This window comes from Micavibrio aeruginosavorus (assembly GCF_051245535.1).
Classification (GTDB): Bacteria; Pseudomonadota; Alphaproteobacteria; order Micavibrionales; family Micavibrionaceae; genus Micavibrio; species Micavibrio aeruginosavorus_D.
On sequence record NZ_CP195303.1, the window covers coordinates 1,488,496 to 1,719,181 of the forward strand.

217 protein-coding genes, 2 tRNA genes, 1 other RNA gene and 1 pseudogene (2 of these 221 running past the window's edge) are annotated in these 230,686 nt (G+C 55.3%); 129 read left to right on the forward strand and 92 right to left on the reverse strand.

Annotated features, from left to right (window positions below):
• From murG to mraZ, 10 genes are all read right to left on the reverse strand, one after another.
• A protein-coding gene (gene murG, locus ACSC94_RS07210; protein ID WP_435640169.1) for an undecaprenyldiphospho-muramoylpentapeptide beta-N-acetylglucosaminyltransferase crosses the window boundary here: on the reverse strand, positions 1-219 show its 5' portion. It extends 936 nt beyond the left edge of the window; the window shows 219 of its 1,155 coding nt (coding positions 1-219); it begins with the start codon at positions 217-219; its stop codon lies off the left edge, out of view.
• A 74-nt stretch (positions 220-293) separates the two neighbouring features.
• Positions 294-1,487, reverse strand: coding sequence for an FtsW/RodA/SpoVE family cell cycle protein (locus tag ACSC94_RS07215; RefSeq protein ID WP_435640170.1), 1,194 nt, complete (start codon positions 1,485-1,487; stop codon positions 294-296).
• Positions 1,484-2,887 carry a UDP-N-acetylmuramoyl-L-alanine--D-glutamate ligase gene (gene murD, locus ACSC94_RS07220; protein WP_435640171.1) on the reverse strand — a complete coding sequence of 468 codons (1,404 nt, stop codon included), beginning with the start codon at positions 2,885-2,887 and terminating at the stop codon, positions 1,484-1,486. The genes ACSC94_RS07215 and murD overlap by 4 nt, the downstream gene beginning before the upstream one ends.
• Complete coding sequence (mraY, locus tag ACSC94_RS07225) at positions 2,884-3,969, reverse strand: phospho-N-acetylmuramoyl-pentapeptide-transferase (RefSeq protein WP_435640172.1); 1,086 nt, start codon at positions 3,967-3,969, stop codon at positions 2,884-2,886. The genes murD and mraY overlap by 4 nt, the downstream gene beginning before the upstream one ends.
• Positions 3,959-5,416 carry a UDP-N-acetylmuramoylalanyl-D-glutamyl-2,6-diaminopimelate--D-alanyl-D-alanine ligase gene (locus tag ACSC94_RS07230; protein WP_435640173.1) on the reverse strand — a complete coding sequence of 486 codons (1,458 nt, stop codon included), beginning with the start codon at positions 5,414-5,416 and terminating at the stop codon, positions 3,959-3,961. Before ACSC94_RS07230 ends, mraY begins: the two co-directional genes overlap by 11 nt.
• A 41-nt stretch (positions 5,417-5,457) precedes the next feature.
• Positions 5,458-6,921 carry a UDP-N-acetylmuramoyl-L-alanyl-D-glutamate--2,6-diaminopimelate ligase gene (locus ACSC94_RS07235; RefSeq protein ID WP_435640174.1) on the reverse strand — a complete coding sequence of 488 codons (1,464 nt, stop codon included), beginning with the start codon at positions 6,919-6,921 and terminating at the stop codon, positions 5,458-5,460.
• On the reverse strand, positions 6,918-8,678 hold the full coding sequence (locus ACSC94_RS07240) for a peptidoglycan D,D-transpeptidase FtsI family protein (protein ID WP_435640175.1): 1,761 nt from the start codon (positions 8,676-8,678) through the stop codon (positions 6,918-6,920). The genes ACSC94_RS07235 and ACSC94_RS07240 overlap by 4 nt, the downstream gene beginning before the upstream one ends.
• Positions 8,675-9,160, reverse strand: coding sequence for a cell division protein FtsL (gene ftsL, locus ACSC94_RS07245; protein WP_435640176.1), 486 nt, complete (start codon positions 9,158-9,160; stop codon positions 8,675-8,677). The genes ACSC94_RS07240 and ftsL overlap by 4 nt, the downstream gene beginning before the upstream one ends.
• The gene (gene rsmH, locus ACSC94_RS07250) at positions 9,160-10,164 is read right to left on the reverse strand and encodes a 16S rRNA (cytosine(1402)-N(4))-methyltransferase RsmH (protein ID WP_435642160.1); all 1,005 of its coding nucleotides are present in this window, start codon (positions 10,162-10,164) and stop codon (positions 9,160-9,162) included. The genes ftsL and rsmH overlap by 1 nt, the downstream gene beginning before the upstream one ends.
• Positions 10,164-10,628, reverse strand: coding sequence for a division/cell wall cluster transcriptional repressor MraZ (gene mraZ, locus ACSC94_RS07255; RefSeq protein ID WP_435640177.1), 465 nt, complete (start codon positions 10,626-10,628; stop codon positions 10,164-10,166). Before mraZ ends, rsmH begins: the two co-directional genes overlap by 1 nt.
• A 625-nt stretch (positions 10,629-11,253) precedes the next feature.
• On the opposite strand from mraZ, the gene ACSC94_RS07260 reads away from it, so the two are divergent.
• Positions 11,254-11,385, forward strand: a complete 132-nt coding sequence (locus ACSC94_RS07260) for a hypothetical protein (RefSeq protein ID WP_435640178.1) — start codon at positions 11,254-11,256, stop codon at positions 11,383-11,385.
• 76 nt (positions 11,386-11,461) lie between these two features.
• On the opposite strand, the gene rnpB is transcribed toward ACSC94_RS07260, so the two are convergent.
• The 4 genes from rnpB to ACSC94_RS07280 all read right to left on the reverse strand — a co-directional run bounded on the left by rnpB (position 11,462) and on the right by ACSC94_RS07280 (position 14,859).
• Positions 11,462-11,835: RNase P RNA component class A (rnpB, locus tag ACSC94_RS07265), an RNA gene on the reverse strand.
• Positions 11,836-11,875: 40 nt separating this feature from the next.
• Entirely contained in the window at positions 11,876-12,637 is a 762-nt protein-coding gene (locus ACSC94_RS07270) for an N-acetylmuramoyl-L-alanine amidase (protein ID WP_435640179.1), read from the reverse strand.
• A 6-nt stretch (positions 12,638-12,643) separates the two neighbouring features.
• Positions 12,644-13,525 (reverse strand): purine-nucleoside phosphorylase, encoded by an 882-nt coding sequence (locus tag ACSC94_RS07275; RefSeq protein ID WP_435640180.1) that lies wholly within the window; start codon positions 13,523-13,525, stop codon positions 12,644-12,646.
• A complete protein-coding gene (locus ACSC94_RS07280) occupies positions 13,522-14,859 on the reverse strand; it encodes an MFS transporter (protein WP_435640181.1) in 1,338 nt (445 codons plus the stop codon). Before ACSC94_RS07280 ends, ACSC94_RS07275 begins: the two co-directional genes overlap by 4 nt.
• A 207-nt stretch (positions 14,860-15,066) precedes the next feature.
• Here ACSC94_RS07280 and msrA point away from each other — a divergent pair, with 207 nt between their 5' ends.
• Positions 15,067-15,606, forward strand: coding sequence for a peptide-methionine (S)-S-oxide reductase MsrA (gene msrA, locus ACSC94_RS07285; RefSeq protein ID WP_435640182.1), 540 nt, complete (start codon positions 15,067-15,069; stop codon positions 15,604-15,606).
• Positions 15,593-15,895, forward strand: coding sequence for a DUF167 domain-containing protein (locus ACSC94_RS07290; RefSeq protein WP_435640183.1), 303 nt, complete (start codon positions 15,593-15,595; stop codon positions 15,893-15,895). The genes msrA and ACSC94_RS07290 overlap by 14 nt, the downstream gene beginning before the upstream one ends.
• Positions 15,896-16,301: 406 nt before the next feature.
• Here the strand turns inward: ACSC94_RS07290 and ACSC94_RS07295 are convergent, their stop codons facing one another.
• The 4 genes from ACSC94_RS07295 to ACSC94_RS07310 form a co-directional block, all read right to left on the reverse strand.
• Positions 16,302-16,733 carry a DUF1761 domain-containing protein gene (locus tag ACSC94_RS07295; protein WP_435640184.1) on the reverse strand — a complete coding sequence of 144 codons (432 nt, stop codon included), beginning with the start codon at positions 16,731-16,733 and terminating at the stop codon, positions 16,302-16,304.
• A gap of 38 nt (positions 16,734-16,771) precedes the next feature.
• On the reverse strand, positions 16,772-17,569 hold the full coding sequence (locus ACSC94_RS07300; RefSeq protein WP_435640185.1) for a succinate dehydrogenase iron-sulfur subunit: 798 nt from the start codon (positions 17,567-17,569) through the stop codon (positions 16,772-16,774).
• Positions 17,570-17,740: 171 nt separating this feature from the next.
• The gene (locus ACSC94_RS07305) at positions 17,741-18,118 is read right to left on the reverse strand and encodes a hypothetical protein (protein ID WP_435640186.1); all 378 of its coding nucleotides are present in this window, start codon (positions 18,116-18,118) and stop codon (positions 17,741-17,743) included.
• 120 nt (positions 18,119-18,238) lie between these two features.
• Entirely contained in the window at positions 18,239-19,159 is a 921-nt protein-coding gene (locus ACSC94_RS07310) for a 2-oxoglutarate and iron-dependent oxygenase domain-containing protein (RefSeq protein WP_435640187.1), read from the reverse strand.
• Positions 19,160-19,339: 180 nt separating this feature from the next.
• On the opposite strand from ACSC94_RS07310, the gene ACSC94_RS07315 reads away from it, so the two are divergent.
• Positions 19,340-19,531 carry a 4-oxalocrotonate tautomerase gene (locus ACSC94_RS07315; RefSeq protein ID WP_435640188.1) on the forward strand — a complete coding sequence of 64 codons (192 nt, stop codon included), beginning with the start codon at positions 19,340-19,342 and terminating at the stop codon, positions 19,529-19,531.
• Positions 19,532-19,588: 57 nt separating this feature from the next.
• On the opposite strand, the gene sdhA is transcribed toward ACSC94_RS07315, so the two are convergent.
• The 6 genes from sdhA to ACSC94_RS07345 form a co-directional block, all read right to left on the reverse strand.
• Positions 19,589-21,379: a succinate dehydrogenase flavoprotein subunit gene (sdhA, locus tag ACSC94_RS07320; RefSeq protein ID WP_435640189.1), complete on the reverse strand. Its 1,791-nt coding sequence runs from the start codon at positions 21,377-21,379 to the stop codon at positions 19,589-19,591.
• A 12-nt stretch (positions 21,380-21,391) separates the two neighbouring features.
• A complete protein-coding gene (gene sdhD / locus ACSC94_RS07325; protein WP_435640190.1) occupies positions 21,392-21,790 on the reverse strand; it encodes a succinate dehydrogenase, hydrophobic membrane anchor protein in 399 nt (132 codons plus the stop codon).
• A gap of 14 nt (positions 21,791-21,804) precedes the next feature.
• Positions 21,805-22,242 carry a succinate dehydrogenase, cytochrome b556 subunit gene (sdhC, locus tag ACSC94_RS07330; RefSeq protein ID WP_435640191.1) on the reverse strand — a complete coding sequence of 146 codons (438 nt, stop codon included), beginning with the start codon at positions 22,240-22,242 and terminating at the stop codon, positions 21,805-21,807.
• A 137-nt stretch (positions 22,243-22,379) separates the two neighbouring features.
• Complete coding sequence (gene msrB, locus ACSC94_RS07335; protein WP_435640192.1) at positions 22,380-22,895, reverse strand: peptide-methionine (R)-S-oxide reductase MsrB; 516 nt, start codon at positions 22,893-22,895, stop codon at positions 22,380-22,382.
• An 87-nt stretch (positions 22,896-22,982) separates the two neighbouring features.
• Positions 22,983-23,522 (reverse strand): hypothetical protein, encoded by a 540-nt coding sequence (locus ACSC94_RS07340; RefSeq protein WP_435640193.1) that lies wholly within the window; start codon positions 23,520-23,522, stop codon positions 22,983-22,985.
• 36 nt (positions 23,523-23,558) lie between these two features.
• Positions 23,559-24,569, reverse strand: coding sequence for an aspartate-semialdehyde dehydrogenase (locus ACSC94_RS07345; RefSeq protein ID WP_435640194.1), 1,011 nt, complete (start codon positions 24,567-24,569; stop codon positions 23,559-23,561).
• A 101-nt stretch (positions 24,570-24,670) separates the two neighbouring features.
• Here ACSC94_RS07345 and ACSC94_RS07350 point away from each other — a divergent pair, with 101 nt between their 5' ends.
• Complete coding sequence (locus ACSC94_RS07350; RefSeq protein ID WP_435640195.1) at positions 24,671-26,992, forward strand: response regulator; 2,322 nt, start codon at positions 24,671-24,673, stop codon at positions 26,990-26,992.
• A 199-nt stretch (positions 26,993-27,191) separates the two neighbouring features.
• Here the strand turns inward: ACSC94_RS07350 and ACSC94_RS07355 are convergent, their stop codons facing one another.
• From ACSC94_RS07355 to ACSC94_RS07395, 9 genes are all read right to left on the reverse strand, one after another.
• On the reverse strand, positions 27,192-27,923 hold the full coding sequence (locus ACSC94_RS07355; RefSeq protein ID WP_435640196.1) for a hypothetical protein: 732 nt from the start codon (positions 27,921-27,923) through the stop codon (positions 27,192-27,194).
• Between the two features lie 137 nt (positions 27,924-28,060).
• Positions 28,061-28,810 (reverse strand): hypothetical protein, encoded by a 750-nt coding sequence (locus ACSC94_RS07360; RefSeq protein WP_435640197.1) that lies wholly within the window; start codon positions 28,808-28,810, stop codon positions 28,061-28,063.
• A gap of 78 nt (positions 28,811-28,888) precedes the next feature.
• Complete coding sequence (locus ACSC94_RS07365) at positions 28,889-29,419, reverse strand: hypothetical protein (RefSeq protein ID WP_435640198.1); 531 nt, start codon at positions 29,417-29,419, stop codon at positions 28,889-28,891.
• A gap of 190 nt (positions 29,420-29,609) precedes the next feature.
• A complete protein-coding gene (locus ACSC94_RS07370; protein ID WP_435640199.1) occupies positions 29,610-30,605 on the reverse strand; it encodes a hypothetical protein in 996 nt (331 codons plus the stop codon).
• Between the two features lie 4 nt (positions 30,606-30,609).
• Positions 30,610-31,830 (reverse strand): type II secretion system F family protein, encoded by a 1,221-nt coding sequence (locus ACSC94_RS07375; protein WP_435640200.1) that lies wholly within the window; start codon positions 31,828-31,830, stop codon positions 30,610-30,612.
• 77 nt (positions 31,831-31,907) lie between these two features.
• On the reverse strand, positions 31,908-33,749 hold the full coding sequence (locus ACSC94_RS07380; protein WP_435640201.1) for a GspE/PulE family protein: 1,842 nt from the start codon (positions 33,747-33,749) through the stop codon (positions 31,908-31,910).
• Positions 33,750-33,761: 12 nt separating this feature from the next.
• Positions 33,762-35,390, reverse strand: coding sequence for a hypothetical protein (locus ACSC94_RS07385; protein WP_435640202.1), 1,629 nt, complete (start codon positions 35,388-35,390; stop codon positions 33,762-33,764).
• A 15-nt stretch (positions 35,391-35,405) separates the two neighbouring features.
• A complete protein-coding gene (locus ACSC94_RS07390) occupies positions 35,406-37,214 on the reverse strand; it encodes a type II and III secretion system family protein (RefSeq protein ID WP_435640203.1) in 1,809 nt (602 codons plus the stop codon).
• Positions 37,211-37,582, reverse strand: a complete 372-nt coding sequence (locus tag ACSC94_RS07395; protein ID WP_435640204.1) for a response regulator — start codon at positions 37,580-37,582, stop codon at positions 37,211-37,213. Before ACSC94_RS07395 ends, ACSC94_RS07390 begins: the two co-directional genes overlap by 4 nt.
• 287 nt (positions 37,583-37,869) lie before the next feature.
• Here ACSC94_RS07395 and ACSC94_RS07400 point away from each other — a divergent pair, with 287 nt between their 5' ends.
• From ACSC94_RS07400 to plsY, 4 genes are read left to right on the forward strand one after another with little or no spacing between them, the layout of a single operon-like run.
• On the forward strand, positions 37,870-38,376 hold the full coding sequence (locus ACSC94_RS07400; protein ID WP_435640205.1) for a prepilin peptidase: 507 nt from the start codon (positions 37,870-37,872) through the stop codon (positions 38,374-38,376).
• A gap of 6 nt (positions 38,377-38,382) precedes the next feature.
• A complete protein-coding gene (locus tag ACSC94_RS07405; protein ID WP_435640206.1) occupies positions 38,383-39,606 on the forward strand; it encodes a CaiB/BaiF CoA transferase family protein in 1,224 nt (407 codons plus the stop codon).
• Between the two features lie 2 nt (positions 39,607-39,608).
• On the forward strand, positions 39,609-40,517 hold the full coding sequence (locus tag ACSC94_RS07410) for an aspartate carbamoyltransferase catalytic subunit (protein WP_435640207.1): 909 nt from the start codon (positions 39,609-39,611) through the stop codon (positions 40,515-40,517).
• An 18-nt stretch (positions 40,518-40,535) separates the two neighbouring features.
• Entirely contained in the window at positions 40,536-41,135 is a 600-nt protein-coding gene (gene plsY / locus ACSC94_RS07415) for a glycerol-3-phosphate 1-O-acyltransferase PlsY (protein ID WP_435640208.1), read from the forward strand.
• Here plsY and ACSC94_RS07420 read toward each other — a convergent pair.
• Positions 41,132-42,091, reverse strand: a complete 960-nt coding sequence (locus ACSC94_RS07420; RefSeq protein ID WP_435640209.1) for a M48 family metalloprotease — start codon at positions 42,089-42,091, stop codon at positions 41,132-41,134. The two genes, plsY and ACSC94_RS07420, sit on opposite strands and share 4 nt — an antisense overlap.
• Positions 42,092-42,200: 109 nt before the next feature.
• On the opposite strand from ACSC94_RS07420, the gene dprA reads away from it, so the two are divergent.
• A complete protein-coding gene (gene dprA, locus ACSC94_RS07425) occupies positions 42,201-43,439 on the forward strand; it encodes a DNA-processing protein DprA (RefSeq protein ID WP_435640210.1) in 1,239 nt (412 codons plus the stop codon).
• A gap of 61 nt (positions 43,440-43,500) precedes the next feature.
• The gene (locus ACSC94_RS07430; protein ID WP_435640211.1) at positions 43,501-44,367 is read left to right on the forward strand and encodes a radical SAM protein; all 867 of its coding nucleotides are present in this window, start codon (positions 43,501-43,503) and stop codon (positions 44,365-44,367) included.
• A 1-nt stretch (position 44,368) separates the two neighbouring features.
• Here ACSC94_RS07430 and ACSC94_RS07435 read toward each other — a convergent pair whose 3' ends face one another.
• Entirely contained in the window at positions 44,369-44,770 is a 402-nt protein-coding gene (locus tag ACSC94_RS07435; protein ID WP_435640212.1) for a hypothetical protein, read from the reverse strand.
• Positions 44,771-44,788: 18 nt separating this feature from the next.
• Entirely contained in the window at positions 44,789-45,049 is a 261-nt protein-coding gene (locus tag ACSC94_RS07440; RefSeq protein ID WP_435640213.1) for a hypothetical protein, read from the reverse strand.
• A gap of 238 nt (positions 45,050-45,287) precedes the next feature.
• On the opposite strand from ACSC94_RS07440, the gene topA reads away from it, so the two are divergent.
• Positions 45,288-47,945, forward strand: a complete 2,658-nt coding sequence (gene topA / locus ACSC94_RS07445; protein WP_435640214.1) for a type I DNA topoisomerase — start codon at positions 45,288-45,290, stop codon at positions 47,943-47,945.
• A gap of 37 nt (positions 47,946-47,982) precedes the next feature.
• Here topA and ACSC94_RS07450 read toward each other — a convergent pair whose 3' ends face one another.
• The gene (locus ACSC94_RS07450; RefSeq protein ID WP_435640215.1) at positions 47,983-48,969 is read right to left on the reverse strand and encodes a hypothetical protein; all 987 of its coding nucleotides are present in this window, start codon (positions 48,967-48,969) and stop codon (positions 47,983-47,985) included.
• A gap of 66 nt (positions 48,970-49,035) precedes the next feature.
• On the reverse strand, positions 49,036-49,692 hold the full coding sequence (locus ACSC94_RS07455; protein WP_435640216.1) for a helix-turn-helix domain-containing protein: 657 nt from the start codon (positions 49,690-49,692) through the stop codon (positions 49,036-49,038).
• A 145-nt stretch (positions 49,693-49,837) separates the two neighbouring features.
• Here ACSC94_RS07455 and ACSC94_RS07460 point away from each other — a divergent pair, with 145 nt between their 5' ends.
• The 4 genes from ACSC94_RS07460 (at position 49,838) to rpmG (ending at position 54,766) form a co-directional block, all read left to right on the forward strand.
• Positions 49,838-50,086: a hypothetical protein gene (locus tag ACSC94_RS07460; RefSeq protein WP_435640217.1), complete on the forward strand. Its 249-nt coding sequence runs from the start codon at positions 49,838-49,840 to the stop codon at positions 50,084-50,086.
• A 125-nt stretch (positions 50,087-50,211) separates the two neighbouring features.
• Positions 50,212-52,557, forward strand: a complete 2,346-nt coding sequence (gene rnr / locus ACSC94_RS07465) for a ribonuclease R (protein ID WP_435640218.1) — start codon at positions 50,212-50,214, stop codon at positions 52,555-52,557.
• A gap of 65 nt (positions 52,558-52,622) precedes the next feature.
• Entirely contained in the window at positions 52,623-54,362 is a 1,740-nt protein-coding gene (locus ACSC94_RS07470) for an RNB domain-containing ribonuclease (RefSeq protein WP_435640219.1), read from the forward strand.
• Between the two features lie 194 nt (positions 54,363-54,556).
• Complete coding sequence (rpmG, locus tag ACSC94_RS07475) at positions 54,557-54,766, forward strand: 50S ribosomal protein L33 (protein ID WP_435640220.1); 210 nt, start codon at positions 54,557-54,559, stop codon at positions 54,764-54,766.
• A 50-nt stretch (positions 54,767-54,816) separates the two neighbouring features.
• On the opposite strand, the gene ACSC94_RS07480 is transcribed toward rpmG, so the two are convergent.
• From ACSC94_RS07480 to ACSC94_RS07490, 3 genes are all read right to left on the reverse strand, one after another.
• On the reverse strand, positions 54,817-56,244 hold the full coding sequence (locus tag ACSC94_RS07480) for a PleD family two-component system response regulator (RefSeq protein ID WP_435640221.1): 1,428 nt from the start codon (positions 56,242-56,244) through the stop codon (positions 54,817-54,819).
• Between the two features lie 16 nt (positions 56,245-56,260).
• Positions 56,261-56,638 carry a response regulator gene (locus tag ACSC94_RS07485; RefSeq protein WP_435640222.1) on the reverse strand — a complete coding sequence of 126 codons (378 nt, stop codon included), beginning with the start codon at positions 56,636-56,638 and terminating at the stop codon, positions 56,261-56,263.
• A gap of 146 nt (positions 56,639-56,784) precedes the next feature.
• Entirely contained in the window at positions 56,785-57,780 is a 996-nt protein-coding gene (locus ACSC94_RS07490; RefSeq protein WP_435640223.1) for a cell envelope integrity EipB family protein, read from the reverse strand.
• Positions 57,781-58,075: 295 nt separating this feature from the next.
• Here ACSC94_RS07490 and ACSC94_RS07495 point away from each other — a divergent pair, with 295 nt between their 5' ends.
• The 3 genes from ACSC94_RS07495 (at position 58,076) to ACSC94_RS07505 (ending at position 60,765) form a co-directional block, all read left to right on the forward strand.
• Positions 58,076-58,930 (forward strand): GGDEF domain-containing protein, encoded by an 855-nt coding sequence (locus tag ACSC94_RS07495; RefSeq protein ID WP_435640224.1) that lies wholly within the window; start codon positions 58,076-58,078, stop codon positions 58,928-58,930.
• A gap of 287 nt (positions 58,931-59,217) precedes the next feature.
• Positions 59,218-60,033, forward strand: a complete 816-nt coding sequence (locus ACSC94_RS07500; RefSeq protein ID WP_435640225.1) for a hypothetical protein — start codon at positions 59,218-59,220, stop codon at positions 60,031-60,033.
• 225 nt (positions 60,034-60,258) lie between these two features.
• Positions 60,259-60,765, forward strand: coding sequence for an Hsp20/alpha crystallin family protein (locus tag ACSC94_RS07505; RefSeq protein WP_435640226.1), 507 nt, complete (start codon positions 60,259-60,261; stop codon positions 60,763-60,765).
• Between the two features lie 227 nt (positions 60,766-60,992).
• On the opposite strand, the gene aspS is transcribed toward ACSC94_RS07505, so the two are convergent.
• Positions 60,993-62,819 carry an aspartate--tRNA ligase gene (gene aspS / locus ACSC94_RS07510; protein WP_435642161.1) on the reverse strand — a complete coding sequence of 609 codons (1,827 nt, stop codon included), beginning with the start codon at positions 62,817-62,819 and terminating at the stop codon, positions 60,993-60,995.
• Positions 62,820-63,004: 185 nt separating this feature from the next.
• On the opposite strand from aspS, the gene ACSC94_RS07515 reads away from it, so the two are divergent.
• The 6 genes from ACSC94_RS07515 (at position 63,005) to ACSC94_RS07540 (ending at position 67,676) form a co-directional block, all read left to right on the forward strand.
• Positions 63,005-63,505, forward strand: a complete 501-nt coding sequence (locus ACSC94_RS07515; protein ID WP_435640227.1) for a hypothetical protein — start codon at positions 63,005-63,007, stop codon at positions 63,503-63,505.
• Between the two features lie 80 nt (positions 63,506-63,585).
• On the forward strand, positions 63,586-64,743 hold the full coding sequence (gene rnd / locus ACSC94_RS07520) for a ribonuclease D (protein WP_435640228.1): 1,158 nt from the start codon (positions 63,586-63,588) through the stop codon (positions 64,741-64,743).
• 73 nt (positions 64,744-64,816) lie between these two features.
• Positions 64,817-65,260 carry a hypothetical protein gene (locus tag ACSC94_RS07525; protein WP_435640229.1) on the forward strand — a complete coding sequence of 148 codons (444 nt, stop codon included), beginning with the start codon at positions 64,817-64,819 and terminating at the stop codon, positions 65,258-65,260.
• A 104-nt stretch (positions 65,261-65,364) separates the two neighbouring features.
• Positions 65,365-66,027: an HAD family hydrolase gene (locus ACSC94_RS07530; RefSeq protein ID WP_435640230.1), complete on the forward strand. Its 663-nt coding sequence runs from the start codon at positions 65,365-65,367 to the stop codon at positions 66,025-66,027.
• A gap of 20 nt (positions 66,028-66,047) precedes the next feature.
• Entirely contained in the window at positions 66,048-67,055 is a 1,008-nt protein-coding gene (locus tag ACSC94_RS07535; RefSeq protein WP_435640231.1) for an ROK family protein, read from the forward strand.
• 90 nt (positions 67,056-67,145) lie between these two features.
• Positions 67,146-67,676: a SixA phosphatase family protein gene (locus ACSC94_RS07540; protein WP_435640232.1), complete on the forward strand. Its 531-nt coding sequence runs from the start codon at positions 67,146-67,148 to the stop codon at positions 67,674-67,676.
• Here the strand turns inward: ACSC94_RS07540 and ACSC94_RS07545 are convergent.
• From ACSC94_RS07545 to ACSC94_RS07555, 3 genes are read right to left on the reverse strand one after another with little or no spacing between them, the layout of a single operon-like run.
• The gene (locus ACSC94_RS07545) at positions 67,673-68,371 is read right to left on the reverse strand and encodes an HdaA/DnaA family protein (protein WP_435640233.1); all 699 of its coding nucleotides are present in this window, start codon (positions 68,369-68,371) and stop codon (positions 67,673-67,675) included. The two genes, ACSC94_RS07540 and ACSC94_RS07545, sit on opposite strands and share 4 nt — an antisense overlap.
• Entirely contained in the window at positions 68,368-69,492 is a 1,125-nt protein-coding gene (locus tag ACSC94_RS07550) for an AI-2E family transporter (RefSeq protein ID WP_435640234.1), read from the reverse strand. The genes ACSC94_RS07545 and ACSC94_RS07550 overlap by 4 nt, the downstream gene beginning before the upstream one ends.
• A complete protein-coding gene (locus ACSC94_RS07555; protein WP_435640235.1) occupies positions 69,489-70,703 on the reverse strand; it encodes a DUF2066 domain-containing protein in 1,215 nt (404 codons plus the stop codon). The genes ACSC94_RS07550 and ACSC94_RS07555 overlap by 4 nt, the downstream gene beginning before the upstream one ends.
• 163 nt (positions 70,704-70,866) lie before the next feature.
• Here ACSC94_RS07555 and ACSC94_RS07560 point away from each other — a divergent pair, with 163 nt between their 5' ends.
• Complete coding sequence (locus ACSC94_RS07560; protein WP_435640236.1) at positions 70,867-71,067, forward strand: aa3-type cytochrome c oxidase subunit IV; 201 nt, start codon at positions 70,867-70,869, stop codon at positions 71,065-71,067.
• Between the two features lie 186 nt (positions 71,068-71,253).
• Complete coding sequence (locus tag ACSC94_RS07565) at positions 71,254-74,649, forward strand: ATP-binding protein (RefSeq protein WP_435640237.1); 3,396 nt, start codon at positions 71,254-71,256, stop codon at positions 74,647-74,649.
• Positions 74,650-74,698: 49 nt separating this feature from the next.
• On the opposite strand, the gene ndk is transcribed toward ACSC94_RS07565, so the two are convergent.
• Entirely contained in the window at positions 74,699-75,121 is a 423-nt protein-coding gene (ndk, locus tag ACSC94_RS07570) for a nucleoside-diphosphate kinase (protein WP_435640238.1), read from the reverse strand.
• A gap of 248 nt (positions 75,122-75,369) precedes the next feature.
• Here ndk and ACSC94_RS07575 point away from each other — a divergent pair, with 248 nt between their 5' ends.
• Positions 75,370-76,224, forward strand: a complete 855-nt coding sequence (locus tag ACSC94_RS07575) for a hypothetical protein (protein WP_435640239.1) — start codon at positions 75,370-75,372, stop codon at positions 76,222-76,224.
• 48 nt (positions 76,225-76,272) lie between these two features.
• Complete coding sequence (locus ACSC94_RS07580) at positions 76,273-76,614, forward strand: hypothetical protein (RefSeq protein WP_435640240.1); 342 nt, start codon at positions 76,273-76,275, stop codon at positions 76,612-76,614.
• Positions 76,615-76,691: 77 nt separating this feature from the next.
• On the opposite strand, the gene alaS is transcribed toward ACSC94_RS07580, so the two are convergent.
• The 3 genes from alaS to ACSC94_RS07595 all read right to left on the reverse strand — a co-directional run bounded on the left by alaS (position 76,692) and on the right by ACSC94_RS07595 (position 82,874).
• The gene (gene alaS / locus ACSC94_RS07585; RefSeq protein ID WP_435640241.1) at positions 76,692-79,364 is read right to left on the reverse strand and encodes an alanine--tRNA ligase; all 2,673 of its coding nucleotides are present in this window, start codon (positions 79,362-79,364) and stop codon (positions 76,692-76,694) included.
• 238 nt (positions 79,365-79,602) lie between these two features.
• Positions 79,603-81,933, reverse strand: coding sequence for a transglycosylase SLT domain-containing protein (locus tag ACSC94_RS07590; protein ID WP_435640242.1), 2,331 nt, complete (start codon positions 81,931-81,933; stop codon positions 79,603-79,605).
• Positions 81,934-82,025: 92 nt separating this feature from the next.
• Positions 82,026-82,874 (reverse strand): uracil-DNA glycosylase, encoded by an 849-nt coding sequence (locus ACSC94_RS07595; RefSeq protein WP_435640243.1) that lies wholly within the window; start codon positions 82,872-82,874, stop codon positions 82,026-82,028.
• Between the two features lie 114 nt (positions 82,875-82,988).
• Between ACSC94_RS07595 and ACSC94_RS07600 the strand changes: the two genes are divergently transcribed.
• From ACSC94_RS07600 to ACSC94_RS07615, 4 genes are all read left to right on the forward strand, one after another.
• Positions 82,989-84,632 (forward strand): electron transfer flavoprotein-ubiquinone oxidoreductase, encoded by a 1,644-nt coding sequence (locus tag ACSC94_RS07600; RefSeq protein ID WP_435640244.1) that lies wholly within the window; start codon positions 82,989-82,991, stop codon positions 84,630-84,632.
• Positions 84,633-84,706: 74 nt separating this feature from the next.
• Positions 84,707-86,608 (forward strand): tetratricopeptide repeat protein, encoded by a 1,902-nt coding sequence (locus ACSC94_RS07605; RefSeq protein ID WP_435640245.1) that lies wholly within the window; start codon positions 84,707-84,709, stop codon positions 86,606-86,608.
• Between the two features lie 44 nt (positions 86,609-86,652).
• Positions 86,653-87,546, forward strand: a complete 894-nt coding sequence (locus ACSC94_RS07610) for a 4-(cytidine 5'-diphospho)-2-C-methyl-D-erythritol kinase (RefSeq protein WP_435640246.1) — start codon at positions 86,653-86,655, stop codon at positions 87,544-87,546.
• 60 nt (positions 87,547-87,606) lie between these two features.
• Entirely contained in the window at positions 87,607-88,290 is a 684-nt protein-coding gene (locus tag ACSC94_RS07615) for a hypothetical protein (protein WP_435640247.1), read from the forward strand.
• A gap of 8 nt (positions 88,291-88,298) precedes the next feature.
• On the opposite strand, the gene ACSC94_RS07620 is transcribed toward ACSC94_RS07615, so the two are convergent.
• Positions 88,299-90,422, reverse strand: coding sequence for a peptidoglycan-binding protein (locus ACSC94_RS07620; RefSeq protein WP_435640248.1), 2,124 nt, complete (start codon positions 90,420-90,422; stop codon positions 88,299-88,301).
• 345 nt (positions 90,423-90,767) lie between these two features.
• Between ACSC94_RS07620 and ACSC94_RS07625 the strand changes: the two genes are divergently transcribed.
• From ACSC94_RS07625 to ACSC94_RS07635, 3 genes are all read left to right on the forward strand, one after another.
• A tRNA-Gln gene (locus tag ACSC94_RS07625) sits at positions 90,768-90,842 on the forward strand.
• Between the two features lie 146 nt (positions 90,843-90,988).
• Complete coding sequence (locus ACSC94_RS07630; RefSeq protein WP_435640249.1) at positions 90,989-91,822, forward strand: CvfB family protein; 834 nt, start codon at positions 90,989-90,991, stop codon at positions 91,820-91,822.
• Positions 91,823-91,833: 11 nt separating this feature from the next.
• Positions 91,834-92,286, forward strand: coding sequence for a YaiI/YqxD family protein (locus tag ACSC94_RS07635; RefSeq protein ID WP_435640250.1), 453 nt, complete (start codon positions 91,834-91,836; stop codon positions 92,284-92,286).
• Positions 92,287-92,370: 84 nt separating this feature from the next.
• Here the strand turns inward: ACSC94_RS07635 and ACSC94_RS07640 are convergent, their stop codons facing one another.
• Positions 92,371-92,577 (reverse strand): SHOCT domain-containing protein, encoded by a 207-nt coding sequence (locus tag ACSC94_RS07640; protein WP_435640251.1) that lies wholly within the window; start codon positions 92,575-92,577, stop codon positions 92,371-92,373.
• Between the two features lie 206 nt (positions 92,578-92,783).
• Positions 92,784-95,099, reverse strand: coding sequence for a beta-glucosidase BglX (gene bglX / locus ACSC94_RS07645; RefSeq protein ID WP_435640252.1), 2,316 nt, complete (start codon positions 95,097-95,099; stop codon positions 92,784-92,786).
• Positions 95,100-95,362: 263 nt separating this feature from the next.
• Here bglX and ACSC94_RS07650 point away from each other — a divergent pair, with 263 nt between their 5' ends.
• Positions 95,363-97,294, forward strand: coding sequence for an ABC transporter ATP-binding protein/permease (locus tag ACSC94_RS07650; RefSeq protein ID WP_435640253.1), 1,932 nt, complete (start codon positions 95,363-95,365; stop codon positions 97,292-97,294).
• A 5-nt stretch (positions 97,295-97,299) separates the two neighbouring features.
• On the opposite strand, the gene ACSC94_RS07655 is transcribed toward ACSC94_RS07650, so the two are convergent.
• Entirely contained in the window at positions 97,300-98,637 is a 1,338-nt protein-coding gene (locus tag ACSC94_RS07655; protein ID WP_435640254.1) for a glycoside hydrolase family 30 protein, read from the reverse strand.
• A gap of 175 nt (positions 98,638-98,812) precedes the next feature.
• Between ACSC94_RS07655 and ACSC94_RS07660 the strand changes: the two genes are divergently transcribed.
• Positions 98,813-99,517: a hypothetical protein gene (locus ACSC94_RS07660; protein WP_435640255.1), complete on the forward strand. Its 705-nt coding sequence runs from the start codon at positions 98,813-98,815 to the stop codon at positions 99,515-99,517.
• Between the two features lie 6 nt (positions 99,518-99,523).
• Here the strand turns inward: ACSC94_RS07660 and ACSC94_RS07665 are convergent, their stop codons facing one another.
• Genes ACSC94_RS07665 through ACSC94_RS07675 form a run of 3 tightly spaced genes read right to left on the reverse strand, consistent with a single transcriptional unit; the run spans position 99,524 to position 102,456 of the window.
• Positions 99,524-100,186 carry an ATP/GTP-binding protein gene (locus ACSC94_RS07665; RefSeq protein WP_435640256.1) on the reverse strand — a complete coding sequence of 221 codons (663 nt, stop codon included), beginning with the start codon at positions 100,184-100,186 and terminating at the stop codon, positions 99,524-99,526.
• Positions 100,183-101,550, reverse strand: coding sequence for an MBL fold metallo-hydrolase RNA specificity domain-containing protein (locus ACSC94_RS07670; protein WP_435640257.1), 1,368 nt, complete (start codon positions 101,548-101,550; stop codon positions 100,183-100,185). Before ACSC94_RS07670 ends, ACSC94_RS07665 begins: the two co-directional genes overlap by 4 nt.
• Positions 101,551-101,571: 21 nt before the next feature.
• The gene (locus ACSC94_RS07675; RefSeq protein ID WP_435640258.1) at positions 101,572-102,456 is read right to left on the reverse strand and encodes a DUF350 domain-containing protein; all 885 of its coding nucleotides are present in this window, start codon (positions 102,454-102,456) and stop codon (positions 101,572-101,574) included.
• Between the two features lie 173 nt (positions 102,457-102,629).
• On the opposite strand from ACSC94_RS07675, the gene ACSC94_RS07680 reads away from it, so the two are divergent.
• The gene (locus ACSC94_RS07680) at positions 102,630-103,268 is read left to right on the forward strand and encodes a LysE family translocator (protein ID WP_435640259.1); all 639 of its coding nucleotides are present in this window, start codon (positions 102,630-102,632) and stop codon (positions 103,266-103,268) included.
• Positions 103,269-103,325: 57 nt separating this feature from the next.
• On the opposite strand, the gene ACSC94_RS07685 is transcribed toward ACSC94_RS07680, so the two are convergent.
• Entirely contained in the window at positions 103,326-104,537 is a 1,212-nt protein-coding gene (locus ACSC94_RS07685) for a type III PLP-dependent enzyme (RefSeq protein WP_435640260.1), read from the reverse strand.
• Between the two features lie 264 nt (positions 104,538-104,801).
• On the opposite strand from ACSC94_RS07685, the gene ACSC94_RS07690 reads away from it, so the two are divergent.
• The 4 genes from ACSC94_RS07690 to ACSC94_RS07705 all read left to right on the forward strand — a co-directional run bounded on the left by ACSC94_RS07690 (position 104,802) and on the right by ACSC94_RS07705 (position 108,041).
• Positions 104,802-105,311, forward strand: a complete 510-nt coding sequence (locus ACSC94_RS07690; protein WP_435640261.1) for an adenine phosphoribosyltransferase — start codon at positions 104,802-104,804, stop codon at positions 105,309-105,311.
• A gap of 116 nt (positions 105,312-105,427) precedes the next feature.
• The gene (locus tag ACSC94_RS07695) at positions 105,428-106,009 is read left to right on the forward strand and encodes a CHAP domain-containing protein (RefSeq protein WP_435640262.1); all 582 of its coding nucleotides are present in this window, start codon (positions 105,428-105,430) and stop codon (positions 106,007-106,009) included.
• 129 nt (positions 106,010-106,138) lie between these two features.
• Positions 106,139-106,456: a DUF485 domain-containing protein gene (locus ACSC94_RS07700; protein ID WP_435640263.1), complete on the forward strand. Its 318-nt coding sequence runs from the start codon at positions 106,139-106,141 to the stop codon at positions 106,454-106,456.
• Entirely contained in the window at positions 106,449-108,041 is a 1,593-nt protein-coding gene (locus ACSC94_RS07705; protein ID WP_435640264.1) for a cation acetate symporter, read from the forward strand. Before ACSC94_RS07700 ends, ACSC94_RS07705 begins: the two co-directional genes overlap by 8 nt.
• On the opposite strand, the gene ACSC94_RS07710 is transcribed toward ACSC94_RS07705, so the two are convergent.
• Together ACSC94_RS07710 and ACSC94_RS07715 are read right to left on the reverse strand one after the other, a co-directional pair.
• Entirely contained in the window at positions 108,038-109,222 is a 1,185-nt protein-coding gene (locus ACSC94_RS07710; protein WP_435642162.1) for an NAD(P)/FAD-dependent oxidoreductase, read from the reverse strand. The genes ACSC94_RS07705 and ACSC94_RS07710 overlap by 4 nt on opposite strands.
• A 91-nt stretch (positions 109,223-109,313) precedes the next feature.
• Positions 109,314-117,179, reverse strand: coding sequence for a right-handed parallel beta-helix repeat-containing protein (locus ACSC94_RS07715; RefSeq protein ID WP_435640265.1), 7,866 nt, complete (start codon positions 117,177-117,179; stop codon positions 109,314-109,316).
• A 380-nt stretch (positions 117,180-117,559) separates the two neighbouring features.
• Here ACSC94_RS07715 and ACSC94_RS07720 point away from each other — a divergent pair, with 380 nt between their 5' ends.
• Positions 117,560-119,290: a ShlB/FhaC/HecB family hemolysin secretion/activation protein gene (locus ACSC94_RS07720; RefSeq protein ID WP_435640266.1), complete on the forward strand. Its 1,731-nt coding sequence runs from the start codon at positions 117,560-117,562 to the stop codon at positions 119,288-119,290.
• A 121-nt stretch (positions 119,291-119,411) separates the two neighbouring features.
• A complete protein-coding gene (locus tag ACSC94_RS07725; protein ID WP_435640267.1) occupies positions 119,412-120,104 on the forward strand; it encodes a hypothetical protein in 693 nt (230 codons plus the stop codon).
• 75 nt (positions 120,105-120,179) lie between these two features.
• Here the strand turns inward: ACSC94_RS07725 and ACSC94_RS07730 are convergent, their stop codons facing one another.
• Complete coding sequence (locus ACSC94_RS07730; RefSeq protein ID WP_435640268.1) at positions 120,180-121,214, reverse strand: hypothetical protein; 1,035 nt, start codon at positions 121,212-121,214, stop codon at positions 120,180-120,182.
• Positions 121,215-121,471: 257 nt separating this feature from the next.
• Here ACSC94_RS07730 and ACSC94_RS07735 point away from each other — a divergent pair, with 257 nt between their 5' ends.
• Complete coding sequence (locus ACSC94_RS07735) at positions 121,472-123,664, forward strand: hypothetical protein (RefSeq protein ID WP_435640269.1); 2,193 nt, start codon at positions 121,472-121,474, stop codon at positions 123,662-123,664.
• A 32-nt stretch (positions 123,665-123,696) separates the two neighbouring features.
• Here ACSC94_RS07735 and ACSC94_RS07740 read toward each other — a convergent pair whose 3' ends face one another.
• The gene (locus tag ACSC94_RS07740) at positions 123,697-125,550 is read right to left on the reverse strand and encodes an ABC-F family ATP-binding cassette domain-containing protein (RefSeq protein WP_435640270.1); all 1,854 of its coding nucleotides are present in this window, start codon (positions 125,548-125,550) and stop codon (positions 123,697-123,699) included.
• Positions 125,551-125,703: 153 nt separating this feature from the next.
• On the opposite strand from ACSC94_RS07740, the gene ACSC94_RS07745 reads away from it, so the two are divergent.
• The 3 genes from ACSC94_RS07745 to ACSC94_RS07755 all read left to right on the forward strand — a co-directional run bounded on the left by ACSC94_RS07745 (position 125,704) and on the right by ACSC94_RS07755 (position 130,941).
• Positions 125,704-126,333, forward strand: coding sequence for a TetR/AcrR family transcriptional regulator (locus ACSC94_RS07745; RefSeq protein WP_435640271.1), 630 nt, complete (start codon positions 125,704-125,706; stop codon positions 126,331-126,333).
• A 116-nt stretch (positions 126,334-126,449) separates the two neighbouring features.
• Positions 126,450-127,673, forward strand: a complete 1,224-nt coding sequence (locus tag ACSC94_RS07750) for an efflux RND transporter periplasmic adaptor subunit (RefSeq protein WP_435640272.1) — start codon at positions 126,450-126,452, stop codon at positions 127,671-127,673.
• Between the two features lie 100 nt (positions 127,674-127,773).
• Complete coding sequence (locus ACSC94_RS07755) at positions 127,774-130,941, forward strand: efflux RND transporter permease subunit (protein WP_435640273.1); 3,168 nt, start codon at positions 127,774-127,776, stop codon at positions 130,939-130,941.
• On the opposite strand, the gene ACSC94_RS07760 is transcribed toward ACSC94_RS07755, so the two are convergent.
• The 9 genes from ACSC94_RS07760 to ACSC94_RS07800 are packed head-to-tail and all read right to left on the reverse strand — an operon-like array spanning position 130,929 to position 139,301.
• Positions 130,929-131,297 carry a hypothetical protein gene (locus ACSC94_RS07760; RefSeq protein WP_435640274.1) on the reverse strand — a complete coding sequence of 123 codons (369 nt, stop codon included), beginning with the start codon at positions 131,295-131,297 and terminating at the stop codon, positions 130,929-130,931. The two genes, ACSC94_RS07755 and ACSC94_RS07760, sit on opposite strands and share 13 nt — an antisense overlap.
• Before the next feature lie 31 nt (positions 131,298-131,328).
• Positions 131,329-132,216 (reverse strand): CheR family methyltransferase, encoded by an 888-nt coding sequence (locus ACSC94_RS07765; RefSeq protein WP_435640275.1) that lies wholly within the window; start codon positions 132,214-132,216, stop codon positions 131,329-131,331.
• Positions 132,217-132,238: 22 nt separating this feature from the next.
• Positions 132,239-133,363 (reverse strand): protein-glutamate methylesterase/protein-glutamine glutaminase, encoded by a 1,125-nt coding sequence (locus ACSC94_RS07770; protein WP_435640276.1) that lies wholly within the window; start codon positions 133,361-133,363, stop codon positions 132,239-132,241.
• Positions 133,363-133,743, reverse strand: a complete 381-nt coding sequence (locus tag ACSC94_RS07775; protein ID WP_435640277.1) for a response regulator — start codon at positions 133,741-133,743, stop codon at positions 133,363-133,365. The genes ACSC94_RS07770 and ACSC94_RS07775 overlap by 1 nt, the downstream gene beginning before the upstream one ends.
• Entirely contained in the window at positions 133,740-134,210 is a 471-nt protein-coding gene (locus ACSC94_RS07780; RefSeq protein WP_435640278.1) for a chemotaxis protein CheW, read from the reverse strand. Before ACSC94_RS07780 ends, ACSC94_RS07775 begins: the two co-directional genes overlap by 4 nt.
• Positions 134,207-136,534 carry a chemotaxis protein CheA gene (locus ACSC94_RS07785; protein ID WP_435640279.1) on the reverse strand — a complete coding sequence of 776 codons (2,328 nt, stop codon included), beginning with the start codon at positions 136,532-136,534 and terminating at the stop codon, positions 134,207-134,209. Before ACSC94_RS07785 ends, ACSC94_RS07780 begins: the two co-directional genes overlap by 4 nt.
• Before the next feature lie 24 nt (positions 136,535-136,558).
• The gene (locus ACSC94_RS07790) at positions 136,559-137,179 is read right to left on the reverse strand and encodes a protein phosphatase CheZ (RefSeq protein ID WP_435640280.1); all 621 of its coding nucleotides are present in this window, start codon (positions 137,177-137,179) and stop codon (positions 136,559-136,561) included.
• A 1-nt stretch (position 137,180) separates the two neighbouring features.
• On the reverse strand, positions 137,181-137,567 hold the full coding sequence (locus tag ACSC94_RS07795) for a response regulator (protein ID WP_435640281.1): 387 nt from the start codon (positions 137,565-137,567) through the stop codon (positions 137,181-137,183).
• A 57-nt stretch (positions 137,568-137,624) separates the two neighbouring features.
• Positions 137,625-139,301, reverse strand: coding sequence for a methyl-accepting chemotaxis protein (locus tag ACSC94_RS07800; RefSeq protein ID WP_435640282.1), 1,677 nt, complete (start codon positions 139,299-139,301; stop codon positions 137,625-137,627).
• A gap of 427 nt (positions 139,302-139,728) precedes the next feature.
• Here ACSC94_RS07800 and ACSC94_RS07805 point away from each other — a divergent pair, with 427 nt between their 5' ends.
• A complete protein-coding gene (locus ACSC94_RS07805; RefSeq protein WP_435640283.1) occupies positions 139,729-140,490 on the forward strand; it encodes a response regulator transcription factor in 762 nt (253 codons plus the stop codon).
• On the opposite strand, the gene ACSC94_RS07810 is transcribed toward ACSC94_RS07805, so the two are convergent.
• Positions 140,487-143,690, reverse strand: a complete 3,204-nt coding sequence (locus ACSC94_RS07810) for a translocation/assembly module TamB domain-containing protein (protein ID WP_435640284.1) — start codon at positions 143,688-143,690, stop codon at positions 140,487-140,489. The two genes, ACSC94_RS07805 and ACSC94_RS07810, sit on opposite strands and share 4 nt — an antisense overlap.
• Complete coding sequence (locus ACSC94_RS07815) at positions 143,691-145,487, reverse strand: autotransporter assembly complex protein TamA (protein WP_435640285.1); 1,797 nt, start codon at positions 145,485-145,487, stop codon at positions 143,691-143,693.
• Between the two features lie 321 nt (positions 145,488-145,808).
• Between ACSC94_RS07815 and ACSC94_RS07820 the strand changes: the two genes are divergently transcribed.
• The gene (locus tag ACSC94_RS07820; RefSeq protein ID WP_435640286.1) at positions 145,809-149,120 is read left to right on the forward strand and encodes a transglycosylase domain-containing protein; all 3,312 of its coding nucleotides are present in this window, start codon (positions 145,809-145,811) and stop codon (positions 149,118-149,120) included.
• Positions 149,121-149,358: 238 nt separating this feature from the next.
• The gene (locus ACSC94_RS07825; protein ID WP_435640287.1) at positions 149,359-149,937 is read left to right on the forward strand and encodes a hypothetical protein; all 579 of its coding nucleotides are present in this window, start codon (positions 149,359-149,361) and stop codon (positions 149,935-149,937) included.
• Between the two features lie 77 nt (positions 149,938-150,014).
• Here ACSC94_RS07825 and ACSC94_RS07830 read toward each other — a convergent pair whose 3' ends face one another.
• A complete protein-coding gene (locus tag ACSC94_RS07830) occupies positions 150,015-151,001 on the reverse strand; it encodes a hypothetical protein (RefSeq protein ID WP_435640288.1) in 987 nt (328 codons plus the stop codon).
• A gap of 198 nt (positions 151,002-151,199) precedes the next feature.
• Between ACSC94_RS07830 and ACSC94_RS07835 the strand changes: the two genes are divergently transcribed.
• From ACSC94_RS07835 to ACSC94_RS07865, 7 genes are all read left to right on the forward strand, one after another.
• The gene (locus ACSC94_RS07835; protein WP_435640289.1) at positions 151,200-152,147 is read left to right on the forward strand and encodes a metal ABC transporter substrate-binding protein; all 948 of its coding nucleotides are present in this window, start codon (positions 151,200-151,202) and stop codon (positions 152,145-152,147) included.
• Entirely contained in the window at positions 152,147-153,016 is an 870-nt protein-coding gene (locus ACSC94_RS07840) for an ATP-binding cassette domain-containing protein (RefSeq protein ID WP_435640290.1), read from the forward strand. The genes ACSC94_RS07835 and ACSC94_RS07840 overlap by 1 nt, the downstream gene beginning before the upstream one ends.
• Entirely contained in the window at positions 153,013-153,870 is an 858-nt protein-coding gene (locus ACSC94_RS07845) for a metal ABC transporter permease (protein ID WP_435640291.1), read from the forward strand. The genes ACSC94_RS07840 and ACSC94_RS07845 overlap by 4 nt, the downstream gene beginning before the upstream one ends.
• 3 nt (positions 153,871-153,873) lie before the next feature.
• The gene (locus tag ACSC94_RS07850; RefSeq protein ID WP_435640292.1) at positions 153,874-154,716 is read left to right on the forward strand and encodes a metal ABC transporter permease; all 843 of its coding nucleotides are present in this window, start codon (positions 153,874-153,876) and stop codon (positions 154,714-154,716) included.
• Positions 154,713-155,147: a manganese-binding transcriptional regulator MntR gene (gene mntR, locus ACSC94_RS07855; protein WP_435640293.1), complete on the forward strand. Its 435-nt coding sequence runs from the start codon at positions 154,713-154,715 to the stop codon at positions 155,145-155,147. The genes ACSC94_RS07850 and mntR overlap by 4 nt, the downstream gene beginning before the upstream one ends.
• A gap of 75 nt (positions 155,148-155,222) precedes the next feature.
• Positions 155,223-155,441, forward strand: coding sequence for a hypothetical protein (locus tag ACSC94_RS07860; RefSeq protein WP_435640294.1), 219 nt, complete (start codon positions 155,223-155,225; stop codon positions 155,439-155,441).
• 107 nt (positions 155,442-155,548) lie between these two features.
• Positions 155,549-157,357 carry an SLC13 family permease gene (locus ACSC94_RS07865; protein ID WP_435640295.1) on the forward strand — a complete coding sequence of 603 codons (1,809 nt, stop codon included), beginning with the start codon at positions 155,549-155,551 and terminating at the stop codon, positions 157,355-157,357.
• A 3-nt stretch (positions 157,358-157,360) separates the two neighbouring features.
• Here ACSC94_RS07865 and prmB read toward each other — a convergent pair whose 3' ends face one another.
• The 4 genes and pseudogenes from prmB to ACSC94_RS07885 form a co-directional block, all read right to left on the reverse strand.
• Positions 157,361-158,272: a 50S ribosomal protein L3 N(5)-glutamine methyltransferase gene (prmB, locus tag ACSC94_RS07870; protein ID WP_435640296.1), complete on the reverse strand. Its 912-nt coding sequence runs from the start codon at positions 158,270-158,272 to the stop codon at positions 157,361-157,363.
• A gap of 85 nt (positions 158,273-158,357) precedes the next feature.
• Positions 158,358-158,645, reverse strand: coding sequence for a hypothetical protein (locus tag ACSC94_RS07875; protein ID WP_435640297.1), 288 nt, complete (start codon positions 158,643-158,645; stop codon positions 158,358-158,360).
• 366 nt (positions 158,646-159,011) lie between these two features.
• Positions 159,012-159,479 carry a S24 family peptidase gene (locus tag ACSC94_RS07880; RefSeq protein WP_435642163.1) on the reverse strand — a complete coding sequence of 156 codons (468 nt, stop codon included), beginning with the start codon at positions 159,477-159,479 and terminating at the stop codon, positions 159,012-159,014.
• Between the two features lie 33 nt (positions 159,480-159,512).
• Positions 159,513-159,707 (reverse strand): annotated as a pseudogene (locus ACSC94_RS07885) (helix-turn-helix domain-containing protein); the annotation flags it as partial.
• A 159-nt stretch (positions 159,708-159,866) separates the two neighbouring features.
• Between ACSC94_RS07885 and ACSC94_RS07890 the strand changes: the two are divergent.
• The 49 genes from ACSC94_RS07890 to ACSC94_RS08130 all read left to right on the forward strand — a co-directional run bounded on the left by ACSC94_RS07890 (position 159,867) and on the right by ACSC94_RS08130 (position 193,556).
• On the forward strand, positions 159,867-160,163 hold the full coding sequence (locus ACSC94_RS07890; protein ID WP_435640298.1) for a helix-turn-helix domain-containing protein: 297 nt from the start codon (positions 159,867-159,869) through the stop codon (positions 160,161-160,163).
• Positions 160,164-160,188: 25 nt separating this feature from the next.
• Positions 160,189-160,533, forward strand: coding sequence for a hypothetical protein (locus tag ACSC94_RS07895; protein ID WP_435640299.1), 345 nt, complete (start codon positions 160,189-160,191; stop codon positions 160,531-160,533).
• Entirely contained in the window at positions 160,530-160,868 is a 339-nt protein-coding gene (locus tag ACSC94_RS07900) for a hypothetical protein (protein WP_435640300.1), read from the forward strand. The genes ACSC94_RS07895 and ACSC94_RS07900 overlap by 4 nt, the downstream gene beginning before the upstream one ends.
• Positions 160,865-161,167, forward strand: coding sequence for a hypothetical protein (locus ACSC94_RS07905; protein WP_435640301.1), 303 nt, complete (start codon positions 160,865-160,867; stop codon positions 161,165-161,167). The genes ACSC94_RS07900 and ACSC94_RS07905 overlap by 4 nt, the downstream gene beginning before the upstream one ends.
• A 1-nt stretch (position 161,168) precedes the next feature.
• Positions 161,169-161,510 (forward strand): hypothetical protein, encoded by a 342-nt coding sequence (locus ACSC94_RS07910; protein ID WP_435640302.1) that lies wholly within the window; start codon positions 161,169-161,171, stop codon positions 161,508-161,510.
• Complete coding sequence (locus ACSC94_RS07915) at positions 161,510-162,037, forward strand: hypothetical protein (RefSeq protein WP_435640303.1); 528 nt, start codon at positions 161,510-161,512, stop codon at positions 162,035-162,037. Before ACSC94_RS07910 ends, ACSC94_RS07915 begins: the two co-directional genes overlap by 1 nt.
• Complete coding sequence (locus ACSC94_RS07920; protein ID WP_435640304.1) at positions 162,034-162,642, forward strand: MT-A70 family methyltransferase; 609 nt, start codon at positions 162,034-162,036, stop codon at positions 162,640-162,642. Before ACSC94_RS07915 ends, ACSC94_RS07920 begins: the two co-directional genes overlap by 4 nt.
• A complete protein-coding gene (locus ACSC94_RS07925) occupies positions 162,639-164,792 on the forward strand; it encodes a transposase (protein ID WP_435640305.1) in 2,154 nt (717 codons plus the stop codon). The genes ACSC94_RS07920 and ACSC94_RS07925 overlap by 4 nt, the downstream gene beginning before the upstream one ends.
• A gap of 51 nt (positions 164,793-164,843) precedes the next feature.
• The gene (locus ACSC94_RS07930; RefSeq protein WP_435640306.1) at positions 164,844-165,599 is read left to right on the forward strand and encodes an AAA family ATPase; all 756 of its coding nucleotides are present in this window, start codon (positions 164,844-164,846) and stop codon (positions 165,597-165,599) included.
• Positions 165,600-165,629: 30 nt separating this feature from the next.
• Complete coding sequence (locus ACSC94_RS07935; RefSeq protein WP_435640307.1) at positions 165,630-166,124, forward strand: helix-turn-helix domain-containing protein; 495 nt, start codon at positions 165,630-165,632, stop codon at positions 166,122-166,124.
• On the forward strand, positions 166,100-166,522 hold the full coding sequence (locus tag ACSC94_RS07940; protein ID WP_435640308.1) for a transcriptional regulator: 423 nt from the start codon (positions 166,100-166,102) through the stop codon (positions 166,520-166,522). Before ACSC94_RS07935 ends, ACSC94_RS07940 begins: the two co-directional genes overlap by 25 nt.
• Positions 166,509-166,769 carry a hypothetical protein gene (locus ACSC94_RS07945; RefSeq protein WP_435640309.1) on the forward strand — a complete coding sequence of 87 codons (261 nt, stop codon included), beginning with the start codon at positions 166,509-166,511 and terminating at the stop codon, positions 166,767-166,769. Before ACSC94_RS07940 ends, ACSC94_RS07945 begins: the two co-directional genes overlap by 14 nt.
• Complete coding sequence (locus tag ACSC94_RS07950; RefSeq protein WP_435640310.1) at positions 166,766-167,374, forward strand: DUF3164 family protein; 609 nt, start codon at positions 166,766-166,768, stop codon at positions 167,372-167,374. Before ACSC94_RS07945 ends, ACSC94_RS07950 begins: the two co-directional genes overlap by 4 nt.
• Positions 167,375-167,377: 3 nt before the next feature.
• A complete protein-coding gene (locus tag ACSC94_RS07955) occupies positions 167,378-168,043 on the forward strand; it encodes a gp16 family protein (RefSeq protein ID WP_435640311.1) in 666 nt (221 codons plus the stop codon).
• Complete coding sequence (locus tag ACSC94_RS07960; protein ID WP_435640312.1) at positions 168,040-168,435, forward strand: helix-turn-helix domain-containing protein; 396 nt, start codon at positions 168,040-168,042, stop codon at positions 168,433-168,435. The genes ACSC94_RS07955 and ACSC94_RS07960 overlap by 4 nt, the downstream gene beginning before the upstream one ends.
• 53 nt (positions 168,436-168,488) lie before the next feature.
• Positions 168,489-168,875, forward strand: a complete 387-nt coding sequence (locus tag ACSC94_RS07965) for a D-Ala-D-Ala carboxypeptidase family metallohydrolase (RefSeq protein ID WP_435640313.1) — start codon at positions 168,489-168,491, stop codon at positions 168,873-168,875.
• A 14-nt stretch (positions 168,876-168,889) separates the two neighbouring features.
• A complete protein-coding gene (locus ACSC94_RS07970) occupies positions 168,890-169,366 on the forward strand; it encodes a hypothetical protein (RefSeq protein ID WP_435640314.1) in 477 nt (158 codons plus the stop codon).
• The gene (locus tag ACSC94_RS07975; protein ID WP_435640315.1) at positions 169,353-169,568 is read left to right on the forward strand and encodes a hypothetical protein; all 216 of its coding nucleotides are present in this window, start codon (positions 169,353-169,355) and stop codon (positions 169,566-169,568) included. Before ACSC94_RS07970 ends, ACSC94_RS07975 begins: the two co-directional genes overlap by 14 nt.
• A gap of 189 nt (positions 169,569-169,757) precedes the next feature.
• On the forward strand, positions 169,758-170,129 hold the full coding sequence (locus ACSC94_RS07980) for a DUF2730 family protein (RefSeq protein ID WP_435640316.1): 372 nt from the start codon (positions 169,758-169,760) through the stop codon (positions 170,127-170,129).
• Complete coding sequence (locus tag ACSC94_RS07985) at positions 170,126-170,425, forward strand: VpaChn25_0724 family phage protein (RefSeq protein ID WP_435640317.1); 300 nt, start codon at positions 170,126-170,128, stop codon at positions 170,423-170,425. The genes ACSC94_RS07980 and ACSC94_RS07985 overlap by 4 nt, the downstream gene beginning before the upstream one ends.
• Before the next feature lie 9 nt (positions 170,426-170,434).
• Positions 170,435-170,995 (forward strand): phage protein Gp27 family protein, encoded by a 561-nt coding sequence (locus ACSC94_RS07990; RefSeq protein ID WP_435640318.1) that lies wholly within the window; start codon positions 170,435-170,437, stop codon positions 170,993-170,995.
• Positions 170,995-171,795: a DUF6551 family protein gene (locus ACSC94_RS07995; protein WP_435640319.1), complete on the forward strand. Its 801-nt coding sequence runs from the start codon at positions 170,995-170,997 to the stop codon at positions 171,793-171,795. The genes ACSC94_RS07990 and ACSC94_RS07995 overlap by 1 nt, the downstream gene beginning before the upstream one ends.
• Positions 171,792-173,366, forward strand: a complete 1,575-nt coding sequence (locus ACSC94_RS08000) for a terminase large subunit domain-containing protein (protein WP_435640320.1) — start codon at positions 171,792-171,794, stop codon at positions 173,364-173,366. The genes ACSC94_RS07995 and ACSC94_RS08000 overlap by 4 nt, the downstream gene beginning before the upstream one ends.
• On the forward strand, positions 173,366-174,946 hold the full coding sequence (locus tag ACSC94_RS08005; RefSeq protein WP_435640321.1) for a DUF935 domain-containing protein: 1,581 nt from the start codon (positions 173,366-173,368) through the stop codon (positions 174,944-174,946). Before ACSC94_RS08000 ends, ACSC94_RS08005 begins: the two co-directional genes overlap by 1 nt.
• Positions 174,946-176,202, forward strand: a complete 1,257-nt coding sequence (locus ACSC94_RS08010; protein WP_435640322.1) for a PBECR2 nuclease fold domain-containing protein — start codon at positions 174,946-174,948, stop codon at positions 176,200-176,202. Before ACSC94_RS08005 ends, ACSC94_RS08010 begins: the two co-directional genes overlap by 1 nt.
• Positions 176,203-176,649: 447 nt before the next feature.
• Positions 176,650-177,726 carry a phage protease gene (locus tag ACSC94_RS08015; protein WP_435640323.1) on the forward strand — a complete coding sequence of 359 codons (1,077 nt, stop codon included), beginning with the start codon at positions 176,650-176,652 and terminating at the stop codon, positions 177,724-177,726.
• 32 nt (positions 177,727-177,758) lie between these two features.
• Positions 177,759-178,169 (forward strand): hypothetical protein, encoded by a 411-nt coding sequence (locus ACSC94_RS08020; protein WP_435640324.1) that lies wholly within the window; start codon positions 177,759-177,761, stop codon positions 178,167-178,169.
• Between the two features lie 34 nt (positions 178,170-178,203).
• Positions 178,204-179,094 (forward strand): Mu-like prophage major head subunit gpT family protein, encoded by an 891-nt coding sequence (locus ACSC94_RS08025; RefSeq protein WP_435640325.1) that lies wholly within the window; start codon positions 178,204-178,206, stop codon positions 179,092-179,094.
• 48 nt (positions 179,095-179,142) lie between these two features.
• Positions 179,143-179,427, forward strand: coding sequence for an HI1506-related protein (locus tag ACSC94_RS08030; RefSeq protein WP_435640326.1), 285 nt, complete (start codon positions 179,143-179,145; stop codon positions 179,425-179,427).
• Between the two features lie 67 nt (positions 179,428-179,494).
• Positions 179,495-179,911 carry a gp436 family protein gene (locus tag ACSC94_RS08035; protein ID WP_435640327.1) on the forward strand — a complete coding sequence of 139 codons (417 nt, stop codon included), beginning with the start codon at positions 179,495-179,497 and terminating at the stop codon, positions 179,909-179,911.
• 2 nt (positions 179,912-179,913) lie between these two features.
• Entirely contained in the window at positions 179,914-180,402 is a 489-nt protein-coding gene (locus tag ACSC94_RS08040) for a phage virion morphogenesis protein (RefSeq protein WP_435640328.1), read from the forward strand.
• On the forward strand, positions 180,399-181,025 hold the full coding sequence (locus tag ACSC94_RS08045; protein ID WP_435640329.1) for a DUF1834 family protein: 627 nt from the start codon (positions 180,399-180,401) through the stop codon (positions 181,023-181,025). The genes ACSC94_RS08040 and ACSC94_RS08045 overlap by 4 nt, the downstream gene beginning before the upstream one ends.
• 3 nt (positions 181,026-181,028) lie before the next feature.
• A complete protein-coding gene (locus tag ACSC94_RS08050; RefSeq protein WP_435640330.1) occupies positions 181,029-181,238 on the forward strand; it encodes a DUF2635 domain-containing protein in 210 nt (69 codons plus the stop codon).
• A gap of 3 nt (positions 181,239-181,241) precedes the next feature.
• A complete protein-coding gene (locus ACSC94_RS08055; RefSeq protein ID WP_435640331.1) occupies positions 181,242-182,717 on the forward strand; it encodes a phage tail sheath subtilisin-like domain-containing protein in 1,476 nt (491 codons plus the stop codon).
• A gap of 30 nt (positions 182,718-182,747) precedes the next feature.
• Positions 182,748-183,116, forward strand: coding sequence for a phage tail tube protein (locus ACSC94_RS08060; RefSeq protein ID WP_435640332.1), 369 nt, complete (start codon positions 182,748-182,750; stop codon positions 183,114-183,116).
• Positions 183,113-183,532 (forward strand): hypothetical protein, encoded by a 420-nt coding sequence (locus ACSC94_RS08065; protein ID WP_435640333.1) that lies wholly within the window; start codon positions 183,113-183,115, stop codon positions 183,530-183,532. The genes ACSC94_RS08060 and ACSC94_RS08065 overlap by 4 nt, the downstream gene beginning before the upstream one ends.
• A 114-nt stretch (positions 183,533-183,646) precedes the next feature.
• On the forward strand, positions 183,647-185,113 hold the full coding sequence (locus tag ACSC94_RS08070; RefSeq protein WP_435640334.1) for a tape measure protein: 1,467 nt from the start codon (positions 183,647-183,649) through the stop codon (positions 185,111-185,113).
• Positions 185,113-186,339 (forward strand): DNA circularization protein, encoded by a 1,227-nt coding sequence (locus tag ACSC94_RS08075; RefSeq protein ID WP_435640335.1) that lies wholly within the window; start codon positions 185,113-185,115, stop codon positions 186,337-186,339. Before ACSC94_RS08070 ends, ACSC94_RS08075 begins: the two co-directional genes overlap by 1 nt.
• Positions 186,329-187,402 carry a phage baseplate assembly protein gene (locus ACSC94_RS08080; RefSeq protein WP_435640336.1) on the forward strand — a complete coding sequence of 358 codons (1,074 nt, stop codon included), beginning with the start codon at positions 186,329-186,331 and terminating at the stop codon, positions 187,400-187,402. Before ACSC94_RS08075 ends, ACSC94_RS08080 begins: the two co-directional genes overlap by 11 nt.
• The gene (locus ACSC94_RS08085) at positions 187,402-187,968 is read left to right on the forward strand and encodes a phage baseplate assembly protein V (RefSeq protein ID WP_435640337.1); all 567 of its coding nucleotides are present in this window, start codon (positions 187,402-187,404) and stop codon (positions 187,966-187,968) included. Before ACSC94_RS08080 ends, ACSC94_RS08085 begins: the two co-directional genes overlap by 1 nt.
• Positions 187,965-188,435, forward strand: a complete 471-nt coding sequence (locus ACSC94_RS08090) for a phage GP46 family protein (RefSeq protein ID WP_435640338.1) — start codon at positions 187,965-187,967, stop codon at positions 188,433-188,435. Before ACSC94_RS08085 ends, ACSC94_RS08090 begins: the two co-directional genes overlap by 4 nt.
• On the forward strand, positions 188,425-189,486 hold the full coding sequence (locus ACSC94_RS08095; protein ID WP_435640339.1) for a baseplate J/gp47 family protein: 1,062 nt from the start codon (positions 188,425-188,427) through the stop codon (positions 189,484-189,486). Before ACSC94_RS08090 ends, ACSC94_RS08095 begins: the two co-directional genes overlap by 11 nt.
• Entirely contained in the window at positions 189,486-190,112 is a 627-nt protein-coding gene (locus ACSC94_RS08100; protein ID WP_435640340.1) for a YmfQ family protein, read from the forward strand. Before ACSC94_RS08095 ends, ACSC94_RS08100 begins: the two co-directional genes overlap by 1 nt.
• A gap of 13 nt (positions 190,113-190,125) precedes the next feature.
• On the forward strand, positions 190,126-190,845 hold the full coding sequence (locus ACSC94_RS08105; protein ID WP_435640341.1) for a hypothetical protein: 720 nt from the start codon (positions 190,126-190,128) through the stop codon (positions 190,843-190,845).
• A gap of 4 nt (positions 190,846-190,849) precedes the next feature.
• Complete coding sequence (locus tag ACSC94_RS08110; RefSeq protein WP_435640342.1) at positions 190,850-191,314, forward strand: hypothetical protein; 465 nt, start codon at positions 190,850-190,852, stop codon at positions 191,312-191,314.
• 29 nt (positions 191,315-191,343) lie between these two features.
• Positions 191,344-191,886 (forward strand): hypothetical protein, encoded by a 543-nt coding sequence (locus tag ACSC94_RS08115; RefSeq protein ID WP_435640343.1) that lies wholly within the window; start codon positions 191,344-191,346, stop codon positions 191,884-191,886.
• Positions 191,886-192,320 (forward strand): hypothetical protein, encoded by a 435-nt coding sequence (locus ACSC94_RS08120; protein ID WP_435640344.1) that lies wholly within the window; start codon positions 191,886-191,888, stop codon positions 192,318-192,320. The genes ACSC94_RS08115 and ACSC94_RS08120 overlap by 1 nt, the downstream gene beginning before the upstream one ends.
• A complete protein-coding gene (locus ACSC94_RS08125; RefSeq protein WP_435640345.1) occupies positions 192,313-192,609 on the forward strand; it encodes an ASCH domain-containing protein in 297 nt (98 codons plus the stop codon). The genes ACSC94_RS08120 and ACSC94_RS08125 overlap by 8 nt, the downstream gene beginning before the upstream one ends.
• Before the next feature lie 110 nt (positions 192,610-192,719).
• Entirely contained in the window at positions 192,720-193,556 is an 837-nt protein-coding gene (locus ACSC94_RS08130; protein WP_435640346.1) for a DNA adenine methylase, read from the forward strand.
• Positions 193,557-193,728: 172 nt separating this feature from the next.
• On the opposite strand, the gene ACSC94_RS08135 is transcribed toward ACSC94_RS08130, so the two are convergent.
• Complete coding sequence (locus ACSC94_RS08135) at positions 193,729-193,923, reverse strand: helix-turn-helix domain-containing protein (protein WP_435640347.1); 195 nt, start codon at positions 193,921-193,923, stop codon at positions 193,729-193,731.
• A 111-nt stretch (positions 193,924-194,034) separates the two neighbouring features.
• On the opposite strand from ACSC94_RS08135, the gene ACSC94_RS08140 reads away from it, so the two are divergent.
• A complete protein-coding gene (locus ACSC94_RS08140) occupies positions 194,035-194,685 on the forward strand; it encodes a LexA family protein (protein WP_435640348.1) in 651 nt (216 codons plus the stop codon).
• On the opposite strand, the gene cysQ is transcribed toward ACSC94_RS08140, so the two are convergent.
• Genes cysQ through cysD form a run of 3 tightly spaced genes read right to left on the reverse strand, consistent with a single transcriptional unit; the run spans position 194,669 to position 198,192 of the window.
• On the reverse strand, positions 194,669-195,517 hold the full coding sequence (cysQ, locus tag ACSC94_RS08145) for a 3'(2'),5'-bisphosphate nucleotidase CysQ (protein WP_435640349.1): 849 nt from the start codon (positions 195,515-195,517) through the stop codon (positions 194,669-194,671). The two genes, ACSC94_RS08140 and cysQ, sit on opposite strands and share 17 nt — an antisense overlap.
• A 6-nt stretch (positions 195,518-195,523) precedes the next feature.
• A complete protein-coding gene (gene cysC / locus ACSC94_RS08150) occupies positions 195,524-197,395 on the reverse strand; it encodes an adenylyl-sulfate kinase (protein WP_435640350.1) in 1,872 nt (623 codons plus the stop codon).
• A complete protein-coding gene (cysD, locus tag ACSC94_RS08155) occupies positions 197,392-198,192 on the reverse strand; it encodes a sulfate adenylyltransferase subunit CysD (protein ID WP_435640351.1) in 801 nt (266 codons plus the stop codon). Before cysD ends, cysC begins: the two co-directional genes overlap by 4 nt.
• Before the next feature lie 343 nt (positions 198,193-198,535).
• On the opposite strand from cysD, the gene ACSC94_RS08160 reads away from it, so the two are divergent.
• The 3 genes from ACSC94_RS08160 to ACSC94_RS08170 all read left to right on the forward strand — a co-directional run bounded on the left by ACSC94_RS08160 (position 198,536) and on the right by ACSC94_RS08170 (position 200,790).
• On the forward strand, positions 198,536-199,321 hold the full coding sequence (locus tag ACSC94_RS08160; protein WP_435640352.1) for a SapC family protein: 786 nt from the start codon (positions 198,536-198,538) through the stop codon (positions 199,319-199,321).
• Between the two features lie 39 nt (positions 199,322-199,360).
• Positions 199,361-199,963, forward strand: a complete 603-nt coding sequence (locus ACSC94_RS08165; protein ID WP_435640353.1) for an entry exclusion 1 domain-containing protein — start codon at positions 199,361-199,363, stop codon at positions 199,961-199,963.
• A 125-nt stretch (positions 199,964-200,088) separates the two neighbouring features.
• Positions 200,089-200,790, forward strand: a complete 702-nt coding sequence (locus ACSC94_RS08170) for a hypothetical protein (protein WP_435640354.1) — start codon at positions 200,089-200,091, stop codon at positions 200,788-200,790.
• Between the two features lie 78 nt (positions 200,791-200,868).
• Here ACSC94_RS08170 and ACSC94_RS08175 read toward each other — a convergent pair whose 3' ends face one another.
• Entirely contained in the window at positions 200,869-202,638 is a 1,770-nt protein-coding gene (locus ACSC94_RS08175; RefSeq protein ID WP_435640355.1) for an acyl-CoA dehydrogenase, read from the reverse strand.
• 177 nt (positions 202,639-202,815) lie between these two features.
• Between ACSC94_RS08175 and ACSC94_RS08180 the strand changes: the two genes are divergently transcribed.
• Together ACSC94_RS08180 and ACSC94_RS08185 are read left to right on the forward strand one after the other, a co-directional pair.
• Positions 202,816-203,904, forward strand: coding sequence for a flagellar biosynthesis protein FlgJ (locus ACSC94_RS08180; protein ID WP_435640356.1), 1,089 nt, complete (start codon positions 202,816-202,818; stop codon positions 203,902-203,904).
• Between the two features lie 302 nt (positions 203,905-204,206).
• A complete protein-coding gene (locus tag ACSC94_RS08185; RefSeq protein WP_435640357.1) occupies positions 204,207-204,473 on the forward strand; it encodes a hypothetical protein in 267 nt (88 codons plus the stop codon).
• Positions 204,474-204,543: 70 nt separating this feature from the next.
• Here the strand turns inward: ACSC94_RS08185 and ACSC94_RS08190 are convergent, their stop codons facing one another.
• Positions 204,544-205,539, reverse strand: a complete 996-nt coding sequence (locus tag ACSC94_RS08190; RefSeq protein WP_435640358.1) for an L-threonylcarbamoyladenylate synthase — start codon at positions 205,537-205,539, stop codon at positions 204,544-204,546.
• An 8-nt stretch (positions 205,540-205,547) separates the two neighbouring features.
• Positions 205,548-206,669, reverse strand: a complete 1,122-nt coding sequence (locus ACSC94_RS08195; protein ID WP_435640359.1) for an anhydro-N-acetylmuramic acid kinase — start codon at positions 206,667-206,669, stop codon at positions 205,548-205,550.
• Positions 206,670-206,735: 66 nt separating this feature from the next.
• Between ACSC94_RS08195 and tyrS the strand changes: the two genes are divergently transcribed.
• On the forward strand, positions 206,736-207,992 hold the full coding sequence (gene tyrS / locus ACSC94_RS08200) for a tyrosine--tRNA ligase (RefSeq protein WP_435640360.1): 1,257 nt from the start codon (positions 206,736-206,738) through the stop codon (positions 207,990-207,992).
• Between the two features lie 60 nt (positions 207,993-208,052).
• Here the strand turns inward: tyrS and ACSC94_RS08205 are convergent, their stop codons facing one another.
• Positions 208,053-211,241, reverse strand: coding sequence for a YhdP family protein (locus ACSC94_RS08205; RefSeq protein WP_435640361.1), 3,189 nt, complete (start codon positions 211,239-211,241; stop codon positions 208,053-208,055).
• 137 nt (positions 211,242-211,378) lie between these two features.
• Between ACSC94_RS08205 and bcp the strand changes: the two genes are divergently transcribed.
• Positions 211,379-211,846 (forward strand): thioredoxin-dependent thiol peroxidase, encoded by a 468-nt coding sequence (gene bcp / locus ACSC94_RS08210; protein ID WP_435640362.1) that lies wholly within the window; start codon positions 211,379-211,381, stop codon positions 211,844-211,846.
• Positions 211,847-211,901: 55 nt separating this feature from the next.
• Here the strand turns inward: bcp and ACSC94_RS08215 are convergent, their stop codons facing one another.
• Positions 211,902-212,582 (reverse strand): alpha/beta hydrolase, encoded by a 681-nt coding sequence (locus ACSC94_RS08215; RefSeq protein WP_435640363.1) that lies wholly within the window; start codon positions 212,580-212,582, stop codon positions 211,902-211,904.
• A 202-nt stretch (positions 212,583-212,784) separates the two neighbouring features.
• Here ACSC94_RS08215 and ACSC94_RS08220 point away from each other — a divergent pair, with 202 nt between their 5' ends.
• The 4 genes from ACSC94_RS08220 to mnmA all read left to right on the forward strand — a co-directional run bounded on the left by ACSC94_RS08220 (position 212,785) and on the right by mnmA (position 217,258).
• Entirely contained in the window at positions 212,785-213,921 is a 1,137-nt protein-coding gene (locus ACSC94_RS08220; protein WP_435640364.1) for a cysteine desulfurase family protein, read from the forward strand.
• Positions 213,922-213,934: 13 nt separating this feature from the next.
• Positions 213,935-214,273: a 2Fe-2S iron-sulfur cluster-binding protein gene (locus ACSC94_RS08225; RefSeq protein WP_435640365.1), complete on the forward strand. Its 339-nt coding sequence runs from the start codon at positions 213,935-213,937 to the stop codon at positions 214,271-214,273.
• A 79-nt stretch (positions 214,274-214,352) separates the two neighbouring features.
• Positions 214,353-215,981, forward strand: a complete 1,629-nt coding sequence (locus tag ACSC94_RS08230; RefSeq protein WP_435640366.1) for an FAD/NAD(P)-binding protein — start codon at positions 214,353-214,355, stop codon at positions 215,979-215,981.
• 71 nt (positions 215,982-216,052) lie between these two features.
• Entirely contained in the window at positions 216,053-217,258 is a 1,206-nt protein-coding gene (mnmA, locus tag ACSC94_RS08235; protein WP_435640367.1) for a tRNA 2-thiouridine(34) synthase MnmA, read from the forward strand.
• Here the strand turns inward: mnmA and ACSC94_RS08240 are convergent.
• The gene (locus ACSC94_RS08240) at positions 217,255-217,905 is read right to left on the reverse strand and encodes a type 1 glutamine amidotransferase domain-containing protein (RefSeq protein ID WP_435640368.1); all 651 of its coding nucleotides are present in this window, start codon (positions 217,903-217,905) and stop codon (positions 217,255-217,257) included. The two genes, mnmA and ACSC94_RS08240, sit on opposite strands and share 4 nt — an antisense overlap.
• Before the next feature lie 308 nt (positions 217,906-218,213).
• On the opposite strand from ACSC94_RS08240, the gene ACSC94_RS08245 reads away from it, so the two are divergent.
• Positions 218,214-218,289, forward strand: a tRNA-Met gene (locus tag ACSC94_RS08245).
• Positions 218,290-218,457: 168 nt separating this feature from the next.
• On the opposite strand, the gene ACSC94_RS08250 is transcribed toward ACSC94_RS08245, so the two are convergent.
• On the reverse strand, positions 218,458-218,832 hold the full coding sequence (locus ACSC94_RS08250) for a DUF423 domain-containing protein (protein ID WP_435640369.1): 375 nt from the start codon (positions 218,830-218,832) through the stop codon (positions 218,458-218,460).
• A gap of 180 nt (positions 218,833-219,012) precedes the next feature.
• On the opposite strand from ACSC94_RS08250, the gene ACSC94_RS08255 reads away from it, so the two are divergent.
• Positions 219,013-219,525, forward strand: coding sequence for a host attachment protein (locus tag ACSC94_RS08255; protein ID WP_435640370.1), 513 nt, complete (start codon positions 219,013-219,015; stop codon positions 219,523-219,525).
• Positions 219,526-219,586: 61 nt separating this feature from the next.
• Here the strand turns inward: ACSC94_RS08255 and ACSC94_RS08260 are convergent, their stop codons facing one another.
• A complete protein-coding gene (locus tag ACSC94_RS08260) occupies positions 219,587-220,333 on the reverse strand; it encodes a hypothetical protein (protein ID WP_435640371.1) in 747 nt (248 codons plus the stop codon).
• Between the two features lie 304 nt (positions 220,334-220,637).
• Between ACSC94_RS08260 and ACSC94_RS08265 the strand changes: the two genes are divergently transcribed.
• Complete coding sequence (locus ACSC94_RS08265; protein WP_435640372.1) at positions 220,638-221,129, forward strand: DUF2147 domain-containing protein; 492 nt, start codon at positions 220,638-220,640, stop codon at positions 221,127-221,129.
• On the opposite strand, the gene ACSC94_RS08270 is transcribed toward ACSC94_RS08265, so the two are convergent.
• Positions 221,130-221,852, reverse strand: a complete 723-nt coding sequence (locus tag ACSC94_RS08270; RefSeq protein WP_435640373.1) for an alpha/beta hydrolase — start codon at positions 221,850-221,852, stop codon at positions 221,130-221,132.
• Positions 221,853-221,946: 94 nt separating this feature from the next.
• Here ACSC94_RS08270 and ACSC94_RS08275 point away from each other — a divergent pair, with 94 nt between their 5' ends.
• From ACSC94_RS08275 to ACSC94_RS08290, 4 genes are all read left to right on the forward strand, one after another.
• A complete protein-coding gene (locus tag ACSC94_RS08275) occupies positions 221,947-222,885 on the forward strand; it encodes a bifunctional riboflavin kinase/FAD synthetase (protein WP_435640374.1) in 939 nt (312 codons plus the stop codon).
• 96 nt (positions 222,886-222,981) lie between these two features.
• On the forward strand, positions 222,982-225,885 hold the full coding sequence (ileS, locus tag ACSC94_RS08280; protein WP_435640375.1) for an isoleucine--tRNA ligase: 2,904 nt from the start codon (positions 222,982-222,984) through the stop codon (positions 225,883-225,885).
• A 6-nt stretch (positions 225,886-225,891) separates the two neighbouring features.
• Entirely contained in the window at positions 225,892-226,470 is a 579-nt protein-coding gene (gene lspA / locus ACSC94_RS08285; RefSeq protein ID WP_435640376.1) for a signal peptidase II, read from the forward strand.
• The gene (locus ACSC94_RS08290; RefSeq protein WP_435640377.1) at positions 226,467-226,985 is read left to right on the forward strand and encodes a DUF3035 domain-containing protein; all 519 of its coding nucleotides are present in this window, start codon (positions 226,467-226,469) and stop codon (positions 226,983-226,985) included. Before lspA ends, ACSC94_RS08290 begins: the two co-directional genes overlap by 4 nt.
• A gap of 55 nt (positions 226,986-227,040) precedes the next feature.
• Here ACSC94_RS08290 and ACSC94_RS08295 read toward each other — a convergent pair whose 3' ends face one another.
• Positions 227,041-227,940, reverse strand: coding sequence for a hypothetical protein (locus tag ACSC94_RS08295; RefSeq protein ID WP_435640378.1), 900 nt, complete (start codon positions 227,938-227,940; stop codon positions 227,041-227,043).
• Between the two features lie 51 nt (positions 227,941-227,991).
• A complete protein-coding gene (locus ACSC94_RS08300) occupies positions 227,992-228,843 on the reverse strand; it encodes a hypothetical protein (protein ID WP_435640379.1) in 852 nt (283 codons plus the stop codon).
• A 99-nt stretch (positions 228,844-228,942) separates the two neighbouring features.
• Here ACSC94_RS08300 and ACSC94_RS08305 point away from each other — a divergent pair, with 99 nt between their 5' ends.
• Positions 228,943-230,442 carry a M16 family metallopeptidase gene (locus tag ACSC94_RS08305; protein WP_435640380.1) on the forward strand — a complete coding sequence of 500 codons (1,500 nt, stop codon included), beginning with the start codon at positions 228,943-228,945 and terminating at the stop codon, positions 230,440-230,442.
• Positions 230,439-230,686 carry the 5' portion of a M16 family metallopeptidase gene (locus ACSC94_RS08310; RefSeq protein WP_435640381.1) on the forward strand. Its footprint extends 1,135 nt past the window's final position, so the window shows 248 of its 1,383 coding nt (coding positions 1-248); the start codon lies at positions 230,439-230,441; its stop codon lies off the right edge, out of view. The genes ACSC94_RS08305 and ACSC94_RS08310 overlap by 4 nt, the downstream gene beginning before the upstream one ends.

Genomic DNA, 230,686 nt, shown 5'->3' on the forward strand with positions numbered 1-230,686 from the left:
GCGCACCTTGCCCACCAATCCACGGCCGAGCGTTCCCGCGCTGATCACATGGACGGGGATGTCCCCAAAAATATTCGCGAACTTGCTGCCGCGCGCGTCGGTGACCAGTTCAACGCGATAACCGCGCGAAATCAAATCACGCCCAAGCGCTGCCGCCGGGAACACATGGCCGCCGGTCCCGCCGGCGCTCAAAAGAATCAGTTTGGATGTATCTGTCATAATGACGTTTTACTGCCTGAAAACGGGTCTGTACAGGGTTGCATCATGCCACAAACCCGCCTTATCCCAAAGGTTTAGGAGGCATTCATCTGGGTTTTGGGGGCCATTCCGCCCTTGGCGATGGTCGATCGCCCCTGGCGCCGGGTCAAAGCCAGCAAAAACCCCATGCCCACGCCCACAGCCACCAGCGACGATCCGCCGTAGCTTAAGAAAGGCAATGTCATCCCCTTGGTCGGGATCAGGGCCAGATTCGACCCCATATGGACCAGACTTTGGCACCCGAACATGGTCAACAGACCGCCCGTGCCCAGAATAACAAACATGTTATCCGAATCCATCACGCGGTTCAGGCCACGCAAAATCACCCAAGCGAACAAGCCGATGATGATCAGCAACAGAACCAAGCCCATTTCTTCACCCGCCACCGAAAACACGAAATCGGTATGCGCATCGGGAATGGCCAGCTTCACCGTCCCCTGCCCCGGCCCGGCACCGAATATGCCACCTTCCTGAAACGCTTGGCGCGCCAGATCGATCTGGTACGTATCGCCCGTTTCGGGATTGAGGAAGCGGTCAATACGGCTGCGCACGTGGTGCAGGCCGAAATACGCCGCCACACCGCCCAGAGCCGCCACACCGCCCAGCCCGACGACCAGACGCAACGGCAGCCCCGCCAGAAACACCTGCCCCACAATAATCGCGGTGACCAGCATCGACATGCCGAAATCGGGTTGCAGGATCAGCAGTGAAATCAACAACGCATACAGCCCCGCCGCCAGACGATCACCGGGGAAGCCCGGTTGATCCTTCTGCCGCGCCATAAACCATGCGATGACAACGGCGAAGGCGGGTTTAGCGAACTCGCTGGGCTGGATGGAACCGAAGGGCAAGTGAATCCAGCGCTGCGCGCCCTTCACTTCCGCCCCGGCGACCAGAACGAACGCCATGCACAAAATGCTGCCCGCCAGAATAACACTGGCAATGCGCCAGATGGTCCGGTGCGAACACATCGACAGGCCAACCATGGCCAGAAGCGACGGCACCAAAAACACCATATGGCGTTTAAAGAAATAATATTGATCCAGCCCCAACCGTTCCGCCACCGGCGGCGACCCGGTCACCACCATCACAATCCCGATCCCGGCCAGCGCCAGCATGATGGATAACAACACGCGGTCCACCGTCCACCACCATTGACCGACGATGGATTGGTCGGTCCGGGAAAACATGCGCCCCGTGCGGGAATGGTTGGTGGATAATCCGATCATGCCTTGTCCCCTTCGGGCAATGCCATGACCATTTTCGTGAATTCATCGCCCCGGTGTTCAAAGGACCGGAATTGATCGAACGACGCACAGGCCGGGGACAGTAACACAACGCCGGCCCCGCCCGGTTCACCCCGTGCGGCTTGCGCCGTGATATGGGCCTCACTGACGGCGCGGTCCAGCGTTTCGCTGCGCACATAATCAACGCCACGATTATCCAGCCATTTGCAAAAATCATCCATGGCCGCGCCGATCACAAACGCCTTGCGCACGCGATCCATAAACGGTTCCAGACCATTCAGGCCGCCATCCTTCGGCTTGCCTCCAACGATCCAGCAGATGTTGCGGTAACAGACCAAAGCCTTGGCCGTGGCATCGGCATTGGTCGCCTTGCTGTCATTCACATAGGCCACGCCGTTGATCACGCGCGTCATAAATTGACGATGCGGCAACCCCGGATAGGTTTTGACCGCATTCATAATCACATCCGCATCCAACCCGGACAGGCGCGCGGTGATATAGGCGGCGCAAATATTCTGGTGGTTATGCACGCCGGGCAAGGTCGTCAACGCGGACACGGACCCGATTTCACGCACCTCCCCATCCATGCAATCAAACAGCACGCCGTTTGATACATAGGCTCCACGCTCCACCGGGTTCAGGACGGAAATCGCGTAGACATCGCGTTCACCCGCCTCCTGCACCTGTTTGAACATGGCGCGGGATGGTTCGTCATCCACACCGATAATCGCGGCCCCGGTTCCACGGAAAATCCGCATCTTCGCCGCCGCATATCCGGCCATGTCGCCGTGGCGATCCAGATGATCGGGCGTTAAATTCATATGCACGCCAATATTCGGTGCAAATGTCGGGCACAAATCCAGTTGATAGGATGATAATTCCAGAACGATCACGCCATCCTGCGGCGGCAATTCAATATCCAACGCCGCACGGCCAATATTCCCGCCGACGGATGCCGTCACGCCGCTGGCATTCAGAATATGCCCGATCAGCGCCGTGGTTGTTGATTTACCGTTTGTGCCGGTTATGCCGATGGTTTTGCGCCCATGACCAGCCCGATGCAACAATTCAACATCGCCCAGAATTTCTACGCCCGCATCCTGCGCCCGCGCCACAATCACGTGCGGTTCCGGGTGCGTCAGCGGAATACCCGGCGCCACGACCAGCATGGCAAAACCGGACAGATCGGCGATCGTCAGATTGCTGATGGTCGCGCCTTCGGCGGCGGCCTGTGTCCGCTTGGTTTCATCATCGTCCCATGCCGTGACGGATACACCCGCCCGCACAAAAGCCGAAACGGTGGCCAGGCCGGATAACCCCAACCCGAACACCGCAACAGGACGACCACCCAGATTGGCGGCGATAGACGATAGATCAATCATCGCAATTTCAATGTTGAAAGCCCGATCAAAGCCAGGATGACAGCAATGATCCAGAAACGGATCACCACGGTCGGTTCCGACCACCCTTTTTTCTCGTAATGATGGTGCAGCGGCGCCATGCGGAACACGCGCTTGCCCGTCAATTTAAACGACGCCACCTGCACGATCACAGATACGGTTTCCAGCACGAACAGCCCACCGATAATGGCCAGAACCAGTTCGTGTTTCGTAATCACCGCCATCGCGCCCAGAACCCCGCCCATGGACAAGGACCCGGTATCGCCCATAAACACCATCGCCGGGGGCGCGTTGTACCACAGGAACCCCATCGCTGCACCAACCAGCGCACCGCACAGAATGGCCAGCTCGCCCGTGCCCGGCACGAACGGAATTTGCAAATAATCGGAATAAATCGCATTGCCGACCAGATAGGCGATCAGACCAAAACACGCCGCCGCAATCGCCACTGGAACAATCGCCAGACCATCCAGACCATCGGTCAGGTTCACGGCGTTCGATGCGCCAACCATGACAATCACCGCCCACGGAATGAAGAACCACCCCAGATTCAGGAACAGGGATTTAAAGAACGGAATGGCCACATGATGGTTCAGCGTTTCCGGGGCCACATGCATGGCCCACAAGGTCGCAATCAAACCAATGGTAATTTGCGCCACCAGTTTCAGCTTGCCCGACAACCCCTTGGAATTTTTCTTGGTCAGTTTCAGATAATCGTCGCCAAAGCCAATCATGCCGAACCCGACCATGACCATCAGGGCGATCCATACATAATGGTTGGACAAATCCGCCCACAACAGCGTGGAAATGGTCACGGAAATCAGAACCATCAACCCGCCCATGGTTGGCGTGCCGGCTTTCTTCGCGTGGGCTTCTTCCAGATATTCGCGGATGTTGCTGGCGCTGCCCTGTTTTGATTTCAGCCAGCGGATCATGCCGGGACCAATCAGGAAACAAATCACCAGCGCCGTCATAATGGCACACCCGGTCCGGAAGGTCAGATACCGGAACAGGTTGAAAAAGATAAAATCGTCGCCCAGCGGGGCCAGCAAATTATAAAGCATCTTCAACCTCGCGGCGTGATGTGTTTGCGTTTTTCTTTTGTTTGCGTGTATGCGGCAGATGACGCAGCGTTTCCACCACAACATCCATCCGGCTGCCGTGCGATCCCTTGACCATCACGACATCACCCGGCACCAGAACTTCGGGCACGATTTCGGCCAGTTCGGTGCTGGTCGCGCGATGCGCGCCGCGTTGCTCCGGCGGCAACGCATCATGCAGATTTTTCATCAGCGCACCGCATGTATAGACCAGATTCACATCCGCCGCCTGTAACGGCAGGGCCAGTTCGGCATGCAACCGCGCCCCATCGGCCCCCAGCTCCAGCATATCGCCCAGCACCGCAATGCGGCGCCCGCCACGACCCGGATCGATCAGGGCCAAAACCTTGAACGCCGCCTGCATCGCCACGGGGGATGCGTTATAGCTTTCATCGATCAATGTGACAGGATTACGGCGATCCCCAATATTGATACGCTCGCGGCGGCCACGGCCCACCGGGGGGGCCACTTTTTCCAATGCTTTCGCGGCCTTGCGCACGTTTCCACCGGCGGCGGACACGGCCAGCAACACGGCAATCGCGTTCATGGCAATATGACGCCCGGCGATCAGCAGGGTGAACGATACCTCTTCCCCGCAAATCACGGCCCGCACACGCGATCCGTTGGACGCCAGCAGGCATTCCACCAACCGCCCATCAACATCATCCCCGCCACCGAAGGACAGGATTTTGCCAACGCCACATTTGCGTGCGCCTTGCGCCAATTGGTCGAAATGCGGGTTGTCGGCATTTAAAATGGCCACACCGCTGGCACCCATACCTTCGAAAATTTCCGCCTTCGCCGCGGCGATGGCTTCGGTCGTGCCGAAATGTTCCAGATGAACCGGTTCAATGGTGGTGATAATCGCAATGTGCGGGCGCACTTGGCTTGTCAGTCCGGAAAGTTCCCCGGCATGGTTCATGCCCATTTCGAAAATGCCGTAATCACACCCCGCATGCATGGTGGACAATGACAGCGGCACACCCCAATGGTTGTTGTGGCTGGCCTTGCTGTAATGAGTCTGGCCCAAGGCCCCAAAGGCCACGGCCATCATTTCCTTCGTTCCGGTTTTACCAACCGAACCGGTGACACCGATGATCTTTGCCCCCGTGCGGTTACGGGCACCCTGACCCAAAGCCTGCATGCCCGTGAACGTATCATCTACCATCAAAATCGGCGCGTGGTCGGGCAAGCCATCGACCGGATGCGCGATCATCACCGCAGCAGCCCCCTTGTCCAAAGCCATTTTCACATAGGCATGGCCATCGCTGGCATCACCCTTGATGGCGATAAACAGATCACCCGGCTGCAATGTGCGTGTATCAATCGACACGCCCGTGGCGGCCCAATCCTGCGCGCCCAGCAAACGTCCGTTCGTGGCTTTCGCCGCGTCGGATGCGCTCCAGATCACGTGTGATTCAGGCTTCTGCCTATGCTTACAAAATAACATTCTTATGCTTCCCCAAGCCCGATATTCAAAATTGCTGCGGTGGCCTCTTCGACATCGTCGAAATGTTCCACCCGATCCCCAATAATTTGCCCCTGCTCATGCCCTTTCCCGGCAATGACCAGAACATCCCCTTGTTTCAACATGCGCACAGCATGCTGAATCGCCACGCGGCGATCGCCGATATTTTCGGCATCATTTTTTGTCACACCGGCCATAATTTCAGCGCGGATCACATCGGCCTGTTCAAACCGTGGGTTATCGTCCGTGACGATGACATGATCGGCCAGATCAGCGGCAATGCCGCCCATCACCGGGCGTTTGCCCTTATCTCGGTTGCCACCACAGCCAAACAAACACACCAACCGTCCCGCCGTATGCGGGCGCAGGGATTGCAGCACATTGACCAGTGCATCCGGCGTATGCGCGTAATCGACATAGACCGCCGCACCCTGCGGGTGACCCGGAATATTCTGCAACCGCCCCGGCGCACCCTGCAGGCGGGAGAGGCCATCGACCAGCGCATCCACGCGGGAATCATCTTCGGCCAGTGCCAGCCCGAGGGCGCACAGCGCATTCATCGCCTGAAACTGCCCGACCAATGGCAACGCCACCGTATAATCATGCCCCAGAACATTGATCTGCAAATCCTGTCCATCGGGACGCAAGGTGCGGGATTTCAAAACGATATCCTGCGCAGATTGCCCATAGGACCACATCCGCAGGCCACGCGATTTACAAATATCGGCCAGCGCCGCAAATGCCTCATCATCGGCATTCAGCACCGCCGTACCATCATCGCGCAGGACCGATGAAAACAGGCGTGCCTTGGCCGCTAGATAGGTTTTCATGTCACCGTGATAATCCAGATGATCACGCGTCAAATTGGTAAAACCCGCCGCCGATACGCACACGCCGTCCAGACGGTTTTGGTCCAGCCCGTGGCTGGAGGCCTCCATCGCCAGATGGGTCACACCCGCATCCGCCATTTCGGCCATCAGCGCCATCAATGATACCGGGTCCGGCGTGGTCATGGCCCCGTCACGGTTAAAATGCGTTCCACGTACACCAATGGTACCCAAACTGGCCGAAGCCATATTCAACCCGGCCCAAAGCTGCTGCGTGAAATGGGCGGTCGATGTTTTGCCGTTGGTGCCCGTCACCGCCGTAACAATCTCCGGCTGGCGCCCATAAAATCGCGCCGCCATCACCGCCGCCACATGGCGCGGATTATCGTGCGGGATAAAAACAACGTTGCCATCGGCTTTCGTCCCGGTCGGAACAACAACGGCCCCGGCCCCGGATGCAATGGCGGCCGCAATAAAATCGCGTCCATCAACCTTCACGCCCGGCACAGCAACGAACACATACCCCGGCTTGACCGCGCGGCTGTCCAGCGCGATGCCGGACACATCCACATCCGGGCCCGTATAATGATCGATCAGGGTCGAAAGCTTTTTCGCCATCATTCCCCCGCTTTCTTTGGATCATGGACATAGCGAACCAGTTCCGCGGAAATATCCTTCTCCGCCGGAATATCCTTCGGCGGCAATGCCAGAACCGACGCCATCGCCGTCACCACACGACCGACAGCCGGGGCACCAACCCATCCACCCGTGGCATAGCCATAGGATTCTTTATTCCCCTGCGGCTCGTCCACGATCACCAGAACGACATAATCCGGATCATCCGACGGGAATACGCCAAGGAAGGATGACAGCAAACGTTTGCGGTCATATCCGCCACGCGCACCCGGCTTTTCCGCCGATCCGGTTTTACCGCCGACCATGTAACCCGGCACATCGGCCTTGCCACCCGTGCCATGGCTGACCGTCAGGCGCAGCAATTGACGAATGCGGTGTGCCGTTTCCGCCGACACGACACGCACCGATGCGTTTTCTTTATCTTCGGCGATTTTATCGAGAACGATATGCGGGTTCACACGCAAGCCACCATTGACGATGGATGACGCGGCGGAGGCCACATGCAACGGCGACACCGCAATGCCGTGACCATAAGACGCCGTCAGCGTGCTGGTTTCACGCCACGGTGACGGGATAATCGGCTGCCCAACTTCGTCAATTTCAATTTTCACCGGGGCCATGAACCCCAGATCGGCATAGAAATTCTTCAGCGCATCCGTTCCCACGGCCTGCCCCATCAGGGCCGAACCAATGTTGGACGAATACATGAAAATTTCAGGAATGGTCAGGATACGTTTTTGCGCGTGATAATCTTTAATCGTAAAGCGACCGATGGTCAGCGGCTTGGTCGCATCAAAGGTCTGGCCAATCGGCGCATTTTTTAATTCCAGATAGGCCGCGGTCGAAAACAGCTTGAAGGTCGAGCCCATTTCATACACGCCCAGTGACAGGCGGTTGAACAGATTGTCCGGCTTGGCCGATCCCGCGCTGTGCGGATCAAAATCGGGCAACGATACCGCCGCCAGAATTTCACCGTCATGCACGTTCATAATCACGCCCATGCCGCCCTTGGCGTTGAAATCCTTGATCGTGCGCGAAATTTCACGGCGCAAGACATGTTGTAAACGCACATCGATGGTCAACTGCACGGGCTCTTTGCCCGCCCGCAGAACATTGTCGAAACTGCGTTCAACACCGGCCAGACCATTGCCGTCCACATTGGTATAGCCCACCAGATGCGCACCCAACGCCCCTTGCGGGTACAAACGGTTAGCTTCGGTTTCAAAGGACAGACCCGGATGCCCCAGCCCCAGCACAGCATATTGATCCTGTGGCGCAAGGTTGCGCTTGATCCAGACAAAACGCCCATCACGCTGCAATTTTTTCAAAACATCGCCATAGGACAGGTCCGGCAGAACCTTGACCAGATCACGCGCCACCCCTTCCGGGTCCGGAATCAATTTCGGATCGGCGTAGAGCGAGGCAGTTTGCACCGACCGCGCCAGAATAACGCCGTTGCGATCGACGATATCGGCACGCAAAGTCGTTGGCGCCGTCTTCGGCCCTTGCGTGTAATCACGCGGGGATGATTCTTGTGAAAACCCACTGGACAGACCTTGGCTCAACCGCGGCAATTCACCCTGCAGGATCGTCAAGTCAAATCCGCGCACCGCCACCAACACAAAGGCCGAGGCAAAGCACACCCGCATAAACATGATTCGCCCACGCGCCAGATCCAATGCGGAGCGCCGCGTGCCAATCAACTTCATGACTTTTTGACGGAAAAACGGGGATGGGCTCATGGCGTACCCCCGCTTGGTTCCGTATCGGTCAGGCGATTGATCAACGTATCAAAATTTTCAGACGATGGAGACGATGTTGCCGGAGAAGCCACAGGATCGTGGACAGCAACAGACGGCGGAGAACCCGCCGGAGAAGGAGAGGGTTTTAAAACAGCACGGCGCAAAGCCGGATCGGGTTTACGCGCGGGAATAATCGGTTCCATCTGATCGGGCAACGCCCCACCATCACGCACCAGCAGAGCCGGATCAATCGGCTTCATTTTCAAATGCTGACGCGCCAGTTCTTCCAACCGGTCGGGGCGATTGAGATAATCCCATTCCGCTTCCAGCACGCGCAGGGCTTCGCCCTCTTTGGTCAGTTGCGCATTCAGCCCGCGCAATTGATGCTCGGCCTGCTGCACGTTCTGGCTGGTTTGGAACAGCATGAATCCCGCCATCCCGGCCAAGCCGAGCGAAACGATAGACGAAAGGCGAATGCGCATTATCCACGCCCCCCTTTCGCAAATTTTTTGGATACTTCATCACTCCATGCGGGAGCATTGGTACGAATAGCACTCCGCAATTTTGCGGATCTTGAACGGGGATTGCGCCGGGTTTCGGCATCGGTGGGATCAATCGCCTTGCGTTGCGTAAGGCGGAAGGTGGGGACCGGATGATCGCTGTGCGCAGCCATCGGAGCGTGACGGGACGGTGCGGGCACATCACCCGACCGCGTTTTGAAGAAGTTTTTGACGATACGATCTTCCAGAGAATGGAAGGTGACAACAACCAGACGCCCGCCCTCCTCCAGAATATGTTCGGACGCGGCCAGCGCGCGCTCCAGCTCGCCCAATTCATCATTCACGGCGATGCGCAACGCCTGGAACGTGCGGGTGGCCGGGTGAATGTCATTGGGCTTGCGTCGCCCCGGCATGGCTTTTTCAACGATTGTTGCAAGCGCAGCGGTGGTTTCAATCGGCGTAACAACACGTGCATCGACAATCGCGCGGGCAATGCGGCGGGAATGGCGTTCTTCGCCGTAATTGTAAATCAGATTGGCCAGATCGGTTTCGTCCATATCACGGACAATATCGGCGGCGCTTTCGCCCGCGCTTTGATCCATGCGCATATCCAGCGGACCATCAAAGCGGAAGGAGAAGCCACGATCAGCATTATCAATCTGCATCGACGATACGCCGATATCCAACATAAAGCCCTGAACACGATCAATGCCCGCCTGATCCAGAAGATCCCGCACATTGCCAAACGTACCGTGCAACAAAATCAATTTATCGCCGTATGTATCTTTCCACGCGGCGGCGCGGTCATGCGCGGTTTGGTCACGATCAATCCCGACGATACGGCACCCCGGTGCGCGGTCCAGCGTCGCGCGTGAATACCCGCCCGCACCAAACGTGCCATCGACATAGGTTTCGCCCGCGACGGGGGCCAGGGCCGTTAAAACTTCATCCAGCATCACTGGAATATGCGGCGCTGTATCCTGAATCATGATGCGGCCCCCCCGATGATCGAGGGCAGCGTCAAACCTTTATCCCGCGCATTCGCGCGGGCGTGAACCTGACGCGCTTTCAGTGCGGATGGTTCCCACAATTGGAATTTACGACCCAGACCAACGAACGCCACCTGCTCCGCAATATTGGCGTGGGCCATCAAGTCCGGTGTCAACGTCACGCGGCCATCGCCATCGAACGCCATCGGTGTGGCATCGCCGAAAATGGCAGTGGCCAGATCATCCTGTTCAGCGGAGAACAAATCGAATTGATCCAGACGCGTGGCCAGATCATCCATCTTCGCGCCATCAAATCCTTCGAGGCAGGCATGAACAGGCGAGCGGAATACAACAATCCCCTGAAACGCCTGCGCGTTCAGGGCGGTGCGAAATGCCGCCGGAACGGATACCCGTCCCTTGCGGTCAACGCGATTGATGTATGTCGAAAGAAACAACGCCATGGAGACGAGTGCGTTCCGTTTGCTGCAAAGGGTTCATGTCAAAGAAGGTCGAAGGTCGGCGCCAGCTTCAAGGTCCCGACAGGCGCGAATCACGGAACGCCCGCCACGGTGAAACATGGTTCTATATGGGATATCATGGGATGGCATGGAATTCAACGGACACACCACCCAAAAACCCCGGTTTTCCAAGGGTTTCGGGCACCCCGCTTATCCACAGAGGCGCCCCCAAAATGGGAAAAAGAGAAATGCAGGGAACCCTTGTAAAACCGCATCAAAATCGCTTTTCGCCCGATCCGTTCAGGAGCCGAAACACAGGCTTATCCCACCCCAACACACAGAGTTATCCACAGATTGACCCCCATGTTTTTGAAAAGCACACCATCGGTGGGGCGAAAACGCCCCTCCCTTTGAAAGACCCCCACCCCGGAACCCGCAGAAATCCACAATTTTTCCGGTCACCCACTCAAAACGAAATTTTATTATGAAAAAATTGATTGCCCCGCAAGATTCGTTATGGTAAACCATCGATCGTCCTGGCGACAGTGTGTGGAACCGGGACATGTGTGTGAAAAAACGAAAATGGGCGCAATACCGCGCTCATCATTTGTGTGTGGGGAGATTTTCCATGATTGCTATTCTGTTACTTCTGACCTTGGCCATTAATGGCGGCCTGTATGTGGGCACCATTTTGCACACGGCCGTTGAAACCGCACGGTTCGACCAGGTGTTGGACCTCTATCAAAAACTCTGGAGCTAAGAACCGCTTAAACAGCGGGGAAGCCTCCACGAAAAAGCCGCCCCTTTGACCGGGCGGCTTTTCACAATAAAAATAAAAAACCAGAGCGTCTGTAAGCCGGGTTCTGTCATCACCCCGAGGGATGATGGATGGCCATTCATCTGGGATGCGTGTTACCACGCACCTCAAGCAACCAACCCGGGCCGCGATGCGGAAACGCACCATATGCGGCCCCTATTCGGTCTTGCGTCCGGTGGGGTTTGCCATGCCGTCCCTGTTACCAGGTCCGCGGTGCGCTCTTACCGCACCGTTTCGCCCTTACCTGTGATCCCGAAAGATCCATCGGCGGTTTGTTTTCTGTTGCACTGTCCGTCGGGTCGCCCCGCCCGGGTGTTACCCGGCACCGTGTTTCCGTGAAGCCCGGACTTTCCTCACCCATCTTGCGACAGGCGCGGCCATCCGACCCTCTGGCGCCGCCACCATCGGGGAAATTGCATGGTTTTGCAAGAAATTATGGCGTTGGTGCCTTGGCGGTCGTGTTTTTCATCCGCAACAGCCAATGCAACCGCGCCGCCAGTTCCCGGTCGCTCCGTCCCCGGCGGACCGGATCAACGAAGGCATCGGGCTGGAAATGGCGCTGGAACGCGGGGATCAGTTCATCCAGTTTCAGGCGCGGGTCATACCCGTATTCCGTCAACGCCCGGTGCAAATCCGCCGCATTGCCAAGGAAGATATCGCCCAAATCATAATCACGCTGGTCCGGTTGCGGCCACAGGCCAATGCCGCGCGCGGCCAGCCACGCCCAATCCAGCTTTTCACCCGGGTCCGGTTTGCGTGTCGGCGCAATATCGGAATGCCCCAGAACGTAATGCGCAGGAATCGGATTGCGCGACAAAATACCGCGCACCAGAATTTCCAGCGCATCCATCTGTCCCTGAGTAAAATCAACATAGCCATGCTTGATACCGGGATTGACCAATTCAATGCCGATGGAATGGCTGTTGATATCATCACGCCCATCCCACCATGACGCGCCCGCATGCCATGCGCGCTTGTCTTCGGCCACAAATTGCGTGACGGTGCCGTCATAATCAATCATGTAATGCGGACTGACTGGCCCCGGCGATTTTTGTTTCGGCGGGTTCGGGTCCATGTACACATCTTCGGCATCCTGCGCCGTTTTTGTTCCGGTGTAATGCAGGATCAAAACGGTGGGCGTAACGCCGCCCGCCCGTTCGTTGAAGTTTGGTGAATGTTTTGTCCGCATGGTCATGGTTGATTATGCCGCTTTCTTCAAACCTTTTTGTACACCCCAATCAGAGATAAAACGCAACACCAGCTTGGTCAGTTTTTGTCCGGCAATCGCCGCCCATTCAATGGTCTGGTCGTGGCTCAAGGCCTCTTCGCTCATCCCTGCGGCCATGTTGGTGATGGCGGAACAGCCAACAACCTTCAAACCGCAATGGCGCGCGATAATGCATTCCGACACTGTGGACATGCCAACCGAATCTCCGCCAATCGCCTTGACCATGCGGATTTCCGCCGGGGTTTCGAATGTGGGGCCGAGGAAACCAGCATAGGTGCCTTCAATCAACGGCGTGCCAATGGCGGCGGCCGCATTGAACAACATACCGCGCAATTCGGCATCATACGCATTATCCATCGGCGGGAAACGCGGGCCCCACGCATCGTCGTTCGGGCCAGACAGAACGTTCAGGCCCGTGAAATTGATCTGGTCCGCAATGGCAATCAACTCGCCCGCCGGCGCTTCCGGACGCAGTGACCCCGCCGCGTTGGTCAGAAACAAAACCTCAACCCCCAGCGTCTTCATCGTGCGGATCATCACCTTCAACGGCGCCGGACCGACACCTTCGTACAGATGCGCGCGCCCTTTCAGGAAGATCGCCGGAACACCGTCAATCGTACCAGCGATCAAGGTGCCCGCATGGCCCTCAACACTGGGGCGCGGAAAACCGGGCAGATCGGTGTAGGGAATGGTTGCAACAACATCCGCCGCATCCGCCACACCGCCGAGGCCAGAGCCCAAAATTACGGCAATTTTCGGCTGCATCCCATTCAGGTGTTGCAGAATGATATTGGTCGAATCTGCAATCGCGATATCCAGATTTTCGTGTTCTTTCTTACGGCCAAAAATGCTCATTGCGCGGGCTCCTCTTCTTCATCGTGAATTGTAAACAAAAACGCCATTCCGACAATCCAGAACAGCAAGATACTAACCATACCGGCGCGCTGCGTTTCAAAGGTCGCCACGGCCAGACCATAAACAAACGGCCCCATCATCGCCACGGCCCGCCCGGTGAAGGAATACAAACCATAAGATTGCGCCACCAATTCCGGCGGCGACAGACGGGCGACATAGGTCCGGCTGGCCGATTGCACCGGGCCGATAAACAGGCCGAGCGCGAGCGCCAGAAACGTAAACAGCGTTTTATCCTGCGCCAGCAAGACGGCCGCCCCGGCCAGAATCAACCCGGCCAGCGACAGGATCAACGTCTGGCGCGATCCACGGTCATCATCCATACCCGCAAACAACGCCGCCCCGATGCCCGATGACACGTTCAGCAAAATGGCGAAGATCAACAAATCGGTAAACGACATGGCGAACGTCGCCGCCGCGTACAGCCCACCCATGGCGAACAACGTGTTCAACCCGTCGCGGTAAATCGCACTGCCGATCAGGAAGCGGACCATATTTTTCTGCCGCCCCACGGTATGGGCAGAGTCCTTCAACTGGCGCAAACCACGGCGAACAGATTCAATCACGGAAATATCCGTGCGCTTCACATCATCGGTCCAGATCAGCATCGGGATGGTAAACAACCCGAACCACACCGCCACCAAGGGCGCGACCAGACGCAAATTCTGCCCACCTTCTTCCGATACAGGCAGGAAGGGTGGAATATCACCAAGCCCGATCAACCCGAACAAAGACAGCGCCAGACAGATCAAGCCGCCCATATACCCCATGCCCCATGCCCATCCGGACACACGGCCGATCAAACGGTGCGGCGCGATATGGGGCAGCATGGCATTGTTGAACACCAGCGCAATTTCGTACGTGACGTTCGCCATGACCAGCAGCGTCAGGACAAAGGCAATATTGCCGGGCGATCCGTTCGGTTCCCCGAAATACATCAAGGCGGTGCAGATAATGCACAGCGCACTGAAAATGCCGACCCAGGGTTTCCGCGCGCCGAAATGGTCCGCCACCGCGCCCAGAACGGGGCTGAGCACCGCAATGATCAGGCCGGAGATACCAATGGCCATGCCCCATTGCGCCGTGCCCGCAACCTCATCACCGACAATGTTACGGGCAAAAAAGACAGAGAAGATGAAGGTGATAATAACCGTGGCAAAGGCCGAGTTGGCCCAGTCATACAGGCACCACGCCGCAATCGATCGCCGCGCCGTGCGATCAAGCGGTAAAGACGGCGATGGGACCACTGCTGCGGCCATACCGGAAGACCCAGTCATAAGGGGGCCTTTTCTCCTGTTTCCAATGAATTAGATAGTTATAATAGCTAAACGATTGGACCTGAAATGAAAAGCCGCATTCCCCTGTTATCCCGTCCCTTTCCGCTGATTCTGCTGGCCTTTTTACTGGTTTTTTATGCAGTTGCAGCAAAAGCGACCAATGGGGCCGTCACGGCCAAACCCAATAACCCTGATTTGGTGAGCACCATGCCCGACGATTTCCCGAAAGCGACCTTTGCCGGCGGATGTTTCTGGTGTCTGGAAAGTGAATTCAGAAAACAGACCGGCGTTGTCTATACCGTCTCTGGCTATGCCGGGGGCCATGTTGAACATCCCAGCTATGAACAGGTGAGCCAGGGCCGCACGGGCCATGCCGAAGCGCTGGAAATTTATTACGATCCCGATAAAACGGATTACCAGACCTTGCTCGACCATTTCCTGCGCCGCGCCCATGACCCGACGACGAAGGATGCGCAATGGGTGGACCATGGGTCGCAATATCGCTCCGCCATTTTTTATCATGACGACGCGCAGAAAAAGATTGCCGAGGACACCATTGCCCGGATCAACGCCGAGAAGATTTACAAAAACCCCATCGTTACGGAAGTAACGGCGGCCCCCACCTTCTGGCCCGCAGAGGATTACCACCAGCAATATTACGAGAAGTACGAAGACCGCACCGGGCAAGCCCATGTCCGCGTGATTGCGAAAGAGAAAATTAAGTCAGAAAAATATGGCACAAAATAACGATTTAAACGGTGCCATACTGCATATCCGCCTGTCCCCCGGCGCATCATCGGACGGGTTTCGCGGATGGATGGTGGATGAACAGGGGCGGAATGTCCTGAAGATCAGCGTGACCGCCATTGCCGAAAACGGCAAGGCAAATGACGCGCTGATCAAGCTCCTGTCCAAAACACTCAAACACCCCAAAACCGCAATTGAAATTCGCAGCGGCCATACGGACCGGAACAAAGTCTTGTATTTTGATAGGTTGGATAGCCAGGCGATCGAAAAAGCTTTCCCAAAAACCTAGCCCCACATTCGTCATTCCGGCGAAAGCCGATATTCTTCCGCTTTATAAAAGCTTGAAACGCCACGGACGCGAAGGACGCCACGGGGTCCGTGACTCGTGGCTATCGGGGCGCACGTGGCGTTAAAGATTTTTAAAAGCCACAAACCCCACCACCGAGCATTCCCGCGAAAGCGGGAATCCAAAGGATGGCCCGTGTGGATTCCCGCTTTCGCGGGAATGCTGAAACGGAAAAACGAAGCGCAAAACCCGTCGTGTTCGTTGCGTCCGTTGCGGTTCAAATTTTGCGTAGCTTTATAAAGATCCCGGCCGGAGTTTATCCTCCGCGAAGGCGGGGGCCGGAATGACGACGTACACCAAACAAAAAAGGCACCCAAGCGGGTGCCTTTTTATTGAAGAACGTAAAATCCTATGTCGCGGCTTTCAACAAATCCGCCATCACAATATGCGTCACCGCGAACAGATAATACCCGCCCAGTTGATACGCGCTGTCAATCGCCACGGCGTTCAGCGGATAACCCGTATAAAACGCGCCCATAATGGTCGGCGGCATGGCAAACGCCACCCACAGTAAGCACGCCAGCGAGATCAGGCCCGGCGCGGAATGAATATCCATTGCCACAACGAAGAAGGAGAAGAAAAACGCCGCCATCATCCACAGCATGAAGGACACAACGATCGGCAGCGGCGTGGGGTGCATTTCACCCAGACCTTTGCCACGGGCTTCCACCCATTTCTTGCCCAGAACCTTCGGGTGATACCAGAGCAGCCCCAGAAGGAAGGCCGCCATGCCCGATACAACGGTTTCAACAATCGGAAACGCAAAGCCTGAAAAGTCCATTCTGATCCTCCTGATAAATTATTTTAAGCGGCGCCCCGTTATGCCTGACGCGCCACCATTAATTTCTTCAATTCGGCAATCGCCTTCGCCGGGTTCAACCCCTTCGGACAGGCGTTTGTGCAGTTCATGATCGTGTGGCAACGATACAGGCGGAACGGATCTTCCAGTTGATCCAGACGTTCACCCGTGGCTTCGTCGCGGGAATCGATCACCCAGCGGTAAGATTGCATCAAAATGGCCGGGCCCATAAAGCGGTCGCCGTTCCACCAATAGCTGGGGCAGGATGTCGAGCAGCAGAAGCACAGAATGCACGCCGCCGGGCCGCGCCCGTCACTGCCGTTCAGCAGATCTGCGTCCTCCGCGCTTTGCAGACGCTCACGCGTCGGCGCCGGAGATTCCGTCTTCATCCACGGTTCAATGGATTGGTATTGCGCAACGATGTGCGTTTGGTCCGGGACCAGATCCTTCACCACCGGCATATGCGGCAGCGGAGAAATTTTGGCATCGCCGCTGATCTCGCTGATCGGCTTCAGGCAGGCGAGCGTGTTTTTACCGTCGATGTTCATGGCGCAGGACCCACAAATCCCCTCGCGGCAGGAGCGGCGGAAGGTCAGCGTGGAATCGACATCGTTCTTAATATGGATCAGCGCATCCAGCACCATCGGGCCGCATTTTTCCAGATCGATTTCATAGCGATCTTCGCGCGGGTTCTCATCCGTCTCCGGATCCCAGCGATAGACCTTGAAGGTTTTTTTCTTCTTCGCGCCCTCGCCCGCGGCTTTCACCGTGCGACCGGGTTTGACTTTGGAATGCTGAGGCAGAGACAATTGAACCATGATGGCAGACGTCACATTGAAGTTTGTTGGAAGAACCCGCTCACCGAATATCCATAAAACAGTATAGGTCGGAAGCGGTTACGCTTCCTTTAAGGTACGCTTTTGCAGGCGCAAAGAAAAGGCGAAAAAGCGCCCTTTTCCTGTGAAAAATGTGCGGCTTAGGTCAATTTTCTAAGAGGGGTTGAGCGACCCCGGTTTCAAGGACCGCAATGTGCCCACGGCAACACAGGCCCCTTTGATCCCGCCATTGACCACGGTGGAAAAACGCTGGCTCAAATCGTTGATCTGGGCTTCATGGCGGGCGCGTTGCGCGCCGTCCAATGTGGGCTGGAATTCCGCCTGCAGGCGCTGGATTTCATCACCAATCGCCTTGCGGGCCTTCAGCCGCAAATCCCGGGTCATATCGCTGACTTTATCGTTGAACGCCTCCCACAGGCCCCGGCGCGGGTCCGGTGGACCACCGCCAGATCCCCTGCGGCGGCGCTCCTCCGCCTCGACATCATGCCAGGTGGCGGCGCGGACTTTGGGAATTTCGTTGTAATAGGCCAAAACCGCGTCCTTTCGTGGGTTTATCACGACAATTATCGCAATAAAATACCACGAAAAGTGTTAAGGCAGCAATAAAATGCCGCCTAATCTTATGGCGCGGCCCACCCTATTGAAGCTGCCCTATTTGGGCTTATGAATCTGCTGGATCTGCCAGGTTACGAAATCCCGGACCGATACAGCCACCCGCCCATCCGGGCCCGCCGGTGGGAAATAATCGGGCTGCACGCCATCCGCCACCTGATTGAATTTCTTCAACGGGGTCAAGATGACATCCGGGTTCGGGTGCGCGAAGAACACAATGGTTTGACGCGGAGAATGCGCCTCAACCCGGTGCCATGACGGTTTCAAATCATTGTTGGTCATCAACCCCAACATCATCCCGCCATTCAGGATCAGTTCATCATCGCCGTCCGCAACGATGGCGTATTCATTGCCATCACGCGCCGTCACGAACAGGCCCGGTTCATCCGCGCGCAGCCATGTCAGAAAGTTCAGATCGAGGTGATTGGCCGCGCTGCCCGCCTTCGGGTAATGCAGCAGGCGCATCATGCTCAAACTATCCTGCAGTTTATCATCGAAGAAGTTTTCCTCTTCGCCCATATACACCGCCAGCGGCTTGACCACGCGCGCGGTCAGATTCTCAAACGCCGCATACAAATTCGTCATCGACGGTTTAAAGGATGATTGGCGCGGCACGGTCAGAATGTTCTGTTCCTGCCCGGCCAGCGGATGGCCCGACGGCAACCGCGTGCGGATATTCCATTGTTCTTTCATATCGGGAACATTTTGGCCGCGCGCCGTTTCATGGTTGCGCGAATACCCGATCAAGCCTTCGTTGCCGTGTTGCTGGTGGCGGTCTTTTGTCGCCGGACGTTTGCGGAAAAACTGGCGCGCATTCTCTTCGGCACCGGTAATGATCTCTTTTGGAATACCGTGCCCACGCACGCGGACGAACCCGAAATCATGGAATGCTTTACCAAAGGCGGCGGCAAACCCGGCCGGATCGGTGTCATAGTCACGCAAATCAAAAACGGGGATCATGGCCCGGGTACTCCCTGTAAAATGGTACTTTATTATTTTTTATACTGATTCCACAGGGGCGATGGGCTGTAAACCCCTGCCCCGCGCGATTCCACCCCCAATCCCGCACTTTTCAACGCCCCGCCACTCTGGCATCCTCAAACCCAGCTTATAACCCTGACTTAAACAAAGGATACCCCCATGCCCATCGTCCAGATCCATTTGATCGAAGGCCGCACCGTGGACCAAAAACGCGTTTTGGTCGAAAAAGTCACCGCCGCCGTCTGCGAATCCGTCAACGTCACCCCGGAACACGTCAAAATCATCCTGTCCGACATGGCGAAGCATGATTATGCGATTGGTGGCGTTTTGAAATTGGATGCGCAGAAGTAATTCACGCCCCACGCAGTATAAAAAAAAGCCCCCGATATGGGGGCTTTTTATTTATTCCTAGTACACACGCGCTTTCGGTGGAACTGGTTCGACCTCGTTGGTCAGCGTATGCAGATTGACCGGGCGGTAGCCGATGGAGTGGCTGCCATCTGCGCCGACCCATGTCACGCTGTGCTTCAGCCAGTTTTGGTCATCGCGTTCGGAGAAATCTTCACGCGCATGCGCGCCACGGCTTTCCTGACGGTTCAGGGCCGACTGGATCGTGGCGACAGATTGATACAGCAGGTTATCCAGCTCCAGCGTTTCAACCAGATCGGTGTTGAACACCAGCGAACGGTCGGTCACGCCAATGTCACCGCGTGCGGCGAAGCATTGCGCGATTTTCTCGCAGCCTTCGGCCAGAACATCGCCCGTGCGGAACACGGCGGCGTGATCCTGCATCGCCTTTTGCATTTCCAGGCGCAGCTTCGCCGTCGGGGTTGAGCCCGATGCGTTGCGGTAGCCATCGAAACGCGCCAGCGCGCCGTCCAGATGATCGGACGGCAAAGCACGGTGCGGGGCACCCGGGCGAACAATGTCCGCCGCGCGGATCGCCGCAGCCCGGCCAAACACGACCAGATCGAGCAGAGAGTTGGAGCCCAGACGGTTCGCACCGTGAACGGACACGCAGGCCGCTTCACCAATCGCCATCAGGCCCGGCACAACGCGGTGCGGGTCATTGGCGGTGGGGTTCAGCACTTCGGTATTCACGTTGGTCGGAATACCGCCCATGTTGTAGTGAACGGTCGGCAAAACCGGAATCGGTTCCTTCGTCACGTCCACACCGGCAAACACGCGGGCGGATTCAGCAATACCCGGCAGGCGGGAATGGATGATATCCGGGTCGAGATGTTCAAGGTGCAGGTGGATATGGTCCTTGTCCTTGCCAACGCCGCGACCTTCGCGGATTTCGATGGTCATGGAGCGGGACACGACGTCACGCGACGCCAGATCCTTCGCGCTCGGCGCGTAGCGTTCCATGAAACGCTCGCCCTCGCTGTTGGTCAGGTAACCGCCCTCGCCACGAACACCTTCGGTGATCAGGCAACCGGCACCGTAAATGCCGGTCGGGTGGAATTGAACGAATTCCATGTCCTGCATCGGCAGGCCAGCGCGCAGAACCATGCCGCCGCCATCGCCCGTGCAGGTGTGCGCGGAGGTGCAGGAGAAATACGCACGGCCATACCCGCCCGTCGCCAGAACGGTCTGATGACCGCGGAAACGGTGCAGCGTGCCCGTGTTCAAATCCCACGCCAGAACGCCCGCACATTCGCCTTCCGGCGTCATGATCAGGTCGAGCGCGAAATATTCAACGAAGAATTCAGCCTTGTGCTTCAACGCCTGTTGATACAGCGTGTGCAAAATGGCGTGGCCCGTCCGGTCCGCCGCCGCGCATGTGCGTTGGGCCGTGCCCTTGCCGTAATGCGTGGTCATGCCGCCGAAGGCGCGTTGGTAAATTTTCCCTTCCGGTGTGCGCGAGAATGGCACGCCGTAATGTTCCAGTTCGATAATCGCCGGAATGGCTTCGCGGCACATATATTCGATCGCGTCCTGATCGCCCAGCCAGTCTGACCCCTTGATGGTGTCGTAGAAGTGGAAGCGCCAGTCATCTTCACCCATGTTGCCGAGCGCGGCGGAAATACCGCCTTGCGCCGCGACGGTGTGCGACCGTGTCGGGAACACCTTGGTGATACAGGCGGTTTTCAAACCCTTTTCCGCCATGCCGAACGTGGCGCGCAAACCCGCGCCACCGCCACCGACAACGATGACATCATAGAAATGATCGACGATTTGATACGCGTTGGTCATGATCATGCGCCCTTACGCAAATGCGATTTTGAGGATGGAGAAAATGGCGGCAACGCCAGCAGCAATGAACGCCAGACGGATCGCCGCCAGCTTCACAATCTTGAACCCTTCGTTATGGACGTAATCCTCAACCACCACCTGTGTGCCCAAAACGGCATGGTAGAAGGTCGACAGGATCGTCAGGATCATCAGCACAGCATTGACCGGGTGCGCCAGCCATACCGTGAACGTGTCATACGTCCACACCGGCATTTGCGTGACCGTCCAGATCAACCAGCCCATCAGGACAAGGTTGGACACGGCGGTAATGCGCTGGTGCCACCAATGCGTCACACCGGAATGGGCCGCGCCCAGACCACGCGCACGCGCCAGCGGATTTTTATGCGGTGTATCGTTCCATTTCATCGACATGTTCAATAACCCTATTAGAATTGTTTCAGCGCGATCAGCATGGAATCCACATCGGACCATGGGCAGATAGACCACCACAACGCCGCCGTGGCGGCGAGAGCGCCCACCAGAACGAGCCAGCCGCTATCCTTCGCCGTTTTAATTTCAAATCCGCGCCCCATATCCCAGAACAGGTGACGCAGGCCGTTCAGCCCGTGGAAGATCAGCGCAAAGGTCCAGCCAACCAGAAACAGCGTACCCACCGGGTGCGCCGCGGCCCGCGCAAAAAACGCGTAAGCCTCCGGCCCAATCGCCGCAGCCACCAGCATCCACACCAGCACAAAAGCGCCAATGGCCAGCGCCATGCCGCTCATCCGGTGCAGGATGGACAGGGCCATGGTGATTTCCCAGCGGTAAACCTGAATATGGGGAGAGAGGGGGCGGGGCCGTTTGGTGGGTGTGGTCGGTTGCATGGACGCTCCGGCAAAAGACAAAAACAGATTGAATTCAGGCGCTTATAATAATGCCGCGCCGCATGAATGCAACCCTCTTGTGCCGGAGAATCCCCAACATTAAAAGATGATTTTTGTTTTAAATCAATGCAATAGCATTATTCAGCAGACTGAAAACGCAACACGACCCCGTTCATGCAATAGCGCAGACCCGTCGGCGCCGGCCCGTCTTCGAACACATGGCCCAGATGGCCGCCGCAATTGGAACAATGCACCTCGGTCCGGCCCACCCCGATTTTATAATCGGTGGAGGTTCCAACCGCATCCGGCGTGATCGGCTGGGTAAAAGACGGCCAGCCTGTGCCGGAATTGAATTTATCCGCACTGTTGAACAAGGCCTGATCACATCCGGCGCAATGAAACACGCCCGCCCGCTTTTCATCGTTCAGCGGCGAGGTAAAGGCCCGTTCCGTCCCATGGTCGCGCAGGACGTGATACGCCTCGGGGCTCAGGCGCTGTTTCCACTCCGCATCGGATAGCTTGAAGGGGAAGGTTTTCGTATCCTGTGTCGTTTTCTTTTCGCCGAACAGACCCATGGCCCATGCTCCTTGTGTCAAAATAGTGGCAACGCCCACAGCGCCAAGACCGGATAAAAATGTACGTCTATTGATCATGACCAACATCCTTGCGTTCCCCAGTAAGAATAGACCTCTGGCTGAAAATAACCAGAGGCCTGAAAACGCTTTGGAAACAGGGGTTTCTTAAGGTTGGGCGTCAAACCAGCTGCGCGGCAGGGCATTGGGTGCGGCGTATTTTTTCTCGCTGCTGACACTGCGCTCCAGATTGGCCCAGACGTTGAACACTTCCTGCAGGCTGGTCGGCCCGGCATAGGGCTCTCCCCGTTTTTTCAACACGGTGAACCAGGGCAGATATTGCGTTTTTTCGATCGCGTGAAAAACGTCCTGAACAATATCCTGACCACAGGCAGCAACGTTATAAAACGCGCACGCCGTTTTCACAGGCATCAGCAACATGTTGTTTTTGTACAGTCGCACATCATGCGGATCGGGCGACATGGCAATGGCGATGCGCAGCGCGTTTGTTTTTTCGCGCATGGATTCAACATCGGGCATTTTGAATCCGTTTTGAACGGCCTCGGCCACGATATCCTGATGCAGCTTGCTGTCCAGCACGGCATCCATGCGATTCAACAACGCACAGCTTTCAATATACAGGACCAGATAGGCCCGGTAGATCATCGGATGGACGAGAACGTCTCTGCTTCTTACTGGGGCACTCATGGGCTTGCCTCCCGTTTTCTTTTTTTATTATGAGGACTACATATACTCCCGCACCAGAATTTCTGCAATCTGCACGGCGTTCAGGGCGGCGCCTTTCCGTAAATTGTCGGCAACGCACCAGAAATTCAGGCCATTTTCGACCGTCACGTCCTCGCGCACACGGCTGACGAACACGTTGTCTTCGCCCGCGATTTCCGCCGGGGTGACATATTCCATCTCGCTTTCCAGATCAATCAGGGTGATGCCCGGTGCGCCCTGCAACGCCCGCTTGGCCATGGTGGCGTCGATATCGCGTTCAAATTCCACATTCACCATGGCGGCGTGGCCGATGAATACCGGAACACGCACGCAGTTGGCGCAGACCTTGATCTTTGGATCGAGAATTTTCTTCGTCTCCACCACCATCTTCCATTCTTCCTTCGTCATGTGATCGTCCATGAACATGTCGATTTGCGGAATGACGTTGAAGGCGATGGTTTTCGTGAACACTTCCGGTGGGGGGGCATTGTTCATGAACACGCCGCGCGTCTGGTTGAACAATTCATCCATCGCGTCCTTGCCCGCGCCGGATACGGATTGGTAGGTCGATACAACGACGCGTTTCACAATGGCCAGATCGTGCAGCGGTTTCAACGCCACGACCATTTGAATGGTGGAACAATTCGGGTTGGCGATGATGCCTTTCTTTTTATAATCGGCAATGGCGTGGGCGTTCACTTCCGGCACGACCAACGGGACATCCGGGTCCATGCGGAAATGGCTGGTGTTATCAATCACCACCGCACCGGCGGCCGCCGCACGCGGGGCAAATTCCGCCGACACCTTCGCACCGGGGGATGACAGGACGATATCCGTCCCCTTGAAATCATATTTCGCCAGATCCTGAATTTTCAGCGTGTCGTCGCCAAAGGACACTTCGCGCCCCGCCGACCGCGAGGACGCCAAAGCCACGATATCGTCCACCGGGAAATTCCGTTCCACCAACGTCGCCAGCATTTCCCGCCCGACATTGCCCGAAGCCCCGACAACCGCCACTTTGTAACCCATAAGAACCCTCATTTTCCGCTAGTTAAAATTAACTATCCATGTGATAGGATGAACGGGTTTGGAAGACAAGCCCCTCTTAAGACAGGCCCATACGACCCACCATGTCCCGCCTTACGCAAAATCGGGAATTTTTTGAAAATGTGCCGCTGGGCCTGTGCCTGCTGCGCCGTAACAATACGGGTGCGCAGGATATACTGTTTGCCAACCATGCCATGATTTACATGCTGCGCCCGCCCAAGGGCGTGGATGGTCCGGCCCTTGCCGGGCCGTTTGATGTGATTGGCCGGTCGCTGGACGAAATCTGGCCCAGCCCGTCGATCTGCGATCTGGTCAAAAAACTGAAAAGCGGACAACCGCCGCGCGACATCACCCTGCCCATCTATGATGACGAAGACGGTCGCCAACGCTGGGCCAAAATTACCATCAGCGAAACGGAATTCGAAGATACGCCCTGCTACGCGCTGTGGGTCACGGATATTTCCGCCACCAAAGAAGCCGAAGCAAAACTGCAACAAGCCGTGCAAGAGGCCGACCAGGCCGCCGAAATGAAATCGAATTTCCTGGCCACCATGAGCCATGAAATTCGCACGCCGATGCAATCGGTCTATGGCTTCCTCGAACTCATCTCCGAAGAAAAACCACCCGCCGCCATTCAGAACATGGTGGATACCGCACGCGGGTCCGCCGCCGGGCTGTTGGAAATTCTGGATGATATTCTCGATCTGGCCAAGATCGATGCCAACAAGATGGAACTGGACGTTTTCGAAGTGCCCGTGCGCACGCTGGTGCGCGGGATTTTGGAGGCCCTGTCCGTCCGCGTCATTGGCAAGAACGTCTCCCTGCTCGACAACATCGAATCCGATGTGCCGTTCGTTATTATTGGCGACCCCAAACGCTTGCGCCAGATCATTATGAATCTGGCGGGCAATGCGTTGAAATTCACGGAAAGCGGGGCCGTGACCGTGCGCGTCAGCACCAAAGCCAAAGCATTACAGCCAAAGGACAACGGCATCGTCCTGCGCATCGAAGTGGCCGACACCGGCATGGGCATGACACCGGAGGTGATGGCGCGTCTGTTCCAGCCGTTTAATCAGGCCGACAACACAACATCGCGCAAATTCGGCGGGACGGGTCTGGGCCTGTCCATCTGCCGCCGTTTGGTTGAATTGATGGGCGGGCAAATCGGTGTTGAAAGCACGCCGGGTGAAGGCTCCGTTTTCTGGTTCGAAATTCCGACGGAGCAGGTTTCAACCGATTCTCCGACCGTGAATTTGCCAGCGCTGGATGGCCTCAGCATTCTGTCGGTTGAGGATCACCCACAGGGCGCGCGCGAAATTGTGAAATCCCTGCAATCTATGGGCGCCACGGTTGAAAGTTGCGGCACTGTGGCCGAGGCGATGGAGCTGGTGCAACGCCGCCCGTTCGACGTGGCCGTGGTCGACCAAGGCCTGCCCGACGGGCTGGGGATCGATTTGATCCGCCATATCATGCAAATCCGTCCCTTTATGGGCTTGATCATGTACACGGTGCGCGATGACATTGGCCTGCAACACACGTTGCAGTCTTTGGGTGTCACCTACCTTGCCAAACCGGCCAGCCGTCTGGGGCTGGGCACCGCCGTCATGGATGTAGCCAGCAAGGTCAGCCGCGTCAAAATCGACGGCCCGCGCCGCCTGTTGATCGCCGAGGACACCGCCAGTGTGCGCGCCGTTCTGGAACGGCAATTGCAAAAGCTGGGCGTGGACGCCGATTTTGTGGTGAACGGGCAAGACGCACTCAACGCGCTCGAAACCGGGCTCTATGGCATCCTGCTCACCGACCTGCATATGCCGGGCGTGGATGGATATACGGTGGTGGCCACCATTCGCGATTCCGAACGGGACCGTGACGATGATGCCCATATGCCCGTCATCGCCCTGACCGCCGATGTGCAGATGGCACAGCGCCAGACCTATCTGGCCTATGGGTTTGATGAATGTTTGCTGAAACCCGTATCGCTGGGGCAATTTAAACGCCTGCTGATCCGCTGGGGCCTGCTGAACGAAGGGGGGGACGCCCCCAATTCATCCGATACGGCACAAACCACCACGGCACCGTCCGGTGGCTCCATCGATATTCCCGCTTTGTGCGAACAGATGGGCACAGACCCCGCCGAGGCCATCGACATGATGCGCATGTTTGTCGACATGACCGCCTCACAGATCGATGCCCTGCAACGCGAAGCCGCATCGGGCTCCTACGCCGACATCCGCGAAACAGCCCACAGCCTGAAAGGTGCCGCCCGATCGGCCTGTTGCAACCGGCTGGGCGACATCGCCGCACAAATTCAAAGTGATGCCGAAAATAATGTGATCAATGCCGATTTGATTATCACCGCCGCCAAGGAATTTGAATCGGTGCGGGTGGCGGTTGCGGCGCTTTGATAATTTTTAAACACAATAAGAATTAACAACACGACGAGCGCGACGATATTTTGCACGAACCCCGTCGTGTTGAAAAAACATCATCCAGCCGGCCTCACGCCGCCCCACATTGTCATTCCCGCTTCCCCCCTTCGCATAAAGCTACGGGCGACGAAGTCGCGGGAATGACAAAAAGGAGGGAATTGAGAAAAGCCTCAAATCAATTCGGGCAGCCAGCTTCCTGGAACACCGCAGGCGAACCCTTGATGGTCATCCAGACACGGAAGCAGGTGGAATTGGCGGGGCACTCGACACCGCCATCGGTATCCAGATCCACCGCACTGCCCCCCGCGACAATCGTATCCGCCTCGCACTTGCCAAACTTTTCTTCCAGCTTGGCCAGAGCCGTTTGCAGGTAGGTATCGCTCTTCGTTGTGTGGGTCCAAAAGAAAATCCCGTCATCGCCATTATAATATTCCCACTTTTCGAACAAGGGTGGGGGCGGCGGCAGGAATTTTCCCGTCTCGGCGGTAAAGATGCGCTTATGATCCTGATCATCACCGGGATTGCCGGGGCAGCGCAAATATTCCACAAAATCATCCGCATCGGCGGGCGGCGTGGCACCGGTAAAATGTGTCGATGTTGGCTTGATCGGGAATTTTTTATTCGCCCCCGGGTCGCTGCCCGTGACCGTGTTATCGATCGTATTATCCCCCATCTCATGCAAGATGACGCATTCTTGAATCGCGGTGCGGATATATTCGGCCTGTGATTCAATTTCCGAGATGGTTTTGAATGTGTTCTGGCTCTGCGTCTGCTGCCCCGACGGTTCCATAAAACTGAGAGTCAGCGCCGCCAGCAAGGCAATGGCAATCAGAATGTAAACCAGCGCACTGCCCCGCTCCCCACATCGTTCGCCGTGCATACGATTTTTTACAAAGCCCATTGCCATCTCAATCACCTTAAAAATTCTTTCAGCCATCATTATACAAAAGAAAAGCTGGCCATCCAACCCCGGATGACCAGCCCTTCAAACTCAAGCGAAATCGGGTTTATGCAAGGGGGCCAAAACCCGCCCCCTCGGCATTATTACCGTTCAACCAGAACGTGGTAGTAGACGTAGGTCGTGCCACCCGCATCGTAGCAACCAAACGGTTGCCCTTTTAATGTATCACTAGCGCCATCACCAATGACTTCATCTGGCGTAGCTGCCAAAGCCGGATAGCTATCATTCATGAAGTCATCCGTGGCGCCTTCTTGCGCACCAGATGGAACATAAGCAGCTTCGCCCGTTGGAATCGTCGAGCCCAAACCTAGTTCTTCGTTCATTTTCCGGCACACGGTCTGCGTCACACCAGGCAAATAAGCGATCAGATCATTTCCTGCGTTACTTGCCGCATCGGTCAGACCAATGTCTTGGATCTGGTTCTTCATGTTAAAGTACCAGTTACCTGCCGAGTTTACGCCGCTCGAAGCCATCATATCAGCCGGAGCATTGGTAAAGACAGCGCCGCCACCTTGGGGATGGAAAACAGACGTGCGCTCTTCATCCTCTGTTGTAATCTGATCAAAATCCGAGGGCGGGTTGAATTTCAGTTCATTAACATCAGTTCCCGCGATAACCATACGAACAATCGATGTCCGAATGCCGGCCGGGTACTGCGTCAACTGCGCCGAGCTGATCAGCGCCGTTTCACCGGACGCATCACCAGACCCGGACCGGGTGGATTGCGTCACGGCATAAGACAGGGCGGCAAACAAAGCCACCGCAATCAGGATCAGGAACAGCACGTTTCCGCGTTCCCCCGAACGTTTATTTTCAATCATTGTTGTGGTCATTTTCCAATCCTCTTTCGCTCGAAAAAATGTTTCAGTCGGTAGTATGCAATGACATCCGGCGACAATCTACCATAAATATTAGTTAGGCTTGTCGACAGAAACCTTATTCACCTTCAACAGGGCAATCAATTTATCCTTGTCACATTCGCGACCCACGCACATACGGTCCACCGTGACGCGCCAGCCTTGCCCACCATTTTGCATATGACCGATCGCCTCACGAAATTCGGCAAAACGGGACGTATCCGTCGACGTGACTTGAATGCTAGAGCCCGAAGCTTGAATTTTCAAACCTCTATATGTCTGCGTCAAACTGTCCGCAAACTCTTTCACATCCTTTGCCGGAACCGGAATGTCCGTTACCTTTGGCACCATGGGCTTCAGCGCCTCAACCTGCTTCAGTTCGGCGCGCAGCGTAATCATTTTCTGGGTCTGGATCGTGGCATACAGGCCAAGGGCCCCAGCGGCGGCCCACGCGATGCCCGCGGCAATCAACGCATTCTGGCCCGCCGTGTGCGGCAGGTCTTCCAAAAAGCGGTTTAAATCCTCACTGGCCTGCGGCTTCATATATTTCTGAAGCGACCGCCAGTCGAACGACTTGAAGTCCAAAACTATTACCCTTTGACCCAATCAGGCTTGTCGGTTTATCCGACTTAATTAACCTTAATATACTAGCTTAAAGACAAAGATTTAAAAGCTCTTTAAAGGCGTTAGACGTGTTTTTGCATGTTGCGACGACGCCAATCTGAAGCCTTTATTAACAAGGTGGCACTATCTGGAAAACGCCTACACCACAGCGTTATGACGTCCCCACCAAACGCACCCGGCCATCACCCTCAATCCCCGGTTTGATAGTACCGCGAATCGGGCCCACGCCTTGGCTGAACGATTTTGGCACCAGCGCTTCCCATTCGACCTTGCCGCCTTTGACCTCATAGCGGACCAATGTCCCCTCAATCGTGCGCAACGTATCCAGCAATTCCTGAATCCGCACCATGTGGCGAATGGTGTCCGACTGCAACGCGCCATAGGCGTTGATCATCAGATCGTTCGATAATTTTTCACTGTCCGCTTTCACCTTGGCCAGATCGCGTTTGACAAATCCCGTCATCAGCAATTGCAGAACAATCACAGCAACGGCCAGAGCCGAAACGGCCAATCCGGAATAGAGCAACACCATCGCCGTTGCGCGCGATAATTTCTCGGTGCGCAGGGCACGGTTCCGCCACGGGATAATGGTGGCGACATCCGGATTGATGGTCACAAAGTTTGCATCCATGCTCTGGATACGCGGCAACAAGGTCCGGGCCGCACCGATATAAACCTGCATCCGCGCCGTTTCCGGGTCCCACCGCAGAGCGCTGGCCATACCTTCTTGTTCGTACAGGTAAACCGTCTCACGGTCCCAATATTCACTGTTACCAGGCAGCGCCGCCGCCAAGGGGCACCACGTATCCGGCGCACTGGCCAATGCCACGGATGGCACAGCCAAATACCAGCAACGCCCATCATCCACCGTGTAGCAATAATGCACGCGTTCGGTGCCACACGCCTGTGACGCGGCGTTCCAAACGGCTTCTTCTTCCGTTCCCGGAATATGCGGCAATGATCCGCCAAAAATTTCAGAGGGCAGGAATGGGGAAAGATCGGTCCGGAAATCCTTCGCTTCGCCCGCGATAATATCAGACATGCCGGGGCGCAGCCGCGCCGGGCCCTGGTCCGCGCCAACGGTCGCCCCGGGTGTTGCACCGGCCCGCGTCATTTTTTTCAATGTGTCTTTCGTAGGGAAAGCCATAATCTTACATTGCTCCGCTCATCAAGCCGCCCATCATGCTGTCCATGCTCATGTTCATCACGGTCAGGGCGTAAATAGCGCTACCAAAGGCGAGGGTGAGGTAAACACCGGTGAGACCAAACGCGATCCAGACGATCAAACTATGCTTCGTCTTCGCCGCGGCCGCACGCATTTCTGCGATTGACTCCAATACTGTAGCAACTTGTCCCAGATCGGACAAGCTGGCCAGTTCCATACGTTCGCTGCGGCTCAGTGGCGCCCGGTCCAGCGCGGACCCCAGCCCGACCCCGCGTTCCAGTTCGGTGTTGGCCTCGGTCCAATACCGGGCCACTTCGGGCACCGTGGTCGCCTCGGACGATTGTTTCAGCGTATCGGAAATCGGCACCAGCCCCCGCAACATACGCGCCGCAGCCATCATCGAATCCACGAAGCCCAGATCGCGCAGATACGCCCCAATCATGGGGATTCTCCGCACCACGCGCGCCGTCGGCCAGTCGGTTTTCCCCTTGTTGATCCAGAAGGAAATAACCGCCCACGCCATAAACGCCCCGGCGGCAAAAGCCGTGAAAATCAGAATGTCCCATGTCAGAGCCAGTTGCCCGACCACACGGGTGAATTTTTCCTGCTCCGCCGGATCGGTCGGCGCATTGTTTTTAAACCAATCCAGAACCATACCCCGGCCCCAGAACAGCGATTGCACAATCGACACCACGTCAATGGCCAGCCACGACATGGTGGCCACGATGGCGCGGGTGTTGCGGCGTTTTTGCGTGATAGAGTGAATAGCGTGCGGAATCCCGTCCTGCAGCTTGTTCGCGCGTTCGCTGGCCGCCAGAATGGCGATGGTGCCGTGGTCAAAAATGCGCAACGCTTTCAAGGCATCAATCACGCCCAGACCGCGCGCCAGCGCTTCCCGCGCCGGGGCCAGAATGTTCTGGCGCATCGGGTTGGTTTCGGCCTGAATAATCCGCCAGAACGCCACACCCGGCGATGTCGCCGTGGAGCGGAATTGAATCCCGCGCAACAACTGCACCTGCCACCATGTGGACCGTGCCAGCATCCGCTCCATCGGGGAGCGTTCATGCGGCCGGATCGACAGGACATAGCCGCCCTTCTTCGACACCGCACGGCGCACATCATCCGCCGTCGGCAGATAAAAGGATTCCACAGCGGTTTTTGGTCCGCTGGAGGAATCATACGCAATTTCGGCGACCCATTGCTGCATGGCTTGAATAAATCAGGTTCGGACTCTAGACCAAGGCGGGCACAATAGCCCTGCCCACTATTATAAAGGCAAAAAGCTTAATTTTCCAGATTCGAGAGCGCCAGTTTCGGATCGACCAGCCCGCTCAAGACCAGATCGACCAGCCCCTCGCGCCGCGTGTGAATAATCACGCCGCCAACCCCCAGCACCGCATTCACGTTGGTCATCAAGGCTTCGTAAATCTGGTTTCGTTGCGCCGGGCCCATCGGGATCATGACGGCATCCAGCAACAATGTCCGGCCCATAATGCCCGTGCGGTTGCACAGATCACAGCCCGAGCTGTTGTGCGTGCGCACGATCGCCTCCGGGTTGATGCCCAACGCGTAAATTTCTTCTTCGCTCATCGCCTCACCGGCGCGCGTCTTGTGGGCGCAACCCTGACACAGCGTTTTCACCAAGCGCTGGTTCATGATGGCCTTCACCTGTTGCGCCAGCGTGAATGTCGATGACCGTTCCCGTTCATGCGGCATCAGTGAACGCAAACGTTCAAACGTCTGCAACGCCGTATCGGCGTGAATGGTTGAAATCACGGTGTGGCCGGATTCGGCGGCCCGCAATGCGGTTTCAACCGTATCGCCATCCCGCATCTCCCCGATCACGATATAGTCAGGATCGTGACGCATCGCGGCGCGGATCAAATCGGCGAATTCACCGCCTGCCATACCGGGGCGCACTTGCCACTGTGTGGCGTAACGCAATTCATATTCAATCGGGTCTTCAATCGTCAGAACGTGACGACGACGACGGTCGATCTGCTGCACGCACGCATACAAAGTTGTGGTTTTACCCGAACCCGTCGGACCGGACAGCAGGATCAAACCGCCACCGCCCTTAATATCCGGCGACAACAACTGCGACAAATAATCCGCCACATCCGTATGGCGGCGGAACAGCTCGTCAAAACCTTTCAGCGATGCACGGTCGAGCAGACGCAGGGTGATCTTTTCACCGTCCTGCGCTTGCGGTCCGGCGGCCACACGAATATCGATGTTCCGGCCTTGCCACATAAAGGAAAAACGACCGTCTTTCGGCGTTGTTCGATCACCGAAGTTCAAACCCGCATCCCGCTTGATCAACGTCGTCAAACGCGCCATCGCATCGGACGGCAGCAAGTGCATTGGGATCATGTCGCCATCGATACGATAGCGGATCCAGTTCGGCGTATCCGGGTTATTATCCTGCAGAATGTGAATATCCGATGCGCGCATCTGCAACGCCTCGGCCAGCATGTCGCGCTGGAACTGGTTCAGCAGCAAGCCGTTATCCGTATCGGACAACCATTGCGCCAGCGTCTTTTCCGTCCGGTCGGCGGACAAATCATGCACGGCACGCAGTGTTTCGAGCAATTCCGCCCGATCCCAAACTTCAATCTCAACCCGCTCAACGACCAGACCGGACCGGTTCGCCGTGGACAGCAAGGCCTTGATCTGGCGATCATTCAGCTCATGCAGCGGCGCAACACGCAACACGCCATCCTGCAAACCAATCAAATGAATGGACAGCGGCAACCACGATTGTACCGGCAAAATCGAGCGTAACTGGTCGCCCGATGCGCGATCGCGCAAACCTTCTTCTTCGGCTTCCGCGCCACCGGCCACCGTGGCCCCGGCCATTTCCAGCAATTGTTCCGTGGTGCGGGACACACCCTGATCCATCAGGATGGCGCGTTCTTTTTGCACCATATCCAGATAACGTTCGCGGCCTTCGTTCGCGCGCAGGCGGCGGCGATCCGCCCACATGCGACGCTCCATCCCGCCGGGTGCGCCTTGTTCCGCCTGACGGCGGTCAATGCGCTCAACATCCGAACGGCGCTCCTGCCCCTCATAGCCGGGGAGAGCGTCTGGATGGCCTTGATCGTCTGGATAATCCTGATCGCTCATCGCCTCAGGTCCTTACTGCGTTGGTGTCGTGCTGGTCGACGGTGCCGATGTCGACGACGATGTGGTCGATGACGACGAGCGGCCTGATCCAACATTCACAGAATTGGAAGACAACGCACGGTCGAACAGCAACAATACTTTTTCATCACCGCTCTGGAATTCAACACCGCTGGAGCGGATGTTGACGTTCCACAGGAAGCCACCAATAACAACCTCTTCGCCATTAAAGACGATACGGCTGCCACCCGGACCGGTGATAATGGCCCGCTTCGGCGAATGCGACGTCACGGCAAAACCATCCAGAACCGTGGCCGGATCGATATCGTTATCACGAACGATGATTTCCTGACGCGATTCACCGGATGAGCTGGTCACAACCGTTTCGGACAGACGAACGGCCTGATTATCCTTGCTGACAATACCCGAAGCCGTACCACGGACGGGCAGCACCAGAATGCCCCGCGCGCCATCATGCGCGATCTGAATATCATCCAGAATAGCTCCTTCGCGCACCGGGTTCCACACCACGGTCAGCGGACAGGCCTGTACCGGCTCCAGCATCATGCCTGTGGCGCAACCGTTTTTCGAAATCGACAAACCGGTATCCGTATTGGACAGGCGGATTTCGTTCAACGTCAACGCAACATCACCCGCATTCACCAATGACACCGTCATGGCAGAGGACGTAGAAACACCCGTTTCAAAATTGATTTCTTCTTGTGAAGACACCAGCAAACCCTTGCCCGGGATGGCTTCCGGGAACGGCTTGGCCTGCTCCAGATCCTCTGGATCAAACTCACCCAGAATAGGCACGCTGGCCACGCTGGTCGGACCGGAATGTTCAACAACCAGAACGCCCGACACCTGCCCGCGCAAGATCGGTGACCAGATGAGAGAAACGATACAGGCCTGACCGGGGCCGAGTTTCGCGCAATCCGTGCGGAAGCTGATCCCCGATTGATCGGCCGCTTCGACATAAATGGCTTCAACGTCGATGGCTTCGGACGTGATGTTACGGAAGACAACCGGTTTTACGACAGGCTGGCTGGTATCAACATCTTCGAAATCCAGTTCGGTCGGAATGGCTTCGATATCGCTGCGGAACACATCGGTATCGTCATCATTGGCCTGAACATCACCCACCACGGTGGCGGTGACCAGACGGGTGGTCCCGCTGTGACGCATCAACATTTCGACACGGAAACGGCCTGCCTGCAAACCCTTGACCGACAAACCGATGGCGCACACAGCACCCGGCGGCAACATGTCTTCCGGCGAGGACCCCTGGCATTCATTGATGGCGACGGATGCCGACACGCTGGATGACGGGTACAGATTGATGGCCCCCGTCTGCAGCGGGCGGCCGCTATCGTTACGGAACAACACCACGACCTGCGCCGTGGAGCCCAATGAAATCTGGCCCGTGTCGACATTGGGCTGAACCGGCGTCAAATCACCGATAACTCCGCCCTTGCTGGTCACGTTGCGACCCGGATCGTCAAAGGCGCTTTGCGCGGCGGCCTGTGATGCAAACCCCGTCCACAACAGTCCGGCACCGACAGCGCCGATCAAACATGCGCGTAAACCCCGTGAAATCAGGGTTTGGGCGGACGATGGTGCAATGTTCAATAATGTCATCATTGGATCATTTACCTATCAATATGTCCCGGTCAGTCGACCAGATTCCAAAAGGTCCACGGGCGCCCCGCTGTTGGGCGCTACGGGTTGCCCCATCATTCGCGCATCACGGGCCAGTGTGGCCGGACGTTGTGTATCCAAGGGTGCGACTTCGACCGATGGATCCATTGGTGCATTCATGGGCGCCCCGGTGGCAGGCACAACGGGTGCGATCGGCGCTATATCTGCTTCCGCCACAGGAACAACGACGGACTCGCTGACCTCCGGTGTCGGGGTCGGCGTCGGTGCGACATACGGCGTTTGTCCCGGCGATGGAACGCCCGGATTCACCGGTTCGTTCGGCGATGCCGGCATGGACGATCCGCGAATTGCATTGCGCTGGCCTTCATCCGGGTTGGTGTAGACAACCACACGCGGACGCAACAGGAACACCAATTCCTGGTTCGATGTCACCGTCGAACGGTTGGTCGGCAGAACAGGTTCCATCAACCCCAGACCGTTGGTATTGAAGTTGTCTGATTCCTGAACAAGTCCAGCGATCAGAACGGAATCGCCCGGGCGCACGCGCACTTGCGTGTTCAATTCGCGTTCGGTCGTGCGCGGCAACTGAATGGTTGTCGATCCGCCACCGGTGGAATCAAAGGCGAAATCCTCAATCTCCAAAACATCGGTCAGGGCGATTTCAATATCGGCATAAACGGTTGCGTTATCCCACGCGCTGCCCACGGTCAGGGTGAAGCCGGTATCAACCGAATCCGTGCTGACCGACGTGGTCGATTGACCGTTATCCAGCGTCTCGGAAATTTCCGCGACATAGTTCTGGCGTTCCGCCGCACGCAGGCGCGCTTCCGATCCCGAAAGAACCGTGATTTGCGGTTGGGATACGGTTTTCACCGCACCGAATTGCGACAGGAAGTTGAACACTTCACGCGCCGTCATGGAACCATCGGCCCCTTCAATCCCCTTCGTCGTCGGCAGGCCGATGCTGATCGGGTTGGTAAAGCCCTCACCCAGCGTCGCATCACTGATGCTGAAGCCCGTGCCAAACTTGCCCAGATCGGCCAGCATATCCCAACGGATACCCGTGGCGTTACCGGCGTTTAGCGACACTTCCCAGATATAGGTTTCAAACACGATCAACGCGGTCGACGCGCGCATGCGCTGGAAATAACGCAACGCCATGTCGGCTGAATTTTGGTTCGCGTTATAAACCAACGTCCGGGTCGAGCTGTCGATAATCGGTGCCGTGCCAACGATAGCGGCCAGACCAGCGGCCACGTTCTGCATGAACGATTCATCTTGGCTGATCGGCGGAATTTTAACGGTGAATGTCTGGCTTTCTTTCACAACCAGAACACCATCTTCGAACGAACAATAAAGCTGGGCCAGACCGCAAACTTTATGCACGACGGAGTTTAACGGCCCGCGCAAATTGGCAACTGTAATGGTACGGGTCAAACCTTCGTTGCTTTCAAACGCCAGCGGCACATCGTAATCCGCCAAGATCAACTGCAACGCACCAGCCAAGGTTTCACCGCGCAGTTCAAGCGGACCAACCATGTCGCTGGGCAACGGATCATCCATGGAAATTTCAGGAATCAAAACATCGCGGCCCAGCGGCAGATACATCACACTGTCCGGGCGTTCGTTGACGGCTTCTTTACGCTCTTCGGCAAACGCAGGCGCAGGAATGTCCAGATCGCGCGCGCCCGGCACGTTTGCCTGCGCACAGCCCAGCAACATCAGCGGCAACAACGCAGCCGACATCAATTGTCGCGCCATACCTTTACGGTTTTGCATCTTGCGTGCGTGTGTTTTCATCATCATGTCCCCCGGGTGACCAACACCCGTTCAATCGCTTTAATCAACCTGTCTTTCACAACCGGCTTTATCAGAACAGCACCAACGCCCCACTTGGCCGCCTGTTCCAACAAATCGGTCGTCTGATCGCCCGTCACAAGAATGACCGGCGTTTCTAAATCTCTGCCGCGCAAGGCGCGAATAAAATCCAATCCACCCATCGGCTCCATCCGCACGTCGACGACAGCCGCCGCAATATCGGCACTCATCAAACCGAGTGCTTCGTGACCGTCTTTTGCTTCCACCGTTTCATGTCCGGCATCTTTCAAAAAACGGACGATTTGCATCCGTACAAAATCATTGTCTTCGACAATCAGGATATGAGCGGCAGACATGGGGTACGAGCCGGGAACAAAATAAGGACTGGGGGGTGGCCTGACGTGATTCGCCAAACCGGATAAATCATAACAAGGGTAAACAAGGAACCCCTTTGATGCAAACGCTTTTGGCGCAAACCCGTGGTTTCTAGCCCTTGGCGCACCAATACCGCCCTCACGTTAACAATTGCTTCAGCTTCGTAAAATCGCTGTGAATCACCATGCCCCCGCATATTGAGCCCCACCCCGCCCGGGTGTAGGGTCAGCCCCATCGCTTTTCCCGATAAACTGATGGAAAGACTGGCATGTTGGACTGGGTGGCGCTGTTATGCCTTGCGGGCGCGATTGGATTGCTGATCGCGCTGGCCATCATTGACCTGAAAACTTGGCTGCTGCCCAATGTGCTGGTTGCCCCCTTTGCCCTGCTGGCCGTTATTTTCCATTTTGCCGCCCCAACCCAATCCCTCCCCTTGCCCGATATGATCGTCGGGGCCGCGCTCGGTTTTGGCGTATTATGGATTATCCGCTATTGCGGCAGCCGCTATTATGGCCAAGACGCCCTCGGCCTTGGCGATGTCAAACTGATGGGGGCTGCCGGATTATGGTTAGGGGCCGAAGGCATCACGCTGGCCCTGACCCTTGGCGCGACCGCCGGATTGTTACACGGGTTGGGCGTGGCCGCCCTGACCGCGCGGCGCGAAGGTGGACCGATGAAACTCTCCCGCCTGCAAATTCCCGCCGGACCCGGTTTCGTTGTCGGTATTCTGTGCGTTGGCGCGTACCAATACATGCATTTCCGGATCGGGGGATAAACAACAATGACGGGCGCATTGAACACTATCCGCGTTCTCGACCTCTCCCGCGTTCTGGCCGGGCCTGTCTGCACACAAATTCTGGGCGACCTTGGCGCCGACATTATCAAGATCGAACGCCCCGGTGAGGGCGATGACACCCGCAAATGGGGCCCGCCTTATCTACTGGACGAAAACGGCGCACCCACCAGCGAGAGCGCCTACTACCTCTCCGCCAACCGCAACAAACGCTCCCTCGCCGTCGATATCACAACGACGGAAGGGCAAGAGATCATTCACGCCCTGCTCGAAAAATCCGATGTGATGATCGAGAATTTCAAAGTGGGCGGGCTGGATAAATACGGGCTGGGCTGGGCCGACATTCAAAAACGCCATCCGCATATTATCTGTGCCTCCATCACGGGTTTCGGCCACACCGGACCGCTGGCCAGCGAACCGGGTTACGACCTTTTGGTTCAAGCCATGGGCGGCATGATGGCCATTACGGGTGAACCCGGCGGCCAACCCATGAAAATCGGCGTGGCGCTGAGCGATGTCATGACCGGCCTGTACGCCACCATCGGCATCCTCGCCGCGCTCCATGCGCGGAAAGAAACGGGCACAGGCCAGCATGTCGATGTGGCGTTGCTGGATTGTACACTCGCGGGGCTGACCAATCTGGCGCAATATTATTTAACATCCGGCACCGTCGCCAAACGGCAGGGCAACGCCCATGCCACCATCGTCCCCTATCAGGCGTTTGAAGCATCGGATGGCTGGATGGTCATCGCCGTTGGCAACGACACGCAATTCAAACGTTTCGCCACCGCGCTCGGCCATGCCGAATGGGCGGAGGATGACCGCTTCACCCGCAACCAGTCCCGCGTGAAACACCGCGACATTCTGGTCCCCATGATCGAAGCCGCCATGAAAACGCGCAGCGTGGAGTCGTGGGTGTCATTGTGCCGCGACATCGACGTGCCCGCCGGGCCCGTGAATAAGATGGATCAGGTGTTCGCCATGACGCAGGTCGATGCCCGTGCGATGAACATTGAAATGGATCATCCTTTGTCCCCCACACCAATCCATCTGGTGGGCAGCCCGCTGAAACTGTCGGACACATCTGTCGATTACCGTTTACCTCCCCCGATTTGCGGGGAACATACACGCGATATCCTGCACGGCCTGTTACAGATGGATGATGCGGATATCCAAACCCTGATTACGCGTAACATTGTGGACCAGTCTTAAAAATGAAACATTGCACCGGCATACAGAATTTAAGCGACGCGGATATTGACGCCATTTTATCGCGCGCCCAAACCTATGCCGACCAGATCAATGCGGGCCAACCCATCACCCCGACCTTGAACGGGCGGATCGTGATGAATTTGTTTTTTGAAAATTCCACCCGCACGCGTACATCGTTTGAAACAGCCGCCCTACGTCTGGGGGCCAATGTCATTAACTGGGACGTTGAATCCAGCTCGCTGAAAAAGAACGAAAGTTTTTCCGACACGATTCAAACACTGGCCGAATATGACCCGGATGCCATCATCATCCGCCATTCCGACTACGGCGCGCCGGATTATGTGGCGTCCATGGTCAAATGTCCGGTGATCAATGCCGGGGATTCGTGGCGCGAACACCCGACACAGGCCTTGCTCGACGCCTTCACCATCCGCCAAGCCAAGGGCCGGATCGAAGGACTGACCATCGCCATCTGCGGCGACATTGCGCACAGCCGCGTCGCCGCATCCAACATGGCCCTGCTGACCCGATTGGGGGCAACGGTGCGTGTGATTGCGCCGGATTTCCTGATGCCGGAAAAACCACTGGCCGCGGGCATTGAAAAATTCACCTCGATGGAATCCGGCCTGCCCGGCTGCGACATCGTTATGATGCTGCGCAATCAGAAGGAACGCATGGACCCATCGCGCATGCCATCCGACATTGCGTTCTTCAATCAATATGGCCTGACCATTGATCGGCTGGATCTGGCCCAGCCGGATGCGTGCGTGATGCACCCCGGCCCGATGAACCGGGGCGTGGAAATTGCCGATGACGTCGCCGATGACCCGACGCGATCCCTGATTTTAAAACAGGTGCGCAACGGTGTCCCCGTGCGCATGGCTGTTCTTGACCTTCTGATCAACCGCTAACGAAACGATATAAAATAAATGACCAGCGTTCTTCTCTTCTCCGTCTTTGGCTATCTGCTTGGTTCGATCCCGTTCGGGTTGGTGCTGGCGCGTCTGGGCGGGTATGGCGATATTCGCAAAATCGGGTCCGGCAATATTGGTGCCACCAACGTGCTGCGCACCGGAAACAAACCGCTGGCGTTGCTGACGTTGATTTTGGATGGCGGCAAGGGCGCGCTGGCGGTTTTGATCGCCAACCATTTTGGATCATTCGATGCCGCCATGGCCGCCGGGTTGTTCAGCATTCTGGGCCATTGCTTCCCGGTCTGGCTGCAATTCAAGGGCGGAAAAGGCGTGGCCACCACGCTGGGCATGGTTCTGGCTTTGGCTCCGTTTACGGGTCTGGCCGCGTGCGCCACATGGCTGGTCGTGGCGTTTATCTCCCGCATCTCATCGCTGTCGGCCTTGATTGCGATGATCTCGATGCCGGTATCGGCGTTCCTGATCTATCACGATGCAAAACTGGCCGCCGTGTGCGCGGGCGTCGCCGCCTTTGTCTGGATCCGCCACAAGGCGAACATTCAGCGCATCCTGAAAGGCGAAGAACCGAAAATCGGCAAGAAGAAAAAAGACGCTTAAGGGCGCGGCGCGGATACAGGCGGAACGACACGCGGCGTCTGCAAGGACGGATCGGCCGCGACCATGTCTTTCCACACGGCGCGCAATGATTTCACCCGGTCATCGCGCACGGGATGCTCGCCAAAAACTTTTTCCAATATGACCGTCACCGTCGGCGCGGGTTCGTCGTCTTCATAAATACCACCCGGCCCCGTATCGTCCAGCCGATCAATCAGCGACACCGCCGCATTGAAATCACGTGTCAGGCGCAAGGCATTGGCATCAGCACGGTATTCCTGTTCCCGAATGATTTTGGCACCCAGCGCTTTTTGAACGATATGATGGGCATAGAAAGACCCCATCCACGACATCCCTAAAAACGCCGCAGTAACCGACCCGCCCGTGAACAGAACAGCCCCCATCATGGCCACACCCGCAACCCCGGTCAGCACCAGCGATCCATGAATGGCCATACGAATGGGAATCTGTGTCCGTACATCACGGGCGCGCACATGGGCAATTTCATGCGCCAACGTGAACGCTTGCTCCCGGCGCGGCAGGGCCGCGACCTGTGACGATGCGTAAACCGCCTGCCCCGTTGTCGCCGCATACTGACCGATTGTATTCAGGGACGCATAATCATCATCACGAATGAAACGCACCGGAAGCGGTGCCATTCCGGCCTTGAATGCCAGCGAATCCATGATGGTCTGCAGGGTGCCCACAATCGGCGCTTTTTCATGGGCGCGATCAAAGCTGCGATCATCTTCTGTCCGCAGGGCCCGGATCAACCCGCTGCCATACGCCAGCGCGATCATGCCCAACCCAACCGACGGCCCAAAGCCGAACGTGACCGCCGCCGCCATGGCCAGCCCGGTCGGCACCCCAAACTGGGCCAGCACCATCCCGGCCCCGCGCAGCAGACGGGTGCGGGTGGTGGGCAGGTGCAAAACAGGGTTCGCCGGGTTTTCTGACATGACTTCGGTTTTACATATAGACCGCCCTTTTGTCAAAAACTGTGCATGACGCCCCACACTCCCGGGTTTAGGGGCGCTTTCAACCACCCCGGGTGGTACATACTTCGGTATGGCCCGCATACACGAACATGCAGCAACGTCGCATTTTGATGACGATATGATCCGCGACTGGCTCCGGCTGGCGCGCACGCCGCATGTTGGGCCAATCACCTTTTACCGCCTGCTGCAAAAATTCGGTTCCGCCCGCGCGGCGCTGGACGCCCTGCCCAGCCTGAGCCAGGCCAGCGGCAAACAGAAAAAACTCACACCCGCACCGCTGGCCGATATCGACCATGAGCTGAACGCCCTCCGCAAAATGGGCGGCCTGATCCTGTGCGCCGATGATGTGCGCTACCCCGCTCCCTTGCGCGCGGTTGAGGACGCCCCGCCTGTCATCACCGTGCTGGGCAATATCGAACTCCTGAAGCGCCGCTGCGTTGGCGTCGTCGGCGCGCGCAACGCGTCGATGAACGGGCGCAATTTTGCGCGCAAGCTGGCCGCCGATTTATCGGCAACGGGCATCGGTGTCGTCTCCGGTCTGGCCCGCGGCATTGATACCGCCGCGCACGAAGGATCTCTGTCCGGCGGCACCATTGCCGTGGTCGCGGGCGGCATTGATATCGTCTATCCGCCAGAAAACCAGAAACTGTACGATTCCATTCGTGCGGAAGGGTTGATCGTGGCGGAAAGCCCGCTGGCGCAGGAACCCTTCGCCCAAAGCTTCCCCCGCCGCAACCGCGTGATTTCGGGATTGTCACAGGGTGTCGTGGTGGTGGAGGCCTCCCTGCGCTCCGGATCACTGATCACCGCGCGTGTCGCCGCGGAACAGGGACGCGATGTTTTCGCCGTTCCCGGCCACCCGATGGACCCACGCGCCGAAGGCACCAACAGCCTGATCCGCGATGGCGCGGTTATGGTCCGCAACGCACAGGATATTCTGGACGATCTGCGCACCCTGCAACCGGATGAATTTCACACGGCGGCGGGCATGATCCCCGGCGGGTTGTTTGACCGCGCGACCGGATTTATCCACGACGACAAGAATAGCGATGATGATGTCTTCGCCGATCTGGATGATGACATTCTGGATATGATGCTGGATCTGGGCGTGCGCCCGGTGCCCAGCGGCCCGGCCGATCTGTGTGAAGCCATTCTGGACCATTTGTCCACCACCGCCGTACAGGTCGATGATTTAATCCGCGCCCTAGGCCAACCCACCGCCGCCGTGCAAAGCGCCTTGCTGACCCTGGAACTGTCCGGCCGCATCCAACGCCTGCCCGGCAACCGGGTCGTGCGGCTGGCGGCGTAAAACACGCCCCACCCCGCTCAAAAAACTTGCATATTTCCATAAATAAACACATGATCCGGCCATGCTGAAGCCAACCCGGGTCATTTTTAACTATGCCGCACGGTGCAACATGCCGTGCCAGTTTTGCTACATCCCATTCAACGGGGTGCGCACAGCACTGGCCGACCGGCTGGTCGCCATCGACCGCGTGGCCGCAATGGGGGCGGAACTGATCACCTTTGGCGGCGGCGATCCGTTGCTGGACCGCGATCTGGAGGCCGTCTTTGCCCACACCGCATCCCATGGCATAAAAATCCAGTTGGATACGAACGGATTGTTGCTGAATACCGACACCCTGCCCTTGCTGCAACGCTATGTCAGTTTTATGAGCCTGCCGCTGGAGGGCGATGCCGATACCCACACGCTGATGCGCGGGAACAAAAAGCACTTTGCCCATGTACTGGATACCATTCCGCGCGTGCTGGATGCGGGCATCCGGTTAAAGATCAATACGGTGGCCTGCACCAAAAATCTGCACGCTTTGCCCGCCTTGGCGGAAACATTATCGCCCTTCGCCCAGCGGACGGATAATCCACTGGCGCGGTGGAGCATTTATGAATTCATCCCCGCCGAACGCGGCGAAATGAACCGGATTGATTTTGAAATGGCCCCCGGCCGCTTTCACACCGCGATGCAGGCGCTGCGCCAGCAGTTCCCCGCCCTGCCCATCGAACCCGGCGCACGCAGTACACGCAAATCAGCTTATTTCTTCATGAATGATAACGGCACCGTGTACGCCACCAACCCGGCCCCGGACCGCGACAGCACGATATTTCTGGGCCACATCATGGATGATGATATCCAGGAAAAATGGTCCGCCCTGATTGAGGGGACGGACCATGGTGATCGTTTCAAGGACCGCGCAACGCTGCGCCTTGGACTGACTTAAACTACGGTGTCGGCACAGGACCAGACGCAGCGGGCAGAATAACAACCTGCGCCAATTCATCACCCAGCGCCCTTACATCATCTTTCGTGGCCCCATCGGGCAACAACGCGCAAACCACATCCAGCATTTTCAAACGGTCGTGGGTTACGGGTTCAAACATCTCGATCGTGACCAGTGTTTCATCATCGACGAGATTGTTTTCCACATTGGCATAGTTTTCCTTGGCAATAGCTTCATGCTGGATGCCCGTGTCGATCTGCAATTTCTGCAGCGCATCGGCCAGATCATCTTTGCCGATGGCGCGCAATTGCTGCTCGGCCTGATCCAGCGCAAACCCGGCCATCATAATCGCCATCGTATCGATGGTTTCATCCAGCGTGTGTGCAACGTCTTTGAACATCATCGTGTGTTCCTGATCCGGTTACGGCGCGGGGACGGGTTGTGGCGTCGCTGCTTTCTTGTCCGCCATGATCTTCTTGCAATCATCTTTTGTCAGTTCAAACAAAACCTTCTGCGCGGCACCCGTGGCGCGGCGCATAAATTGATCGTGCAGGGATACGGAATCGCGGGTTATGCGTTCACAATATTGATCAACCATCAAATCCGGGTTCGCGTTATCGCGCGCATCCTGTTCGCGCTTGTCTTCGTTCAAAACATGCGCACCGCCCACAAGAACCGCCATCCCCAGAACAAACCCAGAATTTTTGCCGTCGAGACTTTTGTACCGCTCATACCCAATACCCTTCGCCTGATGGCCCAAGCCGGGCCCGTTACAGATCAGGCACATTAAACCCGCGCCGATTATTATGTCAATAAATTACGCCGTCCGCCATTTTCCCTAAAAACCACCCTGTTGACGAACGCCCCAACCCGTGTCATTCCCTGAAAGGACACTTTATATATAGAGGCAGGATTTTCACTTGAGCGCTTCCAATCTCGTCATCGTTGAATCCCCGTCCAAGGCCAAGACCATTAATAAGTATCTTGGCCCGGATTATGAGGTTTTGGCCTCTTACGGCCACGTCCGCGACCTGCCGCCCAAGGATGGGTCGGTGGACCCGGAGAATGGCTTTGCCATGCTCTGGGAACTGGGGGACCGCGCCGCCAAACCGGTGGGGGACATCCGCCGCGCCGTGAAAAAGGCCAAAGCCCTGTACCTCGCGACTGACCCTGATCGTGAGGGGGAAGCCATTTCATGGCACGTGCAGGAACTGCTGAACGATGAAAACTTGCTGGAGGGCAAACAGGTCTTCCGCGTCACCTTTAACGAAATCACCAAGAAAGCCGTTCAGGAAGCGTTCAAAAACGCCCGTGATCTGGATACGCCGTTGGTCGATGCCTACCTCGCCCGCCGCGCGCTGGATTATCTGGTCGGGTTTAACCTGTCCCCGGTTCTGTGGCGCAAGCTGCCCGGTTCCCGCTCTGCGGGCCGTGTGCAATCGGTGGCGCTGCGCCTGATTTGCGAACGCGAATCCGAAATTGAAAAATTCCGCGCCGATGAATATTGGACGATCGAGGCCCGCCTGCACAACCGCGACGGCGCGCCGTTCACCGCGCGCCTGACCCACCTGTCCGGCAACAAGCTGGACAAATTGGATATCGGGTCCGAAGCGCAGGCGACCGCCGCCGCCAACCGTATTCGCGGCAAAAACCTGATTGTGCAGAATGTTGAGAAGAAACAGGTCCGCCGTTTCCCGCCGGCCCCGTTTATTACCTCGACCCTGCAACAGGAAGCCTCGCGCAAGCTCGGCTTCGGTGCCTCGCAAACCATGCGCACGGCGCAGCGTTTGTATGAGGGCACGGAAATCAACGGCGAGACCGTCGGCCTGATCACCTATATGCGTACCGACGGCACGACCTTGTCCGAAGATGCGGTCACGCAATGCCGTGATGTGATTAAATCGAATTACGGGCCGAAATATCTGCCCGATGCGCCGCGCCTGTATAAATCCAAGGCCAAGAACGCACAGGAAGCCCACGAAGCCATTCGCCCCACCGATCTGTCGCGCACACCGGACGAAGTCCGCATGTATGTCGAAGAACAAATGGCGCGTCTGTATGAACTGATCTGGAAACGCACCATGGCGTCCCAGATGGAAAACGCCGTGATGGACCAGGTGGGCGCGGATATTTCCGATGGCACCTCCGATGTTGTCCTGCGCGCCACCGGCTCAACCGTCGCGTTCGACGGTTTCCTGACCCTGTATCAGGAAGGTCAGGATGATGACGAAGCCGACGAAGAAAACCGCCGCCTGCCCGTTCTGGACAAGGGCGATGCCACAAAATTGATCGACGTCGCCCAAGACCAGCATTTCACCCAGCCGCCGCCGCGTTATTCGGAAGCGTCACTGGTGAAGAAAATGGAAGAGCTGGGGATTGGCCGCCCGTCCACCTACGCCTCGATCCTGCAGGTGTTGCAGGACCGCGATTATGTGCGGCTGGACAAGAAACGCTTTATTCCGGAAGACCGTGGCCGTCTGGTCACCACCTTCCTGTCGAAATTTTTCACCCGCTATGTCGATTACGATTTCACCGCGACATTGGAAGAAGAGCTGGACGCGATTGCCGCCGGACAAGCGCATTGGAAAGATGCGCTGGCCCAATTCTGGAAGGATTTCAGCAAGGCCGTCGGTGACACCAAAAACCTGACCATTACCGAAGTCATCGACAATCTGGATGCCGAACTCGGCCCCCACTTCTTCCCGGTGGTTGAACATGGCAAAGACCCGCGCATCTGCCCGGCCTGTAACGAAGGGCGTCTGTCCCTGAAGCTGGGCAAATTCGGGGCCTTTATCGGCTGCGCCAATTACCCGGATTGCCGCTACACCCGCCCGCTGGTCGTTCCATCCGCGGATGAAAACGCCGAAGGTGGCGAAGCCGGCGGCGAAAGTGGCCTGGCCGCCCAACTGGCCAACGCCCCGAAAATTCTGGGCAATGATCCGGTAACCGGCCGCGCCGTGTCTTTGCGTCGTGGTCCATACGGTCCGTACGTACAAATTGATCCGCCGGAAGCCCCGCCCGCCCCCGCTGTCGAGGAAAAAGCCCCCGAGGTCGAAGACGGCACCGCGAAAAAGGGCAAAGGCAAAGCGAAGAAGAAAAAGGAAACCGCAGAGAAACCAAAACGCCAAGGCGTTCCCAAGGGCCTGAAGCTGGAAGATATTGATCTGGCCGCCGCCCTGAAATTGCTGGAACTGCCGCGCGAAATTGGCCTGCACCCGGAAACCAAGGAAATGATCAAAGCGGGCATTGGCCGCTTTGGCCCGTTCCTGGTCCACCAAGGGTCCTATACGTCCATTCCAAAGGGCGATGACGTTTTGACCATCGGCATCAACCGCGCCGTTGATTTAATCGCAGCCAAAGCCGAACGCGCCGCCAATGGCGGTGGCCGTCGCGGTGGATGGGGCAAGAAAAAAGCCAAAGCCGATGGTGATGAGGCCGCACCAAAGAAAACAGCGGCGAAGAAAAAGGCCCCGGCTAAAAAAGCAGCCGCCAAGAAACCTGCGGCAAAGAAGACTACGGCTAAAAAGCCCGCAGCAGCAAAGAAGCCGGCAACAAAGAAACCCGCCGCGAAAGAATAGTAAAAAAGAAAACCCCGATTTGTTCGGGGTTTTCTTTTTAATACGCCGTCATCTGATCCGCTAAAATCGCCGTCGTGCGGACATTCACGTCAAAGCGTGGTTCGTAATGCACTTCTGCCGAATGGATGGTGATGGATTTGACGGGCATGAATTTGCGTTTGAATTTATCCAGCGTTTCGGTTTCGGACCCGCCGAAATTCATCCATGCGATATGATCCGCCGCCATGGACCGGCATGTTTCAACAACCTGAAAATCCGCCAGACCGGAAATCATTGCATCACTCAAATTCGCCAGCAAATTCGATGTCCCCATATAGGGACGGTCATACACGGTAAACCCGACCGGGAAATCACCGCGCAGGAACACCAGACCGCCAAACAAATGCGGCCATTTTTGAATCACGGAAAACAGCATTGTGTAATAGGTCGATAAATCCATGTCGTCCAATTCACGCAGGACCATGGACCCCTCCCAATATTTCTGCGCGGCGCGCATGGCTTTCAGCGCGCGCGGATCGGACAGAGGCAGCGTTGAAACCTCATCCTCCACCTTGCGGCATTTGTTGCGGATTTTCATGAAGGCCGTGCCCTTCATTTCCGCCACGCGCGCAGTGTCCAGCACATGGACCGGATAGCGCCAGTCCATGACCGTTTCATCAATGCGTTCAATCCGGGCCACGCGGTCATCCCGCCGGGCCCGGAGCGCGTTTTCCAACTGGGCGAGATCCTGGTCCGTAAACCGGGCCAGCCGCACCCCGCCGGGTGGTGGGTCCAACCCGCATAAAACGGAGGCCGCCAAACGCCCGCGCGCTTCCTGCCCAATTTCGGGGAAGGCCAGCAGGCCCGCCGGGTTATGCGGATCGCGGCACACGACCATGGCCGCGCCATAGCCTTCGTGCAGCCACGCGCCGCGCCGTCCGGTCAAAACATAATAAATGGGAGCATTCAGATAGGTGTCGTCCCGGACCGCGCTGGACCGGTGGATCAGGTCATCAAATTTTTCATACGAAAAACCGCTTAGCACAATGAAAACCGTTCCCGTGCCCCGCACCTATATCCCGGATTATACAATCTTTGGTTGCGAATGCAACTAGCCTGCATCTTTTTGGGAGGATTCGTACGGAGGGATGATGGCGTTGGTCCACAGATATTCGAACCGCTGCTTTTCCGCCTCATGGGCGGACCGGCTGTTCACGACGATGATCATCGCTTCCTGCCACAATTGCAGCGCAACCTTGTCGCCATAGATGAACGAGCTCATCCCCGCGCGGAACACATCGCGCGGCAGCCAACGGTAATATTCAGCCGGTTGCACGAAATAGGCATCGCCCTCACACGCCAGCAGGCGTTCGGTGATGTTATGGGCCTTCATCCGGGACAAATGCGCCAGAAGCTTGTCCGGATGCGATTCGTGGGACCGGCGTTCATCCAGGTTGGTAATCAAAACCTCGCCCCCGGCGGCCTTCATCGTTTCAAAAATGTCGTCCCACAATAAAGGCAGTGCATCAGCACCCTTGAGGACCTTGACTGTGTCCCGGCGGCGTTGCACACCATAATCACCCACAAATTCGATATCGGACCGTTCAAACGCCAGACGGATTGATTCCAGCGATTCCGCCCGGACATCATTCGTGCCCCGTTCGAAATTGTTGATAGCCGTCTTGGACATCCCCGCCGCATCGGCCAGGTCCTGTTGTGTCCACCCCAGAAGGCCGCGCCCGGCCCGACATTGCTCTTTCGTAATCATAGAATCAGTCTACCACGAACTAAATTCAAAAGAAATTGAACTTTGTACCGAATTTTGTTGCAATCGTATGATTTTCGGAATAATGTTCAAACATCGTTGAATTTTGACACACTGATCAATGGAACACCTTGAAGGGGGGAAGACCATGGATGCCAACACACTGATGTGTGGTCAGCTGGCGCTGGATCGCTGCAAGAATTATGTAAATCATATTCATGCGATTCTGTTCCTCTGCGGCCAAAATGACGCCGCGCTGGATGAAAAGGCCATAAGCCACATCCACCGCATCGCCAGCCTGCTCGGGGAGGAGCTGGAAACCGGGTTTCAAATGCTGATGCCTGAAGCCGTAGACGGAGACCAAAACAACATCATCGAGTTTTCTGCGTACACATAAATAAACAAACACACACCACACACGCACACACAAGCAAGCCGGCCACCGCCAAAAAGCGGTGGCCGGTTTTGTTATCCCTTGCGTTTCCCCGTACAAAAGACCGCTTTCGTGCTATGAATTTATATATGAAAAAATTTGATCCATCCGCCATTACCGACCTCCTCAACGCCAGTCCCGAGCCGCTGACCAAGCGCCAGATTGCCGAAGCCCTGAACATCCGCGGCGAGCAAGAACGCGTCGAATTAAAAGACGCGCTGCGCATGCTGGAAGATGACGGCATCATCATCAAACAACCGGGTCAGGCCTACGCCATTCCCGAAGCCCTGCCCGCCGTGGCCATTATCGAAGTCACCGACATCGATCTGGACGGTGACACGCTGGCCCGCCCGGTGGATTGGAGCGAAGAGTACCAAGGCCCCGCCCCGCGCATTGAAATCACCCCCGAAGCAAACAAGGGCCACCCGGCCCTCGCCCCCGGTGACCGCGCGCTGGCCAAACTGAGCCGCGTTGCCCCGAACATGTACGAAGCCCGCGTGATCCGCCAACTGGACACCGAACGCGGCCGTGTCATGGGCTTGGTTGTACGCACGAAAAGCGGCTTTATCCTGCGCCCCGCGAATAAAAGGGCCAAATTCGATTTCGACATCGCGCAGAAAGATTTGAACGGCGCGGATGAAAACGATCTGGTCGTCGCGGAAATTCAACCCAGCCGTGGCGTGCGCAATGGCAAAGTGCGCGTGAAGGAAATTATCGGGTCACGCAACGATCCAAAGGCAATCAGCATTCTGGCCCTGAACGAAGCCGGTTTGCGCGAAACATTCCCCGACGCGGTCTTGCGCGAAACGGAAAAAATGACAGTGCCGACATTGGACAAGCGCGATGATTTGCGCCGCTGGCCGTTGGTCACCATTGACGGCATTGATGCGCGCGATTTCGACGACGCGGTCTTTGCCGAAAAAGATGCCGAAAATGGTGGTTACCATTTGATCGTCGCCATTGCCGACGTGGCCTTCTATGTCCGCCCGGACAGCAATCTGGACCGCGAAGCCTATCGCCGCGGCAACTCCACCTATTTCCCCGACCGCGTCGTGCCGATGCTGCCGGAAGCGTTGTCGAACGATCTCTGCTCGCTGCGCCCGAACGAAGACCGCGCCTGCATGGCCGTGCATATGTGGATTGACGATCAGGGCAATCTGCAAAAATACAAATTCGTCCGCGGCCTGATGCGGTCCAAAGCCCGCCTGATTTACGAACAGGTGCAGGCCGCGCGCGATGGCACGCCCGATTCCATGACCAGCCCGTTGATGGATGATGTCATCAACCCGCTGTACGAAGTGTATGAAGTCCTGCAAAAATCGCGCAATGAACGTGGCGCGCTGGATCTGGACATTCCCGAACGCAAAATCGTTTTGAACGATAAAAACGAAATGACGGGCGTGGCCGTGCGGGCGCGGTACGATTCCCACAAGCTGATCGAAGAATTTATGATTCTGGCGAACGTGGCCGCGGCCATGGCGCTGGAAGCCCGCAAAGCCCCGTGCATGTACCGCATCCACGACCGCCCCAGCGCGGAAAAGATTGATGCCGCCGCCGATTTCATCGACAGCTTTGGCCTGTCCTTGCCACGCGGGCAGGTGATCCGCCCGGCGCAATTGAATGGCATTTTGCGCCAGGCCGATAAACTGCCCTACGGCCATCTGGTCCACCAGATGATCTTGCGGTCGCAGGCACAGGCCATTTATCACCCGGACAATATCGGGCACTTTGGTCTGGCGCTGGAAAAATACGCGCACTTTACCTCGCCCATTCGCCGTTATGCCGATCTGGTCGTGCATCGCAGTTTGATCCGGTCGTGGAACCTCGGCCCCGGCGCCCTGAGCGAAGAAGAAGTCGTGCAGATGGAAGAAATCGCCGACCATATTTCCCAGACCGAGCGCACATCGGCGGAAGCCGAGCGCAACGCGGTCGACCGTTTCGCCGCCACGTTCCTGTCCACCCAGATTGGCGCGCAATTTTCCGGCCGGATCAGCGGCGTGACCCGCTTTGGCCTGTTCGTTACGCTGGATGAAAGCGGCGCGGACGGGATTGTGCCCATCCGCACCCTGCCCAACGATTTTTACGACCATGTCGAGGACCAGCACGCCCTGATCGGCCAGCGTTCGGGCCGGATTTACCGCCTTGGCGCCTCTATTGCGGTGCAACTGAAAGAAGCCGACCCCCTGACCGGAGGGACAGTTTTCGCGGTTATTGGCACCGAAGGGGCCGATATTCCGGGGTTAACCTTCAAGAAAACTTTGCATAATTCTGGAAAACCCTCTAAGAAGAAACCATTCCATAGAGGCGGCCCACGCAAGGGGTCCGGTAAGCCAAGCGCTCACAGAGGGCAAGGCGGCGGATCTCGGGGTGCTTCGGATGGTCAACCGGGCAAAACGCCGGGCGGGCCAAAACGTGGAGGGAAAAAGCGCCGTTAGCGTATTGAACGCCCGCTCCCCTTCGCACCACTCTAAACCCAGTTAGAACAGGGAGCGTATCCATCGTGGCTAAGAAAAAACAAACCAATAATAACCACCACGGGCGTAACAATAAGAACAGCAATGCAACCGGCAGCGCACCAAAGGGCCGGAACATTTCCCCGACCGCGCAATCCATCAAGGTCAGCATTGCCGCCACCAACGACCAAACCCCGACCGACCCCGATGCGTTCAAAGCATCCACCATCACCACGGCGGTTCTGGGCAGTTTTAAAATCAAAGAACAACATGACACCGCCGCCGTTGCCGAGGCCACAACCGTTGTTAAAACCGTTGATAGCTCCGCCGTGCGCAAGGATCTGACCCATATTCCGTTCGTGACCATTGACGGCATTACATCACGCGATTTCGATGATGCCGTTCATGCCGAAGCCGACACCGCCGCCGATAACGCTGGCGGGTATCTGGTCAATGTCGCCATTGCCGACGTGGCCTGGTATGTCCGCCCCGGCAGCGCATTGGATACTCAAGCCCTGTCCCGCGGCTTCTCCGTCTATCCGCCGGATCGTGCCGTTCACATGCTGCCGAATGAATTGTCTGAACATGCGTGCTCGCTGAAGCCGGATGTCGACCGCTATGCGCTGGTCGCCCATATCCGCGTGAACAAGGACGGCGATATTCTGGATAGCTCCTACAGCCGCGCCATTATCCGCTCCCGCGCCCGCCTGACCTATGAAGGCGTGGATGAGTTTCTGGGTGGCAACCTGAATGGCGTCGCCGCCGTAGCCCACACGTTGATCCCGCCATTGCACGAAGTGTACGAAGTGCTGAATCAAAGCTCCATCAACCGTGGCAAGCTGAAATTCAGCTTCGGCAAAATGTCCAGCACGATTGGTGCGGATGGTTTCGTCAATGGCTTCACCAAGGACGACAACCGTGAAGGCTCACGCGAGCTGATCGAAGAATTGATGTGCCTGGCCAACTGTGTCGTGGCCCGTGACTTGCTGGCCCACGGCCAGTACCCGGTCATGACCCGTGTACACGAAGAGCCCGCCGAAGATCAGCTGGTCAAAGCCAAAGCCCTGCTGTCCGCCGCTGGCATCACCAAACGCAATAGCGAAGACTGGACATTGGCCGACATCAACAAAATGCTGGATGATCCGGCAATGGCCGCAAAACACGATAAAATCCGCTCCGCCGCGATGAAGCTGATTAACCGCGGCGAATATGCGATCAACGAAACCGGCCACTTTGGTCTGGCATTGAAAACATATTGCCACTTCACCTCGCCGATCCGCCGTTATCCGGATTTGCAGGTGCATCGCGCTTTGATCTCTGCTTTCGGTCTGGGCGAAGGCGGCATGGCCAAGGACATTCCGTTGAAGGATATGTTCAATCAGGCGTCCGCCATCAACGCGCTGGATAACCAGGCCGATGCCGTGTACCGCATCGCCACCGACCGCTACGCCATCGCCTTCCTGCACAAAACAGGTCCGGTGCATCAGGCGAAGCTGAAAGACATCAAAAAGGATGGCGCGCTGGTTCTGGCGTTTGAAAACACGCCGCTGAAACTGACCGTCGACAAATCCTTTGTCCCGGCGGATGATTTCCGCATCAATATGAAGAAACGCCAATTGGTGGACGATATGGGCACCGTGATCGGGATTAACGACAATGTGCCGGTGCGCATCGTGTCCTGTAACCCGCTGACCGGGACCTTCTCCATCGCCATGGACGGGTACAGCTACCCCAAGGGCGGCGCGGTTCAGCCGATGGCCCAAAAGGGCCGGAAACGGGAACCCTAAGCCGGACCCCAAACGGGTCAGCCCCGCCTGAAAAACCCTAAAACCTTAAGAAATCCGGGACTTTCCCGGATTTTTTATGGGTTTTGGCCCGGAAAAGTCGCGATATTTTCCATTTCATTTGTTGACTTTCCGGGCGAAATCCGCAATATGACGACCTGATTTCAAATTGTAAGTGTTCTTGAAGGACCGAGAAAATGGCCAAAAGCAAAGGCAACGCCGTTAAAGTGCGCATGGAAAGCTCCGCAGGTACGGGCTTCCGTTACTACACGAAACAAAACGCGAAAGCGCAAGGCAAGAAGCTCGAACTGAAAAAGTTCGATCCGTGGGCCATTCACCCGGAAACCGGTAAAAAAGGCGCACACGTTCTGTTCGAACAGAAGAAAATGCCGCCGTCCAAAAAATAGTTTTGGATTTGCATATGGATTCAAAAAGGGCGCCATTGGCGCCCTTTTTATTATTCCATCATCTGCCGGGCTTCCTGGCGGAACTTGTCCGGGTCCAGCGGGCCGATATCTTCGAAAATGGTCAGGTTCCGGCCACCGCTTTTGGCCGCATACAGGCACCGATCCGCCCGCTCCAGAACGCTTTGCACCGTATGATCACCGGACCGGATAATCGCCCCGCCGATCGACGTCGTTACGGTTAAGGCCCCGGCGGGGATATTCACATTAAACGGCTTGTCCCCGATGGAGCGGCGCAGACGTTCGGCCACGAACTGGGCCATGTCATCCGTCACATCCGGCAGGATCACCACAAATTCTTCACCACCCATCCGGGCAACCAAGTCAAAGGACCGCAGGGAGTCCTTCACGCGATAGGCAAAGGTTTTCAAGACCTCATCCCCCACCCCGTGGCCGTAGGTGTCATTCACGCCTTTAAATTTATCAATATCCATCATCAGAACGCAGAGCGTCTTCTTCGACTGCTCGTTCTTCTGGAGCAATTTCTGCAAATGAACTTCGAGATAACGGCGGTTATACAGCCCCGTGAGAGAGTCGGTCAGCGCCATGGACAGGCTGATTTCGTAATTGGCGCGCAGGCGGTCTTGGAACCGTTTGCGGCGAATTTGCGTGCGCGCACGGGCCAGCAATTCATTGCGGTCAATCGGGCGTAAAATATAATCATGCGCACCGATTTCCAGCCCGTGGGCAATGCGCTGCATATCTTCGTCCGTGGCCACCATCAAAATCGGAATGGCCCGTGTACGTTCATTGGATCGCAAATGCGAGCACAGGCGCAAGCCATCTTCGGATTTCAAATTCAAACTGACGATCAGCAGGTCAAAGTCGGATTTCGATGTTTCTTCAATCGCGGCCATGCCGCCAGTGACGGACACGACATGATCCTGATCGACCTGGAACGTCTTGGTGATTTTGTCGGTTTCGAAATTCTGATCTTCGACCAGCAAAACGCGGGCATTTTCGAACGATTCATCCATGACCGTTTTATTGTCATCGGTCACGCCCAGTTGCGTTGCGGTATTTTCGCGCACACGCCATTCATCCACGGTCATCTTCAACCGCACCAGCGACCGCACGCGCGCCATCAGCGCCACATCGTTCACGGGTTTAGACAGGAAATCATCGGCCCCGGCTTCCAGCCCGCGAATGCGTTCGGCGGCATCGGTCAGGGCGGTTACCATCACAACAGGGATATGGGCAGAGGCCGGGTTGGATTTAATCCGCTTGCACACCTCGAACCCGTCCATGCCCGGCATCATCACGTCCAGAAGGACGATATCCGGGCTGTCCTGTGCCACGCGGTTCAGCGCTTCCTCGCCGCTGGTTGCGGTCAGGACGTCGTAATACTCACTGGACAGCTTGGCTTCCAGAAGCTTTACGTTCGGCAAAATATCATCAACGACAAGAACGCGTGCAGACATGGTTCAATTCACACAATCATTCAGCTTTTGGAGCCAGATATTTCTGGATCGTTTCAATAAAGTGCATCACGGAAATCGGTTTCGAGATGTAATCCTCGCACCCGCCTTCGCGAATTTTCTGTTCATCGCCCTTCATGGCGAAGGCCGTTACGGCGATCACGGGAATCACTTTCAATTCCGCATCCGCCTTCAGCCAGCGTGTGACATCCAGCCCGGACACTTCCGGCAACTGAATATCCATCAAAATCAAATCGGGTTTTTCACGACGCGCCAGATCCAGAACCTCGTTCCCGTTTTTGGTGTCGACCGTGGCAATGCCATGGGCTTCCAGCAAATCGCGGAACAGTTTCATGTTCAGTTCGTTGTCTTCAACAATCAGGACTTTTTTTGTCATGCGCGCTCAAATCTTTTCAGAAAGGCTTACCGTGGATGGACGAATCGCCCGGATGGTGTCTTTGGAAGGATTCCCCTGCCCAAAGATAGGGCCCAAGGTATTGCCAAACCGTTAAGAAAATGGCGCACTTACCATATTGCGGATCTTTATTTCGCGGGGCTGGTGCGCGCACCATTGCCGTTGCCGTTTCCATCCTGCCCGCAATCCTCAACGGGCAGCTTTTCCAAAGCCACCAGGCTTTGCGTCACCGAAAATTCATCATAGGTGACATACATATGGCTGATCATGCCATTGTCGTGGAACACCGCGTCCATTTCGTAATCCGATTGCGGTTCCGGATTGGAGCGCGGGAAAAACGCCAGATGCATCCGCCATGCCGGCGTATTGACCAAGGTTGAATCAACGGCTGTGCCAAAACTACGTTCATCCAGTGCGTTGATTTTCTTGCCGACGAAAACGCTGACATCCACCGGCCCTTCCTCATCACTGCCATCAAACATGGGCAGGGTCAGGAACGTTTTGCCATCGCGCGCGGCCTTCAACGTGGCCAGCGTGTGGCCCATGGGGAATAATATATCGGGCGACAACCGGAAATCCAGCCCGTCCGGTTTGCTGAACACCGCCTTGCCCCCTTTGGAGTCAACCGATGCACGGCCGCGCAATTCCTGGAACACGGTGCCATCGCGGCGGCGGCGGGATGTGAAATCAAACGTATCGCCGTCCAATTGCTCATACGTCGAAAAATCGCTGGTAATCCGCATGGGCGGCGTATCGGCATATTCATAGAGCATGTTGAAGCGATGATCGCTGACCCACGCGTCACAGGTTTTTTTCAATTCGAAATACATCTGGCCGCTGATGTTCAGAACTTGCGACCCGCTGCGGCGCTCAACCATCTCGATATTATAGATCGCCTTGTGCGGGACGATGGCGGCCATTTCATCTTTATAAAGCTGCGCCAGATTTTTGCGCGCTTTGGCGGGCTTCGCCGGTTTTTCATCGCGGCCGTTACCACCCATCACCGGGTCATCCAGCGAGACGCGCGCATCCGGCACGTCGCGCAGGAAGGTTACGGCGCCATACGCCGCCAGCCCCGCCACAGCCACGCTGCCCAACAGAATGAGTGTCCAAATGCGCATCATCGGCTTTATCTATACGCCCTTCATAAAAACGACCAACGGGGCATCATACCCGAAAAAGCCGACGGGGACCAACCGGGCAAAAAAAGCCTAGTGCCCATAATCGACCGGGAAAAAGACACCCTTCCGCCCGCCCGCCCGCCAAAGCCAAAACCATACCCCATTGAAAATGCTGAATTTTATTCCATAAAAAACTGGCACAGCTTTCGCAATATTAAAACCGAACGGGCACACAACCCACACAATGGGGCGCCGGTTCGTAATTAGGGGTGTATTCGACGGAAGGGAATGCGTAGCAATGACAACCGACATCACATATCCAACGCAACAAGATCTGGTCACCAATAATGGGGCCAATCCGATTTCGACCACATTGGTCAACCGCATGTACCGTGACAGCGTGACCCGCGCACGGCCCACCGGAAACGGACATCAAGACCCGGATCAAGCCGAACAACAACACAAAGCCATCACAAGTCTGGTCCAGAACCACAATCTGGAACGCGAAGGATGGTGGAGAAAGATGAGTGCAACGGTCGCCCTGCTCCGCCATGCCAACAGCATTATCGATCAAGCCGAATCCAAACTCCGCGCCCAGCAGGAACGTATTTTCATGCTGGAAGATCTGGCCACCGCCGATGATCTGACCGGATTGAAAAACCGCCGCGGTTTCTTTGAAGCCTTTGAACGCGAGCTGGATTTGTGCAACCGAGGCAAGTCCGCCGGAGGTTTGCTGGTGATGATCGATCTGGATAATTTCAAAACCACCAACGATACACACGGCCATCTGGCGGGTGATGCGTGCCTGCGCCTGGTGGGCCGCACGTTGCAGAACGAAATCCGCGCCATGGATACCGCCGCCCGCATGGGTGGGGATGAATTTATCCTGTTGCTGTCCAACACCACACGCGATGACGCCACCGCCCGCGCCCAGACCATTGCCGCGCGATTGAATAATCTGTCGCTGGCCTGGTATGGCGATCTCATCCCGATCCGCGCCAGTGTTGGTTTGAAAAATTTCGGCGCCGGGGACCAGATTGATCTGATCATCCGCGATGCCGATGCGCGCATGTACCAGACCAAGGCCGCGCGCAGCCGTTCCATTTCATACCCGGTCCGCAGCACATCCGTGCCGGACCCGGCCAACCGATAGGGGGAAAAGAAGGAATGCACAGGGAATATTGGGGGCCTAACCCCGCCCGCCATTCCACGGTTTTCCAGTCGCCACCAACGTTGCCCACCTGACCCCAACCCCAAACCCCAAGGGCAACAGGCGATCCCCCCAGCCCGGCTTGCGTCCCCCATGCAAGCCGGGCTCTTCTTTTCACCCTCAAAAGTTAACAATTTTCGGAAAACCTTGCCTTTTACCCGGCTTTGGCCCTAAAACCATAAATATGAAAAACAGGATGTGCGAGATCCCGGATCAGGAGTGGATGGCCGATGTCTGACCGTTTGTCACTGACAAGCTCTTTTAACCCCGCCTTGCTTCCCCTGCTGGACGAAGACATGGTCTGCGCCGCATGGAACAAAGCCCTCAAGACACAAGACCACACCACCATGTGCGGGCTGATGCAACAGGGTCTGTCGCCCGATCATCCGCTCAACCCGCTGGGCATCACGGCGCTGCATTATCTGATCCAACTGGAACCGCAAGGCCGGGTGCACGCCGGAACGATTGACCGGGCCGTGAAAAATCTGCTGCGCTCTCACGCGGATTTATTGGCGCCGGATTATTGCGGATTGCTGCCCGCCGATTATGCGTTGTGCAGCAGCAACCCGCAGGTTGCGCACACCGTGATTTTGAACACCATGGGCCTGCAAATCAAACGCGGTACGAAATTATTCCATCCGGCAATTGACCGCCTGTTCTCCATCCTGCCTGACCGCGATGGCATGCGGCTGGAAGCGTGGAACAATCTGCGTGAAAATGCGGACATGATCACCGATTACATCAACACGGCGTTCAGCACCGAAGGGTTTGAACCGCTGCTGCAACGGATGAGCGCCAAAGACTACGCGTATTGGCAGGACCCGGTGCAGGACAGACGGTTTGCGGACCTGCCCGCCCCGACCGACCAGATGGACAATTTATTCGAAAAATTTAGCTTTATGCGCAACAATCTGAATTTGCGCGGCACGTTTTCGCAATATACAAAAACGCATGATCTGGATGCGGAATTCGATGCCGCCATGACCGCGGAGCAGGAATTGCGCCACGCCGAATATAAGCACGCAAAGAAGCATCCACGCCCCTGATCCAAAAGGCGTAATTTTTCTGTAAGTTTCATCCCGTACATTGATATCCATGGAACATCTCCGTGGTGCTGCTTGACGTTTTTTAGCATGCACCTAGATCACTTCCATCGGGTGGCGTGCAGGCCAGCCGAGTCGCGTACAACGTGTGGGGGTTCGTTAAAATTGGCGACCCGTTCCAGCCTGCGTAAAAAAGTAATGGAAAAACACACACGTAGGAGGCCCCCAATGGCGTTCTCAAATCTTGTACCGTTTCAACGTAAAACGCTGACCTCCGATCATCCGGGTTTACGCGGATGGGAAGAATTCAGCCGCGAAGTTGACAAATTATTCGACAGCTTTTTCAGCGACGGGTTTGACCGCACGGTGTCACCCACATCCGCAATGACCGGCGGAACGCTGGGGCTGAATATCGACATCAGCGAAACCGATGCCGCCTATATCATTGCCGCCGACCTGCCCGGCGTGGACCGCAAAGATGTGGACATCACGCTGGAGAATGGCCTGCTGACCCTGACGGGGCAGAAGGCGATTGAATCAGAGACGGAAGGTAAGACATTCCACCGCATCGAACGCCGTTACGGCAGTTTTAAACGCCTGCTGCAACTGCCCGACGACGCGGATGAGAATGCGGTTGAGGCCACGATGAAAGACGGCGTTCTGACCGTCAGCATTGGCCGCAACAAAGCCGCACGCCCGGAGACGAAGAAAATCGCCATCAAGGACGTGCAATAAACATCCTTCCGTAAAAACGGCAAAAGAATACCCCCGGTGCGTGAATCCACACCGGGGGTCAATTTTTTAGAAAACCACAGATGGACACGAATGAACACAAATGCAGTTCGTCATACCGGCGAAGGCCGGTATCCATTGGATGGATCGTGTGGATACCGGCCTTCGCCGGTATGACGAACGGCATGGTTAAAAAACAAAACCCCGGTTTTCACCGGGGTTTTTATTCTTTACGCCGTTTTCTTTTCCGCCGTTTCAACCTTCACCGGCATCACGACCTTTAAATGCAGGTCGCGCATTTGTTCCGGGGTCGGATCGCTTGGCGCTTGCATCATCTGGTCTTCATACGAACCGTTCATCACAAACGCATAGACTTCGCGCAGGTTTGGTTCGTTGGCCAGCAGCATGACAATCCGGTCAATCCCGAATGCACAGCCACCGTGCGGCGGCGCGCCGTAGCGGAAGGCGTTCAGCATGCCGCCGAATTTCTTCTCCAGCACGTCCTTGCCGTATCCGGCAATGGCGAAGGCCTTTTCCATGATCTCGGCCTTGTGGTTCCGGATACCACCCGACGCCAGTTCAAACCCGTTGCACACGCAATCATATTGGTTGGCCAGGATATCCAGCGGGTTTTTGTGTTCCAGCGAATCCATTCCGCCCTGCGGCATCGAGAACGGGTTGTGCGAGAAATCAACCTTGCCGGATTTTTCATCCATTTCGTACATCGGGAAATCGACGACCCAGCAGAATTTATAAACGCCCTTCTCGCGCCCCTGCAACCCATTGGCACCCATATCGTCACAGATACGGTCACGCGCCTTGCCCGCGAATTTCGCGGCCTTCTCTGGCATATCGCAAACGAAGAAGATCGCATCGCCATCTTGCAGACCGGCAATGTTTTTCAACACGGCCAGCGCCTCGCTCGGCACGAATTTCGCGATCGGGCCTTTGCCTTCGCCGCCTTCGATCTGGATATAGCCCAGACCCACAGCGCCTTCGCCACGGGCCCAGTCGTTCAGCTTGTCAAAGAAGCTGCGCGGTTGACCGGAAACGCCCGGTGCGCGGATGGCGCGAACAACGCCGCCCTTGGCCAGAACGCCCTTGAAGGCATTGAACGTCACATCTTCACGTGCGAACACTTCGGTCACATCGCAGATGATCAGCGGGTTGCGCAGATCCGGCTTGTCCGAACCATATTTCGCCATGGCATCGGCATAGGTCAGGTTCGGCAACCATTCAACGCGGTGATCGGTGCCGGTCCAGTTGGCGAAATCCTTGAACACGCCGTCAATGACCGGAGTCATGGTGGCGAAAATTTCTTCCTGCGTCACGAACGCCATTTCAACGTCGAGCTGATAAAATTCGGCCAGACGGTCGGCGCGGCCATCTTCGTCACGGAAGCACGGCGCGATTTGGAAGTACCGATCGAAACCGGACACCATCAACAATTGCTTGAACTGCTGCGGCGCTTGGGGCAACGCGTAAAATTTGCCCGGGTGCAGGCGTGAAGGCACCAGATAGTCACGCGCCCCTTCCGGCGACGACGCGGTCAGGATCGGTGTGTTGAATTCCTGGAAGCCCTGATCCCACATGCGGCGGCGCATGGACGCAATCACGTTGTTGCGCAGACGGATACGGCTGTGCATCCCTTCACGGCGCAGATCGAGGAAACGGTATTTCAGGCGAATATCCTCGCCCGCGCTGTCTTCGTCCGCGACCTGCAACGGCAGAACGTCGGCGGCGGATTGCAGCGTGGCCTTGTCGATATACACTTCGATATCGCCCGTGGTCATTTTGGCGTTTTCGGTACCCGGGTGGCGCGCCTTCACACGACCTTCGATCGTGATGACGGATTCAGGACGCCATTTTTCAATTTCCTGCAATTGCGGGCTGTCCTGATCCACCACGCATTGGGTCAGTCCGGTGGTGTCGCGCAAATCAATAAACAGCACGCCGCCATGGTCGCGTTTGCGATGGATCCAGCCGGACAGTTTCACCGTCTGGCCCTCATCCTTTTTCGTCAGTTGGCCGCATTTATGGGTGCGATAGGCGTGCATGGTCATAAAACCCCGTCAAAAGTGAAGAAATACAGGGGCGGACAATAGCCCTAAGCCCCCGGAAATTCAAGAAACAATGGGCGTTTGGGGGGTGGCGGGATCAAAAATAGGGTGACAAACCCTATCCTCTTGGCTAAAAGCATCGTTATTCATAATCATTTATAATAAAAAACAGGGATCGCGTTATGTTGAGTGATAAATTTAAGCAGCTTCTGGACATTCAGGAGGAGCGCCTGAGCGTCATCCGGGCCGATTGCGCCCCGTTCGCCGGGGTCCACGACGCATCGCAACAGGTCCACCAGCGGATTATCGACGATATTGACCAGATTCTGACACTGGCCCAGACCTTGCGCACCGCCACCCCGGAAACCCGGGACGAGCAGCAGCGGGTGCTGGAACTGTACGGCCAAAGCAGCAAGATCAGCTTTGAGCTGTGCGCCTATATCTTCAGCAACAGCCATTGCGCCGGGGCGTTTCGCAAGGCCGCCCTGCAAAAACATGGCGACATCATGCATGTGATGGCCCGGGAACAAGTGACCACCAGCGTCGCCTCCCAATTGAACCTGCTCTTCGCCCTGATCGATGATTGGAAGGCCCGGAATCCGGACGAGGCCGTGCAAAGCGCTGAACAGGCCAAAGCCCCCGGCGACAATGTGGTGATGCTCCGCCCGGAACCCAAGCCCTGAGCAAGTTTCAGGATTATGAAAAAATAATAGCCCCGCTTAACCCCTTGTGAAATCAACCCCGCACGGGGTACAACGGGGCCATGACGATGATCACGACAACGGACGCCCTGACCCCCCTGTGCCACGAATTGGCACAGCACCCGTTTATCAGCATCGATACGGAATTCCTGCGCGACAAAACATACTTTCCGGTTCTGTGCCTGATTCAGGTGGCGTCCCCCGACGGGCAACCCTATGCCATCGACCCGTTGGCCGAGGGCATTGATTTGGCCCCGCTGTATGAATTGATGATGAACCGCGCCGTGTTGAAAGTGTTTCACGCCGCGCGGCAGGATCTGGAAATTTTCTTCAACATGATGGGAACCATCCCGACCCCGGTGTTCGACACACAGGTCGCCGCCATGGTGTGCGGTTTTGGCGACCAGATTGGATATTTGAATCTGGTACAGGAAATTTGCCACCAGAAACTGGACAAGGGCGCGCAATTCACCGATTGGTCCCGCCGCCCACTGTCGGACAAACAAGTTAAATACGCACTGGATGACGTGACCTGGCTGCGCGATGTGTATCGCAAACTGGACAACGATTTGAAAAAGCGCGACCGCACCAGTTGGGTCAACGAGGAAATGAACATCCTGACCGACCCCGCCACCTACACCAACCCGCCCGACACGGCATGGAAACGCATTAAACTGCGCACCGAAAAGCCAAAATCATTGGCCGTGTTGAAAGAAGTCTCCGCATGGCGCGAACGCGAAGCCCAACGCCGCAACGTGCCGCGTGGGCGCATCCTGCGCGATGAAACACTGGCCGATCTGGCCGTGCATGCACCGCGCACGCCGGATGAATTGAAACATATCCGCAATATCGGCGAAGATGTTGCGCGCGGCAAATTGGGTAAAGCGATTTTGGACGCGGTTGAAGCGGGCCTTGCCTTGCCCAAGGAACTGGTTCCGGTGATTGAGAAGAAAAAGCCGCTGCCCATGTCGATGATCCCGGTGGTCGAGATGATGAAGCTTCTCCTGCGCATCGTCGCCGCCGAAAACGAAGTGGCCGCGCGGTTGATCGCCGACCCGGATGAACTGGAAGCCATCGCCCGTGATGATGATGCCGATGTCGCCCCGATGAAGGGCTGGCGGTTTGAAGTCTTCGGGCGCGAAGCCCTCGCCCTGAAACACGGCAAGATCGCCCTGGGCGTTGATGGCCGTCAGGGCATTCGCCGGATTCCCGTGCAATAACGCTTATACTTATTTGCGTTGCAAAAACGATTCATCTGGCCACAACAGACCCGCCAAGGGTAATCTGTCCACCATGAGCCAGAACGATACACAAGACAGCACCGATCGTTATGAATTGCGCGTCACATTGCGGCCCGCTTTTGCCGCGGCCGTGCGTGGTGGCACGGGCGAGAAAAGCCTGTGGCCCTTTTACCGCGTCCTGCACGCAAATAATTTGCGCCTTGAAAACTATCTCGATCGCGTCATGGGCCTGTGCGCGGCCTTGGGCGATGATCACCCGAACACGATCAAATTGAAAAAACTCCTGCGCGATGGCGGATTTAAAAATCAGGTGGAGGATACGTTCTGCATCATCCCCCAATCCGGCACGCCCCTGAACCGGCGGGACCGCGCCTATCTGGCCAGTGTGTTGAAAGCCCCGTCGCTCGCCCGCTATGTGTTCGGGTATGAATGGAGCCTGATCCAGACCGAACAAACACCCAAGGCCCCCAACCCAACACCGGCGCCAACGCCCTGATTTCTGCCAATTTTTGCGTCGCAACAATCAATAATTTTGCCCGCCTCCCGCCGTTTGGAGTACAGTCCCGCATCCTAAAAACAAAAGAATGCAGGGTGAAAAGCATGGGACAGTTCCAAGCCGTTTTGGTTGATATTGATGGCACCACAGCCGATTGCGAAAAGCGCAACCGCGGTGTGTTGCAAGATGTGGCCGCCGCGCATGGCGGAAAGATCGAAGCGCAAGACTGGCTGATCCTCGCCGGGACCAACGACCATTTTATTCATGGCTGGCTGGCCCAGCAATTTAAGCACTTCAACATCGCCGCCGATGATTTCGTGATGGAAGTCAAAAAGGGCTATCTGCAACGGGCGTTCGAAGTCGTGGCGCGGGATGGCATGGTCGATAATTTCAATCACATCATCCGCAACAAAATGCCGATTGCGGCCGTCACCAATTCCCCGACCGACATCGCCATGTCCAACATCATCGCCACCGGGTGCCTGCCATACATGCAGTTCGTTCTGACCGCCGATGACGTGAAGGCCGCGGGCCGCCCGATTAAACCGGCCCCGGACCCGTATCTGATGGGTGCGGAACGTCTGGGCGTTGACGCCAAAGACTGCATCGTTTTTGAAGACAGCAAAACCGGTGTCACCGCCGGGGTCACCGCCGGATGCACCGTCATTCAAATTGTGGATGACCCGGCGTTTGTCGCCCCGAATGCGCATTATCACGCTTATAATGCGCAACAATTGCGGGCGATCTGCAAAAAACTGATTCCTTAAAACACACGGACGGCATCATCATGCGCATCGGTATCGACCTTGGCGGGACCAAGACGGAAATTATTTGTCTGGATCAAAATAACGGCAAGGAATTGTACCGCCAGCGCGTACCGACGCAAAAGGGATCATACGAATCCACCATCACCACCATTCGCGGTCTGGTCGAACAGGCGGAATCCACGCTGGGCCAAACCGGCACCGTGGGTGTGGGCATTCCCGGCACCGTGTCACGCGATACCGGACTGGTCAAAAACGCCAACAGCACGTGGTTGATCGGCAAACCGCTGGACAAGGATTTGTCCGACGCGTTGGGCCGCCCGATCCGCACCGAAAACGACGCCAATTGTCTGGCCGTATCCGAAGCCACCGATGGCGCGGGGGCCGGAAAATCCGTCGTCTTCGCCGTTATCATCGGCACCGGATGTGGGGCGGGCATTGCGGTGGATGGGCGCGCCGTGCCCGGAATTAACGGGATTGGTGGCGAGTGGGGGCATAACCCACTGCCGTACCCAACCGCCTATAACCCCGATGCAAAATCATTATACAACGCATTCGAAGCCGCCCCGGGCGCGACCGATACGTTGCACACCTATTTCACCGACGATGTGAAACTGTCCGAATATCCGGGCCCGCTGTGTTATTGCGGGCGGCGCGGTTGTTTGGAAACATGGATTTCCGGCACGGGATTTAAAAACGATTACCACCGCGTTACGGGTGACCCGATGTCGACCCACGACATCATCGCCGCATCGAAAGCGGGTGAGGCCAAGGCCGTGGCCGCCCTGCACCGTTATGCCGACCGCGTGGCGCGCGGATTGGCCGGGGTGATCAACATTCTCGACCCCGACATCGTCGTCCTGGGTGGCGGGATGAGCAATGTCGATGCGTTGTACGATCTTTTGCCCAAAATCTGGGGCCGCTATATCTTCTCGGATCACGTCAACACAGCCCTCGCCCCGGCCCGTCACGGCGATTCATCAGGCGTGCGCGGTGCCGCATGGCTGTGGGCCCGCGGCGAAGCCGCGTAATTCAACCCCGCAATGAGGCTGCTTAATCCGCAATTTACGCACTTGATCCTTAACCTTATCGGTTTATCCTTATAGGCAAGGATCTTATCAATGCGTCAACTTTACATTCTCCGTCATGCGCAGGCCGCATCCCCGCAAGGGGTTGACGACAAGCATCGCCCCCTGACCCGTCAGGGGCTGGCCGATGCGCGTGCGCTTGGCCTGTTGATGGACCGGATGGAGTATAAACCGGATTATATCCTCTGCTCCCCCGCGCGCCGCACACGCCAGACGCTGGCCAAAATTCAGGAAACGCTGGGGGAGGATATTCCCGTCGGTTATGCCAGCGGCCTCTATTTCGCCACGACCGGACAATTGTATGACCACATCAAGCGCGTGGATTCAAAATACCGCAATATCATGCTGGTGTCGCACAACCCATCGGTTCATGGGCTGGCCCGCTTCCTGACCGGGTTGGGGCAGCCGGATTTATTGATGTTGTTGGAACTGGATTACCGGGAATGCACAATGGCCGCGCTGGATTGCCCGATTGATTCATGGGCCAGCCTGTTGCCCGCGCAATGTGATTTGAAAAATTTGCTGATCCCCGGAAAAGATTTCCGCGGCGACGTTGTTGATTAAGATTCGTCTTGCATCTGCGTCAGAACATCACGCACCAGCGGCACGGAAATCGCCCGTTTTTGCGCCAGCGCCAGCGTATCCGTCCGCGTAACCAGATCGCGGGCCGCGGCGAAGGAGCGTTCCATCCGTGGCAACAGGTATGTCATCACATCCTGCCCCACCTGTAATTGACGATCGGCAAACATTTTTACCAGCACCGCGCCCAACAATGTTTCATCCGGCGCATGAATGGCCACGGCCGGGGCCGCGCGCAGGCGCGAGGCCAGATCCGCCACAACGAAATCCAGCCGCGACGGCGCCGTGCGGAAGGTGAGCAACATCGTATGCCCCTGTTCCCGCGCCATGTTGTAAAGGTGGAACAATGTCGTTTCGCTGGCGCGGTCACCAATCCACGGATCGACGCCGTCAATCACCAGATGGGTCCCGCGCGCAAACAATTCATCCGCCGGAATTTTTGCCAAATCGGACGGCGCAATGGATACGGCATCGGTTTGATCCGCCCACACTGCCGCCAGATGCGATTTTCCGCACGCCGCAGGCCCGTGCAGGACCAGCGCCGGAGCGGACCAGTCGGGCCAGCGATCAATCCACGCCACGGCATCCGCATTGCTGGGCGCGATCAGGAAATCATCCCGCCCCTGTGCCGTGCGATGCCCCAGATCGAAGGTGAGTTGTTGGACGCTGGCGTTACTCACTGCGGCTGATCCCCTTGAGGTTCTTCCGCGGGCTGCTCTGCAGTCACCGGAGGCGGTACTGTTTCGCCGTCCGTGTAATACAGGCTGGCCTTGTACTGGCGCACGGCAAAGCGGACCAGCACGCTGATAATCACCGCGACCGGAACGGCCAGCAACATCCCCACCAGCCCAAGCAAGGTTCCACCCGCCAGCAAGGCGAACAAAATCCACAGCGGGTGCAGACCAACCGCCTGTCCCATAATGCGCGGGGTGATAAAATTACCCTCGATAAACTGCCCAACCAGGAAGATCGCGGCGATGATGCCGATATAAGACCAATCGCCCCCTGTCTGGAACCAAGCAATGCCCAAACTGGCGACCAGACCGAACGTCGACCCGACATAGGGAATCACCGACAAAATGCCCGTGACCACGCCAATCAAAAATCCGTAATTCAACCCCGCAATGGTCAGCGCCAGCGCATAGACCATACCGAGGATAAAGGACACGGTCAGTTGTCCGCGAATAAACCCACCCAGTTTGGTGTTCATATCGTGCAGCATATCTTTAATCACAATATAACTCCCGCGCGGGATCATGCCGTCGATCCAGCGTGTAATTGGTTCCCATTGCACCATCATAAAGAACGCGACCAGCGGGGTGAGCGCACACAGCGCGATAACACCGACAAGCGCTTGCCCGCCGCTCATGATCCCACCGACCAGATTGCCGCTGACACTGAACATGCGGCCCAGCCATTTTTGCACCATATCTTGATAGGACGACATATCGCCCGCGCCAAAACGCGTCTGCAGCGTTTCAAAATATGGTTGCAAGGCGGTCCGCGCCTGCTCCGCATAGCCCGGCAGGGCCTGCGCCAGTTGCACCGCTTCGCGGTAGGCAAAGGGGATAATCAGGGCCAAAACGGTCACGACCACAGCAAAGAACGACAGCAAAATAATCAGAGCCGCCGCCGCGCGGGGCATGCCCGTGCGCGACAAACGCCGCATCACCGGGTCCAGCAGATAGGCAATCGCCAAGCCCACCACAAACGGCACCAGCATATCGCCCAGCGCCCAGACGAACCCAAGGAAGAGGACCGCCATGGCGGCCCAGAACATCATATGTGCGCGAAGGGTCATTGGTATGGGCTCCCGTATTTTTTCAGCATCAAATCATAGGTTTGCGGTGCGGCGTCGCCATAGACCGGATCGTACGTGACGACCGAGGGCTGCGACAAAATCAAATCCGCCTGGGACAAGGCCAGACGCAGACGATCTTCGTCCCCTTGAAACACAAATTCAACACGCGCTTCGCGCGGCGTCACGGACAGGATGCGCATATCGGCAATGCCCTGTACCCGCTTCAACGCGTTGCGGGTTTCCACCCATTGCTGCATCGTTGTAAACGGCACGCGGGCGGAGAGCACATTTTGCGGGTCGGCGGTGACGGCCACAGCCGTTTGCGCCTTCCATTCTTTCTGCAGGGCCTGACGCACGGCCTGTACCGCTTGATCAAACACGGCATCGGACAACGCATTGCCATCGGCTGCGGCGGGGATATTCACGGTTTGCACATATTCCGGCTGGGACCGATCGGTGCGGTAGATCAAAACGTCCAGCCCCTGTCCGCCCGCGCTTTGCGCGGCCATCAAAATCACGGCTTCGTTGGCGCCATAGCGATCCAGCATGTCGGCCAGACCCGCATGCTGATAGGTCAGGGCTTCGTTATCCCCGATGCTGGCGACATCGCGCACATCGCCCAGCGGCACGGCCACGGGAACCAGCCCGCCGGTTTGGTCCAAACGATTCCATGCCTGAAGCCACGGGTTTGTATCACGCCACAGCACCTGGCTGGCCCCCACTTGGAAGAAGGGCAGGACCAGAACGGGTTTGCTGGAAATTTCGGTATAGCTGACGCCCTGAACATTCAGATATTGGCGCACATAATCCGCATTGAAACGGAACGTATAGGTCCCAACATAACGCACAGCGGACAGGCGCTCCTGCGTCACTTCGAAATCATTGATCATGGTGGAGATGGTGGCAACATCCGGGGCCGTGAACCCGGCGCGTTGATCTTCCGGCATCAGGCGCTCAGCCAATTGCGTGAACGCTTTCGCCTGTGCTTCGGCGAAGGCTTTCTCGCGCGCCTCAACCGCGTTCTTGGCGGTCACGTCCACTTCGACCCCGGCCACGGTGAACGGATCGCTCACCATTTCGACCGCGCCTGCCTCTGCGACCGGTTCCGCGACAATGTCCGTGCCTTGCGCTTGTACGGCCGGAGCCGCAAGCATGCCGCACAGGAGCGCCAGAGATAAAGCAATGTGACGATGTTTCAACAGGGTCTTCATGGCGGTCGCAACGTTCCTTTAAATGGATCATACCCAAGGCATCGACTGTACCACGCGATTTGGCCCGGAATATGGCCCCCTTTTATGACATTCCCGGGGGTTTCGATCCAGCCATCTTGATCCAGCCCCCCCCCTTGATCAAGATGGGCATTTAAGGGTATGGATGGGGACAGTCATTATTTATGTAGAAGAGCCGATCATGAGCCACCATAACGACCACCACGCCCCCGCCACAGCCGTTGACGTTGATCCGGCGGCTTTGGCCGATGCCCAGAATTTGTGGGCCGCTTTTGTCCATTATTCGAAATATGGAATTATCGCCGTTGTGGTCATTCTGGCCCTGATGGCTCTGTTCCTGCTCTAACCCCTTAAAATTCTGGCGGATTTCCGCGCTTTCCCCCGCAGCCAGCCAGCAGCGGGGGATTTTTGCTGTCGGATGCACCTCCGGGCTAAGCCCTTACAACTCTTCACTCTTCTGTAACTTTTTCCCCGCATGATACGGGAGGATGCCAGCCCGGACCCAGTCCACCGGGCACATCCGGGGCCCGTCATGACCAAGACACAGATCCATTCGAGTCCTTATCCCCCCCGCATTTCCATGCGGGTGATGGTGCGTTTATGGATTTTGACCCTGCTCTGGCTGATCGGCCTGCCGGCTTTTCCGGCTCTGGCCCAAAGTGCGGGCAATCTGGCCGCCCTGCCCGCACCCATTACGTTGCGCGATGGGCAGGATTCTTATGACCTGAACAACAATTTGTTCGTCACCCCCGATCCGCTCGGGCAGATGAGCTATGCCAACTTGATTGATCGTCACATGAAAGGCATGCGCGGTGAATTGCGCGGCCAATCCATTATCACGCTGGGCACAAAACCGGTGCCGCACTGGATGGTCTTTGCCTTGAACAACCAGAGCAACACATCGCACTGGACCCTGTCACTGGGACGGCACGGTGATGGCCGCTATGGCGTGGCGCAACAAATCTATATGTATGATCACCTCAACCAGCGCCGCATCCTGACCGCGATTAAAACCGCCACCGCCGCCGCGCCATCTCCCGACAATGTCCCGACACAAGGCGCATCCATTTCATTCGACCTGCCCGTCGGGCGGCAAGCCTTGATGGTTTTGTACATCGTGCCCGAAGGCGGCGGCCCGGTGACATTGGCACCCACATTAAAAACAGATCACGCCTTCTTTGAATCCCACAACAACCTTATGCGGCCCGGCGTGATGATCCGCACGGGATTGATTGTTTTACTGGGCCTGTTTGCAGGGGCCATGATCTTCCGCCGCATGATCATTGCGGGCGGGTTTATGGCGTATTACGCCGCGAATATGGCGGCCTATATGGTCCAGAATGACATGATCTATGATCCTGCGCCGCTGGCCAGTGAAACATCGCCCTTACTCTTCGCCGGAACCGTTGTGGTTGGTTTGTTGCTCAGCCGCTTTTTCCTCAGCCTGTCGCGGGGACAGACGGTTGAAAAATTGATTCTGTATGGATGCGTCCTGCTGATCGGATTTTCTATCACCCTCGGCATCATGGCCGTTCCGGATTCATCCATTGTGCGCCCCTTGCTGATCACGGGTGTGCCGGTGGCCGTTCTGGCTTTCCTGTCCCTCTTCTGCTTTGCGCAAGGCCATGCCGGAACACCCGCCGCCAACATCATGGGCATGGGATGGTTGATTGGGTTTGCCGGGGCGATCACCTCTGGCCTCGCCGTTATGGGCATCCTGCCGCCGACATCCATCATGGTGAATGCGTATTGGGTGGCCCTGTTTGTTCAAGCCCCGGTCTTTATCATCGGCGTTTTCGTTCGTAGCTGGGCCCAGGATGCTGAAAATATCAGTGACGAAGCTTTGGCCGAAGATGATCTGGACACGCTGGGCCGTTTGAAACAAACCAAAGAATCCGTTGAAAATGCCCGCCTTCTGAAAGTGATCGAGCATGAACGCCAGACATTGGAAGAATTACGCGAACGGGAATTGAAACAAACCGAAGAAATGCGCATCGCCAAGGAAACCGCCGATGCCGCCAACCGGTCCAAATCCGCCTTCCTGGCCGTGATCAGCCACGAAATTCGCACACCGATGACCGGCATCATGGGCATGGTGCGGTTGCTGCTGGATTCGCATTTGACCCGCGATCAGGTCGATTACGCCCGCACGATTCAGGATTCTGGCGATGCCATGATCGCCCTGCTGAACGATATTCTGGATTTCGAAAAAATCGAAAGCGGCAAGATGGATCTGGAGAATGTCGATTTCGACCTGCACCGCATGCTCAACGGCGTTGTGACATTGATGTCCGGCCACGCCACACAAAAATCCATCAGCCTGACCACCGAAATCGGGCCGGATGTGCCCCGCTTCGTCAAGGGCGACCCGGTGCGGCTGCGTCAGGTGTTGCTGAATCTGGTCGGTAACTCTATCAAATTCACATCCGAAGGCGGCGTAACCATTGTGGTGCGTCGTGAAGGCGGCGATTCCAGCCACCATCGCCTGCATTTCGCCGTGCGCGATACCGGGGCCGGAATTTCAGAAGACGCGCAGAAAAACCTGTTCAACCCGTTCGCGCAGGCCGATTCCAGCATCAGCCGCAAATTCGGCGGCACCGGTTTGGGGTTGGCCATTTGCCAACGCCTGATCACCGCCATGGGCGGCACCATTGCCATCAGCTCAAAAGAGGGCCAAGGGTCCACGTTCTTCTACACCATCAACATGGACCACGGCCACGCCGCCAATGTTCAGGAATCGGGCAGCAAATCCCTGTCCGATTCCGGCAGCACCCCGACAAAATCACTGCGCATCCTGTGCGTGGATGATAACGAGATTAACCAGAAATTGTTGCAGGAATTTGTATCCCGCATGGGCCATCACCCCACGACATGTGGCAGCGGCGAAGACGCATTGGGCATTATCGAGAACAATGATTTCGATATGGTGTTCATGGACATCGAACTGCCGGGTATTTCCGGCATGGGGGCCACCCGCGCCATTCGGGCCATGCGCGCCCCGCAAAAATCGCATTTGCCTGTCATCGCCCTGACCGGGAATGTGCGGGATGATGATATTCGCCAATGTTACGCCGCCAATATGAACGGGCATTTGGCCAAACCCATCGACCCCGCCCACATGAAGGCCCAAATTGAAAAAGTAATCCGCGGCAAGTTGGACAACCCCATCATTGTCGAAGACGATGGAAGCGGCGGCGACACATTCACCCCCGTGCATGAAACCATCGTATCCATCGACGTCCCGCAGGATGCGGTTGAAGACGACACACCGATCCTGCCCGGCCAAATGGATCAGGAGATGGCACAACCCGCCCCCCACGACATCGAAATGCCGGATGAGCCGATTGATGACCTGATGGAAAGCCCCATCACGCCCGACCGCGCCCCGATTATGCAGGCCGCATTACAGGATGATGACAGCATGCTGGATCTGACCATCAGCGAAGATGAGCTGGACGAAGATTCGTTCGTAAAGGCGCTGGATGCCACGGCTGTAACGGAACTGGATGACGATTTCCTGGATGATGATTTCGATGACATCATGGCCCGGACGGAAGAATTGCCCCCGCCACCGCCGATGGATGGCACGATTGTTTTTGATTCCACCTTGCTCGACGGATTAAAGGGCAGCATGGATCAAGCATCGCTGAGTGAAATGATGACCGGATTGATGGACAAGGTGGATGAAATCATCACCCACGCCCATGGCGCCATGAACGCGCAGGATATGGATACGATCCGCGCCCGCATGCATGAATTAAAAGGCATGTGCGGTAATTTCGGCCTGCAAGAACTCAGCCTGATTGCCGAACATGCGGAAAAGGCCGTGAAAGACGGGCAGATCGACGCCCTGCCCGATGTTCTGGGCACCCTGCCCGCCGCCGGAATGCGCGCGCATAAGGTGGTTGGGGAATGGTTACAGAATTAAAAAAACGCCAGCCGGTTTCCCGACTGGCGTTTTCAATACGTAAGGGCGATTAGCCGACGATTTCGCAACCAGCGAAGAAATACGCGATTTCGATCGCAGCGTTTTCCAACGAGTCAGAACCGTGAACCGAGTTCGCTTCGATGCTTTCAGCGAAGTCCTTGCGGATCGTGCCGGCATCGGCGTTCGCCGGGTTGGTGGCACCCATGATTTCGCGGTTTTTCAGAACGGCGTTTTCGCCTTCCAGAACCTGAACAACAACCGGGCCGGAGGTCATGAATTTCACCAGCTCGCCATAGAACGGGCGCTCTTTGTGAACTTCATAGAATTTGCCAGCCTGAGCATCGGTCATGTGAATGCGTTTCTGGGCCACGATACGCAGGCCCGCTTTTTCAAAACGCTCGTTAATGGCACCGGTCAGGTTGCGACGGGTTGCATCCGGCTTCAGGATGGAGAAAGTACGTTCAATCGCCATTTGGCTATCCTCTTCTAAACTCTGATAAATTTGCGGGTTTCCCCCGGAAAGTGGACATGGTTATAGAGGGGCCTTCTGCGAATTGCAATGTTTCAAATCGGCCCAAAACCAGCCCTGCGCGGCGTGCGGGACAGAAAATGAGCTGATTTCCAATAAAAATGAGGAAAATTAAGAAATATCCTGTTAGGATGGCCTCAAGAATAAGAAAAAAGAGTACCGGGTTTTGAGGGAGTTTATAGGGATCCACGATGAGTAGCTCTGTTCGCCTTGCATTTTCGACCGATTCCGCCACTGTGGCCGCCCCTGCGCCCGCGATCAAACGTCGTTCCCTGACCGAAGCTTTTAATGCCGCCGGCGCCGGTGCCCCACCGCGCCAGCCGCACGCCAATGGCGAATTGCTGATTACCGAAGCGTTTATCGCTCAGGAATCATTGGAAAAAATCGGAAAATTGCTCCGCACGGAAATGAAGGGCCAGTTTGAAATCGGCCCGGCCAAGGATTTGGGCCGCGCCGTGGCCAAAACCAAGGAAAAAGGCGATCTGGCCCTGAATTGCGATTTCAGCCGCGCCCGCGTCCTGTTGAAAGATTTGAACCAGATTAAAAAGGCGATCGACATTTTCGGCCGCGCTGGCGAAGCCACCCTGGGCAAGGGGGCGAACGCCATGACGTTGAACATTCTGGATGTCGACAATACGTTCAGCAAGCCGAGCGCGAAAAAACCGGGCCTGTGCAATCTGGATGTGAAGATCGCACTGCCGATCACGCTGGATACAGGCGAAGAATCCTACCATATCTGCGAAGTGCAGTTCCTGCACAAGGGCACCAAGACCGTGTACGAGAAATCGCACAAGGTTTATGAGGAAGCTCGTTCCGAGTTGATCCGTCGCCAGTATTTCGAAAACGCCATGGATATGGCCGGTTGCCCGGAGACGGTTCGCAATCTGGAAAAAAAATGGCATGCATCAGACAAGAAATACAATGACTTGATGCAAAAACGCGGCGACCTGAACACGGAAATCGCGGAAAAGCTGGGCTTGAATACGCTTCGCGGATACCAGCCATGCGAATCCCGCATGCCCAAAAGCTTGCAGTGCAGCATGTAAAGGGTATATGACCTGCGTACATTTTAATGACGCAGACGGCATATACAGATGACCCCGCATATCAAGGAATATTACCGCATTGGCACCGAGCACATCATTCTGGTGATGACGCCGGAACGCCGCGCCTTGCAAGCCTGGGTCGCCGATGACGAACAAAACAAACTCATGCGCAAAGACGTCCGCATCATTGATATTCAACACGGCGATGGCGAGCCGCTGACTCAGGATATGTTTGACGCGTTTTGCACGGAACATAAAATCGACTCGTCCATTCCGGATCGTTCCATTGCCCTGTCCTTCCGCCTGTCCTCCGCGTCCACAACCACGATCAATATCGTCCCGACACCATCCGCCATGTTCGCCCGCACATATTGCCCGTCACCGTTCTAAAACTTTGACGACAATCCGCAGGCCATAAAAAAATCCCGCATCGAAGCGGGATTTTTTATTTTGATTGTGATCTGCTCTTACGATGCCAGTTGTTGTTCAATCGCGCTCACGGCATCATTCGCGGCATCGGCGTTCGGGCCACCGCCTTGCGCCATGTCAGGACGGCCACCGCCGCCCTTGCCGCCCAGAACCTCAACCCCGGTTTTCACCAGATCAACGGCGCTGACCCGTGCGGTCAGATCATCGGTCACACCGACGACGATGGAGGCCTTGCCATCATCCGTGGCGATCAGCGTAATCACGCCGGAGCCGATTTTCTTTTTCAGATCATCGACCATCGGCTTCAAATCCTTGGCCGGGAATCCTTCCAGAACGCGGGAGGTGAATTTCACCCCGCCAATGTCCTTCACATCCGGCCCCGCCGATGCGCCCGCACCACCGCCCGTGGCCATTTGACGGCGCAGGTTGGACATTTCGTTTTCCAGACGACGGCGGTCGTCCATCAACGTGCGAACACGTTCAAACACATCCGTCGGGCCAGCTTTCAAAACATCGGCCACGGCCTGTAACATTTTTTCCTGATTGTTCAGGTACGAAAGCGCACCCGCGCCCGTCACGGCCTCGACCCGGCGCACGCCAGCAGACACAGCGGATTCGGATACGATTTTCAGCAGGCCGATATCGCCCGTGCGTTTCACGTGCGTCCCACCGCATAGTTCAACGGAATAGGATTTGTTGGCCCCATCCGCGACTGTACCCATGGACACGACGCGCACCTCGTCATCGTATTTTTCACCGAACAACGCCATGGCCCCAGATTCCATCGCATCATCAACCGGCATGACGCGGGTCACGACCGGTGTGTTGGCACGAATTTCTTCGTTCACCATGCGCTCAACCTCGGCCAATTGTTCGGCTGTGATCGATGCGTTGTGTGAAATGTCAAACCGGGTGCGGTCCGCCGTTTGCAATGAACCCTTCTGGGCCACATGGGTGCCCAGAACGCGGCGCAGCGCCTCGTGCAGCAGGTGGGTGGCGGAGTGGTTCGCGCGGATCGCGCTGCGGCGATCATGGTCAACGACCAATTCAACCGCATCATCGGTTTTCAGCGTCCCGGCCTTCACCGTACCAATATGCACGAACAATTTGCCCAGCATCTTGCGCGTGTCGTTCACGGTAATGTCCGCGCCACCCGCCGTGCGGATTACGCCGGTATCGCCAACCTGACCACCGGATTCGGCGTAGAACGGCGTCTGGTTCACCAGAATGTGGACGGTATCACCGACATTCGCGGCATCCACAATCGCGCCATCTTTCACAATGGTGCGCACTTGGGCTTCAGCATGTTCGGTTTCGTAACCCAAAAATTCCGTCGGCCCGACCTTGTCCAGCAGGTCGAACCACACCGCATCCATTTTCGCATCACCGGACCCGGCCCAGTTTTTGCGAGCCTGGGCGCGCTGTTTTTCCATGGCGGTGTTGAAACCATTCAAATCCACATCAATGCCACGGGCGCGCAGCGCATCCTGTGTCAAATCCAGCGGGAATCCGAACGTGTCATACAGCTTGAACGCGACATTGCCATCCAGCGCCTGCCCACTTTGCAGATCGGCGGTTTCTTCGTCCAGCAGCTTCAGGCCGTTATCCAGCGTGCGTTTGAAACGGGTTTCTTCCAGTTTCAATGTCTCAGAAATCAACGCTTCCGCACGTTTCAATTCCGGATAGGCTTCGCCCATCTTCGCCACCAATGTCGGCAACAAACGGAACATCAGCGGATCACGCGCGCCCAGCAAATGGGCATGACGCATACCACGGCGCATAATGCGGCGCAGGACGTAACCGCGCCCTTCGTTCGACGGCATGACGCCATCGGCAATCAGGAACGACGCCGCGCGCAAATGGTCCGCGATGACGCGGTGGGACGGGGCCATGGCGCCGTCCGGTGATACGCCCGTCAGGTCGGCGGAGTGTTCGATGATCGCGCGCAGAAGGTCGATGTCGTAGTTGGTGAATTTCCCCTGCACCAGCGCGGTCGTGCGTTCCAGCCCCATACCCGTATCAATGGAGGGTTTTGGCAACGGTTTGCGGATATGGCCGCCATTGCCGTCCGGCTCCTGTTCATACTGCATGAACACGAGGTTCCAGAATTCAAGGAAACGGTCACCATCCTGATCCGCGGAGCCCGGAGGACCGCCAGCCATCGTATCGCCCTGATCATAGAAGATTTCCGAACACGGACCACACGGGCCCGTATCACCCATCATCCAGAAGTTATCGTTGGTGTTGATGCGCAGGATTTTGGAATCGGAAAAACCGGCAACCTTGCGCCAGATCGCGGCGGCTTCTTCGTCGCTGGAGTGAACCGTCACCAGCAGCTTGTCCTTCGGCATATCCAGACGTTTGGTCACAACCTCCCATGCGAAGGCAATGGCATCTTCCTTGAAATAATCACCGAAGGAGAAGTTCCCCATCATTTCAAAGAAGGTGTGGTGGCGGGCCGTATAACCGACATTGTCCAGATCGTTGTGCTTGCCCCCGGCGCGGACGCATTTCTGCGCCGTGGTCGCGCGGCTGTACGGGCGGGTTTCAACACCCGTGAAGACGTTTTTGAACTGGACCATGCCCGAGTTCGCGAACATCAGCGTCGGATCATTGTCCGGCACCAGCGAGGAAGATTGCACCACCTGGTGCCCCTTGTCCGCGAAGAAATCAAGGAAGGTCGAACGAATATCCTGAACGGTCTTGGTCATAGCCAGCTCATTTATGCATAAAGGGTCAATTGGATCGCCGATATTAGGCGGTTGCGGTCCAAAAATCCATGGGAAATCCCTAGGTTAAGGCTAATTCCCTCCCCAGAAGACCCTCTCCCCCAACCCCTCTCCCAGAGGGAGAGGGGGGCGCTGGCGCGGAGCCACGCAGAATAATTCCCTCTCCCTCTGGGAGAGGGTTAGGGAGAGGGTCTTCTATATCGAGAGTCTGAGATTCCGCCTATCGGGCCGCGGTCAGGCGCAATTGGCGGCCCGCGTCCCCTTCATGGCCCGTATCCATGGCCAGATAGCGCGCCGGGCGGCCCGCTGTGACGGCATCCAGCGACGGGGTCGGCTGGCCCATGCGCAGGCTGTAGATCCAGTAATTGGCCAGCACCCGTTCGACATAGTTGCGGGTTTCCGGGGCCGGGATCGTTTCAATGAACAACAGCGGGTCCTTCACATTCGCGCTGAGCCCCTCCTGCCACTTGGCCAGATTGCCCGGCCCGGCATTATACGCCACGGCCATGTGCAGCAGATCCCCCTTCACCCGGCCCAAGCCCAGCAAATGGTCCACATAACGCTGACCGATCTGCAGATTGACCTCGGGGTCGCGCAACTGGAACTTCCCATCCTTCTTTTTGAACCTTTCCGCGCCGGTGATGAAGCTGGCGGTTTTGGGCATCAATTGCATCAGGCCAACGGCCCCGCTGGGGCTGACCGCGAAGGCATCAAACCGCGATTCCTGACGCGTGATGGCATGGATCAAGGCGCGATCGACACTGTACCCATCGCGCGGTTGCCACGGCAGCAGCGGATAGAGGGCGGCGTCATACAACCCGCCCTCCGGATTGGGGAAGGACGCCGCCAGACGCATCGCCAGACCCGGCAATTTCGCATGCAGCGTATAGGCCAACAACGCCTGGCGCAGGAATTCATCATCCCCCGTTTTGATCCGGACCAGTTCCGATTCCGCCAGATGGTTCTGCCCCGCATCGACCAGCGCCATGGCCCGCCACGCACCCGGAATGGCCACCAGCTTTTCAAAATGCGCCTTGGTAAATTCCGGTGAAGACCAGTTGAAATCGTAATCCCAGCCCAGCGCCCGCGTGGCAACGATGCCATAGAACGTGCGCGGATACCGCGCCGCCAGTTCAAGCCAGCGCGTCATGTCACCCGGACGCCCAGCGCGCAAATGCGCCCGCGATGCCCAATAGGCCGAGGCAGAGCGCATCCATGAATCGGCATAGGACGATGTTGCCGCCAATTCGAAATGGCGCGCCGCCAGATTGAAATCTTTTTTCTGCCATGCCGCCAGACCCACGACCCACCCGGCCATCGGCGCGCGCGTGCCGGAGCGTGACGCCGCATCGCGGGCCAGTTGCAACGCCTCATCCGGTTTACCCAGCACCAGATAGCCCATGGCGATCTGGGCGCGGATTTGATCTTTTTCCGTGGAATCGAGGCTTTCTGCGACCTTGTCGGTATTGAGTTTTTTCAGGGCCCGCGTCGGCGCACCATCGGACAAATCGGCCCCGATCATGCGGGTCAGGCTGCGGATCAATTTATCCTGTCCGGCGCTGCGTTTGCGCGGCGTGACATAGGTGTCGCCACGGCCCGACAGAATTTGCATGACATTCGACGGCAAGCCCGACACCGCCAGCGGACGGTCCGGCGCGGGATCGCCCTTGCCCTGCCGTGCGATGGCCAGCTTGTACATCCGGTCCGCACCGGGGTGGTCGCCATAGGCCGACAGCCACGCGCGCAATTCTTCGTACCGCGTGCGATAGGACGGATGCACATAGCGTTGATGCAGCACATGACCCAGCAGGCGTTTATCCTTCAACTGCCCCAGCGCGGCATCGGCTTCTTTCCAGTCGCCTTCGCCTTGGGCGCGGAAGATGGTGCGATACAGCGCCACATCGCCATCGCGCAACGGGTGCAGTGATTGTTCAGACGGCGGAATAACCATGGGCATAATGGCGGGCAACGGCGGCTCGGCCTGCGCCTCCTGCACCGCGTCCACTTGCGGTTCTTGCACCACCGGGGCCTCAACAATGACGGGCACGGGGTCAGGTTCGGGAACCTTCGGCACAATCGCGGCAACCGGTTCCGGCTTTTCTTCCGGCAGAGGCGCCTCAGGGGCGGATTGGGCCGTTTCAACAGATTGCGCCTGATCCGGCTTGCGGGCCGGGTGTGGCGGGGCGACGGGCTTCTTAACGGGGCGAACGGTCGCCGTCTTTTTCGGTTCCGGGGCCGAAGGCTTCACCTGTGGCGCGGGTGGCAGGGAGGCCGGGACGACATTCTGTGACGCCGGAGCGTCCTCCATCACCGGGGCCACAGCCTGCACATCCGCCGGGTCGATATCCGGTTCATCGACGATCATGGGAACAGGCAGCGCCACCTGTGCATCGCCATCGCCCGCATAGATCGTGCCCAGTGTCAGGTTATAGGTGCGCCCCTTGGACCCGGCGATGCGGTCATCATCGGCATGGGCAGGACTGCACGCGCCAGCATGCGCCAGCAACAGTCCCACGCCCAGCGTGACAATCAAATTCCGGTCCAATTTCATGATGGGGTCTATGATAGCCTTTGGCGGGGTTCATGTCCAGCCAAAGCGGGGTTATAAAAACACTAACCCATTGTTATTGCACAAATATGACCCTAGAACACACCCAGAGAACGGGCCTTGGCCTGCAGCATCAGCAGGTCGGCCCAGGCCGCCCGTTTATGCGCCGGGGTGCGGAGCAGATAAGACGGGTGATAGGTGGCAATGGCCGGGATCGGCGTAAATCCGGCCCGCATTTCCGCCGTTTGCGGCACATAATCATGCCACGTCCCGCGCAGGCGCGAGATGGTGTCACCACTGCCCAGCAGGGATTTGGCCGAAACCCCACCCGCAAAAACCAGCAGGCGCGGGCGGACCAGCGCGATATGGCGCTCAATGAACGGCAGGCTGACCTCGATCTCCGCCGGGGACGGGGTGCGGTTGCCCGGCGGACGCCAGTTTAGAATGTTGGAGATATAGGCCGCGTGGGCCACATCCTCAGCCTCACGGTTCAGGCCGACGGAGGCCAGCATCCGGTCCAGCAATTGGCCGCTGACACCGACGAAAGGTTTGCCTTGGCGGTCTTCGTCCGCGCCGGGGGCTTCGCCGATCACCATGATGGGCGCGGATGGGTTGCCGTCGCTGAACACCATATTGGTCGCGGTGCGTTTCAACGACAGACCATCAAAGGCGGCAATCGCCGCACGCAATTCATCCAGCGTGTTCGCGGCCATCGCCAGCTTCAGGGATTCCGCCCGGGCCTCACTGGCCCCGATAAAGGCGGATTCAGCGGCCGGGGCCGCCACAGTCGCATGCGCAACCGGGGCCGCGGGCCCATCCTCCACCACCGGGAGCGCAGGCATGGCCGTGCGATCGACCGGGTCATCACCCAATGCGATATCCACCCCGGCATCGAGATACCAGGATAGGGCAGCTTTGTATGTCTGACGTTGCAGATCGGCCATCGCTCTCTTAAAAACATTATAGATGTGGTAACATCCCCAGTCTTACCGGACCCCGTCCGCAAAAACAACACCGAACGCAATACGTAAAATCAAAAAATAGCAGGAGCCTTTGAGATGACCGCGCAGCGCACAGACCGCGAATCCATGGAATATGACGTTGTCATCGTCGGGGCCGGACCATCGGGCCTGTCCTGTGCCATTCGGTTGAAACAACTGGCGGCGGAACGTGGCACGGATATTTCGGTGTGCGTGATTGAAAAAGGGTCCGAAGTCGGTGCGCATTTAATGTCCGGCGCGGTGTTTGAACCGCGCGCGCTGAACGAACTGATTCCGGACTGGAAAGATAAGGGCGCGCCATTGCATGTGCAGGCGAAGACCGATCGTTTTATGTTCCTGACGAAAAACAAATCCTTCCGCCTGCCCACCCCGCCGCAAATGTATAACCACGGGAATTACATCATCTCGCTCTCCATGCTGGGCCGCTGGCTGGCCACACAAGCTGAAGAGCTGGGCGTTGAAATTTACGCGGGCTTTGCCGCCGCCGAAGTGTTGTACAACGATGCGGGCGCGGTGATGGGCGTGGCCACCGGCGATATGGGATTGGATAAAGACGGCAACAAAACCGATCATTTCGAACCGGGTGTTGAATTGCATGCGAAGCAAACCGTATTCGCCGAAGGATGCCATGGGTCGCTGACCAAAACGCTGATCGCGCACTATGACCTGCGCAAAAATTCCGACCCGCAGACCTATGGTCTGGGCATCAAGGAAATTTGGGAAATTCCCGCCGACAAGCACAGCGAAGGTTTGATTATTCACACCGTCGGCTGGCCGATGGATTCCAAAACCTATGGCGGGTCTTGGATGTACCATCTGGATAACAATCAGGTGTCGATTGGGTTTGTGATCGGCCTGGATTACCAAAACCCGTATCTGTCCCCCTTCGCCGAAATGCAACGGTTCAAAACGCACCCGGATGTGCGCAAATATCTGGAAGGCGGGCGTCGCATCGCCTATGGCGCGCGGTCCTTGGTTGAAGGCGGGTTCCAGTCTTTGCCGAAACTCACCTTCCCCGGCGGGATTTTGATTGGGGATACGGCGGGCTTCCTGAACGTGCCGAAAATCAAGGGCAACCACACCGCGATGAAATCCGGCATGGTGGCGGCGGAATCGTTGTATGATCTGCTCACCGCCGGTGATGCCACCAGTGCGGAATGCACGGCCTATACCGACGCGATCAAAGCCAGCTGGATCTGGCCGGAGTTGAAGAAGGTGCGCAACATTCGCCCCGGATTCAATTTCGGTTTGTGGATCGGCATGATCCATGCCGCGTTCCAGACGGTGGGCGGATGGTTGTTGCCCTACACCATGAAAAACCATGCCGACCATACATCCTTGAAATTGGCGAGCGATGATTTGAAAATTGATTATCCGAAACCGGATAACGTGCTGACCTTTGACCGCCTGACATCCGTGCGCCTGTCCAACACGATGCATGAGGATGGCCAGCCCTCGCACCTGAAGCTGAAAGACCCGTCCATTCCCGTATCCGTCAACCTGCCCCGCTATGCCGAACCGGCCCAAAGATATTGCCCGGCCGCCGTTTACGAGGTTGTCGAGGACGCAAACGGCCCTAAATTCGTTATTAACGCCCAGAACTGCGTTCACTGCAAAACCTGCGATATCAAGGACCCCTCCCAGAATATCGAATGGACAGTACCGCAAGGCGGTGGTGGGCCGAACTATTCGAACATGTAACGTGTTGATTTAAAACAAACATACACGCGAAATCGTGCGGAAAAACATTAACCTTTGCGACTTATAATAAGGCCATGATGAAGATATCAGCCCCCCGCGCGGTTCTGGCCGTGCTGTTGACCGGAACCATGGCCGCCGCCGGAATTGGCGGGGTGTGGGATTATATCCATCGGGATAAGGTCGCAACACCACCCCCAACGGAAACCACCGCCAGCGCGGATGATGTTCTGGAAGAGTTAGCCCCGACACTGAACGCCAGCGGCAATCCGGTGAATGTGGTGCCCGCGATTATTCCAACCTTCATTCCCGATATTCCCAAAAACGCCACGGGTGATTATCTGGTCGCGCATTTTGCCCAATCGCAAAATGATTGGCGCACCGCCAGCGATTATTTGAGCGGCGTATTGAAACGCGATCCAGACAACATTGAATTGGTTCGCCGCGCCATGGTTCTGGCGCTTGGTTCGGGTGATTTCACACTGGCCGCCGAACGCGCCGCCATGATCACGAAGGATCAAAATCCCACATCCAGCGAACAAGACCCGCTTGCTTACCTCATCCTGTCGTCCAACGCGATTGTGAATGGACAGTATGATGAGGCAATTGCGGTGTTGAACCATTTGCCCAAGGGCGACATGTCTGAATTTGTCGTGCCGCTGCTGGCCAACTGGGCCCGCGTTGGGAATGGTACATATAATCAGGCCGAACTGGCCAGCACCACCATTCACGCCTATCACGGCGGGTTGATGGCCAAATATCTGAAAAAAGAGAAGAGCGAAATTGAAATGTTCGCCCGCGTCATTATTCAACCCAGCGGCTTAACCGCCGAGGAATATGAACGCGCCGCCGATTTGTTCGCGCTGGCCGGTAACAAAAAGGAAGCGCTGGAAATTTACACTGCGCTGCGCGATGAAGATATTGGCTCCGCGCTGGTCCATGAAAAAATTTCGGCCTTGAACGACAACAAGCCGATCGACCCGCTGCTGGCCTCACACCGTATTACCAATCCGGCCCAAGGCGCGGCGCAAGCCGTGTTTGATCTGGCCCGCATTCTGTTCCAGGAAAACAGCGACGCCAGCGCCCGCGTGTTTGCCAACATGGCATTGGGGTTGGACCCCAATCTGGCCGAAGCCCGCATTATTTTGGCCACATCCAGTGCGCGGTCCAAGCAATATCAGGATGCGTTGAAGCAATTCGACAAGATTCCGCAGACACACCCGGCCTGGGCCGAAGCACAATATGCCGCCGCCGATATGCTGGACCAATCCGGCCAGACGGATGAAGCGGTGCAACGGTTACGCACCATGTACGATATTCACCGCGATGTTGATGCGCTGGCCCGCATTGGCGACATTTATCGCGGCCATGAAATGTATGACAAGGCTTTGGTCGAATATAATGCCGCCATTGATGCATTGGGCGGTGACGTGCCGGATGCATACTGGCACCTGCTCTATGCCCGCGGCATGTGCCTGGAACAGGTTGGCAATTGGCCCGCGGCGGAAAAAGACCTGCTGGCCGCGTTGAAATTCCGTCCCGATCAGCCCTATCTGCTGAACTATCTCGGCTATGGCTGGGCGGATCAGGGGGAAAATCTGGATCAATCATTGGAATTGATCGCGCGGGCGCTGGAATTACAACCCAATGACGGATACATCACCGATTCACTGGGGTGGGTGCATTACAAATTCGGGCAATATCCGGAGGCCGTGACCAATCTGGAACGGGCGGTGGAATTGCTGCCCTACGATCCGACCATCAACGACCATCTGGGTGATGCGTATTGGGCGGTGGGCCGCAAGAACGAAGCCCGTTTCCAATGGGAACGCGCCCGCAATTTTGCCGACACGACCGAGGACGCGGAATTGATCATCACGCTGGGCGATAAATTGCAAAACGGCCTGTCTCCGGCGAGCCAAACCAAACCGGCGATCAAAGCCGCCAGCACCAATCCGGCCCAGACAGCGCAGGAATAATGATCTGATATTTGATTGAAGGGCCCATTGTGGTAAAAAGCCACATGGGCCCTTTGTCATTTTTCGCACCGGCTAAAATCAATTTGTATCTGCACATCACCGGACGCCGGGATGACGGGTATCATTTGCTCGATTCACTGGTGGGGTTTGCAGACATTGGCGATTCCATCACCATCACGCCGTCCGATCAGTTTTCATTGACCATCGACGGCCCGTTTGCAGACGCCTTCACAACTGCAGACATGGATGCCAGCCCGCAATCCGGCAACCTGATCGCACGCGCGGCATGGGCCCTGGCGCGCGCGACGAGACGGGATAATCCCGGCGCATCCATTCACCTGAGCAAGAATTTACCGCTGGCCTCGGGCATTGGCGGCGCGTCCAGCGATGCGGCGGCCACCATCCGTGGACTGTGCCAATTATGGGGCATTGCACCGGATGCGGATTTTATCGCGCCGTTGGCGTTATCGCTGGGGGCGGATGTTCCCGTGTGCCTGCGCGGCTCGGCGACCTTTATGCGCGGCATTGGTGATGTGGTCACACCCGCGCCCGCCATTCCGTCAGGTATGGGTATCGTGCTGGTCAACCCGTTGGTTGCCTGTCCCACACCAAGCGTGTTCCGCACCTATACGACCAATCAATCCCCCTTCACCGCCGCACCACACGGCGATCCGCAATGGGGAAACAGCGATGATTTTATCGCGACCTTACGCGCCGCGCGCAATGACCTGACGTCCGCCGCGACCGCCACCGTGCCCGCCATTCAAACCATTCTGGATCAGTTGAGCGCAACGGATGGCTGCGCCCTCGCCCGCCTGTCGGGCAGCGGGGCCACATGCTTTGGCCTGTTCCCATCCACATCCGCAGCGGAAAGAGCCGCCGCCACCCTGAAAACCCGTCACACCGGATGGTGGGCTGAATCAGGAAATATCGTTTAAAAACAGAAGGAAGCCCATTTTTCTTTTGCAATATGTAAATTTATATTATTGTCCTCAGCCATGACGGACGACAACACTCAAACCACATCACCGAATGCCCCCGCGCGCCGCACGATTGGCGTGATGTTTGGGTCGTATAACCCGCCGCATCTGGGACACGTTCAATCCGCACGTCAGGCCCGCATCCGGGCCGGGGCCGATGAAATCATCATGGTGCCGATCAATTCATTCTTTAAAACCAGAATTGCACAAGCCAGTTACGCCGACAAAATCGCGATGTGCGAAATTCTGGCGAATGACAATAAATCGTGGCTTCGCGTTTTGCCGATCACAGATGATTTGGACGGCGCAAAAACCACCAGCCTCTCCACCTATTTCAATTTTTTTTCTGGTTTAAAAGAACGCCATCCGCAGGACAGAGTGTTGATCGTGTGCGGTGATGACAATGGGCGGAAAATGAAAAATATTTGCACCCTGATCAACGGGGTTCAGAAAATTTACAAAAGCCTAGAGCGCGTTTCCATTTTCAACAACGCTGCAAGCGGCGATAACAATGTGTCAGAGCTGTTGCTTCATGTATCGAAGCGGGCCGAGATTGAAAGCGCCCTCAATGGCAGAAGTGATGTATCATCCAGCAAAATTCGGGCGGCGTTAAAAGACGGACAGCCCATTTCATCGGCTTGGATGCACGAGGATGTTTTGGATTATATCCAGCGCAAAAACCTTTATCCCACTCTGAAATAAAGCGCGCGTTACGGGGCCTCACCCAGCATATGCGCCAGAATATCCGCGTTCGCCAAGCCATCGACACTCAACCCATTGTCGCGTTGATAGGTGCGGATGGCGTCGCTGGTCAGGGGGCCGCCGATGCCATCGGCCGGGCCGGGATACAGGCCACGGCGCATCAACTGCTCCTGTACCTGCGCGGTCAGGCTCTGGTCGCTTTTCACAACGCCTTCACCCGCCAGCGATGCGGCATCCGCCGCCGATAAACGCGGAATCGCCGGGGCGATATCTTCCGCGCGCGGGCGGGTGCGTTCTGTCGCCGCTGTTTTCACGATATTCGTCACAGGCTTGGCACTGTCGGTGCGCTTTTCCGGTGTCGGGACCGATGGTGCCGCGTCTTGCACAGCCCCCGCCGGGTCACGATCGCGGCTCATTTCTTCGTACAGGCTGACCACCTGTTTCTTCGTCATGTTCAGCGCGGCGCTCAATTGGTCCAGCGCCACCTGACCTTCCGGGCTGCCCCGGTCGGCGGCGTTTTTGTACCAGAAGATGGCGGATTTCGTATCCACCGCGCCCAGCAAGCCATTCTCATAAATCAAACCGAGATTATAGGCAGCTTCGGTAATGCCGGCATTGGCGGCTTGTTCAAAGAAGCTAGCGGCCAGACGCGGGTCATAGGCGGTGCCGATGCCCTCGATATGCGCGATGCCCAGATTATATTGCGCTTCCGGGTGGCCCAGTTGCGCGGCGGCACGGTACCAGCGAATGGCGGTGGCGACATCTTTCTCCACACCCAGACCCTGATGGTACAGAACGCCCAGATTATAGCGCGCATTGGCAATGCCTTGCGCGGCGGCTTCTTCGAACCACAGGGCGGCGCGTTTGTAATCAACCTTCACCCCGGCATGCCCGGCGGTGTAAATGGCGGCCAGATCGTGCTGCGCTTCTGGGATACCGGAGAACGCTTTGTCCTCAACAGTTTTGATCACAGCAGGCAAGGACGCATCCGGCGTAATGCGATCCGCCAGCGGGGCCAGCCCTTCGCGTTTGGCGCGCAGAAAGGATTCGATATCCGATTGCCCCGTGACAGGCGCGACATCGTCTTTCACGATTTGCGTCGGCACCGGGTTTGCGACCATGACGTCTTCGGCCCGCTCAATCGCGCCGCCATCTATTTTCGTTTGCGCGGCAATTGCGGCGACGTCCTGCTCCAGATCCGGAACAACGCCCGCCTCACCCGGCTCGATCGCGTTCAACGCGGCGGCCACGGCATCCGGATTCACATCCATCATGTCGGAGAGGTCTTCGACCTTCAACGCGCCAGCGGATTCATTGGCCACGTCCGTCTCAACAGTGGGGTCCGCCGCGCCAAAGGCAGCGAGTTCATCTTCATTCGTGTTCAGCGTGGCATCCAGCCCGGCAATAAACGGGTCGGCTTGCGCTTCTGTGGCGGCATCCAGAACCGGGGCGGTTTCATCAACCGCCAGATCTGCCGTTTGTTCGATATCGGTCTGGGTCGCGGTGACCGTCGGCATAAATTGCACGCGCCAGCGATCCCACTGGCTGACGCCATAGCCCGCCAGAATGGTCAGCGCCAGAACGCCCACCAACGCCGTTGTGTTCACGCGCACCGCACGTTGCCACCAGAAGGCATTCTGGTTGCTGGGCTCGGCCACGAAAATGGAGCGCGATTGTTGCCCCGCCGGAACCAGCGCGCCGGTGCGAATGGCTTCGTTCGTGCGCTCAACGGATTGTTCGATGGCTTCGATCTTGCGCAACATGCGCGCTTTGTCCTGTGCGGCCTGTTCCAGGCGGCGGGCCAGACGCTCCTGCATCTCGAACGCTTCTTCCATGCGGGTGGCGATGGTTTCGGCGCGGTTCAAACGCTCCAGCGTGTCTTTCCAGATTTTTTCCAGTTCGGATTGACGGCGCAGGATGCTGATATCTGTCGCGTCTTGCTTGCTCAGCTTGTCCTGCAAGGTCAGGAAGATGCGCTCGCTCTGATCCGAACGGTTTTCAAGATCGCCGATCGCGGATAGCAGCATATGGCGTTCATGTTCGCTTTTGTGCAAACGATCCGCCAATTGATTCAACAAAGACACGACCATCGCGTTACGGTCGTCCGGTGCTTTACGCGCCTGATTGCTCATGCGGTCCCCACTCCCATCACGGGACGACGTGCCAGCCCCCACAAAGGGCCCCGCCGATCCCGACAATTTTTCAAATTCAAATATGGATTATGCCGGGGACTATAGCCGATTTTGGAAAATATGACCAAGAACGAATGTGTTAACGGGGCCGATTCTGTCCACATGCCCCCATGGCCCATGGCGTTAACCATGGGGTTAATCAATCCACTAATTTCCCATAACGTAAATTAAATTTCCCTGATTCTCGGGGCTTGCATTTCGCGCGCGGCTTGGGTAGTTTGGCCCCCGTTGATCCAGCCGGGTCACCACATAAACCGGCAAACAAGCCCGGTTTTTCATGGTTATTGGGGCGTCGCCAAGCGGTAAGGCAGCGGTTTTTGGTACCGCCATTCCCAGGTTCGAATCCTGGCGCCCCAGCCATTTCCACCACAATCCGCGACATTGCGAAAATTGTCCTTTGCAGCCTGCACTCTGCGGCCTTTGCTTTGCGTTACAGCAACAGGATATGGTGGGCCTGAAGACATTAACAAACGCCCCCCACGCAATGAATGATGGTTTTTAAACACATGCTTTCGATTGGCAAAACGGCACAGTTAGAAGTCATCAAGGAAGTCGATTTTGGGCTTTATCTTGATGGTGAGCATTTCGGGGAAATTCTTTTGCCCGCACGGTACGTTCCGGACCAGTGCAAGGTTGGGGACTGGTTGGATGTGTTTATCTATCTGGATTCCGAAGACACCATCATCGCAACGACAGAACAACCCTACGCCGAGATGGGCGAATGCGCGTATCTGGAGGCGGTCGATGCCAATTCTTACGGCACGTTTCTGGATTGGGGATTATCAAAAGATTTGTTCGCGCCGTTTAAAGAACAGCGCATCCCCATGGAAGTTGGCAAATCCTATGTCGTTTATATTTTTGAAGACAAGTCAGGCCGCATTAGCGCGAGCAGCAAGCTGGATAATTTCCTGAACGAATATGCGGATGGGTATTTTAAAAACAATCAGGCGGTTGACCTGCTGATCGCCAGCCGCAGCCCGTTGGGGTACAAGGCCGTTATCGACGGCACGCATCTGGGCCTGATTCATAATAACGATGTCCTTACCCCCATCCATATGGGTCAGGAAATTACAGGATACATCAAACATATCCGCCCCGACGACGCCATCGACCTGGCCCTGCAGCAACAGGGCGTGGAGATGCGCGGCACATTGTCACAGCAAATCCTGGACGATCTTGAGAAAAATGGCGGCGTCTCCACATTGACGGATAAAAGCCCGCCGGAAGATATTTTCAAGCGTTATCAGGTCAGCAAAGCCAATTACAAAAAGGCGATTGGCCAGCTTTATAAAGATAAAAAAATCATACTGGGCAAAGACAAAATAACATTGCCCGAGTGAGGAGACCTGGCATGAAAATATGGGTCGATGCGGACGCCTGCCCGAAAGTCATCAAGGATTTATTGTTCAAGGTCGCCGAGCGAACGGGCGTGCATATAACGCTGGTCGCCAATCAATATCTTTTTATCCCGCCCGCGCGGAATATCAGTTTTATTCAGGTCGAAGCCGGATTTGATGTTGCCGACCAAAAAATTGTCGAACTCTGCGCCGAAGGCGATATGGTCGTCACCGCCGACATCCCCCTGGCCGCCGCCATCGTTAAAAAAGGTGCCTTTGCCCTGAACCCACGCGGAGAGCTTTATGACTTAAGCAACATTGGCGAAATTCTGGCCATGCGGGATTTGATGGAAAGCCTGCGTGGCGGGATGATGGAAGATATGCGCGGCGGCCCCGCCCCGTTCACCCCCAAAGACCGCGAAAAATTTGCCAACCAGCTTGATAAATTTATGACGCGGAAGCGTTGAACACGGCGCATCACACATGAAAAACCACGCGCCCGTGAAACAAGCGCGTGGTTTTAAATATCCGGCAGCGGTCATACAGATATTTTAGTGATCATATTTTTCTAAAACATCATCTCTCGCGCTATCATACTCGCTATCGCTCAGGAGGCCTTGATCCTTTGCGGCTTTAAGATCTTGCAATTCCTGTCCCATGGTTGTGGTCGTGTTGATATTTTTTGTATCAGAACCACCCCCACCACAGCCGGCCAGCATAACAAGGCTCAAAGGCAGCAAAAAAAGAATTTTTTTCATAGTGTTAATCTCCATATAACCCCGGTGATGATAGAACGCTATCGAGCATTCATTGTACCAGTGCCGCTTAAGATTGTCAGTATGGCCCTGCGCAGCCCGGCCAGAACGAACAAATATTTCCAGAACAAAAAAGCAACACCCCAGCGTATTCGCACAAAAAAGCCCGCAATCCGCGGGCTTTTTCATGTTCTATCTTTTTGCAACGCTTAGAGCTTAGGCTCACATTTCGGACGCTTCGTCACTGCGGCCTTTTCCCAATGCACCGTTGCGGTTTGCGTGTCCTGCGAATGTGTTCCGACATGGATGATAAAATCACCCGGCTCCCATCCGAATTTGTCTTCGGTGATGAAGAATTTCAGATCTTCCGTGGTGATATCAAACGTTACGTCTTTCTGTTCACCCGGTTGCAGCATCACTTTCTGGAAGCCCTTCAGCTCTTTCACCGGACGGGTGCGGGAGCAAACCGGGTCGGTGATATAAAGCTGCACGACTTCTTCGCCAGCACGATCGCCCGTGTTGGTCAGCGTGACCGAAGCTTTCAGCGTCTGCTTGCCTGTCAGATCGGCTTTGTTGACCTTGACCGGGCTGTAATCAAAATGCGTGTAGCTGAGGCCAAAGCCGAACGGGAATTCCGGATCGTTGCGGCAATCCAGATAGGCAGAACGGAATTTTTCCCATTTGCCTGCCAAATTATCATTGTTGGCCCCCGTCAGCGGACGGCCCGTTGTTTTGTGGTCATGGTAAATTGGAATCTGACCCACATGACGCGGGAAGGTGGTCGGCAATTTACCCGACGGGTTGTAATCGCCAAACAGAACGTCGGCCAGACCGTTTCCAGCTTCGGTGCCGCCATGCCACGCGACCAGCATCGCATCGGAATGTTCACGCTCCCACCCGAGCGTCAGCGCACGACCCGCCATAACAACCAAAACCAGCGGTTTCCCGGTGCGTTTTGCCGTTTCCGACAGCGCCTCGAGCAAGGGGCGCTGGCTGCTTGGGATGTCGATATTGGTGCGGCTTGATGCTTCGCCCGTATGTTCTCTGGCTTCACCAACGACGGCCACGATGACATCGGATTGTTCGGCAATGCTGACCGCTTCGGCGATCATCTCGGCGGATGAACGCTCATCGATCATCGCGCTTTTAACCGGCAAGCTGTTTTCGAAAATATTGAGCTTCGCGGCTTCGACCGGATCGTCGGTGATATTCGCGCCCTTGGCATACAATATTTTCGCCTTGTCGCCGGCGGCGCGTGTCAGCCCGTCAATCACGGTGACGCAAGCCTCCGTATTCACGTTGGGGGACCACATGCCGGGCAGGTTGCGCTGATCATTGGCCAGTGGGCCGATCAGGGCAATGGTGGCGTTCCGCTTCAACGGCAAAGCCGCGTTATCGTTTTTGAGCAGAACGCAGGATTCTGCCGCCGCCACACGGGCCAGCGCCCGCGTTTCCGGGGCCAGATGAACCGCCACAGGATCGGCGTTCATGCGACGGTACGGATCATCGAACAAACCCAGATCGTATTTCTTCTCCAGATTCTTACGGCAGGCACGATCGATATCATCCATCGATACGGTACCCTCTTCTACCGATTGTTTCAGGGTTGACGGGTAACCCTCGCTCACCATCTCCATATCAAGGCCGGCCTTCACCGCTGCGGCAGAAACGGTTTTGAGGTTGCCAACACCATGCGCAACCATTTCACTGATGCCGCCGAAATCCGATGTGAAGGACCCTTCATAGCCCCATTTTTTGCGCGCAATGTCGGTCATCAACCACCGATCCATCGATGCGGGAACGCCGTTAAGATCATTGAACGCATTCATGATGTTGCCGGCCCCGGCCTTTACACCCGCCATAAAGGGCGGCAGAACCGTTTCCATGATTTTCAGGCGGCTCATATCCACCGTGTTGTAATCACGTCCGGCCTCGACAAAGCCGTAACCGGCAAAGTGCTTGAGGCACGACATAACAGAATCAGGCGCGGTCAGATCATCGCCCTGATACCCCTTGACCATCGCCTCGACATAGCGGGAGATCAGATACACAGATTCCCCGAACGCTTCGTTACCGCGACCATAGCGCGGATCGCGCGTGGTATCACAATTCGGCGAATAGGTCAGATCAATACCGTCCGCAGCCGCTTCACGCGCAGACACACGGGCCACGTTTTGCACCAGATCGGGATTCCAGCTTGATGCCATTGCCAGCGGTGTCGGGAACCCCGTCACGTGACCGTGAATTACATCCAGTTCGAAGTTCAGCGGAATGCCAAGGCGCGATTCATGGACGGCAATGTCTTGATAACGACGAACGACGTCGGGACCGCGCGCATTCAACATGCTGCCAACTTGACCACGGCGAATTTTTTCTTCCGTGCCAAGGCTTTTGATTGCGCCTGATATGATGTCCGTATCACCTGCCGATGGTTGGGCCAGATACATCTGGCCAATTTTTTCATCCAGCGTCATCCGGCTCATAAGGTCGGTGATAAAGGCGTCTCTGACGGTCTTTTCGGACATTTTTGAATACCCTGTTGGCTTTAAATTTTAAATGATAGGGGGATAGCGATAGTGGGGAAAATCGGGCTTGTCCAACATAAAAAACTGGCGGTTTCGCTGCGTCGCACCCCACATGCCGCACCGCACAATTCTTTCCGGGGGAGGATCCGCCAATTATCTTGTCAGGGCCGGGGAATGCCCTTAGAACCCTTCTATTCAATAAAGGTTATAAGAAAATCGAAGATCAGGGGCCAAACAACAAGGCGCAGCCATGGTTGCGGCGCATGTTCACGAAAGTGAGCAATCCCGCTTCAGCATCCGGTAACGGGCTGGGCGCGCGGATTCGCGCCCGTTTTATGGTCAGCACATCCCACACCGACGATATATCCAAGATGCAGACCGCCCGCGGCCTCATCTCCTCCTACTGGAAATCGAACCAGAAATACAAAGCCATCGGCCTGCTGGCCGCGATGACCGCATTGACCGTCGCCGATATTTATCTGGGCGTGGAAATGTTGAAATGGCCGGGCGATTTTATGAATGCCCTGGCATCGCCCGATGTCGCAGCCCTGACTCTGGGCAAGGAAGTTTTAAAATTTGTCGGGCTTGGGCTTGGGTTCGCTGGCGTGTGGAATTACCGCTACTACCTCGAACGGCATTTGATTATTGGATGGCGCGGGTATTTGACCGAACAATTCGGCAATGCCGTTCTCAAGGGAAAATCATTCTTTCATATCAACAATTCAAAAACTGTTCCCAATATGGATCAGCGGCTGTCCGAAGACCCGGATGTCCTCGCCAGCCAGATTGTCGAATTGTACACGGGCGGCCTGCGCTCTGTGCTGAGCTTGATGGCCACCACCTACACCCTGTATCAAATCACCGGCCCCGTCGCGACAAAGGCGTTGGGCCTCGCGTTTCTCGCACCATCACCGTTTTTCTGGGCCAGCGTTGGAACCGCATTGGCCTGTGCCGCAATTGGCACGGTGATGCTGCGTAAAACAGGGAAACCCAGCGTACAATTGGGCGAGCATTATGTTCACGCGCAAGGCGAAATGCGCAGCAACCTGACCAATATGTTTTCGCACTCCAGCGAAATTGCCTCCTATAACGACCAGAAGGTTGAGCGCAAAAACCTGAAAAGCGATTTTGACGCGGTCAAAGGACGATGGATCGGCTTTGAAAAAATGCAGGCCCAAATCGGGGCCCTGCTGGGCATCAACAACGACATGTCGAAACTGGTGGCGTGGGGCGTTGGTGCAGCGGGCTATACGCTTGGCCAGATTACGCTGATCGGTAACGTTCTGACCTATGTCAATTTCCTTGATAAATTGCGCGATAATCTGGCCTGGCCCATGCAGGTCAGCCAAGCCATCTTTAAAATTCAAACGCGCATCAATTTGATGACCAAGTTCGCGCAGGAAATCGAACTGTCGAAAGATCCGCAGAATTTTTACACGGCCCACGGCAAGAACGCCAACATCAAGGTGGAGCGCGGAGATGGTGAAGCCATCGTCCTGCGCAATATTGCCCTGCAGAACTCGGTCCATGATGAACCCATCCTGAAAATCAAAAATTTGCAGATTAACAAGGGTGAAAAAATCCTGTTGACCGGACGATCCGGCAGCGGGAAATCATTATTGCTCCGCTCGATTGTCGGCCTGTGGAAACATGGCGATGGTGAGATCACCTTGCCCTCCGATCTATCGCTGATCTTTGCGTCGCAAACGCCGCATATCAAGGGCAATATTACGTTGAAAGAAAACGTCATATATCCCAGCAGTGACGCCGCCGCCTACAGCGATGACGACGTGATTGAAGCCCTGCGCCTTGCAGAGCTGGATTATCTGGTCCCGCATTTGCAGGACAAGGAGCGCAACAACACATCATGGCGTGATTTGTCCATCGGTGAAAAACAACGCCTGATCTTTGCCCGCATTTTCCTGCACAAACCCGACATGGTGTTTTTGGACGAGGCGACATCGGGGCTGGACGAAGAATTACAAGAGCTGATGTACAGCCGTCTGCGCGAAATTTTGCCGGATACCACGGTCGTCAGTATCGCACACCGCAGCGGATTGATGGCGTATCACACCCGCCATCTGGCTGTCAGCAAAGGCGGGTTGGAAGAACGCAGCAGCCCGATCCCGGACCCGTACATGCTTTACAGCCACGCGCCTTCATTCGTAGGGCCACTGCTGCCGCCCCCTCATTGATTGTTCTATGACGGCGCTGGCCATGTGCAGGTACTCAACGCGCCAGCCTTCAGGGTCAGTGTTGCCCGCTTCCCATTATGAAGAATATTGAATCGCTGGTCCCAATCGCTATCGTTCAGCACAATCATGCTGATGCGTCCATCAGGGGTGCGAAACGCCGCATTGCGCAGAATATCGCTGTCGCTTGACTCAACACGCACAGACCCCGGCGGGATAAATTTTGCGGCATGGCCGATCAAATAATAGGCCACGTTGCGCGTTACGGCTTGCCCATCAATCGTCAAGGCCCCGACACAATGCGGTTCACCGCCCGGCGTATGCGGCCCACACGCCGGATCAGACGCCAAATTCCATTCCAGAACAGCACGTCCGCCGTTGCGCATGACCCCAATAAAAACATTGCGCGCATGCCACGCCAGATCATCCCCGAAATTGCCATCGGCCCCGACCCATTGTTCGGTCAGATACATTTTTTGATCGGGGTACAGGGCCTGAACCTGTGACAACGCCTCGGGCCCGCCGTTATAGAGATGAAAGGCAACCCCCGTCACATAGCGCTGAACCGCCGGATCGGACAAAACCGCGACCGGATAATCCGGTTCATCGCAATTATGATCCCAGCAGAAAATTTGCGTATTCAAATCGGATTTTTGTAACGCTGGCCCAATATGGTTTTGAATAAAATCCGCCTGTGCGGACGCGGTCATCACCATGCTGGGGTCGTTTTTGTGGTTATGGGGTTCGTTCTGCAGCGTTATCGCATGAACGGGAATACCATGCGATTTCATCGTTTCGAGATAGCGGATGAGGTAGCGCGCATACACGTCATAGCAATCCGGTTTCAATGACCCGCCCACGAAACTGTCATTATCCTTCATCCAGCGCGGCGCGGACCATGGGCTGGCCATGATCTGGATATCGGGATTGATGGATAAAATATCCTTGAGCACCGGAATGACCTGTTCATCCCCCGCCATGATATCAAACTGCGTCAGCGCGAAATCGGTCTGGCCGGGTGGGAGGTCGTTATACGAATAGCTTTTCGTGCTCAAATCCGACGCCCCAATGGTCAGGCGCAGAAAGCTGGTCCCGATGCCCTGCCCGTCACGGGAAAAAAGTTCGCGCAACAAATTCTGCCGCGCAGACGGTGCCAACCCCGCGATCAGCATGGCGCTGCCGCCCGTCAGGGAAAATCCGAACCCATCCATGGTTTGATATGTGCGTGCCGCATCGACGGTCAGTGTTGGGTGCGCATTGTCACGAAAAATGGCCGACAATCTGTGTCGACGATGCGCCAGCATCGCACGGCGATCACCCGTGGTCGTAAAAACGTCCATCACCATGTCCTGCTCCCTGTTCCGGGCCCGCGTTTCGGGCTTCTTCATTTTTTGAACGATCGGAAATTACGTCAAATCACAAGAAATGGCAACGGGTGCATTTTTCTGGACAGCCCGCAAAGCCCTGCCCTATAGTCTTGAAAAATATGAAAAATAAACAAAAACAGGGACTTATCAAACCATGGCCCCATCACGCCTGACCCACATCTTCCGCGCCCGCACCGCCCATACACTTGCGGCGCTTGTTCTGGGCAGCGCGCTGTCTGGCTGCGCCGCTTTCACGGAACCGCCGCACCCCTTAACCACGGGCGAGAAGGATCTGGTCAATACGATCTTCAGCGGACAGGTCAACACAGATATCGTTAACAAATATCTGGACCAAGACCCCAACAAATGTTCCGAGGCCAAAACGATCAGCCCGCGATCGATTATTTTTTACCACGGCCACCATGCACAGGATTACAGCGACAGGACAAAGCCGGAATCCATCAGCCTGTTCGCGCATGAGATGACCCATATCTGGCAAGTGCAAAATTGGTCCCTGCTGAAGCAAGCGTGGAAATTGTGCCAGACATATAATTATGACCTGACACCCAAAAGCCGTTTTGAAGATTTCTGTAATGAACAGCAAGCCGCGATGGTCGAGGATTATGTGCGGTATTACATTTCCGCCGAACCGAAATTTCCGCTCCGCCTGTTGAACAATGAGAAACCGGAAAAATTAGCGCTGATGACCGCGCTGATTGAAAAAACATTCCCCGGATTGGCCCAGGAACGCGCCCGGACGGAACACACCTATCCGACAACACTGGCCGCACGGGAAAAAATTGAAACCTATCGTCGCGAGAACAAAATCAAGACGATCACAGTCAGTGTTTGCCGTTAGGCCGCCTTATGTGATCGCCACTTGTGCGCAGGATGCGGGCAATTCCCGGATGATGTGACGCACGGCTTCCTCAGCCTTGACCAGAAAATCCGGATGGCTGTTCACCATGTGATACCGTGAGTGACCGGACCAGATTTTGTGAATCTTCTCATCGATCATTGCGGCTTGTGACGCCGTTTCGACACGCAGCGGGTTTTCATGGTTATAGCCATGTTCTTCCGTCGGTGTGCGCAGATGGATCACACAATGATACCGCGCATATTCCGCCGCCAGACTGGACTGTGCCGCCGCCCAAAAATCAGCTTCATCTCCCTGCCAATACGCCAGACCATCCAACACGCCGCGATCACACAGGCCGATGGGCCATTTCTTTTCGCCCTCAACGATTGATTCCAGTTCCTGCTGGATGTGCAGAATGGCGCGTTGCGATGCGCGAATGCCCAATGTTGTATTTAAACGCCAGAACCCACCCCCAAAGACGATAGAGGCCGCTTCGGGCAGGATAACAACATGTTCGCACAAATCTTTGCGAATGATTTCCAGCACGGCCGTTTTTCCCGCACCCGGGCCACCCGTCACAACGATCAGACGTGGCCCACCATCGCCCGCAAAAGCCCCGCCGCTGCACGCTTTGTCACACACCGCGGGTTGGTTGGGTATTTGTGTCATAAATCCTCGCTCTGCATATAAGACGGCACAATCGCGTTCCAACCGAACGTTTCTTCGACCTTGTCACGCATGGCATTGGCGGCATCAATTTCACCATGGGTGATAAAAACGCGGCGTGGGGCCGATTGAAAATTTCCCAGCCAGCTTAAAATCTCGGCATAATCGGCGTGGGCCGACATGCTGTCCAGCATGGCGATTTCCGCGCGCACCGGCCAAATACTACCGTGGATTTTCAATTCCTTTTCCCCGCGGGCCAAACGGTCACCCCGCGTTCCAGCGGCTTGGAAGCCGGTCAACAAAATCGTATTTTTCGCATCCCCGATATAATTTTTCAGATGATGCAAAACACGTCCGCCAGTGGCCATGCCACTCGCCGATATAATAATTTTCGGTATATTGTTGTTGCGATTATTTTCGTTAATCGCCTTAGACTCTTCCACCGTACGGGTATAACGGGCGACATTGCACAGCGCATCGCATTCCTCGGCGGACAGGCGATGATCGCTCATATGGCGTTTCAGCATATCGGTGGCGTTAATCGCCATCGGGCTGTCCAGAAAGATGGGAATGTCCGGAATACGGTTTTCACTGCGCAGGACATAGAGATGATAGAGCAAGGCCTGGGCCCGCCCCACAGCAAAGGCCGGAATAACGACAGTTCCACCACGGCTCGCCGTCCGGCGCACAACGGCTTCAATCTCGTCCGTTGGATCATCTTTGTCATGCAAACGGTCGCCGTAGGTTGATTCAAGGACCAAATAATCAGCATCCTGCATCTTTGCCGGCGGTTTCATCACCGGATTATGCAGGCGGCCAATATCACCGGAAAACAAAACCGATGTGTACCCATCCGTGATCCGGATAAACGCAGCCCCCAGAATATGCCCCGCCCGGTGGAACGTAAAACTTAGTTCATCGGTCAACCCATGGGGTGTGCCAAAAGACAGGGGCCGGAAATATTGCAGGGATTCGCGCGCATCATCTTCGGTATAAAGCGGGAAAGCCGGACTATGCTTGGTCCACCCATAACGGTTGGCCTCGGCCGCGTCATCTTCCTGCAAATGGCCGGAATCAGGCAACAGGATCTTGCACAGGTCAAACGTCGCATCAGTACAGTAAATGAGGCCACGGAAGCCTGCCTTGACCAGTTTTGGAATGTAACCACTATGATCAATATGCGCGTGGGTCAGGATTACCGCATCAATCGCGTTGGGAGCCACGGGCAACCCATCCCAGTTCCGGGATCGCAATTCCTTTGACCCCTGAAACAGGCCGCAATCAATCAGATATTTCTTGCCGCCATGTTCCAGAAGATATTTGGACCCGGTTACCGTTTCCGTTGCCCCGAGAAAGGTCAGTTTCATCGCCCTATCCCCCTTGGCCGCTTACAGCGACGACATCAAAATGCCGAGGGAGATATATATGGCCGCCTGCAAAGCGCCAACGGCAATATTTTTCTGGTCCAGAACTTCGGATTGGACATCAGCACGGAACAGAATGATTTTTTCCGCAATCAGGCACAGAATGCGCCACACCACCACCGCAATAATGGACACCACAAACCACGCGGCCAGCAGCGGAACGATATCGTACACTTCGTACACAACGATTTGCGCGGCCATGGCAATGGCAAAGGCCGTGCCGATTTTTTTGCCCGCGAAACGTAAGGCCAGCGCCCGGTTGTCTTGTTTTAAAACATCCTGAAAACCTAATCCACTGGTGCCGGGGCGGAAAAATTTAATGCCGATCCATGTCACCACGGTCAAAATAACCTGCGACACAGCATAACCACCCAGCAGGGCGATGGCCCCCTCGACGGAATCCGGGGTGGTCCACACCATCAGCGCGCGAATAATAATCGCCGCGGCCAGAATATTGGCCGCATCCGCAATGGCCACCGCCACATTACCGCCAACGATTTCATCGCGGATCGATACATCACGCAAGGTCACGCGGTCAAAAATGATCCGGGTCAGGGCCATCAAACCGATCCCCAGAATGCCAAAGGCGGCAACGGCCAGAACCGTGTGGGCAATTGAATTTTCGGGGGCGCCGTAAATCAGGCCACTTAAGACAATCGTCACCGCCAATGTGGTCGAGGCCAAAGAAATGCCAAAGGCCGGATTATCCTTGCGCAACAATTCATCAGAGGCATGAATATGCGCAATCACCCCGGAAAACAACCGCAACGACGTAAACAACCCGATCACGACCAGAAAATTAAGGGCCAGAATGGCGTTGTAATAGTGGTCCCAGTAAATCATATCCATTGTGCGTCATCCCGCTGTCAGTGTTGGGGTAGAATCTGTGGGCACCACTATATACGCATCACCCGCCCGTTTCTCCCCCGATCATGGAAATATGTCACTGCGGCGGAGCGGAAATATGAAAACAACCCACTTCCCCCTTATCAGGGCATCGAAGATATGGGAGATATAACGCCATGGACATGCTTTCACCCGTTACAATCTTATCGTTCATCACCACATGCGTGATTATTGAATTAACGCCGGGGCCGAATATGGCGTATCTCGCCATTCTCAGCGCCAGCGAAGGCCGCCGCTATGGTTTTGCCGCCGTGGCTGGCGTGGCTTTGGGATTATTGGTTGTCGGGTGTGCCGTGGCCATGGGTGTTGCCACACTTATCAGCCAATCGGCGCCTGCCTATCAGCTCCTACGATGGGGTGGCATCGCTTATTTTTTCTGGCTGGCCTGGGATGGTTGGAAAACCAGCGACAATATCACAGCACAAAATGCACAGGACACCCCAAAGGCAGCCAGGTTCTTTAAACGCGGATTGATTACAAACCTTTTGAATCCAAAGGCCGCCATTTTTTATGTGGCCATATTGCCGAATTTTATCACCGCATCATCGCATATTCAGGCACAAGCGATTTTTCTGACGGCGCTTTATGTCTGTGTCGCCACAGTTATTCACACCATCATCGTTACACTGGCCGGAACGGCGCGCACTTTTTTGAACAATCCGGTCTACCATCGCCGCGCCCGTCGCATTTTATCCTTGTCCCTCGCAGGGGTGGCCATCTGGTTTGCATGGAGTACGGGTTATACCGCCCCATAGCGCACGCAAATAATAAAAAAGGCCCGTAAAAACGGGCCTTTTTATTTTATCTCTCGTTTACGCAACCCTGCGGATACGCTTTTTCTGTTTGGCCTTGACCTGTTCAACCTTGATCACCTGATCAAACCCGTTAAACGGTGTGCGGCTGATCTCGCCATAGGCGCCGAGCTGGTCAATGATGATCCAATCCCCTTCGTTGATATCGGCGGGCAGCATAAATGGCCCCTTCATCATATCGATGGAATCACAGGTCGGGCCGGCGAAGCGGAAAGCCATCAGATCCGATGATACGCCCCCGCCGCCCGCGCGGACCATCTCCACCGGATAAAACAGATCCGCCGTCGGCCCGCCTTCGAACATGCCGCCATAGGTGCCATCGTTCAGATACAGCAAATCGCCCTTGCGCAATTCCACCCGCACGACCAGCGCCCCGCCAGCGGAGACCAGACCGCGCCCCGGTTCACACAACAAATGCAGATGGGATTGGCCATTGCGGGCCAACGTATCATTAACCACGGCCACATAATCGGCAAACGGCGGCGGCGGATTATCCGGCGACAGATTGGCCGGGAACCCCCCACCAATATCCAGCGCATCCACAGGCACGCTGCTGGCAGAAATGACATCTAGCGCGGCCTGAACCGCACGACCATAGGAATCCGTTTGCAGACAATGTGTGCCCACATGGAACGACAGGCCCAATTGCACGCAATGCGCCCGCGCCCGTTGCAACAAATCAATCGCCAGAACGGGAGACGCCCCGAATTTGGCCGAGAAATCAACCGCGACCTCTTCCTTTGGCACCGCCATGCGGACGAACAGGATCAAATCATCCACTGCGCCAAGGACATCGACGATTTTTTGCAGTTCATCGGCAGAATCCAGCACAAAGCGGCGGACATTGTAATGATGATAGGCCTCAAAAATCGATTCCCGTGCCTTAACCGGGTGCATGAAATAGATCGTGGCCGTGGGCATCAAACGATGGATCAACTTCACCTCATTGATCGAGGCGCAATCGAAATTGTGTACGCCACCGGCGATGAAGGATTGAATGACCCGCTCATCCGGATTGCATTTGACGGCATACAGAACGTCACCGGGGAAGGTCGTTGTAAATTCGCGCGCTTTGTCCACCAGCACATCGGGGCGTAGCACCGACACGGGATAGCGCGGTTTCGTATCCCGGACATAACGGGCCAGATCGTTGATTTGCGGGAAGGTAGAATGGTCCTGTGACGGAGCTGTCGCCCCGAATGTGTGATGCATGATCGTCAAACCCAATTAAGAGGGCGCGGGGCCCGGTTAATTATCAAGTTTTCCGTCGCTGCATAACCTTAACATCTTGGGAGAAGGGCCATAGACGCGTGCGTTACTTCATTTATACCACGAAACACCGCCCCCTCGCAATAAAACCGGGCCACCCGCCGCGCGGCCAAAAGGGCAAAAAATTATAAAACAAAAGCAATACTTTAAACCCGCACGCCGGGGCGCTACACTCTTCTCCGGGCCATCACCGGACAGGAGCTTGCCATGCCCTTTAAAGCCTATATCGACGACATCCCCGACTTCCCCGAACCCGGCGTTGTGTTCCGGGACATCTCGCCGCTGCTGGCCCGAAAATTTCCGGAGGTGGTCCACGCCTTCGCCGCCCTGTTCCCCGCGCACGAGCTGGCCGACATTGATGGTTTTGCCGGTGTTGATTCACGCGGCTTTATTTTCGCCTCGGCGTTGGCCGCCCATTGCCAGAAAAATTTCATCATGCCGCGCAAGGCCGGAAAACTGCCGCAGCCTTATGCCGAGGCGGAATACGCGTTGGAATACGGCACGGCGAAATTGCACCTGAAACCCGGCAGCGGCAACGTCATCATTATCGATGACGTACTGGCCACCGGCGGTACATTAAAAGCCACCGCCGGATTGTGTCAGGATGCGGGATATAATGTGAAGGGCTTCGCCGTCCTGATCGATCTGAAATTTCTCAACGATTTTCAATGGAACGGCATGCGAGCCCGCTCCGTGATGAGGTATGAGACACCGTAATTTTCTGGAATGGAGCATCTCCAACATGGTTTTCCTCCCATACCGAAAACCACATTGACCAACCCATATGTAATATTTAGGATGATGGGATCAGGAAGATTACATAAATCGGGTCCATGAAAAAACTCCTACTGCCTGTGGCAGCCCTCCTCCTCTTATCCGCCTGCACCACCACACGCTCTGCCCCACCGGCGGCGAAGTGGAGCTATATGGATGCCACACCGCGCCCTGAATCTGTGGCCCAGCCCGCCCCGGCCCCTGTGCCCATGGCCACATACAGCATGATGCGCAAGGCAGAGCAATGCGTGCCCTATGCGCGCCGTGTTTCCGGCATCGAATTATTTGGCGATGCGCATAGTTGGTGGAATCAGGCTGCGGCAAAGAATTATCCGCGTGGTCAGCGCCCCATGCCCGGCTCTGTTCTCGTCCTGCCGCGCACGAGCAAGATGAAACACGGCCACGTCGCCGTTGTGAAAGATGTTCTTGATTCCCGCAACATCAATGTGACCCATACCAATTGGGGCAACACCAGAGAAACGCGGCGGGCCATCTATCACTCCATGCGGGTGCAGGATATTTCAACCAACAATGATTGGTCCCGCGTGCGGTTCTGGAACGCGCATGATGACGTTTTTGGGTTCCCGTATGCCGCAAATGGCTTTATTTACCGGCAAAATTACGCATCTTTTACCCAATAAAAACAAGCATCTTGTGCACCGCAAAATTATTTGTGGGTGGGCGTCAGTCAATTCATCAGCTTCGCCATGATAGAATGGAAGGGCAGGACAATTTTCTGTCCGGGGCTGCGTAACTGATGGAGTGATCCGATGCATGAAAATCTTCAGAAATCTATCACCGAGATGCCAGAATATGCGGAACTTCTCAAACGCCGCAACGCCATAACCACACCGCTGGCGGCCATTGTTCTTGTCGCTTATTACACATTTATTATTATGGTCGCATACGCACCCGATTTAATGGGGCGCCCGATTGTTGAAGACGGATTAACATCCGTCGGCATTATTTTTGGTTTGGGGTTGATCCTTTTAACTTTTGCCGTAACTGCCTTCTATGTCTGGTATGCCAACACGTTGATTGAACCTCTGCTTCATACGATTTATCAGAAAGCGAAACACGATGAGTGAGTTTATCGCCAATCTGAATCAATTGAATATCACGGCTGTTATTGTTTTCTTCCTGTTCGTGGCGCTCAGTTTGGGCATCACCTATTGGGCGGCCAAGCGCACAAAAACGCGGTCCGATTTTTATGCGGCGGGGGGGCGCATCACCGGGTGGCAGAACGGGTTGGCCATTTCCGGCGATTACATGTCGGCGGCGTCTTTCCTTGGTATCTCCGGGCTCGTCTTTGCCTCTGGCTTTGACGGGCTTCTTTATTCAATCGGCTTCCTTGTGGGCTGGCCCATTATTCTGCTGCTGATCGCCGAACCGCTGCGCAATCTGGGGAAATATAATTTTTCCGATGCGGCCTCATTGCGATTCAAGCAAACCCCCATCCGTATCATGGCGGCGTGCGGGTCGCTAGCGACCGTCTGCCTGTATCTGATTGCCCAGATGGTTGGTGCGGGGAAATTGATTGAGGTCCTTTTCCACCTGCCTTACGAATCCGCAGTTGTGATTGTCGGTGTTTTGATGGTGGCGTATGTCACATTCGGCGGCATGCTGGCCACAACATGGGTGCAATTGATCAAGGCTGTTTTATTGTTGGGCGGCGCGACCATTGTCGCGGTTCTGGTTCTGGCACATTTCCATTTCAACCTGCCCGCTTTGTTTGCGGCGGCCGTTGAAAAACACACCAGCGGCGCGGCCATTATGGGCCCGGGCACATTGGTGAAGGATCCCATATCTGCCATTTCGCTCGGCATGGCCTTGATGTTCGGCACCGCCGGTCTGCCCCATATTTTGATGCGCTTCTTCACGGTGAAGGATGCCAAAGCCGCCAATAAATCCGTGGTCGTTGCCACGGGCTTTATTGGGTATTTTTATATCCTGACCTTTATCATCGGGTTTGGCGCGATTGTATTTTTGACGGGGCAACCGTCCTACGTCGATGGCAATGGCGCACTGGTCGGTGGCAATAACATGGCCGCCGTGCAATTGGCCCATGCCGTGGGCGGCGACATTCTGCTCGGCTTTATCTCCGCTGTGGCCTTCGCCACCATTCTGGCGGTGGTCGCCGGCCTGACACTGGCGGGTGCCTCGGCCATTTCGCACGATTTGTATGCCCGCGTCTTCAAGGGCGGCAATGTTACGGAGAAACAGGAAGTGCGCGTGTCAAAAATGGCGACCATTGGATTGGGCGTCGTTGCGATCTTTCTGGGGATTGCGTTTGAACAACAAAACGTCGCCTTTATGGTCGGTTTGGCCTTTGCCATTGCGGCCAGTGCCAACTTCCCCATCATCCTGCTGTCCATGTACTGGCCGGGCATGACGACGCGCGGTGCCGTTGTGGGCGGATCGATGGGCTTGGGCGTGGCCGTCGTTCTGATGATCCTCAGCAAAACTGTATGGGTCAGTGTTCTGGGCTATGACGAACCGATTTTCCCGTATGAATACCCGGCTTTGTTCTCCATGACGGCGGCCTTTGTCGGGATCTGGCTGTTCTCGGTCACGGATCGGTCAGACCGCGGCCAAACCGACCGCGCGGTGTTCCATGCCCTGCATCTGCGGGCACAGACAGGCATCGGCGTGGATGAGGCGGTGGAGCATTAAACAACCTGCCCGGCACAATGGCCCGACGACCACGCCCATTGGAAATTGAACCCGCCCAGATGCCCGGTCACATCGAGAACCTCGCCGATGAAATACAGGCCGGGGACGTTATTCGCTTCGAAGGTCTTGGATGATACATCATCCGTATCCACGCCACCCAGCGTGACCTCCGCTGTGCGGTAGCCTTCACTGCCTGATGGCTTTACGCGCCAATCGGCAATACGGGCGGTCACGGTCATCAGAATCTTATCCGACAAATCCGCCATGCGCCCTTCCACATCCAGATCATCGGCAATTTTCTGCGCCAGACGTTTGGACACCAGATCGCCCAGAACGGTCTGTAGCATGGATTTTGGCTGAGCTTTGCGTTGATCTTTCAACCACGTCAGAACATCACCATGCGGGTGCATATTGATGGAAATATCTTCGCCTGGGTTCCAATAGGAGGAAATTTGTAACACCGCCGGACCGCTGATGCCGCGATGGGTGAACAACATGGCTTCGTCGAAAACCATACCCGATTGCGATTGAACCCGGACCGGGTCAACGGACACACCGCTTAGATCTTTTGTCATGTCCAGAACCGCCGGATCGAAGGTCAGCGGCACAAGGCCCGCCCGCGTGGGAATGATATTCAGGCCGAATTGTTTGGCAATTTCATACCCGAACGGCGTCGCCCCAATTTTCGGGATGGATAATCCACCGCACGCCACAACCAGCGACGCACAAGACACAACGCCGCGCGATGTCGTCACGATGAAACGACCAGCATCGTCGCGATCAATCGCCTGCACGGTCGTGGATGTTTGAATATCAACCCCGCCCCGGTCACATTCACGCACCAGCATGTCGATAATATCGCGGGCGGAATCATCGCAGAATAATTGCCCCAGCGTTTTTTCGTGATACGGAATTTTATGCCGCGCCACCAGATCGATGAAATCGTACTGCGTATAGCGTTTCAGGGCCGAACGGCAGAAATGGGGATTGTTCGACAAATACCGGTCCGGCGCGCAATGCAGATTGGTAAAATTACACCGCCCGCCCCCGGAAATGCGGATTTTTTCGGCGATTTTATCGGTGTGTTCCAGCACGAGGACACGCCGCCCGCGCGCCCCGGCGGTCAGCGCGCACATCAACCCGGCCGCCCCGGCCCCAATAATCACGACATCCGTTTCCATGACGTTGGTTTTAATCGGGAACAGCGGCAAAATCCATAAAGAAAAAACCCCGCCATGATAGCGGGGTTTTTATGTTCATATTCAGCGTGGGTTAGATGGCACCACCGCATGACGCAGCCTGGCTCAAGGACTCTTCCATCGATCCGCCGAAGCTGTAGTTAACGGCACCACCACCAGCGGCCTGGCTCATCGCGTCGCTCCAGCAGGAAACTTCGCCACCTTCACCGCCCGCAGCCGGTTCCAGATCGGCCAATTGACCTGCAATGCTGATCGACTGACCACGTTGCTGCTGACCGTCTTGTTGGTCATCACCACCAGCGGCCGGAGCCAGGTTGGCCAGGAATTCGGCGACGTTGCCCGTGAAGCCCGGCTGGCCGGCGGGGCTGTTGGCACCCACACGGTTCGCCCCTGCACCCGGAACGCTCGGCAGGCCCAGAATGGTCATACGGAAGCGGCCACCGGCCCAGTTCAGGTCACCAAAGCGGTTATAGACGTCTTCGTCATTGATGCCCGGAACGGCACCGAAGAAGAACAGGCCCAGAGAACCATCATCGTTGAAGTGGTAAATTTTCGACTCAATCGCGTCAAATTGCGCTTGGGTCAAAATGCCGCCCACCGAATTCGGCACGAACCCGTCATACGACGCGTCCAGACCGTTCAGAATGGTCGGCAGACCCGGCGCAAAGAACGCCGCATTGGCCAGTTCGATGTAGTATTGCGACTGGCCATTGAACGTCGTTGTGCCAATCGTGTTACCAACCAGCGTCAGATCATTCGGGTTACCAACCGGCGCAAAACGCATACCGATATCACCACCGTTAAAGGTGTTGGTTGCACCGGTCAGGTCGATAATACCGCTTTCGAACCAAGCCCCGATCGGGTTGCCCGTGAAGACGTTGTCTTCCAGAATAACCACACCATTATCCGCACCAGCCGCATACAGGCCAGCATTGCCGGAATTGGTGATCAGGTTGGAAACGATACGAACGCGGTTGTTTTCATCGATCATAATGCCGTTATTGGCCGCATTGCTGATGTCGTTACGGGCGATGCGAACACGACGGTTGCCGTCGGCCTCAATCCCGTTATCACCAACATTGCTGATCGTGTTGCGGCGAATGGTGACAACGCGGTTATCGGACACATCAACACCATCGGCACCAACATTATCGATCACGTTGCGGCGGATATCGACCAGATCGCTGTTCGCTACATCAATACCGTCAGCGCCAACGTTGCCAATCAAATTACGGCGGATCAGAACATTTTCTGAATCGCGCACATTGATTGCATCGCCCGAACCATTCTGGATCGTGTTAAAGGCGATATCGACAGACCCGTTTTCATCATCAACAGCAATACCGTGGCCGCCGAAGCCATCAACTACGTTGTTGGTGATCTTCGTGCCTTGGCTGATTTCCACATTCACACCGTTTCCGGCCACATTGGTAATGACGTTGCTATCTACAACCAGACCAAATGTGTCGTATGAATCAACCCCGTTCCCACCAACAAACATAATTGTGTTGTTGCGAACTTCTGACCCGTCACTGAAATCATAGCCACTGCCCGGCTTCAGCGTGACACCGTTGCCACCGACCAAAGCGATCAGGTTGTTTTCGATCAGGCTGTTTTCCGCCCCAGCGACGACGATACCGTCGCCGACCAGCAGGCCAACCATGTTGCCATGAATGTGGGCATCATCGCCACCATCCACAACAATACCGCTGCCCAGACCGAGGCCAACAATGTTGTTCGCGATTTCAATTTTCTCGCTGTCCAGTGCAACGACACCGTCACCACCGAAGAATGCGACCAGATTGTCACCGACGGTTACATTCCGGCTGCTGTCAACCGTAATGCCGTTGTTGCCAGAGAAGGTCACGGTGTTATCGGAAACATCTGCACGGTTGCTGTTGCGAACGGTAATACCGTTTTCAACGCTGTTCGTGACATCGTTATGGGTGATGACTGCATCCTTGCTGCCTGCAACGCGGATGCCGTCTTTATAGCCATCCACATCGTTGCCATAGCTGGTCAAAATATCAACGCCACCAATGATCGCACCATCGCTGTTACGAACATCGATACCAGCGCCGCGACCATAGCCGGTCAGATCGTTTTGACGGATGTGCAGGTTGCTGACGTTATTGGCGTAGATACCGTCACGGAACCCTTCGGCGCTGTTCACGCCAACCGGGAAGATCAGGAATGTGCCACCACCGATGATCACATCATCGCTGTTGGTCACGCTGATCGCCGTGCCACCGTTATAACGGCCCGTCAGATCATTGCCCGTTACGCGCAGACCGTTCGAAGCATCCGCCGCAATGCCGGAGCCCACATCGGTCAGGTCGTTGTTGGTGACATCAACATTGTTGCTGCCATTCACCACGATGCCTGTGTCAAAATGATCCAGCGTGTTGTTGTCGATCACAGCGTTATGGCTGCCCGCTACAACTTCGATACCGACGATGGAATTGCCGGCCAGATCGTTGTCCAGAACATCCGAATTGGTTGCGCCGGACAGACGCACGCCATAATCAACGCCGGAAATCGTGTTGCGAACAACATCGTTATCGTTGCCGCCCGCAACCGTCACACCATTGTCGAAATTGGTGATGGTGTTACCACGAACGGTGGTAACGAAATGTCCCTGCCACGGCCAGAAACCGGTTTGGACCCAGGACGTTTGATCGGTTGCACCAATATCCGTATTGCTGGAGCCCGTGACTTTAACGCCCGTATATCCACCCGAACCCGTAATCGTGTTGCGGAAGATATCGGCATTATCGCTGCGCTCAACAAAGATACCGTTGCGATCATTGCTCAGGATCTGGTTGCCTTGAACCAGCGTGTTGTCGCTATCACGCAGGTGAACGCCATCAACATCGCTGAACTGAACAACGTTGTTGGTCAGTTTTACGCCGTCGCTCAACTCAACCCAGATACCGGTATCGTTGTTGTCGGCCTTGTTGTTATCAACCACAACGTTATCGCTGTTTTTGATGATGATACCTTTGTCACCATTATTATGTGCGGTGTTGCCGGATACCGTTGCGCCATTCGTGTTCAGCACGCGGATACCGTCACCGGAGTTGCCATTGGACGTATTGCCCGTAACTCCAACCGTTCCGGTCGTATTTTTAACCAGAATGCCGGTGCCCGTTTGGTAATCACTGGCCACGCGGCCCGCGTTCGTGTCGGTTGCGCCGGAAACGACGTTTTTGTTTACTTTCGTCGTGCCGGTGGATCCTTCGACAACAATGCCGTTTTTACCGCCGGTTACCGTGTTGGTATCAACGGTTACATTCTTGCTGTTCTTTGCATGAATGCCGTATTCACCAACGGTCGAAACAATGTTGTTTTTGATGTTGGTCGTGCCCGGCGCACCGTTCACAACGATACCGGACAAACGGATGTTTGACACTTCATTGCCCAGTACGTTTACGGCGCCATTGCTGCCGCTCACCTGAACACCATTGCCACGCACGTTATCCAGATCGTTGCCAGTGATGCTGACATCACGGCCACCTTCGACCTGCATACCGGACCAGCTGATATCGGACAGGATGTTACCCGCCATGGTCAGGCCCAGAACCTGTTCCGTGCGAACGCCAACGTTTCCGATATGCGTCAGCGTGTTGCCGGATACGGCCACGTTGGAGCCTTTATCAATATTCACACCGGTCTTTGCGACGTTTTGAACAGTGTTGCCCAGAACTTGAGCACCGTTGGACACAGCAACGTTAATACCGTTGCCCTTCACATTCGATGCGCCACCCAGCGTGCCAACCTTGTTGCCATCAACGGTCAGGCCATCAACGTCTTCGGCATGGATACCGTTATGGGTCAGCGTATCAACGGTGTTTCCGGTGATTTTGTTCACGCCATCAACCCACATCATGCGAACGCCTTGCGTGCTGTTGCTGATAAAGTTGTTGGATACGATCGTGTTGGAACCCTTTTCAATCGTAACGGCGCCATATGGCGAACCGATTGCGAACGTGTTGGTGTTCAGCGTGTTGCCATCAACCAACAGGTTGGTTGCGTTGTTAGAGTAAATACCAACGCGGCCCGTGTTGCTGATGCTGTTACCCAGAACGTCGGCGTTATCACCGCCTTCCAGCTTCACACCATCCAGCAAAGCGGATGTTACGGTGTTTTTATCCGCGCCTGCGCCACCAATACGAACATTGTTGCTGCCCGTGACGAAGATCGCATTGCCATCAATGCTCCCCAGCGTGTTTCCGGCAATAACAGCGTTATGCGTGGTGATGGTTTCAATGCCATCGCCCGTCGTGTCGTTAACATTGTTGCCCGAAACAGTCAAAGCGCTGATATTTTTCGCCCAGATACCATCGGAACCTGTCGTCGTAACGTTGTTACCGCCGATCAGTGTTGCGCCCGTTGTACCTTGAACATAGACACCGGCCAGACGGATGTTGGAAATTTCGTTGTCGGAAACTTCAACGCCGTTTGTGCCGCTAACCTGTACGCCGTTACCGCGAACATTATCCAGATCGTTGTCGTTGATCAGGAGCGTGCGGCCACCTTCGACCTGCACACCAGACCAGCTGACGTTGGACAAGCTGTTACCCGTAATATCCAACCCTTGAACCTGGTTGGTCAGAATGCCCTGGTTACCGATCGCCGACAGCGTGTTGCCATCAACGGTCACATTGGAACCACTGTTGATATTCACACCAACTTTGGCAACGTTCTTAATCGTGTTATTCGCAACGTTTGCATCATTGGAAAACTCAACATTGACGCCATGGCGTTTGATATTCCCGGCAACGCCAAGCGTACCGATGTCATTTCCATCAACCGTCAATCCAGCCACGTTGTTGGCATAAACACCATCAACGCCCGTGCCGTCGATTGTGTTGTCGCTGACCGCATTCACGCCGCCAACGGCCATCAAGGCAATGCCGTTTGCGCCGGAGTTCGCAACAACGTTGTTATTGATATCCAGATCACGGCCCCACAGCGCCTGAATGCCGGAGAACGCCGCGTTGGAAACATTGTTTCCAGTTACAGTCGCGCCGTTTACTTGGTCCAGATGAATGCCATTCGCACCAGCGTTCAGAACCGTGTTGCCTGCAATATTGGCGGCATCGCTGCTGGATACGTTGATTGCGGAACCAGCGGAGCCACCAACCTGGTTTCCGATAACGGAAACATCATCGGCATTGGCAACATTGATGCCATAACCGAGACCGTTACCAACCACATTGAACCCATGGCCAACACCGCCCAGCGTCACATCATCCGCCGTAATTTTGATGACCGAGTCAGCGCCCAAGCCGGTTACACCAGCAATAGTCGTTGCGTTCATACCGTTTGCGGATTGCAGCAACATGGATTTATAGACCAGAACGTTTTCATTAAACGTACCGTCACCCACGGTCACCGTACCGCCAACCGTTACATCATCCACACCTTCCTGCACGCGGCCAACCGTACCGGTTTGTGCGCCCAGAGCGGTCACGAACAGATTGGAGAAATCACCCTGGAACCCGCGCGCCGCGCTGGTGTCCGCACCGCCCATCAGGAATGGGGTGAAGTCGACAGAGCCAAACATTTTGGATGCGATGGTGGCTTCGTTATTTGTGCCCCACCAGTTGCCGGACGCGTTTACTGTGAAACCACCCCAATTATCAATCAAACGCTGAGCGTTTGCATCAAAGCTGTTGTTATGGACGCGCAGATCAGCCGAAGCATCCCATGACGACGTGGTAATATTGTAATAACCAACGTTGTTAAACACGTTATTTGTAATAGCGTTATCCGAAGTCAGAAACGCAAGATCGGCACCGTGAACAACGTTATCAATTACGTTCTCAGCAATATTCAGATTGCCGAAACGACCAGCTTGATAAGAGCCATTTGTACGAACAGCGGTGTGAACACCATCGAACGTATTACCAACAATGTTTACATTGTTGATATTACCCTGAGTCAGCAAAACGCCTTGCGCGAAACCGCCCTGAATCGTATTACCGCCGCGGCCTGTCCCATTATCACCAATCGTGATATTGCCAATCGCGTTAGCCGCCGTTGTCCAACCCTGACCAACGACCCAGATTGCAGCGCCCGCACCAGATCCGCTTAACGGATCGCGGTGAATATCGAAACCATCGATGGTGACATCACCGGAATAAACCATAAATGCGGCGCCGTAGCCTTGTGCATTTACAATTGTTTGCCCCGCGCCAGCGCCCAAAACGGTCAGAGCCTTTTTAATCTGGATATCACCTTGATTATATAGGCCTGCCTTGACATCAACAGTGCCTCCAGTCGATGCAAGATAAACACCTTGCTGAATGTTCGCCGCATTCGAAAGAACATTTACCAAAGATGCCGTGCTTGTAATGGATGATTGATCCAGCAACCCGGACAAGTCAGAAATTTTTGCGTTCAGGTTAACCGTATTAGCCGTAACATTCAGATCACCATGACCTAAAGTCAGGTTTTTATTGAAGTTCACGACGTCAGAAATCAGGTTCAGGTTACCGGTTGTTTCGCCACCAAAATCAACCCATTCAAGATCAACCCAGAACCAATGAGGATTGACATCCACAAGATGCCAGTCTTCATGGCGGCTCAAATCAATGTCCCCGTTACCAAGCAGGAAGACGTCGGTACCAACATCAATGCTATTGTCGGCCTGAACCGTCACAGAACCGTTATTGTACAAATCGCGCGCCAAGGCTTCTGCGCTGAGAATATATTGCAAGCCAAGCGGGTTATGCAGGCCGCCGCTGTGAATGATGGCAAACAACGGATCGATCAGGAAAGAACCTGCCAAACCATTGACGGCCATAGTGCTGACAGAACCATCATATCCAACTTCATTTTTTGCTGACAGCTCAACAAAACCACCATTGCCACCAATTTCACCGCCACGGGCGAAGAAACGGCCACGATAAATCGCGTTATTTCCACCCATGAAATAGATGGAACCGCCGTTGCCGTTTGTCAGCGCATCCGCCGTGACAACTGCACCTTGAGTAACTTCGATATCTTCGCCGATCACCTTGATATCACCGCCACCCGCTGCACCAGACGCATCGATCGTGCCGGAAACCTTCACCTTACCTGCGTTGCCACCATTCAAGATGATCTTACCACCTTGAACCGTTGCGGATGTGGCCTGAACCACGCCGGACATGTTGATGACGGTGTCGACAACCTCTTTCGCGCCGGAGGCTGTCATCAAAACGGTTGCGCCGGAAATCACGCCGGAATTTTCCACCAGCGCCTTGCCCTTGGCACCGCCAACGGCAATTTCAACCAAACCGTCGCCATACAAATCAACCGTTGCGCGTTCCCCGCCAGAGGCCAGAACGACTTTGCCCAAGCGGGCTTCGATTACGCCATTGTTGGCAACGTGCGGCGCGACCAGAGCGGCAAGGCCAGCACCGGTCACGGAAATCGTGCCATTGTTGATAACGGATGCATCACCGAAATTGGACAATTCCAGTTTGGTGTCGCCGCGCATCACGGCGTCATCATTCACATCGCCGGTGGAGGCCACAATGCCGCCCACATCAACGCGAGATCCCGCACCGAAAACAACACCGTTGCGGTCCAGAACCATGACGCGGCCATTGGCTTTCAGCGTCCCCAGAATTTGTGTCGGGTCGGAATTGCGGCCGGTGACGCGGTTCACCGCCAGCGATCCGGAACCCGGCTGGAAAAATTCGGTTTTGGCGTTGGAGCCAATGTCGAACGAGTCCCAGTTAATGACAACGCGGTCCGTGTTCTGGTTGATGTTCAACGTGCTGGTATCAGGACGATCAAAATTCGCGGAACCGGCAACCACCTGTTCCCCCGTCGGTGTCGTGTTCGCATCCATCGCGTTTGCTGTCGCGCTGGCTGATGCGATCAAGCCCAGTGTCAGGGCCGAGGTGGAGAGGAATTTGTTCACGGTGCCGCGTTGTGTTGTCATTTTATGAAGTCCCCGTCTTGGTTGCCCAATGGTGAATAATTACGTGTCATGTATAGGCCCGTGGCGCGGTGCGCCGGGCTAGGTACGCAGAAAGGCAGAATCGTTTGAATTTGGATGGGGTTGTATACCCCCAAATCTGCGCGGGTGACAAGAAATGATTAAGGAAAATTAACCTTTTATCCCGTCTTGTTCACAGAAATGGCGGAAAGCCTTATGAAAATAATTCACTGCCCCATCGCCCCGCCGCATTGTGCAACGCACCAACGCGTCGAAACATAATCGGGGAAACATAATCGGGGGTGTTTTCAAACCCCTGCCAATGCTCTAATAAGGGGGACTTAACAGTTTGATTGATTTCTAAAAAAGACAGGCTCCGTACCATGATCCGCCAATATTCTTTTCGCGCTTTGATTCTGGCCGCGCTGATGGGCGCAAGCGCGCCTGCATACGCGCAGGTGCCAGCCGCCGAAGTGGGAACCGCCAGCCCGGGCCGTGTGCAAGAGCAAGTTCCGAAACCGGATTTCAAAGATCGCGGCGTTATGCCCTCTGTCGAAGTGGACCGCCCGCAAGTGCAAGCCGCACCCGCTGGTTCGGAAAATATCAAATTCACGTTGAACAATCTGCGCCTCGACGGCGTAACGGCGTATCAAGAATCCGACCTGCGCAGCGTGTATGCCGACTCTGTTGGCCAAACGATTTCGCTGGCCGATTTGTACGGCATCGCCGCGGCGATGACCAATCAATACCGCAATGATGGTTACATCCTGACTCAGGTCATCGTGCCACCGCAAACGATCGAGGGCGGCAATGTCCGCCTGCAGGTTGTTGAGGGGTATCTGTACAGCGTCAATGTCGCGTTGGAAGAAGGCGCCCCGGCGGAAACCGAAGCCGCCATGGAATTGATCCGTGGGTACGCCAGCCGCATTCCGGCGGGCTATGCGCTGAATATCGCTGATCTGGAACGCTACCTGCTGTTTATCAACGATTTGCCGGGTGTTTCGGCCCGTGGCGTTCTGTCCCCGAACGCGACCAATGTCGGCGCGGCGGATTTGAACATTCTGGTGCAACGTGATCCGTTCGAAGCCGTTGTCGGCATCGACAACTACGGCACGAAATATCTGGGCGCGGTCCAGTTCTCTGGCGCAGGCGCTTTGAACTCCATGCTAGGCAACAACGAACGCCTGACGGCACAGGCTGTGCTGGCACCGGATCCGGGCCAGCCGATGGAACTGGCTTACTTCGCCGCCGGATATTCGCAACCACTCGGCACGCGTGGCCTGCGTCTGGATTTCGATGCGTCCTACACCAAAACCGAACCGGGCTATACGCTGGATGAATTCGACGTGAAGGGGAATGCCAGCTTCCTTGGCATCGAACTGAACTACCCCGTGATCCGCAGCCGGAACACAAACCTGTACACCATGTTCAGCTTTGACATGCGCGACGTGGATACCCGCAACAACATCGAAGACACCCGCACGGATAATATCCGCGCCCTGCGCACCGGTATGCGTTTGGAGAAACTGGACCGCGTCTTCGGTGCCGGTTTGAACTTGCTGGATCTGGAACTGGCCCAAGGCCTGGACGTTCTGGGCGCCAGCAGCAAGAACGACCCGAACAAATCCCGCCCGGATGGCGACCCGCGCTTCACCAAACTGAATCTGGAATTGCAACGTCTGCAACGCTTGGCCAACCAATGGAACCTGTTGCTGGCCGCCCGTGGACAATGGTCCAACGGCCCGCTGCTCAGCTCGGAAGAGTTTGGCGTTGGTGGTATGGGCTATGGCCGCGGTTATGACCCGTCCGAAATCATCGGCGACGAAGGCATTGCCGGTAAAGTTGAAGTGCAATGGAACCTGCCGGGTGAATTCGGCATCACCAACAGCCATCAACTGTACGGTTTCTATGATGCCGGTCGCGTCTGGAACGACGATCCGACAAACGCCAAGGACAAAGCCAACACGGCCACATCCGCCGGCGTCGGCGTGCGCGCAAAAATCGGCGACACCACGAACGTCGACATGACCGTCGCCGTGCCGCTGAACCGCAGTGTGCAGACAATGAAGGACCAAAACCCTCGGTTCTTTATGAGCGTGTCGAAAAACTTCTAAAAAACCACGAATACAAGAAAAGCGGCGCATTCCAAGGATGCGCCGCTTTTGTTTGCGCTTTAACAAAATGCAAATAAGAGTTACATTTATACCGTAACGCAATTTATAAAAATGAGCCCCCATGTTTTCTAACAGCCAATTTATTTTCAGCGATATCGCCGCCGCCCTCTATCGCGCAGGATTGTATGTCAGCTATGCCGATCAATCAGGTGGCCGACGCGCACGTGTCAACGAATATAAAGCCATACAGACGGTCTTGCGTATTCTGCACCAGCAAAATTCCCCAGAGAGCTTTATCCACGATCTGGCAAAACTCGCCGAACAGGACATGGTTCCGATTGAAAAAATTAAAAACATAGACAAAAAAGAAGTGCATCGGCTTGAAACCAGCCTCAAAACTGTTCCGAGCGATATCGAAACCATCATGCTGAACGTCATTGATAATTTTTCGAAGCCTGAAGCACGCCTCTACGCCGATATTATTCTATCCATCGGCGCTTCCGTTGCCCAAACCCACTACGAATGGACCGATACACGACTGATACAAAAATTGTCCGATGCCCTATGGCCACAATACTGGCCCGAATTTACAGCCATTCTCTATGAGCGCATAATTTACCACCTGTCCAATCTCAACGCCGACAAAGATGCAAAATATTTATACGCTCCATCCAATCCGTTTGATGAAATGAATATTAGCCTGGAAGAATCGGACGCACTGAGCGAGCTGGCTCGATCCGTACAGCGCGCCTGGCAAAAGCGATACCCTGTTGATTTTGAAGCGACCGTTCAGGATTATATTCGCAACGGATAAAGAGGCGAAAAGAACAAAATCAATCGTCATTGATGGCAGATTTAGCGAAACGGCCCCTTCATCGGGGCCGTTTTTTTAATTTTTATTGGGCCGCTGGATATGGGCGCTGGCCCAATCGACTTTGCCGTCACGTATGAATAAATTCACGTTATACCCATCGTACGGAAGCATGGCGTAGCCCCGAATTTTTTCCTTCGCGGGTATTTTTGACGCGTAAACGATTTTATCATAAGGGCGGCGCTTCCCGAAAACCTCCCGCTGGTTATAAATGCTGGTTACATCGCGCAGCATAAATCCATTATTGCGGAATAATGCCAACGCCGATTTTTCATCCGGCGCGCATTTTTCAACAAAATGCGTCATCAGGCTGTTCATAACGATCTGTCGGCTTTGATCGCGTTTACGCGCCTCGGTAAACAGGGGCAGCAAATCGCAATCATCCACGCGCAATCCCAAGACATTTTCGGCATAGAAGGAGCCGGCAATATCGCGCGGGTGCGGGCTGTTCAGCTCCTCCATTAAGTGGTCCCAATCTGCTCCGGTTTGCAAAACCGCGTCATACAACAGCGCCTGATCATCACGGCTGAGATTATTAATGGCGACAGCATCGTCAATCACCATCAATGCCCGCAACCAGATCAGATTTTTTTTCTTATCGGGCAACGATTTCACCGCACGGGTAAGGCGGGATAGGGCATCCTGATCCAGCCCGGTAATTCCCCGCACGCCACCATCACCAATGTCATCATACAAAACCGTGCCCGTGAATAAATCCCGGGCAGCACTCTGGCTCAACATGAAAGCGAAATAGCTGCTGAACATAATGTGGTACCCTTGGTTCAAACTCTCAGCGCCCCAGAATAGAGGGTTCACCTCCCCTCCCGCGCCTGTTTGCACAAAGGCCTTACCAGTCAGCAATTCCAATACGGCCAAGCGGCGGGCATCAATGTTGGGCCCACGCGCGCCCGGGTCCATATCCGCTACACCAGCCCATTCAAAAATGATGGCATCCACCATGCCTTCAATGTTCTGGTCCGGGTCAATAAAGTCAGAAAATCCCAACGACCGCAGATGAACAACCGCGTCATATAATTTTTTGTTTGATAACATCGCGACGTGAAGGTCTGGTAATTTCTCATTCCCCTTCACATAAATATATTCATTTAATCCCAAAGTTTCCGCTGGCGCTTGTACATCAGGCTCCGCGGCAAGCGCAGACACAGACACACAAGACAGTGCCCCGAAAACCACCATGGTCGTTATGAATAAACGCATCGCAACTCCGCTTAAATCAGGATATAATTTACGGATGTGTAATAATGTTTATACCATTATGCGTTTAAATTGTTTGTTTTGGTAGGCGAAAAATGAAGAGCAGATCCAAAAATTCTTTTTTCATGGCGCTTTTAGTATGCAGCCTGTTGATGATTGGCTGGGTCGTATTTCGCAGCGTCACCATCATTTCAAACCCCGTCAACACACCGCGCACAGATGAAATGACAACGGCAACGTTGTTGGATATCGCCGAAAAAAACCTGCCGGAGCGGGAGCATGAAATACCAGACAATATGGAGCTGCTAAAGATATCTGATCACCATCTTGATCTCTCCTGGTTTTATGCCTATTTGGGGGACAATGAAAAAGCACAATCCCATTTTGACCAGATAAAATTCAGCAGCGACAAAGATACTTTACTATCACCCTTTGTAATGATGATGTTGCGCGCAGGGAATACCGGTGACACAGCACAAATTATGAATATTTTTTCGCAGTCAAAGAACATTTACGACACCGTAAACAAGATTGCTTACATCAAAAAAGAGGATGAAGACGGAATCGTCATATTATCCCAACTCTATATCAATGAAACGCTGTGCCTGTATGCAGCCCGCATGCTGTTAAAAAACAATCAATTTAGCGAAGTCGACCAGCTCATTCTGCAGCCATCTTGCAATGAAAGCATGATTAATATTGCCAATTACAAGTTGGCCGCCCTGGCCGCCGCACGGCACTATGATGATTTTTTTAAAACCGCAAAAATTGGCCTGATGATTGAACCAAACAAGAAAAATCGCCTGCAATACATTGCGCAAATCATGCACGATGAAAGTGTAAAGAATACGCAAGGAACGATCTTATCGCCCTACACCCTTGCCGCCCTGTTGAAAGAATATAAGAACCATCAGGATGATAATACGACATTCTTAATGGCACAAATTCTTCAGGACGCGGGGCAAAATGACGCGTCCGTCGCGCTGGCCCGGAACACCCAGGATACAAAACTGAAGCGCAACGCCCTTGTTGGCGCTTATAATAATTATTATCGTGCCGGAGACCGAGAGAAAACCCTGAAACTGGCCACAGAATTTGACCTGTTGAACAATAACCCGGACAAGCGCAATAGCGCGTTACACCGCAACATGACTTATTTGCTGGATGAATTTAATGACCTCTACAAAAACCCAACACCGCTGGCATACGAACTGGCCATGATGGTCAAGGATCAAGGCACACGCTTTAATGTTATCTCCAACATTTATATGTCGCGCAACAAAACATCGGATATAAAATTTCCGTCATGCGACAAAGAAGAAAAATATTGCGTGTTGCATGAGATGCAAAAAATTGCATCTGACACACAAAAAAATACAGACCGCGATTACATGATGAAAATCATAAAGAACGTAAAGAACAATCCATTACCGTTGCATCAAAACCCAAAAAAGGTGGAAGAAAACCCCGCAAAATGTCTGGATACATATCCCCGCGAAATCCTCGGCCTCTCAACCACCCGCGATGTGGAAAAAATGGCGAAATGTCATTACAGGTCCGGGCACTATGAAACCTACATGGCTTCCGACCACTTTAAATCCCTACCAGAAATCGCGCCATCCATTCGCCGCTTAAAAAACGCATATTTTGGCGGCATCGCATGGGAGATGAACCGCGATAAAAAGACCGAGAACAGCTACGTGGTCGCATCAATGATCAGCGACCCATTGGTGCGGCGAGAGATTGTCCTGCACCTGTGGAATAACAACACATCATCCTTTCAGCGCGGCGCTACAGACGCAGATAAAAAATATAGTGAATATGAGGAGACCAGAGCGCTGGCCTTATCAACCATAATGGCCACGTCCGCCCTGCAGAGCGATCAAGATCTGCTGGATAGCATCTTCCGATCAAACATTTATTCATATTGGCGCCAATATGACACAAGACCGTATATTACAGCACAGCAGGAAGCCGTGTGGACCAAGCCGATTTTTGATACATACACCGCAATTTTAAACGCACATACACACACACTGAACAAAAAATGCAGCCCAAAATCATTCAGAGACTTTCATCGCGAATGCGACGTTCGACGCATGGCAGCTTTGGGACAATATCAGGAAGCGATTAACGCTGCGGGCATAGAAAACAAGGGTGAGGCGGCACGCATCATATTGTTTGAGAAATTTATGAAAGACGACCTTTTCCGGCAGTCGATCAGTGTACGGGGCGCGTTCCCATACCTCTCCACAAAGATGCTCTCACATTCCTCGATCGAGGAATGATTCACCCTAACGAGAAAAGGATTGTTTACGCTCTATCCATTCACCGCCAACCACAATTCTTCCTGTTCTTCCAGCTTGGCGACAATGGTTGCGTATGATTTTTGGGCGTCGGCGGCGCGCAGGGCGTCTTTGTAAAAATCGGGGTCGGCCATTTTTGTTTCCAGTTTGGCCTTCTCCGCATTCAGCCGCTCGATCTCTTTTTCTATCTTGGTGACTTTGTGTGGGTTGATGCGGGTGGATTTTGAATCCTCCACCACGACCGGCTTCACCTCGGCCACCTTTTCCTTTTTGCTCTCTTTACGCTCTTCGCGGCGGGTTTGGACGATGAATTTGCGGTAATCTTCCAGATCGCCGTCAAAATTCTGCACCGCGCTGTCTTTCACCAGCCACAAACGATCCGCGACACGTTCCACCATGTTGGGATCGTGGCTGACGATGACGATGGCGCCTTCATAGGCGTTCAACGCCTGCACCAACGCTTCGCGCGCATCGATATCCAAGTGGTTGGTTGGCTCGTCCAGCAGCAGCAGATGCGGCGCATCGAAGCTCATAAACGCGAACAGCAGACGCGCCTTCTCACCGCCAGACAGCGACCCGATTTTATTGTCGGCCAGATCCTTGGAAAATCCGAATGCGCCCAGCTTGGCCCGCACCACCGGTTCGCGCACGTCCGGCTTATGCTTGGCCATCAAATCGCGCATGGCTTCATACGGAGTTTGCGTGACATCCAGCTCTTCGGTCTGATGCTGGGAGAAATAGCCAATACGCAATTTGTTCGACCGTGCAACTTCACCACCCATGATGTCCAGTTTCCCGGCAATCAACTTCATCAACGTCGATTTACCGTTCCCGTTGGCCCCCAGCAGGGCGATACGGTCATCGGGGTCGATGTTTTCATGAACGCGGCGCAGGATCGGTTTTCCTTCGACATAACCGATATCCGCCTGACGAATGGAAATCATCGGCGGGGCGATTTTATCGGGGTTGGGGAAACTGAACTTAATCGCCCGGTCGGCAATGACCGCATCGACCAGATCCATACGCTCCATCGCCTTGACCCGGCTTTGGGCTTGGCGTGCCTTGCTCGCCTGCGCCTTAAACCGGTCGATAAATTGTTGCATGTGGGCGCGTTCGGCTTGCTGCTTTTCGAACATTTTTTGTTGCACGCCCAGACGCGCGGCGCGTTCACGTTCGAACGTGTCGTAATTTCCGGTGTACAGCATCAACTGCTTTTTATCGACATGGATCACATGGTCGATACATTTGTTCAGCAATTCGCGGTCGTGTGAAATAATCATCAGCGTATGCGGATACGACATCAAATAGGTCTCAAGCCACATGATCGCTTCGAGATCCAAGTGGTTGGTCGGTTCGTCCAGCAACAGAAAATCCGGTTCAACGAACAAGACGGAGGCCAGCATCACCCGCATCTGCCAGCCACCGCTGAAGGATGAGAACGGTTCGTTCAATTGATCTTCACGGAAACCAAGGCCGGTCAGCAGTGTCGCGGCGCGTGACGGTGCGGCATACGCATCCATGTCACCCAGACGCTGAAAAATTTCGGCGATGCGGTCGGGGTCGGTGGCGGTTTCGCTTTCCGTCCATAATTGCGCCATCTCTTCGTTGGCGGACAGCACCATGTCGATCAACGGCATATCGGTTTCGGGAATGTCCTGACGCACCACGCCCAGACGCTGGCGGCTGCTCAAAGAAATCGTGCCGCCATCGGCGTGCAGTTTCCCGGTGATGAGTTTGAACAGGGTCGATTTGCCCGCGCCATTGACGCCAACCACGCCCACACGCCATCCGTCCTGAATATTCAGGGTGGCTTCTTCGATGATGGTCCGGCCACCAATATTATAGGTCAGGTTGGAAATATTCAGCATTGTACGCCCTTTCTATGCGCAAGCCTTATGGCACAGTCCGGGCGCCTTATGCAAACCCGAATAATGGCTATATATATCAAAGCATTATAAAATACATACCGATCGGGTCAAAATTATCTTGACCGACCGGTCAAGTCTTGGTAGTGTAAGAGTATGAGCCACGCAGCAACAGATACACGCCAGAAACTGATTGATACAGCCGGACGACTGATCTGGATGAACAGTTACGGCGCGGTCAGCGTGGATGATATTTGCAAGACCGCCGATGTAAAGAAGGGAAGTTTCTATCACTTCTTCCCGTCCAAGGCGGATTTGGCCATGGCGGCATTGGATAGCGAAGAAGCCATCCTGCGCCCGATTTACGATACGATTTTTTCGGCATCGCGCCCGCCGGTTGAACGGCTGACCATGCTGGCGGACCTGATTGTTGAAAAACAGGCCGAAATGCTGCGCGAAGTGGGCCATGTTTGCGGTTGTCCCAGTGGATCATTGGGGTGCGAACTGGCCGGAACAGACAGCATTATCAAGGACAAGATCGAACAGATCTTTGCGTTTAAGAAGCGGTATTACGAAGCCACGATCCGCGACTTGATGAATGAGGGATTGCTCCCCCAAGATACGGATTGCAAGGCCCGCGCCGACGAAATACTGGATTATATCACCGGACAAATGCTGGTGGCCCGGGTCCAAAATTCGTTGGACCATTTGGAACGGAATTTGAGATCCGGATTGCTCCGCCTGTTGGGGCTGAAAGATCCGGATCATGCGGTGGATGCCGCCTGAACAGAATAAGAGCCAAAAACGGACGTAAGTCGCGGGAATCCCGCGTTTTTTTGGACCAAGTGCTTGACCAACCAGTCAATATAAATAGAAGCAGCGCAACAAACGGAGACTTGAGTATGACCACCCCATCCAAACGCACCATCCTGTTGGCCAGCGCCGTTGCCCTCATCGCCATGGGCAGCGCCGGGGCTTTGTTCTATGCCAACACATCCGCGCAGGCCAGCACGGTCGAATTGGCCGCCGCCGTGCCGCAAGCGATGCCAGTGGCCGCCGCGAAAATTGAAAGCGCCCCGCTCGCCATCTGGAAAAATTTCTCTGGCCGTTTGCAGGCCGTTGATTACGCCCAAATCCGCCCGCAGGTCAGTGGCCGGATTGATGAAATCAATTTCGCCGATGGCCAGATTGTTGCCGAGGGTGATGTTCTCTACGTCATCGATCCGCGCCCGTACCAAGCCGCCGTGGATCAGGCCAGCGCCGAAGTAAACGCCGCCCGTGATCGCGCCGATCTGGCACAGAAAGAATTGGCACGCGCGGAAACATTGGTGAAAACCGATGATATTCCCAAACGCGTGTATGACGAACGCGTCAGCACCGTACAAGTGACCAAGGCCGATGTGAATGCCGCACTGGCGCGATTGGAACAGGCCAAAATCAATCTGGATCACGCCTTTGTGAAGGCCCCCATTTCCGGCCGGATCAGCCGCGCCGAAATTACCAAGGGCAATCTGGTCGAAGCGGGGCCGAACGCGCCGGTTCTGACCTCCATCGTCTCCGATAACGGCATCTACGCCGATTTCGAGGTGGATGAACAAACTTATCTGACCCATGTCCGCAATATTGCGGGTGACACCGCATCGGAAAATAAAATTCCGGTTCAGTTGATGGGCAGTGATGGCACAGTAATGTACGAAGGATTTATCCAAAGCTTCGACAACCATCTGGATACGTCATCCGGCACCATCCGTGCCCGCGCCTTGTTCGCAAATGAGGATGGTACGTTGTTGCCCGGCATGTTCGCCACCATCCGCATGGGCAGCCCGTCATCACAAAACAAAATCGCAATTTCCGACCGCGCCGTTGGCACGGATCAGGACCGCAAATTCGTTTACGTGATCGGCGATGATGGAAAAACCGCATACCGCGAAGTGACGTTGGGTGACAGCGTCGCCGGTAAACGGATTGTGCTGTCCGGTTTGAATGAAGGCGAAACCATTGTGTCCGACGGCATTATCCGTATTCGCCCCGGCATGGATGTGTCCCCGCAATTTGAAAAGGCACTGGCCTCTATTGAAACCAGTGCCGGGACGGGCGACAATACGGCCTCTGCTCCCCACAAATAAGGCGTAATGCGTAAAACCATACCCCATAAAAACAGGCGCTCCCCCGCCTGTTTTTTAAAGACCGCTTGACCATAAATTTTGAAAATAAGGATCTCATCCGATGAATCTTTCTCGCTTCTTTATCGATCGCCCGATTTTTGCGTCGGTTATTTCGATCCTGATTTTCATGGCGGGTCTGGTGGCCATTCCCAATTTACCCATTTCCGAATACCCAGAGGTCGTCCCGCCATCCGTCGTGGTCAATGCGCAGTTCCCCGGTGCGAACCCGGCGGTGATCGCCGAAACCGTGGCCACGCCGCTGGAAGAACAGATCAACGGCGTGGAAAACATGCTGTATATGAACTCGCTGGCGACAACGGACGGCAATCTCAGCCTGACCGTCACTTTTGCCATCGGCACCGACCCCGATCTGGCCCAGCAATTGGTGCAAAACCGTGTGGCCCAGGCCACGCCGCGCCTGCCAGAAGTGACCCGCCAATTGGGCGTGACCGTGGTGAAAAGCTCCCCCGATTTGACCATGGTTGTTCACCTTCTCTCGCCTAACAACCAATATGACATGCTGTATTTGCGCAACTACGCCACACTGAACGTCAAGGATCAGTTGGCGAAGATTGAAGGCGTGGGCCAAATTCGCCTGTTCGGATCGGGTGATTATGCCATGCGCATCTGGCTGAACCCGGACAAGGTGGCCGAACGGAATTTGACCGCGACCGAAGTGGTCAACGCCGTGCGCGCCCAAAACGTACAGGTCGCCGCCGGGATGATTGGCGGCCCCCCGTATGATGACGCCATCGAAGTCCAGTTGCCGGTCAACGTCCAAGGCCGCCTGACCTCCGCCGCGGAATTTGAACAGATTATTATCAAACGCGATGCCAATGGTGTTGTCACGCGTCTGGTCGACGTGGCCCGCGTGGAAATGAACGCGCAAAGCTACGCCCTGCGCTCCCTGCTGGATAACCAGCAGGCCGTGGCCATTCCGGTCTTCGCCTCCCCCGGCGCGAACGCGCTGGATATTTCCAAAAACGTCCGCAAAACCATGGCGGAGTTGAAGGAATACATGCCCGAAGGCGTGGATTATTCCATTGTCTATGACCCGACGGTGTTCGTGAAGGACTCCATCAAGGCTGTAATCCATACCCTGCTGGAAGCCGTCGCGCTGGTCGTTTTGGTCGTGATCATCTTCCTGCAAACATGGCGCGCATCCCTGATACCGCTGCTGGCCGTGCCCGTATCCATCGTGGGTACGTTTGCGGTGATGCACCTGCTGGGCTTCTCTATCAACGTTCTGTCCCTGTTCGGTTTGATTTTGGCGATTGGGATCGTGGTGGATGACGCCATCGTCGTGGTCGAAAACGTTGAGCGGAATATCGAGGAAGGAAAATCCCCGCGCGATGCCACCATGCAGGCCATGAAAGAAGTGACCGGCCCGATTCTGGCCACCGCCTTCGTGCTGTGCGCCGTGTTCGTGCCGATTGCCTTCATCAGCGGTTTGACCGGGCAGTTTTATAAGCAATTCGCATTGACCATTGCGATTGCCGTGCTGATTTCCACCTTCAACTCCCTGACCCTCAGCCCGGCATTGTCCGCCTTGTTGCTGAAAAGTCATGACGCGCCGAAAGATGGGTTGACCAAGATCATGGATTTCCTGTTTGGCTGGTTCTTCCGCGGCTTTAACAAGATGTTCTACAAAGGTCAAAGCGGATACGCCAAGGGTGTCGGTGTCTTCACCCGCCGCAAGGCGATTATGATGGTGATTTACGGCGCGCTGGTCGCCTCCACCATCTACAGCTTCAACCTTGTGCCCAAAGGATTCGTTCCGGCGCAGGACAAACAATATCTGGTCAGCTTTGCCCAGCTTCCGGCTGGCGCCACACTGGAACGGACCGAGGATGTGATTCGTCAAATGGGTGAAATTGCCCTGAAGCACCCCGGCGTGAAGGGGGCGGTGCAATTCCCGGGCCTGTCCATCAACGGCTTCGTCAATTCATCCAGCGCGGGCATTGTGTTCGTATCACTGGACGATTTCGACAAGCGTGAAGGCCATGACCAGAACGGTTTTGCCATTGCCCAGCAATTGCAGGCCCAATTCAATGCGATTGACGATGCCTTTATCGCCATCTTCCCCCCCCCGCCGGTTCAAGGGCTGGGCAGCGTTGGCGGCTTTAAATTGCAGATCGAAGATCGTGCGGACCAAGGCTACCAAGCTCTGAACGATACGGTGCAGGCCGTGTTGGGCAAGGCTTATGCCGATCCTGCTCTGCGTGGCATCTTCTCCAGCTATAACGTCAACGTGCCGCAATTGTTCGCGGATGTTGACCGGACGAAGGCGCAGCAACTGGGCATTCCCATCGATGATATTTTCCGCACCATGCAGATTTATCTGGGGTCGCTCTATATCAACGATTTCAACCAGTTTGGCCGCACCTATCAGGTGCAGGCGCAAGCCGACCGCGATTTCCGGTCCAACCCGGCGGACATCCTGCGTCTGCAAACCCGGAATATTGAAGGGGAAATGGTTCCGCTCGGCTCCGTCGTCACCGTGACCGAAACATTCGGCCCGGAAACGGCCATGCGCTATAACGCCTTCCGCTCCGCCGATTTGAACGGGGATGCCGCACCGGGATTTTCATCCGGTCAGGCGCAGGCCGCAATTACCAAAATCCTGAACGAAACCCTGCCCCCCGGCATGACGTTTGAATGGACGGAATTGACGTTCCAACAGATTCTGGCGGGGAATACAGCCATCTTTATCTTCCCGCTGTGTATCTTCCTCGTCTTCCTGGTGCTGGCCGCGCAATATGAAAGCTTGGCCTTGCCGATGGCGGTGATTTTGATCGTTCCTATGGCCATTCTCTCGGCCATTCTGGGGATCTATTTCACCGGGGGCGACAACAACATCTTTACCCAGATTGCGTTGTTCGTCCTTGCGGGACTGGCGTGCAAAAACGCAATTTTGATTGTGGAATTTGCCCGTGAACTGGAACACCAGGGCCGCACCATCGTGCAAGCCGCCGTGGAAGCCTCCCGCCTGCGTCTGCGCCCGATCCTGATGACATCGTTTGCGTTCATCATGGGTGTTCTGCCGCTGGTCAACAGCCACGGGGCCGGGGCAGAAATGCGCCAAGCCATCGGGATTGCGGTGTTCTACGGGATGCTGGGCGTGACGTTCTTCGGCCTGATCTTTACACCGGCCTTCTATGTCCTGCTGCGCAAGCTGGAAGATTTTATGAAGCGTGGAAAGGCCAAGACGGACGGTCAGATGTCCTGAAGGAAGAACCGTAATTCTTCGTGAAAATGCGTATTGTGAAGAACGTGCAGGCGATCCACCGATCGGCCTGCATTTTCTTTGCAGCCATTGATCGGGGTTTGTGATTCACGCAGCAGGACCGTCGGGCCGTTCCCGCGCGGCAAAGACCGCAATTTTCCAACCCATTGATTGATTTCAACACATGAATGTTCATCATCCAGAATAATCATTTCAGGAATGATGGTTTTGCACGCATCGATCACTTGATCAATCGTATCAATTTCGATGCACAGCAAATTATTATCGCGGATGATACGGCTGGTGCGTTCGCGGTTTTCCGCACCACCACCGGCCACAAAGCACAGTTTGTAATCCATACGGATCCTTTTCCACCCGTCGAAAACAACCTTAAACGCGGGACAACGAAGTCGCCATAGGGGTTGTTTTCGGAGTTGCAATTACAGGTTCACGCGACACAGCTTCTGCCTTTTGCACGGTATACAGGCCCGGACACGCCGCAACGGGCTTTAAATTCTGGGACAGGCCCAAAACTGTTTCCGAACTGCCCAGGAACAAATACCCGTCCGGGGCCAATTGTTGCATCAGTCCGCTCAGGACCTTCTTCTTCGTTTCCTCATCGAAGTAGATCAGCACGTTACGGCAGAAAATAATATCAAACTGCCCAACACTGCTCATCCGGTCCAGCAGATTGAATTTGCTGAAGCGGATCATTTTGCGTAAATTTTCCTTGATGCGCCAACGGTCGCCATCCTGAGAAAAATATTTCATGATGGTTTGAATCGGCAGGCCGCGCTGCACTTCAAAGTGACTGTACAGCCCTTCCTGCGCTTGCTTTAAAACGGAATCGGCAATGTCGGTGGCCAGAATATCGAATTTCCATGCTGTTTTTTCAAACACGGCCTCTTCAATCGTCATGGCGATGGAATATGGCTCCTGCCCCGACGAACACGCGGCGGACCAGATTTTCAAGCTGCGCGTATTCGCACGGCTTTTGATCAGCTCCGGTAAAATAACCGTGCGGAAATGTTTGAACGGGCGATCATCGCGGAAAAACAAGGTTTCGTTTGTGGTCATGGCTTCGACCACATCTTTGATCACGGCCTCATCGCGCTTCATACGCAAATATTGCGTCAGGCGATCGAGCGTGCCATGGCCCCATTTCTGCACCACTGGGGCCAGACGGGTTTCCAGCAGATAAATCTTCTCCTGTGAAATAGACAGGCCGGATTTATCTTTCAGCAAGCCTTTATAAAACTCGAAATCAGCTACTTCCATACTACTCTACACCCTTGCTGCGTTATAACCCTGTGACAAGCTTTCTGATCGTCACGTCCAATTGAGATAGTGGCTGGACCGCGGAGCATAACCCGGCCGTTGCCACAGCCCCCGGCATGCCCCACACGATGGATGACTCTTCGTCCTGTGCGATAACGTTACCCCCGCTATCGACGACTTTTCGAGATCCCTCCAAACCATCACTGCCCATACCGGTCAGAATGACGGTCAAAATTCGTGGTCCATAGATATCAACCAGACTACGCAGCATCACATCCACCGACGGGCGGCAGAAATTTTCCGGCGGCCCCGAATCCAGATGAATCGCCGGATATTCACCTGGACCTTTCTGAAAGATCATGTGCAGTCCACCAGGCGCCACATAGGCAGACCCCGGTTTCAACACCATTCCTTCAGCCCCTTCAAAACACGGTATCCCGCAGTTTTGTTCAATATGTTGCGCCAACATTGCCGTGAATGTTTTCGGCATATGTTGGGTAATCACGATGGGAAGGGGGAAGTTTTTCAACCCCTTCAACATATCCATCAACGCCTTCGGCCCGCCGGTTGAGCTGCCGATCGCCAGAATTTTCGGTGGCAAGGGCGCTTTATGCGGGCGCAATGTTACGGTGGCCTGCGGATACAGTTTTTTGGTCGCGCCCGTAGCCGTACCGTTTGTATGGTTTGTCGGTGCGTATTTTTTGCGTGGCCGCCCCAGGGCCCGGATCACGCGCACCAGATCGCGCTGGAAATCAGCCGCGCTGGAAATCGATTCACCGCCCGGCTTTAAAATACTGTCCGTGGCCCCGAGGGCCAGCGCCTTCATCGTCACATCGGCACCGCGTGCCGACAAAGTCGAACAAATCAGAACGCGCACATCCGGCTTTTCTTTCAACAACAATGGCAAGGCGGTCAGGCCGTCCATGATCGGCATTTCAATGTCTAAAACCACGATGTCCGGCTGCAACCGCGCAATGGCCTTAACCGCCAGATCGCCATTCGGCGCGGTTCCCACAACCTCAATCCCTTGCTCCGGCGTCAAGGTGCGCGTAATAACCGCACGAATAACCGCCGAATCATCGACGATCATTACGCGGATATTCGGTGCCTCTTGCGGGCTTTGCGGGCCGGTCGTGATGGCGGTCATTACGCCTCCACATCTTCAAGGATGTCGAGCTGGACCAGTTTTGTGCGCAGAATGATTTGATCGAACGGCTTCATGATATATTCGTTCGCTCCGGCTTTCATGGCGCTCATAATATGGTCCATGCTGCTTTCCGTCGTGCAGAACAGAACCTTCGGCGCATCACCGTTTTCCATGCCACGCAGTTTTTCGATAAATTCCAGGCCATTCATACGTGGCATATTCCAATCCAGCAAAATCATTCCTGGCATTTTCTTTTGGCAAAATTCATAGGCGTACACGCCGTCTTCTGCCTCTTCACAAACCAGCCCAAATTCTTCCAGGCTCTTGCGTGCGATTTTTCGGATGGTCGCACTATCATCAACAATCAGGCAAAATGTCATGCGACACCCTCCACAAGGCTGTTTTCGTAAAACTGTGCCGACGCCAGAAGCTTTTTGACATCCAATGTCACCAGCAACTGGTCCGGCAATTTATAGACACCCGCGGCTACAGCGCTCCACGAGGCATCCAAGGTCGGCGGAATTGGTTCTATATTATCTTCGTCAAGCGTTAAAACATCGCCAACGGCATCGATGATCAAACTGAACAATTCGCCGTTTTGTTCGACGACAACGCTCATGCCACCAATATTATCGCCGCCTTGTTTTTGATTCAGGCAACGCCGCACATCAATGACGGTCACAATACGTCCCCGTAAATTCATAATGCCGGCAATGGTGGGCGGGGCCAGCGGGGTCCGGGTTGTCTTTTGGGATCGCAGGACATCATTCACCTGCAACACCGACACCCCGAACAACTGCCCGGCCAGCATAAAGGTCAAATATTCATTCGACTTCGCATGTGTCATTCTGCTGCCCCCTGATACATCCCGAATTCCTCGGCGTCATGGCCATTACGATTGAGCGTTTGCATGACAGACGTCGCCGGTTTCGTTTCCGGTTCATAGGTCAGGTTGATAATGTCGGCCGCCTGACCTTCGATAATCGCACTGCCCGCCAACGGACCATCCGACTTGATCTGGAATTCGCCACGGAAGTTTGTGATGTCCATGATCTTGTCAACGATCAGCCCGGCAATGCCGTTTTTCGCGGCAAAAACAATCACCGGACGTTTGCCTTCCTTCGGCAATGTGTCGGCACGGCCCGCATAGAACACCGGCATCAACGTATCGTAATATTGGATCACGCGTTGATCGCCAGCCTGTTCAATTTCAGACAGCTCGATTTCCTCCAGCCGCGTCACGTGTTTCAGTGGCACGGCCTTCAGGCCCTTGCTGCCAACACGGAACAACAGAAGCGGTGTTTCCATGACGCTTTCTTTGGCCTCCGCCTCGGCATCTTCTTCGGCTTGCTTAACCATATTGTCCAGAATACCAGCCGTTTTCATGATTCCGGACGGGTCCAAAATCATAATCACCTGACCATCACCCAGAATGGTGTTGCCAGAGAACACTTGCTGCTGACGCAGAATGCTGGACAGCGGCTTGACCACGATCTCTTCGGTATCGAATACGCGTTCGACGATCAGACCAAAGTTAAACCCACCCACCTTAATCACCGCGATATGGCGGGCCCGTTCCGCAGAACCTTCCTGCAACGGCAAACCCATTAATTTGCGCAGTGATACCAGCGGCAAAATGCGGTTACGCAAACGGAACACTTCCGAATCATTGACCTTTTCGATCTTGTTCGGACCATTGGCATTGACCATGACCAATTCACGGACATCAAGTTGCGGAATGGCAAAACGCTCTTCACCCACCCCGACAATCAAGGCCGAAACAATGGCCAGCGTCAGCGGAATTTTAATGGTAAAGGTCGACCCTTTCCCTTCGATCGATTTCATCTCGATCGAACCGCCAATCTGTTCAATGTTGGACCGCACCACATCCATGCCAACACCACGGCCCGAAACGGACGTGATTTTTTCAGCGGTAGAAAGCCCGGCGTGGAAAATATATTGCTGAACCTGCTGAACCGACATATTGGCCAGCTCGGCCTCGGTCGCCAAACCATTCTGGACGATCTTGTTCTTGATCTTTTCCATCGGCAGGCCACGGCCATCATCGGAAATTTCGATGATGATATGACCCCCTTCGTGATAGGAATTCAGCTTGACCTTACCGGTTTCCGGCTTGCCCGCTGCGCGGCGCTGTTCCGGGTTTTCAATCCCGTGATCGGCGGCGTTGCGAACCATGTGGGTCAGCGGGTCCTTGATCATCTCCAGAACCTGACGATCCAGTTCCGTTTCCTGACCCTGCATGTCCAGGTCGATTTTTTTGCCCAGTTCGGATGAAATATCACGAATGATCCGCGGCAATTTGGCCCACGCATTGCCCACGGGCTGCATCCGCGTTTTCATTACGCCTTCTTGCAGCTCGGACACAATGTGATTTAAGCGCTGCAGAGACGATGACAGCGTGCTGTCATCCTGCATCCGCGAAATTTGCAGGATCTGGTTACGGGTCAGCACCAGCTCGCTAACCATGGTCATCAATTCTTCCAGAACATCGACGCTGACACGCAGGGTCTGGGCTGCGGCCCCACGAACTTCACCGTGTTCCCCGGCGGCAACAACGGGCTTATCCGCTGCCTGTGGCTGCACGGACAGAACATGCGGTGTTTCGACCGGAGCTTCCGGTGCAGGGGTCGGCGCTGGCGCGCCCATGGCACTGACCGGAATGGGCACATAATCATCAATCGATTCCATACCCATCAACGGATCATTGGCAATGTCGACAATCGGCTCAGGAACGGGTTCCGGCTCTGGCGCGGCAACCGGGGCCGTTTCACCACCTACAACAGCCGCAGCCTCCAAACGCTTGATCAGGACGGTGTCATCACCTTCCGGTTCGGTGCCCGTTTTTTCAATGCCTTCCAGAATTTCTTTAATCCGGTCCAAAGCTTCGAGAATCAGGGAAATATTCTCCGGCGTTGCCGTTTTTTTCCCTTCACGGAACAGACCCAGCAGATCCTCTGCCTTGTGCGCCACTTTTTCCAGACGCGGCAGGCCCAAGAACCCGCATGTGCCCTTAATCGTGTGCATAATGCGGAAGATTTTAGAGAGCAAATCCATATTACTCGGATCCTGCTCCAGCAGGACCACGTCATTGTCCAACGCGCCAATACTCTCGTTGGTTTCGGTCAGGAATTCATTAATTAAGTCATCCATGACGGGGTCCTCTGCATTGCCTTTTCAGCTGTCAAATTCTGCCAAAAGGCGGTCAATATCATCTTGGCTGACGCCACCCTGATTGGGCAGAGCCGGGCCATTTAACAGGCTGGGTTTATCCTTGGTCGCATCGCCACCATCTTCGTCGCGCAGATGCGCAAAACGCTCACCCAGTGTTTGCAGCATATGGCTGACTTTCTGGTCGATGGTTTTCAGGGCGGTGACGACCTTTTTGATACGCTGGCCGGTGATGTCCTGAAACGTGCAAGCTTCATAAATGCTGACAATATGGGCTTCGATCTTCTGCACCAATTCGGGGTCGCTGCCCTGAATTTCGCCCATAATGGCTTCGCATGAATCCATGATGGATCCTGTTGCCTTCTCCGTCGTTTCGACAACGGCGTCCAGCTCATCCGTCGCGGTCGGAATATGCGTTTTTTGAATGGCGTTCGGCTGGGCTGCCTGCAATTCCGTACGCATCGTTTCGATGGCGTCTTTCAGGCTGTTCAGTTCTTTGTTCACGACATCGAACGAAATTCCCTGCGGGCTTTGAATTTTCCCGATAACGGAATTGACGATGGTGACAACCTGATCCCGGCGATACAGGGCATCGCCGCCCCCTGCGCTCTCAATATCCCCACTCATATTAGAAGCTCCCCAAAACGGCGGCGATTTTTGTTTTCAGAATTTCCGCACTAAACGGTTTGACGATATAGTTGTTCACGCCGGCCTGACGTGCGGCGACAACGTTTTCAATTTTGCTTTCCGCCGTGACCATGATGAAGGGCAATTTATCATTGCCATTGGCGCGCACGGTTTTGAGAAGCTCCAGCCCCGTCATCGGCTCCATGTTCCAGTCGGAAATGACCAGGTCGTATGTTTTATGCTTCATCATATCCAACGCCATCGTCCCATCGGTGGCTTCATCAACGTTTTTGAAGCCAATCTGGGCCAAGAGATTGCGGATCACGCGCAGCATCGTTTTATAGTCATCAACGATCAACACTTGCATTTGCGCCGGGTTCACAGTCATTGGTTACACCTCTTTTTTACTTCTAAATATCTAAGTTTACGGGATCAAAAGACCAGATCAGGCCGCTTGAATATCGCGCAGGAAGGATTTGACCTCGCCATCCATTTTCTCGGCCTGAACCGACAACATGCGGGCCGCGTCCAGAACTTCGCGTGTGGCCGCCGTGGTCGAATCCGTTCCGCCCTTGATGGAGAAGATGCCGCCGTTAATTTGCTCAACCCCTTGTGTTGCCGTGTTCATATTGGACACGATTTCCTGGGTGGCGGCGGCCTGTTCTTCGACGGCTGCGGCGATGGTGGCGGATGTTTCATCAACCTTGCCAATCGCTTCACGCACGCTGAGCAGAACATCAGCCACATTCACGGCCGTTTTCTGCACACCGTCCAATTGCTGGCGGATTTGTTCGGTTGCCTTGGCGGTTTGCGTGGCCAGATTTTTGACCTCGTTCGCCACAACGGCGAAGCCTTTGCCCGCCTCACCCGAACGCGCGGATTCGATCGTGGCGTTCAAGGCCAGCAGGTTAATCTGCCCGGCAATATCCTCGATCAAGGTCGCAATTGCGCCAACGGCACTGGACATATCCACCAATTCACGCGAAGACGCATCGGCGGCTTCGGCTTTGGTCATGGCGTCCTGCACCATATTGTTGGAAATTGCGATCTGGCGGGAAATTTCCTGCACCGTTGCGGCCATTTCCTCGGCCGCGCTGGCTACGGATTGGACGTTGTGCGACGCCTGTTCCGATGCCGATGCAACCTCAACCGACTGACGGTTGGTTTCATCCGCAATTTTCGACATGCCTTCGGCCGTTTGCGACAATTGCGTGGAAGCAGAGGCCACAGTGGACACCGTTTGCGTTGCATTGATATCGAAGGATTCAATCAGCTCCTGAACACGCTTCTGGCGCTGCTCTTTCAGAACCTGCTCACGCTTCTCGGCTTCAACCATCTCGCGCTGTTTGGTCAGAGATTCTTTAAAGAAATTCGCTGCGCGGGCCACATCACCAATCTCGTCCTTGCGGTCCGCACCCTTCACGTCAACATCAAGATCATTGTTGGCCAGCTTCTTCAGAACATCCACCGACCCAACCAACGGCTTTGAAATCCCAGCCGAAGACAGAACATAACCAAAACCAAAACCAAAGACCGCAATGATTGCGGATACGATTATAATAGAGCGCTCCGCATCCGTGGCCGTTTTGATCGCTGCGTCTTTGCTGATCGCAACATCGTTACCCATGTCCGCACACAGCTCCCAAAGCTTTTCCAGAGTTGCTTGTGCACTCGCCTCGCTTTTGGCAATCGATGCCTTTAAAGCGGAGTCGTCTTCTTTTGTTTTTTGGATATAAATTTCATTGGCTTCACGAAGCGTGACTTCAATCTGCGCTACATAAACATCATATCGCTTTTGCAGCTCTTGAAGAATCGGGGCCTCTTCTGCGTCCGCTGCGGCCAGCATGATCGGCATGGACTCAGTGAACACTTTTTTATAATTGGCCAGATTTTTTTCCGTCTCTTTTACGGATTCGGCCGTGTCTTTAATCGCAATGACAGCTTCGGAATATTTCACCAGATTCTGCGCATCAATCATGTCATTGGTAATGCGCAAGCGATCGCTGCGCTCACTCAAACCGACGACGCCCATGTGCAGATCATAAATCGAGCTGTAGGCATTAAAGCCGAGGAAAGCAATGAACCCGACCATGATCGCAACCAGCGACAAAATCTTCGTCATAATTTTTCGATCATTAAAGAACTTCATGCTGGCTTCCCCATCATCTTTATAATGTGATGCAATAAATATGGCGGGCCCATTCTGGACCGCTCTATCAAATGATGGTCGCAAATGCGTGTTACAGAACGATGCCGGGTTTGTTACAGATTTGTGACAAACGCATGAGGGGGCAGGCGACCGGATTAGCCACGCCCGCGGATAGAATTTCGTAAAATACTGAGCCGATTAGCAAATTGACCGTCCACGATGCGGCGGCAACAATTTTACGCAACACCCAGAAACTATACCTAAGGGTATATAAACTATCCTTAAGCGCTAAGTCCCTGATTTCAACGTTCATACTTTATATAAGGTTCTTCAGATATGATTGGGGATATGGCGATTTGCCTACCTGCGTATTTATTTTTTAGTGAGCGTGAGATTCAGAATGAAGACACCGACACACACCATTCTTATTGTCGATGATGACCCACTGGTCCAACAAATACTTAAAGAACCCCTCCAATATGAAAATTACAATGTCCTGCTCGCCGGTGACATTGCCGCAATGGAGAAAGTTCTGCGTACATGCCAGCCCAGCCTGATTTTGCTGGACCACATGTTGCCGGGCGAAAAAGGCATTGATGCCCTGCCCCGTATCCGCGATTTGACCAGCGCACCCATCATTATGATCAGCAGCCGCGACGATCTGGCGTCAAAGATTGAAGCGCTGGAATCCGGTGCGGACGATTATCTGTGCAAACCATTCCAGATTCGTGAATTATTTGCCCGGATCAAGGTGCAATTGCGCCATCACAGCAAATCGTTCCAGCGCGCGGCCACCGCCACAGCGCAAAACACGGATCATATTCAATTCGGAAATTGGGTTCTGGACCGGAATCAGTTCCAGTTATTCGACCGGGACAGTAAATCCGCCGGCCTGACGCTGAAGGAATTCCATCTGCTGGAAGCGTTGGTGTCATCGCCAAACCGGGTTTTGACGCGTGAACAGATTTTGGACAAGGTCCATAACGGCAATTTCAACGTGACGGACCGTGCCATTGATACGCAAATCGCCCGTATTCGCAAAAAACTGGGCGACCATCAACCGGAATCGCGGATGATTCAATCCGTTCGCGGATTGGGTTACAAATTCTCCTCCGACGCGATCTATGCCAGCGAAGGAAGAAAGATGAGTGCCGCGGTTTAATAATCCCGGGTCCAGAAGACGCCACCACCGACCTGTGCGTCCTGCCCCACGGAACTTTCAACCGATATGCTCGGTGTGACTTCAACTTCGATACTGGCGGCGCTTCCTGTGCCGCCAGTATCGTTTTCAACGCGCAGATACACGCGATCGGTCAGATATTTCCCAACGCCCACCGTCGTTGCGCCGTCATCGTAACTTTCAACGCTGATGTCATCCAATCCGGTCATTTCACGCACCATGCCCACCGGATCGAACCCGCCCCCCTTGCCAGAAAAACGTTGCAGCGTTTGTGTCAGTTGCACCGCCTGAAACGCGCTGATCCGGCTCATGTCTTTGCCGAACAGGATGCGGGACATCACCTCATCCTCCGGCAAGGCGGGAACGGACGCAAAATTGATTTTCGGCTCACTCACCCGGCCAGAGAGAAGGACGGATGCCTTTACATCGCCTGTATCGTGCGTGGCCTCAACATCCAGATAGGGTGATGGCGGCACCGCCCCCTGGAACCGCAGATTGGCCCGCACCAATTCGAACCGCTTGCCAAACTCTTCGTACCGCCCGCGGATGGATTCGAATGCCCCATTCACCAACGGCGCATTCAATGTGCCCGTTATATCCAGGTCGCCACCAAATTCTGCATCCAACCCCCAACCCCTGACAAAAATGCGATGCGGCGCATCCAGCTTCACATTCAAAGCAATTTTTTGCAGGAACGGGTCCTGTGCCGCACCACTCTCCGGCGTCACGATATTCAGCTCGGGGATCTGCGTGCTGAATTTTTCCGGAATGGTGATATTAAAATCATTCAGCGTGATGGTTCCGGTGACATCATAACCATCCGCCCGCCCTTTCAACGCCAGACTGGCATCTGCCGTGCCATCGGCCATATTGCTTTTGACCAATCGCACCTGATCCAGATTGAGATTCATCGACGTTGTCGCCGTGTTCACAAAATCCATGCTTCCGGATCCGGCGATTGTTCCACCTTGACCATCATTGGCGGATAATTTTTTCAATTCCACTTTGGTCCGGTCCAGATCGGCCACGACATCAATGTCGCGCAAGGCAACATCGTATTGTTCGTTATCATAGGTTCCATTCTGGAACGCAATGGTTCCATGCGCATCCGGCGCCGCGGGCGTTCCCGTGATGGTTCCATCAACGCGCAGCAACCCCGCCATTCTATGCCCCGGCGGCAAGACCAGCCCGGCCAGAACCGCACTATCCAGATCGGCGTTCACCGCCCCCTTTAATGCCGCTTGTTCCGACAGGTTAAAAGCAAAGGGGTACAGGGATAACGAGGCCGGAACGCTAGCATGTGCGGACAGATCCTGAATTCCCGTCCCCGTTCCACTGGCCTCAACACGCGCAACGCCAGCCTCATAATGCCCCGTGGCGGATAACGAGATTCCCGGCACACCCGACGCGACAATGATTTCATTGGACTGCGCCTTCACATTGATCACGGGTTGATCCAGCGGACCCGTGACATCAACGGCCCCCGTAAGTAACACCCCCTTCAACGCCTCGGGCAGCGTAGCCGGAAGATCCGCCATGTTGAAATTTTTGGTCGTTACCGACAAATTGGCCACGCGGTCCACAACATCCCCCGCCAAGCGCACGGATGATGCCCCCATGGTCACGTTCAAATCAATATCCCGCGCCGAGGGGATGGATTGATCCAGCGCGGACAGGCTGGCGCTGCCCTTCATCCGCAAGGCATGCGGCATAGTTCCCGTGCCATCAGCACTCAAACGATAATGCCCGGCGTCATTCTGCGCGATTTTGGCCGTCATGGTTTGAATGGCTATTGTATCCGACAGGCGCGCGTTCTTGACCGCAATATCCATCGTTTTCGGCCACATTTTCCGCACATCATCCAACGCCACCTTCATGTCCAGATGATCGACGGTATATGTTTCATACCGGGCGTTACCAATATCGGCATCCACCGTCATGGCCTGTGTTGCATCTGCCGTCGGGGCCAGACTGGCTGACGCGTTGATGCGGCCCGCAATGTCAACACCGATCAAGGGCGCATAGGTCGCCAGCGCCGCCACGTCCGCGCGCACATCACCACTGGCCAGCAGCGTTGATGTATCAATCACAATATCCCCGCCCGCCTTTAAATCCGGCCCGGTCATGGAAAAATCGGCAATATTCAACCGTGGTGCGTCATAGGAAAATTGAAATGAGGTCTGTAAATCCATATCACGGTAACGGCCCGACACCGCCGCCGTACCTGCCGGAACAGAGGCCAGATTTTGCGCCGTGACTTTTAAATCCAAACGCGGCAATCCGTTTTCAACCATGCGATCCATGATCAGGGAGCCAGAGACATCCAGCGCCGGATCACGGGTTGCGCCACTGACACGAACGACCAGATCGGCCTGCCCACCTTCGCCCGTCAACGGTTGAAGATCGGAACTGTCGACGTTCAAATTGAAATCAATGGCTCCATCGTCATGCAAATCGGCCTGCCCCACACCCTCAACGGTAAAGGATTCCGCCTGCACCAAAAATGTTTCAAGGGTCGCGCGTAAATTTTGCGTATCCACAACGCCCTTTATGCGGATCGTTTGCGGCATCCACGCAATGAAAGCCGCATCCGGTTGGCCAATGGTGGCCTTGATGTCGAGCGCCAGACCGGACGACAGATTGGCCTTCACCGCAATATCCGGAGCCAGAACCATGGCCGGTCCGGCAACCCCCTCACGCAGATCCAGTCGTTTGACCCGCAAACGATCCAACGACAGGCTGCGGAAATACAGGTCAGGGATTGTAAATCCTGTGGCCGCATCATCTTCGGCCCGCGCTTCGCCCGCCGGAATGCGGTGGACCGTGATGGCTCCGGCATCAACACTGATGGCCGCATGACGGGCCGCCAGCGGCAAGAGGCCCAGCCGCACGGTCATCCGGTCGGCATCGGCGATCACACCGTTTGCATCATCCACCCGCAAACCCGTTACGTTCAACCCACCCACCGCGCTGTAATACAAAGCATGGTAATCAATGGAATAGCCCGTGCCCTCCAGCGCCAGATTGATCTGCTTGCGCATCATCGCCTGCCCGCCCGGCGTGCCCAGCCAGACAAAACCAACAGCGATCAACACATGGACCAGCATGACAAACAGGAACAGGAAGGACAAAACCTCCAGCACCGCATGACCCGTTTTGCGCAAAATGGTTTTTATCTGCATTTAAAACGCCTGCCCGATGCTGATATAAATTTGAAAATTCGATTCCAGATCGTCTTTCTGCGTCAGTGGCACGGCCACATCAAATCGAATGGGACCAAACCCGCTGTAATACCGTGCGCCGATACCGGCCCCAACGGCCACATCATTCATTTTTGGCCAGGATTCATTGGACACCGTCCCCGCATCCACAAATGCCACCGCGCCCAATGTCGTTGTAAAACGCTGGCGCATTTCGACACTGCCCGTCACCATCGATCGTCCACCGAGGGGATCGTCGTTGGAATCTTTCGGCCCCACCTCCTGATACCCGTACCCGCGCACGGACCCGCCACCCCCGGCAAAAAACCGTTCGGTGGAGGGAATATCGAATGTGCCGCTGCCCAGAATGCTGCCAATATTGGTACGCAGGGCCAGAATGGACCATTTCTTTTCATCCAGCGCCCAATACGTGCTGGCCCCGAATTCGAGTTTAAAGAACGGATCACTGACCCCCAGAACATCAAGGAACGGCGTAGCGGACCCAAAGATGCGCCACCCTTTGGTCGGGTCCAGCGTGTCATTGCGGTTATCAAAGGTCAGCGAATTTGGAAATGAAATCAGACCATAGAGATCATCGCTGTCATTGACGTCATTATCCTCGGTAATCTCTGACAGGGTGAACTTCACCCCGGTCGATCCGGTCAGGCGTTTATTAAAGGTGCGGTTAATCGACGCACCAACATCCACACCACTCTCTTCAAACGCATCGGTGTCTTGTCGCCGCACTTCCGTATTCAAGGATAGGCTTTGATCCTTGCGGATAAAGAACGGCTTCAACACATTGGCGGACAGGCTTTGCTTCAACGCCGACAGGCTGAGCGTGGTGGTCAGTTTTTCGGCCGCGCCCCAATAATTTCGGTGTTCCCACCCGAATGTCGCGCCCGGCCCTTCGTCCGTATAATAACTTAAACCCGCTTTCATCGTACGGTGGGCGCGTTCGGATAATTTAACCTCGACCGCCACCATCCCGTTTTCATCCGGTGCAGCAGGTAACACGGATTCCGCGCGCGAAAACAAACCGGATTCCATCAATGCGGTTTTCAACCGCTCAACCCGACGCTCACGAAAACAATCCCCTTCGTTCCACGGCACCAGCTTGTCCAGATAGGATGTTTTCACCGTACTCTGCCCCGTGAAGGTCACGCGGCCTAGCTTGGCCTCTGGCCCGACATCGACGCGATATGTCACATCGGCCGTCTGCGTATCAGGGTTCAATACAACTTCGTTTTTCACATCCAGCGTGAAATAACATTTATCCTTGGCCACGCGCTCTTTCACAATTTCCTGCAACGCCAGGACGGACGCCGCATCCAGCGGTGTGCCGGGTTCCAGCGCATCCTTGCCCATCACCGCCGCAAATTCCGGCGGATTGGTCGTGAGTGTTGCAATGGTGTAAAGCGAACCCGGTTCGATATTATACGTACCTGTGAAAGAAACGGCCGCATCATCCGCATATTTGACCGTGGCATCATAATAGCCCTTCGCCCGCAGAGCCTTTTGCAGATCCGTCAGGATCATCTGCTCGCGGTACGTTTCGCGGCGCGCATTATCCGCAGCATCATCGCCCAGCTCAAACTCACCACCCAGGCGATCGTCGACAATTTTTTGCAAGTACGGCGTCAGCGTCGCATCCGCCCCCTGATCGATCCCGGACAGGCTGTACGCCGTCCGCACACCCCCACCGCCCCAGCATCCGGACAGAACCAGACACAACGGCATCAGCAGAACCCGCGGTAAGGGGGATGGCCAGATACGCATAGGAAATTCCATTTTCAAGGGCTGCGGGTCCACCCGGCAGGCCATGGCCCTAACGGCATGATTGTTCATGGTTTTATGATGCCCGTTTTATACTGCGATTCTGCCCTTTTGAACATATCAAGGACGGAAGAGAGCACGGATAAGAGTATGAATAAACCAAGCGGTTTAGTGGCCATAACAATCATGCCGCACTGCCACATTTTCGCCCTTTTGCAATTTATTTGCATATTGACCTGACGGCGGTGTAATTTGCCCTCCAATCGTACATGAATGCGAACCACAGGGAGGCGCCGCAGGACATAAACTGCGGGCAGTCAAAAATTGAGCGTAGATCATAACAACAACGACAACCTGACCAACGACACCGCGACAAACGAAGGTCACACCGCGCCGCCACCATCACCGAAAAAGAAATCAGCGTTCCGCAAATGGATGATCGGAACCGTTGCCGGGACCGCCATTGTCGGCACACCTGTCGGCTTGTTCGGCCTCTATGAGGTCAATGAAAGCAACCTGCAATCCAAATATTTCAACGAAATTGCCACGGGCAAGCGCCACACCACCAAAATCACCGACCCGCTGATCTTTCCGCCGGCCAAGGGCCCGTTCGATGAGCGTCGTGGTTACAGCCACTTCGCCGCCTATGATCAAAAATTGACCGCCAAGGGCAAGTGGGAGCGCGCATCCATCGCACCATGGTATGACCGGAATATTAAAGGTCTCCAACTCAACCTGCTGGAAGACGAGAAGCAACAGGCCGGTGTCACCATCACCGATTATACCGGTGACACGATGTATCAGGCCCGGTTCCCGCGTAATGTTTACAAAACATTCGACGATGTACCAAAACAATTGCTGAACGCGCTGCTGTTCGTTGAAAACGCCGAATTGCTGGCCGATCACCCGGACAAGCAAAACCCCGCCGTTGAATGGGACCGCTTTGCGAAGGCTTCGTTCCATCAGGTTCTGAAGAAAATGGGTGTTGCCAGCGAATATCCGGGCGGGTCCACCGCCGCCGTGCAGAAGGAAAAATATAAATATTCCGACGGCGGCCGCACCGACAGCCCGATCGACAAATTGCAACAAATGGCCAGCGCGACCGCGCGTGCCTATAAAGATGGCGTCAACACCACCGAAGTTCGCAAGGCCATCGCGCTCGACTACATTAACTCCATCCCGCTGTCCTCCTATCCGGGACAGGGCGATGTTGAAGGCATTGGCGACGGCATGGAATTGTGGTTTGGCCGCAATTTCGCGGAACTGAACCGCCTTCTGACCAAAGATGAATCCACGATGGATGACGCCGAAATGGCCGAAGCGGGACAAGCCTTCCGCGAAGGTTTCTATCTGGCTTTGTCGATCAAGAAGCCATCCGATTACCTGCTGCGCACCCGTGGCCGGGATGAATTGAATGCCCGCGTTGATAATTTGCTGCCCTTGCTGGCGCGCGAAGGCATCATTTCCGAACGGATGCGTGATGCCGCACTGAACGCCAAACTGGAATTCAGCAAATCCGAAGACATCAAACGCAAAATGACCGTTCCGCATAACAAGACGGAAATGTCCCTGCGGATTGAAATGCTGCAAGCTCTCGGCGGGAAAACAGGCTTGTACGGGCTGGACCGCACCGATGTGTCTGCCGTCACCAGCGTGAACAAAGACGCCTCCGAAGCCGTGACCAAATTCCTGCAAGGCCTGAAAGACGTTGAAAATGTCCGCGCCGCAGGATTGCTCGGCTATCCGATGCTGAAAGAAGCAGGGCTGGAAGACATTACGTATTCCTTCACCCTGTATGAAGCGGGCGAAAACGCCAACCATTTGCGTGTTCAGACGGATACCTACCAAGGGGCGCTGAACCTGAACGAAGGGTCCAAGCTGCAACTGGGGTCCACCGCGAAACTGCGCACGCTGGTGACCTATCTGGAATGCATGGCCTATCTGCATGAACAATTGTCCGGCAAGGACGTGTTCGCGCTGGAAGAAGCCAAGGACCAGTATAAAGACAATCTGAGCCGTTGGGCGATTGATTACCTGATCGCGGAAAAAACCAAGGACGAACCGAATCTGTCCCTGCGCGCGTTGCTGGATGCGTCCATGGAACGCCGTTATTCCGCGAACCCAGGTGAAACATTCTTCACCGGCGGTGGCATCCACCATTTCAACAACTTCAAGAGCGAAGAAAATGGCCGCGTGCCAACGGTACGCGAAACATTGCAGAACTCGCACAACTTGCCGTCCGTCCGCATTATGCGCGACATCGTGAATTTCACGATGGAACACAAAATGAACGTGCCGGACGACATTTACACCAATATGGACAGCCCGGCCCGCGCCCATTATCTGGAGCAGTTCATCAACAAGGAAGGCAAAGTCTTCCTGTACCGCGCATGGGACGCCCAACGGGATAAAACCCGCGACCAAATTTTCACCGATCTGGTCGATAAGCGCAGCAACCGCGGCCAATACCAGATTGCGGCCCTGTACCGCATGATCTTCCCGGAGGGCAGCGTCGAAGACATGGCCGGCCGCCTGCACGAAATCGAATACCGTCAGGACAATCCGGACGCCAGCGACGATGCGGTGATCGAACATATGGTCGCCAAATCCGCCGATGAAAAAGCAATGAAGAAGATGCAGGCGATGTACACCATGTACGACCCCGCGCGCTTCGTTTACGAACCGTGGAAACGCGATCCGCAAAGCAACAAACTCAACCTGAACGATCTGGCGTTTATCACCAAAGTTCACCCGTTGGATTTGTGGTTGGCGCACGAAAACACCAAAACGGATCAACCGCTGCCGTGGAAAGATGCTTATGCTGCGGCGATTGCGCCGAATGCAGACGGCGAAACGATCATGAAGGATATTTATTCATGGTTGCTGAAACCCCACAAAATGGAAGCCCAGAACAAGCGCCTGCGCATCATTCTGGAGGAAACCGCCTTTACCCATATCCACAAAATGTGGGCCAAAAACGGGTTCTCCTTTGACAAAATGACGCCGTCGCTGGGGTCTGCTCTGGGCGATTCCGGCGATACGCCGGCGGCGCTGGCCGAATTTTCGGGGATCATCGTCAATGGCGGTATCCGTAAACCAAGCATCCGCTTCACTGAAATGACGCTGGCCCCGGACACGGAAGAACGCGAACGCGCTTACGTCCGCAAACCGGAAGAAGCCGTGCGCGTGATGCCACAGGACGTCGCCGACGTTGCGCTGGAAACCATGCAGTTGATCGTGCGTGACGGTACGGGCTTCCGCGCCGGGAAAGTTGTTCTGGATGATGGCCGCGTGTTGAACGTGGGCGGGAAAACCGGAACGGGCGATAACCGTGACAAATTCTTTACCGCAGGTGGTGGCATGACCTCAGCCGAGGTCAAGAACCGCACCGCCACCTTCGTCTTTGAAATTGACGATCCGGTATCGGGCAAACGCTTCTTTGGCTCTGTCCTGTTGTATGTTGATGGCCCGAACGCCGCCAAACATAAATTCACCAGTGCCGGGCCGACGCAGGTGTTGAAAAACATTCTGGTCATGCTGAAGCCGTTCCTGAACGAAGCGTGTGGCGTCACCGCCCCGACGCAAACGGCCACGCTGGATCAGAAGAAAAACGCACCGAAGGCTCCGACCCCATAGGACGGTCCCCGACGCGCCCAAAACCCTGAAACACGACAAGGCCCGCAGGCGGAAAAACACCGTCAGGGGCCTTGTTTTTTGGCGAAATTCCGAAGGTTTTCCACCCATTTTCACCACTTCCGCATCGCACAACATTTGTATTTTGACAAATACCAGCCACTGCGGCAACGTCCCCTTCCTTATTCATAATTGAAACTTTCAACAGGGGACGAACATGTCATCACTGAACGTAAGCGTAATGACGAAATTTATTAAAGCGGCCGCACTGGGTACCGCATTGGCCGTTGCTGGCGGTTGCGCCGCTGTGGGCGTTGGCGTACCGGGTGGCGGTGACAGCGTGAACACCGACATGTTCAAGGACGAGAAAGATTTTCTGGCTCGTATGGACAAAGTCAAAGAAGCAACCGGCACCGACAAAGTTGTAACCAAAACCGAAGTGCTGAGCATTCTGGGCGTAAAAGCGAAAAAGCTGCGCAACATGGACCGTTCGGAAATTCGTGGCGCATTGGAAGGCACAGGCCCGAACGCGATGCCGCTGGTGAAATCCACGCTGACCGCTGATGTTCTGAAATGCCTGCAAGGCTCCAGCCTGCAATATGCGGACGATAACGGCAAATACGCCTTTAACAACCCGATCCGCTGGCAGAAAGAAACCAAAGGTTTCAGCTACAATGTCCAGATCATTTTCAACACCTGCTCTGGCAAAGAGCCGGTTGTTGACACCGTGCTGGACAGCGGCGGCCCGACCTACAGCAAGCGCAAGAAAACCGTGTTTGACCTGATCAACTCGGACAGCTTCTCCCTGCCGGGCATGTAAGATTTGCATACAAAAACCCCGTCCGGTTTGCGCCGGGCGGGGTTTTTTATTGATTACAAAATTCTAATTACAAAATTCTACAGGCCGAACTGATACCGCGCCAGAAAACCGATAATATTGTCATCGACATTGTCCTCTTCGGTGTTCTTCCACCCGGCCTCCAGCGTCAGGCCGTTGTCAAAATCATATCCGGCTGAAATCTGGGTCAGATGATCGTCCACATCATCCGCGCCCGTCACATCAATATCACGCATGGTATGCGCCAGCGTCAGGTTCCAACGTTCGTCAATGATCGTCTTAACACTACCACTTAAATAATCGCGATTTTCGTCATCGACGCCGCCAAAATTCTGGATGTCGGTATATTCAGCAAACATATCCAGATCGACCCGGTCCGTCACACCGAATTGATACCCCAGCGTACCAACCCAGCCGGATTCATCCGCCCCGCCCGTGGCGTGATCAGCGTCGCCTTCGCCCAGAAAGCGGTAACCCAGTTTGTAATACAGACCATCAACCCCGGCGACAGCGTCCCCATCCAGCCCAACAACGAAGGACGAGAAGTCCTCTGTATTCGACGCGCCGCCATCCTCTTTTTCAAACGTACCACGCCCGCGAATGATGGACTGGCTCAAAACGGTTGTATCGGCAAAAAACGTTGACCCCGTCACTGTATGCGTGCCCATCGTTTTTGTTTCAAACACATGAGCCACGCCAAAACCAATTTTTTCGGTGATTTCGTAATCTTCCGCAAAATCTTCACCCCAGATACCGCGCCCCCATTCCCAGCCGAAGCCAAAGGCCGGATTAAATTTCCCGGCAAACACATGCCACGGCCCGTGGGTGAAGTTCAGTTTGATTTCTTCGGCATAGATCCCTTCATCTTCAAAAAACAGATCGTCGCCCGGCTCCGGATCGCGCACTGGCTCCAACACAAACGTGCCGTCGATATAGAATCGATCATTCAGGGTCAGGGTCGGCGCGACCTCGGTGCGAAAGAACATATTGGTGCGGTGATTATCCTCATTCGATGAATCCACCCCGCTCTCGCTCTGCAATTCCATCAGAACATCGGCGCTGATACTCTGGGCCTGCGCCGCAGGACCACACAGGGCGGTCGCGAATAAAAAAGAATAAAAAAGAATAAAAACAATGCGATAACTTCATTTCAAGTCCCTTATGGCGGTTTTAGTTCTTGCTTATAAGTTTAGCCTATGCTAAAAATTGAACATAGCACTAAATTTTATAAGGAACGACCCCAAATGTCACGACCCTCTATGCCGATTTTCTCATTCCGTCCTGTCGCTCTAGCGCTGACCCTGATGGCGCTGGCGTTGCCCCATGATGCATGGGCGGCGGATCAGAAAAAGATCAAGGCCGTGACCACCTTCACCGTCATCGCCGATATTGCTCGCAACGTGGCGGGCGATGCCGCCATCGTTGAATCCATCACCAAACCCGGTGCCGAAATTCACGATTACCAACCCACGCCGCAGGATATTATCCGCGCCCAAGGGGCCGACATTATTTTATGGAACGGCATGAATCTGGAACGCTGGTTCGAGCGCTTCCTGCAAGATGTCAAAGATGTGCCCAGCGTTGTGGTGTCCGATGGCGTTGAACCCATATCAATTTACGAAGGCCCCTACACCGGAAAACCAAACCCGCACGCATGGATGTCGACGGAAAATGCTATTCTGTATGTCGATAATATCCGCAAGGCGTTTGTCGCCGTCGACCCGGCCAATGCCGACATTTACAACAAAAATGCAACGGCCTACACCTACAAAATCCGCGCCCTTAAAGCCGATTTGATCCCCATGCTGGAGAATATTCCCAAGGACCAGCGTTATCTGGTCACCAGCGAAGGCGCGTTCAGCTACCTCGCCCGCGATCTGAAGATGAAAGAGGTCTATCTGTGGCCCATCAATGCGGACCAGCAGGGCACCCCGCAACAGGTGCGCACCGTCATCGACCGCGTGCGTGAAGAAAATATTCCGGTCGTGTTTAGCGAAAGCACCATTTCCGACCGCCCGGCGAAGCAGGTCGCATCGGAAACGGGCGCGGCCTATGGCGGTGTACTCTATGTCGACTCACTCAGCGAACAGGATGGCCCGGTGCCGACCTATCTGGACCTGCTGAAAGTGACCACGCACACCATTGCCGAAGGGTTCCAAACGGGCCTGAAGAAAACAGCGGAGAAAAAATAATGAACGACGCCACGATTCACCTGCACAATGTCGGCGTAATATACCCGAACGGGCACAGCGCCCTGCACGACGTGAATGTCACGCTGCATTCCGGGGTGATTTGCGGCCTTGTCGGGGTGAACGGGGCGGGAAAATCGACCTTGTTCAAAACCATGATGGGGTTTATCACCCCCACCACGGGCACGGTCACCATTGCCGGACAAAGCGTGAAGCAGGCCCTGCGCCGGAATATGGTCGCCTATGTCCCGCAGACGGAGGAAGTGGACTGGAACTTCCCCGTTCTGGTCGAAGACGTGGTGATGATGGGCCGATATGGCCATATGGGCTTCCTGCGCAACCCGAAACAACCCGACCGTGATGCGGTGGACAGCGCCCTGAAACGCGTGGGCATGTTTGATTACAAAAAACGCCAAATTGGTGAGCTGAGCGGTGGACAGAAAAAACGTATTTTCGTCGCCCGCGCATTGGCCCAGGGCGGGTCGATCATCCTGCTGGATGAACCCTTCACCGGCGTTGATATTCAAACCGAAGCGTCCTTGATCGAACTGTTCCGGTCGCTGGCCGCCGAAGGGCGCATGATTTTGGTCTCCACCCACAATCTGGGCAGTGTGCCGAGTTTCTGTGATGAGGTCATTTTGATCAATCGCACGGTCGTCGCCTATGGCCCGGTGGAAACCACCTTTACCGAAGCCAATTTGACCAAGGTGTTTGGCGGCATGTTGCGCCACCTGCAACTGGCCGGGCGCGATCTGCATGATGATGAAGATTCGCGCTGTGTCACGGTGCTGACCGATGATGAACGCCCGCTGGTCCTGTACGGGGAACAGGGCGGCGAGCGAATCGTAAAAACAGGGCGCGATAAATCATGATCGACCTGCTGCTCGAACCTTTTACCTATATGTATATGGTGAAAGCCATTGGCGTCAGCGCGCTGGTCGGGTGTGTGTGCGCTTTTCTGTCATCGTACTTGATGCTCAAGGGCTGGTCCCTGATGGGGGATGCGCTGGCGCATTCCATCGTGCCCGGTGTGGCGTTGGCCTATCTTCTGGCTTTGCCTTACGCTGTCGGCGCGTTTTTTGCGGGGCTTCTGGCCGCGGGCAGCATGGCGCTGGTCCGGCAGAAAACGAAATTGCGCGAAGACACCATTATCGGCCTGATCTTCACCACGTTTTTTGCCGTTGGCCTGTTGCTGGTGTCCATCAACCCGATGGCGGTGAATATTCAATCCATCGTGTTGGGCAATATTCTGGCCATTTCCGATTCCGACGTGATGCAAGTGGTGATTATTTCCGTAATCTGCCTGATTGCACTCACCTTAAAATGGCGGGATTTGATGGCGGTGTTTTTTGATGAAAAACACGCCCAATCTATCGGCCTGCATGTCATGCCGTTGAAAATCCTGTTCTTCACTTTGCTCAGCGCCGCGACCGTGGCCGCGTTGCAAACTGTGGGCGCATGTCTGGTCATCGCCATGGTGGTCACACCGGGGGCGACGGCGTACCTGTTGACCGACCGTTTTGGCCGCTTGATTGCCATTGCCGTGGCCATCGGCACGCTGACCAGCGCCATGGGCGCCTATGCCAGCTATTACCTGAACGCCAACCCGGGCGGGTTGATTGTGTGTTTGCAAACAATCCTGTTTTTCGGCGCATTCCTGTTTTCGCCGAAATACGGGTTGGTGCCGCGTAAACGCGCCATGCGCAACGCCGCAATGGGGGTATAGGACATGGACACGCTGTACTCCTTCCTGATCGAACCGCTGTCGCATGATTTTATGCAACGCGCTTTGATCATCTCCACCATGATCGGTGTGGTGTGTTCGGTCTTTTCCTGTTTTCTGGTCCTCAAAGGCTGGTCCCTGATGGGGGATGCGGTGTCGCATGCCGTCCTGCCGGGCATTGCCATTGCCTATGTCGTGGGTATTCCCATGGCCATCGGGGCCTTTGCCGCGGGTCTGCTCTGCGCCATCGGCACGGGGTATTTAAAGAACAACAGCCGGGTGAAAGAAGACGCCGTCATGGGCATTTTGTTTTCCGGCATGTTTGCGCTTGGGCTTATCTTGCTGACAAAAATCGAAACTGACGTGCATTTGCTGCACATCCTGTTCGGCAACGTGCTGGGTATTTCCACCCGCGATATGGTCGAGGCCGGAACGATTGCCACGATTGTTACCGTCATTATGGTGGTGAAACGCCGTGACCTGATGCTCTATTGCTTTGACCCCGCTCATGCCGCCGTTCTGGGCCTACCCGTTAAACTCCTGCATTTCGGTCTGCTGACCCTGCTGGCTCTGACCATCGTGTCGGCATTGAAAGCGGCGGGGATTATTCTGGTTGTCGCCATGCTGATTGCGCCGGGGGCGATTGGATTTCTGGTGACACGGTCGTTTGACCGCATGATGATGGTGGCTGTTGGTGTTTCCGTCTTTTCCTGTCTGGCCGGAACGATTATAAGTTTTCACATCGATGCGGCGACGGCCCCGTTGATTGTTGTTATTCAATCCCTGTTCTTTCTGGGGGCTTTGGTGTGGTCCACCACACGCCGCCCAACGGTAAAGGCAAACGCATGACACCCAAAAAGAAAAAACTGGTTCTGGCCGATCCACAGACACAATCACAATGGTTTTCCCGCGTGCGCGAAGCGCACCAAACGGAAACCACCGAAGATTATGTGGAACTGATCGCCGATCTGATCGGCGCGCAACAGGAAGCGCGCCTGAGTGATTTATCCGCCCGGCTGGGCGTGTCCCATGCCACGGCCAGCAAGGTCATCTCTCGCCTGAAAGACGAAGGCTATGTCGACAGTGAACCCTATCGCTCCATCTTCCTGACCGACAAGGGCTGGACATTGGCGCAGAAATGCAAGGAACGGCACGAAATCGTTCTGGCCTTCCTGATCCGGCTGGGCGTGCCGCCGGATACGGCCGAATTTGATGCCGAGGGCATCGAACACCATATCAGCGCCGAAACGCTGGATATTTTCCGCCGCTTCAAGGGGTAAGCCCCCCTTTTCCACCGCCGCCGCCTGTGCTAGTCATAAGGCTCACTCCACACGCACAATGACGGTGAGCGGACCATGACGATCGAACAAGCGCTGGAAGCAGTTTACGTATCTTTGGACAATGATAACGAAAACATTGATGAATGCATCGATGCGCTGAAAGCCGTTTTGAAAACCAATGGCGCCGCCAACGTCACCGTTGATCCGAACCGCCTGCCGCAAAATAACCGTCAGGGCCGCAAAATGATGCAATCGTATTTCAAACGCCGCGGCGTTACGGTTGTTTTTGCATAAAAATCAACATATTACTCGATATATACAGATCCTTGCCCCGACACCTATATAATTGTGGGGCCATCCTTTGGTAGTATGGCCGGACAATTTTTGGACGGGATCGGGTTATGAGTGGCATTGAATTCTTCGGCATCGCCTGGGACATCTGGCTGATTTACGGCCTGATCATTGGCGTGTTTGTGGCGTTCCTGCTGGAACGGATGCCGCCCGATATTATCGCGCTCGGCGCACTGGCCATCCTGATCCTGACCGGCATCCTGACCACCAAAGACGCGTTGAGCGTGTTCAGCAACCCGGCCCCCATCACCATCGGGGCCATGTTCATTATTTCCGCCGCGCTGGAACGCACGGGGTGCGTGGAATATCTGGGGCGCAGCATCAATCGCTTTGCGGGCAAGGGACAATTGGGCCTTATTCTCGCCGTCACGCCTGTGGCGCTGGTCATCTCGGCCTTTATGAACAACACGCCGGTTGTTGTGGTTTTAACTCCCGTTCTGATCGCGCTGGCGCGCAAGATGGATATTGCGTCATCCAAAGTTTTGATCCCCCTGTCCTATGCCGCCATTCTGGGCGGCACCACGACATTGATCGGCACATCCACCAACCTGCTGGTCAGCGGGATTGCCGAGAATAGCGGCGCGGCCCGTTTTTCCATGTTTGAAATTACTGTCCCCGGCCTGATCCTCGCCGCCGCCGGGACGTTGTTTATGGTGTTGATCGGCCGCCATTTGCTGCCCACGCGGCAATCGCTGTCCAGCATGATTGGCGGCGGTACGGGTAAAAAATATATCGCCCAGTTGCTGGTCCCACATAATTCGGCCCTGATCGGACAGAAGCTGACCAGCTCGATGCTGAACAAGGGCGAGGATACCCATATTCTGGACGTGATCCGCCACGGCGATTCCATGAAGGACCATCTGGACGAATTGTTGCTGAAAGCCGGTGACCGCATCGTCATGGAAACCAACGCCGGGGAAATTCTGGGCATCAAGGAATCCGGCGCGGTCGAATTTGATACCAGCACGATCAGCGATTTCGAACCGGTCAGCGCATCGCAAAACGTGGTGGTCGAAGGGATTGTAGGCAACAACTCCCCCCTGGTCGGAAAAATGGTGTCCGCCCTGCGCTTCCGCCGCAATTACGGCGTTTACGTCGTCGGCGTGCATCAGGCCGAACACCGCACCGCCATCGGCGGCCCGAAACGCCAGCAATTGCAAATGGGCGACGCCCTGTTGCTGGAAGGCCCGATTCAGGGCATGACGCAGTTGTTTGAAGATAGCGGCCTAGTCAATTTGACGGTGCAGGAAGAACAACCGATGCGCCGGAACAAAGCGCCACTGGCCGTGCTGACCCTGATCGCCGTGGTCGGGCTGGCCGCTTTGGACGTCATGCCGATTGCGGCGCTGTCAATTATTGGTGCGTTTTTCGTCACCGTGACCCGCTGTATCGAACCGCGTGATATTTACAAAACCATTGACTGGTCGATCCTGTTCCTGATTTTCGGCATGCTGGGATTATCACTCGGCATGGAACGCACCGGCGCGGCTGCGCTGGTGGTGGAACAGGTGGTGCAACTGGCCGAAACGCTGGGCGGACCGCTGATGATTTTGGCGGTGTTTTATATTCTGACGTCCGTCCTGACCGAAATTGTCAGCAACAACGCCGTGGCCGCCCTGTTGGCGCCGATTGCGATTGGCGTGGCCACATCACTGGGGCTGGACCCCAAACCGTTCCTGGTCGCGGTCATGTTCGCGGCCAGCGCCAGTTTCGCCACACCCATCGGGTACCAGACCAACACCTTCGTCTATGGTGCCGGTGGATATAAATTCAAAGACTTTCTGGTTGTCGGAATTCCGATGAACCTGATCATGTTTGCGGTATCGATGGTCGTCATTCCAAAATTCTGGCCGCTGTAACGCTTAACCTTCCAGCAATTCATCCCGGGTGATCCAGAACACTTCGCCGTGGCTGTCTTCTGTATCCAGCCAGAGGAAGGGCAAGCTGTCATACTCGTCCTCAATGATATATTGCCCCGTGCCGATTTCGCACAGCAGGCCGCCATCATCACTCAGATAATCCGGGGCTTCGGCCAGAATGCGGCGCACGATGTCCATGCCATCCCCACCGCCATCCAATGCCATGGACGGCTCCGCCCGATATTCCGGCGGCAAGGCAGCCATTTCTTCGGAATCGACATAAGGCGGATTGGTGATAATCAGGTCGTATGTTTTACCCTTTAACGGCGCAAACAAATCGCCGTGGTGCAAATGCACGCGATCTTCAAGCCCAAGGTCCTTCACATTCCGTTCCGCCACGGCCAACGCATCCTTGGACAAATCCACCGCATCAATTGTTGCATTCGGGAACAAATGCGCCGCCAGAATGGCCAGACACCCCGACCCCGTGCACAGATCCAGCACGGATGTAATTTCCCACGGATCGGCGATGCCGATAAATCCATCTTCGGCACACAGAATTTCACCGATGTAAGAACGCGGAACAATCACGCGCTCATCCACATAAAATGGAATGCCCTGAATATAGGCACGATTGAGCAAATACGATGCCGGTTTGCGCGTGTCGATGCGGGCATTGATCAGCCCGATCATTTTTTCCCGCTCCGCCCCGATCAACCGCGCATCCAGATAGGGTTCCAGTTGATCAACCGGCAAATGCAACCCTTCCAGCACCATAAACACCGCTTCGTCATACGCATTCGTCGTGCCGTGACCAAAGGACACATCGGCTTCAATCATGCGGCTGACGCCATAGCGGATAAAATCACGCACGGTCAGAAGGTCATCGAGGGCGGTCGAGGATGTTTGTGGCACGGTTGTGGATTCCTGTTTGAAAAGGGTATTAAAAACCACACCCCTTGTACCATTCCCTGCCTGCCTCTGTCACCCGTCCGCTTTATTATCCCGCACACAACACATCCACAACACGGGCGATTTTATATCCCTCCGCCGGATGCTTTACCCCGCGCACCCGTTTTTGCAGATACTGCCCCAGAACAAAAGGGTCATAGGATTCCGGCATTCCCGTGGGGCCACGCGCATCATCGTCCGCCCCCAAATTCTGCACCACCGGCACCCAATCCGGTTCATCCGCGATCAGGGAATCCATGGAAATGCCCAGCGTGGCGCGCAGGCGGACAAACCCCTCCACCGGAACGCGGTCCGATCCCGCCTCATATTTCTGCACCTTGTGAACCGTCAGATAGGATAAGAATTAGAGGGGTGGGCGGGATTAGGCGGTCCAGCGTGGGGTTACATGGCATAAGGCCAATAAAAATGGGGCTTTATGTGGTATTCAATGGGATGGCGTTTGCAGAACGTGCGTCACATGGTTTGAGAATTTTTTCGGCACTGATGCCCAAATCCGTCAGATAGGATGAGAATTTCAACCAACGCCGAACGGGGCTGTAAGGCGCAGCGTTCTGCGGTTTCTTCGCGGAATCGCGCCCTTGGTAGGTGTCCCAGAAAAGGGCACTTTAGCGTCCCAGTTCCCACTTCCGTCCCACTTCCTATATCTCGTTGATATTAAAAGAAAAAGAAATGTGATCGAAAATCAGACCCGGCGGACCCCGTGAACCAGAACCACCTTGCCGAGGATGGCAAAGTCGGTCGCCCCATCCAGCGCGATTTCGTATGGCTTATATGATGGGTTGTCGCTGGTGATGGCCAGCTTGCCTCCCGGCACCCGTTGAAGGCGCTTGACCAGAACGTCCCCATCCAGCCGGATGACATAGAGACCATCGCCCGGTTTCAGGTGTTCTTCCGCCTGTGTAACGAGGATGTATTCCCCCCCTTTAATGGTGGGTTCAACGGTTTCGCCCACGGCCGGGATCACGCATATATGGTCCGGGTCCAGATACCACGCATCCAGCCACGCCCGGTCAAACTTGGTGTAACCGATGGTCCGGTCGCCCCTGCGCCCTTGCGCTTCATTTTCCAGAAAATATGCAAGATTGACCACGGGCAATGTGACCAACCCCTGTGTGTTGGCATCTTCGACAGCGGCCTGCGCTTCTGGCATTGGCGTGTCTTTTCCAGTGACGAGCCATACCAAAGAAACCTTCCCAGCTTTTGCAATGGCAACAGCTTTATCAAGACTGGGGACAGACCCCCCTTCTAGATATCGGCGAATCATCCCCTCAGACATACCGCAACGTTTAGCGAACCCATTGACCGATTCGCCATTTATTACGACCCCCAATCTTTCAGAGAAAGATTTTATGTCAAAATCAGCGGCAGGAATCGTCATAACACATTGATCCTAAACATTATATTTTTATCGTAAAAAATTACGATGTTTCGTTGACACGCTCGCAACATTTTGCGAACATGGTTAAGAAGTTAACCGAAACCACCTAAAAACAACCGACGTGTCAGGTCGGGCGTTTTCAGCAAAGGGGGCATCCAGATGGATAGCACAGCTCCGCACAAAGAAGACATCAAGGCCGCAATCCGCAAAAGCGGATCAACCCTTGCTGCCGTCTCTGCAGAAGCTGGTCTTTCCAAAGCCGCTGGTGCCAATGCCCTGAACCGCCCCGTTCCTCGCGCCAATCAAGCCATTGCCGAGTTTCTCGGTAAAAAGCTCCATGAGCTATGGCCCCGTTGGTACGACCAGAACGGTGAACGGATCAGATCAGCTCGCAGAAAACCTACCCGAAAACACCCACCCCGTCACCGTCAAAAAACACCACACAAATTTTCATAAACGCAAACCAGCCTTGGGGGAAACCATGAATACACTACACGACGAAACAACCAGCTATGAAGCCGCCCGGACCATCTGGCAAAAGCTGGATCGGCTCCGCATTCCAGAAGCCTATTCCGTTCTGGATGATGTTGAGATGGCAATCATAACCCGTCGATTGCCCAGCAATGACAGCATGGTGTCATCCATCATGCGAAGCTTAAACGGCATGGCAACGGGCCACGCGCTGGAAGCCACGCGCCGCGTCCGTCAGGCCATCAAGTTTGAAGCGACATTGGCGGCCGTCATGCGCGGTGCGGCCTTCCCCGTTTCTCTGGTCGGCGAAGCGCACCTGGTCATCCGTGAAGATGCCGCACGGAGAGTCGCATGATCCCGAACCCCGCAAACGATAACAGCACATACTCCGATATTGTCGGCCTGCCCGCTGGCTGGAATGCATCCGCCGCTTCCTTTGACCGCAAATTCCGCATTGAAGGAAGCCGCACCAACCCGGATACCCGTACCGGATACGAGCGCGACAACATCCATGACTATTGCCTGACCCGCGACATTGGGCTGGCCTTGGATCAGGCCGTTCAATATCTGCAATACGGATATTGGGTCGAGGTGTATGACGAAGCCAGCGACACATTGTTGGCCGGGCCGTTTAACCCGAACGACAAACACCCGAACCTGATGAACTTCATCGGCGGAGGTGTGAAATGACACTACATACGCCGGGACCATGGATAATTGACAGCAGAACCTCACCAAAAGCACGGGTTTCTGATGTAATTCCGATTACCGATATAGTCGGGAAATGGTTTTGCATTACCGTTTTTGCCACGGAGCAGATTTCGCCCGAAGAGCATAGAGCAAATTGCCGCCTTGTTGCCGCCGCACCTGATTTACTGGGGGCGTTGGAAGTAGCGGTAACGTCTATGCTTGATAGCGGATACAAGAAAAACAGCGCAAGTGTTTTGAAAGCGCGTGCCGCCATCGCATTGGCGCGGGAGGGCTTTTAAAATGATCCTTCTGTCCCATGCCATCATGAAAGAAGAATGCGACCGCAATGATGTGAATTGCGATCTGGTTCTTTCGCACCGCCGGGGTGAAGTGTTGGACGGTGTCCGCCACGTCATCATCACACGGATGCACCGTGAATTGAGCATGGGGCCAGCCGAGATTGGCCGCGCCATGAACCGCGACCATTCCGCGATTTGTTACCACCTGAAAAAATTCAAGAATACTTCGCCATCCGTAAACCCTTCCCCCAAGGGCGGATTGGACGAAGTCGGCGGCGGCCGCACCCGGCACTCTGACAGGACCGATCCGGCCGCCGCCACCCTTTATGGGGAGGCCCGATAATGCAGCGCACCAAAAAACCCACCGATAAAAACCAGATGATTCTTGATCTGTTTGAAGATATTGCAGACCGCCTGTCGCTACAGGGCGGGTCGCAGGACGGTTTAAGTGATTTTGAATATCGCTTCCGGCAGGCGTTAAAGGCGGTCGTGGATGGTGTGTCAAAACGCCCCACCGACCCCATGGACAGGATAGAGATTGCGGCCCGAATGAGCCGCGCCCTTGGCCGTGAAATCACCAAGAGCCACATCGACCAGTGGACCGCTATGTCCACCGTCCAGCGCCGCATTCATGCCGATGCGTTGAAAGCCCTGTGTGAGATCACGGGCGATTATACCGCGCTCAAGCTGTTGGTCGAATCCTGCGGTTTCCGCATGCTGACCCAAGATGAAGCCAAGTGTGCCGAGTACGGGGCACAGATGATGATGAAGCGTTTTCTCGACAACGACATTAAGGGCACCCTGTCTGGTGTTGATGAAGCTGCCATGCGCCGCCTTCTGACTAAACGCATGAATGGAGGCGCGGAATGATCCCGGTTCCACAAGGGCAATATGGCGTAATATACGCCGACCCCGCATGGGCATACACCATGTATTCCGACAAAGGATACGGCAAAAGCCCGGACGCGCATTATCAATGCTCGCACTTTGACGTGATGGCCGCTTTGCGCGACCAGATCATTTTTGCCGCCGCGCCGAATTGCGCTCTCGTGATGTGGGGTGTTTGGCCCATGTTGCCCCAAGCTTATGCCCTGATGGATGCATGGGGCTTTGAATACAAAACGGGCGGTTCGTGGGGAAAGATCACGCGCCACGGCAAAAGTGCTTTCGGCACCGGATACGTCCTGCGGTCCGCAGAAGAACCGTTCCTGATTGGAACAATTGGCCACCCAAAAATTAAAAACAGGTCCACGCGCAATCGGTTTTATACAGGGCCATTGCCCGAAGACCTGCACGATCTGCAAATCTCCCTGACCGCCGAACGGCGTGAGCACTCCCGCAAGCCGGACGAAATGGCCACGATCATCGAAGAATTGTTTGACGGTCCGTACCTTGAGTTATTCGCCCGCACAACCCGACCAGGCTGGACCAGTTGGGGAAATGAAACTGCCAAGTTTTCGGGAGTTCAGCAATGACCGAGATTTATTTTACAGCCCGTGAACTGGCGGACATGGCGTTACCGGATTTTCCGACAACAAAACGCAGAATAAACAGCTTGGCCACAAGTGAAAAATGGCCATTCATTGAACGTCAAGGCCGGGGCGGTGGGCGCATGTACCCGATTTCCGCCATTAAAGACCCCGCCATTCGCCTTGAAATCCTGTCAAACCACACAGGCTCCGCCACTCCGGTCGGAATGTGCGTGCCGCATCTGGACCCAAAAGACGCCGCCCTGCGCTCCAAACAACTGCGCGGTGATGCGATCCTGTTTATTGTGCGCCGCTTTGATGCATTCCGTGACCACCATGGCCTGAAAATGAAACAGGCGGAATCGTTGTTCATTGACCAGTTTAGCGTGGAAAAGGAAAGCCGTGAATTCCGCTGGTTCGCCGATTGGGTGATGGCGGTTGTTCCGACATTCAGCATTCAGTCCCTGCGCCGCTGGCGGTCAGGTGTTGAGCAAGACCCAAAGACCGTTTATGCCCAGTACAACAACCGCAAGGGCAAGAGCATTTTAGCACTGGCCGAGGGCGGCGCGGTACAAAACCGTATCGTTGGCCTAGTGTGTTCAAAACCGCACATCAAGGCGGGCCACGTCCGCGACTATATCCGTAGCCAGTTTGGCGACACGCTGAAAATCACCGATGAATCCGGCATTGAAAAGATTGTTGAAATGCCACAAATCCGGGCGTTTGAACGGTTCCTGATCCAGTGGAAGGTTGAGAACGCCAGCACATACCTGAAAATCGCAGACCCGGATGGGTGGAAGAACCGCCACATGGTGGCATTCGGCAGTGCATCGGGTGATGTTCACCGCCTGAACCAGCGGTGGGAGATTGACGCATCGCCAGCAGACGTGTTGTTGGCCGATGGACGGTATTCCATCTACGCCATCATTGACGTTTGGTCGCGCCGCGTCTTGTTCAGCGTGTCAAAAACCGCCTGCACCGATGCATCCTTGATGCTGGTGCGCCGCGCAATCATGGAATGGGGTGTGCCGGAGACGTTGAAAACAGACAACGGTGCCGATTTTACTTCGCACCGTTTCGTGTCGGCGATCCAAGCCCTTAATATCCGCCTTCAAACCTGTATGCCCTTTACGCCGGAAGGCAAGCCGCATGTCGAACGGGTTATTAAAACCATGCAGCACGACCTTATGGAGATGCTGCCGGGTTATGTCGGGCATAGCGTGGCCGACCGCAAGAAGATCGAAGCGCAAAAAGCCTTCGCCCATCGTCTGGGTGAATCCGATAAAGAAGCCTTCGCCATCAAGATGGACCATGTTGAGCTTCAGGATTACATGGACCGCTGGGTAAAGGACCGTTATTCGCACAAAAAGCATTCCAGTTTGGGCGTGTCACCGTTTGCAAAGGCCGCGACATGGGACATGCCGATCATGCGGATCGACAACATCCGCGCCCTTGACCTGTTGCTGGCACCGCTGGCCGGGACCGATGGCTTCCGCGTCATCACCAAGAAAGGTTTGCGGATCGACAACGGTATTTTCTACGGCCCCAATCTGGAACTGCATGTTGGTCACCGCGTTTTTGTCCGCCACGACCCGGAAGACATGGGCCGTGTTTATGTGTTTACCCCGGATCAGGAATTCATTTGCGAAGCCCTGAACCAAGAACGCCTTGGCGCAGACCCGGCGCAGGCCGCATCCGAAGCGAAGGCCCGTCAGAAACAATACATCGCGGACGAAACCAAAGAAGTGCGCCGTCTTGCCCGGAAGATCACGCCGGAGAAGATCGCCGAAGATGTGCTGTCCAAGGCCGCCCGCGACAATTCTAAGCTGGCGCAATTCCCGCACCGTTCAGAACGGTATGAATCCGCATCGCTGGATGAAGCCGCCCGTGTGTTCCAACGCCCAACAACCGAGATGACGCCAGAGCAACAGATGGCGCACGAAGTGCTTGTTGCCGACTTCAATGCGCCAAAAGCGCGTGAAGAGAAGGCAGAGGATCGTTGGGCGCGGCGTTTATTGAATATTGAATCCCAGCTTGAAATGGGCATTCAGCTCGACCCCGAGGAAATCGAATGGTTCGAGCATGTACAGAATACTTCATGGTATCGCGCCCGCGAGATCATGAAGGAAATGACGAACGATAAAGCGGGCGAATAAAAAAACGACCCGCGTGGGGCGGGCCGTTGAACAACATTGTGTGAGGACAATATGAGTGTAACAGAACTGAAAGTCAAGAATTATGGAACGCCGGGAACAGCGCCGCTTAAAAATATCGCTGTCCTGCTCCAAACCGTTGAAAAGCTACGGGATCGCGCCCTGCACCTGCCGGGTTTGGGGACGTATTCCGGGCCATCCGGCTTTGGCAAATCCACCGCCGCCGCATTCGTTTCGGCGCGTTTGGGAGCCTACCATGTGGAAATGAAATCGCACTGGGCAAAGAAGCCTTTCCTTGAGATGACCCTGAAGACCATGGGCATTCCGGCCGCAAAGACGATTTCCGCCATGGCCGATCAAGTATCCGAAGAACTGGCGGCCAGCCAACGCCCCTTCATTATCGACGAATTCGATTATGCGGTCCAAAAGGAAGGCATGATTGATCTGGTCCGCGACATTTACGAGCAATCAAACGCTCCTATTGTCCTGATCGGTGAAGAGAACCTGCCACAAAAGCTGAAAAAATGGGAACGCTTTGACGGCCGTATCATGGAATGGGCGCAAGCTTTGCCCGCTGATATCGAAGATGCGCAGTCACTGAACCGCCACTATGCGCCCACCGTTCAAATTCAGGACGATCTTCTGAATATTCTGGTTGGACAGGCACAAGGCAGTGTCCGCCGTATCGTAACGAACATTGACCGCATCGCCAACTTTGCCCGGATGGACGGATTGAAAACAATCGGCCTGAAAGAATGGGGCAACCAACCGCTGTACACGGCCGTGCCGCCGAAGACACGGGGGTTCTAATCCATGAGCTACTCACCAGATCGCGATAAAATGTGGACATCAATCCGCACACTGAAACGCTTTACCTTGAAAGAGCTGTGCCAACACTCCGGCATTTCCGCATCAACGGCTCGTGGCTTCTTGAAACCGTTGATGGCTGGCGGCTTTATCAAAGCCCGCAAAGACGGCGGCCCAGTTGTCTATCAGCTCATGAAAGATAACGGCGCTCATCGCCCCGACATTACAAATGACGGGAAGAAGAAAAAACCGGACGGGATGCAACGCATGTGGGCGGCGATGAAAGTATTAAAAAACTTTCGCATTTCCGACCTGACATTAGCGGCGGAAACCGTGGAGCAGGAAGCAAAGCATTATTGCTTATACCTGACTAGAGCCGGGTATCTAAGAAGCGTAGGTGATGTTTATAAGTTTGTGCAAAAGAACGACACAGGGCCACATGCGCCGCGCGTGATGATTGCCCGTGCCTTCAAGGTATATGACCGCAACACGGGCATGGTTGTATGGCCGGAAAGCGAGGCGGCATGAGCGCGATTGAAAAACGCCATCCGCTGGCCGTGGATATTGTCGCCCAATATTGGGGCGACAATGCCCCGGAATGGGTCAACACACTAGCCCGGTATTGTGATGCAGAGAGTCAGGCATCGGCGGCGCGTAAGATTGACCGATCCCCAAGCCTGATTAACCAAGTCCTCAAGAATAAATACACCGGGGATTTAGTCGGCGTTGAGGCACGGGTTAAATCGGCCCTCTCCGTCACATGCGTTTTCTGCCCGGTGCTGGGTAACATCCAAGGCGATGAATGCCTTTCGCACCAAGGGACCGCATACAACCCCAGCAACCACGTTGCTGTGCGTCTGTTCGTCGCATGCAAACGCTGCCCGAACAACGTGAGCAGAAAGGCGGTGAAGAATGTCGCTGAGTGATGAAATCAGAAAGATCAGCAATTTGGTGGATTACCAAATTGCTGGAAGTCCGGGCTTTGAATTCTTCATCAAGGGCAGCCCCGCAATCCAGTTGGCAAGACAACTGAACGACATCGCAGATCGGGTGCGAATTTTGGAAAGCCATATCGTACCCGAACACCTTACCACCCTGCCGCCCCAGCCCACCGAGAAAGTTATTCGGCTGGATCTGTGGAAAGCAAAACAACCTGAGAGGAAAAGACAGTGAACACAGAACCAGAATACATGACAAACGCCGAAGGACATTTGGTCCCATCCGCTCTTGTGAAGCCACAGGACAAGTTGACGAACCAGCTGGTTATGAGCTTGCTCGGAACCGCAACGTCCATGCGTGATGCAATCAAGGCGTTTAAGAATTTGGCCTTCAATGATGTTGACGCTCTGCTGAATCTGCTGGCCGAAAAATACGGCGCTAAGATGGGCGGGAAAAAAGGGAATGTCACCATCACGTCATTTGACGGCAAGTTCAAGGTTGAAGTGTCGATTAACGATTTCATCCAGTTCGGGCCGGAATTACAGATCGCAAAAAGCCTGATTGATGAGTGCATCCATGAATGGTCCGGCGGTGCAAACGACAATATCAAAGCCCTGATTTTTGATGCGTTCAAAGTGGATAAAAACAACCGCCTGAATGCAGACCGAATTCTGGGGCTTCGCCGCTTGAACATCACGGACGACAAATGGAAGTCGGCCATGGATGCGATTACGGATTCCATCCGTGTTAGTAAATCAAAACGCTACATCCGGTTTTATCATCGCCCGACAGCAGAGTCGGACTGGGAAGCCATTAAACTGGACATTGCAGGAGTTTAAGCGATGAAGGTAGGAGCCGATTTCCGCAATGCGAAGATTGCCAAAATCAAGATTGCCAGCAAAACACTGGCTCTTGATGACGGCTCCTACCGCGCCCTGCTGACCCGTGTGACGGGAAAAGACAGCGCGGCTAAAATGACGGACCGCGAACTGGATGCGGTTATCAAAGAATTTGAGCGCCTTGGATTTAAGGCCGTTAAAAAGCGCGCTGGTGGACGCAAGATGGCGAACCATGCGCAGGCCGGGAAAATCCGCGCCCTCTGGATCATGCTGTATCACATGGCCGCCGTTGAAGAATCAAGCGAACACGCGCTGGCAAAATTCGTGAAGCGCACATGCGGAGTTGAAGACCTGCACTGGATTGGTGAATACCACGCCGATCAAATTATCCGAGCTTTGCGCGGCTGGATGGCCCGACTTGGATATACCCACCCGACAGCAGAACATGTGAAAAGCGTTTCTACAGCCCGGACATTCGCCGGGATAGACGGAGAGGACAGCTACGCGACCGCAGCAAAGCTCAACCTAATATTTTGGCAAGCAAAAAAGTTGGGCATTAACGATATAGCAATCAGAAATGGTGAATATACCATTCAGGATTGCCTGTATGCCGACAACAAAACATTGGACTGCGTCATTGAAGAACTGGGAGCGTCACTGCGTAAATGACCGATCTGTACGACAACATCCCAGACGACCTTGATGACAACCCGACAACCGCCAGCTTAAGGAAGTTGATCGGCGACGCTTTGTATCAGCATCTGGCCGCAGATTTTGGTGGCAGAAAGATATACATTCCCGAAGTCATCGGCGAGCATCACCCGATCGCGGTTTGTGTCGGACTGGACGCGGCACAGAAAATCAGCCATGTTTACGGAAGAATGGAAATTGACATTTCCCCCGAAGCTGGATTGAGGGTAAAGATCGCACGCCTTTACAAAGGCGGCACACCGAAGTCCCAGATCGGCTTCATAGTCGGTGTCAGCCGACGACATGTGTACCGCGTTCTCGCCGACTTGGCCGATCTGGACGAGTCGAACCAAATGCACCTTCCCCTCTAAGGGTGACCTAGCGTCACTCTGATCCAATCAGCCCCCCTTAGTATGATGAGGGCATGAGCTTAGATTGGTCAAAATATCCGAATTTTCGCAAGTCTGAATTTGACTGCAAGCATACGGGCATCAACCGCATGCGCCCCGAATTCATGGAGCGGCTCCAACAAATCCGCGACACTTTCGATAAGCCGATGATTATTACATCCGGTTATCGGGACAAAACACATCCTGTTGAAATTACAAAGCACGGCCCCGGCGAACATTTTTATGGCTGCGCCGCCGACATCGCAATCTCTGGCACTGATGCCATGGACCTGATCGTCATTGCATACGGCCACGGCATCCGGCGCATCGGCCTGAAACAGACAGGCGCGGGCCGCTTCATTCATCTGGGCATGGGCGATCAGCTTAGCCTTGGCTTTCCATCCACCATCTGGACCTATTAAGGGAGAAAAACACTATGGCGTTGAAACATATCCTTATTCTGCTGGCGGCCGCCGCCACCTATCTCGTGGCCATGGCCATCATTTTTGCAACATCCGCTCATGCGGCTGATGCAATCACCTATGCTGTCAACCTGCAAGATGGCCTGTCGGCGTTGGTGACGCTGGTGTTTGCGAGCTTGAGCGCGGCGACCGGGGCAATCATCGCTTTCATTTTTGGCCGGAAGAAAAGTGCAATCAAACTGGATGCGGAGATGCAGGGCAATCTTGCGCTCGTCATTATTGGTGCATTGAAGAAGGCCGAATCACGATTACAGGTCCGCATTCAAGATATTGATGATGTCGCCGTGAAGAGCCAATTTGTTGCGGCCGCGCTGAATACCATTCTGGACACCTTCCCGACCGTGCTTAAGAAAATTGGTGTCGATCACAATACGCTCCTTAACCTGATTTCCGCACAGATTGAAAAAGAGCGCTCCAATGGAGTGGTTTAATTCCATCCTGCCCGCCATCGCCAAGATCATTGATGCAATCAAGCTGGTGGTGGCGGGTTTGTTTATTCGGCGATCAGCAAAAATCGAAGTGAAAAAAGATGCGCTTGAACAACAGGTCAAAATTCAGAATGAGCAACTGGAAATCGCGGCACGTCCTGCTGATTCCCCTTCTGTTGTTCGTGATGAGTTGTTCGGCGACTGAAAAAGAGCTGACCGTTTCCCACGCATGTCCTCCATTCCCAGAAGGTGGGGAGGCAGTAAAGGCGGAACTTAATCGCGTCTGCCCGATTTTGCGAGATGAACGTGGCCGCGAAATTTCAACCTGCCCAGACATCGACGAATACTTTGGTCGGCTGCTGGTGTTCAAACGACAGACCAAGGTTTCACCGTGATGGATTTTATTAAAGACCTGTTTTCATCTCCGACCGTCATTGTCATGATTGTTCAAGGCGTCTTTATGGTTGCCATGATCGTCATGCAAAGTAAGTTTGCGACACGCGAAGAATTTGAGAAGTTGAGGGTAGAACACGACACTCTGCAGGATAAACAGGAGCGTGGCGAAATGAGGATGGCTTTCATGGAAAAGGCCATCCAGCAAATGCCTGATGAATCATCCCTGCACAACATTTCAAACCAGATCACCGAACTGAAGGGCGAGTTAAAGGCCATCAACGCCCGCCTGTCAGGCTTCAATGATATTTCCGACCGGATGCAAAACCAAGTTGATCGAATCGATGAGTTTCTGAAACGGAGAAGTGTATGAACGGTTACCTCAAACACATCGCCCAAGACCGCCGCCTGTGCATCCTGCGCCTTTTGAAAGAATCGCAGGGCAGTGCAAACGAAAGCGTCCTGCACATGGGTGTTGAAGCCCTTGGGCATTCCCGCCAGCCGCGATCCCAAATCCGTGAGGACATGCGCTTTCTGGAAGGAGCCGGACTGGTCGTTCTGGAATATTACGCAGATGTTGCTATCGCCACAATCACCCGCCGCGGCGTCGATGTGGCTGAAGGCCGTATTGAAGTTGAGGGCGTGAAGAAACCCGCAATCGGTATTTAAGGGGCAACAATGAACCAAAGAAATCGCCCATCAACAATCAGCCGCTTGCCCCCTAACGTCAAAAGAAAGATCGCCGAACTGCGCGATCAAGGATGCACGCTTGATGAAATCATGGCCGCACTGGATGCCATTGACGTTGACGTGTCGCGCTCGGCTTTAGGTCGGTACACGAAGAAAATGGATCGGATCGCCGCCAATATTCGCCGATCCCGTGAAATGGCGAAGGCTGTAGCGCGTCAATTTGGAGGGCAAGAAGTCAGCGAGGTATCACGAACGAACCTCGAAATCCTTCATACAATGATTATGAAGATGATGACCGGGCCGGAAGACCAGGATGGTGATGTTACCTTCGACGCAAAGGACACGATGTTCATTGCGACTGCACTTGAGAAGCTGACCAAGGCCAGCAAGATTGATCTGGACGCCCAAATTCTGGCGGCCCGTGAACAAGAGCGCAGGATCGCAACAGAAAAAGCCGCCGAGAAAGCCGTGGCCACAGCCATATCAGAAGGCATCAGCGATCAAACCGTCAACAAAATCAAAGCGTCCATCTTGGGGATTGAAGCATAATGCCTATTGATCCGGGTCCACTGCCTGAACTGAAATGGCTCAAGAAGGATGTGTTTGTCGTTGATCATCATTATCAACGGCACACAAACTCTCAACGTTCACAACAAGTCATTGAGAACATATACAAGAATTTTCTGTGGGCACGGTTTTCCCCGCCCACCGTGACACCCGGACCAAAGGGGAAGTTCTTGGTGATCGACGGCCAACACAGAATTACAGCCGTTCAAGGTCGAGCCGACATTGATACAATACCTTGCTATGTCGTTCCAGATTTAAGCCTAGAAGATCAGGCCAGAAACTTTGTCGCCATCAACAGGGACAGAGCCGGACTGCACGCGCTTGCCATGCACCGCGCCCTCTTGACCATGGGCGATGAAACGTCATTAAAAATTCAGGAAGTATGCGACGAAGCAGAGGTGTCAATCGCCCTGCAGCCCGCGCCGTATGGAATGACACCACCCCGCGTTACGGCCGCACTGGGCACAATCAAATCCGGGCTGTCGCAGCATGGTGAAGAATGCGTGATTGCCGCTCTGATGGTACTGGCGGATTCTTACAAAATCGCAAAAGGCATGATGCGCTCAAAAACACTGAAGGCCCTCATGCGATTTTACAGTGTCATCGGCATCAAGAACGTGGACCGTGACGCACTGATATACGTTTTGAAAGAGGTAAACCCTATCGACCTTGAAGAAGAGGCTATGTCCAACGCTCGCGCAGATGGAGAGAGTGTTCAGTTTCATATCTTGAAGGATATCCGCGACCGATACGATTTGCGATTACAGGGTGTGAAATCATGAAGCAAGTTACGGTAAGCCAGAACGTGAACTTAAATTTGCCAGATGTATTCCTGACCTATCAAAAAAAGTTGATGCAGGCCACATCGCAATACTCTGTTGTGATTTGTGAGAAGTCACGCCGGATCGGTGTCACCTGGTCTATTGCCGCCGATGCCGTTTTGACCGCAGCCAAAAGTCGATCATCAAAAGGGATGGATGTTCTTTACATCGGCTTCAACTTGGACATGACGCGTGAATTCATCGACACTTGTGCAACGTGGGCAAAATCATTTCATCATGCCGCTGCCGCAGTCAGCGAGTTCATCTTCGACGACATTGACGAAAATAACCACACCAAACAAATTCAGGCATTCCGCATTCGGTTTGATTCTGGATACGAGATCATTGCGCTAACATCACGCCCCCGATCATTACGCGGTCGACAAGGGTATGTCATTATTGATGAAGCCGCATTCCATGATGACCTGAAGGAATTGATGAAGGCCGCTCTTGCCCTGCTGATCTGGGGTGGTAAAGTTTTAATTATCTCCACGCACGATGGCGTAAGCAATCCGTTCAATGAATATGTTCAGGATGCACGGGCTAAGAAAAACAAATATCACGTCCTCCGCATCGACTTTGATGATGCGCTCAAAGACGGCCTATACAAACGCGTTTGCCTGACAACTGGCAAGGAATGGTCGCCAGAATCTGAAGCACAATGGCGGCAGGAAATCATTGACTCCTACGGCGAAGGGGCTGATGAAGAATTGTTCTGCGTTCCGCGATTATCATCCGGTGCGTACATTCCTGCCATTCTTGTTGAAAGCAGGATGCGCAAAGACATTCCGGTTGTGCGCCTAGCGCGTTCTACCGAGTGGGGACAAAAGCCCGAACAAGAGCGCAACCGTGAAATCGAACTTTGGTGCGAAGAAACCCTATCACCACTATTGGACAAGATCAGCTTAATGGACACCACCAGCTATGTTGGTGGTGACTTTGCGCGTTCCGGCGACTTAAGCGTGATCTGGCCAATACAAGTCATGCAGAACATGGTGCGCTGGACACCGTTTGTTGTAGAGCTGAAAAACATCCCGTTCCGTCAACAGCTTCAAATTCTGTGGTACATCATGGACAGGCTACCGCGTCGCGCCGGGGCCGCATTCGATGCGCGCGGGAACGGCCAACAGATGGCTGAAGAAACAGCAGACCGTTATGGGCACGGCCACGTTCACCAAGTTATGACCTCCGCCGCTTGGTATCTGGAAGCGTTCCCACCTTACAAATCCGCACTGGAAGACGCCACATTCACGCTTCCGCAAGACCGGGATATTGCCAATGACCACCGCACCGTTGTTATGCAAGGTGGCATTCCCCAAATCCCAGCAAAGCGCACAAAAGGGAAAGACGGAAATCAGCGACACGGGGATTCTCTGGTCGCGGCTGTTATGGCTCATTGGGCCAGCATGCAAAACATTGTTGAATATGATTACACCCCAGCGAATGGAATGGAACAATCATCCAGCCTGCGTAACAGCGACGATGATGACGACAACGACAGCGGTGGGCGATTTTCTAAAGGAGCATACTAATGTTTGACAGATTGAAACAGTTGGCCGACCGCTTCGGAAAGACAATCAAGCGCGAAGATTTGTTGGTTGAACAGGCTGGACCCACCACGACAGGTGTGCGATCCATCCGATCCAGCGCCGTAACAAACGGGCTGAACCCACACCGTCTGGCAAACATCCTGCGCGATTCCGAAGCGGGTGACATTCAGGCATATCTGGAACTGGCCGAAGAACTGGAAGAAAAAGACACGCACTACATGTCTGTGCTGGGCACCCGGAAACGGGCCGTTGCACAAATGGACATTTCTGTTGAAGCCGCCAGCGATGACCCGGAACATCAGGCCGACGCAAAGCTTATTAGCGAATGGCTGAATCGCGACAGGCTGGAAGCAGAAATCTTTGACATTCTTGACGCAATCGGCAAGGGATTTTCTGTCACGGAAATGATCTGGGAAGTGTCGTCCGATCTGTGGCTTCCGAAAGAATTGATCTGGCGCGATCCGCGCTGGTTCCAATTTGATCGGAACAATGGGCATACACTCCGCCTTCGTGATGGCACATCAATCGACGGCGAAGATTTGCAACCGTACAAGTACATTGTCCACCGCCACGCCTCTAAGTCCGGCTTAACAATTCGCGGTGGCGTTGCCCGGCCCTGCGCTTGGATGTGGCTGTTCAAAAACTTCAGCATCAAAGATTGGGTCGTATTCCTTGAGGCATATGGTCAACCCATCCGCCTTGGGAAGTACGGCCCCGGCGCATCTAAGAAAGACCGCGACATCCTGATGCGGGCCGTTGCGAATATTGGCTCCGACTCTGCCGCAATCATTCCTGAATCCATGATGATTGACTTCATCGAAACGCAGGGTAAGGGCGGAACCATTGACGCGTTTGAACGGCTTTGCAATTTTGCTGACCAACAAATATCAAAAGCCGTTCTGGGGCAAACCACCACAACCGACGCCTTGTCCAGTGGGCTGTCTGGAAATGCATCGCACAATGACGTGAGAGGCGATATTGCACGGGCCGATGCGAAACAACTTGCGGCCACACTGAATGAACAGTTGATCCCGGCTATCATTATCCTGAACCGGGGGCCGCGCCGGGCATATCCGCGCCTGAATATTGGTAGCCCCGAAGCTGCGGATATGGATAAACTTTCCATCGCCGCCCAACGCGCTGTCAGAATGGGGCTGGAAATTTCCAAGAAAGGAATGGTTGAAAAGCTGGGTCTGCCTGCACCGTTGAATGATGACGATATCGTCCGCTTGCCGGAAAGTGTTTCCGGTGGCGGTGAAGAAGCGTTCGCCGCCCGGAATAAAAACCTTGTCGCCGCATCCGCAGATCCACAGCGCACATCAGATATCATTGACGCACTGGCCGATGATATGGCGGACGATTGGGAAGAGGTGATGAACCCCATCGTTGCGGAACTTGAAGAAGCCATCCAAGACGCCGCATCCTTTGACGAGTTGAACGATAGGCTTCTTGCGATTGTTGCAAAGCTGAAGATGGACCCTGCCGCCGAGAAAATTGCACAGGCCATCTTTACGGCACGGTTGGCCGGGAACCTGAATGTTGATTTATCCGGGAAAAAATAATGTCGGATATTGAGTTAAAGGCTCTACCGCCAAAGCAAGCCATCGAATTCTTCCGGTCGAAGGGCTATAAGGTTACATTCGACTGGCGTGATATGGCCAGCGAAGATCACGCCTACAGCTTCACCGTCGCCAAGGCCATGCGTGCTGATATCCTGCAGGATATCAGGCAGGCCGTTGATACCGCGATTGCCGATGGAACCACGCTGGAAACATTCAAGGCCCGCCTGCGCCCCACCCTTCAGGAGAAAGGATGGTGGGGCCGCAAGGAAATGCTGGACCCGCTTACAGGTGAAATGAAAGAGGTTCAGCTCGGCAGCTCCCGGCGATTGCGAACCATCTTCGACACCAATATGCGCACGGCTTATGCGGCCGGGAAATGGGAAACCGTTCAACGCACCAAGAAGACGCAACCCTATTTACGCTATCTGTGTGTTCTGGATAACAGTACCCGTGACAGCCACCGCCAATGGCACAATGTTGTGAAGCACGCTGATGATCCGTTCTGGGACGAACATTATCCGCCGAATGGATGGGGATGCCGATGCACCGTGCAACAGCTTAGTGAGCGCGACATTCAATCCCTTGGCCTATCCGTCACACCGGGCAGTCCGACCGGGCCGGATAGAAACTGGATCGACAAGCGGAATGGCCAGCTTGTGAAGGTACCACAGGGCATTGCCCCCGGATTTGCCCAGAACGTCGGCAAAGCCCGGATGAAAGCGTTGACACCGCCGCCGCTGGATCAGCCATTGAAGATACCGTACAGCGGCCCTTTAATTGATACCCCACCGCCCGCGCCGCGCGCGATGGATAAAAAGCTTATCCTACCGGACGATCTGCCCGATGAAGAATATGTTGAATTATTCTTGAAGGAATTCGGCGGCAAGATCGGACAGCCCGTCATCTTCAAAGACAAGCTTGGTGAGCAGCTCATCATCTCGGATGATTTGTTCCGTACTGCCAATGGAAAGCTCAAAGTAAAGCGGCGTGATAGGCACCGCCATGTATTGCTATTGGCGCATGCGATAAAAGACCCCGATGAAATTTTCTGGACGTGGCAGGAATATCCGCAAGGCCGCATGACGCTGACCAGAACATACCTGACCCAGTGGGATGATGGCGGGACCAACGGCTTCACCATGTTTGATACATCGGCGGCCGGGTGGAATGGAATCACATCGTTCCAGACCGATGACCTGCGCTATATCCTGAATCAACGCAAAGGGACGCTGGCCTACCGACGGGGGAAAAAATAAAAGGCCCGGTTGCGCCATACGCGTCCGGGCCGTGCCGGGACTTTGGGGGTGGATATGGCCACCTGACCCCGACAATTCCAATTGTCCCACATTTTCCAAAATCAGTCAATTTTGGGATGGCCCGTTTTAAGGCCCGTACAGCCCCGTGGATGGGGGTGTCTGCGGCAACCATACCAACCGGGGCCGAGATTGCAAAATTGAAGGCGTTAAATCGGGTCTTAAATGGGGTCTGGTCCAAAAGAAAACCCCCGGATTGCGTCCGGGGGTGAAAACTGGGGGATTACGAAAATAAAACCCGCTACATGATCGCCTCCGGCATTGCGTGTGGATGGGACAAAAAAGGACCAGACAGTTCAACCCCTCTATTAAGCCCTGCCCACCGAGATAGCGTCAGGGTGACCTAGCGTCCCTCTGATTGGCCATGCCGCATATCCGTAGCATGACCACATGAAATCAGATTTACAAGCATTCTCTGTTGAAGTTAAACCCGGCCAAAGCGGATGGATTCAATTATTTCCGGCAGGGCGTTTCACTGGCTATGACGGGCGCGGTCCGTTTGAGCTGAAAAATCCTGCCGCCGTGATCGCCGCCAGCATCCGTCCAAAGACGGACCTGTTTATCGACAGGGATCACCAGACCGTCTTCATGCCACGCGGCACGGAAATCACGGCGGCAGGTTGGATCAAAAAAATGGAAGCGCGTGAAGACGGCGTTTGGGCATTCGTGGAATGGACTGAAAAAGCCACCGCACAACTGGCCGCCAAAGAGTACCGCTACATCAGCCCCGTTTTCAAAACCAATCCGGCAACAGGCGAAGTCCTGCAAATCATGCACGCCAGCCTGACGTGCTTCCCTTGCCTCGAAATGACGGCTGTTGCATCAGCCGACATCCACCGTTCCCAAACCACCCAATCTCAAGAGGAGATGAAACCAATGGACGAATTTGTGAAGAAACTTGCCGCATTGCTGGGGCTGGCCGAAACAGCCACGGGCGACGAAGTCGTGGCGGCCCTGACCGAACGCCTGCAAAACCTGAATGCGGCGAGCGCAGAAGTTTCTGACATCCGCAAAACCTTGAAGCTGGACGCCAAAGCGGATGCAAAGACCGTCTTGGAAACCATGTCCGCCCTGATCGAAGTCGGGCAGTCCAAAAAACCGGACGCTTCGGAATACGTTCCGATGTCCGTTTTCAATGATCTGAAAGGCGAATTGGCCCACCTGAAAAAATCGCAGAGCGACCGCGATGCCACCGAAGCCGTTGATGCGGCAATGAAGGCCGGGAAAGTTTCACCGGGGCAGAAAGCGTGGGCGATGGAATATGCCAGCGCCAATCTGACCGGGTTCCATAAATACATTGAAACCGCCCCCGTTATCGTGGCTCCGGGATCATCCGCTCCCCAAGGTCAGATCGAAACCGCCAGCGCAAAACCTAGCGATGAAGTTAAGGCCGCTTGGCAAGCAATGGGCGTGAGCATCGAAGACGCCGAGAAGCATTTGAAAATTCAAACCGGCACCAATCAGTAAAACACCAACCCTTTTAAGAAGGAAAGAACATTATGCCTTTGAGCAAAGATCGCGACACCCTGCAAAAGAACGACGACAAACTGCATAGCGGACCCGTTGCCGCCGCCACAACCATCTATGCAGGCGCATTGGTGGCACTGGATGCCAGCGGAAACATCGTTCCGGGCACAACCGCGACCACCTTGAAATTCCCCGGTCGCGCCGAAGAGTACGTCAACAACAGTGCAGGTCTTGCAGGTGACAAGAAAATCACCTTCAAGAAGGGCGTGTTCCAATACGCCAACAGCGCAGCAGGCGATGAAATCACCCGCGCTGACATCGGTAACAATTGCTACATCGTTGACGATTCCACAGTGGCAAAAACCAACGGCGCGAACACACGCTCTGTCGCGGGCAAAATCATGGACGTAGACGCTGGCGGCGTCTGGGTCAAGTTCGACTAATCACCCCTTAAATCCAGAAAGAAGGATTCATCCGATGAATATCAATCGTCAAAACCTTGAAGGCGTTCGTGCTGGCTTTACGAGCTTGTACACTTCCGCATTAAGCTCTGCCAAACCGCAATGGTCAAAAGTTGCGATGGAAGTGAACTCCACCAGCGCCGAAGAAAAATATGGATGGCTGGGTTCCAGCACACGCTTTAGCCCGTGGCTCGGTGAACGTGTTCTGCAAAACTTGAAAGAACACGATTTTGCGATCAAGAATGTCGCATTTGAAAATACCGTGCCCGTTCTTCGCGACAACATCGAGGACGACAAGCTCGGCACATACAAACCCATGTTTGAGATGCTGGGTCATGACGCCGCAATGCACCCGGATGAACTCGTTTTTGGACTGTTGAAAAACGGCTTCTCTAAACTTTGCTATGATGGACAGTACTTCTTCGATACCGATCACCCGGTTTTGGATGAAAACAAAATTGCACAGTCTGTCTCCAACTTCGGGGGCGGCGCTGGTGCGGCGTGGTTCCTGCTGGACGTATCAAAACCTGTGCGCCCGATTATCTTCCAAAAGCGTCGCGGATACGAATTCGTTGCGATGGATGATCCGAAAGACAGCAACGTCTTTAATCGCCGCGAGTTCGTTTACGGTGTCGATGCGCGCGTAAATGCGGGCTATGGCCTGTGGCAGTTGGCCTACGGCTCCAAGCAAACGCTGGACGAAACCAACTACGGTTCAGCACGTGCGGCAATGCAAAGCTTCAAAGGCGACAATGGCCGTCCGTTGAACGTCACGCCGAACCTGTTGGTTGTTGGCCCATCCAACGAAACCGCCGCACGCAAACTGCTGGCAGCAGAGAACCTTGCAAACGGCGAAACCAACATCCACCGCAACACCGCCGAAATCCTGGTCGTGCCGTACCTGTAAAGGTTCGGTTCAACCACCCCTTCAACAAGCCCTTATGAGGTAAACAATATGGCCAAAAAACTTCAAGTCGTCGCCCGTGGTGACAGCTTCCGTCGTGCTGGTTTTGAATTCACCAGCACACCCACCCTTCTGGACCCTGACAAATTGACCAAGGCCCAGATCGAAAACCTTAAATCCGAACCGCGCCTTGTTGTGGTTGAGGTTGAGGTGAAAGACGAAAAGTCCGCCAAGACGGAAACCGGGAAAAAAGACCCCGCCGACGATGGCAAAAAAGATGCCGCTGGTGACGAAACAAAAACGCCGCCGGACGGAACCACCGCCCCGAAGAAATAACCCTCCCCTGACCTGAACCCCACAGGGGGCCGCCAATCCGGGCGGCCCCCATCAGAGAAAAGCAGACATGAACTACGCCAGCAAACAAGACCTGATTGATGCCTTCGGTGAAGTCGCTCTGATTGAGCTGACTGATCGCACCGATGAAGGCGTTATTGATGATGTCGTGTTGGCCCGCGCGTTGGATGACACCGATGCCGAGATCGATTCCTATGTCAGCGCACGCTATGACGTGACCCTTGCGCGGGCCGCCGCCGTATTGCGTTCCAAAGCCGCCGATATTGCATTCTATAAATTGCACCGCGACCGCCGCACGGATGAGGTTCGCCAGTCTTACGAAGACGCCATCCGATTCCTGCGCGACATTCGCGGTGGCCTTGCCAATCTGGACATTGCCGGACAACAGGCCCCATCCGCCCCAGCCGATGCGCGTGTTGAAGGCCCCGACCGCATGTTTAGCCGCGACAGCTTGAAGGGATTCTAAGCATGACCGATGGCATCACCCTTAAACCGGAAGGCATGGAGCAAATCAAGAAGGCTCTCGCCCGCTTGAGCGATAAAGGCATGCGCCGCGATTTGCTGGACCAGATCGGCGCGAAGGGTGTTTCGCAAACGCAACAGCACTTCAACGATCAGGAAAGCCCTGACGGTGTGAAGTGGCCGAAATCACTGCGAGCCATAGAAGCCAAGGGCGAAACGCTGAAAAAATCCGGTCGCCTGTTTTCGTCAATCACCCACAACGCCACCAGCACGGGCGTCGAATGGGGAACCAATGTGGTCTATGCCGGCATTCACCAATTCGGCGGCGACATCAAGCCGAAGACGAAAAAGGCATTGGCCTTTCGCATCGGCGGAAAGTTTATTCGCGTGAAGAAAGTCACCATACCAGCACGTCCGTTCTTGGGTTTGAGCGACAAAGACCGAAACGGCATTGCGGATGTTGTTGAAGATTGGGTACAGGGGGCATGGCGATGAGCGATCAGGAAGTACAAATTTCGCAGATTGAAGATGCCATCGTTCAAACCATTCTTGCCGCACAGGGAGACGGTGGTCTTGGCTACAAGCTGAAGACCGTCAAAACATACGGCGGGGAATTCGGCGACAGCATTGACGACGCCGTGAAGAACTTCCCGGCCGCGCTCGTGATTTTTTCCGGCGCGCAACCGTCACCGAATGGCGGGACACAATCACGCACCCGCATGATTGCAAAGTTTGGTGTGATCTGTGGCGCAAAAAACCTGCGTAGCGAGAAAGCGTCACGCCATGGTGATGCGAACACGCCCGGCAGTTACAAGATTGTTTATGACATCTGCCGCCTTCTGCACAAGAAACGGCTTGGTTTGGCAATCGCGCCTTTTCAAATCACCGCCATTGATCCGCTTTATAACGACAAGAGCAACAAACAACTCGCGTCCATTTATGGCATCGAAATCCAAACGGAATTTGATCTGATTGAATTCTTCGCCGATCCCGCTGATCTGGACGATTTCAAAACCTTCCATTCCGATTGGGACATTCCGCCACACGGCAATGTCGAAACCCCACTTCCTGCCGACGACACGGCGGATGCAACCGACCATGTAACATTGGAGACCTAAGCCATGAATCCCAACCTGCCCCGCATCTATGTCGTCCCGAAAAAAGGGATCGTTGTGGTTGATCTTGAAACAAACCGCCCGATTCCCGCTGAAGGCGCGTTGGTTTTGGACAGCCGCTACATGCGCCGCCGCATTCGCCAAGGAGACGTCACCGAAACTGCGGTACCGGACCCGTCAAACACCGCCAAGAAAACCCAAAAGAAGGAGGGCTAACCCATGGCTGGCATCAGCTTTAATCTTATTCCCAGCGACATTCTGGTACCGGGTCAATATATCGAAATTGACAATAGCAATGCGTTAAGCGGCTTGGTTGGCATGCCGACCAAAATCCTGGTCATCGGCCAGAAATTGGCCAGCGGCACACAGGCACCATTGCAACCCGTTCTGGTGACGCGTGAAGATCAAGCCCGCCAGATGTTTGGTATTGGCGCGCAGATTACACACATGCTGGAACGTGTCTTAAACGTGGATGGACTGATCCCCGTTTACGCCATCGCCCAAGAAGATGATGCCGCTGGCGTTGCCGCCACAGGTGCCATCACCTTCGCTGGCCCCGCCACGGCCGCTGGGACAGTGAACCTGTGGATTGGTGGTCGACGCATCCGCGTGGCCGTAGCCGCAGCACAGACGGCCGCCCAAATTGCAACGGCCATCACTGCAACAATCAACGCAGAAACCGACCTCGTCGTGACGGCGGCGGTTGACGGCGTTGATACCAGCAAAGTGAATCTGACCGCCAAAAACAAAGGCGAGTGCGCCAATGATGTTGATATCCGCTTCAACTATTACCAAGATGAGCGATTCCCGTCTGGCGTGACGGCCACAATCACGGCCATGAACGGCGGGTCCGGCAACCCGGATGTTGACGATGTCATCAATGCCATCGGCGATGAATGGTACACCGATTTCATTATGGCCTATACCGACTCGGCCAACATCGTTTTGATGGAAACTGAACTGGCTGACCGCTTTGGCCCCATGCGAATGACTGACGGCCACCTGTTCGCAGGCTTATCCGGCACGCATGCGGAACTTGTGACAAAATCGTCCGCCCGCAACAGCCCACACTTGTCTTGGATGGGCGTGAAGAAGGCACCAAACCCGCCTTATGAATGGGCGGCGACCTTAGGTGCCATTGCCTCATATCAAGCAAAGATTGACCCCGCCCGTCCCTTGCAAGCCCTCCCCATGACGGGATTGCTGGCACCGTCCATTGAGGATCGATTCACCACTGAAGAGCGGAACATTCTTCTGGCCAACGGCGTATCCACATTCTGTGTCACCAGTGGCGTGAATGTGATTGAACGGGTTGTCACGACCTACCACCAAAACAGCTTTGGTGCCGCTGACCGTTCTTATCTGGATGTTGAAAGCCTTAAAACGCTTTCATTCATCCGGTATGACACCCGGACATTTATTGCGGTCACATACCCACGCCACAAGCTGGCTGACGACGGTACGAACTTTGCCCGTGGTCAGGCGGTTGTAACGCCCTCGGTTATTCGCGGGAGTCTGATTGCCCGCGCGCGACTGTGGGAAGAAAACGGACTGGCGGAAAACATTGACCAATTCATTCAGGATTTGATTGTCGAACGGGATACAACCGACCGCTCCCGCGTCAATTCGCTGATCCCGATTGACATCATCAATGGCTTCCGCGTCTTCGCGGCGAACCAGCAATTCCGCCTGTAACAATCATTCAAGAACAGGAGCATCACAGAGATGACCGACAGACAACTTCATGGCCTCGCCACCTTACGCATCAATGGTCAGGTGTACGAAAGTCAAGACGCTACACTGACGCCGGGTGGAATCAAAAACCATCCGCGCATGGTAGGGAAAAAGTTTTTCTTCAACCAATCCTTTGAACCGTCCACCTGTGTGGTGAAGATCGCAAAGATTAAGGGCCTGTCCCTGAAATATTTGCAATCTCTGTCCGGTGCAGAAATTCAGTTTGAGTCAGACGCTGGTGAAACATACATCATGCGAAATGCCGCACAGGTTGGCGACATCACCATGACAGGCGGCGCAGATGGCGGCCTTGTGGAACTGACATTCAACGGCGAAGAAATTGAGGAGATGGTTCGATGAGCAATGAAGACCTGATCTTAGTCGAGGACGAAATAAATGAGCAACCCTCCGAAACTGGAACCATCATCAGCGAAGATGATCCGGCTGACCAAGCCACTGAAGATCAATCGGATAAATTCAAAGGCCGCGTTACGAAGGATGGTGAAAACATCATCGTAAAACTGACATATCCGAAAGAATATCGCGCACGAAAAAATGGCGTTGAAGAAAAAAGAACGCTTTCTGAAGTCACGTTCCGTCCGATGAATGGGAGCGACATTCAGAACACCGCTTCGTTCCGAGATGAAAACGAACGCGGCATTCGTGTTCTTATCCGAATTTCCAACATCACAGAAGCCCTGTTTCAGATTATGGACGCCCGTGACATTCGCTTCTGCAGTGAGGCGATTGAACATTTTTTGTCGGATGGCCCGTGAATGGTGAAGATTTAATTGCGGCGGTAGCCAGCAATTTTCACTTTACCGAAGCCGAAGTGATGGGAATGTCGGCCACCCGTCTAATATTCTGGAACCAACAGGCGAAAAAAATCCATGAGCGGACGCAGTCTTAACCTCAAGCTGATCCTTGAAGCCGTAGATAAAATGACCGCCCCCATCAATTCCATGATGGGAAAATTCCTTTCATCCATGAAAAAGATGCAGGACGCCGCAAAAAAGGTTTCGGAAAGCATGACAAAAATCGGCGAGAGCATGCGGAAGGTGGGCGGCGACATGACGCTGTCAATATCCGCACCTCTCGCCGCCATTGGCACCATGGCTGTCAAACAATCCGCCAACTTTGAAAAGCTGAAGGCATCACTGAAATCCGTCACTGGATCACAGGAAGCGGCAAACGCGGCCTTTGACGATATGTTGGCATTCTCCACATCAACCCCCTTCCAGTTGGAAGAGGTCATGGGGGCCTATATCAAACTGAAAGCGTTAGGACTGGACCCATCACGCAAATCGCTGGAGTCCTTCGGCAACACCGCCTCCGCCATGGGCAAGAGCCTTGACCAGTTTATTGAAGCCGTCGCGGATGCATCAACCGGGGAGTTTGAACGCCTGAAAGAATTCGGTATTAAAGCCCGCACCGAGGGCAACAAAATATCTTTTACATTCCAAGGTCAGAAAACGACCGTAAAGAACAACGCGGAAGCCATTCAAGGGTATCTGCGTAGCATCGGCGAAGTGAAATTCGCAGGCGCTATGGAAGAGCAGATGAAAACCATGAACGGTGCGTTTTCAAACTTCTCCGACAGCGTTTCAACATCCCTTGCAAAAGTCGGCGATGAGATCATCCGCAATCTTGATTTGAAAGAATTCACAATCGGGGTATCAAACCAGATTGCGGCATTGGCAGACGCGTTTAAATCCCTGCCGGAGCCGATGCAAGGATTTATTATCAAAGGCGGATTGATCCTCGCGATCGTGGGGCCGCTGATCGCGATTCTGGGCCAATTCGTCATTGGCATGGCCAGCATGGTTATTGCCATGTCTTTTGTTGCCCCCGCCTTCATCCCGATCATCGCCGGACTGAAAGCCTTGGGCATTGCCTTTTTAACCACCCCGTTCGGATGGTTTGTCGCGGGCGTCATGATCGTCGCAGGAGCTGCCCTGCTGATTTATAAAAACTGGGGGCGCATTACAACATTCTTCGGCGGCATCTGGGGCGGCATCAAGAAGGCATTCGCGGATGGCGTTGCGGCCGTCATGGACTTTTTAAGTCCACTGATTAACGCAATCAATTTTGTCCGAGACGGCATCGGGAAGGCAAAAGCCTTTATGACCGGGACCAGCAGTGTCGGAGGCACAGACAGCCCACAGGCCAGCACATCGGCTCCATTCATTGCCCCTGCACCGATGGGTGGCATGCAAGTCAATCAAAAGGTTGATACGGGTGGAACACTGCGGATCAAGATTGATGCCGATGGCCAAGCCCATCTGGTGGAATCACGTCCGAATGACCGCCGCATGGAATACGCCACCGACACCGGGTTGTTAATGGGGGCCATGTAATGGTTGACCTGTTCCGTGATCTTCGCCCAGCTTCCTTTCGCGGCATTTCATTTATGGTGGAATCCGATGAGAAAGTGTTTGGCCGCAGTGTCATCACCCATGAATTTCCCGGTCGCGATGATCCGGGCCATGAAGACATGGGCGCGAAACCGGATCGCTTTTCCGTTGAAGCCATTATTGGTGGCGAAAACTACCTTGCTGATGCCAGCGCATTTGAAACGGCCCTGAAACAAAAAGGCCCCGCAACCCTGATCCACCCGTATTACGGCGAGATCACCGTGATTGTGGTGGGCGATGTAAGACGCCGCCATTCATCCAACGCAGTTGGTGAGGTCGCCTTCAGCGTGCCGATGGAGAAGTATTCTCCCGTATCCACACCCATGGCCGCATCAAACACAGCGGAAGGGTTGCGCGTTGCAAGCGATGCAGGGTTTGCGGCGGCCCTGTCAGACTTCACCCGCCAGTTTCGCAACAGCGGCATTCCTGACTTTGTGTCGGCAGATTCTATCAACCGTAACACCCTCTTTACAGAGGGCTTAAACACGGCCTTAAGTCGCGCTGGTATCACCCAAGCCTTCCCAGTTCTGGATGTGTTGAAAGGCGATTATGCACAATCGGCCATTGATGCATATAAAACGATCATGAATCTGGCCGCGCCGCGCAAGACCCCGGTGATTGGGCAGGCCACAACCAGCGCAGCAGCTGACGGACAGAACGTATTAAATGCTTTGAGCCGCGCCGCCGATCAAAGTGTGCTGGATACCATTCCCGCCACGACCGCAAGCCGATCCATCCGGGCACAAAACGCGCAGGCACTGGATTATTTCCACCGCCTATCCACCCTGTCGGCCGCCACCGGGTCCGTGCGCTACATGAACTTTGAAAGCCGTGAAGATGCGGCAGCCATTCGCAATCAAATCGGCACGAGCCTTTCGACCCTTCGCGATCAAGTCGGAGCGGCCGGGTGGGATGATTCCTACCGGGCCATCGCCGATATGCAGGGTGCCGTCAACCGCGACATCAGCGTCCGCATCGGTCGTCTGCCGCGCACCATTCGCATCCGCCCCACATCCATCAGGTCATCCCTGTCGTTGGCCAACCGCCTTTATGGGGATAATCCGGCCGATCTGTTGAACAAGGCATCCGATCTGGCCAGCCGCAATACGGTACGCCACCCCGGATTTGTGCCCGCTGATAATCTGGAGGTTCTGATCGATGCAAACTGATCCAGAATTTGTCCTGAACATCGACGGCCGTAAATGGACTGTTTGGCAAACAATCAGCCTATCCCGGTCCATTGAACGCATGGGCGGCAGTTTCAACGTGACGCTGGCCCAAAAGCCGGAAGAAGGTTTTCTGTCCACAGCAATGAAAATCGGCCTTCCGGTTCAGGTGGAGATCGACGGCCAGACGGTGCTGGATGGCTGGATTGATGATGTGGACCACAGCTACGATAAATCGTCCGCGCAAATCTCCGTTACGGGCCGCGACAAAACAGGCGACCTGATCGACTGCGCCGCCAGCGTTGATGGCCCATTTGAATTCACGGGCCTGAAACTTGAGAAGGCGATTGAAAAGGTTCTGGCCCCGTACAAAATCCCCCTGACCGTGAATGCGGATACAGGCGCGGCGTTTTCACGCATTGCCATTCAGCCGGGCGAAACCGTCCACGCATTCATTGACCGAATCTGTCGTTTCCGCGCCGTACTACCCGTATCAGACGGCATCGGCGGCTTAGTCCTGGTCAAACCCGGTAACGAGAAATCACCGGGCCGTTTAATCTATGGCGCCAACATCCTGCAAGGCCGTGTTGCGATGAAGGGAACGGAGCGTTTCAGCCTGTATGTGTTGAAAGGCCAGTCCGAAGCGTCCGACACCAGCAGTGGCGATGACATTGTTGGTGGCGAAGGTCGTGCGAAGGATGAACTGGTGACGCGCTATCGCCCGACCGTCATCACGGCGGAAAGCCAAGGCTATACCCAGACCCTGCAGGAGCGTGCGGAATGGCAGCGCAATGTCAGCCGTGCCCGTGGCAACACCGCAACCTATACCGTGGCAGGATGGTATGCCGACCCGGATGCAAAAACCCTATGGAAACCAAACACCCTTGTGCGCGTGGATGACCCGGCCCGTACCCTTAACCGTGAAATGCTGATCACTTCGCTGACGTTTGAACGCACACGTCAAAACGGCACCAGAACCACGCTTGAGTTGGCCGTGCCGGAAGCCTTTGAACTGGTCGCCGAAGTGGACCCGAAAGCAGACGATGATCTGGTGGGGGAAAGCTGATGAATAGTTTTGAAAGCGCCCTTAAAGGAATTCGGCAGCGCATCTATCTGATCGTCGGCCGCGCAGTTCTGGCCGCTGTAGATGACGGCGGGAACCATCAGCGCGTCCAATTTAGCGCCCTTAAAGGTGAAGTTAAAGGCAACGTTGAGCGGGCACAGGAATACGGGTTCACGTCCGTGCCCATGTCCGGCGCACGGGTGATTTTTCTATCCATGGGGGGCAACCGTGACCACCCGGTTGCCATTTCCGTTGACAACCCGGCCCTGCGACCCAAGGGACTTCAAGCTGGTGAAGTGGCTATCTACACCGATGAAGGCGACACCATCATCTTGAAGCGCGGGAACACGGTTGAAATCACCACCCAGAACCTGATCGTCAAGGCATCGGAAAAAGCCCGGTTTGAAACCCCGCAGCTCGAAGTGACCGGGAACATCATCGACAACGTCGATAGTGGCGGCCAGTCCATGAGCAATATGCGCGAAACCTATAACATCCACGTCCACCCGGAAAACGATGGCGGTGGACCGACCAACCAGCCCAATGAGCAGATGGGCGGTGGAGCATGAAGCTGGTCGTAACAGAAAGCGGCATGATCGATCTGGGCGCAGGCGAAGGCGGGTTGTTGAAAGAAGACAGCCTGACCACAGCTGTCATCATCAGCCTGATGACAGATCGCCGCGCAGAGCCGGACGACCGCCTGCCGGAAGATGACGGCCGCACCCGTGCAATCCCGCTGGACCGTCGCGGTTGGGCTGGTGACGCGCTTGCAACGGATAGCCGCCGGATAGGTTCTCGTCTGTGGCTTCTCGTCCGTGAAAAGCAAACAGAAGAAACCCGCCGCCGGGCGATTGAGTATGCCCGCGAAGCCCTGCAATGGACAATTGATGACGGCATCGCCAGCCGCATCACCATAACGGCCGAATGGGGACAGATCGGCAGGCTGAATATGCAGATTGTCATTTACCTGATTGATGGCGCTGTGTTCAGCACGACCGTCAACGATGTATTAAAAGGGGACGCCTATGCCGTATAAACGCGACACGCCTGCGGATATTAAGCAACGCATCGAAGCAGACATGGCCAGCGCATCCCCTGCTGGCGATGTGAAATTGCGCTGGTCAGTTGAATCCGTTTTTGCCGGGGCCATCGCCATGGTTGCCCATCTGATCTATGGCTATATCGACTGGCTGTCGCGGCAAATCCTGCCCGATACGGCAGAGGATGAATTCATGGTCCGTCATGCCAAGATCTGGTCACTGACCCAGAAAGGGGCAACAAACGCCACAGGTCCCATCATCTTCACAGGCATCAACGGAAGCACCGTTACGGCCGGAGCCATCCTGAAACGTGCAGATGACGTTGAATACGTCTTGAATGCCGATGTAACGATTGCGGCCGGAACCGGAACCGGAACGGTAACGTGCCAAACAGCAGGCGCGGCCGGGAACGCCATTGCGGGCGTGAAATTGACCCTGACCAGCCCGGCACCGGGAATTCAGTCCGAAGCGACCGTTGCGGCAGAGGAATTAAAACTGGGTGTCGATCAGGAACGTAACGAGGCCCTGTCCCTGCGCGTTCTGGAACGCATTCAACAACCCCCACATGGTGGGTCCGCCCACGATTATATTGCATGGGCCAAGGAAGTGGCGGGCGTAACCCGTGCATGGTCTTACCCAGAACAATACGGGCGCGGCACCGTTGGCGTGACATTCGTGATGGATGAAAATACCCCCACCATCATTCCGATCCCGGCGGAGGTAACCACCGTCCAAAATCATATTGATGGCGTCCGCCCGACCGGGGCCGATGTAACGGTCTTTGCCCCGACCGCCGTTCCCGTGGATTTTGAAATCAACATCACCCCGAACACGGAGGCCGTTCGCGCGGCGATTGCGGCCGAGGTTGCCGACCTGTTCCAGCGCGAAGCCCAGCCGGGCGGGACCCTTTACATCTCACGCCTGCGCGAAGCGGTCAGCATTGCGGCGGGCGAATATGACCATGTTCTGGTGGCCCCGGCCGCCAACGTGGTGATGGGTTTTGGCCAGATGCCCGTTGTTGGCACATACACATGGGATACCGTGTAATGGATCGTAAAGCTTACCTCAGCCTCATCTTCGACCTGTTACCCGTTGGTTATGCATGGGTCCGCGACATGAAATCCATGACGTCCCGCGTTCTGGACGTTGCGGCCGCAGAATTTGCCCGCATCCATTTTCGTGCCGAAAACCTGATTAACGAAGCCGACCCACGCACCGCCAGTGAATTGCTGACGGATTGGGAACGCGTCTGTGGCCTGCCGGATACCTGCACGGCGACCGCAACGACCTTGCAAGAGCGCCGCAACGCCGTGCATCAAAAGTGGACCAGCCGGGGCGGGCAATCGCCCAAGTACTGGAACGAGGTCGCCAACCGCCTTGGGTACACCATTGATGTGACAGAATACCGCCCGTTCGTTTGTGGCCTGTCTGAATGCGGACTTGGTGAAATTGAAGGACCGGAATCCACAATCGTGATTGGCCTGACCGATGATCCACTTATCCGGTTCTTCTGGCGCACTCTTGTAAACGGCCCCCGCGTCACATGGCTTGAATGTGGCACGGGTGAATGCGGCATCGACCCTCTCGCCAAAATTACAACCGCCGAAGATTTGGAATGCCAACTCCGTCGATTGAAACCAGCCCACACCGAACTGATTTTCGCTTACGAATAAAGGAGATAAAAAGATGGATTATATCCCACCAGTCAATGGCAACGAGCTGGACCCTAACCGTCCCTATATTAACGCAAATCCCGGAGCAGGTATTCAAGGATCAATTATCCCCGCTGAAGCCATTGAACACACGCAGCGGGAAATTATCAATGCCATCACTGCAGCAGGGCTTGAACCTGACCCGGAAAACCTGAACCAGTTGGCGGAAGCAATCCAAGCCCTCGCCGGAAGTGAAAAGCGTATCGGCGAACCGTTTGTATTGTGGGATCATCTTGCCGGAATGACTTTGCCCGACAACAGCGGATCAGAAAAATATATTAAATTGACCGCCGGACAGACAGGTGTAGGACAATACAATGAAGGATTATTGGGCAGTGAATCCGTTTCGGGAACAGCCCCATTGGTTCAAGCCACATCCACCATCTTGGTTGGCCCCCTCGCCGGGCAAACTGTCCGCCTTATCAATACGGAACGGTCATTCCTTCGCCCCGACACGACCAGCGGAGTGCTGACAATGGATTGCTTTCAAGGCCACTTACACCCAATGAAAACCCTTAACACATCACCGGGCGGGTCAGTAAATAGCCCTTACTACCCGACAACAGGGGGAAGTGAAAGCACAACTGGCATGAACCCAATTCCTGTTTCAGACGGCACAAACGGCACCCCTCGTGTTGGAAACGAAACCCGTCCGAAAGCCGTATCAGCAACCGCCTATTTGAGGATCGTTTAATATCATGCCACACGCATCAGACAATAAAATCAGTGAAATTGCCTTTGACGGCTCCATCGAAATCACGGACGCGCAATACAGCGAAGCCCTTGAAGCTATCATCAATGGACAGGAAATCGCCGTACGCGGTGGTGAACTGCGTATCCTTTCGAAGGATAAGCGGTCCGTTTACAAGACCGTCAACCGTGAGGAAAAGGTGATCGCCGATAACGACGATACACCGGAAGGCTACACCCCGCTGGAGCCGCCATCAGCAGACCATGAATGGGACGGTTCCGATTGGATCATCACCCCGGCCAAACAGGTGGAAATTGACCGCCGCAATATCGTCGCGGAAATCACCGCCCTTGAAGCCCTACAAACACCGCGCCGCATCCGCGAAGCGGCGTTGGGCCAAGACGGTGGATGGCTGGCTGATCTAGAGGATCAGATCGCGGCCCTGCGCGTTCAACTGGCGGGGATGGAATGATGTTTAAAGCCATCATAATGATCCTTTACATGGCCGTTGCCAGTCGGATGTCTGGCGGCGGCTTGGGGGCCGAAATCCTGCCCGCCCGCACCGATGGCGGAAAGATGCCCTTCAACATGACATGGCTGCCGGAGGTATTCTTCGCCCTCGGCTTCGGCATCGCCCTTGCCAATGTTCTGCCCATCTGGTGCGGGGCATTGGCGGCCGTGTGGTCCTATATCTGGATGCAGACCGGGCACGGTGCGGTTTTGCACTGGGGTAAGCTGAATGAATATGACCCAACCCGCAAGCAAACCCTGTCCCCGGTCGTGGACTGGATCGCCCAGCGCATCGGCATCGTCAGTGATACGGATGTGAATTACTGCCGCCTGTTTATGGCCGTGAAGGGCTTCCTGATCGGCCTTCCGGTCGGCGGCATCGTGCTGGCCATTCTGTGGCCGCTTGGATACGAGATCGGCGCACGGTTGCGCGGGAAAGTCAGCTTCGACCCCCACGCGGTCGCCGAATTGATTTCCGGGGCGGGTGCAGGCGTGGCGATTGTGGTGTTCTTACTTTTAACCGGGAGCCTGTGATGTGTGACCGCCTTAAACTTTTGAAATTGGTTGAGTCGGCCAATTCGTCTGACACTGCGATTTTGGATGAGATTGATGGGCGGTTTTGGCTTTATATACACCACCCACAGCTTGAATATCTGACGTTTGATAACAGCCGAACCGTGTTCGCAAAAGATGAGAGCGGAAAATTTCATTCGTTTTTCGAAGCACACTTAGCAATATACACCCGTTCTAGAGACGAACTTAAACGCGCCAGACCGGATGGGTGGATTGTAACTGATGTAAGCTATTTTTCATCTACTGGCGAACACACCTGCCTGATGAGAAAAAAGGGTGTTGCATTCGCATATTGTGAACACGCGCCAACCGAAGAATTGGCCGAACTCCATGCCATAGTTCAGGCCATCGCGTTGGAGCGCAAACAGATGGCGGGGACAACGGATAATGAATAGACAGCAAAATCCTTGCCTTCGACTGGCCGTAAAGCGGGAATATTTTGAGCAAATTAAAGCCGGGACCAAAACCGAAGAATATCGGCTCAATAATGAATACTGGCAAAAGCGTTTGGCCGGGAAGGTTTATGGCCGTGTGGTTATCACGCTTGGTTACCCACCGAAGGGTGACACCCAAAAGACACTGACCTTTGATTGGGCCGGATACGTTGAGAAGACCATTACCCATCCGCACTTCGGCGCAGAGCCTGTCGAAGTTTTTGCTATCAATCTGAATTCCCCTGCCTGACCGGGCGGGGGTCGGGGTGCGCTAACACCCCGAACCGCGATGGCTAAGATCGCATGACTGCAACTGGCCTTGTTACGGCCATCCCGACACCCTGACAGGGTCGGGCGAGTATGAAAGAAAAAAACGTGAAGTCAACAAAGCTGAAAGAGGTTGAACCCGTATCCCCAGTGGCCCCGTATATCGGGGGCAAACGCAATTTGGCCAAAACCATCATTGGCCAGATCAACACCATCCCACACACCACCTATTGCGAAGCCTTTGTCGGCATGGGCGGGGTGTTTTTCCGCCGCGACCATCGCCCCAAGGCCGAGGTTATTAACGACTTCAACGGTGAGGTCGCCAACCTGTTCCGGGTGTTGGAACACCACTATGTGCCCTTTGTGGAAATGATCCGCTGGAAGCTGGCCACACGGGCCGAATTTGACCGTTTGGCAGAGATGAAACCAGCCACCCTGACCGACCTGCAACGGGCGGCCCGATTCCTGTATCTCCAGCGGCTGGCCTTTGGGGGCAAGGTGAAGGGGCAGACCTTTGGCGTGACCACGCAAAGGACCGACCGCTTTAACGTAACCAAGTTAATCCCCATGCTGGAAGACGTTCACGAACGGCTGGCCGGGGTGGTCATTGAATGTCTGGATTATAAAGCCTTCATCACCCGCTATGACCGGGCCGGAACCCTTTTCTATCTGGACCCGCCATATTACGGGAATGAAGAAGACTATGGCCGGGGGATGTTCGGCCGGGACGAATTCACGGATATGGCCACCCTGTTAAGGGGTATTCAAGGGACGTTTATCCTATCTTTAAATGACCGACCGGAAGTCCGTAAAATCTTCAAGGGTTTTCATATTTATGGCGTTGCTACGTCCTACACACTGGCCGGGGGCCACCATACCAAGCAGGTTGGCGAGGTACTGATCTCCAACCGAAAACTGAAAGGTCTTTAATATGTGGGGACGGCTCCTGTGTCTGTTTGGCTCCCATGACTTCGGAACGCGCCGGGTCACTTGCCGCAGATGCGGGGGCTGGAAACCCGGTCGGCGGAAGGGGCCAGTTGGCCAGCCATGGCGGGGCGAACAGAGCAAGGCCGGGGAGATTATGGTGCGTTTCTTGCCATAATTAGCAAGGCAAAAAATTCTCAAACCATGTGACGGAAATTCTCAAACCACGCGCCGCGCTACACACCTGCTGGTACGACACGCCTAGAATATCGGCCAAATCCCGCTGGGACAGGCCCACCACCTGCCGCAACAGGCGCAGATTTTCACCGATTTTTTCATTTACATTCAATTCGTTACGATTATCCTTGGCCATATCCGCCCCATCCATTAAAATTATAAAAGTTGCAATCGACTTTTATAAAAGTAACCCCGGGGTCACCCCTTGGTCAAGGCCAAAAACAATTTTTGCGTGTATTTTTGATTCATGGCACCACAACCAGACATCGACACTGAAACAGATTCCGATTTCATCGCGCGCATTGCGCGTCTGGTCACCCGCACCGGGGGCCAGAATGCGTTGGCGCGCGCGACCGGATTATCGCTGGGCGCCATTCAACGTTACTTGAAGGGGGGCGAACCCACGCGCGGCGCGCTGATCCGCCTGGCCACGGCGGGCAATGTCTCGCTCGACTGGCTGGTTTATGGCGGCATGGATGAACAATCATCGCCCGGGCACCATCCCGTTCCGGTTTATGGCTTTGCCGAATGCGGATTACAGGGGTGGTACAACCCCGTGCGCTATAAAATCAATGCGACGCTGGACTGGCCGGACCCGGAATTATACGCCGTGGTCGCCAGCGGATTGAGCATGGTGCCGGAGGGGATCCACCCCGGCCATATCTGCATCATCTCCCCCAACACGCGGGCGCATATGGGCGATGCGGTGTTGATCCGCCGCAATGACGGCGCATCCACCATCAAACGTCTGGTGCGTGAAGATGATACATGGGTGCATGTGCAAGGCTGGCTGGACCCGGAAAAAGAAAATGGCCCGCAAATCCCCTACACCGATCAGATCAAGCGCAGCGTGATTGAACAAATCGCCCCGGTGATTTTTATCAAGCGGCGCGCGTAAAGAACAATCCGTCCAGCATCGGCAGAACATCATCCGACGCGGCGGCGAAGTCCGGGTTTCTAAACCCGCGATCCGCATGGCCGTAGGTTAAGGGATAGCCCGACGCATCCACAACATTTCCACCCGCGGCCAGCAAAATGGCATGCCCCGCCGCACTGTCCCATTCCGACGTTTCCCCGGCGCGAATATACAAATCCGCCTTGCCAAAGGCGATGGCGCAGAATTTCAGGGCGGAACTGCGCTTCAGCAGTTTTTCAACCTTCAGCGATTCCAGATATCCATTCAGACGATCCACGTCACCATGATGGCGCGTGGTCATGACGGTCAAGCCGTTGTGGGGTGCGCGGCGGCACGCAATGTCTTTTTCCTGATCATCATCGACCATGTAGCGCAGCGCCGTTTGTGCACCGTAGCCCGCAAACAATTCCCCCGCCACGGGGGCATAGATCACACCCAGAACGGGCACGCCATTTTCGATCAACGCGATATTGACGCAATATTCACCGCTGCCGCTGATAAAGCCCTTGGTGCCATCCAACGGATCAACCAGCCAGAAACGTGTCACACCGTTCAGATCGGGAATGCGCCCCGCCGCCACCGATTCCTCGGCCACGACAGGAACCGAGTTATCAATATCGGCCAGCGCCTTCAAAATAATTTCTTCCGCCGCATGATCGGCCAATGTCACGGGCGATCCGTCCGCCTTGACCATCGTTTCGGGCACGCCGGATTCATCGAAATAATTCAGCGTTTCATCCCCCGCCGCAATGGCCGCGCGCCGGACCATATTGCACAGCGCCCCATAATAAGCCGGGTCGAATAATTTATTCATGGATGCTCACGCCTTTTCATTCTTGGTTTTTGCAATCACGTAATCGACGATCATGGTGACACAATGATCAATCTCGTGGCTTTGCGTATCCACGATCATGTCCGGGTGCTCCGGTTCTTCGTAGGGGGAATCGATGCCGGTAAAATCGGCGATCTGCCCAATGCGGGCCTTTTTATACAAACCTTTGGGGTCGCGCAATTCACATGTTGCCAAATCGGCCCGGACATAGATTTCATGGAAAACCCCCGCCGGAACAAACCCACGCGCCCGGTCCCGGTCGGCCCGGAAGGGGGAGATAAAGGCGCTTAAAACCACCAGTCCCGCATCGGCCATCAACCCGGCCACGGCGGCGACACGACGATTATTCTCGCTGCGATCCACGGGGCTGAACCCCAGATCGGCGGTCAGGCCGCTGCGCACATTGTCACCATCCAGAACATAAGTGGCAAAGCCGCGGTCAAACAACGCCCGCTCCACCCGCGTGGCCAGCGTCGATTTTCCCGCCCCCGACAACCCGGTCAGCCAGAAGACACCGCCGCGATGCCCCATGCGGGCCATACGTTCCGCCGCGCCCACCAGCCCATGCACCGCATGTAAATTTCTACCGTCGCTGACCGGACGCGCGCGCTGATCCAGATAGCCGGACAGGTCAACGCCGCCCCCGGCGACCAGATCGGGACCATCATACAAACACACACGCGACAGGATCGCCCCGTCATGCCCGGCATCCAGTGCCATGAGCCCCTGCGCGCGCAGGGTCATATCCACCACCGCATGGCGCGGCGCGGAGGGCGCATGATAATGCGGTGTTAAATCATCAGCCGTGACCACGCGTTCAATCGCCTGCACGCTGGCCACCAATTCGCGCGTACCCACACGCACGGTATAAACATCACCGGGGCGCACATCCGCATGGCCCAGCCAGACCAACCGCGCACGGAAAATATTGCTCAGGATGGGCGCATGGTCGATGGAACTGATCACATGGCCCCGTTCAACGAACACGCGGTCGGACAGGATCAGCCCCACGACATCCCCGGCATGGGCCGCGATGCGCCCGTCATCTTCCGGCCAGACGACAATTTTCTCAATTGTGGTTATTTCATTGAGCGGAGAGAGCAACACCCGGTCCCCGGCCCGTATAACACCGCGATCAACCCGCCCGACAATCACACGGTGGCCGTCGCGGCGGTCAATGTCCTGCACGATAAAGCGCAAGGGCCCATCCTGCCGCGCGGGTGGAACCGCCAGATGCCCCAGCGCCTCCACAATCGTGGGGCCGTCATACCACCCCATCTCATCCCCACGGGCGCGCAACATCACCCCATGGCGCGCCGCCACCGGAATCATCGCCTGCACCGCCAAATCCAGCCCCGCCAGAAGGGCACGCATATCCGCCGCAATCCGATCAAACACATCGGATGCGTAATCCACCACGTCCATTTTATTGATTGCGACAATCACATGGCGCACGCCCATAAGTTGGATCAACAGCGCATGGCGGCGGGTTTGATCGCACACCCCTTCGGTCGCATCCACGACCAGAATGGCCGCATCGGCATCGCTGGCCCCGGTCACCATATTGCGCAGGAATTCGCGGTGCCCCGGCGCATCAATCAGGATATAGGATTGATCATTCGCCTTGAGAATCCGGCGGGTAATATCGATGGTGACCGCCTGATCCCGTTCCGCCTGAAACGCGTCCAGCAAATAAGCCCATTCAAAATCATCATTCGCGCGCGCCGTTGACGCCGCCCGGGCCGCATCAACCGCCCCATCGGGCAAACACCCACAATCATGCAGAAGGCGCGCCAGCAAGGTGGATTTTCCATGATCCACATGCCCAACCATAACAATGCGCAAAGGGGCGTGGGTCACATGTACCCCCGCGTGCGCAGAAGTTCGAAAGAATTTTCCGTTTCACGGTCCATCGACCGCCCGGCGCGTTCCGATGTGCGGGTGTGATCCAGTTCGCGGATAATATCGTCAATGCTGGCCGCATCACTGCGCACCGGATGGGTGATATTCTGCTCGCCCAGAGACCGATAGCGCATCCCATCCCGCGCCAGATAGAGCGGCACAAACGGAATATTTTCGCGTTGCGTGTAACGCCAGATATCGGCCTCGGTCCAATTCAGCAAGGGATGAATGCGCACATGGCCGCCATCGGGCACGACGGGGCGGTAACAATCCCACAATTCGGGTGGCTGTTCTCGCACATCCCATGCGCCGAAAGAATCACGCGGGGAGAAAACACGTTCCTTCGCCCGCAATGCTTGTTCATCCCGTCGGATGCCGACGATGACGCCGCGCAATTTTTCCTGTGTGATAAAATTTTTTAATCCCACGCTCTTGCGCTGCGCCGCGCGGGTGGCGGGGGGGAGCGTCACATCCATTTCGGATTCCGGCGGGCACGGCACGGTGATATAGGGCAAATTCCAGTCACGCACGAGGGCGTCACGAAATTCATAAACCGCGTCCAGCTCCTGCCCGGTGTCCAGCAACGCCAGCGGAAACGGGACGCGCCCGAAAAACGCCTTGCGCACCATCCACAGCAAGGCGGTTGAATCCTTGCCCATCGACCAGAGCATGCACAGCGGCGCCACCTGCGCCACCGCTTCGCGCAGGATGTACAAAGTCTGGTTTTCAAGCTGGGTTAAATGATCCTGCCTCATAGGGTCAAAACCTTAACCGATTTACCCCACCCGGAACAGGGCGTGCCCAGGAGCTTTAAACAGACGCATTCAACAGCCCCATTACGGCATCGCACCAATCCGGTAATATTATTACGCCTACCGCTGAAGGGGCCAGCCATTTTCCGGAACATTTCGGCGCTTTTGCGCGGTTTTTTACCCCAAACACCCCCACCCGCCCCCGCGTCAGCGCGGCACCACCATTGCGGATAAAACGCCCCCTTACCCCCTTTTGGATTGATCCACAGGGGCGCATTTGCTTAAGTGGAGCCATTCCGGATTAAAAATTGCAACACTCAATGAAGACACGCGAAAGGTCACTCCCATGGTCGACAAGAACACCGCTCCCAAGGACGACGGCACAGTCCGACCGATGCCGCTGTTTTACACCAATCCGGCCCCGCTGGATTCCAAACGCCATGCGAACCTGGCGCTGAAAAAGAATTTTGGTTTTGAGTATGCATCCGATGTGAACGCCGTCCCGGTCAACATGATCGAGATGCCGCAGGTCTGCCACTTCTATCCAATCGCCTTCAGCCCGGATGAAAACGCAACCCCGGTTGCGATCATGGGTCTGCGCGATAATGAAAACCTGTTCGTCGGAAACAAGGGCGCATGGGAAGAAGGCGCGTACATTCCCGCCTATATCCGCCGTTACCCGTTCATCTTTTCCGAACTGCCGGGCAGTGACCAACTGACCCTGTGCGTCGACATCAACGACAAGGTCACCGAAGAAAAAGGCGAACAAAAATTCTTCGACGCCGATGGCAAGCCGAGCGCGTTGGCTCAGAACGCTTTGGAATTCTGCAAATCCTATCACGCAGCGGCCCAGCAAACGCTGGAATTTTCGCGCTATCTGGCCGCCAGCGGATTGCTGGTGGACCGCAAGGCCGAAATCGTTGTGGCCGGAAACCGCCGCATCAACTTCGCCGGTTTCCGCATTCTGGACGAACAGAAACTGACCCAGATGGACGACAAAGACTTTCTGGAATGGCGCAAGCGCGGCTGGCTGCCGTTCCTGTATGCCCACCTGTTCTCGGGCAGCCAGTGGCAGCGTTTGACTCGCCTGCTGAATGAAAAGCTGGAAAAAGAAGACAGCAAGAAAAAATAATCCAATTGATTTAAAAATTGACCACAGGGAGATTTCACCATGGCAAAAGTAGGCGCACAACGAGCCGCAGAATTAACGGGCCGCTCTAAATCCACAGTTCAACGTGCAATGGGCACGGGTAAATTGTCGTTCGAAGTGGACGCCAATGGCCGCCGCACCGTTGACGTGTCGGAACTGGACCGCGTGTTCGGCCTGCTGCCGCAAGGCAGCGGCACACACGCCGCCCTGCAGAACAATGCCAGCGCCGAGGCCGAGCTGAAACGCGCCGCCGACATGCTGGAAATTGAACGCCTGAAAATGCGCGTGAAAATGCTGGAAGAACAAGTCGACTCGCTGAAAGACCAGTTGGAAGACAACAAAGCCCAGCGCGACCAGTGGCAAAGACAGGCCCAGCAAGTCCTGCTGACCAGCCAATACAGCCAGAAACAGGCCGAAGAGCTGAAAGCCGAACTGGTTGAACAGCAACGCCGCGTTAAAATGCGCCGCATGCAGGAATTGGAAAAGGCTGGCAAGTTGAACAAACCGGCCACCCCGGCCCAAAGCGCCGACCAGGCCGCCACCACAGATTCCGGAAAGGCCGCCGCCGCCCAGATCCAAGGTCTGTGGCAGAAAATCCGTGGAGACAAAGCCGCCGCCGCTTGATTCTGCGCTTTCATAAGATACGAAAAAGCCGGGCCATCCAGCCCGGCTTTTTTCATGCCACATTTTTACACCTTTGATGCGCATGGGTTATTTTTCTATTTACCCGGCAATGGTATGATGGCCGCATGAAACATTTGCTTTTGACCCTGTTTTTGGCCCTATCCCTGTCCGCGCCTGCAATGGCGCAGGATACTTTGTCGGCTCCCGCACCGGGGACCGACCGACTGGGCATTCCCAGCGCCCCCCAACATATGACCGAGGGGCAAATTGCCGCCGATGATGCGGCCGGAAAACAACCCGCAACAGCCCCCGCCGCCACCCCGGATGCCGCACAACCCGCACCGGGCGCAGGCCTGACCATTCTGGCCCCGAAAACACCCGGCCCGCGCAGCGTCGCCGATATTCCGCCGGAAGATCTGCCGAAAGAATTGCTGGATGAAATGGTCAGCGTGGAAAAAGAATGCAGCGACAACACGTTCTTCTCCGCCTTTCAGGATTGCCGCTGTATCGCCGTGAAATATCTGGATGAACGCATCAAACGCGGCCCCTATGCCGTGCGCAACATCATTATGAACGATGTGAACACGATGTGCCCGAACACGCCGGGCGTGGCCGGATATGTTTATAAAAGCTGTTCGGAGTACATGAGCTGGACACGTCCTGACTTTGAAGCCTTCTGCCGCTGCACTGCCAATCTGGTGGCCGATCGTTACACGCGCCTGCCGAAGATGAACAATGAATATATCAGCGGCCTGCGCAAACGCGCGATGCTGGAATGTGGCATGCCCGCCTATGGCGCGACCAATGATCCGGATGTGCAGTATTAGATTTCATCAATAATCAAAAAGCCCCCGGCGCAAACCGGGGGCTTTTTTATGACCTCTTTTATGACTCCTGCGCGACATTTACAGCCGCGCAATATCAAACCCGGTCACAACATCCGCACCATGGGACACGATAGCCAGCGCCGCATCCGCTTCGGGGAGGATATGGGCGAAATAGAACCGCGCCAGATCCATTTGCGTGGCATAGAACGTCGCGTCCGACGCATTGGCCTGCACATGGCCGTGCGCCGCCAGCGCCCGGCGCGCCATCATCGCCGCACCCGATACGGTGCCAAAAGCATGCAGGAACGGCGCATCAATCGCCCCGACACGGTCCGGGTCATTGGTTCCCGATTGCACCAGCGCGGTCGTGGCACTGCGCAACGCCGCCACATTCGTTTTCAACGCCGCCCCCAACGCGCTCAGATCATTCTGGTTCGCTGCCGTCAACCGGGTGCACACGCCGTCCATGTCATCCAGCCACGCATTCGCCGCCGCCCCGCCATCGCGCAGAATTTTGCGGAAGGCCAGATCGGCCGCCTGAATCCCATTGGTGCCCTCATAAATCGGCAGGATGCGCGCATCGCGGTAATATTGTGCCGCGCCCGTTTCTTCGATGAATCCCATGCCGCCGTGAATTTGTACACCGGTGGATGTGACACGCACCGCCATATCGGTGCACCAGCTTTTGACAATCGGGGTCAGGAAATCAACCCGGGCCTGCATCGCCTTGTCACCCGTATGGGCCAGATCCAAAGCACGCGCCGCTTCATACGCCATGGCGCGGCCTGCTTCCACTTGCGCCTTCATCGACAAAATCATGCGCACGACATCCGGGTGGTGAATGATCGATACACGATCGCCCGCACCGGACAGGCCACGGCCCTGCACCCGGCCCTTGGCATAGTCGATGGCGGCTTGCGTCGCGCGGTCGGCCACGGCCACACCCTGCAACCCGACGCACAGGCGCGCATTGTTCATCATGGTGAACATGTATTTCAGGCCTTCATTTTCCACACCCACCACATATCCGGTGGCCCCGCCCGCGTCGCCATATTGCATGGTGCAGGTGGGGGATGCATGAATGCCCAACTTGTGTTCAATACCGACGCATTTCACATCGTTGCGCGCGCCCGGGTTGCCGTTTTCATCCAGAATGAATTTCGGCACGATGAACAGGGAAATGCCCTTCACCCCTTCCGGTGCATCCGGCGTGCGGGCCAAAACCAGATGGATAATATTGTCGGCCCAATCATGTTCGCCGTAGGTAATGAAAATCTTCTGACCGATGATTTTATAACTGCCATCCGCCTGTTTCACCGCGCGCGTTGTAATCGCGGATAAATCCGACCCCGCCTGCGGCTCGGTCAAATTCATCGTCCCGGTCCATTCACCGGAAATCAGTTTTTCAAGATAGGCGGCTTTCAGCGCGTCTGATCCATGGCTGTGGATCGCTTCCACCGCGCCTTGGTTCAGCAACGGGCATAGACCAAAGGACATGTTCGATGCCTGCCACATCTCCATGACCGGAAACGCCATGGTCCACGGCAAACCTTGCCCACCGAACGCGGGATCGAACGGCACGGCGTTCCATCCGCCTTCAGCATATTGTTTATACGCATCGCGGAAGCCGGGTGGCGTGGTCAATGCGCCGTCTTTCAACACGTTACCGGTTTGATCACCGCTGTGGTTCAGCGGGGCCAGAACATCGCGCGCCAGTTTTCCGGCTTCACCCAGAATGGCATCAATCGTTTCCGCGTCCAGATCGGCCGCCGCCGGAATACCGCCAAGGCCAATCACATCGTTGAGGAGAAAGGCCATATCCTTTTGCGGGGGGGTGTAATCGGTCATTGTGAAAAAATCCGGATAAACGAAGGGGTTGGCATAATGGGCCCGAATCGGCCCCCTTCACTATATATCGCCCCCTGCTTGATTCGGAACCCATCTGGCACGGTCCTTGCGATGATCATTCCGAACGGGGCCTGCGTTTAATCCGCCCCACCCTTTTGGATGATATGACAAAAAGCCATGAATTTAAGCGGAAATGCCATATATAACAAAGATTTAGAAGCCCTGAGCCAGCGGGCCGGCGCGGACGTGACCGCCGCCATCCACAAGGCCAGCACCGCCACCGGGGTCGATTTTGCCTATTTGATGGAAAAAGCTGCCGCGGAGAGCAGTTTCGACACCAACGCCCAGGCCGGAACCAGCTCCGCCCGCGGCCTGTACCAGTTTATCGAACGCACCTGGCTCCAGATGGTGAAGGACCATGGTGCGCAATATGGCCTTGGCGACTATGCCGACAAGATTTCCGATAATTATAAAGTTTCCGACAAAGCCGCGCGCAAAGAAATTCTGGCCCTGCGTGATGATCCGCAAATCGCCTCCTACATGGCTGCCGAATTTGCCGCCGATAACAAGGCGTATATGCAACAGAATCTGGACAAGGGTTACGGCGAAATCGGATCGACCGAAATGTATTTCGCGCACTTCCTTGGCGCCGGGCAAGCCACCGCGTTCCTGAATGCGATGAAGGACAACCCGCTGCAACCCGCCGCCGATTTGTTTCCGAAGGCGGCCAACGCCAACCACAACGTGTTTTTCAATTCAAAAACCGGACAGGCCAAATCGCTGGCACAGGTTTATGCCTTCTTTGACAAGAAATTCGGCAGTGACGGCAGCATCGATACAGACGCGTTGCGCGCCAATCGTTTGGCCCCCGGTGTTCCCTCACGCAAACCGGATCAGTTTAAAGCACTGGATGGCGAAGGTGACGGATTGCGCATTCAACCCCGCCCGCAATTTATCGCCACACGCGATCTGGGATTTGGCGAAGAGGATGATGCCATATCCGCCGCCGGATCATTGTGGACCAACGCGCAATTATCCATGGCGAAATCATCGCTGTCCTTATTGGGCAATGAAAAATCCCGCGATGCCGTACCCACAGGCGGATTGATTACCGATCCGATCACCGTGATGACGATGGCGCAATTGAGCGCACCGGGCGAAACCGCCGCCAACACCGCCACGCATCAGCGCAAGAAAGACGATGATGACGAAGGCCAGCAAAACCGCATCATGCGCCCGCGTTTAATGACCGCGATCAGCGCATAAGTCCCCAGTTTCCAACTCCAGACCCACCTTGATCCCGGATGCGTGAGCATTCGGGATTTTTCTTTGCCCGTCCATTTTGCACCCGCAACAAATATTCATATCCGGATTTTAAATGATTATTTGTAAATATAAATAAATACAGATACGAATACAGTAATTATAGATTGAATACTATTGGTTAATATTAAATACTGATTGTTAATTTGTATTTAATTTATAGTTCACTGTTAAAATATATACTTGAAATAGTGCCGGAATTTTGCTATAAAATAGGCATGGACAAACAAATATAGGAGGTCCAAATGACACGTTTTCTTCGCAAATGCCTTCACTGTGGTCACGCTCTGTCCGGTCGCTTTGGCCGTGCCGTTCGCGCCATGCAGGGATGCTGTGAAGGACGCGCGCGCAGCGCCGACCCTGCGGTCAAGGCGTCCCTGAACACCCACAAGCCGGATGATGGCATGTTCTGGGTCATGGCCATGATGGCCCTGATGATGAACAACATCATGTACAGACCCGCGCTACAACAGCCGGTCCGCGCCATGGATGCGTTCGAAATCAACGCATAATCATTCGCACTTGGGTTAAATAAAGGAAAAGCGCCGCAGATTTTTGCGGCGCTTTGTTTATTTTGAATTCTTATTTCACACTGCCCGCCGCGGCGCGCCGCAAACGGTCATTGATGGCCAGACCCACGCCCGTATCCGGAATGTCCATCACGGCAATTCCACTGTTCTGGCCATTATCCAATTCACGCATCATGCGGAACAAATTGGAGGCCGCTTCGTACAAATCGCCATTTTCGCTCAAATTCCGCAAAGCATGATCGGGCAACGCACTGGCCGCACCGCCGCCGCGCAAACCCATAAACCGCGTGGACCCAAAGGCCAACAAGCCCTCCCCCGGCGCAACATCGACCGCGCGCATGCGCAGCGGAATGGCCGGCGCATAATGTCGCAACAATTGCCCCGGCGATTTTGGCGCATCGTGATCGCCCAGATCATATCCAACATCACGGCCCAGAACGCGACCAATCTGTTCTGCCGTAATCGCGCCGGGGCGCAGGACGACGGGCACATCCCCCGACAAATCCAGAACCGTGGATTCCAACCCCACATCGCACGGCCCCGCCGCCAATATCATATCAACGGCATCACCCAGTGAATCGGCAACATGTTTCGGTGTGGTCGGGCTGATCGATCCGGATTTATTCGCACTGGGCGCGGCCAATGGCACGGCACAGACGCGCAACAAATCCTGCGTCACCTTGTGCGCGGGCACACGAATGGCCAACGTGGGCAGCCCCGCCGAACACAAATCAGACACCGGGGAATTATTTGCGCGCGGCAAAATCATGGTCAACGGCCCCGGCCAGAAACTTTCTGCCACCAACCGCGCGGCATCATTCATCACAACCAGTTTTTCCGCCGCCGCAACATCCGGCACATGCACGATCAACGGGTTAAACCCGGGCCGCCCCTTGGCCGCAAAAATTTTGGCCACCGCCACACCGTCCAGCGCATTGGCGGCAAGGCCATAGACGGTTTCGGTTGGCATGGCCACCAACCCGCCATCGCGCAAAATCTGCGCGGCGTCGTTTAATGTAGAGGGAGAAACAGCAACAATACGCGGCATCGAAACAACTAACCCACGCGCATCGTTTTTCCGGGCGCGGGGTGCAATTGCCCACCGCTGACCGCAATCTTGCATCCGGTTGTTTCGGGAACCGATAACGGTTGCCCCAGCAAGGACCGCACGGCGAGCCATGCAAACCCTTCGGCCTCAACCGCATCCCCGTTCCAGCCCAGCGCATCAATCGAATGCACGGGCACGCCCAGAACGTCACGCAACCCATCCATGATCACCGGGTTCAAACGCCCGCCACCAGCCACGTACCAGGCCTTCGGCGCTTCGGGCAAATGATCACGCGCGGCGGCAATGGATTCAACGGTGAAGCGCGTCAATGTCGCCGCGCCATCCGCCGCATTCATGCCGACCAGATCGCCCGTAATATGCCACGCATCGCGGTCCAGCGATTTAGGTGGTGCCACGCGGAAATATTGATGCCCCAACCAGCCCCGCACAATGCCATTGTGGAACGTTCCAGATTTGGCCAATTGGCCATCCAGATCAAATTCCGCACCCGTATGTTTGCGGGTCCAGTCATTGATAATGGCATTGCCCGGACCGGTATCAAACGCGCTCAACCGTCCATCCGCGCCGATCCATGTCACGTTCGCCACGCCACCAATATTCAAAATCGCCACCGGCAGATCCAGCCCGGATGACGCCGCCATAGCGCGGTGATAAAGCGGAATAAGCGGCGCGCCCTGCCCGCCATGCTTTACGTCGTTGGTGCGGAAATCATTGATCACATCAATGCCAGTTTCACTGGCCAGCAGATCGCCATTGCCAATCTGCCATGTAAACCCACCGGGGGCGTCATGCATGATCGTCTGGCCATGGAAGCCGATCAGATCGACATCCGCAGCAAGCACCCCGGTTTGCGCCAGCAACGCCCGCACCACATCGGCATGCGCCTTGGTCATCAGGGTTTCCGCCCGCGCCACGGTGCCGTCATTGTCCACACGGCGGCCCAGACAGGCGCGCAGGGCATCGCGCACAGAATCTTCGTAAGGAACCGTGATAAACCCCAGATGTGTCAGGGAATCCGCCCCATCCGTCCGGATCAGCGCCGCATCAATCCCATCCAGCGATGTGCCCGACATCAGGCCGATAACCGTGTATTCTCTTGGCTTTTTCATGGCTTCCTGCTATCACAATTTCGACGAAAACAGCAATAAACGCTTACATATCCGGGACTTGGCACCATGGCCAGCTATAAATCCGAATTCCTGAACATTTTACAACAACGCGGCTTTGTCCACCAGTGCAGTGATTTTGACGGGCTGGACGCGAAACTGGCCGCCGGGTCGTGCTCGGCTTACGTCGGCTATGACCCCACGGGCAAATCCCTGCATGTCGGACACATGATCTCCATCATGATGCTGATGTGGTTCCAGAAATGTGGTCATAAGCCGGTCACCCTGATGGGTGGCGGCACGGCCATGCTGGGCGATCCGTCGTTTAAGGATAAGACGCGCCCGCTTTTGACCAAAGAAGAAATCAAAACCAACATCGCCAGCATTCAGGAAAGCTTTGCGTCTTACATTGATTATGACACCGCGCCCAACGCCGCGACCATGGTCAATAATGCCGACTGGTTGCTGAACCTGAACTACATGGATTTCCTGCGCGAATATGGCACGCACTTCACTGTCAACCGCATGCTGACCTTTGACTCGGTCAAATTGCGTCTGGACCGGGAACAACCGCTGACCTTCCTGGAATTCAACTACATGATCATGCAGGGGTACGATTTCGTCGAACTGCACCGCCGTCATGGCACGATCCTGCAAATGGGCGGATCGGACCAATGGGGCAACATGATCAATGGCGTTGAACTGGGCCGCCGCGCGGATAACGCGGAATTGTTTGTCCTGACCTGCCCGCTGCTGACCACCGCGTCGGGCGCGAAAATGGGCAAGACAGAAAATGGCGCGGTCTGGCTGCGCGGTGATATGTGCACGCCTTATGATTACTGGCAATATTGGCGCAATACCGAAGATGCCGACGTGGGCAAATTCCTGCGCCTGTTCACCATGCTGCCGCTGGATGAAATTGCCAAGCTGGAAGCTTTGGGTGGCGCGGAAATCAACGAGGCCAAGAAGGTTCTGGCCTTCGAAGCCACGAAACTGTGCCATGGAGAAGACGCCGCGCATCACGCCGCCGCAACGGCGCAGAAAGTATTCGAGCAAGGCGGTGTTGGCGGTGATTTGCCGAGCATTGAATATGACCGCACAACGCTGGATTCCGGCATCGCGCTGGTCGATGTTCTGTGCGATCTGGACCTCGCCTCATCCAAGGGTGATGCCCGTCGCTTGATCCAAGGCGGCGGTGCCCGCGTGAACGACGCGCAGATCAGCGATGTCGCCCACACGATTGCGGCCAATGATTTGACTGGCGATGGCTATATCAAAATTTCATCGGGTAAGAAGAAACACGCGCTGGTGCGGGTGAAGGGCTAAGCCCACCATCCATCGCCATTAAAAAACGCGGAAAGCATTCTTTCCGCGTTTTTATTTATCTTATTCAAAAAACAATTTCCGCAGGAACCCCGGTGCCAGAACGGCCAGCGGGTTCACGGTGGTCGTCGGGTTGCTGGTCGGCCCGCGGATCGTATAGGTCGCGGCAAACACCGCCCCGCCACCGCCCGTAATCACATCCCCAATCAACGGGATGCTGGAAATCAATTCATTGACCATCGAAACCGGGACGATCGTGCCCTTGATATCCATGGTTTGTTTGGCTTCATCCAGCGTCCCTTGGAACGTCAGGCCCATGGCGGCCCCTGCTGTGCGGCCATCCAGAATGGTCATCAATGACCCGCCATAGCGTTGTTCCCAGATAAAGTTGCCTTCCAGCTTGGTAAAGTCGATCCCGTCACTGCCCAGCAATTGGATAATCCCCGGCAGGCTCAGCGCGCTGAGCAGGCGGGCCAGAACCGGGGCATTCACCACACGGAAATTGGAAATCAGGGCATGGCCCTGCAACTTGCCACGGAACAGGCCCTCCGGCGGCTGGCCGTCCACGCGCAAAACGCCGCCGACCATGTTTTCATAGTAACCAAAGGCCTTCAAGGCCGCGCCCGCATCGTTGCTGTCGATGGCCAGAACCATGCGGCCCGTACTGTCCGGTTTATAGCGGAAGGCCAGTGTCCCCTTGCCCACCGCCGCATCGACATCCAGCTTCGTCACTTCGCCGCGACGGTCCATTTCCAGATCGACCTTGGCGTTCTTGATCGACTGATCCTTGTTGGTCAGCATCACCGGAACCTGCACCAAAGCCACGATGGCCGGGCCATCCGTTGCCGGTTGCTGCCCAGCCTTGCCGTCATTATCCAGGAACGGGCGCGCATCAAATGATTGCCCCGTTACATTCAGGCGCAGAATATCATCGGTGCCTTGCGTAAATTCCAACGTCCCGCGTGTATCCCCCAAACGGGCATTGGGGAATTTACCGCCGGATACTTGCGGGCCTTCTTTGGCCTGACGGAAATTCAAAATCGCGTTTTCAACCTTGGCATCCGGCGTGGTGATGGACAGATTTTGAATATCGCGCAGCACGCCCCCCGGCGCCAGATTCACACGCGCCGACGCCGTCGCCGGAACGGCCGGTTTCTTTTCATACTTGAACGGCTTCACCATCAATGTTGCGGGCGTGGCATCAATATTCAGATCGATGGTCACACTGCGGTCTTGTTTCTCGGTGTAGGTGATCTTCGCCGGCGCAGACCCCGCGACCCAATCGGCCAGATCGGCCCCGAAATGCGCCCGCAATTCCGGATCAATCACCGTTTCGGCCACGACCTGATAATCATAGGGCTGGCCCGCCGTGCTGAGAAACTGGGCCCAGCGGAATTTCATATCGCGCCCGGAAATTTTACCCTGACCCTCAACCGATACTTCGTTGCCCGCCATTTTCATGGCCAACCCCGTGCCCGTTACATCCAATCCGCTGACCAGACCGGGCATCACGACATTGTTCAACGTGCCATCCACGGTGACTTTGACATCTTCCGTCTTCACATGTTCCGCGGTGGGAAGGTCGACCCCGATTTTCAAATCGGCATCACCCAAGATTTTTTCCAATGGCACCGGAAAATCACGCCCCGCCTCGATCGGTTCGGCACGGATATATTCCAACACCGTTTTCAGCGGACCCGTCAGGCGCAGATCAATATCCGCTGTTCCAACCCCCTCACCCGTCACGGTGTCAATCACCACCGTGCCTTCGGACACAGCCATATCACCCAACGCGGCCTTGTCCACCTTGAACGACAGCGTATCGGTTTTAATGTCAAAATGTCCCGATCCGTGGGCGGCTTTCACCTTCATCAACGGGGCGCGGTAATCGATATCCATGTTTTCGATACCGAAATCGGCGGTCAGTGCCTCGACCGTGACATCCATTTCGCCAGCCGTGGCTTCATCAGTTTCCAACGCCGCGGATTTTTGCGCCTTCAATGACACTTTGATTTCAGCATCATGCACGCGCCCGCCCGACAAATGATCCAGCACCCACGGCGTGATGGATTTTTCGGCCAGAATTTTGGGCCAGAGCGGGGCCACGCTGGCCTGTGGCAAATCGGGAATGCGCAATGTGATCGGCGCGGTAAACCCGACATCCGGATTGCCGGATATATCGGCCTGCGCCGATACGGCCAGACCCCCAACCTGCACCGACACATCTTCGATATGGAAGATACGGTCAGAACGATTGAAGGATGCCTTGACGTTCATATTCTGGAACGCCAGCGGCGCATCATACAAATCCGGCAAATTCACCTGTCCCGCCACGGCCTGCAGGTTGAAATTTGCCGTGTGCAGGAACAGGCCGCTATCCATCGCCAGCTCCACCGTGCCCTGCAGCGGAATGTCCTGCCCTTGCAGCCACGCCAGTTCCGGGAATTTTGTGGCCAGGAATGGTGTTGAAATGCTCTGCACATTCAATCGCGCCAGCAATGTTTTGGAATCGCGGTCATAGGCCGCATCCAGCATGATATTGGCATCGCCACGATCTTGTTCAATCCACAGCGTCGATGTGGCCACCAACCCGTCACGCCCCTTGCGAAACATCAAATCCAGACGCGGTATCAACCATGATTGCTGGACCGCATAATCCTCGACCATCATGCGCGCGCCGGTGACACGCACCATGCGCAGCGATTTCATCGGCCAATCGGCCGGCATGTCATCAACATCTTTTGACAATGTATCCAGCAGGGTAAACAGAAACTCACTCTGCGCTTCCGGCATCTCTGTGTCGGACCCCGCATCATCCAGCCCGAGGGTGAATTTACGATCCGCCGTCCGCACCAAGGTCAGCAAGGGACGATCAATAAACACCGCGCGCGGCACCACCTGCCCCAGCAGCAGGCGGCCACGGGCCAAGGACAGGCCCAGCGAGTCCATGCCCAACATCGTCCGGTTATCGGCACGGTTCATCAGGCGCACATTCTGCAACGTGATGCGCGGACGGGAATCAATCTGCGACCATTCCAGCAGCACATGTTCCATCTCCACCGCGATGGCGGGATTGATTTCGTTCAGTTCCGTTTGCAGGAACGATTTAGCGAAGGCAATATCCAGCGACCCGGCCTGCAGGCGCAGCATCAACGCCACGATCGCCAGAACCAACAGGACAGCCAGAACCATCACCACTTCGACAGCGGTGAGCCCGATTTTCCGTAGAATACCCAAAGTGCGCTGGTTCACCCAAAAGCCCCATAGAACAATGCCGCCATCATAATCCGGCCAAGCACCGGAACCAACAGGACTTTTCAAGAACACTTGACCGAAAAATCCAGAATGCCATGTTAAACGTCCGTTTGCCCCACCCGATGGAGAGAGCCATGCCCGCATTGAAAGAAGGATCCAAGGCCCCGGCCTTTAAAATGACGACCCAGACCGGCGATGTGGTCAGCCTGAAGGATTATGCGGGCGCGCCCTTGGTCCTGTATTTTTATCCCAAAGACGATACACCCGGATGCACCACACAGGCCTGCAGCTTCCGTGACAATGTGCCGAAATTCAAAAAATCAAAGGCCGCCATTCTGGGCGTGTCCCGCGACACCGTGGACAAGCATGTGAAGTTTGCCAACAAATATGATTTGAATTTTCCACTGGCCGCGGATGAAGACGGAACCGTGACGGAAAAATACGGCGTATGGGTGGAGAAAAGCCTGTACGGCAAAAAATATATGGGCATCGAACGCACAACGTTCCTGATCGACGCGGATGGCAAGATCGCAAAAATCTGGAACAAGGTCAAAGTTGCCGGCCATGCCGAAGATGTTTTAGAGGCGGTCAACGCACTTTAAAAAATAAAAAAACCCGGCATCATCGCCGGGTTTTTTTATTCTGTTTCGCTATGCCTTACGCCGCGCTGATCAACTTCGGCGGCACGACAACCTTGCGGCCCGCATCGGCACGGTTCAGGTAATCATGCATGTGGCCAACCATTTGATCGATACGATCATTGTAGAAATGGTTTGCGCCATCAACAATGCGGTAATCCACCTCGATGCCTTTTTGCGCGCGCAGTTTCTGCACCAGCTTCTCGGCATGCGGTTCCGGAACGATGTTGTCCTTGTTGCCCTGAATGATCAGGCCCGAGGTCGGGCACGGCGCAAGGAACGTGAAATCATACATGTTGGCCGGGGGCGATACGCTGATCCAGCCACGGATTTCCGGGCGACGCATCAGCAATTGCATGCCGATCCACGCACCGAAGGAAAAACCACCAACCCACACATACGGTGCGTTCGGGTTCAATTCCTGCATCCAGTCCAGCGCCGATGCGGCATCGGACAATTCACCTTCGCCACGGTCATAGATGCCTTGGCTGCGGCCTACGCCACGGAAGTTGAATCGCAGAGTCGAGAATCCGCGTTCCACGAATGTCTGGAACATGTGGTACGTGATTTTGTTATTCATCGTCCCGCCATGCTCCGGATGCGGATGCAGGACGAGGGCCAACGGCGCGTTCGGCGTTTTCGCATGGACGTAACGGCCTTCCAGACGGCCGGCCGGCCCGTTGAAAATAATCTCTGGCATAAATTCCCCTGACTCTTCGGTCTTCTTTGTTTTCGGTTCAAAACCGCTCGGAGGCCCCATACCCCCGGAAATCAACGGCACTGCCCCGATTTTCGTTTATCTCTGGTATGGCCCCGGGTATAGCAAGCCCAGCGCCAAAAGTCCAAAAATTTCCTGTAATTCATTGAATTTTATTGTTGATTCCCTTATTCTCCGGCCCGTTATGACCGACATTTTGAACAACGGACCCGTTTATCTGGATTACAACGCCACGGCGCCTGCGCGCCCGGCGGTGATTGCGGCCATCACGGCGGCCCTGACCCAGACGGGCAATGCGTCATCCATCCACGGTTTTGGCCGCAAAGCGCGCAAGATGATTGAAGATGCGCGCACGCAAATCGCGGGCCTGTGTGCGTGTGATCGCAATTACGTCACGTTCACCAGCGGTGGCACGGAATCGAACAACATCGCGATCAAAAGTTTTTCCGGCGCCCGCATTCTGGTCAGCGCCATTGAACATCCCTCGGTACTGGAGGCAGCCCCCAGCGCAGAGCGTATTCCTGTCACACCATCAGGCCTTGTCGATCTTGGCGCGCTGGAACAGATGCTGACAAACGGCGCGCCCGTTGCGTTGATCGCCGTCATGCTGGTCAACAATGAAACGGGCGTCATTCAGCCCGTTGCCGATATCGTCCGGCTGGTCCGTCGCGTATCACCGCAAACGCGCGTGCATTGTGACGCCGTGCAGGCCGCCGGAAAAATCGCAATTGATTTCTCCGCCCTGCAGGTCGACAGTCTTGCTTTATCCGCGCACAAAATCGGCGGCACGCACGGCGTTGGCGCATTGATCATCGTGCCCGGCGCGGATATCAAAGCCCTGATCCATGGCGGCGGGCAGGAAAAACGCATGCGCGCAGGCACGGAAAACGTCGCTGGAATCGCTGCTTTTGGTATCGCCGCCGCGGAAGCAGTGAATGATCTGAACACCATTCAAACCCTGTCCGATTTGCGCGATCAGATTGAACGTGAACTCTCTGCAATCGAACCGCGTCTGAAAATTTTCGGGAATGATGCGCCGCGCGTGGGCACCACCACGCAAATCGGCCTGCCCGGTATTCCGGCGGAAACACAATTGATGGCACTGGATCTGGCGGGCATTGCGGTGTCATCCGGGTCAGCCTGTTCCAGCGGCACGGTCAAGACCAGCCACGTGCTGAAAGCCATGGGGGCCAGTGACAATGACGCCATGGGGGCCTTGCGTATTTCGATGGGATGGGCCACAACACCCGCCGATATCGACCGCTTCATCACCGCATGGACCACCATGCACGCCCGGTTAAAAGACAAGATTAAAAGCTAGAGGACCAACACCCATGCCGACCATGACCTTCATCATGAAAGATGGAACCCCCAAAGTGGTGGACGCGCCCAACGGCCTGTCCGTGATGGAGATCGCGCAGAAACACGATATCGAACAGATCGAAGGCGCCTGCGGCGGCAGCCTCGCCTGCGCCACCTGCCACGTCTATGTCCACCCGGATTGGTGGGACAAGGTTCTGCCCGATGCTGGGGATGTCAGCATGGAGGAGGAAGACATGCTCGACCTCGCCTTCGACCTGCAAAAAACCTCCCGCCTGTCCTGCCAGATCATGATGCGGGATGAGCTGGACGGGCTGGTCGTGGCCCTGCCGGGGTCAAAGCCGGGCTGGTAACCCGCCCTTTGGGCGAAATTCGCCATTTTTTAATCGTTATAGGGGAAGAATGGGCCTGATAAAGCGGGCCCATATCCTTATGTTAAATTTGCCTCCAGACCTCGATCCGGCGTATGTTGAGCCGATGAAAACCGGGGCCGACCAGAACCAGACTCCCCCGATCATCGCCATCATTGGCGGTGGGCAATGCGGCACGATCGCGCTGCACGACATCCTGTTCCATTTTGAAAAACTGAAGGCCGAAAACGCCGCGACCCCGGCCCCCAAAATCGTCTGGGTCGATGCGCAAGGGGCCTTTGGCCAGTGCGGTGCATTTTCAACCGCGCAACCCGATTGCCTGCTGACCAGCGGCCCGGCCTATGCGCTGAAGCCCAGCCTGTGCGCGCCCGATTTATTCACGCGGTATTATATCGACAATCATAATGCCACCGATTTGAATACATGCGTGCCGCGCCGCATCTACGGTGAATTTATGGCCGACCTGACGCACGATGTCATGCACCGCGTCATGGCCGCCGGGATGGATATTCAAACCATCACCGCGCGCGTTGAATCCATCACACGCGACGATCATGGTATCCTGATCCTGCAAACGGATGCGGGCGAAACCATGAATGTGCATCAAGCCATCACCAGCCCCGGCCCGTCGCGCAACACCGCGATGGATCATCTGAATGGTAAAACCGGGTTCATCGCCAACCCGTCCGACATTGCATCGGTCCGCGCGTCGAACCTCGATTTCAATGATCCGAAATCCACCATCGTGTGTTTTGGCCCCGGCAATTCGTTTTTTGACGGCATCAATCTGCTGGAAAAGGAACTGGGCTATCGCGGGAAATATATTCTGGTCAACGCATCGGGCCGCACACCATGGGCGGTTGGCCCGGATCTGGAGGACTATGACGGCCTGCCTTATCACTTCAACCATTTCGCGCCGGAATCCATGCCGAACCGCGTCAGCTTTGCCAAGCTGAAAGCCGCCCTCGACCGCGATCTGGAAGATTTGAAAGACCCGGAAAAAAACCCCCGCGGGTTCGGGCCGGAATATCCGATTTATTATATCGCCGCCTATGGCATGCAATATTTCAAAAGCTGGGCCGACCACCACAAGCCCGACACCCTGACCAAGGGACAGGCGGAAATCGCGTTCCAGCAATTGCAGGATGATGCGATGATGCAGTTGAAATGCATCTCCGCCCCCGATGATATCGCGCTGTACCAGGATTTGCGCGCCCAGGGGCGTTTGTTTGAATCCCATGGCCGTATTCTGATCGACCAGATCAAACAGGATGAACGCGGATTTTCCGTGCCCATCCGGTCCCATCTGGATCAGGCATTGTACAATGTGCGCGTCAGCGGCTTTATGAACTGTAAACCCTATCATTCCAACTGGGACACCCCGGTGAAGGATCCGCCGGGCCACCTGTTGCGCCAGATGGAACGCGAAGAATTGATCCGCCGCCCCCCCAGTGGATATGGTGGCGGTGCCGGCCATGGCGAGCGCTATGACACATCCCACGCCCGCGATAACGGGATCAGCGTGGTGGGCAGCAGCATGAGCCCCATCTGGGGTGTTCACCTGAGCGCCGCACAAATCAACATCGCCGCCCGCAACGCCCTGAACGGAGCCATCCGCGCCGTACAGGACGGCCCGTCCTCTGACCCATCGTCTAATTTTGGGGCCGGGTTTGGAAGCATGGCCTATTAAGGGCTTAGGCCCCATTCTCACATTATGGCAAAAACCTTGCATTTCTGCGGAAAAACCCTATATTCCGCCCCATGAATGAAATGAAGCTGAACTCTTTGGGCATCAATAAGGAACCGAAAGACACCCGCGTGGTTGTGGCCATGTCGGGCGGCGTTGATTCATCCGTTGTGGCCGCCCTGCTGGCCGAAGAAGGTTATGATGTCGTCGGCGTAACGCTGCAACTCTATGACCATGGCGCGGCGCTGAAGAAAAAAGGCGCGTGCTGTGCGGGCCAAGATATTTACGATGCCCGCCGCGTGGCCGAGATGAAGGGCTTCCCCCATTACGTTCTGGATTACGAAAGCAATTTCCGCGAACAGGTGATTGACGATTTCGCTGATTCCTATTTGCGCGGGGAAACGCCGATCCCGTGCGTGCGCTGTAATCAAAGTGTGAAATTCAAAGACCTGCTGGCTGTTGCGCGCGATCTGGGGGCAGATTGTATGGCCACGGGCCATTATATCCAACGCACCATAAACCCGGACACGGGCCGCGCCGCCTTGATCCGTGCGCATGATCACGGCAAGGATCAAAGCTATTTCCTGTTTGCAACAACGCAGGAACAACTGGACTTCCTGCGTTTCCCGCTTGGCGGATGGACCAAAGATGTGACGCGCGCGCACGCCCAGCGTCTGGGCCTGATTACCGCCGATAAACCGGATTCTCAGGATATTTGTTTCGTCCCCAATGGCGATTATGCCGGCATCGTCAAAAAAATGCGCCCGCAAGCCCAGCGCCCCGGCGACATCGTGCATATTGATGGCCGCGTGGTAGGCCAGCATGACGGCATTGTCGGCTACACGATTGGCCAGCGCAAAGGTCTTGGCATTGGCGGTGGGGTCAGTGAAAACAATGATCCGCTCTATGTCGTGCGCATTGACCCGGCCAGCAACCGGATCATCGTCGGGCCGAAAGATGCCTTAGCCCGCGATATTTTGCATTTAAAAGATGGCAACTGGTTGATCGACACGCCGCCCGCCCCATCGACCTCACCAACCTGCGCGCTGGATGGCGAAGGGGTGGACCATATTGCGGTGATGGTGAAATTCCGCTCCGTCATGACCCCGATTCCAGCGACGTTGCATTTGTCGCATGACGGCACCGCGTCGATCCAGTTGCATGATGCCCAATACGGCATTTCACCGGGGCAGGCCGCCGTATGCTATATCAACGACCGCATGATTGGCGGCGGCTGGATCGAATCCACCGCGCACAGCACGATTCCGCTGGCGGCCTAAGCCACCTTCTGCTTCGCCCGTTCCTGCAACGCATTCAGCATTTCCAGCGCGACTTCGCGGGAAGATGCGGGGTTTTGCCCCGTCACCAAACGGCCATCACGCACGGCAAAGGAATGGAAGTCATCGCCGCTTTCAAACCGCGCCCCCAATTGCCGAAGCCGTGATTCCAGCAAAAGCGGCATCTCCACATCCAGCTCAACGGCACGCTCTTCACTGTTGGTAAAACCATTCACCACGCGCCCTTGAACCAGTGGAACGCCACGTTCATCGACCGCTCCAATCAGCGCATTGACGCCGTGGCAGACCGCACCAATAACGCCGCCACGCGCCCAGATGGTGGACAGGATCGACCCCAGAACATCATTGCCCGGCATATCCCATGCCGCACCGTGCCCGCCGGGAATAAATGCGCCGACATAGGCATCGACATCCACACGGTCAATCGACTTTGTGGTGGCCAGCTTGCGCATCGCGCCATGGTCATTCAGGAAACGATCCACCGCGGGGTCATTGCCACCCGCTTCTTTTAAACTGGCGGGATCGACCGGGGCCGAGCCGCCACGAATGGACACCAGATCCACATCATACCCAGCGCGAAGCAAGGCATAGTATGGCACCGCCATCTCTTCGAAAAAAAATCCGGTCATACGCCCGGTGTCACCCAGCTTGGTATGCGAGGTGAGAATAAAAAGCACTTTGTCTTTATTTGCCATTTTGGCCTCCACAACGCTGCACACGTTGATCCGCCCTACCAAATGAGGTAGCCCCACCCAGGGGGGCGGCAATGCCTCATCCCTAACCCCCTCAAGCCCCCTGCGTTTTTGCCACCCCCCGGGTCAAGGCCACGGTTTTCCGCCAAAAACCCAAGCCCCCACCCAAGGGGAGATCAGGGGAGGATAAAAATACGGCGCAATGCTTGACATTTCCCCCGCCCCACGTCATAAAACCCCCCGTTGGCGGCGTAGCTCAGCCGGTAGAGCAGAGGAATCATAATCCTTGTGTCGGGGGTTCAAGTCCCTCCGCCGCCACCATTTCACGGTTAAGCCGTTGAAATGACAGAAAACCCTTTCAGATCAAAGCGCTAATTTTGCCCCTGTAACACAAACATGTTACACAAAGGGATGAAAGACGTGCCCGAGACGCCCCCTTCGCCCGTTCCCATTTCAAAGCCCACCTTTTAAGGCACAACTGCGCTGCAATCACGCGGAACGGAGGCCGTAGAGGATGAGCGCGAGCCAACCGGCCATCAGGCTGATGCCGCCCACGGGCGTGCCAAGCGTCAGACCCGCCATGGGCCAGTGCAAAGACGCGTAGAGTGATCCGCAAAAAATTACGATTCCCAACAAGAACAGACACGCCGCCACCATCAGAATGCGCGATGGTATCGTGCGGGTCAAACCGTACAGGGACAGAACCAGAAGAACGATGCTGTAGTTTTGGTGATAGCGCAGGGCAACGTCAAAACGCTCCACCATCGATGCAGACCAGCTTTCCGTGAGCAGGTGGTCACCAGCGGCCCCCAAAACCACGGATAAAAACCCAATCAACCCTGTCGCACATAATATATATTTCATGACACTTCCGCCCTTGCCGTAACGCACATGCTTGGCCCTGCCCTTTCTTTATAACCCCTGCGCCGGGTTGAAAAAAGGGCCTTGCTGCACAGGTTTGGCGAACCTCTGGCCATGGGGCCTTTACGCCCTACCCTCTCTGTATGAGATTCATGCGTATGTCTGTTGTAAAGGAGAGTTACCATGAAATTGACCGGACAGCTTGCTGAGCAAAATCATGGCGCTTTTGCGCCCTCCGTGGCCTTGCACGCGGGCATTAAGACGCCGCGTGTGTGGATTGTCGTTGCGGATAAGCACGGCGCACGCATTTTCGAAAAAATTGACAGACATTTAAAATTGATTGGCGAGGCATCGCCCGACCAAAACCTGCAAGATGGCCTGAACAACCAGACCATCGGACGGGCGGTGAGTTCCGGCGGGAGCACCATTCACCACAAATATGAACCGCATATGGAACAGGAACGCGCCGGTGCTTTGGATTTCGCGCACGACCTCGCCGCTTTTCTTGATGAGGCCGACACAGCCAGAGAATTCGACCGCCTGGTTCTGGTCGCCGCGCCGCGCACATTGGGCGATTTGCGCGCAGTCATCAGCAAGCATGTCCAGCGACACATAACCGCGCAGGTCGACAAAAATCTGACAAAACTCGACGAGCGGGCCTTGGGTGATGCGCTGGAAGATGTTTTGTGGCTGTAAATAAAAAGCGAAGAGTGGCGCTCTCCGCTTTTTATATAAACTTTCAATCTTCTATGCAGGCTTACTGGCGTATATAATCCGCTTCGGGGAAAAAGACGCTTTGTATAAAGGCCGATGTTTTTCCGTCATCCGGCGCATCGTTTGTATCGAACTCAATGGCCACACCGTAGAGCGACGGAGCGTCGTGGCCATAAATCTCTTTGAAAGCCTGTTTCAGATTAAACCGTGTGGTCACGACCTCGCCCGGTTTTGGGTGCGCCACGCAAATGAAACGCCCGCCATCGTGGAAGAACATGCCCTTTTCCGGCTTGTTGATTTCATCGTTCTGGCACAGATGCAGGGCGATGAAATACGGGCTGTCGGGAACGACCATCGATCCGCTATCAATCATTTCCTTGCCAAAGAAGGCATAGAACATAACCGCTTCATTGCGCTTGCCTGCGGCATAGGACGCCCCTTCGGGGAATTTATTCACGCCCCAGACAATTTCAACATCCTGATAATTTTCAAGGTGCCCCTTTTTCAAACCAATCATAGCTTGCCCTTCGGACAGAGCCTCAAGCTCCAGCCCCTTATCGGTCAGGGTCAGCTTGGTCACATCATCATCATCGGCATCACGTTCAAGAATAAAGCCGCGGCCCGTCAGAAACTGCACGGCGTCCTGTCCCTTGACCGTGCGGAAATCAACTCCGGGATCGCTTGCAGGAACGTTGGCGCGGGCCATGATCGGGGCCAATGCGCCCCACCCGGCAAACAAAACGCCCACAGCCAGAATTGCAGGAACAACCATATGGTTCCACTTTTTCATGATAAATCCTTTATTGATGAATGTTTTTTGCAGGATGGAATGAAGGCGCTCGCTTCGTAGATTCTTGTTATGCGTTTGGCCGAAGCCCTTTCAAAACAAACGCCGCATGATGATACATGAAAATTGCACGTTGTGACCTGTATTCGCATTATTTTCGGCATACACCCGTAGATTGGTTATTCTGAAAATAGTTTTTTCGCGGGGATTTTTGACTTTCCGCCACAACGGCGTATCCTCTCCTCTGTCCATCCATGGGCACTAGAAACGCCTTACAAAAAAAATCGAAAAAACAAGGATATTCATAATGTCACATATGCGCACATTTCTGTTCACCGGTCTGTTCACGGGCCTTCTCTTCCTGCTCGCCACCTTCACGGCGTCCTCTGCGCGTGCCGAAGCCGACCCAACGGGGTTGTGGCTGACGCAAAACAAACGGTCCGTGGTTTCCGTTGAACCGTGTCAGGAAAACAAAGCCCTGCTGTGCGGTTATATCCACTGGATTATCGAAGGCGGCATGCAATTCGATGACAAAAACCCGGACGCAGCCCTGCATAATCGCCCGATGTGCGGCCTGCCGATTATTTACGGATTGGCAAAATTGAGCGCCACCGAATGGGGTGATGGAAAAATCTACAAAGCCGACGAAGGCGATGTGTATGACGGCGAAATGGAAATGAATGATGATGGTACACTGGCCGTCAGCGGTTATGTCGGCATTCCGTTGTTCGGAAAAGAACAAACATGGACCCGCGTCAAAGGCAGCGATTATCCGCGTTGCAAAAAGGCAAAGCGTTAATCATGGACAAAGCTGATCGCGGATAAAATCTGCGATCACGGCCCGCGATGCGGTGCTGGTATAATGACCGAGGCCGGGAACGACGTGATGTGTCGCCCGGCCTTTGGTATAAGCGGATACCGCGTTAAACGCCGCCAGATAGGCCGCCGTTCCAAATTCCGGATCATTGTCGCCATGAATCATCAGGGTCTGTGGCGTGGCCGTCATCGCCGGGTCATGGAAGAAGATACAGCTATGCCCCACCAGCGCGCCCAGTTCCGCCCCGCGCGTAAAGCCCGTGAACAACGCCACGCCACCACCCTGAGAAAAACCCATCAGGCCGATATCGGCATCGGTCAGGCCCAGCATGTCGCGTTGATTGTCGATAAATTCATTCATCACCCGCGCAATATTCACCATACGCGGATAGAGCGTTTTTAAATCGCCATCAATGGCAAACCATTGGCGCAGCATCGCGGGGTCGTTGCCATCATTCCCGGCCAGAACCTCCTGCGGGATGTGCAGGACATCGCCGTTATGTTTGCCGATATTCTGCGGAACGTTTAATTGTTCGGGACCATGCGGGGCCACCACCAGCGCATCGGGCATCAGCGCGCACAACGCCAGCGCCATCTTGTCCATATATTTGGCATTGCGGCCATAGCCATGCAGCAGGACCACCAACTTCTTCGCCTGCCCGCTTTTGGGACCATGCGCGACGTATTCAAGGTCCGTGCCGTTCATCTTACGATTCCTCGTCCTTATATTGGGCGCTTGCATATTGCCCTTTGACCTATTACCACAATATCAATGCGTTGAGGAAGGATATAGGCCAGAAATGGACCGTTACCAGCATTATAACACCCTGCCCGAAACCGCCCGGAATGCCGTGGTGGTGATTGGCAATTTTGACGGCGTGCATCGCGGCCATTGCGGCCTGTTTGATGCCGCGCGGACGATTGCCAAGAATACGGGGCGCAAGCTGGCCGTCCTCACCTTCGAACCGCACCCGCGCCATGTGTTCCGCCCGGATGATCCGCCATTCCGCATCACCCCCGCCGCCCTGAAGGCCGACCGTCTGGCCGCACACAATGTTGATATTTTGATCAGCCTGAATTTCGATTGGCCCTTCGCCAGCCAGAGCGCGGAGCATTTCATTCAGCATGTATTGAAAGACGGATTGAACGCCGCGCATGTGGTGGTGGGCCGCGATTTCCGCTTTGGCCAATTGCGCAAAGGCGATGCCGCGATGATTGATGCCGCTGGCATTCCCATCACCGTCATGGACAAAATCGCCGATGACGATGATGGCGACGACATTTCATCCACCCGCATTCGCCAAGCCTTGGGCATGGGCGACATCAATGAGGCCAACGCCCTGCTCGGCTGGGAGTGGGAAATGCGTGGTGTGGTGGAGCAAGGCGACAAGCGTGGCCGCGAACTGGGCTTCCCCACCGCCAATGTCGGATTGGGCGATGCCCTGCATCCCGCTTATGGCGTGTACGCCACATGGACGAAGATTGTTGAAGACGGTCCCGACGCGCCATGGATTCCCGGTGCCACCAATATTGGCATCCGCCCGATGTTTGAATTGAAGGTCGGGCGGATTGAAAATTATCTGTTCGACTTTAATCGTGATATTTATGGAAAAACACTGCGCGTCCGCCCCGTGGCCCGCCTGCGCGGCGAGGCCAAATTCGACAGCCTCGACGCCCTGATCACCCAGATTACCGCCGATTGCACGGAAGCCCGGGCCATTTTGGCCCAAAACCCATAGACCAGATTTGCCATTTCGGCCCAAAACCCTTGATTCTCTGCGGATTTTTGGCAATAGTGCCCCCTCAATCCACATCAGAATTTCAAGGGCGCGAAAATGAGCGACGCGGACAAGTACAAGGACACCGTCTTCCTGCCGAAAACGGATTTCCCGATGCGCGGGGAATTGCCGAAACGCGAACCCGAAATTTTGAAAAAATGGCAGGACATGGATCTGTACCGCGCCACGCGCGAAGCATCCGCCGGCCGCCCGAAATGGATTTTGCATGACGGCCCGCCCTACGCCAACGGCGACATTCACATGGGCCACGCGTTGAACAAGACATTGAAAGATGTCGTGAACCGTTTTTACCAATCCATGGGCAACGACTCCCCTTACGTTCCGGGGTGGGATTGCCACGGCCTGCCCATTGAGTGGAAGGTCGAAGAACAATACCGCAATGCCGGTAAAAACAAAGACGATGTCGATGCCATTGCCTTCCGCGCCGAATGCCGCGCCTTTGCCCAGAAATGGGTCGATGTACAAAGCGCGCAGTTCCAGCGTCTGGGCGTTAACGGCGATTGGAAAAACCCGTATCTGACCATGACGCACCGCGCCGAGGCCGGGATCGTCCGCGAAATTCACAAATTCGCCACCAATGGCGGATTATACAAGGGCGTGAAGCCCGTGATGTGGTCCACGGTTGAAAAAACCGCGCTGGCCGAAGCCGAAGTGGAATACAAGGAACATAAATCCATCACCGTATGGGTGAAGTTTCCGGTCCGTGGGCAAGCCAATACATATGTTGTGATCTGGACCACCACGCCATGGACATTGCCGTCCAACCGCGCGATTGCGTTTGGTGAAAATCTGGATTACGCCGCCTACACCATCACGGCGGTGAAGGATGAGGCGCGCGCAAAAGTGGGCGATACACTGATTCTGTCCACCAAACTGGCCGATGATGTGAAAGCGAAAGCCCATATCGAAGATTGGACGCAAGCGTCTGTGTCCTTTGACCTGAGCAAAACGGTGTGCGCCCACCCGTTGCACGCGCAGGGTTATGATTTTGATGTGCCCGTTCTGGCCGGGGATTTCGTCACCGACGACACCGGAACCGGATTCGTGCATATCGCCCCCAGCCATGGTGAAGATGACTATTGGCTGTACATGAAACATTTCGGCGCGAAGGATATTCCCGACAACGTCACCGATGACGGGAAATTCCGCGACCATGTGCCGTTGTTCGCGGGCATGGAAGTTCTGACCGAAAAAGGCGAGATGGGCGGCGGGAATTTTGCCGTTCTAAAAGCCTTGGATGAATGCGGCGCATTGCTGGCCAAGGGATCGATTAAACACGAATACCCGCATAGCTGGCGCTCCAAGGCCCCGGTAATTTTCCGCACCACGCCGCAATGGTTTATTGGCATGAACGCCATCACCACTGGCACACAGGGCGACAACAACGCGCCGTTGCGTGAAAAGGCACTGGCCGCCATTCGCGAAACACAATGGGTTCCCGCCAAGGGCGAAGCCCGCATCACCGCGATGATCGAAAACCGTCCCGATTGGTGCATTTCGCGCCAACGCGCATGGGGCGTGCCGATTGCCCTGTTCGTGCACAAGGACACCGACGAAGTATTGCAAGATACCGATGTCCTGTCGCGCATTGCCGATGCGTTTGAACGCGAAGGCGCCGATGCGTGGTGGAAACATGACGCACAATATTTCCTGGGCGGGCAGTACAAGGCCGAGGATTACCACCAAGTGTTCGACATCGTCGATGTCTGGTTCGAATCCGGCTCCACCCATTCCTTCGTTCTGGGCGATACCAAAACATGGCCGGATTTCGCGGGCGTTGGCAAAGCCGATTTGTATCTGGAAGGATCAGACCAACATCGTGGCTGGTTCCACTCCTCCCTGCTGGAATCATGCGGCACGACAGGGCATGCACCGTATAAAACGGTTCTGACCCACGGCTTCGTGCTGGATGACAAGGGCTACAAAATGTCCAAATCGTTGGGCAACGTCGTTGATCCGCTGAAAATGATGGATGAACATGGCGCGGATATTATCCGCCTGTGGACCATGTTATCGGATTACAGCGAAGATATCCGCATCGGCAAGGACACGTTGAAGGTCACCGCCGATTTGTATCGCCGTATCCGCAACACGTTCCGCTATCTGCTGGGCGCGCTGGACGGGTTTGATAAATCCGAAATGGTGCCGGAATCCGAATACAAAAACATGCCGGAACTGGAACAACTGGTCCTGCACTGGCTGGCGGAAATGGACCGTGATGTCCGTGGCTATATTCAGAATTATGAATTTGGCCGCCTGTCGCACCGTCTGCACAATTTCTGTGCGAACGAACTGTCCGCCTTCTATTTCGACATCCGCAAGGACCGCCTCTATTGCGACCGCCCGGATTTGTTCGAACGCCGCGCCTGCCGTACCGTGATGGCGAAAATTTTTGACTGCCTCGTCACATGGCTGGCGCCGATTCTGGCCTTCACCGCCGAAGATGCGTGGAATTATCGCCCGCGCGGTGTGTTTGATCAGGATACGGACAGTGTTCACCTGCGCACCTTCCCGGTTATTCCGGTGGTGTGGGGCAATGACGCACTGGCCGCCAAATGGAACGCGCTGCGCGATGTGCGCCGTGTGGTTCTGGGCGCGCTGGAACCCAAACGCGCCGATAAAACTATCGGTTCGTCACTGGAGGCCCACCCGGTTATTTACCTGAACGCCGACATGGCGAAACTGGTGGCTGGTGTTGATCTGGCGGAATTGTGCATTACATCGCAAGCCACCGTGAAAACGGATGCCGCCCCGGCGGATGCGTTTACGTTGAGCGATGTAACCGGTGTGGCTGTTGTCTTCACAAAGGCCGAAGGCGGAAAATGCCAGCGTAGCTGGCGCATCGTGCCCGACGTGGGGTCGAACCCGAATTACCCGGATCTGTCGGCCCGCGATGCGGATGCCGTGCAATGGTATCAACAGAACAAGAAAGCGGCGTAATTTATCATGCTTCTGGGTCCCCCTTATGCCCGCGTGGCGTTTCCGTTGATTGGCGTTTTGCTGGTTCTGGATCAGATCAGCAAATGGTGGATCACGGAAATTATGATCAAACCGCTGGTCACCCCGGCGAACGAAGCCGCGACCGCGATGCCGTTCCTGAATTGGCTGATTTCATCGGGCGAGCGTTTCCCGTTTGCCCAGATCGAGGTTTTGCCGTTCTTCAATCTGGTCATGGTCTGGAACCGGGGCGTCAGCTTCGGCCTGTTTTCACAGGGGCATGATTACGGCCCGGCCATCCTGACCATCGTATCCCTGTTGATTATGACCGCTTTTGCCGTCTGGCTGGTCCGGGCGAAAAGCGCGTGGCTGGTCACGGGTCTAACGCTGGTGATCGGCGGGGCCGCCGGGAATGTGATTGACCGGGTCCGGTTTGGGGCCGTCATCGATTTTCTGGACGTCCATGTCGCCGGATTCCACTGGCCGGCCTTTAATGTGGCCGATTCCTGCATTTCTATCGGCATTGCCCTGATCCTGATTGATGGGCTATTCTTGGAACCGAAACGTAACAAAGGTGTATCGCAATGACCAAAACACTGACCCGCGCCATCATCATCGCCGGATGCGCCCTGTCCTTATCCGCATGTGAAGGGGCCAAGGAACAATTGGGCCTGACCCGTCAGGCCCCGGATGAATTTGCCGTCGTCAAACGCGCGCCGCTGGAAATGCCGCCGGATTACACCGTCCGCCCGCCGCGCCCCGGTGCCCCGCGCCCGCAGGAAATCGCCGTCGCGGAAGAAGCGCGTAACGCCGTTCTGGGTGAAACCGCCCGCAGCACACAGGCCAGCGGTGCGGAATCCGCCCTGTTGCAACAAACCGGGGGCGTTTATGCCGACCCGTCCATCCGCGGCGTTGTTGATGCCGAGGCCACATTGTCCGATCAGGAAGACAAACCCGTGGCGACCCGCTTGCTGGGGATTGGCAGTGGCAAGACCGAAGCACAGATCGTTGACCCCGCCGCCGAGGCCGAACGCATCCGCACAAATGCGGAAGCGGGCAAGCCTGTCACCGAAGGCGAAACACCGTCGATCAAGGACAAATAAATCCATACGGATGACAATAAAAAACCCGCCAGACAATGGCGGGTTTTTTTATTGATTATTGCGGCGGGGGCAACAACGCCCGTGGTGGTGGCAAGGCCGGACCGCTGCGCACATTTCCACCACGCGGCAACGCGTGTAAATAAGCCGGGCGTTGAAAATTTTCCATCAAGATCTGGATCGATAAATCATCGCGGGCCACAGCCATATTAAACCGGGCCGCGCGTGTCATTTCCATCGACAGCGTCATGTAATCCCGCATCTGCTGCTCCGTCGCCGGGGTGAGTTGCATCGGCTTCGGATAATTTTTAAACACCAGCAATGTTGTCGCCATGGACAGGCTATCGCGTGCCAGATCGGCCTGATGGCTGGCCAACTCCAACGCGGCGGCCGTCATCTTGCTCAAACCGATCGACATATCGTTGACCGATGGCCGCGTATTTTTTTGCCGCATGAATGGCGCAGCCACATCGCGGTGCGTTTCATCAATCTGGCGGGCCGCCAGCAGGAAGTTTTTCAGTGTGATGTGATACCCGGAAAAACTGGCCGTTTCCCCGCGAAAAACCGGCATTGTCGGCACGACCTGTAATGTCAGTTCCTGCAAATATTGAAGCCGCAAAAGACGATCGCGCGTCAAACGGTCAATCGTGATGGAATCCTCTGGGCAATGTTCAATCGCGGTTTTGATATAGTTGGTGACCAGCGAGGCCAAAACCCCACCTTCGCGCACAACGCCCAGAATACGGCCCGCGATGGTTTTATCCAGATCTTTCATCTTCTGTTCGGCGCGATCGCATTCGGGCCGCGACGAGCGGGCATTAAATGCCTCCGCCAGCGCCCAGTCCTTGAACAGTTTCAGAGGCACGGGCCCATCGCTATGCACCTGATCAAAGGCCTTGTCCAGATCGCGCAAAACATCGACGGTCGCGTCGTGCAAATTCCAGTTATATGGCTTCATTCAAGACCCCAGACATCCTGTTTTTTTACGCCGGCTTTTCGCCGGTCATTTTTACTTCTCGAAAGTATAAAGAAACGCTGGCCGTTGTACATCCCGTGAGAAATACGCTCCACGCAATAAATTCTCGGCCTGTTTCAAATCGTTATCGGCCCCGCGGGACATGGCAATGGCAAACTGTGTAAACAACGCGGCCACGTCTTCGTCATCCCCGCCCAGTTTGGCCACCCGTTCCGATGCGGCGCAAACCACCGCCCGCTGGGCAATTTTATGTTTCATCACGGCATGTTCCAGCGTTTGGTCCGCATATGCGTCACAGGACGCGGCCAAGCGTTCGATGCGCTTCGCCAGATCATCCCCGGATGCAGCGGTGCCATCGGCCCGGCGTTCGACCAACTCGTCAAAGGCGGAACTGGCCAGAAAATAGACACGGTCCATTTCAATTTCCGTTTTCCGCGCGCCCTGCTTGGCAAAATCCTGCATGCCCGGAATAGCGACCAGCATATTGGTGGTGGCGTGGGATTGTTGCTTCTGTTCCAGCCCGCGCAGGCCCCAATATTGAATATAGGCGCGCAGCTTGGCGTCATATTTCTCTTCCGGGAAATCACCGATGACGGACGCCATGTGCGACCCGATCGCTTCGAGCCGCATGTTACATTTCACAACATTGTTGCGCATATTGCCCAGCAGAACGACCGACGCCTCCTGCCATGCCGCTTGGTATTGCATCAATCCGAACTGCCCGGCGTGGGCATTGAACGATTCTTTCAACGCCAGTTTTTCCAGCGCGGCCACGTGCTGCGGTGTGGCCGGCGCGGTCAACGCGTGCACAGATTTCGCCAGCTGCGCCAACCCGGCCCGGGTTTGGTCATGCAGCACCCAATTATATGTATCATGGTCCATCATGGGGGTGACGTTAGCGTCATTTTGTAAGTTATGTCAAAGTTTTAAACCGATTCCATTTGGGGTTTTCCTTTGCCCCGATTCTCGGGTAAACCAGAAGACATGAAACACATTTTGATTCCTGTTTTTATTGGTTTTTTCCTGATCCCCTCACCGGTCTGGGCCCAAAGCCAAACCGCAGTGCAGCCCCCGGCCGCCACTGTTGCCGACACCCAGTTGCCGCAGCGCACAAAAATTTTCGGCGCGGAAGAGGCCACCCTGCCCAACGGCCTGCGCGTCGTGGTCATTCCCAATCACCGCGCCCCGGTGGTCAGCCACATGGTCTGGTACCGTGTCGGCGCGATTGATGAACCCGCCGGACAATCGGGCATCGCCCACTTCCTTGAACATTTGATGTTCAAGGGATCGGAAAATGTTCCGCCCGGCGAATTTTCCAAACGTGTGCGCGCCATGGGCGGCAATGACAATGCGTTTACGTCCCAAGACTACACCGCCTATTTCCAATCCATCGCCGCCGATCGTCTGGAAGATGTTATGGCGATGGAGGCTGACCGCATGCGCGGCCTAACCCTGCCCCCGGATCAGGTTTTGTCCGAACGCGATGTGGTGTTGGAAGAACGCCGCCAGAACACCGACAGCGACCCCAACGCCCAGATGCACGAACAAATGCGCAATGCGCTGTTCCCCGGCCATCCCTATGGCATTCCGGTGATTGGCTGGCCGTATGAAATCGCCAAACTGTCCCGTGAAAACGCGATGGATTTTCACAATAAACGGTACGCGCCCAACAACGCGACCGTGGTGATTTCCGGTGATGTGAAACTGGCCGACATTCTGCCGATCATTGAAAAGACCTATGGCGTTGTTGCCGCGCGCGCGGTGCCCGAACGCACGGCGCCCCCGGTCATGAACGTTCCCGGCGAAGCCCGCATCATCATGCAATCGGACCGCGTTCATCAACCCGTTTTCCAGCGTATGATCCGGGTGCCGTCTTTGCGCGAAAACCGCAACGACGCGATTGCGTTGCAGGTTGCGGAAAGCATTCTGTCGGATGGCGCGTCATCACGCCTGTATAAATCATTGGTGGTGGAGCAAAAAATCGCCGTCGGTGCCGGATTTTCATACACACCCAACGCATGGGATGATGCCACCGCCGCCCTGTACGCCATTCCAACCGATGGTGTCGCGATGGATGCGGTTGAAGCCGCAACCGACGCCATCATCGCCACCTTCGCCCGCGACGGCGTGACCGATGATGAACTGGCCACCGCAAAAATCCGCATGAAGGACAGCGCCGCATTGGCCCGCGACAGTTTGCAGGGCCCCGCGATGATTTTTGGCCAGACCATCACCACGGGTGGCACGATTGATGATGTCGAATATTGGGCCGATGATATTGATGCGGTGACCGCCGCCGATATCAAACGCGTGGCGCAATATCTGATCAAACCGACGGGCACGCATGGCCGTGGCGTGACCGGGTGGATTTTGCCCGCGCCCGCACCGGATAAAATTATTACCGAAGACGAACCGGATGCCGCGCCAGCCGCCGCCCCCACAGAAACCCCGGCCAACGATAACGCAGCAGAGGCAAAGCCATGAAATCCCTGATCCTCAGCGCCGTTCTTATCGTCAGTGCAATCACCCCCGCATGGGCGGCCGATATCACCACCATTACACCGCCGACGGAGCGCTTCCTCGATATCCGGTCCGTCACCAGCGATGGCGGCATCACCGCATGGTTTTTGGAAGATCATTCGGTTCCGGCCATCGCCATTGAATTTGCCTTCGCTGGCGCGGGGGCCTCGCTGGACCCGCAAGACAAACAAGGACTGGCGCGGCTGGC

Coding starts and splice junctions, on each gene's coding strand:
- ACSC94_RS07215 (WP_435640170.1), bottom strand. CDS start 1,487: ATGATCGGATTATCCACCAACCATTCCCGCACGGGGCGCATGTTTTCC.
- murD (WP_435640171.1), bottom strand. CDS start 2,887: ATGATTGATCTATCGTCTATCGCCGCCAATCTGGGTGGTCGTCCTGTT.
- mraY (WP_435640172.1), bottom strand. CDS start 3,969: ATGCTTTATAATTTGCTGGCCCCGCTGGGCGACGATTTTATCTTTTTC.
- ACSC94_RS07235 (WP_435640174.1), bottom strand. CDS start 6,921: ATGATGGCGAAAAAGCTTTCGACCCTGATCGATCATTATACGGGCCCG.
- ACSC94_RS07240 (WP_435640175.1), bottom strand. CDS start 8,678: ATGAGCCCATCCCCGTTTTTCCGTCAAAAAGTCATGAAGTTGATTGGC.
- ftsL (WP_435640176.1), bottom strand. CDS start 9,160: ATGCGCATTCGCCTTTCGTCTATCGTTTCGCTCGGCTTGGCCGGGATG.
- mraZ (WP_435640177.1), bottom strand. CDS start 10,628: ATGGCGTTGTTTCTTTCGACATACATCAATCGCGTTGACCGCAAGGGA.
- ACSC94_RS07260 (WP_435640178.1), top strand. CDS start 11,254: ATGATTGCTATTCTGTTACTTCTGACCTTGGCCATTAATGGCGGCCTG.
- ACSC94_RS07270 (WP_435640179.1), bottom strand. CDS start 12,637: ATGACCATGCGGACAAAACATTCACCAAACTTCAACGAACGGGCGGGC.
- ACSC94_RS07275 (WP_435640180.1), bottom strand. CDS start 13,525: ATGAGCATTTTTGGCCGTAAGAAAGAACACGAAAATCTGGATATCGCG.
- ACSC94_RS07280 (WP_435640181.1), bottom strand. CDS start 14,859: ATGACTGGGTCTTCCGGTATGGCCGCAGCAGTGGTCCCATCGCCGTCT.
- msrA (WP_435640182.1), top strand. CDS start 15,067: ATGCCCGACGATTTCCCGAAAGCGACCTTTGCCGGCGGATGTTTCTGG.
- ACSC94_RS07290 (WP_435640183.1), top strand. CDS start 15,593: ATGGCACAAAATAACGATTTAAACGGTGCCATACTGCATATCCGCCTG.
- ACSC94_RS07295 (WP_435640184.1), bottom strand. CDS start 16,733: ATGGACTTTTCAGGCTTTGCGTTTCCGATTGTTGAAACCGTTGTATCG.
- ACSC94_RS07300 (WP_435640185.1), bottom strand. CDS start 17,569: ATGGTTCAATTGTCTCTGCCTCAGCATTCCAAAGTCAAACCCGGTCGC.
- ACSC94_RS07310 (WP_435640187.1), bottom strand. CDS start 19,159: ATGATCCCCGTTTTTGATTTGCGTGACTATGACACCGATCCGGCCGGG.
- ACSC94_RS07315 (WP_435640188.1), top strand. CDS start 19,340: ATGCCCATCGTCCAGATCCATTTGATCGAAGGCCGCACCGTGGACCAA.
- sdhA (WP_435640189.1), bottom strand. CDS start 21,379: ATGACCAACGCGTATCAAATCGTCGATCATTTCTATGATGTCATCGTT.
- sdhD (WP_435640190.1), bottom strand. CDS start 21,790: ATGTCGATGAAATGGAACGATACACCGCATAAAAATCCGCTGGCGCGT.
- sdhC (WP_435640191.1), bottom strand. CDS start 22,242: ATGCAACCGACCACACCCACCAAACGGCCCCGCCCCCTCTCTCCCCAT.
- msrB (WP_435640192.1), bottom strand. CDS start 22,895: ATGATCAATAGACGTACATTTTTATCCGGTCTTGGCGCTGTGGGCGTT.
- ACSC94_RS07340 (WP_435640193.1), bottom strand. CDS start 23,522: ATGAGTGCCCCAGTAAGAAGCAGAGACGTTCTCGTCCATCCGATGATC.
- ACSC94_RS07345 (WP_435640194.1), bottom strand. CDS start 24,569: ATGGGTTACAAAGTGGCGGTTGTCGGGGCTTCGGGCAATGTCGGGCGG.
- ACSC94_RS07350 (WP_435640195.1), top strand. CDS start 24,671: ATGTCCCGCCTTACGCAAAATCGGGAATTTTTTGAAAATGTGCCGCTG.
- ACSC94_RS07355 (WP_435640196.1), bottom strand. CDS start 27,923: ATGGCAATGGGCTTTGTAAAAAATCGTATGCACGGCGAACGATGTGGG.
- ACSC94_RS07360 (WP_435640197.1), bottom strand. CDS start 28,810: ATGACCACAACAATGATTGAAAATAAACGTTCGGGGGAACGCGGAAAC.
- ACSC94_RS07370 (WP_435640199.1), bottom strand. CDS start 30,605: ATGGCTTTCCCTACGAAAGACACATTGAAAAAAATGACGCGGGCCGGT.
- ACSC94_RS07375 (WP_435640200.1), bottom strand. CDS start 31,830: ATGCAGCAATGGGTCGCCGAAATTGCGTATGATTCCTCCAGCGGACCA.
- ACSC94_RS07380 (WP_435640201.1), bottom strand. CDS start 33,749: ATGAGCGATCAGGATTATCCAGACGATCAAGGCCATCCAGACGCTCTC.
- ACSC94_RS07385 (WP_435640202.1), bottom strand. CDS start 35,390: ATGATGACATTATTGAACATTGCACCATCGTCCGCCCAAACCCTGATT.
- ACSC94_RS07390 (WP_435640203.1), bottom strand. CDS start 37,214: ATGATGATGAAAACACACGCACGCAAGATGCAAAACCGTAAAGGTATG.
- ACSC94_RS07395 (WP_435640204.1), bottom strand. CDS start 37,582: ATGTCTGCCGCTCATATCCTGATTGTCGAAGACAATGATTTTGTACGG.
- ACSC94_RS07400 (WP_435640205.1), top strand. CDS start 37,870: ATGTTGGACTGGGTGGCGCTGTTATGCCTTGCGGGCGCGATTGGATTG.
- ACSC94_RS07405 (WP_435640206.1), top strand. CDS start 38,383: ATGACGGGCGCATTGAACACTATCCGCGTTCTCGACCTCTCCCGCGTT.
- ACSC94_RS07410 (WP_435640207.1), top strand. CDS start 39,609: ATGAAACATTGCACCGGCATACAGAATTTAAGCGACGCGGATATTGAC.
- plsY (WP_435640208.1), top strand. CDS start 40,536: ATGACCAGCGTTCTTCTCTTCTCCGTCTTTGGCTATCTGCTTGGTTCG.
- ACSC94_RS07420 (WP_435640209.1), bottom strand. CDS start 42,091: ATGTCAGAAAACCCGGCGAACCCTGTTTTGCACCTGCCCACCACCCGC.
- dprA (WP_435640210.1), top strand. CDS start 42,201: ATGGCCCGCATACACGAACATGCAGCAACGTCGCATTTTGATGACGAT.
- ACSC94_RS07430 (WP_435640211.1), top strand. CDS start 43,501: ATGCTGAAGCCAACCCGGGTCATTTTTAACTATGCCGCACGGTGCAAC.
- ACSC94_RS07435 (WP_435640212.1), bottom strand. CDS start 44,770: ATGATGTTCAAAGACGTTGCACACACGCTGGATGAAACCATCGATACG.
- ACSC94_RS07440 (WP_435640213.1), bottom strand. CDS start 45,049: ATGGCGGTTCTTGTGGGCGGTGCGCATGTTTTGAACGAAGACAAGCGC.
- ACSC94_RS07455 (WP_435640216.1), bottom strand. CDS start 49,692: ATGATTACGAAAGAGCAATGTCGGGCCGGGCGCGGCCTTCTGGGGTGG.
- ACSC94_RS07460 (WP_435640217.1), top strand. CDS start 49,838: ATGGATGCCAACACACTGATGTGTGGTCAGCTGGCGCTGGATCGCTGC.
- rnr (WP_435640218.1), top strand. CDS start 50,212: ATGAAAAAATTTGATCCATCCGCCATTACCGACCTCCTCAACGCCAGT.
- rpmG (WP_435640220.1), top strand. CDS start 54,557: ATGGCCAAAAGCAAAGGCAACGCCGTTAAAGTGCGCATGGAAAGCTCC.
- ACSC94_RS07480 (WP_435640221.1), bottom strand. CDS start 56,244: ATGTCTGCACGCGTTCTTGTCGTTGATGATATTTTGCCGAACGTAAAG.
- ACSC94_RS07485 (WP_435640222.1), bottom strand. CDS start 56,638: ATGACAAAAAAAGTCCTGATTGTTGAAGACAACGAACTGAACATGAAA.
- ACSC94_RS07490 (WP_435640223.1), bottom strand. CDS start 57,780: ATGATGCGCATTTGGACACTCATTCTGTTGGGCAGCGTGGCTGTGGCG.
- ACSC94_RS07495 (WP_435640224.1), top strand. CDS start 58,076: ATGACAACCGACATCACATATCCAACGCAACAAGATCTGGTCACCAAT.
- ACSC94_RS07500 (WP_435640225.1), top strand. CDS start 59,218: ATGTCTGACCGTTTGTCACTGACAAGCTCTTTTAACCCCGCCTTGCTT.
- ACSC94_RS07505 (WP_435640226.1), top strand. CDS start 60,259: ATGGCGTTCTCAAATCTTGTACCGTTTCAACGTAAAACGCTGACCTCC.
- aspS (WP_435642161.1), bottom strand. CDS start 62,819: ATGCACGCCTATCGCACCCATAAATGCGGCCAACTGACGAAAAAGGAT.
- ACSC94_RS07515 (WP_435640227.1), top strand. CDS start 63,005: ATGTTGAGTGATAAATTTAAGCAGCTTCTGGACATTCAGGAGGAGCGC.
- rnd (WP_435640228.1), top strand. CDS start 63,586: ATGACGATGATCACGACAACGGACGCCCTGACCCCCCTGTGCCACGAA.
- ACSC94_RS07525 (WP_435640229.1), top strand. CDS start 64,817: ATGAGCCAGAACGATACACAAGACAGCACCGATCGTTATGAATTGCGC.
- ACSC94_RS07530 (WP_435640230.1), top strand. CDS start 65,365: ATGGGACAGTTCCAAGCCGTTTTGGTTGATATTGATGGCACCACAGCC.
- ACSC94_RS07535 (WP_435640231.1), top strand. CDS start 66,048: ATGCGCATCGGTATCGACCTTGGCGGGACCAAGACGGAAATTATTTGT.
- ACSC94_RS07540 (WP_435640232.1), top strand. CDS start 67,146: ATGCGTCAACTTTACATTCTCCGTCATGCGCAGGCCGCATCCCCGCAA.
- ACSC94_RS07550 (WP_435640234.1), bottom strand. CDS start 69,492: ATGACCCTTCGCGCACATATGATGTTCTGGGCCGCCATGGCGGTCCTC.
- ACSC94_RS07555 (WP_435640235.1), bottom strand. CDS start 70,703: ATGAAGACCCTGTTGAAACATCGTCACATTGCTTTATCTCTGGCGCTC.
- ACSC94_RS07560 (WP_435640236.1), top strand. CDS start 70,867: ATGGGGACAGTCATTATTTATGTAGAAGAGCCGATCATGAGCCACCAT.
- ACSC94_RS07565 (WP_435640237.1), top strand. CDS start 71,254: ATGACCAAGACACAGATCCATTCGAGTCCTTATCCCCCCCGCATTTCC.
- ndk (WP_435640238.1), bottom strand. CDS start 75,121: ATGGCGATTGAACGTACTTTCTCCATCCTGAAGCCGGATGCAACCCGT.
- ACSC94_RS07575 (WP_435640239.1), top strand. CDS start 75,370: ATGAGTAGCTCTGTTCGCCTTGCATTTTCGACCGATTCCGCCACTGTG.
- ACSC94_RS07580 (WP_435640240.1), top strand. CDS start 76,273: ATGACCCCGCATATCAAGGAATATTACCGCATTGGCACCGAGCACATC.
- alaS (WP_435640241.1), bottom strand. CDS start 79,364: ATGACCAAGACCGTTCAGGATATTCGTTCGACCTTCCTTGATTTCTTC.
- ACSC94_RS07590 (WP_435640242.1), bottom strand. CDS start 81,933: ATGAAATTGGACCGGAATTTGATTGTCACGCTGGGCGTGGGACTGTTG.
- ACSC94_RS07595 (WP_435640243.1), bottom strand. CDS start 82,874: ATGGCCGATCTGCAACGTCAGACATACAAAGCTGCCCTATCCTGGTAT.
- ACSC94_RS07600 (WP_435640244.1), top strand. CDS start 82,989: ATGACCGCGCAGCGCACAGACCGCGAATCCATGGAATATGACGTTGTC.
- ACSC94_RS07605 (WP_435640245.1), top strand. CDS start 84,707: ATGATGAAGATATCAGCCCCCCGCGCGGTTCTGGCCGTGCTGTTGACC.
- ACSC94_RS07610 (WP_435640246.1), top strand. CDS start 86,653: ATGGGCCCTTTGTCATTTTTCGCACCGGCTAAAATCAATTTGTATCTG.
- ACSC94_RS07615 (WP_435640247.1), top strand. CDS start 87,607: ATGACGGACGACAACACTCAAACCACATCACCGAATGCCCCCGCGCGC.
- ACSC94_RS07620 (WP_435640248.1), bottom strand. CDS start 90,422: ATGAGCAATCAGGCGCGTAAAGCACCGGACGACCGTAACGCGATGGTC.
- ACSC94_RS07630 (WP_435640249.1), top strand. CDS start 90,989: ATGCTTTCGATTGGCAAAACGGCACAGTTAGAAGTCATCAAGGAAGTC.
- ACSC94_RS07635 (WP_435640250.1), top strand. CDS start 91,834: ATGAAAATATGGGTCGATGCGGACGCCTGCCCGAAAGTCATCAAGGAT.
- ACSC94_RS07640 (WP_435640251.1), bottom strand. CDS start 92,577: ATGAAAAAAATTCTTTTTTTGCTGCCTTTGAGCCTTGTTATGCTGGCC.
- bglX (WP_435640252.1), bottom strand. CDS start 95,099: ATGTCCGAAAAGACCGTCAGAGACGCCTTTATCACCGACCTTATGAGC.
- ACSC94_RS07650 (WP_435640253.1), top strand. CDS start 95,363: ATGTTCACGAAAGTGAGCAATCCCGCTTCAGCATCCGGTAACGGGCTG.
- ACSC94_RS07655 (WP_435640254.1), bottom strand. CDS start 98,637: ATGGTGATGGACGTTTTTACGACCACGGGTGATCGCCGTGCGATGCTG.
- ACSC94_RS07660 (WP_435640255.1), top strand. CDS start 98,813: ATGGCCCCATCACGCCTGACCCACATCTTCCGCGCCCGCACCGCCCAT.
- ACSC94_RS07665 (WP_435640256.1), bottom strand. CDS start 100,186: ATGACACAAATACCCAACCAACCCGCGGTGTGTGACAAAGCGTGCAGC.
- ACSC94_RS07670 (WP_435640257.1), bottom strand. CDS start 101,550: ATGAAACTGACCTTTCTCGGGGCAACGGAAACGGTAACCGGGTCCAAA.
- ACSC94_RS07675 (WP_435640258.1), bottom strand. CDS start 102,456: ATGGATATGATTTACTGGGACCACTATTACAACGCCATTCTGGCCCTT.
- ACSC94_RS07680 (WP_435640259.1), top strand. CDS start 102,630: ATGGACATGCTTTCACCCGTTACAATCTTATCGTTCATCACCACATGC.
- ACSC94_RS07685 (WP_435640260.1), bottom strand. CDS start 104,537: ATGCATCACACATTCGGGGCGACAGCTCCGTCACAGGACCATTCTACC.
- ACSC94_RS07690 (WP_435640261.1), top strand. CDS start 104,802: ATGCCCTTTAAAGCCTATATCGACGACATCCCCGACTTCCCCGAACCC.
- ACSC94_RS07695 (WP_435640262.1), top strand. CDS start 105,428: ATGAAAAAACTCCTACTGCCTGTGGCAGCCCTCCTCCTCTTATCCGCC.
- ACSC94_RS07700 (WP_435640263.1), top strand. CDS start 106,139: ATGCATGAAAATCTTCAGAAATCTATCACCGAGATGCCAGAATATGCG.
- ACSC94_RS07705 (WP_435640264.1), top strand. CDS start 106,449: ATGAGTGAGTTTATCGCCAATCTGAATCAATTGAATATCACGGCTGTT.
- ACSC94_RS07710 (WP_435642162.1), bottom strand. CDS start 109,222: ATGGAAACGGATGTCGTGATTATTGGGGCCGGGGCGGCCGGGTTGATG.
- ACSC94_RS07715 (WP_435640265.1), bottom strand. CDS start 117,179: ATGACAACACAACGCGGCACCGTGAACAAATTCCTCTCCACCTCGGCC.
- ACSC94_RS07720 (WP_435640266.1), top strand. CDS start 117,560: ATGATCCGCCAATATTCTTTTCGCGCTTTGATTCTGGCCGCGCTGATG.
- ACSC94_RS07725 (WP_435640267.1), top strand. CDS start 119,412: ATGTTTTCTAACAGCCAATTTATTTTCAGCGATATCGCCGCCGCCCTC.
- ACSC94_RS07730 (WP_435640268.1), bottom strand. CDS start 121,214: ATGTTATCAAACAAAAAATTATATGACGCGGTTGTTCATCTGCGGTCG.
- ACSC94_RS07735 (WP_435640269.1), top strand. CDS start 121,472: ATGAAGAGCAGATCCAAAAATTCTTTTTTCATGGCGCTTTTAGTATGC.
- ACSC94_RS07740 (WP_435640270.1), bottom strand. CDS start 125,550: ATGCTGAATATTTCCAACCTGACCTATAATATTGGTGGCCGGACCATC.
- ACSC94_RS07745 (WP_435640271.1), top strand. CDS start 125,704: ATGAGCCACGCAGCAACAGATACACGCCAGAAACTGATTGATACAGCC.
- ACSC94_RS07750 (WP_435640272.1), top strand. CDS start 126,450: ATGACCACCCCATCCAAACGCACCATCCTGTTGGCCAGCGCCGTTGCC.
- ACSC94_RS07755 (WP_435640273.1), top strand. CDS start 127,774: ATGAATCTTTCTCGCTTCTTTATCGATCGCCCGATTTTTGCGTCGGTT.
- ACSC94_RS07760 (WP_435640274.1), bottom strand. CDS start 131,297: ATGGATTACAAACTGTGCTTTGTGGCCGGTGGTGGTGCGGAAAACCGC.
- ACSC94_RS07765 (WP_435640275.1), bottom strand. CDS start 132,216: ATGGAAGTAGCTGATTTCGAGTTTTATAAAGGCTTGCTGAAAGATAAA.
- ACSC94_RS07770 (WP_435640276.1), bottom strand. CDS start 133,363: ATGACCGCCATCACGACCGGCCCGCAAAGCCCGCAAGAGGCACCGAAT.
- ACSC94_RS07775 (WP_435640277.1), bottom strand. CDS start 133,743: ATGACATTTTGCCTGATTGTTGATGATAGTGCGACCATCCGAAAAATC.
- ACSC94_RS07780 (WP_435640278.1), bottom strand. CDS start 134,210: ATGACACATGCGAAGTCGAATGAATATTTGACCTTTATGCTGGCCGGG.
- ACSC94_RS07785 (WP_435640279.1), bottom strand. CDS start 136,534: ATGGATGACTTAATTAATGAATTCCTGACCGAAACCAACGAGAGTATT.
- ACSC94_RS07790 (WP_435640280.1), bottom strand. CDS start 137,179: ATGAGTGGGGATATTGAGAGCGCAGGGGGCGGCGATGCCCTGTATCGC.
- ACSC94_RS07795 (WP_435640281.1), bottom strand. CDS start 137,567: ATGACTGTGAACCCGGCGCAAATGCAAGTGTTGATCGTTGATGACTAT.
- ACSC94_RS07800 (WP_435640282.1), bottom strand. CDS start 139,301: ATGACGAAGATTTTGTCGCTGGTTGCGATCATGGTCGGGTTCATTGCT.
- ACSC94_RS07805 (WP_435640283.1), top strand. CDS start 139,729: ATGAAGACACCGACACACACCATTCTTATTGTCGATGATGACCCACTG.
- ACSC94_RS07810 (WP_435640284.1), bottom strand. CDS start 143,690: ATGCAGATAAAAACCATTTTGCGCAAAACGGGTCATGCGGTGCTGGAG.
- ACSC94_RS07815 (WP_435640285.1), bottom strand. CDS start 145,487: ATGCGTATCTGGCCATCCCCCTTACCGCGGGTTCTGCTGATGCCGTTG.
- ACSC94_RS07825 (WP_435640287.1), top strand. CDS start 149,359: ATGACGAAATTTATTAAAGCGGCCGCACTGGGTACCGCATTGGCCGTT.
- ACSC94_RS07830 (WP_435640288.1), bottom strand. CDS start 151,001: ATGGAATTGCAGAGCGAGAGCGGGGTGGATTCATCGAATGAGGATAAT.
- ACSC94_RS07835 (WP_435640289.1), top strand. CDS start 151,200: ATGTCACGACCCTCTATGCCGATTTTCTCATTCCGTCCTGTCGCTCTA.
- ACSC94_RS07840 (WP_435640290.1), top strand. CDS start 152,147: ATGAACGACGCCACGATTCACCTGCACAATGTCGGCGTAATATACCCG.
- ACSC94_RS07845 (WP_435640291.1), top strand. CDS start 153,013: ATGATCGACCTGCTGCTCGAACCTTTTACCTATATGTATATGGTGAAA.
- ACSC94_RS07850 (WP_435640292.1), top strand. CDS start 153,874: ATGGACACGCTGTACTCCTTCCTGATCGAACCGCTGTCGCATGATTTT.
- mntR (WP_435640293.1), top strand. CDS start 154,713: ATGACACCCAAAAAGAAAAAACTGGTTCTGGCCGATCCACAGACACAA.
- ACSC94_RS07860 (WP_435640294.1), top strand. CDS start 155,223: ATGACGATCGAACAAGCGCTGGAAGCAGTTTACGTATCTTTGGACAAT.
- ACSC94_RS07865 (WP_435640295.1), top strand. CDS start 155,549: ATGAGTGGCATTGAATTCTTCGGCATCGCCTGGGACATCTGGCTGATT.
- ACSC94_RS07880 (WP_435642163.1), bottom strand. CDS start 159,479: ATGCCAGAAGCGCAGGCCGCTGTCGAAGATGCCAACACACAGGGGTTG.
- ACSC94_RS07890 (WP_435640298.1), top strand. CDS start 159,867: ATGGATAGCACAGCTCCGCACAAAGAAGACATCAAGGCCGCAATCCGC.
- ACSC94_RS07895 (WP_435640299.1), top strand. CDS start 160,189: ATGAATACACTACACGACGAAACAACCAGCTATGAAGCCGCCCGGACC.
- ACSC94_RS07900 (WP_435640300.1), top strand. CDS start 160,530: ATGATCCCGAACCCCGCAAACGATAACAGCACATACTCCGATATTGTC.
- ACSC94_RS07905 (WP_435640301.1), top strand. CDS start 160,865: ATGACACTACATACGCCGGGACCATGGATAATTGACAGCAGAACCTCA.
- ACSC94_RS07910 (WP_435640302.1), top strand. CDS start 161,169: ATGATCCTTCTGTCCCATGCCATCATGAAAGAAGAATGCGACCGCAAT.
- ACSC94_RS07915 (WP_435640303.1), top strand. CDS start 161,510: ATGCAGCGCACCAAAAAACCCACCGATAAAAACCAGATGATTCTTGAT.
- ACSC94_RS07920 (WP_435640304.1), top strand. CDS start 162,034: ATGATCCCGGTTCCACAAGGGCAATATGGCGTAATATACGCCGACCCC.
- ACSC94_RS07925 (WP_435640305.1), top strand. CDS start 162,639: ATGACCGAGATTTATTTTACAGCCCGTGAACTGGCGGACATGGCGTTA.
- ACSC94_RS07930 (WP_435640306.1), top strand. CDS start 164,844: ATGAGTGTAACAGAACTGAAAGTCAAGAATTATGGAACGCCGGGAACA.
- ACSC94_RS07935 (WP_435640307.1), top strand. CDS start 165,630: ATGTGGACATCAATCCGCACACTGAAACGCTTTACCTTGAAAGAGCTG.
- ACSC94_RS07940 (WP_435640308.1), top strand. CDS start 166,100: ATGGCCGGAAAGCGAGGCGGCATGAGCGCGATTGAAAAACGCCATCCG.
- ACSC94_RS07945 (WP_435640309.1), top strand. CDS start 166,509: ATGTCGCTGAGTGATGAAATCAGAAAGATCAGCAATTTGGTGGATTAC.
- ACSC94_RS07955 (WP_435640311.1), top strand. CDS start 167,378: ATGAAGGTAGGAGCCGATTTCCGCAATGCGAAGATTGCCAAAATCAAG.
- ACSC94_RS07960 (WP_435640312.1), top strand. CDS start 168,040: ATGACCGATCTGTACGACAACATCCCAGACGACCTTGATGACAACCCG.
- ACSC94_RS07965 (WP_435640313.1), top strand. CDS start 168,489: ATGAGCTTAGATTGGTCAAAATATCCGAATTTTCGCAAGTCTGAATTT.
- ACSC94_RS07970 (WP_435640314.1), top strand. CDS start 168,890: ATGGCGTTGAAACATATCCTTATTCTGCTGGCGGCCGCCGCCACCTAT.
- ACSC94_RS07975 (WP_435640315.1), top strand. CDS start 169,353: ATGGAGTGGTTTAATTCCATCCTGCCCGCCATCGCCAAGATCATTGAT.
- ACSC94_RS07980 (WP_435640316.1), top strand. CDS start 169,758: ATGGATTTTATTAAAGACCTGTTTTCATCTCCGACCGTCATTGTCATG.
- ACSC94_RS07985 (WP_435640317.1), top strand. CDS start 170,126: ATGAACGGTTACCTCAAACACATCGCCCAAGACCGCCGCCTGTGCATC.
- ACSC94_RS07990 (WP_435640318.1), top strand. CDS start 170,435: ATGAACCAAAGAAATCGCCCATCAACAATCAGCCGCTTGCCCCCTAAC.
- ACSC94_RS07995 (WP_435640319.1), top strand. CDS start 170,995: ATGCCTATTGATCCGGGTCCACTGCCTGAACTGAAATGGCTCAAGAAG.
- ACSC94_RS08000 (WP_435640320.1), top strand. CDS start 171,792: ATGAAGCAAGTTACGGTAAGCCAGAACGTGAACTTAAATTTGCCAGAT.
- ACSC94_RS08005 (WP_435640321.1), top strand. CDS start 173,366: ATGTTTGACAGATTGAAACAGTTGGCCGACCGCTTCGGAAAGACAATC.
- ACSC94_RS08010 (WP_435640322.1), top strand. CDS start 174,946: ATGTCGGATATTGAGTTAAAGGCTCTACCGCCAAAGCAAGCCATCGAA.
- ACSC94_RS08015 (WP_435640323.1), top strand. CDS start 176,650: ATGAAATCAGATTTACAAGCATTCTCTGTTGAAGTTAAACCCGGCCAA.
- ACSC94_RS08020 (WP_435640324.1), top strand. CDS start 177,759: ATGCCTTTGAGCAAAGATCGCGACACCCTGCAAAAGAACGACGACAAA.
- ACSC94_RS08025 (WP_435640325.1), top strand. CDS start 178,204: ATGAATATCAATCGTCAAAACCTTGAAGGCGTTCGTGCTGGCTTTACG.
- ACSC94_RS08030 (WP_435640326.1), top strand. CDS start 179,143: ATGGCCAAAAAACTTCAAGTCGTCGCCCGTGGTGACAGCTTCCGTCGT.
- ACSC94_RS08035 (WP_435640327.1), top strand. CDS start 179,495: ATGAACTACGCCAGCAAACAAGACCTGATTGATGCCTTCGGTGAAGTC.
- ACSC94_RS08040 (WP_435640328.1), top strand. CDS start 179,914: ATGACCGATGGCATCACCCTTAAACCGGAAGGCATGGAGCAAATCAAG.
- ACSC94_RS08045 (WP_435640329.1), top strand. CDS start 180,399: ATGAGCGATCAGGAAGTACAAATTTCGCAGATTGAAGATGCCATCGTT.
- ACSC94_RS08050 (WP_435640330.1), top strand. CDS start 181,029: ATGAATCCCAACCTGCCCCGCATCTATGTCGTCCCGAAAAAAGGGATC.
- ACSC94_RS08055 (WP_435640331.1), top strand. CDS start 181,242: ATGGCTGGCATCAGCTTTAATCTTATTCCCAGCGACATTCTGGTACCG.
- ACSC94_RS08060 (WP_435640332.1), top strand. CDS start 182,748: ATGACCGACAGACAACTTCATGGCCTCGCCACCTTACGCATCAATGGT.
- ACSC94_RS08065 (WP_435640333.1), top strand. CDS start 183,113: ATGAGCAATGAAGACCTGATCTTAGTCGAGGACGAAATAAATGAGCAA.
- ACSC94_RS08070 (WP_435640334.1), top strand. CDS start 183,647: ATGAGCGGACGCAGTCTTAACCTCAAGCTGATCCTTGAAGCCGTAGAT.
- ACSC94_RS08075 (WP_435640335.1), top strand. CDS start 185,113: ATGGTTGACCTGTTCCGTGATCTTCGCCCAGCTTCCTTTCGCGGCATT.
- ACSC94_RS08080 (WP_435640336.1), top strand. CDS start 186,329: ATGCAAACTGATCCAGAATTTGTCCTGAACATCGACGGCCGTAAATGG.
- ACSC94_RS08085 (WP_435640337.1), top strand. CDS start 187,402: ATGAATAGTTTTGAAAGCGCCCTTAAAGGAATTCGGCAGCGCATCTAT.
- ACSC94_RS08090 (WP_435640338.1), top strand. CDS start 187,965: ATGAAGCTGGTCGTAACAGAAAGCGGCATGATCGATCTGGGCGCAGGC.
- ACSC94_RS08095 (WP_435640339.1), top strand. CDS start 188,425: ATGCCGTATAAACGCGACACGCCTGCGGATATTAAGCAACGCATCGAA.
- ACSC94_RS08100 (WP_435640340.1), top strand. CDS start 189,486: ATGGATCGTAAAGCTTACCTCAGCCTCATCTTCGACCTGTTACCCGTT.
- ACSC94_RS08105 (WP_435640341.1), top strand. CDS start 190,126: ATGGATTATATCCCACCAGTCAATGGCAACGAGCTGGACCCTAACCGT.
- ACSC94_RS08110 (WP_435640342.1), top strand. CDS start 190,850: ATGCCACACGCATCAGACAATAAAATCAGTGAAATTGCCTTTGACGGC.
- ACSC94_RS08115 (WP_435640343.1), top strand. CDS start 191,344: ATGGCCGTTGCCAGTCGGATGTCTGGCGGCGGCTTGGGGGCCGAAATC.
- ACSC94_RS08120 (WP_435640344.1), top strand. CDS start 191,886: ATGTGTGACCGCCTTAAACTTTTGAAATTGGTTGAGTCGGCCAATTCG.
- ACSC94_RS08125 (WP_435640345.1), top strand. CDS start 192,313: ATGAATAGACAGCAAAATCCTTGCCTTCGACTGGCCGTAAAGCGGGAA.
- ACSC94_RS08130 (WP_435640346.1), top strand. CDS start 192,720: ATGAAAGAAAAAAACGTGAAGTCAACAAAGCTGAAAGAGGTTGAACCC.
- ACSC94_RS08135 (WP_435640347.1), bottom strand. CDS start 193,923: ATGGCCAAGGATAATCGTAACGAATTGAATGTAAATGAAAAAATCGGT.
- ACSC94_RS08140 (WP_435640348.1), top strand. CDS start 194,035: ATGGCACCACAACCAGACATCGACACTGAAACAGATTCCGATTTCATC.
- cysQ (WP_435640349.1), bottom strand. CDS start 195,517: ATGAATAAATTATTCGACCCGGCTTATTATGGGGCGCTGTGCAATATG.
- cysD (WP_435640351.1), bottom strand. CDS start 198,192: ATGAGGCAGGATCATTTAACCCAGCTTGAAAACCAGACTTTGTACATC.
- ACSC94_RS08160 (WP_435640352.1), top strand. CDS start 198,536: ATGGTCGACAAGAACACCGCTCCCAAGGACGACGGCACAGTCCGACCG.
- ACSC94_RS08165 (WP_435640353.1), top strand. CDS start 199,361: ATGGCAAAAGTAGGCGCACAACGAGCCGCAGAATTAACGGGCCGCTCT.
- ACSC94_RS08170 (WP_435640354.1), top strand. CDS start 200,089: ATGAAACATTTGCTTTTGACCCTGTTTTTGGCCCTATCCCTGTCCGCG.
- ACSC94_RS08175 (WP_435640355.1), bottom strand. CDS start 202,638: ATGACCGATTACACCCCCCCGCAAAAGGATATGGCCTTTCTCCTCAAC.
- ACSC94_RS08180 (WP_435640356.1), top strand. CDS start 202,816: ATGAATTTAAGCGGAAATGCCATATATAACAAAGATTTAGAAGCCCTG.
- ACSC94_RS08185 (WP_435640357.1), top strand. CDS start 204,207: ATGACACGTTTTCTTCGCAAATGCCTTCACTGTGGTCACGCTCTGTCC.
- ACSC94_RS08190 (WP_435640358.1), bottom strand. CDS start 205,539: ATGCCGCGTATTGTTGCTGTTTCTCCCTCTACATTAAACGACGCCGCG.
- ACSC94_RS08195 (WP_435640359.1), bottom strand. CDS start 206,669: ATGAAAAAGCCAAGAGAATACACGGTTATCGGCCTGATGTCGGGCACA.
- tyrS (WP_435640360.1), top strand. CDS start 206,736: ATGGCCAGCTATAAATCCGAATTCCTGAACATTTTACAACAACGCGGC.
- bcp (WP_435640362.1), top strand. CDS start 211,379: ATGCCCGCATTGAAAGAAGGATCCAAGGCCCCGGCCTTTAAAATGACG.
- ACSC94_RS08215 (WP_435640363.1), bottom strand. CDS start 212,582: ATGCCAGAGATTATTTTCAACGGGCCGGCCGGCCGTCTGGAAGGCCGT.
- ACSC94_RS08220 (WP_435640364.1), top strand. CDS start 212,785: ATGACCGACATTTTGAACAACGGACCCGTTTATCTGGATTACAACGCC.
- ACSC94_RS08225 (WP_435640365.1), top strand. CDS start 213,935: ATGCCGACCATGACCTTCATCATGAAAGATGGAACCCCCAAAGTGGTG.
- ACSC94_RS08230 (WP_435640366.1), top strand. CDS start 214,353: ATGTTAAATTTGCCTCCAGACCTCGATCCGGCGTATGTTGAGCCGATG.
- mnmA (WP_435640367.1), top strand. CDS start 216,053: ATGAATGAAATGAAGCTGAACTCTTTGGGCATCAATAAGGAACCGAAA.
- ACSC94_RS08240 (WP_435640368.1), bottom strand. CDS start 217,905: ATGACCGGATTTTTTTTCGAAGAGATGGCGGTGCCATACTATGCCTTG.
- ACSC94_RS08250 (WP_435640369.1), bottom strand. CDS start 218,832: ATGAAATATATATTATGTGCGACAGGGTTGATTGGGTTTTTATCCGTG.
- ACSC94_RS08255 (WP_435640370.1), top strand. CDS start 219,013: ATGAAATTGACCGGACAGCTTGCTGAGCAAAATCATGGCGCTTTTGCG.
- ACSC94_RS08260 (WP_435640371.1), bottom strand. CDS start 220,333: ATGAAAAAGTGGAACCATATGGTTGTTCCTGCAATTCTGGCTGTGGGC.
- ACSC94_RS08265 (WP_435640372.1), top strand. CDS start 220,638: ATGTCACATATGCGCACATTTCTGTTCACCGGTCTGTTCACGGGCCTT.
- ACSC94_RS08270 (WP_435640373.1), bottom strand. CDS start 221,852: ATGAACGGCACGGACCTTGAATACGTCGCGCATGGTCCCAAAAGCGGG.
- ACSC94_RS08275 (WP_435640374.1), top strand. CDS start 221,947: ATGGACCGTTACCAGCATTATAACACCCTGCCCGAAACCGCCCGGAAT.
- ileS (WP_435640375.1), top strand. CDS start 222,982: ATGAGCGACGCGGACAAGTACAAGGACACCGTCTTCCTGCCGAAAACG.
- lspA (WP_435640376.1), top strand. CDS start 225,892: ATGCTTCTGGGTCCCCCTTATGCCCGCGTGGCGTTTCCGTTGATTGGC.
- ACSC94_RS08290 (WP_435640377.1), top strand. CDS start 226,467: ATGACCAAAACACTGACCCGCGCCATCATCATCGCCGGATGCGCCCTG.
- ACSC94_RS08295 (WP_435640378.1), bottom strand. CDS start 227,940: ATGAAGCCATATAACTGGAATTTGCACGACGCGACCGTCGATGTTTTG.
- ACSC94_RS08300 (WP_435640379.1), bottom strand. CDS start 228,843: ATGATGGACCATGATACATATAATTGGGTGCTGCATGACCAAACCCGG.
- ACSC94_RS08305 (WP_435640380.1), top strand. CDS start 228,943: ATGAAACACATTTTGATTCCTGTTTTTATTGGTTTTTTCCTGATCCCC.